The organism is Pseudomonas mohnii (genome assembly GCF_900105115.1).
GTDB classification, from domain to species: domain Bacteria; phylum Pseudomonadota; class Gammaproteobacteria; order Pseudomonadales; family Pseudomonadaceae; genus Aquipseudomonas; species Aquipseudomonas mohnii.
The window spans coordinates 2152006-2380956 of the sequence record NZ_FNRV01000001.1 but is presented as its reverse complement, the minus strand read 5'-3'; the positions used below and the strand labels follow the sequence as shown (position 1 = coordinate 2380956).

Here is a 228951-nt window from a genome sequence, read left to right as displayed (position 1 = left end):
GCCGTCGCCAGCCTCCAGGTGGCGGTGAATGTTCTCCACCACCACGATCGCATCGTCGACCACAAACCCCACGGCCACTACGATGGCCACCAGCGTCAGGTTGTTCAGGCTGAAGCCCATGACGTACATCAGGGCAAAACTGGCCGTCAGCGAAACCCCGAGCACCGCCGACACAATCATCGTCGCCGACCATTGGCGCAGGAACAGCGCCATCACCGCGACCACCAGCAGGATGGCGATCAGCAGGGTGACCTCCACTTCATGCAACGAGGCGCGAATGGTCTGGGTGCGGTCGACCAGCACTTTGACCTGCACCGACGCCGGCAACATGGCTTCGAGGGCGGGCAATGCGGCCTGGATGCGATCCACGGTCTCGACGATGTTGGCGCCCGGTTGCCGGGAAATCACCAGGTTCACGCCGGGTTTGTCCCCGGCCCAGGCCTGTACGTAAGCATCTTCCGAACCGTTGACGACGTTGGCGACATCCTTCAGGTGAACCGGGGCACCGTCCTTGTAGGAAACGATGAGCTGGCTGTATTCCTCGGGGTGAAACAACTGGTCGTTGGTGGACAGCGTCGAAATGCTCGACTCGCCATACAGGGCGCCTTTGGCCAGGTTGAGGCTGGTTTGCTGGATCGCCAGGCGAATGTCTGCCAGCGTCAGACCGATGGCGGCGAGCTTGTCGGCCGATGCCTGGACGCGAATCGCCGGGCGTTGCTGACCGGTGATGTTGATTTGGCCTACGCCGTCGATCTGGCTGATCTGACGCGAAAGCAGGGTTTCCACCAGGTCGCTGAGTTCAGTGCCGGGCATCTGGGTCGAATTGACGCTGAGGATCAGCACCGGGCTGTCGGCCGGGTTGACCTTGCGCCAGGTCGGCAGGGTCGGCATGTCCTTGGGCAGTTTGCCGGCGGCGGTGTTGATCGCGGCCTGGACCTCTTGAGCGGCGGTATCGATGCTTTTATCGAGGGTGAATTGCAGGGTCAGGTTGGTCGAGCCCAGGGCACTGCTCGAGGTCATCTGGGTCACGCCGGGGATGGCGCTGAATTGCACTTCAAGTGGCGTGGCCACCGACGACGCCATGGTTTCCGGACTGGCGCCCGGCAATTGCGCCGCCACCTGGATGGTCGGGAACTCTGCTTCCGGCAGTGGCGCGATGGGCAGTCGAGGGAAGGCGATCACACCGAGCAGGATCAGAGCAAACGTCAGCAGGATGGTCGCGACGGGATGATCGATGCACCAGGCCGAGACCGAACCGTGGCCCTTCATGGTTTCGACTCCGATTGGACCACTTGCGGCGGCTCAGTCAGGACCTGCACGGTCGAACCGGGTTTGAGTCGCGACTGACCGTCGCTGACCAGCAGATCGCCCGGCTTGACGCCTTTGATGATGTCCTGGCCACTGCCTTGGGACACCATCTGCACGTTAACGGTTTCGACCTTGTCGCCGTTCACCCGGTAAACGAAATGCTGGTCAAGGCCACGCTGTACGACGGTGGGTGGAACCACCAGGGCATCTTTATCCAGTGCTGTCTGAATCTTTACCGTCACCAGCAGGCCCGGCCAGAGCTTCTGCGCGGGGTTACTGAATTCAGCCTTGGCGCGAATGGTCCCGGTGTTGGCGTTGATCTGGTTGTCGATCAGGGTCAGATGGCCTTCACCCAGCAGGTTGCCGGTTTCACCCTCGGTGTCGGCACCGATGTAGGCCTTCACCTGGGCGCGCTCTGGATCGCCGATCAAGCCTTGCAGGGTCGGCAGCATTTGCTGCGGCAGGGAGAACTCCACGGCGATCGGGTCGATCTGGGTCACCGTAAACAGCCCTTGAGCGTCGGCCATGCGCAGGAAGTTGCCTTCGTCCACCGTGCGAATCCCGACGCGGCCGGTGACCGGGGAGCGAATCTGCGTGTAGGACAGTTGCACTTGCGCCGCATCGATCGAGGCCTGGTTGCCCTGGGCAGTGGCCTTGAGCTGGTTGACCAGCGCCTGTTGCTGGTCGTAGGTCTGTTTGGAGACGCCGTCGTCGACGCTCAGCAGTTTGTAGCGCTTGAGGTTGACCTGCGCCACTTGCAGTTGCGCCTGGCTCTCACCCAGTTGCGCCTTGGCCTGATCGAGGCTGGCGCGGATCGAGCGGTCGTCGATGGTGGCCAGCAGGTCGCCCTTGTTCACCAGTTGGCCTTCCTTGACCAGCAGTTTGGTGAGAATACCGTCGATTTGCGGGCGCACCACCACGCTGTGCAGGGACAGGACCGAGCCGATACCGGTGACGTAGCGGGGAACGTCTTTTTGGATGACGCTGACGACGCGTACGGGGATGGCGGTGGGGGCGGCGAGTCTGGTCTTGGCGGGTTGGTTGGCATACCACAGGCCCAGCGCTGCCAGGACGATCAGGAGGGCGACGAGCAGGGCGGGTTTTTGCTGGATTCGCATGCGAGTGGGGCACCAGGGCTGGTGGTCGGTAGGTCGTTACTTCCTTTATAAACCTGTTTGACGGTCAGGAAGGTGACTGCTAACTGACGGCGCTGTCAGTTTGGTGTGACCTCGGCGGCCCTGCTCGCGATGAAAGCCCGGGCAACGCGGGCCTTCAGACAGCCCGCGTCATCGTTGATGTCCATCGCGAGCAGGCTCGCTCCTACAGGAGCTCTAGCTGCCGGTATCGTCGTTGCACCCCAGCCTGCCGCAGTTCGATGTAGCGCGAAGGCGGCCTGACAGCCGACCATTCACTTGCGCTGTACTCAATCCACTGTAGGAGCGAGCCTGCTCGCGATGAAAGTCCGGGCAACACGGGCCTTCAGACAGCCCGCGTCATCGTTGACGTCCATCGCGAGCAGGCTCGCTCCTACAGGAGCTCTAGCTGCCGGTATCGTCGTTGCACCCCAGCCTGCCGCAGCTCGATGTAGCGCGAAGGCGGCCTGACAGCCGACCATTCACTTGCGCTGTACTCAATCCACTGTAGGAGCGAGCCTGCTCGCGATGAAAGCCCGGGCAACGCGGGCCTTCAGACAGCCCGCGTCATCGTTGACGTCCATCGCGAGCAGGCTCGCTCCTACAGGAGCTCTAGCTGCCGGTATCGTCGTTGCACCCCAGCCTGCCGCAGTTCGATGTAGCGCGAAGGCGGCCTGACAGCCGACCATTCACTTGCGCTGTACTCAATCCACTGTAGGAGCGAGCCTGCTCGCGATGAACGTCAGAGCAACACGGGCATTCAGACAGCCTGCGTCATCGTTGACGTCCATCGTCGGAACGCCGCCCGGAGCGAGCCAGTTCCTACACGTGGTCTTGGTCGAACGCGGAATAGGGTTACGCAGCCCATTCCCCCGTGGCGGCATTGTGTGTCCCTGGCAGGCTCAGTTCGCCATTCGCGCCCCGGCCATGCTCCCGCTCATTTCATAAGCCGCCAGTTCCACTTGATGTGCCGCCAACAATTCCGGCAGCGATCCGCGCAAATACTCGACCCAGGTCTTGATCTTTGCATCCAGGTATTGCCGCGACGGGTAGATGGCGTACAGGTTCAGCTCCTGGGAGCGGTATTTGGGCATCACGCGTACCAGAGTGCCGTTGCGCAGGCCGTCGATCGCTGCGTACAGCGGCAGCACGCCGACGCCCATGCCGCTGGTGATCGCGCTTTTCATGGCGTCGGCGGAGTTCACCAGAAACGGAGAGCTATTGATGGTGACCATTTCCTGGCCGTCCGGGCCGTCGAAGGCCCATTTTTCCAGGGGGATCACCGGGCTCACCAGGCGCAGGCAGGCGTGGTTGAGCAGGTCACTGGGTTTTTGCGCGCAACCGTTGGCTTTGACGTAGGCCGGGGAGGCGCAAACGATACTGAAGGTGATGCCCAGGCGTTGTGAGACGAAACCCGAGTCCGGCAGTTCGCTGGCCAGGACGATGGACACGTCGTAGCCCTCGTCGAGCAGGTCCGGTACGCGGTTGGCCATGGTCAGGTCGAAGGTCACGTCCGGGTGGGTCTTGCGGTAGCGGGCAATGGCGTCGATCACGAAGTGCTGACCGATGCCGGTCATGGTGTGCACCTTCAGTTGCCCGGCCGGGCGCGCGTGGGCGTCGCTGGCCTCTGCTTCGGCTTCTTCGACGTAGGCCAGGATCTGTTCGCAGCGCAGCAGGTAACGCTTGCCGGCTTCGGTGAGGGCGATGCGGCGGGTCGTGCGGTTGAGAAGACGGGTTTGCAGGTGGGCTTCCAGGTTGGAGACCGCGCGCGAGACGTTAGCCGTGGTGGTGTCCAGTTGTACCGCGGCGGCGGTGAAGCTTCCCGCTTCGGCCACGTAACTGAAGGCGCGCATGTTTTGCAATGTGTCCATGGGGTGCTCTCGGGTTCGATGGCAAATTGTGACATGAAGTTTCAGGATTTGAGACCCCGACCAAGGGATTATCGCGTTAACGGTAACAAAGATTCACAGGAATTCCGGCTTATCGCGACCAATGCTCATCCATAGAATTGTATGGACCGTAGGAGCTGGCTTGCTGGCGCATGCGTCGCTGCTGTCATCCCGTTGTTCCAGGGTGTCTGCATCGCCAGCAACCGGCTCCTGTCAGATCTCGTTACCTCCTCTATTTCAGGAAATCGCAGCAGTGCCGCGTCGCATTAGCAGAGCGCTTCAACCGCTCAGTGTTTTGGCTTTAACCCTGGCAATCAGCGGCTGCATCGGAACCGGAGGTATTGCCCCGCAGGGCAAGGCGCTGGAGGCCGACTCACTGGTCACCGACGAAGCCATCCAAAGCGCCGCTCAGGATGCGCATTGGCCCACCGCACAGTGGTGGCAGGCGTATGGCGACCCGCAACTGAATCGCTGGATCGACCTCGCCGTGCAAGGCAGTCCGACCATGGCCATGGCCGCCGCGAGGGTGCGTCAGGCCAAATCCATGGCCGGCCTCGCCGAGTCTGCCGAATCGCTGCAGATCAATGGCGAATCGACCCTCAAGCGCCACAATTGGCCGACCGATCAGTTCTATGGCCCCGGCAACCTGGCCAACACCACCACCTGGGACAACAACGCCGCATTGGGTTTCAGCTACGCCCTCGACCTCTGGGGCCGTGAAAGCAATGCCACCGAGCGCGCCGTGGACATGGCCCACATGACCGTCGCCGAAGCGCGCCAGGCCCAGCTCGAACTGCAGAACAACATCGTGCGCGTCTATATCGAACTCTCGCTGCATTACGCGCAGCGGGACATTGTCGAAGCCACATTGAAGCAGCAAGAGCAGATCCTCGAGCTGGCGCAAAAGCGCTTGAACGGCGGAATCGGCACCCATTTCGAAGTCAGCCAGGCCGAAACGCCACTGCCGGAAACCCATCGTCAGATCGATGCGCTGGACGAAGAAATCGCCCTGAGCCGCAATCAATTGGCCGCGCTCGCCGGTAAAGGTCCTGGCGAGGGCGCGCAGTTACAGCGACCGTCGCTGTCGTTGGGCGCAGCGCTGAAGTTGCCGTCATCGTTGCCGGCGCAGTTGCTCGGTCAACGCCCGGACGTGGTCGCCAGTCGCTGGCAGGTGGCGGCGCAGGCGCGTGGTATCGATGTTGCCCATGCCGGTTTCTATCCCAACGTCGATCTGGTCGGCAGCCTCGGCTACATGGCGACTGGCGGTGGCGCGCTGGAGTTTTTGACCGGCAAGAAACTCAACTACAGCGTCGGCCCGGCGATTTCCTTGCCGATCTTTGACGGCGGGCGATTGCGCGCGGAGCTGGGTGAAGCCTCGGCCGGTTATGATATCGCCGTGGCGAAGTACAACCAGACCCTGGTCAATGCGCTGAAGAACATCTCCGACCAGTTGATCCGCCGGGAGTCCATGGACAAGCAGCAAATGTTTGCCGCCGAGTCGGTGGCGACGGCGCAGAAGACTTACGACATCGCAATGGTCGCTTATCAACGCGGGCTCACCGATTACCTCAACGTGCTCAATGCCCAGACCCTGTTGTTCAAACAGCAGCAAGTGCAGCAACAGGTTCAGGCGGCGCGACTGAGTGCTCATGCCGAGTTGGTGACGGCGTTGGGCGGTGGGCTGGGGGCCGGTAATGATGTGCCCAAGGACAGTCAGACAGCCGCGCCGAAAACGCCGAGACTGCTGAGATGACCCGGATGCATCAGGCAAGGCCATCTTTGTGGCGAGGGAGCTTGCTCCCGCTTGAGTGCGCAGCACTCACAACATCAGCAAAGACTGCCAGCGTTTTGGGGCTGCTTTGCGGCCCGGCGCGAGCAAGCTCGCTCGCCACAGGGTTTCAATTGTTTCCAGACTTTCCTAAGTGAGCAGGACTCCATGACTCCCTTGCCCGCACCTCTGCGCTGGCTGTATTCCCTGGAATGGCGCCGGGGGTTCTTCGACTGGGCACGCAGCGACGGCGTGACCTGGGTCTACATTTTCAAGGTGTTGATCGCCGCATTCCTGACCCTGTGGCTGGCCATGCGCCTGGAGTTGCCGCAGCCGCGCACCGCGATGATCACGGTGTTCATCGTCATGCAGCCGCAGAGCGGTCATGTGTTCGCCAAGAGTTTTTATCGGTTCCTTGGCACCCTGGCCGGGTCGTCGGTGATGGTCGCGTTGATCGCCCTGTTTGCGCAGAACACCGAACTGTTCCTCGGTTCGTTGGCGATCTGGGTCGGTATCTGCACGGCCGGCGCGGCCCGTTATCGTAACTTCCGCGCCTACGGTTTCGTATTGGCCGGTTACACCGCGGCGATGGTCGGTTTGCCCGCGCTGGCCCATCCGGACGGTGCCTTCATGGCGGCGGTCTGGCGGGTGCTGGAAATCTCCCTGGGGATCCTCTGTTCGACCCTGGTCAGCGCCGCGATCCTGCCGCAATCGTCCGGTGCCGCCATGCGCAACGCCCTTTACCAGCGTTTCGGCGTGTTCGCCTTGTTCGTCACCGACGGTTTGCGTGGGCGCAGTCAGCGCGAAGCGTTCGAGGCCGGCAACGTGCGTTTCATCGCCGAGGCCGTGGGCCTGGAGGGGCTGCGTAGCGTCACCATGTTCGAAGACCCGCACATGCGCCGCCGCAACGGCCGGCTCAGTCGCTTGAACAGCGAGTTCATGGGCATCACCACCCGCTTCAACGCCTTGCACCAGTTGTTGGAACGCCTGCGCAGCAGTGCAGCGGATCAAGTGGTGGCCGCGATCAAGCCGGGGTTGATTGATCTGGCCGAATTGCTCGACGGCTTCAGCGGCCGCGCCCTGACCAACGCCGATGCGGCGCGTCTGGTGAAGGCTCTGAGTGCTTATAAGGAAGGGCTTCCGGCGCGGGTACGCAGCCTTCGGGCGCTTTTCCAGGAGAGTCAGCCAAGCGACGCCGAGCAACTGGATTTCCACACGGCGTATGAACTGCTCTATCGCTTCGTCGATGACCTGCACAGTTATGCACAGACCCACGCGTCGCTGGCCGATCACAGCCACGAACGGGAGCGCTGGGACGAGCCGTTCATGCCGCAGACCAGTTGGCTGGTATCGGCAGCCTCAGGGATTCGTGCTGCCTTCATTCTGGTGGTGCTGGGCAGCTATTGGGTCGCCACGGCGTGGCCGAGCGGGGCGACCATGACCTTGATCGCCGCCGCCACCGTCGGCCTTTCCGCCGCCACACCGAACCCCAAGCGCATGTCATTCCAAATGGCTTGCGGCACCTTCCTCGGGGCGTTGATCGGCTTCGTCGAGATGTTTTTCATTTTTCCGCGGATCGACGGGTTTCCGTTGCTCTGTGTGATGCTCGCCCCGGTGATCGTGCTGGGGTCGTTCCTCACCTCGCGGCCGCAGTACGTCGGGGTAGGGCTGGGATTGCTGATCTTCTTCAGTACCGGTTCGGTGCCGGACAATCTCACGGTCTACAACCCGTACACCTTCATCAACGACTACATCGCCATGGTGCTGGGCATGCTGGTGTGCGCGGCGGCGGGGGCGATCATTCTGCCGCCCAACAGCCGTTGGTTGTGGCGTCGACTGGAGCAGGATCTGCGGGGTCAGGTGGTGTATGCCATCAGCGGCAAACTCAAGGGCCTGGCCTCGCGTTTCGAAAGCCGCACCCGCGACCTGGTGCACCAGGCCTATGGCTTCGCGGCGGGGCAGCCGCAGGTCCAGCGAAACCTGTTGCGCTGGATGTTCGTGGTGCTTGAAGTGGGGCACGCGATCATCGAACTGCGCAAGGAACAAGCCGTCCTGCCGGTGCATCCCGCCTATGCCGAATCCCAGCCGTGGCGCCAGTCGATCCGTGTGATGGGGCGTTCGCTGGTGCGGCTGTTTCTGCAACCCGGCCAGAGCAATCTGGAGCGTGCGTTGATCGCGGTCGACCATGCGATCAGTCGCGTGCAAGCCACCGACGAACCCTTCGCTCCGCACTTCGACACCTCGGCGTTGCGCCGGGTCAAGAGCTACCTGCACTTCATCCGCACCTCGCTGCTGGACCCGCAATCACCGCTCGCCGGCTACAACCATGCCACCGCCAAGCCCCAAGGACTTGAACATGCCTCGTGAAATCGCCTTCCACGGCGTGTACATGCCGACCATGACCCTGATGTTTTTGATCGCGGCGGCGCTGGCCTGGGCGCTGGACCGCTTCTTGTCCGGGTTCGACCTGTACCGTTTTTTCTGGCACCCGGCGTTGCTGCGCCTGAGTCTGTTTACCTGTCTGTTCGGCGCCCTGGCGCTGACTGTCTACCGTTGAGAACACCTTGATGAAAAAGCTATTCAGCCTGCTTGCAACCCTGCTGGTACTGGCCCTGGCGATATGGATCGGCCGGACCCTCTGGGTGCATTACATGGAGACGCCATGGACCCGCGACGGCCGGGTGCGCGCCGACATCATCAACGTCGCCGCCGACGTCACCGGCGAGGTGGTGGACGTGCCGGTGCGTGACAACCAGTTGGTGAAGAAGGGTGACCTGCTGATGCTGATCGACCCCGAGCACTACCGCCTCGCGGTCAAGCAGGCGCAGTCGCTGGTGGCTTCGCGCAAGGCCACGTGGGAGATGCGCAAGGTCAACGCCCATCGCCGGGCCGATATGGACAACCTGGTGATCTCCAGGGAAAACCGCGACGACGCCAGCAACCTCGCCGACTCGGCCCTGGCCGATTACCAGCAGGCCCAGGCGCAACTGGAAGCCGCCGAACTGAACCTCAAACGCACCGAAGTCCGCGCCGCCGTGGACGGTTATGTGACCAACCTCAACGTGCATCGCGGCGACTACGCGCGCATCGGCGAGGCGAAAATGGCCGTGGTCGACATGAACTCGTTCTGGGTCTATGGCTTCTTCGAAGAAACCAAACTGCCCCATGTGCGCGTGGGCGATAAGGCCGACATGCAACTGATGAGCGGCGAAGTGCTCAAGGGCCATGTGGAAAGCATCTCGCGCGGTATCTACGACCGCGACAACCCGGAAAGCCGTGAGTTGATCGCCGACGTGAACCCGACCTTCAACTGGGTGCGCCTGGCGCAACGGGTGCCGGTGCGGATTCACATCGACGAAGTACCGGAAGGCGTGCTGTTGGCGGCGGGGATTACTTGTACGGTGGTGGTGAAGCCATTGTAGGAGCGAGCTTGCTCGCGATGGAATCAAGGGCGCCGCGTTTATCCAGAAAGAACGCGTTATCGTTGACCTTCATCGCGAGCAAGCTCGCTCCTACAGTTGATTGTCGTCGAGTCCGGGATCAGCCCTGGCTAAACGTCTCGTGCAAATGCCGCCACAGCACCTTGCCGTCCGCCTGTTTCTCGAACACCACGGTCGAGCGGCGATCCGAATGCAGCCCCGTCGCATCGGTCTGCTGCTCGCGGTAACTGACGGTGGCGCCACCGTCATGCAGCGCAATGCCGCGAAATTCGCTCAACTCGATACGAAAACCCAGCTTCTTGCCGCCGGCCAGCATGAACAACTCGTTCAGCGCGGCAAAGTCCAGCACTCGTCCCAATGGCGAAACCATGGAGAATTGCGGCGAAAAACGGGTCAGCAACTGTTCAAGTTCGCGCCCATCGCGTTCTTCGGCCAACCATTGTTCGATGGCGACGTGGGCCTTGATCACTTCTTCGAAGTATTCGGTGTAGTCGGTCATGGTGTTTCCTCAAAATCTGCTTGGCCTGTTCTGACGCCATCGCGGGCAAGCCTCGCTCCCACAGGTCCTGCGCAAATCCTGCAGGAGCGAGGCTTGCCCGCGAAGAACGATAACCCGGTCTCAGAGCTGCCCGCGCAATCCGAACCGCTTCATCAAGCCTGATTCCAGCAGGCCCTTGGGTAACAGTCCGGCCATCAACGGCAACGCCCGGCTGCCATTGCCCAGGCGTAACAGTCGTGGCGGCTTGCCTTGCTGCACAGCCTTGAGTACTCCGGCGGCAAATTCGCTGGCGGGTGTCGGATTGTCCTGGGAGGCCCTGGCCCGGGCGCGGATACCTTCGCGTAATGGAAACCACGGCGATTGCTCACTGATCAGTTGTTCGGCTTCGTGGCCCGCGTTCTTGGCGAAACTCGACGCGATGGCGCCCGGCTGAACCTCCATGACCCGCACGCCAAACGGCGCCAGTTCCATGCGCAAGGCATCGCTCAAGGCATGCACCGCCGCTTTCGAAGCACAGTAGGCGCCGGCGAATGGCGTCACCAACACGCCGGAGACGCTGCCGATGTTCAGCACCAGGCCTTTGGCCCGGCGCAACACCGGGAACAGTGCGCGGGTCACGCCGACAATGGCGAACACATTGGTTTCGAACTGACGCTGCATCGCCGGCACACCGCCGTCGAGCAGCGGCCCCATGGCGCCATAACCGGCGTTGTTGATCAGCACGTCGAGGCCACCGTGTTGCTGGTTGATGCGCTCGCTCAACTGTTCGAGCGCCTGGCCATCGTTGACGTCCAGTTGCACGGCGGTGAAACCGGCGGCGGTCAGGGCTGCCACGTCTTCAGGCTTGCGGGCGCTGGCCCAGACTGTGTAGCCGGCAGCCTTGAACACATCGGCCAGGGCGCGGCCGATGCCGCTGGAACATCCGGTAATCAACGCAACGGGCATGGCGCGGTCCTTGTGCAAAAAAGTGGGGGGAAGGCTCAGTCGGAGAAACTACCCTGCAAGCGCTCGGCGCGAAATTCCAGGGTTTCCGGGCGGTAGCCGGGGCGCAACGGCGGCAGCGGCAGACAGTCTTCCCAGTTGCCACCGGCCTGCAATTCGCCGGGGCCACGGTAGCGCGGGGCGGTGTACTGGTTGTCAGCAAGATTGACCGTGTCGCCCGGCGCGTAGGCCGCGACGCGCCAACGCAGCTCGGTCAGCGGCACGTCGTTGCCATTGTTCAGGGTCAATTGCAGCGGCCGGTCGGCGGGGCAGTGTTGCGGTGCGTAGCTGATGCGCAATTCAAGACGCTCCAGTTGCTTGAGTTCGCGATGGTCCATCCAGATCACCCACGTGGCGACAATACCCAGGCCCACGGCGGCGGCCATGGAAACGGGCAGCGCTTTGGCCGGATAGCGCAGTAGCAGGATCAGCCAGGTGATGACGAGCAGGACACCGATGAACATGACGCGCAAACCTCGGAAGCAGAGAGGAGCATCCTACCTAAGCGTAGGTGAGGTTGGCGATGGGCAGGATTTTGGCGGTGGGTGTCATAGCCTCATCGTCGGAACGCCGCCCGGAGCTGGCTCGCTTGTATGTTTAGACTTGAAGGGGTGGGTGGGACTAAAGCTCGTCATCTGACTCTAGCCAGTACAGACCGTGGGAGACATCGTCCCACCCCTTCACCTAATGCGCCGATAAGGAATGCATCGGCTCGGACCGACGATAGCGACAAGCCAGCGCAACGGTGAACCCCGACAAGTTTCTAAACCCTAGCTCGGAGGGTGGGCCATGACAATCCTTGATTCGCAGGTGGTCGTTGGTGTGGATGTGGCGAAGGATGAGATCGTTGTCTATCGATGCGACGAAGAGAGCACTTTGATCGTCGCCAATGAACGATCAGCACTGAAAAAGTGGCTTAAGTTATTGCCAGACAACTGTGCACTGGCGCTTGAAGCGACCAACACCTACCACCTCGACACGACGGAAATCGCTCATGAACTGGGTCATGACGTTTACGTCATTGATGGCAGCCGCCTTAATAAATACCGCGATGGGATAGGTGTCCGGGCAAAAACAGATGCTCTGGACGCGGTCTTGCTGGCGCGTTATTTGGGCAAGGAGTCCGACAAGCTCAGGGTCTGGAGTCCGCCTCCCAAGGCTTACACGCAGCTCAAAAGCTTGCTGCGACGCCGGGCTGAGCTTGTTCGACATCGGGTGGCAATCAAGCAAAGTTGGAGGGACGAACCCTTGCTCGAAGAGGCGCTGGGTGAATACCTGCGCTGTGTAGAGCAGATTGAAAAAGGCATTCAGAAGGCGCTGAAGAACATCGTTAGCGAAGCGGGTATGGACGCTCAGGTAAAACGCTGCCAAGCCGTTGAAGGCATAGGCGTCCTGACGGCCACAGCGGCGGTAACAGCTTTCATGCGCGGAGAGTTTTCCGACAGCGATGGCTTCATCGCCTTCCTGGGAATGGATCCGCGAGTGAGACAATCAGGCAAGAAAGATCAGAGACGCTACTTGTCCAAACGGGGCGATTCGGAGTTCCGGCGCTTATTTCACAACAGCGCAATGGCTGCCAGCCGCTCACCAACCTGGAGACCGTTCTATCAGCGTTACCTGGACCGAGGCCTCAAAGGTACCCAGGCCTTGGTGATTCTGGCTCGCAAACTGGCCAGAGTGGTGTTTGCCTTGATGAAAAACCAAAGTGAGTACCAACCAAATTCTATGTTTGGGGGTTCCCCCCAAACATAGAATCTCCCACAGTGAACGGCATACGCTGTCAAATGTGGGAGCGAGCCTGCTCGCGATGAACTGGAGAACACCGCGGGGCGTCAGGTTCCCCGCGTTATCGTTCACGACCATCGCGAGCCGGCTCGCTCCTACAGGTCTTGCGTTAGCTTTGTATCCCGGGGTTGCGTGAAGAACCAAAAAAGCCCCCGCCCAACCCGCTGCGGATGGGGAACGCAGCGGGCTGGGCGGGGGCTTTCAGTTTTTCCGAGGGTTACTGCGCGATGGTCTTCACCGACACGCCACGCTCGATCGGGGTGGAGCGACCGTAGATATCTTCAAACCGCTCGATATCGTCTTCGCCCAGATAACTGCCCGATTGCACTTCGATGATCTCCAGTGGAATCTTGCCCGGGTTGCGCAAACGGTGAACCGAGGCAATCGGAATGTAGGTCGACTGGTTCTCGGTGAGCAGGAACACGTTCTCGTCGCAGGTCACTTCAGCGGTGCCACTGACCACGATCCAGTGCTCGGCGCGGTGATGGTGCATTTGCAGCGACAGGCACGCGCCCGGCTTGACCGAGATGTGCTTGACCTGGAAGCGACCGCCCATGTCCACCGAGTCGTAGGAGCCCCACGGACGATAGACCTCGCAGTGGTTCTGGGTTTCGCTGCGACCCTGTTCGTTGAGGGTGTTGACCATCTGCTTCACGCCTTGGACCTTGTCCTTGTGGGCGATCATCATGGCGTCCTTGGTTTCGACGACCACGATGTTTTCCAGGCCGATCACCGACACCAGTTTGCCGTTGCCGTGGATCATGCAGTTGCGGCTGTCCTGGATGACCACATCGCCTTTGGTGACGTTGCCGTTGGCGTCTTTTTCGTTCACTTCCCACAACGACGACCAGCAGCCGACATCGCTCCAGCCTGCGGTCAACGGCACGACGCAGGCGCGCTGGGTTTTTTCCATCACCGAGTAGTCGATGGAGTTGTCCGGGCAGCAGGCGAAGGTAGCGGCGTCGATGTCGACAGTGTCGGCATCCTGCTCGCTGCGTTCCAGGGTCAGCAGGCAGGTGTCGTAGATGTCCGGATCGTGCTTTTTCAGTTCTTCGAGGAAACGGCTGGCGCGGAACAGGAACATGCCGCTGTTCCAGAAATAACCGCCGGACTGGACAAACTCGGTGGCGCGTTTCACGTCGGGTTTTTCGACGAAGTGCGAGACGCGGCTGACTCCTTCGGGCAGCAGCGAGTCGTTGGTCGACTTGATGTAGCCGTAACCGGTTTCCGGTTTGGTGGCCGGCACGCCGAACAGCACCATTTCGCCGTTTTCGGCGGCGACCGTGGCCAGCGCCAGGGCGCGTTGCAGGGCTTTCTGGTCTTCCAGCACGTGGTCGGCGGGCAGCACCAGCATCAACTCGTCGCGACCTTCATTGACCAGCATCATCGCGGTCAGGGCCACGGCTGGTGCAGTGTTGCGACCGAACGGTTCCATCAGGATGCGCTGGGTTTCCAGTTTGCGCGCGGTCAGTTGCTCGTTGACGATGAAACGGTGGTCCTTGTTGCAGACCACGATCGGCGTGTCCATGTCTTCGAACACCAGGCGCTCCAGGGTTTGCTGGAACAGCGTGTGCTCGCCGGTCAGGGCCAGGAACTGTTTCGGGAATTGCTTACGGGAAAGCGGCCAAAGACGTGAGCCGCTACCACCTGACAAGATCACCGGAATCATGTTGTTACTCCTTTTAAATGCAGTTGGGAGCTGCAAGCTGCAAGCGGCAAGTTAGATGCACTTCTCTTGCAGCTTGTGGCTTGTAGCTGATAGCTCGCGCGTTAGCGCGTCGAAACCGGGCGTTTCACCCAGACTGGCGACAGGCTGCTGCCGTTGCCGGTGACATACAGCACCGCGGCCTCACCGCGTTCCAGGGCGACCGGTTTCACGTCGCCGACTTTGGTGGCGCCGTCATACAGCGCCAGGCTGACTTTCACCGGGTTGATTTCACGTTCGCCACGACCTTTGGGCGCAACGTTGGGCACCACATCGGTCTTGCCGTCGGCGGTCTTCAGGGTCAGTGCCTTGTCGCTGAGGTTCTGCACCCGTACCAGGGATTTCTGCTTGTTCTTGAACGGCGGCTCTTCGATCAGTTGCGGCGCGCCACTGGCGTTGTTGACCAGGGTGTAATAGTGATCGCCGGCCAGTTTCACCGGCAGTGTCTGGCTACCGACCTTGGCGCTGTAGTCACCGCCCGGCATGAAGCTGAAGTCACTGCTGGACAGCGGTGCGACATCGCTCAGGCTGGTGCTGCCGACGGTGGCGCTGACTTCGGCGTTGCTGGCGTTGTAGATCCGTACGAAGGTCGAGCCTTTCGGTGCGGTCGGGCCGTAGAGTGCGGCGTCGCCACCGGCGAAAGCGTGCATCGACAGAACGCTCATGCCAGCGACAAGAGCAAAAGTCTTAGCGAGACGGCGAGGAGGAGTAGTGAAAGTCATGGTGTACCTCTCTTTCAGTTTTGCGCCCGGTCGGGCGTCTCGGATTTAGTGTTGATTGCTACGTTTTGTTGGCGCGCGCCGGCTTGTTTAAGCTCAGCGACCCACTGCGGGTCGGCGTCGCCGATTTCGTTATTCACAGGCAGATATCGTTCGGGAAATTCCCAGATCAGCACTTGTGGCGGGCTGTTCTTGAAAGCGTCGCTTTTGAGGTAACTGAGCATCGGCAGGATCGGGCCGTGGCCGTCCTCGGCGTAATTGACCACGTCGCTGCGCAATGCTTGTTTCAGCGCGCCCACGAAGTTCCAGTTGGGGTTGGCGCTGTAGCTGGTGCCGATCAGTGCCACCGGCACTTCGGTGTTGGCGAACAGGGCATCGTCACTGGCCGGCGGGTCGCCGGCCGCCACGGTGTTGCGCTTCTGCAAAGGCTCTTGCGCCGGCATCAGGTTTTCGAACAGCGGGTCCAGCGGCAGGAACAGACGCAGGTCGCCCTTGTGCGTGACTTTCTCCGCAGGTTCGGTGACGAAGTTCTGCGGTTCGCCGCTCAGCGGGAACTTGTCGGCAATGGTCCTGGCCAGCTTGTTCGCCGCGATTTCGGCGCCTTCCGGGGTCCAGTGGGTGTCGGTGCGCAGGAACACTTGCTTGCCGTCACGTTTGGCCGCTAGCAACGGGCCCAACAAGTCAGGTGCCGGAATCCGGTCGGCCGCCAGGCGCTGGTGGAAGTCCTTGTAGAGGTTGCTATGGATGCTCGCCGGTTTCACCTCACCGAGGTGTTCCGGGTAGAGGCGCACCTTGGCTGGCACCACTGCCATTACCAGTTGCACACCTTTGGCTTTCAGGGTCTGGCGCACGCCTTCGACCAGCGCGTAGTTGCCTTGCAGGTTCAGCTCTTCGTTGACGATCGGGTGGAACTCTTCATCGCTATACAGCCACTGGTCGCGACCGAGCACCACGCCCGGACGACCTTCGTTGAACAGCTTGAAGTCCAGCGCCGCCCAGAGGTTGGTGCCCAGGCGCTTGATCGGAAACTCGTCGTCGTAGTGCGTCTCTACCGCCTTGGTCCAGCGACCGTTCAGCACGGTGGCGTCGGCGTTGGTGCTGAAGCCGAAGAAGCTGCGCGTGGACCACAGGCCCAGGGCCAACAGGGTCACCAGGAACAGGGCGATGTAGAAGATGCGTAATGAGCGGGTCATGGTCAGATCCCTCAGAACTGGAAGTAAAGGAACGGCGAGAAGCTTTGTGCCGAGAGTTTGAGAATCGAGGCGATGAACAGCAGCAGCACCAAGGCGCGCATCACGTAGCGCGACCAGTCGGCGGTCCAGTAGGCCGGTTGCACCTGGGCTTCAACCCCGACGGTGTAGCCGGGCTGATGGATGCTCGCCGGGTTATCCCCAGGCGCGGCCTTGATCAGTCCCGGTTCGGCGGCGGCCGGGCCGTCGCTGTCGACGTTCACCGCAGGCTTGGTCTTCACAGGCGGCTGGTTGGTGTAGAAGTCGCGCAGGCCGAAGAACGCCAGGGTCACATACGCCACGATCAGCGTTGCCACTTGCAGGCCGGTGAGGCTGGCCTGGTTGAGTTCCGACAGCGACCAGTCGCCGAAGCTGAACATCGCGCCGTACATGCGGCCGGCGACGTGCAGGTTTTCCGCGCGGAAAATTACCCAGCCCATCACCACCAGCAGGAAAGTCAGTGCCCAGCGGATCGGGTTGAAACGGCGTGGCGAAGTGTTCAGGCCAATGGCTTTTTCAATCGCCAGCCACATGCCGTGCCACGCGCCCCAGACGATGTAGGTGATGTTCGCGCCGTGCCACAGACCACCGAGCAGCATGGTCAGGAACAGGTTGCGATAGGTCATCAAAGTGCCTTTTCGGTTGCCGCCCAGGGTGATGTACAGGTAGTCGCGCAGCCAGGTCGACAGGCTGATGTGCCAGCGCCGCCAGAACTCGGTGATCGACTGGCTGACGTAAGGCTGCTTGAAGTTTTCCATGAAGCGGAAACCCATCATCAAGCCCAGGCCGATGGCCATGTCGCTGTAGCCGGAGAAGTCGAAATACAGTTGCGCGGTGTAGGCTAGCGCGCCGAGCCAGGCATCGCCCGTGGTCGGGTTTTGCAGGGCGAAGCAATGGTCGGCCACCACCGCGAGGGTGTCGGCGATGAACACCTTCTTGATGAAACCCTGCATGAACCGCGTGCAGCCCTCGGAGAACTTGTCGAGGGTGTGGGTGCGGTTGTTGAACTGGTCGGCCAGGTCACGGAAGCGCAGCACGGGGCCGGCAATCAGGTGCGGGAAGATCGCCACGAATGCGGCAAAGTCGATCAGGTTGCGGGTCGCCGGCGTGTCGCCACGGTAGACGTCGATGATGTAGCTGATGGACTCGAAGATGTAGAACGAGATCCCGATCGGCAACAGCACGTGGGTCAGGATGAACGGCTCCAGGCCAACCGACGACATCATCGCGTTGATGCTGTCGACGCCGAAGTTGGCGTATTTGAAGTAGCCGAGGATGCACAGGTCAACGGCCACGCCGAGCAGCAGCCAGCGCTGCGCCGGTTGGGTCCGCACGCCGGCGGCGCCGACTTTCAGGCCGATCCAGTAGTTCCACAGGGTGACCGCGGCGAACAGTGCCAGGAAGTCCACCCGCCACCAGGCGTAGAACACGTAGCTGGCGATCAGCAGCAGCAAGTTGCGATAGCGTTGCCCGCTCAGGTAGTACAAGCCGAGAAAGATCGGCAAGAACAAAAACAGGAACACGTTGGACGAAAAAACCATCCCGATCTCTCCTTGTTTAACCACAGTCAAGGGCCGCAGCCCCCCCAAACCCCCCCACCAAAAACCGGGGGGCGTAACACACAAAAACTCAAACTCGACACCGACCCTGTGGGAGCGGGCTTGCCCGCGATTGCAATCTGACATTCAACATTGATGTCGACTGACCCACCGCTATCGCGGGCAAGCCCGCTCCCACAGGGTTATATGTTTGCCTAAGAACCTTTGCCTTTCTCATTGGCCGGGTCATAGACCCTGGTCAGGTCGCCGCCGAGGCGGAAGGTCTTGAACGGCTGCATCCCGTGCTTTTTCTCCAGCACGTCCGGCGCACAGGTGTAGAGGGTGCAGAACGGTTCGAGCCAGGCGAATTTCATGTCCTCTTTCAAGTCGGTCATGTCCTGTTCCTTGCCGTTCTTTTTCTCGAACGCGTCCGGGTCTTTCACGCCGGCGAGGACGCGATCAGCCAGGCGTTTGAGCGCGCCGTTGTTTTCCTGGCGCAAATCCACACCGTTGACCTGGGCGAAACTGGCGATCATCGCCAGCGGTGGCAGGGCGTAGTTGTGGTAAGCCAGCGCCCGTTGCTGGCGCTTGAGTTCGTTGGGCAGGAAGCCGTCGGCGTCGACCTGGTTGGCGCCGACCTTGTATTCCTTGACCGCCCAATCGAACAGGTCGCGGCGGTTGGTGGCGATGGAGGTGGCCATCACCGACCAGGCGGCCCAGTACGAGTGGTTGTTGGTTTTGTCCAGCGGCAGGTTGTCCCAGTCGCTGACCACCTGATCGGCCATCTTGCTGAACCAGGCTTCGATCAGCTGCGACTCCTGCTGATGGCTGGCCAGCGGATGGGAGTCGGAAAACTTCAGGCGAATGTAGGCGGACGCCATGCTGCCCAGCGCCCATTTGCGCATCGACTTGCCGGTATGGTTGAAGTCCTTGGACATCAACGCATCGGCCTTGGCCCAGGCCGTCAGCCAGTTGAGTGTGCATTCCAATTGTTCCGGACGACCGTCACGCATGAACTGCATCACCCGTTTGCTGGTGCCGCGCTCCAGTTTGGTGATGTCGGCGGTGCTGTCGCGGAACGCTTTTTCCGATTGCACGTTCAACGTGGCGCGGGCCTTGTCCGAACCTTCGTACTTGCTGCGAAATTGCAGCGAACCGGTGTACGGCGTCGGCATCGCTTCGCAGCCTTCGCCCTTGTCGCCGGTCTTGAGTTTTTCGATCGGTGCGAAATAGCCCTGGGGCGGGCGCAATGGCGCCGCAGCCTGAGTAGCACCGGCGAACATCGCCAGGCTCAAAAGCGTGGGTGCCAACAGGCTTTTCAGTTTCGGATTTCGCATGGCAGACCTCATTGCCCGGCCTGAGCGGTACGTTGCTCAGCGCTCGGGAATACGTTGCGTTTGCAGATTTTCGCTTCGACTTTTTGTGGCGCGGCATCCGTTTTTTCAGGACCCTGGATTTCGACGGCCAGCAGATTCTGCGAGGCCCAGTCTTCGTCCGTGCGCAACTCGAAGGCGAAGCGCCCGTCAGTGTCGGAGGTTTCCGGTTTGTCGATCTTGATGTCCTCGTGGCGCCCGTTCATGTACCAGAGGGTGGCTTGCAAGGTTTTCACCGAGGTGTCGGCGAAGCGGATGTCGACCTGGTGACTGCTGTTTTGCAGGTTCAGGTTTTTGCTGTTGACCATCAATTCGTTCTTGCCCGGCTTCAGGGTGGTGCTGCCGGACATCTGTGCTTCCTTGCCTTCGCAACCGTTGTCTAGCAGCGCCATCATCTGGCGGTAAATGGTTTCCTGGTCGAGGCGATAGAGCGGCGAGAATTCCCATATGAGAATTTTCGGCGGTTTCTTCTGGAATTCTTCGCTGCCCAGGTACTGCAGCATCGAACCTTCCAGGCCGCCGCCGGGGAACGCCACGTTGAGAATGTCGGCGCCGATGGCCTCTTCGAGGAAACCGGCGAAGTTGTAGTTCTTGCCGCTGTGGCTGGTGCCGACCAGGGTGATCTCCGGGTTGCCGGAATCGCCGAACAGATCGCCATCGCCTGCTTCGCCCTTCGGCTCGGTGGTGAATTGATCCATGTACTGGATCGCGTAGCTGGTGCCACAGAGTTGACCCGCCATGTTGTGCAATGTTCCGGTCTTGCCCATGCGACCCGACTTGTGGGTCTCGAACTCACGCTTGGGAATGTCCGCGTACTCGGGCAATTGCTTGATTTTCTCGGCGACGATTTTTGCCGTGCGCTGGGCACCGTACGGCGTCCAGTGCTGGTCGCCACGGAAGTAGAAGTCGTGGGCGGGCAGGGTGTCGGGCAACGACTCGTTGGTCAGCGGCGACAGGTCCGGGACCACGTAGCCCATGGCGGCGAAACGGCCGAGCATGGTCTTGTAGTTTTTCAGTGCCTTGTCGAAATCGAAGCTGGCCTTTTCCGCCGGGTTCAACTTGTTGCGGTTCACCAGGCCACGGGTCGGCTGGTAGACAACCACCAGTTCCACGCCTTTGCTCTTGAACGCATCGTGCAGTTGCTTCATGCGTTTGTAGCCGGCAGGCGTGGTGTCGAATTCGGTGCGCAGGTCTTCCTGGGTACGGAACAACCAGTCGCCCTGGGCCTGGACCAGCGTGGTGAAGTTCTGCTGATAGCGCGTGGTGTAGTTCTTCGCGTCGTGGGCCGCCGGGCACAGGCTGCAGCACGGCTCGGCGGTGAAAACGGGCGCCTTGACTTCGTCGGCACGGGCACCGCTGGCGGCCGCCATCATCCCGAGTGTCAGGCCCGACAGGCTGAGTAATTTGATCAAGTGTGGGTGCATAAAATTATCCTCAGTCCTGCATTTCGGTCTGGCGTTCGACAGGGTCGATCAGCACGGCTTTCTGCTGGCGCACCAGCAGGTCGAGAATTTCATCCTGGCGCTCGCCGAGAATCCCCGAGAAGCTGATGCCGCTGGATTTGGTCGGTGCGAGCATGGACACGCGGTACAGCTCGACGCTCAGCGGCGAGTCGATGGACAGCGGCCCGCTGCCATTGGCCGCCAGTTCACCGCCGACCACGATCAGCGACACCTGGGCGTCGAACGGGTCGAGCTTGATGTCGCGGTCGGTGTTGGTCAGGTCCTTGATGTGGCCGTAGACACCGGTCAGGCCGTTGGCCACGGCGATGTTTTCGTAAAGGCGGATGTTCACGCTGTTACGAATGCGGATGCCGTGGCGCCGGTTGCTGATCACCTTGTTGCCCCACAACAGGTTGTCGGCACTCTCGTAGAGGGTGATGCCGTCGGTGTGGTTCTGGTAGATCTCGTTGTTGGCGATCAGGTTGTTCACGCTGTTACGGTCGATCACCAGCCCCGAGAGGTGGTTGTCGTAGCTGCGGTTGTTGAAGATGAAGCTGTCGTTGACCTCACGGGAAATAATGATCCCGTGCTTCTTCTTGGTCCCGTACACCGTGTTGTCGGCGATGATCAGGCCGTGGGAACGGTCGTGCGGGTCGATGCCGTAGACGATGTTGTCTTTGTAGGTGTTGCCCTTGACCACGAAGTCGCGGGTTTCGTAGCAGTAGAAGCCGTACCACATGTCCGAGAACTCGGAGCCGACGATCCAGCCGGTCGGTTCAGGGCGCTTGAGCACCTTGGCCATGTTCGGCGTGTACTGGGAAATACTCACGCCGTAGGACTTACTGTTGGCATAACCGAAACTGGCGATCTTGCTGTTGGCGATGTAGGTCTCGGTGCCGCCCCAGGACAGCAGGAACGGACGGAATTCCTTCGGCGAAGCGAACGTCGCCGGGCCGTTGTCCTTCTCGCGCCAGCCGGTGATTTTGGTATCACGCACGAACAACTGGCCGTCGTTGACCAGGAACGAACCGGCCTCCTGGGACAGGCGCAGTTCCCGGGTCTGCTTGTCGATTTCCAGAATGCCGTGGCGACCGACCACGATCGGCAGCTTGGCGAGGAACACGCCCGGCGCGGTTTCGATGACGTACTTGGGCAGCTTTTTCGCCACGTCCTTGAGGTTCATGTAGCCGTCGTCGACGAAGATCGCCTGGGGGATGCCGTGCTGACGCACCACCCATTCGGCCATCTTGTTGTCGCCGCCGATGAAGTCCTTCAGGGCGTCTTCCTGCATCATCCGGCGCACGCTGATCTTGCCGGCCTTGCTGCGCACGATTTTCGCGGCGATGGCTTCGGCGGTGTAGCCGGAGATGTCCGGCAATTTCGGTGTGGCCAGTTCCAGCGGCGCGGTCGGTGCGCTGCTGACGGTGTAGGTCTTGGCTTGTTGCAGTTCCTTAGCCATGGTGACCGGTTTGGCTGCCGGCTCCACACTGGCCGACTCTGCATTGGCGAACCCAGTCGCACTGGCCAGCAGCAAAGCGCCGGCCAACAAGCTGATCGAGCCTTTTCGGGCTTGATGATTCATCTGGGGAACTCCCTTCGCGGTGTGCATCAGAAGCGCCAGATCACGTCGATGAACGCGCGGTGCATGTAGGAGTCCACCTGGCTGCCGTAGGCATCGCCGGGCTTGAACACGCCGCCACGGAAACGCACCAGGGCCGATGGCTCGTCGATCTTCTGGCTCAGCGCTGCTGGTAACAGGCCTTGCTTGAAGTACTTGGTGACCACCAGGTCCATTTCCTGACCCATGTCTTTCTCGCCATCGTTCAGCGGCAGGGAGGTGGTGGAGAGCACGGCGCCGGTGACGTCGTCGGTGTTGTCCTGCACCGCATCAATGCCGTTGCTGCCGACCGGCTTGTTGCCGTCGACACGCCAGAACTTGTGGTAGATCAGGCTGGCGTCGTACTCGTCGTTGAGCATCCACGAACCGAACAGCGTGGCGGTTTGCAGGTTGTTCATTTCGCCACGGAAGGCCTCGCCGAAACGGTGGACCCGCGAGCGTGTGCCGGTGTAGTTCGAGCGGTTGCTTTCCAGGCCGTTCTGTTCGTAATCGGCGCTGGCCCGGGCATAGGCCGCACCGACTTGCCATTGCGGATCGAGGCGCAGACGCACACCCAGATCGGTGGCCCAGCCGCTGACATCGCCGCTTTGCTTGGCTTGCGCGGGCGCGGTGCCATCGGCGTTCAGCGGGTTGACCGTATCGCGGTCGCCGCTCATGCCGGTGACGCTGCCCCAGTAATTGACCGTGTTGGTGTTGCGCCAGTTGTAAGCGTCGCTGTTGGCCTGCAGGCCGATCCAGCTGATGTCGCCGTTCTGTTTTTTGTCCAGCGAATCGCTGGGAACACCCGGTTGCGCATAGTCGAGCTTGCCGTCGTCGTGGGTGTGATGACCGCGAATGCCGACCCATTGACCCGGTGTCCACTGGTACTCCGCCTCGGCGTAAGCGTGCAGGCGATCCTTGTCCTTGGGCGCCAGCTCTTTCAAGTCGGTGCGGTACTCGCTGAAGCGTTCGGCGATACCGGCGTTGGCGCGCAGCAGGGTGGTGTCGAAGGTCCAGTTCACGGCTTCGATGTTGGTGTCGCGCCATTGTCCGTCGTCATTGTGCAGGCGCTGGCGACCGACTTTCAGGATCTCGCCGGGGTAGGGCGTGAAGCCGCTGTAGCCGACCCAGAACTCGCGCATCGCCAGGTAGTTTTTCTTGGTCACGCGATCATTGTTGCTCGTGTTCTCGGTGCCTTCGGACTGTTGCAGGGTGTCGGTTTCGATGATGTCGGTGGACGTCACGGCCTGACCCATGGCGTAGGCGCTCCAGGCGCCGCTTTCGCCATAGACCCAGGGACGCAGGTCGAGACCGACACCGTTGACGTCGCCGCCGGGCTGGGTGCCGAGGTCACGGTCGTCTTCGGACTGGCCGGTGATTTTCACGTCGAGGCCGAAGTTCTTGGTTTCGGTGATCGCCGCCAGTGTCGGGCAGGACCAGATCAACGCGAATGTCAGGCCAATACCGGCCTTGACGAATGGATTCAACTTCATAGGGATTCCTCGCCGTCTTCTTGCAGGGCGTGCAGTTGCAGCGTGTTCTGGCTCAAGGCACCGCGAGTCGCCTGTTCCTGTTTCAACAGACGCTGGGCCTCTTTGATCTGCGCAGGCGGCAGTTGGGCTTCGAGTGTTTGCGCAAGCTCGGTGGCTTGCGGGGTGTTCTGGACCTTGGCCAATTGGCTGAAGACATAGGCATTGAGCGGGTCAGGCTTGGTGCCCTTGCCCTGGGAAAACAATTGGGCGATGGCGAAGTCGGCGCTGTTCTGGCCGTTGCGGGCCGCGGTCAGCAGATGGTCGAGGGCCTTTTGCGGATAGACCTTGCCCAGGTAGCCACGGCGATAGATCTGGCCGAGGTAATAATCGGCGGCGACTTCGCGGCCGACGGCTTTCTGGAAGTGTTCTTCGGCGACCTTGGCGTCGACCGGAACCATCTTGCCTTCGTAGTAGAGCTTGCCCAGCAACAGTTCGGCGCGCGGCTGGTCGGCGGCGCGACCGTTGTCCAGGTACTTCATCATCTGGTCGACGTCGCCCAGTTCCGGGAAGTCGTAGAGCAGTTGCGCGAGGGTGACCCACGATGCCGGGTAACCCGGAGCGATGGGCTCGAGCAGCGACTGCGCGGTTTTTTCATCGGGCGTGCCGAGGGTCGAATCCGCCAGCACACGGGCAACGCTGTCGACCCGTTGCGCGGAAACCGTGCCGCGAGCGTGAGCGGCTTGCAGCTGCTTGATCAGTTCGGCCTGTTGCTCGGGCTTGGCCTGTTTCTGATAAACCGTGGCCAGCTCGACGTAACAGATGTCGGTGGTGTTCAACGCGGCTTTGCAAATCGTTGCCACTTCGTCCAGGTGCTGGTCGTAAGTGCCCTGGGTGCGATAGAGCAGCACCTGCGCCAGACCCGCTTCCGGTTTGCCTTCGGCGCGCCATTGGCTGATCTGCTGCTGGGCATTGATGTTCGGGAAGCTGTGCGGGTATTGCAGGTACAGCATGGCCAGCGGGATCAATGTGTTGCCTTCGCCATTGGCGGCGGCTTTTTTCAGCAGGCCTTCGGCTTCGTGTTGCTCGGCTTCGGTGGACCCTGGCTTGGCCACCAGCAAACGGCCCAGGCGCGCTTGCGCTCGAGGCGAAACGCTGGCTGCGGCGCGGTAAGTTGCCTCGGCCTGTTTCATCTGCGCCGGGTCACGGCTGTCGACCTGAATGTCAGCCAGGCCGACTTGAGCCTCGCTGTAGCCCAGGTCGGCCAGTTGCTGGTAGTTCGCCGCCGCGGTGGCGGTATCGCCACGCTTGAGCGCTTCGTTGGCCAGGCGCTGGTCGGGCAGGCCGGCGCAACCGGCGAGGCTGACGGCCAGTGCCAGCGAGCACACCATCAATCCCGTGTGGGAGCTGGCTTGCCAGCGATCAGCCGGGGTCGCGCTCGACCGACTCGGTGTTTCAGGAAAACCGGGTTGATCCCATCGCTGGCAAGCCAGCTCCCACAGGGTTCGTGGTGTTTTCAGGAGACTGATAATGGTCACAGGCATGTCCTCGGCTTAAAGACCAGCGGCCATGGCTTTGTCGATCAGCCAGTTCAGGTTCGGGCCACGGTCGCTGCTCACTTCCACCGGGCGGCCAGCGAGGGTGGTGTCCAGGGCTTCGTCCGGCTGGATCAGAACGCGAATGTCGGACGACAGGTCGGCGCTTTTCAGGCTGGTGCTGCTGACGATCTTGCCTGTGCGGGATTTGTCTTCGCCGGCGATCTGGAAGCGCACCGCAGTGCCTGGCAGCACGTCGCTGAACTGGCGATAGGAGAAGCGCGCTTCAACGTTGGCTTCGCTGTTGCGCGGCACCAGTTGGAAGATCACATCGCCTTTGCTGGCGTACTGACCGTTGGCGACCATTTGCTGGGCCACAGTGCAATCGCACGGCGAAGTGAGGGTGCCGGTCATTTGCTTGCCGAACAGCTCTTCGACCTTGGCCGGTGTCAGTTGATCGTCTTCCAGATGACCCTTGAGCACGTCGAGCATGCTGGTGCTGAAGGTCGCCAGCGGCGCGCCTTTGGCGGCCACGCCATCGGGTTTCAACAGACTCTGCACAGTACCGTCGCGGGGCATGGTGATGCTCACACCCGGCACGCTGACCAGGCCGGCCTGGGCGTGGCTGACGAAGTACATGCCATACACCGATTTGAAAATGAACCCGAACGCTGCCAGGCCAACCACGAAGATCCCCAGGCTGAAGGTCACGGCTTTCATGCGTCCGAACGCGGTCATGCCATGGCCGCCGTCCTTGACTTTGCGGGCCTTGGTGAAGTTGTCACGCTGCAGCGTCGCCAGCACTTCGCCGATGCTGACGATGTCGCCGGCCAGGTGCGAGGTGATCAGGTGACGCAGGGTCGAGATGTCTTGTTGTTCCAGGTTCTGGAACTGGCAACCGGCGCGACCGCTCTGGCGATCGAAGGAGCGAACCTGCAACTCGACGTCCATGGCCAGGCCGAGGTTGTCGATCACGAATTGCAGGCGCGCCTTGTACACGTCGCCGATCTTCAGCGGCAACTGGCCGGCATTGAAGGCCAGGCCACCGGCGGAGAGGTCGAGCACGCGTGCTTCGACCGGCGTGCGGTCGGGCCCGAAGAAGCGCAGCTTGGCCGGGATTTTCACTCGGGCGTGTTGGCGCTGGGCTTCGGATTCATGCACTACGTTGGCGTTGACGGCGGTATTCATAGGGGCGATTTCCTGGTTAATTCAATAAGGGGGCGGTCAGACCATCATCAGCAGCACGGCGACGAAAATGCTGCCGGCGGAGAAGGTCATGGTCCGAGACGACCAGGTGTTGAACCAACGTTGAAAGCTGGCGAGATCACGGGTCAGAGAAGTGGGCTGGCGAGTCCAGGACTGTTGGTCGAGGCGGAAGAACACGTAGATCTTCACCAGCGCGCCGACGATCTGGTTGTAATAGAGAATCGCCGGGTACGCCGGGCCGATCCGGTGACCGGAGCAGGACAGCAGCAGGGTCAGGATCAGGCGGGTGATACCGATCCACAGCAGGTAAACCAGGATGAACGCGGTGCCGTACTTGAAGCTGGCGATGATCGCCACGGTCAAGCCCAGCAGGGAGGTCCACATCGACACGCGCTGATCGAACAGCACCACCGACGTGAAGAGACCGAGGCGCTTGACCCCCAGGCCCAGGGCACGCGAGTTCTGCCGCAGGTTGTTGCCGTACCAGCGGAACATCAGCTTGCGGCTGGCCTTGATGAAGCTCTTCTCGGGCGGGTGCTCCACGGTGTGGATCGCGGCGTCCGGCACGTAGAAGGTGTCGTAGCCCAGGCGCATCAGGCTGAACCAGCTCGACTTGTCGTCCCCGGTGAGGAACTTGAAACGACCCAGGCGCCAGTGTTGCAGCGAGTCGCTTTCCACGTCGGCGATGAAGTCCGGGTTGGTCACGACGCTGGCGCGGAACACCGACATGCGGCCGGTCATGGTCAGCACGCGCTTGGACAGGGCCATCGAGCACATGTTGATGTGACGCTGGGCGAAGCGCAGCTTGTGCCATTCGCTCATGATGTAGCCGCCGCGCACTTCGCAGAACTCATTGGTGGTCAGGCCGCCAACGTTGCCGAACAGCTGGAACCACGGCACGGTCTTGAGCACCACGCCCTCGGCGAGCACGGTGTCGCCATCGATCACGGCGACCACGGCGCGGTCATCCGGAAGGTGACGGGAGATGGCGCGGAAGCCGTAGGCCAGGCCATCACGCTTGCCGGTGCCGGGAATGCGCACGAAATCGAGCTTGACCCGGGCCGGTGGATTCATCCGGTTCCACAGGCTTTTTACCAGCAGCTCATCGGACATTTCCACGATGGAGCAAACCACGGTGGTCGGCAGGCCGCAGTCGATGGCTTCACGAATCACCGAGCTGTAGACCTGCGCGGTGGTCAGGGCGTCGATGCGGAAACTGGTGACCATCAGAAATACATGGGACGGGTCTGCCGCTTTACCCAGCTTGCGCACTTTGCGCCGCAGGTGCGGGTAGACCACGTACAGAAACAGCATGCCGCGCAGAAAGTGCGTGGCCCCCATCGAGTAGCGCCAGATGCCGACGATACCGATCAGGAAAATGAAGTCCTTCGACTCGGAGTCGAACGTGGACACAGGCAACGCCATGGCGATGCCCATCAATAAACTCAGATAAAACAGCCAACCGGCGGCCTGGAGTAGGCCGTGCTTTAGCCTGTGCATAATCGGAATCCTAAAGTCAGTTGAAAGCTTCAAGCCTCAAGCAGCAAGTGAGGAGCGCTTAACTTGCCGCTAGAAGCTTGTCGCTTATTGCTGCTTTACCAGCAGATCCCTTCGGTGCGGCCGCTGACGCTGGTGGCCTTGGACATGAAGCCGACCAGGTCGATCACCTGCTTGCCGTGAGGAACGTTCTGCACCAGGGCGCGGAATTTCTCGTCGCGGTTGCCGAGGATGATCACGTCGGAGTTGTTGATCACGTCGTCGAAGTCGGCGTTGAGCAAGGACGAGACGTGGGGGATCTTCGACTCGATGTAGTCCTTGTTCGCGCCATGGACACGGGCGTATTCGACGTTGCTGTCGTAGATCTTCAGGTCGAAACCTTTGCCGATCAGCATTTCCGCCAGGTCCACCAGCGGACTCTCGCGCAGGTCGTCGGTGCCGGCCTTGAAGCTCAGTCCCAGCAGGGCGACTTTGCGTTTGTCGTGGCTTTCAACGATGTCGAAGGCGTTTTGCACCTGGGATTCGTTACTGCGCATCAACGAGTTGAGCAGCGGCGCTTCCACATCCAGCGAGCTGGCGCGGTAGGTCAGGGCGCGAACGTCCTTGGGCAGGCAGGAGCCGCCGAACGCAAAGCCCGGGCGCATGTAGTACTGGGACAGGTTCAGGGTCTTGTCCTGGCAGACCACGTCCATCACTTCGCGGCCGTCGACGCCGACGGCCTTGGCGATGTTGCCGATCTCGTTGGCGAAGGTCACCTTGGTGGCGTGCCAGACGTTGCAGGTGTACTTGATCATCTCGGCGACGGCGATGTCCTTGCGGATGATCGGCGCGTCGAGCTCTTCGTACAGCGATTGCAGAACGTCGCCCGAGGCCTTGTCGAATTCGCCGATGACGGTCATTGGCGGCTGGTCGTAGTCGGCGATGGCGGTGCTTTCGCGCAGGAACTCAGGGTTCACGGCGACACCGAAATCGACACCGGCCTTCTTGCCGGAGCAATCTTCGAGAATCGGGATGACCACGTTGGCCACGGTGCCTGGCAGCACGGTGCTGCGGACCACGATGGTGTGGCGGGTGCTCTTGTCGCGCAGGACAAAACCGATTTCGCGGCACACCGCTTCGATGTAGTTCAGTTCCAGATCGCCGTTCTTCTTGCTCGGCGTGCCGACGCAGATCATCGACAGGTCGGTGTCACGAATCGCCTCGGCGAAGTTGGTCGTGCCACGCAGACGACCCGTCTGGATACCTTGCGCCAGAAGTTCGCCCAGGCCCGGTTCAACGATCGGCGATTTACCGGCATTGATCATATCGATCTTGTCCTTGGCAACATCGACGCCGACAACGTCATGGCCCCGTGCAGACAGGCATCCGGCACAGACTGCGCCGACATAACCCAAACCAAATATGCTGATGCGCATCGCAATTACCTCTCTATTATCAAGCCTGTATTCATCAAGCCATTAGATGGCTGGAGTTAAGGGTGTTTCAGCGGTCATAGTGCATTCGCAAGTGCGGCTTACAGGCGCAACAATGCCGTGTTCTGGCATATGAATGACGAGTGTCTAAATAAGTGCACTCAAGATGTGCGCAATCGGGCCTTATTGTTATGACGTGCCCTGTTATGCAGCCAATCCACTATTCAGAGGATGTCCGTGCAATCGTCTTGCGCGCTCGATACCAGGCCATGAGCCCGTAAATCAAGCGCTTGGGTGCTCCATTGAGCACGCTTATAGGGGCGCTGCCATGGCCTTGTAGGGGATAGTCATAAAACGTTATCTCCTGTCCGTTGTGTATTGCCCAAATCAGGGATTATTCAGCACAAGTTGATGTGGCAACTTTGCTACATGGATCTCTGTTCTGCGTAAGTTATCTCGTACAAGCATTGTGAGAATCGTTACCGGTGGTATGAGCGGTGCATTCGGACATAGTTCCGACCCGCTGATCATGAATTCTGAAATTTCTTGAAATATTGAGAAAGATGGCACTGCTTTCATATTGATAGCACTTGCCGTTTCGCCCTTTATATATAGGCGATTTATTGGGGGGGATAGTTTTTTGCCACTACCGATAAAAAATTTCAGTGCCACTACTGAAAAAAATCATCAAAGTCGAGTGAAACTAAAGTTATAAATCGGCGCGATGTATTTTTGGCGCCATTAAAATGGCGAATGTGGCGGGAGAATTGTGGGGGCTCAATGGGGGCGCATGACGGATCTGAGCGTCATGCGCCACCCCGGCGTTTCAGTCTGGAGCGTGATCGCGCAGGAACACCAGATTGTCCGGTTTAGACTGCTCGGCGCTGTAGCGATAGCCCTGCACGTCGAACTGTTTGAGGGCGGCCGGGTCGTTGATGCGTTCTTCGATCACGAAGCGACTCATCATGCCGCGGGCCTTTTTCGCATAGAAGCTGATGATTTTGTACTGACCGTTCTTCAGGTCCTTGAACTCGGTGTTGATAATGCGCGCCTTCAGGGCGTTGCGTTTGACCGCCGAGAAGTACTCGTTGGAGGCCAGGTTCAGCAGCACGTCATCACCCTGGTCGGCCAGGGCTTCGTTCAACCATTCGCTGATCCGCGTGCCCCAGAACGCATACAGATCCTTGCCACGGGCATTGGCCAGCTTGGTACCCATTTCCAGGCGGTACGGTTGCATCAGGTCCAGCGGGCGCAGCAAGCCATACAGGCCGGAAAGCATGCGCAAGTGTTGCTGGGCGTAATCGAAATCGGCTTCGCTGAAGGTTTGTGCATTGAGGCCGGTATAAACGTCGCCCTTGAAGGCCAGCAAGGCCTGTTTGGCGTTTTCAGGGGTGAACGCGGGCGTCCAGCTGCCGAAACGCGCGGCGTTGAGCCCGCCGATCTTGTCGGAGACATGCATCAACTCGCTGATCTGCGCCGGTGTCAGTTCGCGCAATTGCAGGATCAGTTCCTGGGAATGGTCCAGGTATTGCGGCTGGGTAAAGCGCTGGGTCGCCGGCGGTGTTTCGTAATCGAGGGTCTTGGCGGGTGAAATCACCATCAGCATGAAGTCGTCTCCTTTAATCGTGGGGGCGATTCTAGGGGGTTGTCCTGGTTGACTCCAGCTATCAAGGCCATAGGTGATGATCGGTGGGGTTGCACAAGGCCCTGTGTGCGAGCCTGCTGCGGGAGTTGGGACTGGATCGGCTATAGTGCCGCGCGGGTTTTGTTATGGAGACATCCCATTGCGCATCGTTTTTCTTTTTTCGGCCTGGCTCTTGAGCTTCGGGGCCATGGCGGCGCCGGGTGATGTGGCGACCCTTGATCGCAGCACCTGGCCTGAACAACTCGGCAACCCGACGCTGTTCGACGTCGCCTCGCGCGCCGAAATCCTGATGTTTGCCCGTGTGCTGCTGGCCAGCGAAGCGATGGACGAACCGGCACTGGCCCAGCATCTGGGCTTGCGCACGATCAACATGGCGTCGGTCAACCATGTTCGCCAGCGCCTGTGGCTGCGTCTGTTGAGCAGCTACAACTTCGCCCAGCAGAGCTGCGACCAGGATGCGTCTTTCTGTTTCCTGGTCGAGGACATGCCCACCCTGCGCGAGCAAGCCGCCAAGTTCCAGATCAGCGAGGACAGCTACTACATCAAGTGGGCCGAACCGAGTCGCCTGTTTCATGCCCAGTACCTGGACGAGCAATTGCGCAAGGCCGCGCTGTTTCCGCAAACCAGTAGCGAAGTCGATCGTTTCGGCGACTTTGAGCGCAATGGCGACGAGATGCACGACCGGCTGTTTCTGCTCACCTTCGACAGTGCCGCCAATGCCATGCCGGACAACACGGACTGGGTCACCGAGTACCTGCGCAAGTCGAACATGAGCGGCACGTTCTTCGTCCTTGGCAAGGATATCCAGACGCGTCTGGCCGAGCGTTCGGTGGCGAGCCTGCAATCGACCTACTCGATGCAGTGTGTCGGCGTACAGGGTTGGGAATTCCGCTCCCACAGCCATTGGCAGGACTGGCAGGATTCGGTGCGGCGCAGCGCCGAGCTGGTCAAAAGCAAACTGCCGGAGAACTACGTGCCGCTGTTTCGCCCGCCCGATGGCCAGCGCCGTTCCGACGCGCAAGGCTTCTTCAAGTCTCAGGGGTTGCGGGTGGCGTTATGGGACATCGATGCCCAGGACGGCGCCGGTAAGCTCAAAGCCAGCCAGAGCGCGCAACGGGTGCTGACCCTGATGCTGCTGTGGCGTCATGGCGTGATCAATTTCAATGTGAAACAGGATGGGGTGAAAACGGCGATGCCCTGGCTGATTACGCAAACGGCGCAAAGCGGAATCGGTTGGGAAGACTGCCAGAACGGGTTCCAGTGAAAAGCCGGAGCGTGTTTCGCCGGGAAGGGCGAAAGCCCGTAAACATTGGGCGAAGGGCGATTTTGGGAAGGATTTCGATGCAGGCGGACTTCCGACTTTAACGGGGTGATGGCAGTCCGCCAAGTGCTATTGGTCATTCTGAAAAATAAACTTCAAAAAAACGTCAAAGTGCTTTTTTCTGTCATGTGTTTTGGAGTATTACGAAGACAGACCGCCGAAACCTGCAACACAGGTGGCGTCTTCCAAGACCCGTTTGTTTGCAGTCACTTGGATCTCCGCAGGTGAGATTCGGCGGCCACTTCGAGGCGCGGCACCGCCAAGGTATTGCGTCGACTGGCTCCCACAAAGGTGACCGAGTATGGATGATCACGGACGTAGCTCTTCTTCCAACCAGCCAATCCTTTATGTACTCGATACCAATGTATTGATTCACGATCCAAACGCGCTCCTCAATTTCGAAGAACACCACGTCGCCATCCCGATGACCGTGCTGGAAGAGCTCGACAAGCTCAAGAGCGGGCATCACAGCGTCGCGGCCGAATGCCGCCAGGCCATTCGCCTGATCGACAAGACCCTGGGCGATGCCTCCCCCGAGGACGTTGAACAGGGTGTGCCAATCCAGCGGGGCAAGAGCGGGCCGAAGGGCTTGCTGTCAATTCTGATGAGCAAGCGTGCCGAGCCGAACCTGATTCTGCCCGAGCATCTGAACGACAACAAAATCATCAACCAACTGATCGACCTGCACGCGCGCGATCCGAAACTGCCCGTGGTGCTGGTCACCAAAGACATCAACATGCGCCTCAAGGCCCGCGCGTGCGGGATCGCGGCCGAGGACTACAGCACCGACCAACTGGTTGACGACGTATCGCTGCTGCCCAATGGTTATCACAACATGACCGGTTCCTTCTGGGACCGTGTGAGCAAGGTCGAAACCCGTCAGGACCATGGCCGCACCTGGCATCAGGTGCAACTGATCGACAACTTGCCGGCCGTGCACATCAACGAGTTCATCATCGATGAGCAGGGCTTTGTCGGCTGGATCAAGGAGATCGAAGAAGACAAGCTGCTGATTCTGGACCTGCACCAGGAACCCCTGCTGCACCAGGAAGCCTGGGGCCTGAAGCCACGGGACATCTATCAGAGCCTGGCACTCTACGCCTTGCTGGATCCGGACATCCACCTGGTCAACCTGTCCGGTGCGGCCGGCTCCGGTAAAACCATCCTGGCACTGGCGGCGGCGATCGAGCAGACCATGGTCAGCAAGCGCTACCGGCGGATCATTGCCACCCGTAGCGTGCAGGGCCTGGACCAGGAGATCGGCTTCCTGCCCGGTACCGAAGCGGAAAAAATGGAGCCATGGCTGGGCGCCATCACCGACAACCTCGAAGCCTTGCACATGGATGACGAAAACACCCATGGCAGCGTCGATTACATCCTCAGCAAAGTGCCGTTGCAGTTCAAATCCCTCAACTACATCCGGGGCCGCAGCTTCCAGCAGAGTCTGATCCTGATCGACGAGTGCCAGAACCTCACGCCGCACCAGATGAAAACCATCATCACCCGTGCCGGCGCCGGTTCCAAAGTGGTGTGCCTGGGTAACCTGGCGCAGATCGACACCCCCTACCTGTCCGCGACCAGCTCCGGGCTGACCTACCTGACGGAACGCTTCAAGGACTTCCCGAACGGGGTGCACATCACCCTGCAAGGAGTGCCACGTTCGATCCTGGCCGAATACGCAGAGTCTCACCTCTAGCTGCAAGCTTTAAGCTGCAAGCCGCAAGTTTCAAGCGAACCAAGTGAACTTCACTTGCCGCTTGTAGCTTGCGGCGTTCCGCTGCTTAAATACTCCCTTCCCGAACCTACAACCGGACTGCGCTTTTCACTTGCCGCTTGTAGCTTGCCGCTTGCAGCTGCCTCAAGGAGGCCTCGTGCTGACTCATCTCGATTCCCAAGGTCGCGCCAACATGGTCGACGTCACCGAAAAAGCCGTGACGTTCCGTGAGGCGACGGCCCAAGCGCTGGTGCGCATGCTGCCCGAAACCCTGCAGATGATCGTCAGCGGCGGTCACCCCAAGGGTGATGTCTTCGCCGTGGCGCGCATTGCCGGCATTCAAGCAGCGAAGAAAACCAGTGACCTGATTCCTCTGTGCCACCCGCTGATGCTGACCGGCGTGAAAGTCGAGCTCAGTGCCGAGGGCGAGGACATTGTACGTATCGTGGCGCGTTGCAAACTGTCCGGGCAGACCGGTGTCGAGATGGAAGCCCTGACCGCCGCCAGTGTGGCAGCGTTGACCATCTACGACATGTGCAAGGCCGTCGATCGCGGCATGACCATCGAAAGCGTGCGTCTGCTGGAAAAGGTCGGCGGCAAGAGCGGGCATTTCCAGGCGGATCAGCCATGAACATCACAGTGAAATTTTTTGCCCGTTATCGCGAGGCGATTGGCGTGGACGCGATCAAGGTCCAGGGCGATTTCGCCACTGTCGACGACGTGCGGGCATGGCTGGCGCAGCGCGACGGCGCCGAGGTGCTGAGCGAGCAGAACCTGATGTGCGCGCGCAACGAAGACCTCTGCCAGCTCGACGAGCCGGTGAGCGAGGGCGACGAAGTGGCGTTTTTTCCGACCGTGACCGGGGGCTGATCCATGGCGATTCGCGTGCAGTCCACGGCGTTCGATCCGGGAGCCGAGGTCAACGCCATGCACGATGCCAATGTCGGCGTCGGCGCGGTGGTGAGTTTTGTCGGCTACGTGCGCGACTTCAATGACGGGCTCGACGTGGCCGGAATGTTCCTCGAGCACTATCCGGGCATGACCGAAAAAGCCCTCGCCAAGATTGCCCGCGAGGCCGAGCAGCGCTGGCCGCTGCTCAAGCTGGACGTGCTGCATCGCATTGGCGCGCTGGAGCCGGGCGAGCCCATCGTTTTTGTCGGCGCCGCCAGTGCGCACCGTCAGGCCGCGTTCGACGCCTGTGCCTTTGTCATGGACTACCTGAAAACCCGCGCACCGTTCTGGAAGAAAGAAAACACCAGCGACGGCCCGCGTTGGGTCGAAGGGCGCGACAGCGATCATGCGGCGGCGGATCGCTGGAAGCAGTAAGTTCTGCGGCGTTTCCAAGTAAGCCATCGCGAGCAGGCTCGCTCCGACATTGCAACTGCAAACACAGACCCACTGTGGGAGCGAGCCTGCTCGCGATGGGGTCATCCGCACCACCAACACTTTTATTGACTCCCCTCCCGACCACCGGCCGATACGGGCTGCATTTGTCTGATTGACGGATAATACGTAAAAGTCCAGTATGGAATTATAAGTACAAAAAAGGCATTCCCTGTTTCAGCTCTTTCTTCTGTCTTGCCAAACCAACAACAACCCGCGAGAGAACGAACATGAAGAAGTTTCCCCTCATCACCGGTCTGGCCCTGAGCCTGTTGGCGTGCAGTAGCGTGTTTGCCGCCGAGAAAACCTTGCGCATCGGTATCGAGGCCGCTTACCCGCCGTTCGCTTCCAAAACCGATCAAGGCGAAATCGTCGGTTTCGACTACGACATCGGGAATGCTCTGTGCGCCCAGATGAAGGTCAAGTGTGTGTGGGTTGAAGGTGAGTTCGATGGTCTGATTCCTTCCCTGAAAGTGAAGAAGATCGACATGGCGCTGTCGTCCATGACCATCAACGACGACCGCAAGAAGTCGGTGGATTTCACCCACAAGTACTACTTCACTTCATCGCGCCTGGTGATGAAGGAAGGCGCGGTGGTGGATGACCAGTACGCCAGCCTCAAAGGCAAGACGGTCGGCGTGCAGCGTGCCACCACCACGGACCGTTATGCCACCGAGGTGTTCGAGCCCAAAGGCATCACCGTCAAGCGTTACGGCAACAACGAAGAAATCTACATGGACCTGGCGGCCGGTCGCCTCGACGCCATTTTTGCCGACACCATTCCGCTCAATGACTTCCTGTCGATGCCGCGCGGTAAGGGCTACGCATTTGTCGGGCCTGAGTTGAAGGACCCGAAATACGTTGGCGAGGGCGCCGGGATTGCCGTGCGCAAGGGTAATGCCGAGTTGGTCAGCGAACTGAACACCGCCATCGACGGCATTCGCGCCAATGGCGAATACCAGAAGATTTCCGATAAGTACTTCAAGTCCGACATCTACGGCGACTGATCTACCGCCATCGCCAGCAGGCTAGCTCCCACAGGTTTTGTGTACGCCGCAAATCCCCTGTAGGAGCCAGCCTGCTGGCGATGGGGCCAGACCAATCAACACAGCCGCTAGGCTTTCAATTCCTTCAAATGCTTGTACACCGTCGCCCGTCCCATGTTCAGCACATTGGCCACATAGTTCGAAGCGCTTTTGCCTTTGAACGCCCCTTCGGCGTGCAGTGCCAGCACCAGCTCGCGTTTGTGGTCGCGGGTCAGCAGGTTCAGGCTCAGTTGCCGCTCGCGCAGCCAATTGTGCAGGAAGGTGTTGATGCGCTCCTGCCAGTCATCGCGGAACAGTGAGTCCGGTTGCGGAATCAGTTTGTTCGGCGACAGAAACAGGTCCAGCGCCGCCTTGGCGTTTTCAAACAGCGAAATATTCAGATTGATGCACAGCACCGCCATAGGATGTCCGTCGCGGTCGCGCAGGACGGTGCTCAAGCTGCGAATTTTCTGACCATCCCAGTTGAGCTTTTCATACGGTCCGATATTTCGTTCGCTGACATCGTCGCTGAGCATGTCTTCGAGCGCCGAGTCGTCGCCTATCTCCCTTTTCGACAGGTTGTTGGCGATGTAGTCGACCTTCTGCGTGCGCAAGTCGTGCAGCACCACTTCGGCGTGGGGAAAGAACAACGTGGCGATGGCGTCGGCAATCGCCCGGAAGTTATCCAGGGCGGCGTCGTTCAGGGCCGGGTCTTTTTCGGGGGCGTTCATCACATGGGGCTCCGGGCAGCTTCAGCGCCCCGAAAAACGGGGCTCTGAAAGTGTGCCGCAATCGTGTCGGCGCGTCACCTGAGGGTGAGGATCAGCCCAGGCGGGCAGGGGAGAGCATGGCGGCGTTCAGGCCGAAGCGCGTGAGTGGCTCGGGCAGGGCCTCACCGCGCACCAGGGCGGCGCTGGCCTGGCCCATGGCGGGCGAGGTCTGGATGCCATAGCCGCCTTGTGCCGCCACCCAGAACAGGCCCGGCACCTGTGGATCGAAACCGGACAACAGGTCGCCGTCACTGACGAAGCTGCGCAGGCCGGCCCAAGTGCGGGTCGGACGGCGGATGGTCAGGGTCGTGGCTTCTTCGATCTGATAAATACCCATGGCGATGTCCAGCTCTTCAGGCTGCACATCGTGCGGTTCTACCGGATCGGCGTTGGCCGGTGAGCCGAGGAACATCCCGGCATCGGGTTTCATGTAGAAGGATTCGTCGAGGCTGACCAGCATGGGCCAGTGATGAATGTCCACGCCCTCGGGGCCGGCGAAAATGAAGGCCGCACGCCGCTTGGGTTGCAGGCCCAGGGGTTTGGCGCCGGCCAGTTCACCGATCTTGTCGGCCCAGGCGCCAGCGGCGTTGATGATGACCGGCGCGCTGAAGGTGCCGGCGTGGGTCTGTACCTGCCACACGCCTTCGGCATCGCGGCTCAGGCCCAGTACTTCGCAGTCTGTATGGACTTCGCCTTTGTGGCGGCGGATTCCGCGCAGATAGCCCTGGTGCAGCGCGTCGGTGTCGATGTCGCTGGCGGTCGGGTCGTAGATCGCGCCGTGGACTTTTTCCTGGCGCAGGATCGGCAGTCGGGCGCAGGCCTCTTCCGCGCTGAGCAATTGCATCTCGGGCACCGTGGCCTTGGCGCTCAGGTATTGATTGTTCAGTTCGGCCGGGTCACCGGTGAAGTCCACGGTCATTTCGCCGCGCGGGGTGAGCAACGGGTGCTCGCAGAAGCCGGTCGGTGGCGTGTCGAAAAACGCGCGGCTGGCCTGGGTCAACGCGCGAACCTGCGGTGTGCCATAAGCGGCGCTGTACAGCGCCGCCGAGCGTCCGGTGGAGTGATAGGCCGGATGGGATTCGCGTTCGAGCACGACCACGCGCCCGTGCTGCGACAGCCAGAAACCGGTGGAAGCGCCGGCAATCCCGCCGCCGATGATGATGAAATCTGCGTGGCTCATGAACGTCTCCTGTTATCGGTCATCCCTGTAGGCGCCGGCTTGCTGGCGATCGCATCGCCGCAGTGTAAATGATGGACCGTGGCGTCTGCATCGCTGGCATGCCAGCTCCCACAGGGTGGGGTGTTAGGGTTGTAGGCGGTAGATGGCATTGGCCAGCGCGATGTCTTCCAGGCCCAGGCCGATCGAGCGGAAGAACACATGGCGATGGTAGTCAGGGCGCTGCACCTTCTCGCTCAGCAGATCCGCCAGGTCGCCGACAATCGCATCGTTATTCCAGCCATGTTGTTCGCCGGCAATCAGCATCTCACCGGCCGAGCCGGGGGTGGTCAGACGATAGTCACAGAAGACCTGCATGTCATTGAGGCTTTGCGGCGGCACTTCGTGGGCGCGTGGGGCGTTGGTGCTGATGGAGGTGATCAACGCCGGTTTGCGCAGGCTGGACGGGTCGATCACCGGGCCGGCGGATGAGGTGCAGAGCATGATCACCTCCGCGTCGTCGACAGCGGCTTCGCGGCTGTCGACGACGGTCAGGCGTGGCTCGATGCTTTTCAGCAGGGCCACGGTTTCAACGTCGTCGCTCAGGTTTGGCGAGTACAGGCTGATGCTCTGCCAGTCGCGCAGGTTCTTCACGTAGCGCAAATGCGCCTGGGCGACCTTGCCGCTGCCGATGATTGCCAGGCGAGTCGCTTTGAGTGGTGCAAGTGCATCGACCGCCACGGCGGTCGTCGCGGCGGTGCGCGCCGTGGTCAGTTCGCCCGCATCGCACAACAGTAGCGGCTGACCGGTCTGCATCGACATCAGTAAGGTCCAGGCGGTCACCAGCGGGCCTTGTTCGCGCACGATGTACGGCGACGTCTTGACCCCGTACACGCCTTCTTTGGCCAGCACACCCAGATAGTTGATGAAGTCGCCGGCACCCTGGGGAAACTCCACCAGTTGCTGCGCCGGTTGCACCGCCTGGCCGGCGGCGAGGTCGCGGAACAGGTTGCGCATGATCTGCGGTACGTCGACCTGGGCCAGCCACTCACGGGCCTGCGGTTGGGTGATCACATGGGGGCTGTTGGTCATGGTGGCTCCGGGTATCGGGATAAACTAATTTGTCCATTATGGACATTTAAATATCGCGAGCAAGCACCTATTAAAAAAAGCCGGGCGAAAAAAAGGCGCAGTCCGTTTCCGGCTGCGCCTCTTTCTACGCGTCGTCCGTTACGGACGCTTGCGCTCAACCGCACGCAGCAGGTGCGTCGGTGGCGTTTCACAGCTGATCTTGCGACCCAGCTTCTCTTCGATGGACGGTAGCTGGTAGGAGTCGTCTTCACCGGCAAAACTGATGGAGACACCGTCGGCACCCGCACGACCGGTACGCCCGATGCGGTGCACGTAGTCGTCCGGGACTTCCGGCAGGGTGAAGTTGATCACGTGGCTGATGCCGTCAATGTGGATGCCGCGCCCGGCCACGTCCGTGGCGACCAAGACACGGATCTTGCCTTCGCGGAAACCTTCCAGGGTCTTGATGCGCTTGAGCTGCGGCACGTCGCCGGACAGCTGCGCCGCATTGATGCCATCACGCACCAGGCGTTCTTCGATGCGCCGCACTTCATCCTTGCGGTTGGCGAACACGATCACCCGCTCCCAGCCGTTATCGTTGACCAGGTTGTAGAGCAGTTTGTACTTGTCGGCAGCGGCGACCGCGTAGATGTGCTGCTCGACGTTTTCGTTGGCGACGTTGGTGATTTCGATTTCGACAATGGCCGGGTCGGTGGTCCACTGCTTGGCGAGGTTCATCACGTCTTCGGTGAAGGTCGCGGAGAACAGCAACGTCTGACGCTCGCTCTTGGGCGGGGTCTGGCGAATGATCTGGCGCACTTGCGGGATGAAACCCATGTCGAGCATGCGGTCGGCTTCGTCCAGCACCATGACTTCGACCATGTCCAGGTGCACGTCGCCGCGCTGGTTGAAGTCCAGCAGGCGGCCCGGCGTGGCGACGAGGATGTCGCAGTGACGGGCCTCGAGGTGCTTGAGCTGCTTGTCGAAGTCCATGCCGCCGACGAAGGTCATGACGTTGAGACCGGTGTATTTGGTCAGGTCGGCGGCGTCCTTGGCGATCTGCACCACCAGCTCGCGGGTCGGCGCGATGATCAGTGCCCGTGGCTCACCCATGTAGCGCTCTTTCGGCGGCGGGGTTTGCAGCAGCTGGGTGATGATCGAGATCAGGAACGCAGCGGTTTTGCCGGTACCGGTCTGGGCGCGGCCGATGGCGTCTTTGCCCGCGAGGGTGAAGCCCAGCACCTGTGCCTGGATTGGCGTGCAATACGGGAAGCCCAGGTCCTGGATGGCGTGCATCAGTTCCGGGGCAAGTTTGAAATCGTGGAAGCGGGTTTTGCCTTCCTGCGGCTCGACGACGAAATCTTCGAGTTTCCACGGGATCACCGGGGCCTTTGGCTTCGGTTCGCGGCGCGGTTTGGCGGGTTTCGGTGTTTCGTTGCGAGGTTGTTCGGACGTGATTGGCGCCGCAGGTTCGACGGCCGGAGCGGGCTTGGGCTCGTGTTTCGGTGCCGCTACGGTAGCGGCCCGATCAGACGGATGACCGTCGGCGCGGTGGCTGGGCGTTTGAGACGGAGCGCTGGGGACTGGCGCGAGTTGCTCAGTCTCGCTTTTACCGAACATTTTCTTGAGTGCTTTGAGCACGGTCATCTCATCAATTGGTTAAGGAATGTACGCCGGCCAGTGTAATGCAAGAATCGGGCGCGGCGTAGTGGGATGGATCAAAGGGTGTTTTTAAACATTCGGTTTAACGCAAGCGCTCGGCGAGCCAGGCGCCTATGTCGCGAATTTCCTCGGGTAACACTTCGTGACCCATTGGGTATTCCTGCCATGTCACGGTGACACCACGCTGTTTCAGATGCTCGTAGGCGGTCCGGCCCATCGAGTTTTGCACGACATCGTCGTACTGACCGTGCAGCGACAGCACCGGAATGCGCTGCTGGCTGGCGGACAGTTCCAGGGTGTCGCTGAAAGTCGGTGCATAGGTCGAGAGGGCAAGTACGCCGCCCAATGCTCCCTGCCATTTCAGGAACGCGGTGTGCAGTACCACGGCACCGCCCTGGGAAAAACCGGCCAGAAAAATCCGCGAGGCGTCTATTCCGGCTGCTCGTTGCACATCGATCAGCTGGATGACCCGTTGTGCCGACTCCTCCAGTTGTTCACGGTTGATCGCGCGCGCCGGACTCATGGCCAATATGTCGTACCAGCTCGGCATCTTGTAACCACCATTGATAGTGACAGCACAGGTGGGCGCCTGGGGGAGTACGAAGCGGGTGGTCAGCAAGGTTTCTTGCAGCGCTTCGGCGACCGGCAGGAAGTCGTAGCGATCGGCGCCAAGGCCGTGCAGCCAGATGACGCAGGCGTCTGCGGGCTTGACGGGTTCTAGAATCAAGGGCTCGGTCATGGCTGCTCCAATGTTGTGCATGCGCGCTCATTCAGTGCGAGGTCTGAGTGCGCGTCCGGTTGATCAGTTAAGTAGATGTCGCAAGGCTACAAGTTTTGCTCTTGACCTGCGCCTGAAACGATTTTGCAAGCGGTGTGGTACGGGGTTTGCTATGCACATGCTCGTACGAAAGATCCTACGCCTGTCGGTAACACTATCAGTGTACCGCTGACCGTGGGAGAGCAAAAAAATCCGGTGATGGATGTTCGCCAGTGGCCGCTACGGGCTTCGCGAACGTGAAGGGCTACAGCCCGTTCGGCCGATTGGTGAGAAGTGAGTTGTCCCTGATGTGGATTTTCTCCTACTAGACTCATAGCTACGGTCCTACGTCGCTTGACCCTAAAAAAAGCCAACAAGGGTCAACAATGCCTCAAAAGGGTGCGATTGGACCACGCTCCGACACAACAAGAGCAAAACTGGAGGTTTGAATGAAGATGTTGAAATCCACCCTGGCAGTCGTGACTGCAGCCGCAGTACTCGGCGTCAGTGGGTTCGCTCAGGCGGGCGCGACCCTGGATGCAGTGCAGAAGAAAGGTTTCGTACAGTGCGGCGTCAGCGATGGCCTGCCTGGTTTCTCTGTTCCAGACTCCACCGGCAAGATCGTGGGTATCGATGCGGATTATTGCCGCGCGGTGGCTGCAGCTGTCTTCGGCGACGCGACCAAGGTCAAGTTCAGTCAGTTGAACGCCAAGGAGCGCTTCACCGCGCTGCAGTCCGGCGAAATCGACATCCTGTCGCGCAACACCACCATGACCAGTTCCCGTGACGCAGGCATGGGTCTGAAATTCCCCGGCTTCATCACTTACTACGACGGCATCGGTTTCCTGGTTAACAACAAGCTGGGCGTCAAGAGCGCCAAAGAGCTGGACGGCGCGACCATCTGCATCCAGGCAGGTACCACCACCGAGCTGAACGTTTCCGACTACTTCCGTGGCAACAACCTGAAGTACACCCCGATCACGTTCGACACCTCCGACGAAAGCGCCAAGTCGCTGGAATCCGGTCGTTGCGACGTACTGACGTCCGACAAGTCCCAGCTGTTTGCCCAGCGCAGCAAGCTGGCCTCGCCGAAGGACTACGTGGTTCTGCCGGAAACCATCTCCAAGGAGCCATTGGGCCCTGTCGTGCGTAACGGCGACGACGAGTGGCTGGCCATCGTGCGCTGGACTGGCTACGCCATGCTCAACGCTGAAGAAGCCGGCATCACTTCGAAGAACGTCGAAGCTGAAGCCAAGTCCACCAAGAACCCGGACGTTGCCCGTCTGCTGGGTACCGACGGTGAATACGGCAAAGACCTGAAAGTGAAAAAGGACTGGGTCGTCCAGATCGTCAAGCAAGTCGGCAACTACGGCGAAGTGTTCGAGAAAAACCTCGGCAAGAGCACTCCGCTGGAAATCGACCGCGGGCTGAACGCCTTGTGGAACGCTGGCGGCATTCAATACGCACCACCAGTGCGCTGATGGTTCTATCACCCGGTGGGCCAACCACCGGGTGATGTTCTGTTCCATTATTTGCGGGGCACTTCATGCAAAATTCAATCGGCGCACCAAAGCAGAGGCTCAGCCTCAGCGATCCGAAAGTGCGTGCGTGGCTATTCCAGATCATCACCATTGTCGCGGTGGTCTCGATGGGCTGGTATCTGTTCGATAACACACAGACCAACCTTCAGCACCGGGGCATTACCTCGGGCTTCAGCTTTCTGGAGCGCAGTGCCGGGTTCGGCATCGCTCAACACCTGATCGACTACACCGAATCGGACTCATACGCCCGGGTGTTTGTCATCGGCCTGCTCAACACCCTGTTGGTGACCTTCATTGGCGTGATCCTGGCGACGATCCTCGGTTTCATCGTCGGTGTGGCGCGGTTGTCGAAGAACTGGATCATCGCCAAGCTGGCGACGGTGTATGTGGAAGTCTTCCGTAACATTCCGCCGCTGCTGCAGATCCTGTTCTGGTACTTCGCGGTGTTCCTGACCATGCCGGGGCCGCGTAACAGCCATAACTTCGGCGACACCTTCTTCGTCAGCAGCCGTGGCCTGAACATGCCGGCCGCGCTGATGGCCGATGGTTTCTGGGCGTTTGTCGCCAGCGTCGTGGTGGCCATCGTCGCCATCGTGCTGATGTGCCGCTGGGCCAACAAACGCTTCGAAGCCACTGGTGTGCCATTCCACAAGTTCTGGACCGGCCTGGCGCTGTTACTGGTGATTCCGGCGCTGTGTGCGCTGATCTTTGGCGCGCCGCTGCATTGGGAAATGCCGAAGCTGCAAGGCTTCAACTTCGTCGGTGGCTGGGTGCTGATCCCGGAACTGCTGGCCTTGACCCTGGCCCTGACGGTGTACACCGCGGCGTTCATCGCCGAGATCGTGCGCTCGGGCATCAAGTCGGTCAGCCACGGCCAGACCGAAGCGGCGCATTCGCTCGGCCTGCGCAACGGCCCGACCCTGCGCAAGGTGATCATCCCGCAAGCCCTGCGCGTGATCATTCCGCCGCTGACCAGCCAATACCTGAACCTGGCGAAGAACTCATCGCTGGCGGCCGGTATCGGTTACCCGGAAATGGTCTCGCTGTTTGCCGGTACGGTGCTGAACCAGACCGGGCAGGCGATCGAAGTGATTGCGATCACCATGAGCGTGTACCTGGCGATCAGTATCAGCATTTCCCTGCTGATGAACTGGTACAACAAGCGCATTGCGCTGATCGAGCGGTAAGGAAAAGCGCATGAGTACTCATACTTTCAAACCCGACATGCCACCTCCGAGCAGCAGCATCGGTGTGGTGGCGTGGATGCGCGCGAACATGTTCTCCAGCTGGCTCAACACCCTGCTGACCCTGTTTGCGTTCTATCTGATCTACCTGGTGGTGCCGCCGATCCTGCATTGGGCGATCCTCGACGCCAACTGGGTCGGCACCACTCGCGCCGACTGCACCAAGGAGGGCGCCTGCTGGGTGTTCATCCAGCAGCGCTTCGGCCAGTTCATGTACGGCTACTACCCGCCGGAACTGCGCTGGCGCGTGGACCTGACGGTGTGGCTGGCGGTCATCGGTGTGGCACCGCTGTTCATCTCGCGCTTTCACCGTAAAGCAGTGTATGGCCTGAGCTTCCTGGTGTTGTACCCGATCACTGCCTACTTCCTGTTGCATGGTGGTCTCTTCGGCCTGACCAACGTGGCGACCAGCCAATGGGGCGGCTTGATGCTGACCCTGGTGATCGCCACTGTCGGTATTGCCGGTGCGTTGCCGCTGGGGATTGTCCTGGCCCTGGGCCGTCGTTCGAACATGCCGGCGATTCGTGTGGTCTGCGTGACCTTCATTGAATTCTGGCGCGGCGTGCCGTTGATCACGGTGCTGTTCATGTCCTCGGTGATGCTGCCGTTGTTCCTGCCCGAGGGCATGAACTTCGACAAACTGCTGCGGGCCCTGATCGGTGTGATCCTGTTCCAGTCGGCCTACGTGGCTGAAGTGGTGCGCGGTGGTCTGCAAGCGATTCCCAAGGGGCAGTACGAAGCCGCCGCGGCGATGGGCCTGGGATACTGGCGCAGCATGGGCCTGGTGATTCTGCCGCAAGCCCTGAAGCTGGTGATTCCAGGCATCGTCAACACGTTCATTGCCCTGTTCAAGGACACCAGCCTGGTGATCATCATCGGCCTGTTCGACTTGCTCAACAGCGTCAAACAAGCCGCCGCCGACCCGAAATGGCTGGGCATGGCCACCGAAGGCTACGTGTTCGCAGCCCTGGTGTTCTGGATTTTCTGTTTTGGTATGTCCCGCTACTCCATGCATTTGGAACGTAAGCTCGACACTGGCCACAAGCGTTAGGAGTTCTTTTATGAGCGAAGCAATCAAACAGCCTGTGAGCCCTGAAGGCATTATTCAGATGCAGGGCGTGAACAAGTGGTACGGCCAGTTTCACGTACTCAAGGACATCAACCTCAACGTCAAGCAGGGCGAGCGTATCGTCCTGTGCGGTCCGTCGGGTTCCGGCAAGTCCACCACCATCCGCTGCCTCAACCGTCTGGAAGAACACCAGCAGGGCCGCATCGTGGTCGATGGCGTGGAGTTGACCAACGACCTCAAGCAGATCGAAGCGATCCGTCGTGAAGTCGGCATGGTGTTCCAGCACTTCAACCTGTTTCCGCACCTGACCATTTTGCAGAACTGCACCCTGGCACCGATGTGGGTGCGCAAGATGCCGAAACGCAAGGCCGAGGAAATTGCCATGCACTACCTGGAGCGCGTACGCATTCCGGAGCAGGCGCATAAATTCCCGGGGCAACTGTCCGGCGGCCAGCAGCAGCGTGTGGCGATTGCCCGTGCGCTGTGCATGAAACCGAAAATCATGTTGTTCGACGAACCGACTTCGGCACTCGATCCCGAGATGGTGAAAGAGGTGCTGGACACCATGATCGGCCTGGCCGAAGACGGCATGACCATGCTCTGCGTAACCCACGAAATGGGCTTCGCCCGCACCGTGGCCAACCGCGTGATCTTCATGGACAAGGGCGAAATCGTCGAACAGGCTGCGCCGAACGACTTTTTCGACAACCCACAGAACGACCGCACCAAGCTGTTCCTGAGCCAGATCCTGCATTGATTGGTCAGTGACTGTCGCAAAGAGCCCCGCCGATTGATCGGTGGGGCTTTTTTATGGGTGCGGGTCAGTCTGCGGTTTTGCCGCGTTCCAGTGCCAATTGCACTGCTCGGAGGGCATTGAGGCGACCATGACCGTAGTAATGACTGTGGCCGTTTTGATCGTATTGACCTAGGGGGCCGTCGTCGGCGTGGCTGATTTTGTCGCAGCAATCGGCGAGGAGGTGTCTAACCTGCTCGCGGTCCAGTGCCGGGTTGACCCCTAGTACCAGAGCTGCCACGCCCGCGGCTCCAGGACAGGCACTGGAAGTGCCGCTGAACAATTCGGTATAGGCAGCATTGATCGGGTCGGCAAACCTGCCGCTCAGATCCGTGGTTCGAATGCCTCGGGTCTGGGGGATTGAGGTGGCGGGTTTGAACTTTGGATCCGGGTGTGGCTGGTCCCCGCTGGGAAAACAGCACCACAGTGCTTTACCGTAGTCACTGTAGGCACTACGACGATTTTGATCATTGCAGGCACCTACAGCAATCACCATGGGATGGCTGGCATAGCCATCGTTGTCCACGCTCTCGTTGCCGTTGCCGGCGCCAAAAAAGATGACGCAGCCTTTACCTTGGCGGCCTTTGGTCGCGGCGTACTCTATGGCCAGGCGGGTGCTCGCGGCCAGCGGAAACGCCTGAGAGTGCCTCGCGTCGGTAGGGTCAGCCCAATGTCCTTCCGGCGGCCCCCAACTGCAGGAAATGATATCGGCCCCTTGGTCCGCGGCCCAGAAAAACGCGTCTGCTTCGGCCCTGGCGCCTAGTGGCTTGGTCAGTTTCAACGGCATGAGACTGGCTCGAGGGGCCACGCCGCTGGCGCCGGCTTCACCATTGGCGCATGCAACACCGGCGGCTGCAGTACCGTGGCGCTCAAGAGGGTTTTTCGGCCGAGGGCCTTGACGGGCGTTAAGGCGGTCAAAGTTTTTTGCTCCGATGATTTTTCCGGTACCGGCGAACTCAGGGTGATCGATATCAAAGGCATCGTCGATGATCGCTATCACTATGCCTTCACCCTGGGCCAAGACATGGGCTGCCTCGACATTGGCGCTGGCATCGACCTGCGCTTGATAGGTGACGGTGGTTTTCTTCAGGTGCCATTGGTTGTCATGGATCGCTCGGCGTTGCCCCGGACGCAGTATTTCCGGGTGGCAGTAGTCGACATCCTGACGTTCGAGCAATTGAAGTGTGAATGAGCAGACTTCAGTGCCGCGACAATGCGCGTGATGGACGAAGAAGGCATTGGTGGCGTAGGGAACCTGCTGTTTGATGGTCAGACCCAACTCATCGAGGATAACCAGGCACTCTGTCGGAGCGAGCCGATCGACGAATTTCAGGAAGATGTTTTCGGTGTAGAAAACAGGTTCTTGGGTATGAGGATCGACCAGGGCGCTGCCAGCGAAGCGCACGTCTGGTAACTCGCGTAGTAACGCCTTGCATTGGGGGATATCTGAATTGTCCGGCAGTTTGAATAGCTGAACGTCGGCGTCCTCGATGTGAAGTACCAACTCACTGTTGGCCAATGCCTGTCGAGCTTTTTCGCAGCGTAACGTCTCATCAAGCTTCCTCCCGGCCTGACTGCGTACAACGAGCAGTTGCCGATTCTTTTCCAGTAAAAAACGGCGGCTGTTCTTTTTGCCAAAAATGACTTCTTCCATCGGCTGCTCCCATTCCCTTTAGACATTCGAGCGAAAGTGCCCGCGTTCAAAGTCCGAAAGTCTGATGGTCTGTCTCATTTTTGGATGTCAGCTCTTTCGTGTGGCATTGGTGGGAAATCACTATCAGTCACTAGGAATTGACTGCCTTAAAGTGGCTTCAGGCCTCAGGGTGGGACGCGATAGGTAGTGGCTTGCCCGATTGGGCGAGGCTGACTAACATGTCGGTAAATTCATCCTATGATTGGATGAAAGGGCGAATCCAATGTCTGAAATTTCTCCATTAGTTAAACGATCCCTGGTCGATCAGGCCCTCGATCAGTTGCGCCTGCGTATCAACGAGGGTGCCTGGGTGGTGGGCCAGCGCTTGCCCACCGAGCCCGAGTTGTCCGCCGAGCTGGGCATCAGCCGCAACACCGTACGTGAAGCCATGCGTGTGCTGGCGTTTTCCGGGCTGATCGAGATCCGCCAGGGCGACGGCAGTTATTTGCGGGCGGTGGCCGATCCACTGGACACGCTCAAGGCGTTGTCCCGTTGCTCCCTTGAGCAGGCCCGGGAAACCCGGCACATCCTCGAAGTCGAGGCCATCGGCCTGGCGGCCTTGCGTCGCACCGATGAAGACTTGGTGGCATTGCGTGAGGCGCTGGGGGTGAGCGGCCGTCACTATCACGGCGATCTCGATACCTACATCGCCTGCGATCTGGTGTTCCACCGCCGTCTGGTGGACGCGGCGCACAACCCGACCCTCAGCGAGTTGTATCGCTACTTCTCCAGCGTGGTCGGCGCTCAGCTACGGCATTGCCTGAACATCACACCGCGCCGACAGGAAGTGTTCGACCTGCACATCGCGTTGCTCGATGCGGTCGAGCAACGCGATCCGGAGCGAGCCAAAGCCCTGTCGAGGCAGTTGATCAATGAACCTTGAAACCGAGAACACCATGACCAGCGATCCAGGCAACACCGCTCAACCTAAACGCATGGCGGAGCTGGAAGAGCTGCTGATCGATGCCGAAGCCGATGATGAGCAAGTCCAGCAGACTCACCCGGTATTGCGCCGGCCATGGCTGTTGCTGCTGGGCCTGATTCTGGTCGCGCTGAACCTGCGCCCGGCACTGTCGAGCATGGCGCCGATGCTCAGCGACGTGTCGAAAAGTCTCGGGTTGTCGGCGGCCCAGGCCGGTTTGCTGACCACCTTGCCGGTCCTGTGCCTGGGTCTGTTCGCGCCGCTGGCTCCGCTGCTGGCGCGACGTTTTGGCGCCGAGCGGGTGGTGCTGGGCATCCTCCTGACCCTGGCCGGGGGGATCATTCTGCGCAGTTCCTTTGGCGAGGTCGGCCTGTTTGCCGGCAGCGTGCTGGCCGGTGCCAGCATCGGTGTGATTGGCGTGCTGCTGCCGGGCATCGTCAAGCGTGACTTCGCCAAACAGGCCGGGACCATGACCGGCGTCTACACCATGGCCCTGTGTCTGGGCGCAGCCATGGCCGCAGGTTCCACGGTGCCGCTGAGCGAGCATTTCGACAAGAGCTGGGCACTGGGCCTCGGTTTCTGGGTGATCCCGGCACTGGTTGCCGCCGTGTTCTGGTTACCGCAAGTCGGCCAGAAACACGGTGCGCACAACGTCGCCTATCGCGTTCGCGGACTGCTGCGTGACCCGTTGGCCTGGCAAGTGACCTTGTACATGGGCCTGCAATCGTCCCTGGCCTACATCGTGTTCGGCTGGTTGCCGTCGATCCTGATCGGGCGCGGCCTGACACCGACCCAGGCCGGTCTGGTGCTGTCGGGTTCGGTGATCGTGCAGCTGGTCAGCTCGCTGGCCGCACCGTGGCTGGCCACGCGCGGCAAGGATCAGCGCATGGCGATCGTGATCGTCATGGCCTTGACCCTCGGCGGTTTGTTCGGTTGCCTGTACGCGCCGATCGAAGGCTTGTGGGGCTGGGCGATCGTGTTGGGGCTGGGGCAGGGCGCCACGTTCAGCCTGGCATTGACCTTGATCGTGCTGCGCTCGCGGGATTCCCATGTGGCGGCGAACCTGTCGAGCATGGCCCAGGGATTCGGCTACACCCTGGCCTCCATGGGGCCGTTCGCGGTGGGCATCGTGCATGACTGGACCGGCGGCTGGTCTGCCGTGGGCTGGATCTTCGGGGTCATCGGCCTGGGTGCGATCGTTGCCGGCCTGGGGGCCGGTCGTGCGCTGTATGTGCAGGTTGAAAGCGAAAAAGTCTGAATCGGGCACTGAATCACGCCCTTTGACGCCGGGAGTGATTCAGTGTCTGGGGCTTACAGGTAGGTCAATTCAAATGTCGCGGAACCGTCTATTTTGATTTCGTCGGTCAAGGTCAGGCTGTTGGCTGGAGCGATGTAAGTATCGACGTCCAGATCCATCGTGAGGTTTTGTACGGGGCTCGGGATGTGTCTGCCGCCCGGTACACCGGTACCTACCGATGTGTACTCCCCTTTGCCCATAAGGTGCGCGGGTTCCCACCATGGACGGGGCGCGGAGATATCAGTTGAGCGTATAGGCTTTATGGTTGAGCCGTCTGCCGTGGCGCTTATGATTCTGGCCCCGAAGATTCCAATCTTTTCACCCGTGTCGGTAAATCCCAGGCCGTAGTAGTTGTCGGCCAAAGAAGAGCTGGCATTGTTGTCGATGCCATACAGGGCTACCGCGATGGGAGCGCTGCAGGTCACGCTTAATTGCAACGGATGGCTTCCCACCAGGGTGTTGGTGTCCGGGTTGAGATCTTTCGCGGAAATCTTGCCGTTATCGATGACGCCGCCATTGGACAGGCTCGGTGTGCACGCCTGTGGCGTGATGAGGCCAGTGACCGTCAGGTCGGTACTCGAAGCCGCTAGGGCGACGGGCGCTACGCTGATCAGTGCGCTGGCGGAAAGTGCTGCGAGATACTTCTTCATATTGGCTGATGCTTCTTTTCAGTGGTTGTTTGCCATTCCCATTGCCAAAGGCGCCGAGGATGGCGGTGTGAGCTGAACCACTCGCCCAGACGCCGCGAGTGGTTCAGCGTCGGGGGGTTAGAGGTAAGTCATTTCAAAGGTCACGGCACCGTCCATGACCACTTCGTCGGTCAGCGTCAGGCTGTCGGCGCGGGCGATGTTGGTGTTGACCTCGAAATCCATGGTCAGGTCTTTCACAAACAGCGGGATGCTTACGTCAGTGGTGGAACCGACTGACAGGAGGTATCCGGGGCTTGTTACCCAGGTTGCCTTCCAGGTTTTACCCACGTCGTCGGAATCGATGGCCTGTGCCGCCACGCCGTCTGCCACGGCGTTTTTGACATTGACTCGAACCCAGCCCAGCTTCTCGCCCGCGCTGGTCAAGCCCAGGCCGAACCAGCTTGTCAAAGCGGCCGTACCGGCCTGGTGATCCACGGGTTTCAATGCAAACTGAGTCGGTCCATCACATGACACCGACAATTGCAGTGGATGGGTGCCGACCAACGTCTCGCGCACTTGATCGAGATCCTTCGCCGAGATCTTGCCGTTATCCACGACACCGCCGTTGGACAGGGTCGGTGTGCAGGCAGCCGGGGTGATGACACCGGTGACCGTCAGGTCGGTTGACGACGCGAGGGCAAAAGGTGCAACGCTGACCAGAGCGGCAGTCGACAGGGCGATGAAATACTGTTTCATTTTTTTCCTTTTCGCGGGTTGATTCCTTGATTCGCCCAAGGCGCTCCATTGCGCCCCGGGGTCAACAAGGTGGGTTGGGTGTTACAGGTAAATAATTTCGATCGTTCCCGAGCCGTCGAGCTGGACGGCGGTGCTCAGGTCCAGGCTTGAGGCGGGCGCAATGACGGCCTCGACGGTGACGCCGGTTGTCAGGTTCTGAATTGCAACCGGGCCTGCGGTGCTGCCAGCGATGTCGGTAAAGCCCAGGTAGCTTTTCTGGCCGATGGGTATCGGGCGTGAACTGGCCGTGCTCCAGGCCGCGCCTGTTGTGGTCGAGTCGGTTCGATACAGGCGAGCGAAGCTGTCGGCGCTGGCGTCGGCCGGATCGACGTCCAACGAATACAGGCCGATCTTGTTGCCACGGTTATCGAAGGCCAGGCCGTAGTAGATTTCGCTGTTGACCGTCGCCGAGCCTGCGCGGTTGTCGTGCATGACCAGGGCAAAGTGGGTCGGAGCATCACAGCCGACCCGCAGCGTCAGGGTCTTGGGGGGCAGGCGAGTGTCCAGGTCGGTATTCAGATCGCTCATGGACAACCTGCCAAAGTCGACCAGGCCGGCATTGGACAGCACCGGTTCGCAAGCCCCCGGCGCGAAGCGGGCGCGCAGGATGGCTTCCCGGGATCGGCCTGCCGCGACTGCGTCGAATACACCCGTGGTTTCCCAGTTGACGGCGTCACGCACCCGCATCGCTTGTTCCTGAGCCCGGGCGGTCACCTCGATCTGCGCGGAGAAACTCCGACCCTGGACCGCTGTACCGGCGCGTACTGGCGCGATGCCGTGTTCCGGGCGCCAGGTCAGGGTCGATGCAGTTTCCACCGGTGATTGGCCGACAGTGGAAATCAGTCCCAAATCGACCGATTGCCCATCGAGTACGCCATCGCGTACACGCATTTCATAGCTGCCGTGCTCCGCGAAGTGATAGCGCTCGGCGGACGCTGCCATGGCGCGGTAGAACAGGCTCATGTCGGTGGGCTGCGCACAACTCAGGTTCAGGCTCAGGCGTCGTTCACCCAAGGTGAGTACCGGTGTTGTATCGATGCGTATCGCACGGTTCATCAAGCCGTAGTCGAGCACGGGCTGGCTGAGGCTGAGCTGACAGTCATCCGGCAGCGCCCAGGCGTGGGATGAGAAGGCGCCCAGCGTCAGGGGGGCGAGGACTGGCAGCAAGTAACGGGACAGGCTCATCAAATGATCCTCAGAGGGCTCGGCACTGGGCCGCGGCGGTTTCGTAGTACGCCTCGGCGTCGGCTTTGGCCGGCAGCTCGAAATCGAGTCGGCAGCGCTCAAGCCCCGGCGCGGTTATCCACAGCGGGCGTGAGTCGAGCACATTGGGTAAAAACACTTGGCCGACGTCCTGGACCAGCGTCACGAACTCGCCGTCCTCGGTACTCACCGTCGCGCCTCGGGGCAGTGGTGCGCCATGGCTCGTGGTGACCTTGAGCAAGGCGCGGCGGGTCATCGTGACCCCGAACTCGACGCGGTCGACCGCACCACGACCGGCCGAAATCACGGCCATGCCGTTGTTGATATCGATGTTGCGCGGTAGCGAACGGGTATCGATTTCCACCGCACTGCGGCCATAGGCAGCGACCTGCGGGACCACCGCCTGACCTTGACTGTCGGTCCAGACCGGACCGCTGGGGGTGCTGACCTTGATGGCGTCCATCTCACCGACCGACAGCAGGGCGAAGGTGTCGCGCACCGGATAAGGCGACAGCGTCAAGCCACCGCCATGCAATACGGCACCGCCACGGGCGCCGGCCTGATAGCTCGAGCGCTCGGCATCGGAACGGGTGTAACTCAGGTCCAGTTGGCTGTATCGCGGCAGCAGCGAGGCGCCGACAGTGGACTGCACCTGCTTGTCGCGGGTGTCGTGTTCGATGCCGATCCGATAGCCAAATCGGTCGTTGAACCGTTCGTTCAGGCCGACACCGCTGCGGTACTCGCCAGCGGCACTGCGCACCCAGGTTCGCGCCCGGCGATTTTCGCCCAAGGGAATACTGAGGTTCAGGTAAACACTGTCACCACCGCGTCCCGCCCCGCTGAGTTGCCATTCAGCATTTGCCGAAACGGATACCCCGCCGATGCTGGTGCCCCATGACGCCAGGGCACGACGGCTGCTTTGACCATCGAATGAAGACGAGCGACTCATGCCGCCGCCGAAGGCGCCAAGGGTCGGGTGTGACCAGGCCAGCGCGACGCTTTGCCGATCGCGGTAACGGGATTTTCCGTTGTCTGACGAGAGGCTGAAGACGGCATCCTCCAGTTCGCGGTAACCGAAGGTGCGGTAGGTGCTGCCGGCATTGATCGACCATTGGTCATCGAATCGATGGGATGCGCTCAGGTCGCCCTGCAATCCGCGGGAGGGCGCGCGTCCACCGGCGTCTGTCCGCAAAAGGCTGGCTTGAATCTGTGTCGCGGTCGAGGGCAACAGGCCGAGACTGAAACCTGTCGCCCGATAATCAGCAGCGGTAGTCATGCCCGCGCTGAACTGCAATTGAGGATCCAGCGCACCGCTCCAGCCACCGCTGATTACCCATGGATTGTCATCCTGCGTATCACTTGTACTGCGTACCTGGCCGGCTGCCAGCGAGAAGCCGGGCGCGGGCAGGCCGATGCCGAGCATGGCGGCCGGCACGGTAAAGCTGCGCTCACTGCCGTCCGCCTCTTTGACCGTGACTTCCACGTCGGAGCGATGGTTGAGCCGACGCACGTCATTCAATGAAAACGGACCGGCGGGCACCACCGTCGAATGAATCAGCGAACCGTTCTGCCTGACTTCGATCTGCGCCTGGCTGTGCGCAATGCCTTCGATCGCCGCGTTCTGGCCTTCGACCCTCAGTGCCTGCTCGGTCATGACTTGCACACCGGTGATCTGCGTACCGGCGAGCACCGGGTTATAGAGACTGATCTGTCCGGCCTGCAGCACTGCTTGCTGACTGGCGAAGGTGCGCTGGGCATAGGCTGCCAAATGGCTGGTGCGCGACACGTCATCCTGCCGGGTCTGTACCTGGCGACTGCGCACGATCCAGTCGCCGGCGTTGAAGCCCAGTTCGGTATTGGCCGACATGTAACGGCTCGACTGATCACCGAAGTGGCTGTGCAGGCTGCTGACGTCGTAATTGAGCAGACCGGCGAAGCCACCGGTCTGGTAGCCGGTAAAGTCCCGGGTTGTCGGGCGGATCGAGTCAGTGGGCACGATCAACGACAGGCCCAGGCTGGCCGGGTCCGGGTCGATCACGGTTTGTGGCCAGGCGCCGAGGAAGTCATGACAAGGCTGATCGTCCTGCGTACGGGCAGGAACCCTGAGGTTTGCCGTGTCGAGCAGGGCCTGGTCAAAGCACACGTCACCCTGGCGGCTGAACGCGACATCCACACGCCCGCGGCGCTGACCGTTGACCGTGAGCGTGACCGGATGTCGGCCCGCGGTGAAGCGAGGCGCTTGTAGCAGCAGCGTCGCGAGTGCCGGGTCGATGCCGCGTTGCTCCAACGTTCTCGTGTCGAACGAGGTCAGCAGCGACGAGTCGGCCATGACGTCGGCGCCGACGTCGGTCAGCACCAGTGCATTGGCCAACCCCAGCGCCACACAAGCTCGGGATCGCGGAAGGCGAGCGTTCGCCACCCGAATCGCGGGCATGGCTTCGCCATCACGGTAGGTCGATACAGTGTTCATGGGGGTCACTTGTCTTATGCCAGCGTGCTGGTCGATACGCTGTGGTTCAGGCTCTGTCTCTCGTCAGCGCCCACGTTTCCTCGGGGCGCTGGGGGGATGCGTTTCAGGATTCGACGGGTGCGTCGTAGTGCGCCACCGCAAAACCGTAGACGGTGGCGGGCAGGAAGCGCACCTGCGTCGCTGTCGTGGCCATTGCCGGCACACTGATGCTCTCGCCGGGCAGCACATAGGTTCGCGGCAACAAAGCACCGCTCTTGGACGGCAACAATTGCAGCTCTTGCGCCAGGCGCACCACATAAGGCGTTTCGTTACGCACGGTCAGTTGGCCGTCCCGTAGCGACCATTGCAGGTCGGTCCACGGCGTGCGATTGGGCGCCAGGCCCTTGGGGTGCAGAATCAATGGCAGGTTCTGGCGCACGGTCACCCCGACGCGGGCATGCCCGGCGTCGGCGGCAGGTCTGCCCTGGGGGATGCCTTCAAAGATCACGCGCTTCAAGCGTTGAGTGACCAAGGGCTTTTCCGATTGCAGGATGAAACGCACCAATTGGGTTTTCGACGCCTCGACGCGGGACAGCGGTGGGGTCACGAACACCAGGGATTCCTTGTCCTGCTCGATGTCTTCAATGGTGACGTGCAGCAACGCCAGGCTGGCGTCGGTATTGGTCACGGAAACCGAAGCCTCGCCATCGGCCTCGTTGACGATCACCACCGAGGTGTTCGGGACCATGCCATCGGCTTGCGCCTGGGTGGCCAGCAACAGAACGAGCGCGCCGATACCGCTGTGAATCAAGGGGCGCGCGAAGGTAAAAAACATCGTCATGACGTGTCTCGTTGATAGGTTCGAGAAAAAGCCGATGGCACCGCTCGGATGGCAGCTTGCAGATGACAACAGGGCCAAGGGTGCAAGGGGCATCAGGGCATTTCGGAAATGGGGGGGGCTCACCGATTGAGGTGCCATTTAAGCGGCTGGTATCAGTTTCTTGAATGCAACAAGTACGAAAGCTACTGTCCTGTGTGTAGATAAGTGTTGCGAGCAGCGCCGTGCCATTGGCCGCAACGGTCGTTGGCGTGCAGGCACATACTCAAAAGAGCAGGGACGTATCAATGGGTTCTTCAGGAGGAACGGGCAACGGAGTGGATCAACCGTTGCCCGGACGATTCGACGTTACAGGTATTTGAGTTCCAAGGTGGCTGAGCCGTCGATCAGCACTTCGTCAGTCAGGGTCAGATCACTGCCCCTGGCAATTTGAGTGGTTACCTGAAGATCCAGGGTCAGGTCTTTCACCTGGAGCGGCGTACTGGTGTCACCCATGGCACCGACAGCCCAAAGGTTGTAGACCTCCCAGTGATCCTTGACCCAGGTTTTTCCGCCGTCTTCCGACACAATAGCTTGTGCGTCGACTCCGTCCGCGTTCACATTCAACGCATCAACGAAGAACGAGCCCAGCTTCTCGCCTGCATTGGTCAAGCCCAGTCCAAACCTACTGCTCGTGTTCCAGGCGGTACCGGCCCGATGATCGATTGGAGAAAAGTAGAACTGAACCGGTGCATCGCAGTTCACGGTCATTTGCAGCGTTTGCTTGGGCAAACTAGTGGGGTTGTCCGGTCGGAGGTCTTTCGCGGAAATTTTGCCATGATCAACAATGCCACCTCCGGACAGGTTTGGTGTGCACGCGCTTGGGGTGATGACGCCAGTGACGGTCAAGTCGGTGCTGGCGGCAAAGGCGGGCGAAGCTGCCGTCAGGAGTAATGCAGTACAGAGTGCGCTTAATGTCTTGTTCATGTGATAGCTCTTGGTTTTACCGGCAAATGGGGGGCAGCGATTGAGGTGCAATTTAGGCGGGTGTGGTCAGCGATTTGAATGCAACAAATACGAAAAGCGATTGCTCTGTGTATGAGAAATTTTATTGGGCGATGACGATGCACCGATCGCTGGTAGCTCACTGCTGTAGGTTTTTGCGTTGTGCGATGTGTGAATAATCTGAATGTTCGTAGGGTAAAAAACATTGACCCTTGAAACGTTGACTAAGCCAGTTTTCGGCTTTTGGCGAGGCATTGTGGGAGGGAGAAAACGGCGTTAATTTCCGCGCCCTTTAATCACAAGCAGGAGACCTCCCACAATGCGAGTCGTAATTGCTGACGACCACTGCGTCGTCCGCATCGGGTTGCGGATGTTGATCAATGCCACCAGGCGATGCGTAGTCGTTGCAGAGGCTGAGGGTACCGATAGCCTGATGCGCATTCTTTCGAGCACACCGTGCGATCTGTTGATCACCGACTTCTCCATGCCGGGAGGGCGGCAGGCCGATGGTTTGAAAATGTTGAGTACGATTCGGCGCGACCATCCGGCATTGCCGGTCATTGTGCTGACGATGTTTACCAGCGTCGCCACGGCGAGGGCGGCGCTGGCTCAGGGGGTACGGGCCATCGTTGCCAAATCCGCCGCGGAGACCGAACTGCCCCTGGGGATCAACGCGGTGGGTGGGGGGCGACGCTACATCAGCGAGTCGTTGCGAATACTGCTGGCTGACACGGGCAGTCAGATGAGCGAGTTGCCGTTGTCGGCCAAAGAGCACGAGGTGGTGCGGATGCTGGCCAGTGGCATGACCGTCAGCGAAATCGCCAATCACTTCCAGCGCAGTGTGTCGACCATCAGTAAACAAAAAAACATGGCCATGCACCGCTTGGGTATTTCCACGGATGTCGAACTTTTTTCCTACGCCCGCGACAGCGGAATGTCGACCTAGGCGCTCAGCGTACGAGCTGTCCCGGTATTCTCGTGGCGAATGCCCATAGTGTTCGGCACATTTGCAGATTATTGTGCAGGCCATCTTTCGATCATATTTCGCAACAACAGGGAGCCTGCCCATGAGTGATATCCACAGCGCATTGATCACCCGGTTCTACCAGGCCTTCCAGCGTCTGGATGCCGAGGCCATGGCTGCCTGCTATACCGATGACGTGGTGTTCAGCGATCCGGCGTTTGGTGAGCTTCACGGCCGCGATGCCAGCGATATGTGGCGCATGCTGACGACCCGGGCCAAGGATTTCTCCCTGAGTTTCGATAACGTCCGCGCCGATGAGCGCACGGGCGCTGCCCATTGGGTGGCGACCTATCTGTTCAGTCAGACCGGCAACATCGTGGTCAATGACATCCAGGCGCGTTTCGTTTTCCGTGACGGCAAGATTTGCGAGCATCACGACAGCTTCGATCTGTGGAAGTGGTCGCGTCAGGCACTGGGTTTCAAAGGCCTGCTGCTCGGTTGGACGCCGTTGGTGAGCAACGCTGTTCGTGCTCAGGCCTTGAAGGGTTTGAAGGCATTCCAGGCCAGCCGCTGATAAGATCGCGGTTTGTCCCCTTCAAGCACTGATCGTTAAGTGAACGCCCCCAGCGAAAGCCCTGTCGACGCCGCCACCGCGGTGAGCAAACCCTGGTTCGTCTATCTCGTGCGCGCGGCCAATGGTTCGCTCTACTGCGGGATCAGCGACGATCCCGTGCGCCGATTTGCCAAGCATCAAAGCGGCAAAGGGGCACGCTTCTTTCTTTCCAGCCCGGCCATGGCACTGGTCTACACCGAAGCCTGTCGTGATAAAAGCGAAGCGCTGCGGCAGGAGCGCCTGATCAAGAAGCTCAAGAAAAGCGCCAAGGAATGCCTGGTGGCCAGCGCGAACGCGGGCTTATCACTCTGACTGATCAGTTCCCATCAGGCAGATCTGTAGGCCGCTAACCGATTGCGCGCTAAGCTGCGAATTCCTATTCGTGCGGCGGAGCCGAGCATGTCCGAGTTGATCCTGCATCATTACCCGACGTCCCCATTTGCCGAAAAGGCGCGTTTGCTGCTGGGCTTCAAGGGATTGTCCTGGCGCTCGGTGAAGATCTCACCGGTGATGCCCAAACCCGACCTGACCGCGTTGACCGGTGGCTATCGCAAGACCCCGGTGCTGCAAATCGGCGCGGATATTTATTGCGACACTTCGTTGATCGCCCGTCGTCTGGAGCAGGAAAAAGCCCTGCCGGCGTTCTTCCCGGAAGGCCAGGAAATGATCACCGCCAGCTTCGCCAGCTGGGCCGATTCGGTGGTGTTCCAGCATGCGGTCAGCCTGGTGTTCCAGCCGGAATCGATGGCGGTGCGCTTCGGCAATTTGTCGCCAGAAGCGATCAAGGCCTTTATCGCCGACCGCGCCGGGCTGTTCAGCGGCGGCAGCGCCACGCGCCTGTCGGCGGAGCAGGCCAGGCATCAATGGCCGACGATCATGTCGCGGCTGGAACAACAGCTGCAGCGCGAGGAGGGGGATTACCTGTTCGGCGAACCGTCGATTGCCGACTTCGCCCTGGCGCATTCGTTATGGTTTCTCAAGGCGACGCCGGTGACGTCTGCGCTTGTGGATAACTATCCGGCGGTGGCCGCATGGCATGCCCGTGTGTTGGGGTTCGGCCATGGCGCCTCGAACGAGATGACCGCCGAAGAGGCGTTGCAAGTGGCGCGGGCTTCCACGCCGGCCGCATTGCCGGACGAGCAGTTCGATGAACCGAATGGTTTCAAGGCGGGCCAGCCGGTGGTGATCGCAGCAACCGACTATGGCGTCGATCCGGTGGCGGGTGAGTTGTTGTTTGCCGGCCGAGAGGAATTGATTCTTCGTCGCGAAGACGAGCGTGGCGGTCTGGTGCATGTGCACTTTCCGCGGTTCGGTTTCCGGATCGAAGCGGCCTGACAGTCCCTGCAGGAGCGCGCTTGCTCGCTCCTGCAGGGTTACTTCAATGCGGCCAGAATGGCATCCGGGTCATATTTGCGAATCAGCGTTCCGTTCACATTGATGATCGGAATCCCGCCGCCGCCCAGCGCTTCATAGTCCTTGCGCGCCACCGCATCCTTTTCGATATCGAATTCCTTGTACGGAATGTTCCTTTGATCGAGAAAGCGCCGGGTCTGTTTGCAGTAGCCGCACCAGTCAGTGCTGTAGATCACGACATTGGCTTTGAGCTGCATCTGCTCGGACACCAACCGGGTCGGGTCCATCAGGCGCTCGATCTTGCCCCAGTTCTGGTAGACCACGACCACCAGCAGGATCAGCAGGCATTTCTTCAACACCCTGCCCAGCATCAGTTGCGTCGCTTGAGCTGGTCGGTGAGCGAAGTGGGCAGGCCCTTGATGATCAGCGTACCGGCCTCTTCGTCATACTCGATCTTTGAGCCCAGCAAGTGCGCCTCGAAACTGATCGACAGGCCTTCGGCGCGACCGGTGAAGCGGCGGAACTGGTTCAGGGTGCGTTTATCGGCCGGGATTTCCGGCGACAGGCCGTAATCCTTGTTGCGAATGTGGTCGTAGAAAGCTTTAGGGCGTTCTTCGTCGATTAGCTCCGACAACTCTTCCAGGCCCATGGGCTCGCCCAGTTTGGCCTGGCTGCTGGCGTAATCCACCAGGGTCTTGGTTTTTTCGCGGGCGGAGTCTTCTGGCAGGTCTTCGCTTTCGACGAAGTCACTGAATGCCTTGAGCAGCGTGCGGGTTTCGCCCGGCCCGTCGACGCCTTCCTGGCAGCCGATGAAGTCGCGGAAATACTCCGAAACCTTTTTGCCGTTCTTGCCTTTGATGAACGAAATGTACTGTTTGGACTGCTTGTTGTTCTGCCACTCGGACACGTTGATCCGCGCCGCCAGATGCATTTGGCCCAGGTCCAGGTGACGGGACGGGGTCACGTCCAGTTGATCGGTCACTGCGACGCCTTCGCTGTGGTGCAGCAGGGCAATGGCCAGATAGTCGGTCATGCCTTGCTGGTAGTGCGCGAACAATACGTGGCCGCCGACCGAGAGGTTGGATTCCTCCATCAGTTTTTGCAGGTGTTCCACCGCCACGCGGCTGAACGCCGTGAAGTCCCTGCTGCCATCGAGGTATTCCTTCAGCCAGCCGCTGAAAGGAAAGGCCCCGGACTCCGGATGAAACAGCCCCCAGGCTTTGCCCTGTTTGGCGTTATAGCTTTCATTGAGGTCGGCGAGCATGTTCTCGATGGCTGCGGACTCGGCCAGTTCCGATTCGCGAGCGTGGAGAACTGCAGGTGTGCCGTCGGGTTTTTTGTCGATCAGGTGGACGATGCAATGACGGATCGGCATGGGTTTCTCGGCTGATTGAAGAGAGGAGGGCGTGCTCCCCCGAAAAAGCGCTCAGTGTACCGCAACCACTGGTTTTGGCGCGGTGCGAAGGTCAATTCCAGGGTGGCTGGCGGCACATATGCGATTTTTTCCCGTTTTAGAGCAATAAAGCTGACCAAATGGGTAGCTGGAGGCGGATATTTCCCCGTCTCTGTGCTAGTTTTGCCCCGTCTTACGCGACGTCACTGCGTTAAGCGTGCATTCAGCATTTGTCAGGTCGAACCAAACCCTGATTTCGGTATCTATAACCCCGATCCCGTGGTTATTTGGCCGAGGGTGCCAGATCCAGAAGATCGGGCTCGATGGCTGACACTGCACTCTGCAATCCATATGAATTTGATAGGGAAGGAACACTAAATGGCTCTTACTAAAGACCAACTGATCGCCGACATCGCTGAAGCTATCGACGCGCCAAAAACCACCGCGCGTAACGCTCTGGACCAACTGGGCCAAATCGTTGCCGATCAGCTGGAAAACGGCGGCGAAATCACTCTGCCAGGTATCGGCAAGCTGAAAGTGACTGAGCGTCCTGCCCGTACTGGCCGTAACCCTTCGACTGGCGCTGCCATCGAAATCGCTGCCAAGAAAGTGATCAAGCTGGTTGTGGCCAAAGGCCTGACCGACGCTGTCAACAAGTAAGACTTGTTAAAAGAACCGTGCGCCGGAGCAATCCGGGCACGGTTTTTTTGTGCCCGCCAGAATGATCTGCGCAAGGTAGATCTATGTAACACTTTGTTTGTTTCACTGAAGTACGTTTTATCCCCGCACATTTAATGTTTCTGGTAATGAATTTATGGACTTGTTGGTTAAGCGTCGCTTCAGTTTTTTCAGGGTGAGTTAAATAAGTCAGTTTTCTTGGTCTATGAAGTGAACTTTCCTACGGAACTGATAGTTGAGTGTGTGCCGTAGATCGGTAGTATCGATCGGGTTTCGCGCTTGGCTTTGCGTAAAAGCTAAAAACTAAATTCTGGTTGTTAGTTACAGGGACGTTCTATGAAACTTAAACAGTTGGTGATGTGCATTTCGATTCTGTTGTCTGGCCATGCCTGGGCAGAGGTCACGGAATACTGCCCAAGCCCTTCAGACATCAGGGAATTGGCCCCGGGTATTTACAAAGCGCCCACGGCCAGCGGCGATGGCGAATGGTACGGTGTGTCTCAAGGCGGCCAGGGGCCGGTGGGTGAATTCGAATTGGCGATATTCATGCCTCACAAGGATGTCGAGGAGGGGACCGTCATCGGTGAGGTCCAGCGCTGTGGTTATAGGCTGCAGAAAGGCGGCGCGGTGGACATGAAGTTCAAAAGGGAAGGGACTGTCGCGAGTATTGATACCGGCGGATCGTGGGAAGAGTGGAATTCACGGTATTACTGCGATAACAAAGAAGTGCGCGGCTGTACATTCAAAGAGATCGTCAGGCCAGTGAAGCGCTGATGCTGTAAGCAAGTAAGGCTTGTTAAAAAGACCGTGCGCCGGAGTAGTTCGGGCACGGTTTTTTTGTCCTCGACAACGACTTGCTCCAAGGCAAGTCGCAACGATGTTCGGTTACTCCGTTGAAGCCTTGGCCCAGCGCGCCTGACGCCAGGCCTGTTGCTGCGCCTTGGTCTGGAACGTCCAGGCGACGAACCGGCTCTGCTTCTGACCCTGGGACATTTCCACCACCTGGCTTTCCAGCACGCCAGCCTTTTTCAGGGTTGTCTGGATCGCCGGCAGGTTCGAGGCTTTCGACACCAATGTGCTGAACCACAGCACCTGTTGCCCCACCTGCGCGCTTTCGCTGATCAATTGCGTGACAAACCTTGCCTCGCCACCCTCACACCACAACTCTGCCGCCTGACCGCCAAAATTCAGCACCGGCAGTTTGCGCTTCGGATCGGCCTTGCCCAGCGCGCGCCATTTACGCGTGCTGCCTCGGGTCGCTTCCTCCAGAGACGCATGGAACGGCGGGTTGCACATAGTCAGGTCAAAACGCTCGGCGCTTTCGAGCAGGCCCAGCAGGATCTGTTTCGGGTTGCTCTGCTGACGGATCTGAATGGCTTTGTTCAAGCCGTTGGACTGAATGATGGCTTTGGCGGCGGCGATGGCGGTGGCGTCGATCTCCGAGCCGAGGAACTGCCAGCGGTAATCGCTGTGACCAATCAGCGGATACACGCAGTTGGCGCCCATGCCGATATCCAGCACCTTCACTGCCGCGCCACGCGGGATCACGCCATCATTGCCGCTGGCCAGCAGATCGGCCAGAAAGTGCACGTAATCCGCACGTCCCGGCACCGGCGGGCACAGGTAGTCGGCTGGAATGTCCCAATGGGCGATGCCGTAGAACGACTTGAGCAGTGCCCGATTGAACACGCGCACCGCATCCGGGCTGGCGAAGTCGATGCTTTCCTTGCCGTATGGGTTGGTGATCACGAACTGCTTCAATTCCGGCGTGGTTTTGATCAGCGCCGGGAAGTCATAGCGACCCTGGTGGCGATTGCGCGGATGCAGGCTGGCCTTCTCGCGTGGCTCGACGGCTTTGGCTGCCTTGGTCGGATCAGGCTTTTGGCGCGCAGGTTTGGGGGGGCGGGGGGTGGTCATGGGGGTGGTCGATTCGGGCGTGGCTATAAGTGGCGGGTATTGTCCCACATCCGGCCGTTGTGAGCTCAACTGTGCGGGTCACCGCAAGCCCGCTGTGGGAGCGAGCTTGCTCGCGATAGCGGTCTGTCAGCGATATCAAAGGTGAATGTGATGCACTCATCGCGAGCAAGCTTGCCCACAGCGATTTTTTGGGTGTTTGGGAGAAAGGGGCGGCATAAAAAAGGGAGGCCACCCGGGCCTCCCTGTTTCATTGCGATGTGCCGTTACAGACTGGCAATCCGCGCGTGTTGCTCCGCCAGCTTGCCCAGAGCCTGTTCGGCTTCGGCTAGTTTGGCGCGTTCTTTCTCGATGACTTCAGCCGGTGCCTTGTCGACGAAGCCGGCGTTGGACAGCTTGCCGCCAACCCGTTGCACTTCGCCTTGCAGGCGCTGGATTTCCTTGTCCAGACGCGCCAGTTCCGCACCTTTGTCGATCAGGCCGGCCATCGGCACCAGCACTTCCATCTCGCCGACCAGCGCGGTCGCCGACAATGGCGCTTCTTCGCCGGCAGCCAGAACGGTGATCGATTCGAGACGTGCCAGTTTCTTCAGCAACGCTTCGTTTTCAGTGAGACGACGCTGATCCTCGGCGCTGACGTTCTTCAGGAACAGCGGCAGCGGTTTGCCCGGGCCGATGTTCATTTCGCCACGGATGTTACGCGTGCCGAGCATCAGGCCCTTGAGCCATTCGATGTCATCTTCGGCGGCCTGATCGATGCGTGTTTCATTGGCCACCGGCCAAGGTTGCAGCATGATCGTCTTGCCTTCGATGCCGGCCAGCGGCGCAATGCGCTGCCAGATTTCTTCGGTGATGAACGGCATGAACGGATGGGCCAGGCGCAGGGCCACTTCCAGTACGCGAACCAGGGTGCGACGGGTGCCGCGCTGACGTTCAACCGGGGCGTGCTCGTCCCACAGCACAGGCTTGGACAGTTCCAGGTACCAGTCGCAGTACTGGTTCCAGATGAACTCATACAGCGCTTGCGCCGCGAGGTCGAAACGGAACTGATCCAGTTGACGGGTCACTTCGGCTTCGGTGCGTTGCAGCTGCGAAATGATCCAACGGTCGGCCAGGGACAGCTCATAGGCTTCGCCGTTCTGGCCGCAGTCTTCGCCCTTGTCCAGCACGTAGCGCGCGGCGTTCCAGATCTTGTTGCAGAAGTTGCGGTAGCCTTCGACGCGGCCCATGTCGAACTTGATGTCGCGACCGGTGGATGCCAGCGAGCAGAAGGTGAAACGCAGGGCGTCGGTGCCATAGCTGGCGATGCCCTCGGCGAACTCTTCGCGGGTTTGCTTCTCGATCTTCTTCGCCAGTTTTGGCTGCATCATGCCGGAGGTGCGCTTGCTGACCAGCTCTTCCAGCTCGATACCGTCGATGATGTCCAGCGGGTCAAGGACGTTGCCCTTGGACTTGGACATCTTCTGGCCCTGGCCATCACGCACCAGACCGTGCACATAAACAGTCTTGAACGGAACCTGCGGCGTGCCGTCCTCGTTCTTGATCAGGTGCATCGTCAGCATGATCATCCGGGCGACCCAGAAGAAAATGATGTCGAAGCCGGTGACCAGCACGTCGGTGGAGTGGAATTTCTTCAGGAATTCGGTTTGCTCAGGCCAGCCGAGTGTCGAGAACGTCCACAGGCCCGAACTGAACCAGGTGTCGAGAACGTCGTTGTCCTGTTGCAGTGCAACATCCGGACCGAGGTGGTGCTTGGCGCGCACTTCGGCTTCGTCGCGGCCAACGTAAACCTTGCCCGACTCGTCGTACCAGGCCGGAATCCGGTGGCCCCACCACAGCTGACGGCTGATGCACCAATCCTGAATGTCACGCATCCAGGAGAAGTACATGTTTTCGTACTGCTTGGGCACGAACTGGATGCGGCCGTCTTCGACGGCGGCAATGGCAGGCTCGGCCAAAGGCTTGGTGGATACGTACCACTGGTCGGTCAGCCACGGCTCGATGATGGTGCCGGAGCGGTCGCCTTTCGGGACTTTCAGGGCGTGATCGTCAACGCTGACCAGCAGGCCCGCGGCTTCGAACGCGGCCACGATCTGCTTGCGGGCTTCGAAACGGTCGAGACCGGCGTATTCGGCCGGGATCTTGCCGTCGATGCTTTCGTTCAGCGTGCCGTCGAGGTTGAACACCTGGGCGGCTGGCAGGACGCTGGCATTTTTGTCGAAGATGTTCAGCAGCGGCAGGTTGTGACGCTTGCCGACTTCGTAGTCGTTGAAATCGTGGGCCGGGGTGATTTTCACGCAGCCGGTGCCGAATTCAGGATCGCAGTAATCGTCGGCGATGATCGGGATGCGGCGGCCAACCAGCGGCAGCTCGACAAATTTGCCGATCAGGGCTTTGTAGCGCTCATCGTTCGGGTTAACCGCGACGGCGGAGTCGCCGAGCATGGTTTCCGGGCGGGTGGTCGCGACGATCAGGAAAGCGTTGCCCTCAGCGGTCTTGGCGCCATCGGCCAGCGGGTACTTCAGGTTCCACAGGAAACCTTTCTCGTCGTGGTTTTCCACTTCAAGATCGGAAATTGCCGTGTGCAGCTTGGTGTCCCAGTTGACCAGGCGCTTGCCGCGGTAGATCAGGCCGTCTTCATGCAGGCGCACGAACGCTTCTTTTACGGCTTCCGAGAGGCCGTCGTCCATGGTGAAGCGTTCGCGGCTCCAGTCGACGGATGAGCCGAGGCGGCGGATCTGGCGGCTGATGTTGCCGCCGGACTGATCCTTCCATTCCCAGACTTTCTCAAGGAATTTGTCACGGCCCAAATCGTGACGATTCTGGCCCTGGGCTTCGAGTTGACGCTCCACCAGCATCTGCGTGGCGATACCGGCGTGGTCGGTGCCCGGCTGCCACAGGGTGTTGCGACCCTGCATGCGGCGGAAACGGATCAGGGCGTCCATGATCGCGTTGTTGAAGCCGTGACCCATGTGCAGGCTGCCGGTGACGTTCGGCGGCGGGATCATGATGGTGTAGGACTCGCCCGCGCCTTGCGGGGCGAAGTAATTCTCTGACTCCCAGGTGTTGTACCAGGAAGTTTCAATGGCGTGCGGCTGGTAGGTCTTATCCATGCGCGGCGGGACCCTATTGGCATTTATTCAGGAAAAGCCGAAGAGTATAGCGGGGATATACTGTTACGCGTAGAGCGAGGTGTCAGCGGGAGGGGGAAAATTGGGGGATGTGTGTTGCCAGTGTGGACGCCATCGCTGGCCAGCCAGCTCCCACAAGGGCCGGTGTCGATCACAATAGAGTGGTACGACACTGAGCCTGTGGGCGCTGGCTGGCCAGCGATAGCGGTCTGTCAGTCGATACGATTCAAATCGTTATTGCGCGTTTCTTTCAGGCACAGCACCGCAATCAAGCTCAACACCGCCGCCCCGGACACGTATCCACCGACATAGCTCAAACCGCCCATCGCCACCAGTTTCTGCGCGAAGAACGGCGCGGCCGAAGCCCCGACAATGCCGCCCAGGTTGTAGGCCGCGGAGGCGCCGGTATAGCGCACGTGGGTTGGAAACAGTTCCGGCAGCAGCGCGCCCATCGGCGCAAAGGTCACGCCCATCAGAAACAGTTCAATGCACAGGAACAGCGCTACGCCCCAGGTCGAACCCTGGGTCAGCAGAGGCTCCATCAAGAACCCGGACAGAATGGCCAGCACGCCACCGATGATCAGCACCGGTTTGCGCCCGAAGCGGTCACTGGCCCAGGCCGAGAGCGGTGTGGCGGCGGCCATGAACAGCACGGCGAAGCACAGCAGGCCGAGGAAGGTCTCGCGGCTGTAGCCGAGTGTCGCCACACCATAACTGAGCGAAAACACGGTCGAGATATAAAACAGCGCGTAGCACACCACCATCGAACCGGCGCCCAGCAAAACCGGCAGCCAGTATTGGCTGAACAGCTCGACCAGCGGGATCTTCACCCGTTCCTGGCGCGCCACGGCGTTGGCGAACACCGGTGTTTCATGGAGCTTGAGGCGCACATACAGCCCGACCATCACCAGCACGGCGCTGAGCAGAAACGGAATTCGCCAGCCCCAGGAGCGGAACTGTTCGTCGTCCAGGCCCATGGCCAGCGTCAGAAACAGGCCGTTCGCCGCCAGAAAGCCGATGGAAGGGCCGAGTTGCGGAAACATGCCGAACCACGCGCGTTTGCCTTTGGGCGCGTTTTCCGTGGCCAGCAAGGCCGCGCCGCCCCATTCGCCGCCCAGCCCCAAGCCTTGGCCGAAGCGCAACACGCAGAGCAGGATCGGCGCCCAGGCCCCGATGCTGTCGTAACCTGGCAGCACGCCGATCAGCGTGGTGCACACCCCCATCAAGAGCAGGGAAGCCACCAGAGTGGACTTTCGGCCGATACGGTCGCCGAAGTGACCGAACAGCGCCGAACCCAGGGGGCGGGCAAGGAATGCGATGCCGAATGTGAGGAAGGCCGAAAGCATCTGCGCCGTGCCAGATGTTTGCGGAAAGAAGACCGGGCCGATCACCAGCGCGGCTGCGGTGGCATAGACGTAGAAATCGTAGAACTCGATGGCGGTGCCGATGAAACTCGCCGTGGCCACGCGGGTGGCGGAGTTCGTCGGTTGCGCGGGTGTGGATTCGCTGTAAGTCGTGCTGGTCGTCATGCGGTTATCCCTGACAGACATGTGCCCCAGTGGAGCGAATTATTATGGTTGATACCCAGGGATGTGGGTTTGGAGCGGGGTGCGGGTAGCACGGGTGTAGCGAGGCTTGGGTAAGCGGCTCGATTATAGGAAGGTGGCTAACGATCTAACAAGTGGCCGGGTTTTCGCAGTTTTTTGTGGGGAAGTTGCGCTGAATCCTAAATAACCACCGGCATCGGGGTAGTCTGCCAGATCAGCACCCGAGTCACCCGATTGTCCTCGGTTTCGAGAATTTCCAGTCGGTACCGACCGATCTTCAGGCATACCGCGCTCTCGGGAATCGTTTCCAGCGCTTCGGTCACCAGGCCGTTCAAGGTCTTCGGGCCATCGCTTGGCAGGTGCCAGCCAAGGCTCTTGTTCAGTTCGCGAATTGACGCTGCGCCGTCGATCACCAAGCGGCCATCGGCCTGAGGGTGGATGTGCGGGTTGTTCAGGCTTTGCTGGCTTTCGAACTCGCCGACGATTTCTTCGAGAATATCTTCCAGGGTCACGATGCCGAGCACTTCGCCGTACTCGTCGACCACCATGCCCAGGCGGCGTTGCTGTTTGTGGAAATTCAGCAGTTGCAGTTGCAAGGGAGTGCTTTCAGGCACGAAGTACGGTTCGCGACTGGCAGCCAGCAGCGCTTCCAGGGTCAGGCTCGCGTCGGGTAGCAGGTGGCCGATTTGCCGGGTGTTGAGTACGGCTTCGACCTGATTGATATCACTGTGGAACACCGGCAGGCGGGTGCGCTTGTTGTGGCGCAGTTGCTCGATGATTTCTTCGATCGGATCGTCAAGGTTGATCCCGTCGACTTCACTGCGCGGCACCAGAATGTCGTTGACCGTGATGTTGTCCAGCGCATGGATGCCCGGCAGCGAGTGCGGGCGGCAGATGGCGGGTTCGCGATCGTCGTACTGGGCTTTCGGTGGTTCGTCTTCGCTTTGTTGCACCACTTTGGCTTTGCGCTCGAGCGGTCTCAGCAGCAATTGGCTGGTGGCGTTGAGCAGCCATGCCGCCGGGTAGATGATCTTCAGCGGAATGCGCAGCAGGTTGTTGCCCAGGACCAGAATTGCATCCGGATGGCGGGTGGCGAGGGCGCGTGGCAGGTAGTCGGCGAACACCAGCAAGATGGCGGTCGCGCCGAGGCACGCGACCCACGGCCCCTTTTCGGCCCAGGTGAAAAGGGCCAGCAATGTACAGATGACCACCACCAGCGTACGGCACAGGGTGTTGCACAAGATCAGACTGTTGAGCGGAAAGCTCAGCCTGGTCAGCGGTTTGTCGCTTGAACGTGAGGCGATGCGCTTGGCCAGTACATGCTGGTGAGCGGCTTCAATGGCGGTGAACAGCCCCGACCATAAAATCAACAGGGCCACTACTGCGAGCATCGGCCCTATGGGCAAGTCGTCCATTTATGCCGCCCGTCAGATGTGCAGGATGTATTCACGAACCAGCTTGCTGCCGAAATACGCCAGCATCAGCAGGCAGAAACCGGCAAGGGTCCAGCGAATGGCCTTGTGTCCGCGCCAGCCGAGGTGGTTACGGCCCCAGAGCAGTACGCTGAAGACGATCCAGGCCAGGCAGGCCAGCAAGGTTTTGTGCACCAGATGCTGGGCGAACAGGTTTTCGACGAACAGCCAGCCCGAGATCAGCGACAGGGACAGCAGGGTCCAGCCGGCCCAGAGAAAGCCGAACAGCAGGCTTTCCATGGTTTGCAGCGGCGGGAAGTTCTTGATCAGCCCCGACGGGTGTTTGTGCTTGAGTTGATGGTCCTGAATCAGCAACAGCAAGGCCTGGAACACCGCAATGGTAAACATGCCATAGGCGAGGATCGACAGCAGGATGTGAGCGAGGATGCCCGGTGCTTCGTCAATGATCTGCACGGTACCGGCGGGCGCAAACTGTGCCAGAAGCGCCGTCGCGGCCCCCAGTGGGAACAACAGCACCAGCAGGTTTTCCACCGGTATGCGTGAGCAGGCGAGCAGGGTCAGGGCTATGACGGCCGCGGCAATCAGGCTGGCGGCGCTGAAAAAGTCCAGCCCCAGGCCGATTGGCGTCAGCAGGTGAGTGACCAGGCTGGCGCCATGGGCCAGTACCGCCAGCACGCCGAGCGTGACGAGCAGCCGTTTGTTCGCCTTGGCGCCGTTGGCCAGGCGAGTGCCCTGATAGAAAGTCGCAGCGGCATACAAGCAGGCGGCGGCGAGAGTGGTTAGCAAGCTGGGTGACAAAGGGAGCATAAGTCCTGTTAGGCAAGCCCGAAAGCCGATGAGTTTGGCATAGAACCCACACAGCACGAAAGTGCGAGGTGTCCGCCAGACGCAGTCTTCGCTATAATCCGCGACCTGCCCACGCCGCAGGCTCGCCGAGTACACGTTTTAGTCCGGTACGGGCCGCCACTATCCCGGTCTACACAGGGCCTGAAAGGATCGCGCAATGTTTGAAAACTTAACCGACCGTCTCTCGCAGACGCTGCGCCATGTCACCGGCAAGGCCAAGCTGACCGAGGACAACATCAAAGACACCCTGCGTGAAGTGCGCATGGCGTTGCTCGAAGCCGACGTCGCCTTGCCGGTGGTCAAAGACTTCGTCAACTCGGTCAAGGAACGCGCTGTCGGTACCGAGGTGTCGCGCAGCCTGACGCCGGGCCAGGCCTTCGTGAAAATCGTCCAGGCCGAACTCGAAAGCCTGATGGGCGCAGCCAACGAAGACCTGAACCTGAGCGCCGTTCCGCCTGCCGTGATCCTGATGGCCGGTTTGCAGGGCGCTGGTAAAACTACCACCGCCGGCAAGCTCGCGCGCTTCCTTAAAGAGCGCAAGAAGAAGTCGGTCATGGTCGTGTCCGCTGACGTATATCGTCCAGCGGCGATCAAGCAGCTGGAAATGCTCGCGGGCGAAGTCGGCGTTACCTTCTTTCCTTCCGACCTGAGCCAGAAGCCGGTCGCGATCGCGCAAGCAGCTATTAAAGAAGCGAAACTCAAATTCATCGACGTGGTGATCGTCGATACCGCCGGTCGCCTGCACATCGATGAAGAGATGATGGGCGAGATCAAGGCGCTGCATGCTGCGATCAACCCGGTCGAGACCCTGTTCGTGGTCGACGCCATGACCGGCCAGGATGCCGCCAACACGGCCAAGGCCTTCGGTGATGCGTTGCCGTTGACCGGTGTGATCCTGACCAAGGTCGACGGTGACGCCCGTGGCGGTGCAGCCCTTTCGGTGCGCGCCATCACCGGCAAGCCGATCAAGTTCATCGGTATGGGCGAGAAGAGCGAAGCGCTCGATCCGTTCCACCCTGAGCGTATCGCCTCGCGGATCCTCGGCATGGGTGACGTGCTCAGCCTGATCGAACAGGCAGAAGCGACCCTCGACAAGGACAAGGCCGACAAGCTGGCCAAGAAGCTGAAGAAGGGCAAGGGTTTCGACCTCGAAGACTTCCGTGATCAGCTGCAACAGATGAAAAACATGGGCGGCCTCGGCGGCCTCATGGACAAGCTGCCGAACATGGGCGGCGTGAACCTGGCGCAGATGGGCAACGCCCAGAGCGCGGCAGAGAAGCAATTCAAGCAGATGGAAGCCATCATCAACTCCATGACCCCGGCCGAGCGCCGTGACCCTGAGCTGATCAGCGGTTCGCGCAAGCGTCGTATCGCCATGGGTTCCGGCACGCAAGTGCAGGACATCGGTCGCTTGATCAAGCAACACAAGCAGATGCAGAAGATGATGAAGAAATTCTCGGCGAAAGGCGGGATGGCCAAAATGATGCGCGGCATGGGCGGTATGTTGCCCGGCGGCGGCATGCCGAAAATGTAAAGAATCCGCGCCGGTCGTCGCACCGGCGCAGACCCCGCAAGGACGCGGGATCTCCAGCAAACCCGCATTTGGCGGGAGCTGACCGGCCGTTTTTAACGACGGCTCTATGGCAGATCTGAATGGCACTTTGATAGGTGCCGGAAAAAGGCATTTGCAAAAGTCCGGATATTCCTTAGAATATGCGGCCTTTCGGGCACCCATGCCCGCTGTGCATTTAGATTTGCAGCACCGACTACAGGAACGATGTTCACATGCTAACAATCCGTCTTGCCCTTGGCGGCTCCAAAAAGCGCCCGTTTTACCACTTGACCGTAACCGACAGCCGCAACCCGCGCGACGGTTCGCACAAGGAACAGGTTGGTTTCTTCAACCCGGTTGCTCGTGGTCAAGAAGTCCGTCTGTCCGTGAACCAAGAGCGCGTAGCCTACTGGCTGAGCGTTGGTGCACAACCTTCTGAGCGCGTTGCTCAGTTGTTGAAGGAATCTGCTAAGGCTGCGGCCTGAGCAATATGAACGCGACGCCAGCTGTTGCTGATGATTTGATCGTTATCGGCAAGATTTACTCGGTTCACGGCGTTCGCGGCGAAGTGAAGGTGTACTCCTTTACTGATCCGATTAAGAACCTGCTGGATTACAAAACCTGGACGCTCAAGCGTGACGGCAATGTAAAGCAGGTAGAGCTGGTCAGCGGACGCGGGAACGACAAGTTCCTGGTCGCAAAGCTCAAGGGTCTCGATGATCGTGAAGAAGCTCGTCTTCTGGCCGGTTATGAGATCTGCGTGCCGCGCAACCTGTTCCCTGAACTGACCGACGGCGAGTACTACTGGTACCAGCTGGAAGGTCTCAAGGTTATCGACACCCTCGGACAACTGTTCGGGAAGATCGATCACCTGCTCGAGACCGGCTCGAATGATGTAATGGTGGTCAAGCCTTGCGCTGGCAGCCTGGATGATCGCGAACGCCTGTTGCCCTATACCGAGCAATGCGTGTTGGCCGTCGACCTGGCCGCGGGCGAGATGAAGGTGGATTGGGACGCGGATTTCTAAGCGTGGCTAACTTGCGCGTAGAAGTGATCAGTTTGTTTCCCGAGATGTTCTCCGCCATCAGCGAGTACGGCATCACCAGTCGTGCGGTGAAACAGGGGCTCTTGCAGCTCACCTGTTGGAATCCGCGAGACTACACGACGGATCGACATCACACTGTGGATGATCGCCCATTTGGCGGTGGTCCGGGCATGGTGATGAAGATCAAGCCCCTGGAAGACGCTCTGGTTCAAGCCAAAGCCGCCGCCGGGGAGGGCGCGAAGGTGATTTACCTGTCGCCCCAAGGCCGTCAACTGACTCAGTCGGCGGTACGCGAGTTGGCGAATCTGGATGCATTGATCCTGATTGCCGGCCGCTATGAAGGCATTGACGAGCGGTTTATTGAAGCTCATGTCGATGAAGAGTGGTCGATTGGCGACTATGTACTGTCTGGCGGTGAGCTGCCGGCGATGGTCCTGATCGATGCGGTTACACGACTGCTGCCTGGAGCTTTAGGGCATGCGGACTCCGCCGAGGAAGATTCCTTTACGGATGGTTTGCTGGATTGCCCGCACTACACCCGACCGGAGGTGTATGCGGATCAGCGTGTTCCCGACGTATTGCTAAGTGGCAATCACGCGCACATCCGGCGTTGGCGTTTACAGCAGTCCCTTGGTCGGACCTATGAACGACGCGCCGATCTTCTGGAAAGCCGCTCGCTTTCTGGAGAAGAGAAGAAGCTGCTCGAGGAATATATCCGCGAGCGGGACGATAGTTAACAACGTATCGATGGTAGATCCGACGATTTACCTTAGGAGCACAGCATGACTAACAAAATCATCCTTGCACTCGAAGCAGAGCAGATGACCAAAGAGATCCCTACCTTTGCCCCGGGCGACACCATTGTCGTTCAGGTGAAAGTGAAGGAAGGCGACCGTTCGCGTCTGCAAGCGTTCGAAGGCGTTGTTATCGCCAAGCGTAACCGCGGCGTAAACAGTGCATTCACCGTTCGTAAAATCTCCAACGGTGTTGGCGTAGAGCGTACTTTCCAGACCTACAGCCCGCAAATCGACAGCATGGCCGTTAAGCGTCGCGGTGACGTACGTAAAGCCAAGCTGTACTACCTGCGTGACCTGTCCGGTAAAGCAGCTCGCATCAAGGAAAAACTGGCTTAAGTCCAGCTTCCGATGCAGAAAAAAAGCAGCCTACGGGCTGCTTTTTTGTTGCCTGTGATTTAGCGACGCTTGAGCAGATCCCCGTGCTGTCGAGCCTGTCCTGCCTCGGGCTGAATCAACGTCAGCAGAGTCCACTCGACTGTCCGGTTGCAACAGAACCTTGCGCGATGCGCGCGAAGGCGCAGCGGTGCAAAACGGGACCGGCCAGAATGCCAATACAATCTGCTGTCCACTCATTCAAGCTCCCTGTTTCGTGCAGTGGCTGGCTATGAAAGACTAGCGACCGTTTCTACCGTCCTCCTGAATTTTTACGCGCCGTTTCAAGGCCGTGTGTTTTGAGTGCCCATGCCTGCCATCGAACATCCATTGATAGACCAGTTCCTCGACGCACTATGGTTGGAGAAGGGGCTTTCCGATAACACCCGCGATGCCTATCGCAGTGATCTGGCCCTGTTCAACGGCTGGTTGCAGGAAAAGGGGCTGGAGTTGGTCAGCGCCGGACGCGAGTTGATCCTCGATCATTTGGCCTGGCGTGTGGAGCAAAACTACAAACCCCGTTCAACCGCACGATTTCTCTCCGGAGTGCGTGGCTTCTATCGCTATTTGCTGCGGGAAAAGCTGATCGCTGTTGACCCGACACTCCGCATCGATATGCCGCAGCTCGGCAGGCCGCTGCCCAAATCCTTGTCGGAGGCCGATGTAGAAGCACTGTTGAAGGCGCCTGATTTGAGCGAAGCCATCGGGCAGCGCGACCGCGCCATGCTGGAAGTGCTTTATGCCTGCGGCCTTCGGGTAACGGAACTGATCAGCCTGACGCTGGAGCAGGTCAATCTGCGCCAGGGCGTCTTGCGAGTGATGGGCAAAGGCAGCAAGGAGCGACTGGTACCGATGGGAGAGGAGGCGATTGTCTGGGTCGAGCGCTACATGCGCGATGGGCGTGGCGAGCTGCTTGGCGGGCGTCCCAGCGATGTCTTGTTCCCCAGTCAGCGCGGCGAGCAGATGACCCGCCAAACGTTCTGGCATCGGATCAAGCATCAGGCGAAAGTCGCGGGAATCGGCAAGTCGCTGTCGCCGCACACATTGCGACATGCTTTCGCCACACACTTGCTCAACCACGGTGCCGACCTACGGGTGGTGCAGATGCTGCTGGGGCACAGCGATTTGTCGACCACCCAGATCTATACCCATGTTGCCCGGGCGCGGTTGCAGGACTTGCACGCCAAGCACCACCCTAGAGGCTAGCGTAAGTCCTGTGGGAGCGAGCTGGCTCGCGATGAGGCCTGAACTCCAACATTAATGGCGCCTGACTGACCGCTATCGCGAGCCAGCTCGCTCCCATATAAAGCAGTCGCCAAAGCCTTGCATCACCGGGAGTCGGACACCGTTGCCTTATGTGGTAGGCTTTGTCGGTTTGCACGATGGGCGGTTATGACCCGGTGTTTCGGCACGGGCGTTCTGATCGTCCCATTTGTCCGCCTTCAGGAGTTCTCATGCGTCTGACCCAGATTTTCGCTGCCGCCGCCATTGCGTTGGTCAGCACCTTTGCCGTCGCCGATGACGCGGCCGACAAAGCCATCCGTAAAAGCCTGGAAAACCTCCAGCTCGAAGTGCCGGTAGAAAGCATCACCGCCAGCCCGCTGCCGGGCCTGTACGAAGTCAAATTGAAGGGCAGCCGCGTGCTGTATGCCAGTGCCGATGGCCAGTACGTGGTTCAGGGCTACCTGTTCCAGCTCAAGGATGGCAAACCGGTCAACCTGACCGAGAAGACCGAGCGCCTTGGCATCTCTAAGTTGATCAATGAGATTCCGGTCGCTGAAACCGTGGTTTACCCGGCCATTGGCGAAACCAAGTCGCACATCACCGTGTTCACCGACACGACCTGCCCGTACTGCCACAAACTGCACGCAGAAGTGCCTGAGCTGAACAAGCGCGGCATCGAGGTGCGTTATGTTGCGTTCCCGCGCCAGGGCCTGGGCTCGCCGGGTGACGAACAGTTGCAAGCGGTTTGGTGCTCGAAAGACAAGAAAGCAGCCATGGACAAGATGGTCGACGGCAAGGAAATCAAGGCCGCCAAGTGCGATAACCCGGTTTCCAAACAGTTTGCCCTCGGCCAGTCGATTGGCGTGAACGGTACGCCGGCCATCGTTTTGGCCGACGGTCAGGTCATTCCGGGCTACCAGCCTGCGCCACAAGTCGCCAAACTGGCGTTGGGCGCGAAGTAAATTCGCATCGTCACGGTCAGCCATTGACGATCATGGTCCGGCAGCAGCATTCGCCGGGCCATCAATAGAGAGCCGCGAGCATGCGGTTGTTTTCACGGCCGGCCTTGAGTCGGCCGTTTTATGGGGAGTTCACAGTGAAACCGGTCAAAGTAGGCATCTGTGGGTTAGGAACCGTCGGTGGCGGTACCTTCAACGTACTTCAGCGCAACGCCGAGGAAATTGCTCGTCGTGCCGGGCGTGGAATCGAAGTGGCACAAATTGCCATGCGCACGCCAAAGCCTCAGTTCCAAACGACCGGTATTGCGATTACCAACGATGTCTTCGAAGTGGCCACGAACCCTGAGATCGACATCGTTATAGAGCTGATGGGCGGCTACACCGTTGCCCGTGAGCTGGTACTCAAGGCCATCGAGAATGGCAAGCATGTGGTCACCGCGAACAAGGCGCTTATCGCCGTTCACGGTAACGAAATTTTCGCCAAGGCTCGCGAAAAGGGCGTGATCGTTGCGTTCGAAGCGGCCGTGGCGGGTGGCATCCCGGTGATCAAGGCGATTCGCGAAGGCCTGTCGGCCAACCGTATCAACTGGGTGGCCGGGATCATCAACGGCACCGGTAACTTTATCCTGACCGAGATGCGCGAAAAGGGTCGCACCTTCGAAGACGTGCTGGCCGAGGCGCAAGCTCTGGGTTATGCCGAAGCGGATCCGACCTTCGACGTTGAAGGCATCGACGCGGCGCACAAGCTGACGATCCTGGCGTCCATCGCCTTCGGTATCCCGCTGCAATTCGACAAGGCCTACACCGAAGGCATCACCAAGCTGACCACCGCTGACGTGAACTATGCCGAAGCGCTGGGCTATCGCATCAAGCACCTGGGCGTGGCGCGCAGCACCGCGGCCGGTATTGAGCTGCGCGTACACCCGACGCTGATCCCGGCCGATCGGTTGATCGCCAACGTCAACGGCGTGATGAACGCGGTCATGGTCAACGGTGATGCTGCCGGCTCGACCCTGTTCTACGGTGCCGGTGCCGGCATGGAACCGACGGCTTCGTCGGTCATTGCCGACTTGGTGGATGTCGTTCGCGCCATGACTTCCGATCCGGAAAACCGCGTGCCGCACCTGGCCTTCCAGCCGGATTCGCTGTCGGCGCACCCGATCCTGCCGATCGAAGCCTGCGAAAGCGCCTACTACCTGCGCATTCAGGCCAAGGACCATCCGGGCGTGCTGGCGCAAGTCGCGAGCATCCTGTCGGAACGCGGTATCAACATCGAATCGATCATGCAGAAGGAAGTCGAAGAACACGACGGCCTGGTGCCGATGATCCTGCTGACCCACCGTGTGCTGGAGCAGCACATCAACGACGCGATCACCGCCCTGGAAGCCTTGGCTGGCGTTGTGGGTCCTGTCGTACGGATCCGCGTCGAACATCTGAACTAACAGCAGCTGCAAGCCACAAGCCACAAGCTGCAAGCAAGAGCCAATCCGCTTTTGACTTGCAGCTCGAAGCTTGAAGCTGAAGCTCCAAACCAAAGGTTTGCCCTTATGCGCTACATCAGTACCCGCGGCCAGGCACCGGCCCTGAATTTCGAAGACGTCCTGCTGGCCGGTCTGGCCACCGATGGCGGTCTGTACGTCCCGGAAAACCTGCCACGTTTCACCCAGGAAGAGATCGCTTCCTGGGCCGGCCTGCCCTATCACGAGCTGGCGTTCCGGGTCATGCGCCCGTTCGTCACCGGCAGCATTCCGGACGCCGATTTCAAAAAGATTCTTGAAGAGACCTACGGCGTATTTGCCCACAGCGCCGTTGCACCGCTGCGTCAGTTGAATGGCAATGAGTGGGTGCTGGAGCTGTTCCACGGCCCTACCCTGGCGTTCAAGGACTTCGCCCTGCAACTGCTCGGTCGCCTGCTCGACTACGTGCTGGAAAAGCGCGGCGAGCGCGTGGTGATCGTCGGTGCGACTTCCGGTGATACCGGTTCGGCCGCCATCGAAGGCTGCAAGCACTGCGAAAACGTCGATATCTTCATCCTGCACCCGCACAATCGCGTATCGGAAGTGCAGCGTCGGCAGATGACCACCATCTTCGGCGAGAACATCCACAACATCGCGATCGAAGGCAACTTCGATGACTGCCAGGAAATGGTCAAGGCGAGCTTCGCCGACCAGGGCTTCCTCAAGGGCACTCGCCTGGTGGCAGTGAACTCGATCAACTGGGCGCGGATCATGGCCCAGATCGTTTACTACTTCTACGCGGCGCTTCAATTGGGTGGCCCGGCGCGTTCGGTGTCGTTCTCGGTCCCGACCGGCAACTTCGGCGACATTTTTGCCGGCTACCTGGCGCGCAACATGGGTCTGCCGATCAACCAGTTGATCGTCGCCACCAACCGCAACGACATCCTGCACCGCTTCATGAGCGGCAATCAGTACGTCAAGGAAACCCTGCACGCCACCCTGTCGCCTTCCATGGACATCATGGTGTCCTCGAACTTCGAGCGTCTGCTGTTCGACCTGCACGGTCGCAACGGCGCGGCGATCGCCGGGTTGATGGACAGCTTCAAGCAAGGTGGCGGTTTCAGCGTCGAGCAGGAGCGCTGGACCGAAGCACGCAAACTGTTCGATTCGCTGGCAGTGGATGATGCACAAACCTGCGAAACCATCGCCGAAGTCTATGAGCAGACCGGTGAAGTGCTGGATCCGCACACCGCCATCGGCGTGAAGGCCGCGCGGGAATGCCGTCGTAGCCTGGATATTCCGATGGTGATCCTGGGCACCGCCCACCCGGTCAAATTCCCGGACGCCGTGGAAAAAGCCGGTGTAGGAAAAGCACTCGAACTCCCCGCACATCTTTCTGATTTGTTTGAGCGAGATGAGCGGTGCACCGTGTTGCCGAATGACTTGAAAGCCGTACAGGCCTTTGTCAGTCAGCATGGCAACCGTGGCAAGCCTTTGTAACGGCAAAAGCTGTCACAAATTGAAGCCCGTCTCCTGACGGGCTTTCTTGTTTCTGCATGCCACACTTGCCGGGAAGAGTCGCCCATGAAGGACGGGCGAGCTGATCATCAAGGAAGTGGCAATGCTGTTTTTCAGAAGGTCAAGGTCAGTCCCATGCTGGCTGTTGTTGCTCGGCGCCCTGGTTTTCTCCCAATGGGGGCTGGCCTCACATTCGGTGGCTCCTGAGCCCGTGAAGACGATCAGGCTGGACGCTCAAGAGCTGAAATGGATTACCGAGCATCCGCGCGTCATCGTCGCATCACTGGAGTACCCGCTGTACCTGTTCAAGGATGAGCATGGCCATTGGAGTGGCTTGAACAGGGATTTGCTTGATCGCATCAGTGCCATGACCGGTTTGCAGTTTGTTCATGCCGAGTCCTTTTCGATCGATCAGATGCTGGGAAGTCTGGAGAGGGGGGCTGCGGACATGAGCACCACGCTCTCGATGAATGATGAGCGCAAAGCGTTTCTGGACTTCAGCTATGCGTTTGGTGGTGCTGGCTGGGTGTTCGTCGGTCGGGCTGGGGAGCCACCAGTGCAATCGCTGCACCAGTTGGCAAAAAGAGTGTTGGTGTTGCCGACCCGCCACGCCCTGGAGGCATTGATTCGGCGCGAATATCCTGCCATTGAGCTGCGCTCTGTCAAGACCAGCGCCGAGGCCCGCGCCTGGGTCGAAAGCGGGCTGGCCCATGCAACTATCGAAAACGAGATCGGCGCTCAGCTTTTTCCCTCGGGATTGCTTCAGGCGGGCCATATCGTCGAGGGCAAGTGGGACCCGGACTACCTGGCAGTGCGTCAAGGTCAGCCGCAGTTGCTGAGCATCCTCAACAAGGCGCTTGAGGCGTTTCCTCCCGCCGAATTACGTGCCATTCGCCAGAAATGGTTCAATGGGATAACAACAACGCCAGTACGCACCGTCGGTCAACGGATTGCCGAGTGGGGCTGCTGGGGAGTCGTTATCGCCGGCCTCTTCGGGTTGCTGTCCTTACTCTGGAATCGCCGGTTGGCAGCGTTGGTCCAGTAACGGGCACAGGCTGAGAAAAGCCTCAGTGATCAGCTCGCGTTCCAGCACGCGTTGATTGACGCCATGCCTGATCCGATTTTCGTCCGGGATCTGCAAGGGCGTTTGATCATGTGCAATAAAAGCTATGAGGAGAGGTTGTCGACCCGTTTCGATCAAATGCAGGGCCGCCAACTGATTGAACTCGATGTGTTGCCCAAAGCGACCGCTGAACTGCTGCATACCGAGTTCATGGCTCAACTGGCGACTCGCAAGTCGCACTTCAGTGAGCGGCAATTGCTGTTCATGAATGGCCTCAGGGACATCTATCAATGGACGGTGCCGTTTTACAGTTCGGACGGCCAACTGCGAGGTTTGCTCGGGGGCTGGACTGATATCGACCAGCGCATCCGACGGGCGTGATGCGCTTGTTTTTTCTCTGTCATCTTTGGCATGCATGCTCTATCGACGGGAGGCGCAGCGTCCCGCCAACCGGTTTTCAGAACTTTCTTCTCGGGCCAGCGGTCATTTACTGTAGAGATGCCCCAGGCACTTTGTTTCGGACTATTGAGTGGTGATCGAGATGGAAAGTATCAGTCTCTTGCTCGGTGAGGCTCTGAGCCCGTACCAGGTGACACTGACCCCGTCGGGTATTCATGGTGAATGCCGGGTGTCATTGACGAATACGATGGGGGCGGTAGTGGTCGAACGCAAGTTCAACCAGGCCCAATTGAGCGATAGGCGTCTGCTCACGGATGTGGTCGACGGTTTGCATCGCGATGTGCTGATTGCGGAAGGACGGCTGGAGCCCTGTGTCATTGCGGCATTGCGCCATGCAGCTCAAGACAAGTTACTGGCCCGCCGGAATTGAAAGTGTTTTTTGTGGGAACCTTCCTGCGCCCGGATCGGTCAGATCTTTTAACAGCAGGATCAAGCATTGTGCTCCGGTGCTTGTAGCTTGCTGCCACTGGTCTATAGGTAGGCCACGTTTAACCCCGAGTCGTCTCCCCACTTCTCGGGGTTTCTTTTTGCCGGGTGGTTGTCAGTGCCCGGCCTGCTGCTCAAAAAATACCTTGGACGCCTGCAGATACTCGCTGCGACTTTCCGGGTCGAGCCAGGCGGCGTAGGCCTCGCTCAGGTCATCGCGAGGCAGGTTATGCAGTAGTTGATTGATCTCGATGATTGCCTGTCGGCCTTGGGGCGTGTCGGTACAGCCGATGTAGCCAGACAGGTACTTGCCGGTGCCGCGAATCGGATAGAACTGCAATTCATCCTCGTCGATCCCTTGTCGCTGAGCCTGGTAGCGAATCTCCGGTCGGTAGCCCAGCAACAGGTGCAGGCGCCCCAGGCGTTGCATCTGAAGCAGGCTACCCAGCGCGTCGTTACCGTAGTGCAGTGTCAGTGCTTGAGGGGGGGCTTGTTTGAGCAGTGCATCGATAAACTCGCCGTAGTTGCGTTCGGCAATAATCCCCAGCGTTACGCTGCCCTTGGCCAGCAGGGCCGCCAGATCCACCTCTCCATCCTTGATGAAAGGCGTCAACACCTCCCGATCGCCACGGCGCACGGCCAAGCCATTGCTCATGGCGCGGAAGACCGGAACGGAAAACGCGATCCAGTTATCGCGCTCCTTGCTCCAATTCAGCGCTGCATCGCACGTGAGCGCCGATTCACGGAGCATTTGCAGTCCGCGGGCACGATTGACTTTCTTTACGCTGTGCTGGTACTGGGGCATGCCGGCGATTAGCTGCCGCAACAGCTGATCGATGACTCCCTGATTCTTGTCCGGTCCTTCGAAAATAAACAGTGGCGGCAGGTCCCGCTTCAGCCAGACCAGGGATTCCCCGGCTTGTGCCAGCATCGGCAACAAGGTCAGTCCGCTGATCAGCCACATGCTCACCAACGCAAACAACACCCGCCTGTTGAGTGGCAGGCAGTGCTTGATTGACCGCGCCAACAGACGCTTCAGCTCAGATGGCTCCGTCTTTGCGCAGTTGTGCGATCTGCGACGCGTCATAGCCAAGTTCCTGGAGTACCTGTGCGTTATGCTCACCCAGTTGCGGCCCGACCCATTCACATTCACCGGGTGTCTCTGAGAGTTTCGGCACAATCCCCGGCATCTTGAAGCCTTTGCCATCAGGAAGTTTGGCCTGCAGGAACATTTCCCGCGCAAGGTATTGCGGGTCGCTGAACATGTCTTCGGCGCTGAAGATGCGGCTGGCCGGCACATCGGCCTGTTTCAAGCGCTCAATGACTGTGTCCAGCGGCAACGAGTTGACCCAGCGATCAATCACCCCGTAGATCTCGTCGCGGCGGCTGTCGCGTCCGTCGTTGCTGGCCAGGGCCGGGTCATTGGCCAAGTCTTCGCGACCGATGATCATCATGAAGCGTTTGAAGATCGCGTCGCCATTGGCGCCGATCTGCACATGTTTGCCGTCGGCGCTGGTGTGGATCGAGGAGGGGGTAATACCGGGCATGATGTTGCCGGTGCGTTCGCGAATAAAGCCGAAAACATCAAATTCCGGGACCATGCTTTCCATCATGGCGAAAATCGCTTCATACAGTGCCACATCGACGACTTGGCCCTGGCCACCGTTGACCTCGCGGTGACGCAGGGCCATCAGCGCGCCGATCACGCCCCAGAGCGCGGCGATCGAATCACCGATGGAGATCCCGGTACGCACCGGTGGCCGGTCTTCGAACCCGGTGATGTAACGCAGGCCCCCCATGGATTCGCCCACCGCTCCAAACCCCGGCTGATCCTTCATCGGGCCGGTCTGGCCAAAGCCCGAGAGTCGCACCATGACCAGTTTCGGGTTCAGCGCGTGCAAGACGTCCCAGCCCAGCCCCAGTTTTTCCAGCACGCCGGGGCGGAAGTTTTCGATCAGGATGTCCGCTTCACTGAGCAGCTTTTTCAGAATCGCCAGGCCATCCGGATGCTTGAGGTTCAGCGTCAGGGATTTTTTGTTGCGCGCCTGAACGAACCACCACAGCGAAGTCCCTTCGTACAACTTGCGCCACTTGCGCAGCGGATCGCCACCGTCCGGGGACTCGATCTTGACCACGTCGGCGCCGAATTCAGCGCAGATGCGCGAGGCAAACGGACCGGCAATCAGAGTGCCCAATTCGATGACTTTCAGACCTGAGAGCGGTTTGGCGGTGAGCGGCATACTAAATCCTGTAGGACAAAAGACTGAGCGAATACAGACTTTTAACATAGCCGACTGTCAGGCGCTCAAGGTAGATCGCCTTCTATTCGTTGATTGCCTGCCGCATCGGTTAGACTTGCCGACTTTCCTCGTATCAAGAAGCCCGTTCATGGCCCAGCCGTCCACGACTTACAAGTTTGAACTGAACCTCACCGACCTTGACCGCAGCGTTTACGAGAGCGTCAAGCAGACCATCGCCCGTCACCCTTCGGAAACCGAAGAGCGTATGACCGTGCGCCTGCTGGCCTATGCCCTCTGGTACAACGAGCAGCTGTCCTTTGGCCGTGGTCTTTCAGAAGTGGATGAACCGGCCTTGTGGGAAAAAAGCCTGGATGACCGTGTCCTGCACTGGATCGAAGTCGGCCAACCGGATGCCGAGCGCCTGACCTGGTGCTCGCGTCGTACCGAACGCACCAGCCTGCTGGCCTACGGCAGCCTGCGCGTCTGGGAAGGCAAGGTGATCCCGGCGATCAAAAACCTGAAAAACGTCAATATCGCCGCAGTGCCCCAGGAAGTGCTGGAAACCCTGGCCAAGGACATGCCTCGCGTTATCAAGTGGGACGTGATGATCAGTGAAGGGACGATTTTCGTCACTGACGACCGTGGTCAGCATGAAGTCCAGTTGCAGTGGCTGGCCGGCGAACGCGGCTGATCGTTCGCCGCTGGACCGCGTCATGCGCCTTTATCCCCCGTACTGAAGAGAAGCTCCTGTCACCCCATGCGCATTGAATCTCGCCTGTTGCCCGACCCCTTGCCATTGCTGGGTGATATTCCACCTCTGCTGACCCGACTCTACGCCGCGCGGGGCGTGCAATCCGCAGTCGAACTGGACAAGAGTCTGGCGCGGCTGATTCCGTTCCAGCAGCTCAAGGGCATTGATGCTGCCGTGGACCTGCTGGTGACCGCGCTCGAACAGCGGCAACGGATTCTGATCGTCGGCGATTTCGACGCCGATGGCGCGACGGCCAGTACCGTGGGCACGCTGGGCCTGCGTTTGCTGGGCGCGGCCCATGTCGATTACCTGGTGCCCAACCGTTTTGACTACGGTTACGGCCTGACGCCGGAGATCGTTGCCGTGGCGCTGGAGCGTCAGCCACAGCTGTTGATCACCGTGGACAACGGCATCTCCAGCGTCGAAGGTGTGGCGGCGGCGAAAAAGGCCGGCCTCAAGGTGCTGGTCACCGACCACCACTTGCCCGGTGATGAATTGCCCCAGGCCGATGCCATCGTCAATCCGAACCAGCCAGGTTGTGAGTTCCCGAGCAAGGCGCTGGCCGGCGTTGGTGTGATTTTCTATGTGCTGATGGCCTTGCGCGCGCGCTTGCGCAGCCTGGGCTGGTACGAGAACAAGCCGCAGCCGAACATCGGCGAATTGCTCGACCTCGTGGCGTTGGGCAGTGTGGCTGACGTGGTGCCGCTGGATGCCAACAACCGGATTCTGGTGCACCAGGGCCTCGAGCGGATTCGCGCCGGACGTGCGCGGCCGGGCATCAAGGCGATTCTCGAAGTGGCCAAGCGTGAGCCGGCGCGCATCACCTCCACCGACCTGGGATTCATTGTCGGCCCGCGCCTGAACGCAGCGGGGCGCCTGGATGACATGAGCCTGGGCATCGAATGCCTGCTGACCGAGGATGCGGCGCTGGCCCGCGAGATGGCCGCTCAGCTGGACGGCATGAACCAGGACCGCAAATCCATCGAGCAGGGCATGCAGCGTGAAGCGCTGGCCCAGCTCAAGGATTTGCCGGTGGATTCCATGCCGTTTGGTCTGTGTCTGTTCGATCCCGAGTGGCATCAGGGGGTCATCGGCATCCTCGCATCGCGCATGAAGGAGCGCTATTTCCGTCCGACCATTGCCTTTGCCGATGCGGGAGACGGTCTGCTCAAGGGCTCGGGGCGTTCGGTCCAGGGCTTCCATATCCGCGATGCCCTGAGCGTGGTGGCGGCGCAGCATCCGGACCTGATCAGCAAATATGGTGGCCATGCCATGGCCGCCGGTCTGACGCTGCCGGAAGCGAATTTTCCGCTGTTCGCCGAAGCCTTTGACGCCGAGGTGCGCAGGCAATTGCGCGAAGAAGACCTGACCGGGCGTCTGCTGTCGGACGGCACCCTGGCGGTCGAGGAGTTTCACCTGGAACTGGCCCGCGCGCTGCGCCATGCCGGTCCCTGGGGGCAACACTTTCCGGAGCCGCTGTTTCATGGGGTTTTCCAGTTGGTCGAGCAGCGCGTCGTCGGCGAACGGCACCTCAAAGTGGTACTGAGGAGCGAATGTGGTTCGGTGAAACTGGATGGCATTGCCTTTGGTATCGACCGCGATATCTGGCCGAATCCGACCATCAAGTGGGTGGAGCTGGCCTACAAGCTCGACGTCAACGAGTTCCGCGGCAACGAGACCGTTCAACTGATGATTGCCCACATCGAACCGCGATAGCGTTTGTGGCGAGGGAGCAAGGACTGTGCTGTGTGCGGATTGTCTGTTTCATTCCTGAACCTCCCCCATCCCCCATTGTCGACTAGGCTCTAAGCACTGCTTGATAATCCTTGTGACGTCTTGTCGAATTTTTTGCCCGCGGGGGCGGGTGCTGCACTTGTTTCCTGTCACTCGTCGACTTTTCAAACAGAACCCTGGAGCCTGACCACTGATTCGAGAGGTGCCCCATGAGTCTGCTGCTTGAACCCTATACCCTTCGTCAACTGACCCTGCTCAACCGCATTGCGGTATCACCGATGTGCCAGTATTCCAGTGTGGATGGCCTGGCCAATGACTGGCACTTGGTCCACCTCGGCAGCCGCGCCATCGGCGGGGCCGGACTGATATTCACCGAAGCCACGGCGGTCACGGCCGACGGGCGCATCACCGCGCAAGACCTTGGTTTGTGGAACGATGAGCAAATCGAGCCGCTGCAACGCATCACCCGCTTCATTGCTGCCCAAGGCGCCGTTGCGGGTATCCAGTTGGCGCACGCAGGGCGAAAGGCCAGCACCTATCGGCCGTGGCTGGGCAAGCATGGCAGCGTCAAGATCGAAGAGGGCGGCTGGCTTCCGGTCGGCCCGTCACCGATCGCGTTCGACCCCCAGCACACTCAGCCCAGGCAGCTTGATGACGGCGAAATCGCCAACGTCATTCAGGCCTTCGTCGATTCGGCCAAGCGCGCGCTGATCGCCGGTTTCAAAGTGGTCGAGGTGCATGCGGCCCATGGTTATCTGTTGCACCAGTTTCTTTCGCCTTTGAGTAATCAACGGCGCGATCAGTACGGCGGCTCATTCGAAAATCGCATCCGCCTGGTGCTGCAAGTCACCGAAGCGGTGCGCGCGGTGTGGCCCGAAGAGTTGCCGCTGTTTGTCCGGGTTTCGGCCACTGACTGGGTGGAAGACGGCTGGAATCCCGATGAAACCGTCGAGCTGGCGCGGCGGCTCAAGGCGCTGGGTGTGGACCTGATCGATGTTTCGTCCGGCGGCACGGCGGCGAATGCGGAAATTCCCACTGGGCCTGGTTATCAGACCCGCTTCGCCGAGCGGGTTCGCAAGGAATCGGAAATCGCGACTGGCACCGTAGGAATGATCACCGAGCCGGCTCAGGCCGAACACATTCTGCGCACCTGTCAGGCGGATATCATTTTCCTGGCCCGCGAGTTGTTGCGTGATCCTTACTGGCCGCTGCACGCGGATGACGATCTCGGCGGACGCAAAGCCATCTGGCCGGCGCAATACCAGCGGGCGACGCACCGTGATCAGCCCATCCATGAATCAGATTTGCGGGATATATGAGACAGCGCCTCTTGTAGGAGCGAGCCTGCTCGCGATGGACGTCAACGATAACGCGCTCTGCCGGATACCCCGCGTTGCCCTGGCGTTTTTCGCGAGCATGCTCGCTCCTACAGTATCAAGCGGTGCAATCAGGCTGCTTCGATCTTGCTGCGGTGCTGCTCGACCTTGTTCAGGTAATCCTTGAGCTTGTCCTGTTCCGCGGCCGTGGTGAACAACCCGAGCTTGCTGCGGCGCCACAGGATGTCGTGTGCGGTGGTGGCCCACTCTTCACTGCACAGGTAATCGACTTCGCGGGTGTAGAGGCCGCCACCGATGTGTTCGCCCATGTCGCTGAGGTTCTGTACGCCTTCGAGCAGACGCCAGGTACGGCTGCCGTAGGTGGTCGCCCAGCGGCGCGAAATTTCTGTCGGGACCCAGTCGAACTTGTCGCGAATTAACGCGCTCAGCGCTTGCGGGGTGGTCATGTCTTCGCCGCCCGGCAAGGTCGCGTTGGCGGTCCAGCTCGGCTTCATCTGCGCAAAGTACGGCGCCAGTTGCGCCAGCGCCGATTCGGCCAGTTTGCGGTAGGTGGTCAGCTTGCCACCGAATACCGACAACAACGGTGCTTCTTCGCCACTGCCCGACAACGCCAGGGTGTAATCGCGGGTGACGGCCGACGGGTTGTCGGATTCGTCGTTGCACAGCGGACGCACGCCGGAATAGCTGTGCAGGATGTCATCGCGGCTGATTTGCTTTTTGAAGTGAGCATTGACCACTTTGAGCAGGTAATCGGTTTCGCCTTCAGTGATCGCCACCTTTGCCGGATCACCCGTGTATTCGCGGTCGGTGGTGCCGATCAGGGTGAAATGGTTCAGGTAAGGAATGGTGAACACGATGCGCTGATCTTCGTTTTGCAGAATGTGCGCGTGCTCGCCTTCGTACAGCTTCGGCACGATCAGGTGGCTGCCCTGGATCAGGCGGATGCCGTAGGGCGATTCCATCTTCAGGTCGTCGCGGATGAACTTGGCGACCCATGGGCCAGCGGCATTCACCAGCGCCTTGGCACGGATCGAAAACAGACTGCCATCGGCGCGCTCCAGATGCAGGTGCCACAGGCCTTTGGTGCGACGAGCGCTGACGCAACGGGTCTGGGTATGGACATGGGCACCTTGCTCCCGGGCGGCCATGGCATTGAGCACCACCAGCCGGGCATCGTCGACCCAGCAGTCGGAGTATTCGAAGCCCTTGGTGATTTCACTTTTCAGTGCGCTATCGGGACCGAACTTCAGGCTTTTCGAACCGGCGAGTTTTTCCCGTTTGCCAAGATGGTCGTACAGGAACAGGCCGGCACGAATCATCCAGGCGGGTCGCAGGTGCGGGCGATGCGGCAGCACGAAGCGCATTGGCTTGACGATGTGCGGAGCCTTGGCCAGCAGCACCTCGCGCTCGGCCAGGGCTTCGCGCACCAGACGGAATTCGTAGTGTTCGAGATAACGCAGGCCGCCATGGATCAGCTTGCTGCTGGCCGACGAGGTATGGCTGGCCAAATCATCCTTTTCGCAAAGGAACACCGACAGACCGCGACCGGCGGCATCCGCTGCGATCCCTACGCCATTGATCCCGCCACCAATGACGGCGATATCGTAGACCTCGGCAAGAGGGGGCGTGGGCAAGATAGAAGTGGGCATCGGCTCGGGCCTCGGGATTCTTTGATGTTCTGTATTTGAAATCGAACATAAATGTTCATTTGCGAAAATACTAGCCCATAAAGACGCACGCAGCCAGTCAGATTCGATTGAAAAAACTCATCGAATGACGATGAAAGGAAAATTTACGAACATTGAGAGTGTAAGCGGACGGCTTTGGTGGCGAGGGAGCTTGCTCCCGTCGCTTTTGCGGCGAGTTCAGTGGGTCTAAATGAACTCAATTGAAGGGGTGAGGGCCGCTTCGCAGCCCAGCGGGAGCAACCTCCCTCGCCACGGGGGATGTGCTTAAACGACTTCCAGTCTGACTTTGTGCTGGCTCAAAAGCTGCGCCAGCGCAGGGGAAGGCTGCTGATCCGTGACCAGACAATCAACCAGGCTGATCGGCCCCAGGCGAATCATGGCGTTGCGCCCGAACTTACTGGAGTCAGCGGCCAGAATCACTTGTCGGGCATTGGCGATGATCGCCTGGGAAACCCGCACTTCCTGATAATCGAAATCCAGCAGACTGCCGTCTTCATCGATGCCGCTGATGCCGACCAGGGCGAAATCGACCTTGAACTGGTTGATGAAATCGACACTGGCCTGACCGACCACGCCACCGTCACGTCGCACATTGCCCCCGGTCAGCAGGACATCGAAGTCGTCCTTGGCGCTGAGCATCGATGCCACATGCAGGTTGTTGGTGATGATTTTGAGATGGCTATGGTTGAGCAGCGCCCGGGCAATCGATTCGGTGGTCGTGCCGATATTGATGAACAGCGAGGCGTGATCGGGGATCTGTGCGGCGATGGCTTCGCCGATACGCTGTTTCTCGTCGCGCATCTGATCGGCGCGCATGGCGTAGGCGGTGTTTTCGACGCTGGAGTCGTAGGCTGCGCCGCCGTGGTAGCGGCGCAACAAATTGGCTTCCGCCAGCTGATTGATATCGCGGCGAATGGTCTGCGGTGTAACAACGAACAGCGTGGCCATTTCCTCGATACTGACGTACCCGCGTTCGCGGACCAGTTCGAGAATTTGCTGCTGACGGGGAGGCAGATTCATGGGGCGTCCTTTGGGCTGCCGAGCAAAATTTGCCCATGATGCCGCAGGAATCTCCTCCCGACCAGTTACTCGCGGATACAGCCCGCAGCCTGGCTTATTCAGCCCCTTCGTGCGGCTCCCAATCGCGGGTGCGGCTGACGGCTTTTTTCCAGCCGGCGTAGAGTTTTTCCTTCGCCGCTTCGTCCAGCGCCGGTTCGAACTTGCGTTCAATAACCGCCTTGCCGCGCAGTTCTTCCAGGCTGCCCCAGAAGCCGCAGGCCAAGCCTGCCAGGTACGCGGCACCCAGTGCGGTGGTCTCGCGCATTTGCGGGCGCTCGACCTGCGTGCCGAGGATGTCGGCCTGGAACTGCATGAGGAAGTTGTTCGCCACGGCGCCGCCGTCCACGCGCAGGGCCTTGAGGCGTTCGCCGGCGTCTTGCTGCATGGCGTCGAGTACGTCGCGGGTCTGGTAGGCAATCGACTCCAGTGCTGCACGAATGATGTGATCCACACGGACGCCGCGAGTCAGGCCGAACAGTGCGCCACGGGCATAGGGGTCCCAGTACGGCGCGCCCAGTCCGGTGAACGCCGGTACCAGGTACACGCCGTTACTGTCCTTGACCTTGTTGGCGAAGTATTCGGTGTCGTGGGCGTCGTTGATGATTTTCAGCTCATCGCGCAACCACTGGACGGTGGAGCCGCCATTGAACACGGCGCCTTCCAGGGCGTAGGCCACTTCACCGCGCGGACCGCACGCGATGGTGGTGAGCATGCCGTGTCTGGACTTCACGGCTTTGTCGCCGGTGTTCATCAGCAGGAAACAGCCGGTGCCGTAGGTGTTCTTGGCCTGACCTGCTTCAACGCACATCTGGCCGAACAGCGCCGCTTGCTGGTCGCCGGCGATCCCGCCGATGGCGATGCCGCTTTTGGTATGGCCGTAGATCTCCGACGACGATTTCACCTGGGGCAGCATTTCCCGCGGGATGTCCAGCACCTCCAGCATCTTCGCGTCCCACTCCAGAGTGTGGATGTTGAAGAGCATGGTGCGCGAGGCGTTGGTGTAGTCGGTGACGTGGACCTTGCCGCCGGTAAATTTCCAGATCAGCCAGCTGTCGACGGTGCCGAACAACAACTCGCCGTTGCGCGCGCGTTCACGGCTGCCTTCGACGTTATCAAGGATCCACTTGAGCTTGGTGCCGGAGAAATAGGGGTCGGTCACCAGGCCCGTAGTCTCGCTGATGTATTGCTCGTGGCCATCACGCTTGAGCTGCTGGCAGATCTCGGTGCTGCGGCGGCACTGCCAGACGATTGCGTTATAAATCGGTCGACCGGTGTTCTTGTCCCAGACCACGGTGGTTTCACGTTGGTTGGTGATGCCGATGGCGGCGACCTGATCGTGATGCAGGCCGGCCTGAGCCAGGGCCTCGACCATCACGGCGCTTTGGGTGGCGAAGATTTCCATCGGGTCGTGTTCGACCCAGCCCGCTTGCGGGTAATGCTGGGCGAATTCGCGCTGTGCGGTGCAGACCACGTTGGCGTCACGGTCGAAGATGATCGCGCGGGAGCTGGTCGTACCCTGATCGAGGGCAATGATGTAGTTCTTATTCTGTGTGTCGGTCATGTCGATTGCCTTGGACGAAATAAGGGAGTGAGGTCTGGCGCGCGATTGAATGGGCAGAATCACGTGCCAACGGTATCAAGAAATTCTTGGTTTGCCGTCAATGGCCGGTGCTGTGTCCTTTGTAGCAGGTGCGACGCTCGGCAGATGGCGGGCAATAACGCCGCGATAGGCTGCGGCGCCGAGGCAGGCCCCGATAATCGGTGCGAAAACCGGAACCAGGAAGTACGGGATATCACGCCCGCCGGTGAAAGAAATGTCACCCCAGCCAGCGAAGAACGTCATCAATTTAGGGCCGAAATCACGGGCGGGGTTCATGGCGAAACCGGTCAGCGGTCCCATCGAACTGCCGATCACCGCGATCAGCAAGCCAATCAGGATCGGCGCCAGCGGGCCGTTCGGCAGGCCATTGTTGTCGTCCGTCAGGGACATGATCACGCCCATCAAAATGGCGGTGATGATCACCTCGACCAGAAAGGCCTGTGAGGTGGACAGGCTCGGATTGGGAAAGGTGGAGAACACCGACGCCAATTCCAGGCTGGCTTCAGTGCCGCGAACCATATGATGAGTTTGTTCGAAATCGAAGAATAGATTGCTGTATAGCGTGTAAACCAACAAGGCGCCACAAAAGGCACCCGCCACTTGGGCCAGGATGTAAAACGGCAGTTTGCGCTTTTCGAAGTCGGCGAAAATGCTCAGTGCGATGCTGACGGCAGGGTTGAGATGAGCGCCGGAAACTCCGGCGGTCAAGTAAATCGCCATGCTTACACCGATACCCCAGATGATGCTGATTTCCCACAGACCAAAGCTGGCGCCCGCGACTTTGAGGGCGGCGACGCAACCCGTACCAAAAAAGATCAGCAGCGCAGTGCCCAGGAATTCGGCCATGCACTGGCTCGAGAGTGATGGTTGTTGTAAAGCGGTTGTCATCGAAACCTCATTTTTTATTGTCTGGCGCTTTTTTTTCATCATGATCAAAGCGCGTTTTTCACCGGGTCAGGATCCCCATCCAGTGCCCGGTTTGTGGCTAGGTGCTGCGGTAGGACATTTTGTGCAGTTTCAAAAACGAAAAAATATAGACAAGAAACACTGCTGTCAAAGGTCGAAAGTGAACCATCAGTCAGAATGCAACTATTCGTCGCATGAATGACCTATTGATTGAATGGACGGAAGGGCGCGCCATAGAGCCTTTTGTTAACCAATGTCCTAGAATCCCGCCCAATATTTTCTACTGCCGCCAAGTCTGGAGCTGTCATGACCCCCGCATTGGATTTGTTGAAAAAAGTTCGGGCCGAACACCGAGTGCACAGCTATGAGCATGACCCGAAGGCCGCTTCCTATGGGTTGGAGGCGGCGGAGAAGCTCGGGCTCGACCCTGCGCAGGTGTTCAAAACCTTGCTGGCAGCCAGTGAGAAAGGAGAGTTGCTGGTCGCGGTAGTGCCGGTTGCGGGCACCTTGGACTTGAAGGCCCTGGCTCACGCGGCCGGGGTGAAAAAGGTCGAAATGTCCGACCCGGCGGCGGCGCAGCGTTCAACCGGTTATCTGTTGGGTGGGATCAGCCCGTTGGGGCAGAAGAAGCGCTTGCGCACGTTTATCGATAATTCGGCTCAGCCTTTTACGAGCATTTTTGTCAGCGCAGGTCGACGCGGTCTGGAAGTTGAATTGGCCCCTGCCGTGCTCGCCGAACACACCCAGGCGACGTTCGCTGACATCGGGCGTGCCTGAGCCGCTGTATGGCGAAAATTAGCCTGCACTGTCACTGGTGCAGCGTTTTCGACCGCTGCATGCTCAAGGGCAAAACACAAGGAGACGGTTATGCAGCTTGAGTTTCACCAGGTCGATGCGTTCAGTGATCGGCCATTTGGCGGCAACCCGGCAATGGTTTACCGGCTCGATGCCTGGCTCGCCGATGAATTGATGCAGAAAATCGCCGCGGAGCACAATCTCGCTGAAACGGCTTTCGTGGTACGTGAAGGGCAGGGTTGGCACATCCGCTGGTTCACTCCGACCACCGAGGTTCCATTGTGCGGTCATGCAACGCTGGCCAGCGCTTATGTATTGTTTGAAATCTATAAAGAGCCGGTCGAGCGTCTGGACTTCACCTGTCAATCCGGTCCGCTGAGTGTGAGCCGCGACGGTGGGCGTCTGTGGCTGGACTTTCCGGCGATCGTTCCTTCGGAAATAGGTGTGAGCCTGGAAGTCGAGCACGCCCTGGGCGTGGAAGCCATCGATGTGCTGGGTTCGAATGAGCTGTTCGTGGTGCTGGGGTCCGAGCAGGCGGTGCTCGACTGCAAGCCTGACATGGTTGCCTTGGCGAAGCTGCCCTGGCTGGGGGCGATCGTGACCGCCCGGGGCACTCAGCACGATTTCGTGTCGCGCTATTTCGCTCCGGCCATTGGCATCAATGAAGATCCCGTGACCGGGTCGACCCATTGCTGCCTGATTCCGTACTGGTCGGCGCGGTTGGGCAAGTCGAACCTGACGGCTTATCAATGTTCGGCGCGGGGCGGAGAGTTGTTCTGCCGATTGGAGGGGGAGCGGGTGAAGATCGGTGGGAATGCGACGCTGGTGGCGAGCGGAACGTTGAGGCTGGGTTAAACCGATTCCTTTGTGGGAACGAGCTTGCTCGCTCCCACAGGGATTGTGTTTCTCAGTGAGTAGCGCTGTACCGCCGGACACCAGATTCGACGACCGGAATCTGTGCCGCCGTGCTGCCGGAAGCCTGGAACAGCACCAGGTGTTCCGCCGCAACACGAATGCCCACCTCCACACCCGCCTGATGATCGACATGGCTGGGGAAGATTGACTCCAGTTGCGCGCCGGTCGCCAGTTGCAGGCGATACAAGGTCGATGCGCCAAGGAACGTCTTGCCAACGATCCGCGCCTTCAGCGCGCTGTCCGGTGCATAGACGATATCGTCCGGACGCAACAACACATCCACTGCACCACCGACTGGCAAAGTGTAGGCACGGTTGCCGCGCAACACGCCCAATTCGGTCTGCACCGACTCAGGACTGCTCAGTTGGCCACGAATGAAGTAACCCTGGCCGATGAAGCTGGCCACAAAGGGTGTCAGCGGTTCGTGATAGAGGTTGTAGGGCGTATCCCACTGCTCCAGCCGACCTTCCTTGAACACGCCAACGTGATCACTGACGGCGAATGCTTCTTCCTGATCGTGGGTCACCAGAATCGCACTGGTGCCGCGGGCCTTGAGGATGTCACGAACCTCATGGCTGAGCTTGCGGCGCAATTCACCATCGAGATTGGAAAACGGTTCGTCGAGCAGTAGCAGCTGCGGCTCCGGCGCCAGGGCGCGGGCCAGGGCGACACGTTGCTGTTGGCCGCCGGAAAGCTCATGGGGAAAGCGCTTGCCGAGGTTTTTCAGGTTGACCAGTTCCAGCAGCTCTTCGGTGACGCGATCCTTTTGCGGGTGCTTGCGGATCCCGAAGGCAATGTTGTCGGCCACGCTCAAATGGGGAAACAGCGCGTAGTCCTGAAACACCATGCCGATGCGGCGCTTCTCCGGTGCAAGGGTGAAGCCTGCACTGGAAATCGTTTCGCCCGCCAGCTGGATGTCACCTTCATGCACCGGTTCGAAACCGGCAATCGCACGCAGGGTGGTGGTCTTGCCGCAGCCTGAAGAGCCGAGCAGGCAACCGATGTCGCCCGCATTCAAATGCAGGTTGAGGTTCTGCACGACCCGCTGGTCTTGATAGCCGCAGGCGAGGTTGCGCAGGTTAAGCAGGAGTGGCTGACTCATGCGTGGTGGTACGAAGGCGGAACGAGAAATTCGAGCAGGGCCTTTTGCGCGTGGAGACGGTTTTCAGCCTGGTCCCACGCGACCGAGCGCGGGTCGTCGAGCAGATCCACACTGATTTCTTCGCCCCGGTGCGCGGGCAGGCAGTGCATGAACAGAACGTCGGGGGCAGCCAGGTCAAGCAGGGCACGATTGACCTGGTATGGCGCGAACAGCTCTAGACGCTTGGCGGTTTCCTCTTCCTGGCCCATGGAGGTCCAGACATCGGTGCTGACCAGATGCGCGCCGCGTACGGCATCTTTCGGATCACGCACGATGGTTACCCGATCGCCGGCCTGGGCCAGAAACTCCGGGTTCGGCTCATAGCCTTCTGGGCAGGCGACGCGCAACTGGAAGTCGAACTGGATCGCCGCTTCTATATAGCTGTTGCACATGTTGTTGCCGTCACCGATCCAGGCCACGGTCTTGCCCTGGATGGCGCCGCGGTGTTCGAGGAAGGTCTGCATGTCGGCCAGCAACTGGCACGGGTGCAAATCGTCGGACAGCCCGTTGATCAGCGGCACGCGCGAATTGGCGGCGAATTGGGTCAGGGTGCTGTGGGAAAACGTGCGGATCATCACCGCATCGAGCATGCTCGACATGACGATGGCAGCATCACTGATCGGCTCGCCACGGCCCAGTTGGGTGTCGCGTGGCGACAGGAAGATCGCCTGGCCACCGAGCTGGATCATGCCGGCTTCGAAGGAAATGCGGGTGCGGGTCGAGGATTTTTCGAAAATCATCCCGAGCACGCGATTTTTCAGGGGCTCGAACAGTACGCCGCGGTTACGCAGGTCCTTGAGCTCAACGCCTCGACGGATCACGCTGACCAGCTCTTCGGGCGTGCAATCCATCAGGGAGAGAAAGTGCCTTGCGCTCATCATTGACTACCTTTTTGCTACAAACCGCAGATGCTCAAAGCCTTGTTTAACGGAACAACGGGCGAGACCTGCGGCGTAAGCCGCACGGGGCGACGAAATAAGGGAAGGCGCGATCTTATAATTAAATGTCGCGTCTTACCAATAGGGCTACGGTTTTTAGGGGATTTCAGAGGGGCTACGGGTTCACCGCAGTAGCGCTTTTGAAGCCTGTTTCCTGACAGTAGCCGGGTCTTTGTACACCGGCCCCGCTCAGCTTGGCAATCGAGCGAGGCGTTGGCGGTGTTTTGTGGTCGGTTTTCTGACCTGTTGTTTGCAGGCTTCGTGCACAGCGCTGCCAATCTGAAACATTTGCTAACGCAAGGTGCTGGGGTATAAATAAATCACGAGTGATGCAGGAAGCCTTGGCATGGAATCGAAAGAACAGCAGTTGATGGAATTGCTCGGCCTGACGGCCCGCTCCCTGACTCACCTGACCGCCTCGATGACCTCGATGTCCTTCGAACTCTTGCGAAGTGACGACAAAGTGACCCGGGAAGCCGCGCGACGCATGATCGACCGCATGGTTACCATCAGCGCCGGGCTGGACGAGCATTGGCGCCTGATCGGCGAACTGACCGGAGTGCAGGCCGCCCACGAACCGATCGAAACCCTGCAGCAGCTTCAGTCGCAGGTGCCGCCCGGGCTGCCATCGAGCTGATCGGCAGCCGCCATCGGCTGGCCTGATGGCCACCAATTCACAAGACGAACGTCGCTGGCGCGCTGGCGGGGCAGGCGCCATAGTTTTGTTCCCGCGGCCGACATTGCCCGCCCAGAACAAGACAGAGACTGGCCATGACCAAGACTCTCCATCACCGTGCGTGCCACCTGTGTGAAGCCATCTGCGGCCTGACCATCGAAACCACCGAGTTCGAAGGCCGTGTGCAGATCACCTCGATCAAGGGCGATCCGCTGGATACGTTCAGCCGTGGGCATATCTGCCCCAAGGCTGTCGCCCTGCAGGACCTTCAGAACGACCCGGACCGCCTGCATCAACCCATGTTACGCGTGGGCAGCGAATGGCAGCCCATCGAGTGGCAGGACGCTTTCAACCTTGTGGCCGAACGCCTGGCGGCGATTCAGGAGCGTCATGGGCAAAACGCGGTGGCGGTCTATCAAGGCAACCCCAGCGTGCACAACTATGGGCTGATGACCCACAGCAATTATTTCCTCGGTCTGTTGAAAACCCGCAACCGGTTTTCCGCGACGTCGGTCGATCAATTGCCCCATCACCTGACCAGTCATTTGATGTATGGCCACGGTCTGTTGCTGCCGATCCCGGACATCGATCACACCGACTTCATGCTGATCCTCGGCGGTAATCCGCTGGCGTCCAACGGCAGCATCATGACCGTACCGGATGTGGAAAAACGCCTGAAGGCGATCCAGGCCCGGGGCGGCAAAGTGGTGGTGGTCGACCCGCGCCGCAGCGAAACGGCGGCGATCGCCGACCAGCATCTGTTCGTGCGCCCAGGTGGCGACGCAGCCTTGCTGTTCGGCTTGCTCAATACCTTGTTTGCCGAGGGCTTGACCCGCGACAGTCATCTGCCCGTGGAGGGGCTGGAGGATGTGCGCGAGGCTGTCGCCGCTTTCACCGCCGAGGCCATGAGCCCGTTATGCGCGGTGCCGGCCGAGCAGATCCGCCAGTTGGCGCGGGACTTCGCCGCAGCGCCAAGCGCGGTTTGCTACGGCCGCATGGGCGTCTCGACCCAAGCGTTCGGCACGCTGTGCCACTGGGTTGTGCAGTTGATCAATCTGGTCACCGGTAACCTCGATCGCGTCGGGGGCGCGATGTGCACTGAGCCGGCGGTGGACCTGGTGGCCTCCACATCGGGTGGACACTTCAATCTGTGGCAGAGCCGTGTGTCGGGGCGCCCAGAATATGCTGGCGAGTTGCCCGTGTCGGCGCTGGCCGAGGAGATGCTGACCGAGGGAGAAGGGCAGGTCCGTGCGCTGATCACCGTGGCGGGCAATCCGGTATTGTCCACGCCCAATGGCCGACAACTGGAACAGGCGCTGGACGGGCTGGAGTTCATGGTCAGCGTCGATTTGTACATCAATGAAACCACTCGATATGCCGACCTGATCCTGCCATCCACCTCGGCGCTGGAAAATGACCACTACGACACCACGTTCAATATGTTTGCGGTGCGTAACGTCAGTCGTTTCAATCGCGCAATCCTGGCCAAGCCCGAAGGCGCGCTGCATGACTGGGAGATTTTCGTCGGGCTGGCCAAGGCCTTCGCCGCGAAAACCGGCAAGGAGTTGAAACCGACCATGGCGCCGGCGCAGATGATCGATCGCGGTTTGCGCATGGGGTCGTATGGCGATGCCTCGGAACACAAACTGTCTTTGGCAACGCTGTTCGATCATCCCCATGGGGTCGATCTTGGGGCGCTGAAACCCAATCTGGCGCCACGTCTGAAAACCGCCAACCAGAGTGTACAGGCCGCTCCCGCAGTGATCCTCGCCGACCTGGCGCGCTTTGCGGCACTGCAGGCACCGGCCGCCGATGAATTGTTGATGATTGGTCGTCGGCATGTGCGCAGCAACAATTCGTGGATGCACAACTATCACCGTCTGGTGAAGGGCAAGCCGCGTCATCAGTTGTTGATGCACCCGGATGACCTGGCCAGTCGCGGCTTGAACGACGGGCAGCGTGTGCGGGTCAGCTCCCGGGTCGGCACGATCGAAGTTGAAGTGCTCAGCAGCCTGGATATGATGAAAGGTGTGGTCAGCCTTCCGCACGGTTGGGGCCATGCGCGACCCGGTGTGCAAATGACCATTGCCAGCGGCCAGCCAGGCTCCAGCGCCAACGACCTGACGGATGAGTGTCAACTCGATGAATTGTCGGGCAATGCGGCGTTGAACGGTGTTCCGGTGACCGTGGCGGCGGCCTGATCGTATCTGACGGAGAGACCGAGCAGGGTGCTCGGCTTTCCGTTACAATGCGCCACCGTGCCGACCCATGAGTCGGAAAGTTCAGCCGAGGTGCTCCATGGATATCATCGAAACGATTAAAGAGCAGATTGCCAACAACACCATTCTGCTTTACATGAAAGGCTCGCCGAATGCCCCGCAGTGTGGCTTCTCCGCGAAAGCCGCGCAGGCCGTGATGGCGTGCGGTGAAAAGTTTGCGTACGTGGACATCCTGCAAAACCCGGAAATCCGCGCCAACCTGCCAAAATACGCCAACTGGCCAACCTTCCCGCAACTGTGGGTGGCGGGTGAGCTGGTTGGCGGTAGCGACATCATGACCGAGATGTCCGCTGATGGTTCGCTGCAGGCGCTGATCAAGGACGCTGCTGCCAAGGCTGCTGCTCAGAAGACCGAAGCCTGATTCGCTTCCTGTAGGAGCGAGCCCGCTCGCGATGGGCTAAAGAGCGCTGTGGGGAACCAGGTTCCCCGCGTTATCGTTAACGACCATCGCGAGCAAGCTCAGCTCCTGCAAGAGCAAGTACAAAAAAAGCCCCGCCTCCTTGAAAGAGAGCGGGGCTTTTTATTGCATCGAGATCAATTGCGTAGAACTTACTCGTCGTCGCCCATCTGCGATTGCAGGTAGTTCTCGATACCAATCTTGTCGATCAGGCCAAGTTGAGTTTCCAGCCAGTCGATATGTTCTTCTTCCGACTCAAGGATATCTTCAAGCAGTTCACGGCTGCCGAAGTCACCCACTGTTTCGCAATGAGCAATGGCCACCTTGAGGTCGGCATGACCGGTGCGTTCGATGCGCAGATCGCACTCAAGCATTTCCTTGGTGTGTTCGCCGATGTGCAGCTTGCCCAGGTCCTGAACGTTCGGCAGGCCCTCCAGGAACAGGATGCGCTTGATCAGCTTGTCCGCGTGCTTCATCTCGTCAATGGATTCGTCGTACTCGTGCTTGCCGAGTTTGTTCAGGCCCCAATCCTCATACATGCGTGCATGCAGAAAGTACTGATTGATCGCGACCAGCTCATTGCCAAGGATTTTGTTGAGATGCTGGATGACTGTTACGTCGCCTTTCATGATGGGGTCCTGCCCTTTATTAGCTATCAATAAGTCGGAGTTTGAGCTGCACACTTAATAGTGTCAAACCTAAGTTATTGAAACTTATATGAAAATTAATAGGAATAAGAATGTTTGTGTTCCGCGTCTGGAACATAAGCGATTGATTTGCGGGCATAAAAAAACCGGACAGGCGTCCGGTTTTTTGAAATACGGTATTTATGCTGCTGTAAATTCTGCTGGAAAAGGAATCGCTGCCTGGGCCGTTTGCAGTTTCGTCAGGGTCTCGCGTACCACTTCCTTGGCGAGGCAGGCACATTTGCCGCATTGACCGGCAACGCCGGTAGCCTGGCGGACTTCCTTGTAGCTGCAGCATCCTTCATAGATCGCATCGCGGATTTGGCCGTCGGTGACGCCAGTGCAGAGGCAAACATACATAAGTGAAGACCGTCGCTTGTTTATGCTCGAATGCCGTGGATCTTAATGTTAACGAGAATGATTGTCAAAGTGCTTTATGAACGCTTTTCCCGGTACTGACGAACGGTTGCTTCCACCACGGGTGAAACGAAATCCGGCCTGGCGTTTTCAGGCATCGAGGGAAAAACCGTTGAGGACAGGTCAAACACGCAGTGTATGATGGCCGGTCTTTCCGAAACGGGTTTGTGTCACAGGGCTGTCGCCTGAGGGTGGCAGGCTGGCACCAACCTTGTTTTTACGTTTCTACACCAGGAGATATCCAATGAGCGTACTCGTAGGCAAACAAGCCCCTGACTTCACCGTACCGGCCGTACTCGGCAATGGCGAAATCGTTGACAGCTTCACCCTGTCTTCGGCCATCAAAGGCAAATACGGCCTGGTGTTCTTCTACCCGCTGGACTTCACCTTCGTTTGCCCGTCCGAGCTGATCGCTCTGGACCACCGCCTGGCTGACTTCAAGGCGCGCAACGTGGAAGTGGTTGCTGTGTCGATCGACTCGCACTTCACCCACAACGCATGGCGCAACACCCCGGTGAACAACGGCGGTATTGGCCAGGTGGGTTACACCATGGCTGCCGACATCAAGCAGGAAATCATGAAGGCCTACGACGTTCAGTCCGCTGACGGCGTTGCTTTCCGTGGCGCGTTCCTGATCGACGACAAAGGCGTTGTTCGCTCGCAGATCGTCAACGACCTGCCACTGGGCCGTAACATGGAAGAGCTGATCCGTCTGGTCGACGCTCTGCAATTCCACGAAGAGCACGGCGAAGTTTGCCCTGCCAACTGGAAAAAAGGCGACAAAGGCATGAACGCTTCGCCAGAAGGCGTTGCGGCTTACCTGACTGAGCACGCTGCTGCGCTGTAAGGCACGTTCCAGGTACAAAAAAACCGGCCTTCGAGGCCGGTTTTTTTATGGGTGTTTTTTTATGCTTTCTGTAGGAGCGAGCCTGCTAGCGATGAACGCTGGATACCGCAAAGAGCCAGATCCCCCGCGTTATCGTTGACCACTATCGCGAGCAGGTTCGCTCCTACAGGTCAATCGTCGAAATCTTCCCAGCCGCCCATCTGTTTCCAGCGGTTGACGATGCCGCAGAACAGCTCGGCCGTCTTCTCGGTGTCGTAGCGAGCCGAGTGAGCCTCGCGACCATCGAAGTCGATATCGGCTGCCTGACAGGCCTTGGCCAGCACGGTTTGGCCGTAAGCCAGACCGGCCAGGGTCGCGGTATCGAAACTGGAGAACGGGTGAAACGGATTGCGCTTCATGTCCAGGCGCGCAACCGCAGCGTTGAGGAAACCCAAGTCGAAGCTGCTGTTGTGCCCGACCAGGATCGCCCGTTTGCATCCATTGGCCTTGAGGGCCTTGCGTACGCCACGGAAGATGTCGTTCAGGGCTGTTTCTTCACTCACGGCCATGCGCAACGGGTGATCGAGCTTGATCCCGGTGAATTCCAGGGCGGCGGCTTCGATGTTCGCGCCTTCGAACGGCTCGACACGGAAGAAGTAGGTGTGATCCGGGTACACAAACCCCTTTTCATCCATGGCGATGGTGGTCGCGGCAATTTCCAGCAGGGCGTCGGTGGCCGAGTTGAAACCACCGGTTTCTACGTCGACGACAACGGGCAGGTAACCACGAAACCTGGCAGCCATTGGATGACGGGGACCGCCTCCGCCGCCATGACCTTCCTGTTCGTCGTCGAAATGCTCTTCACTCACGCGTGTTCCTCCAGCAGGCGCCAGCGCAGTTTTTCACCGGCGCGCAGCGGGATAACGGTCAGCTCGCCAAACGGCAGGCTGGTGGGGGCGGTCCATTCTTCGCGGACCAGGGTGATGCGATCGGTGTTCGCCGGCAGGCCATAGAAACGCGGGCCGTTGAGGCTGGCGAAGGCTTCCAGCTTGTCCAGCGCATTGCGCTGTTCGAAGGCTTCGGCATACAACTCGATCGCGGCATAGGCGGTGTAGCAGCCAGCGCAGCCACAAGCGGCTTCTTTGGCATGCTGGGCGTGGGGCGCCGAGTCTGTGCCGAGGAAGAACTTCTCGCTGCCGCTGGTGGCGGCGTCGAGCAGGGCTTCCTGGTGCGTATTGCGCTTGAGGATCGGCAGGCAGTAGAAGTGCGGACGAATCCCGCCCACCAGCATGTGGTTGCGGTTGTATAGCAGGTGATGCGCTGTGATGGTCGCGCCCACGTTGGCCGAAGCCGAGTTGACGAACTGCACGGCGTCGGTGGTCGTGATGTGTTCGAACACCACTTTCAGGGTCGGGAAACGCTCGACCACACGGCGCATGTGCTCATCGATGAAGATCTTTTCGCGGTCGAATACATCGACATCGCCACGGGTGACTTCGCCGTGGATCAGCAAGGGCATTCCGACTTCGGCCATGGCCTCCAGTGCGGGAAAGATCTTGTCGATGCTGGTGACGCCAGAGTCCGAGTTGGTGGTCGCGCCGGCCGGGTACAACTTGGCGGCGTGGACGAAACCGCAGGCCTTGGCCTCGCGAATTTCTTCAGGCTGGGTGCGGTCGGTCAGGTACAGGACCATCAGCGGTTCGAAATGGCTGCCGGCCGGGCGAGCAGCGAGAATCCGCTGGCGATAGCCGTCGGCCTCAGCCGCATTACGGACCGGCGGAACCAGGTTGGGCATGATGATGGCGCGACCAAAGGTGCGCGCAACATCCGCAACGGTATTGGTCAACACGGCACCATCGCGAAGATGAATGTGCCAGTCGTCGGGACGCAGCAGGGTCAGGCGGTCGGACATGAGGGGATTCCAGGCGGGTCAAACTGAGGGGAATGCTACCGGAAAAGACTCTTGCAGGCACTCGCTATCAAGTTTTACGGGAAGCTTCCGATATCCAACAGGTATGCCGTAAACATATGTGTGTCGGTCTTTTTGTTGTAGAAGCCAGTGGAGCCTCCCGTGCGCCAGCGTTATTTAGCCTTGCTCAGTGTGTTTGCCAGCCTTCCTGCGATGGCGCTCACTTTCCAGACCCGACTGGAGAGCATCGAGTGGACGGTCGAAGGTGACAAGTTCGAATGCAGACTGACCCAGCCGATCACTGATTTTGGCTCGGGACAATTCGTGCGCCGTGCTGGCGAGCAGGCGACGTTTCGTCTGAATGCCTACAACGCCATGATGGGTGGCGGGTCGGCCACCTTGCTGGCGGCGGCGGCGCCGTGGCAACCGGGGCGGGGCGATATCAACCTGGGTTCGGTGAGAATCGGCAGCGGCAATGTGCTGTTCAACAGTTCGCAGGTGCAGGCGGGGCGATTGATCAGTGGCCTGATGGACGGACGCAGCCCTGTGATCCGGCATTCTTCGGGGGATGGGCGTGTGTCGGAAGTGCGGTTGCTTCCGGTCAAGTTCAGCAAGGCGTTTGCCGACTATCAGGGTTGCGTGGCGAAGTTGTTGCCGCAGAACTTCGAGCAGGTGAAACAATCCGAAGTCGGTTTCCCTGGTGGCGGTATCGACCTGGATGCGGCGGCGAAAGCCAAGCTGCAGGTGATGCTGGAGTACATGAAGGCCGATCCGACGGTCAATCACATCGAGCTCGACGGTCATTCCGACAACAGCGGCAACCGCCTGACCAACCGTGACCTGTCACGGCGCCGGGCCCTGGCGGTCATGGAATTCTTCAAGGCCAATGGCATTCAGGAATCGCAGGTCACCATGCGCTTCCACGGTGAGCGTTACCCACTGGCACCCAATACAAACAATGCCAACCGGGCCAAGAACCGTCGGGTCGCCGTTCGCCTGGAACGCGGAGCTCCGCCAGAGCAGGTGGCCCCGCAAGCCACGAAGCCATCCACATCGGCGACCTCCTGACTCGCCGGTCATCGTCGCGCTCTCGACATAATCTGTCGCTTCGTCGTCATAAGCTGTCGCGCCTCTGTAAATTATCCTGCATGAGCGGTAGACTTCCCGGCTTTCCGTAGAACCCCGTGGAGTGATGGCATGGCGGACGTAAACAAGGTCGTTCTGGCGTATTCCGGCGGCCTGGACACTTCGGTGATCCTCAAGTGGCTGCAGGATACTTATAACTGTGAAGTGGTGACCTTCACCGCTGACCTGGGTCAGGGCGAAGAGGTCGAACCGGCACGCGCCAAGGCTCAGGCCATGGGCGTGAAAGAGATCTACATCGACGACTTACGCGAAGAGTTCGTGCGCGATTTCGTTTTCCCGATGTTCCGCGCCAACACCGTTTACGAAGGCGAGTACCTGCTGGGTACTTCCATCGCTCGTCCGTTGATCGCCAAACGCCTGATCGAAATCGCCAACGAAACCGGCGCAGACGCCATTTCCCACGGCGCCACCGGCAAGGGTAACGACCAGGTTCGTTTCGAACTGGGCGCCTATGCCTTGAAACCAGGTGTGAAAGTGATTGCCCCTTGGCGCGAGTGGGACCTGCTGTCCCGCGAGAAGCTGATGGACTACGCCGAGAAGCATGCAATCCCGATCGAGCGTCACGGCAAGAAGAAATCCCCGTACTCGATGGATGCCAACCTGCTGCACATCTCCTATGAAGGCGGCGTGCTGGAAGACACCTGGACCGAGCACGAAGAAGACATGTGGCGTTGGACCGTCTCCCCGGAGAAGGCGCCTGACAAGCCGCAGTATCTGGAATTGACCTACCGCAACGGCGACATCGTCGCACTGGACGGCGTCGAAATGACCCCGGCTACCGTGCTGGCGACGTTGAACCGTATCGGTGGCGAACACGGCATCGGCCGTCTGGACATCGTCGAGAACCGTTACGTGGGCATGAAGTCCCGTGGCTGCTACGAGACACCTGGCGGCACCATCATGCTGCGCGCCCACCGTGCGATCGAATCGATCACCCTGGACCGCGAAGTGGCTCACCTCAAGGACGAGTTGATGCCGAAGTACGCCAGCCTGATCTACACCGGCTACTGGTGGAGCCCAGAGCGTCTGATGCTGCAGCAGATGATCGACGCTTCCCAGGCTCACGTGAATGGCGTTGTGCGCCTGAAGCTGTACAAGGGCAATGTGATCGTGACCGGTCGCAAGTCCGACGAGTCGTTGTTCGACGCCAACATCGCGACCTTCGAGGAAGATGGCGGCGCCTACAACCAGGCCGACGCGGCAGGTTTCATCAAGCTCAACGCATTGCGCATGCGCATTGCTGCGAACAAGGGCCGGAAGCTTTTCTGAGACCTTTGAGCGGGTAAGGAATTTGTGGCCTCGTCATCGACGAGGCCACAAGCCCGAAATAGTGTTTATCTGGTCCTTCGACATCGCGATTTTCTTGTCACCCTCTTTATCTACAATCTGTCTCCCTCTGATATTTCCCGCACGTCTCTGATATCGATTGGCCGCTATGGTCAATGACCGTCACCTCATGTGTGTTCAAATTGTAAGCAGCGCAACATGTGGCGCTATGGCGCTATGGCGCTTGCGCGTCAGCTTGGAATGTTTGATTGCACAGTTTTTCAGTATGGCCTCCGATTCTGCGCAGGTGAGAAACAAAATCACGTGTGCCTGCCTGTCCCGTGGCCTCTCGATATTCTCCAATAAAGCGCTGAACTCGATTTTTTTGCTCAGGCAGCGTGCGTCAATGATGCATAACTCCTTGAGCAGCGCGGTCATTCGGATGTGATGTTCAACCGAGGGCAGATCCTGCAAGCCTGGGTCTACGAGCGAGGCCTGAGCGGCGCAGGGGGGCGAAGCGGATCGCCCGGCATCCACTGGCTTATGCCGTTCAGTATGTTCACTTGACGTCGTTGAGTGGCTGTTTTCCGGATGCTTGGGCTTGTCCAGCACTTTTATGAAGTGCTTTCCCTTGTCAAAATCCGAAGGCGCATACAGCGAGCGATAATTAAAGTTGAGTGTGACGAAGAATAGAAGCAGTAAATAAAAGGGGAAGCTGATCAGGAACCATATGTAGATTTCTCTTTCCTTATTGTCCAGAAAGGGTAGAGAAATCGCTGCGGATGTTTCAGAAAGTGTTGCGAATATCGCGATAACGGTCATGGGGTTGGTGATTCTTTTTTTGAGTTTTGTCATGTCTTTCACTCATATTTAATTTGTCTTTTCTCGGTGGGTTAATAAAGATATTTTAGTTTGGTGTTGTTAATGATTTGGATTTGTATAGGAAGTATATCCATTTTAATGTGTGTGAGCGTTGTGTTGATTTAATTTGGCTTGGCTAGAAGTGGGTTTTAAATTGTGTCTTTGTAATGATTGTTTGTCAGGTTTTCTTCGCTGTAAGAGTAAGTGGATACGTGGTGTGTGATATTTCTGGTATGAATATAAGTGCGGAAAATATCGGTTACTTTTTGGCCGTGGTTGACTGGGCTGTATCAGCCAGACTGCGATGGCTCCGATTTTTTGCTCAACTTTTTTGTCGTAAATTGATACGAAAAACCGTTGAGAATTGAATTGTCTTCCCGTGGGTTTCGTTTTCGATGCCTTGCTGAGACGGTTTTTTTGTAAGACTAATCCGCGATATTTGTAGGGAATGTCTCTCGGTGTAGGTGGCTGGGGGGGGCGGCATGCCATGGGTGAAACGACTAGGCTATTGTGCGGGCTCTAAAAATTCGAACAGCGAAATTGGACTGCCCATGAATAAAGTGCTGATCGTGGATGATCACCCCGTCATTCGTCTTGCGGTACGTATGCTGATGGAACGTCATGGCTACGAAGTCATTGCAGAAACAGATAATGGCGTGGATGCATTGCAACTTGCGCGTGAACATATGCCGGACATTGTCATTCTGGATATTGGAATACCGAAACTGGACGGGTTGGAAGTCATTGCCCGCCTGTCATCCACTGCGATGCCAATGAAAGTGTTGATATTGACGTCCCAGGCGCCTGGTCATTTTTCCATGCGTTGCATGCAGTCCGGGGCCGCCGGGTATGTCTGCAAGCAGCAGGACCTCACTGAGTTGCTCAGTGCAATAAAGGCCGTTTTGTCCGGTTACAGCTACTTTCCCAATCAGGCCTTGCATACCGTACGCGCTAGTTTGGGTAACGCCAGTGAAGCCGATATGGTGGATCGTCTGTCAGGGCGGGAAATGATGGTCTTGCAACAGTTGGCCAAGGGCAAGACTAACAAGGAGATTGCCGATGGGATGTTCCTTAGCAACAAAACCGTTAGTACTTACAAGACTCGCCTGCTGTTGAAACTCAATGCGCGCTCTCTGGTGGACCTGATTGAATTGGCCCAGCGCAACGGGCTGGTGTGATTGCATCAGCATTTGACGCGCAGCGATGGGCGGCATTTACCGGGCAGCCAAAGTAAAAAGCCTCCGTTTCGGGAGGCTTTTAGGTGTCATAAGTCAAAGTCGTAATCGGCCAATTGCTTTTGCAGTCGGCGCTCCTCCAGCAGATTGTCGATGGTACGGCGTTTGCTCAGGTTGGTTTTCGCCACTTCAACCACAGGTTCAGCGTCATCGGCCTCAATGGGGGTAAAGTCGTCTTCTACGTCCAATTGCTCTTTGCCAGTGCTCATTTAGTTACTCCAGGCTAAGACTGCCTTTGGGGCTCCTTATATCGACAATCTCCCGGCGGGTAAAAAAGATTTTTTCAATCGATATATCAATAAATCCAATAGTGCCTCAATCGTCGGAGGTCTTGTGCTTGTATTCGCACAGGTCTTCGATGCGACAACTGCCGCAGCGGGGCTTGCGAGCCAGGCAAACATAGCGCCCGTGAAGGATCAGCCAGTGATGGGAATCGAGCAGGTATTGCTTGGGCACGAATTTCATCAGTTTTTTCTCGACCTCGACCACATTCTTGCCCGGCGCAATGCCGGTGCGGTTGCTGACTCGGAAAATATGGGTGTCCACAGCCATGGTCAGTTGGCGGAATGCTGTGTTGAGCACCACGTTGGCGGTCTTGCGGCCAACACCGGGCAGCGCTTCTAGTTCCTCTCGGGTCTGCGGCACTTCGCCAGCATGGCGCTCCACCAGCAGGCGACATGTTTCGATCACGTTCTTTGCTTTGCTGTTGTACAGGCCGATGGTCTTGATGTATTCCGACAGTCCGTCGACGCCCAGGGCATATATCGCCGCCGGCGTATTGGCGACCGGGAACAGTTTCGCCGTGGCCTTGTTGACGCCGACATCGGTCGATTGCGCCGAGAGAATCACAGCGATCAGTAATTCAAACGGTGAGGAATAGGCCAGTTCGGTCTTCGGTTCCGGGTTGTCTTCATGCAGCCTGCGGAAAATTTCCAGACGTTTTGCGGCATTCATGGGCAGTGAGTTTCCTCGAAGACGTTCAATTTAAGGTGTGGGGCGGTGCCAGATTTGCCAGAGGGCAATCAGCAATCCCAGCAGAATGAATCCGCCAGGGGCCAGCGTGGTCAGGCGCAAGCCACCGTCGGTGGTTAAGATCCAGCCTTCCCAATGCGCTGGCGAGGCATTCGTCAGCCATGACAGGTGGCTGCCGAAGGTCCCGCGGCCAATGAGTTCCCGGAGCAGCCCCAGGCCCACCATCAATGCGCCGAACAAGCCATACAACCGCAGGCGAGCCGGCCAGGTTCTCTGGAAAAATCCAGTGCAGTCCAACACCACGCATTGCAAGGCAACCAGCCCGGCATAAATGCCCAAGTCCTGATGCCATTGCAGCGACCAGAGTTGGGCGCCGAGTTCCGCGCAACTGGTCAATGTGGCGGCGAGCAGCACGTTTGCCAGCAAGTGCGTCGCCGGGAGCAGTCGAGGCCGCAATGCATTCATGCACAGGGCGAAAACGCTGGTCACCATGATGAACGTCAGCGTGATGCCCACAGCGGTCATCAGCGAGCCGGTAGCGCCGATCAACGGTGCAAGCATCAGCGAGTTTTGCACAAGGAAGGATTTATTCATGGGAAGGACTCCCGAACAGTGCTTGCCGGTGCTCATCGCAATAGCGCAGAGCGTCATGGGTGGCGTTGATCACCGCTCTTGACGTGATGGTCGCGCCCGCGATCTGATCGAATTGCCCCTGATCCTTTTTCAGCGCCCAGCCATTGTCGCCAGGATCGGTTCGAGACTTGCCGGAAAACATCTGAAGCCAGGCATTCGGCCAATCGGCGATCCGTGCGCCAAGCCCCGGAGTTTCGGATTGCTTCAGGGTTTTGACCCCCACCAACCGGCCATTGGCATCGACGGCGATCAGCAAGTCGATGGCGCCGGCATAACCCAGGGTCTGACTGCGCAGCAACACGGCATAGGGCTGGCCGGACTTGCTTGCCAGGTAACCACCCAGCAGAGTGCTGTTGGTCAAGGCTGTGACGTCGAGTGCGAGCGGCTGTTCCAGTGGCTGATTGTCGTAGCTGTCCGGCGGCAACAGGTCAAGCAGGTTGCGACTGTCGATCAGGTGCTGTTGGGCGGCAATGCGGGAGGCGCTGGTGTGTTGCACGAAGTACGTCGAGCCAATGCCAAGACCTGCCATGACCACAAGGATCGCAACGCTCGATGCTCGGCTCATGGCGAAATCCGTTCCTGCCTGGACGCGACAAACCGCTCCAGCGCCGGTACACACAGGTTCATTAACAGGACGGCGAACGCCACGCCGTCGGGATAGCCACCCCAGGTGCGAATCAGATAGGTCAACAGTCCGACCCCCGCGCCGAACAGCAGTCGTGCGCCGGGGCTTTTCGCACCGGACACCGGTTCCGTCACGATGAAAAATGCCCCCAGCATGCTGGCGCCGCTGAGCAGATGAAACAGCGGTGAACCATGGGAGTCGGAGCCCGAACCGTTCCAGCACAACAAGCTGATAAGGAACAGGCTGGCGAGCATGCCGACTGGCGCGTGCCAACTGAACAGGCGCTGTTGCAGCAGAAATGCGCCGCCCGCCAGAAACGCCAGATTCACCCATTCCACACCTCGACCACCGAATTGGCCAAAGGCAGGATGAGTGGCGAACAGTTCATCCATGGTCAGGCTTTTGTTGATCCTTAAGCCATCCAGCGCCGTGGCCTGGACCCAGGCATCCGGCAACTGACCAAAACCGAAAACTTGCTGGAGTCCGCCCATCAGGTCCATGCCGTGGGAGGATGGCCAGTGCGTCATTTGTTGCGGAAACGTCACCAGCACCAGGGCAAAGCCAAGCATCGCCGGATTGAACGGATTTTTGCCCACGCCCCCATACAAGTGCTTGCCCAACAGCATGGCAGACGCGGCGGCACTGACCGTCAACCACCAAGGGCAGTAAGGCGGCAGGGCCAGGGCCAGCAATGTCGCGCTGACCAGTGCACTGCCGTCGCTCAGGGTCGGCTGGAGTGACCGCTTGCGCAACTTCAACACCGCCGCTTCAGCGGCCAAAGCGCTCACCGCCGCCAGAACCAGGTTGATCAAGACCCCCCAGCCGTACAGCCAGAACAACGTGAGCATGCCCGGCAACGTAGCCAGGAGTACCCGCTGCATGGCCTGCTGAAGGCGCTCGTCGACCGCGTCAAGGGGTGACATGGGCATCCACCTGACGCTCGGCTTCCTGCAGGCGAGCGCGGGCCTTTTCCATCTGTTCGGCGGGGGTGTCGGCGCGACGTTCGAGTTTGCTGACGTCAGCGCGGGCATAGGCCAGTTCGGTCTTCAGTTGCCGAAGCTGGCTGTCGATCGGACGCTTTTCCACGCGCGTCAGATCTGGCAAGGGTTGTCCGCTGAGCGCTTCGGCGGCATGCAAGGCTTGTTCGGCTTCGCTGAGCGCGCGCTCCAGGGTTTCGATCTGTTCAGCGGGCGCATGATGGGTCTGAGCCTTCTTGAGTTCGGCGCGGCGCATGGCCAACTGGATCTTGGCCCGTTTCAGATCGGCATCTTTTACTGGCGCAACGGCGGGCGCGGGCGCAGCCGTGCTTTCCAGCAGCGCCAAGGCCTGCTCGGCCGCTTCGAACTGCTGCTGCAGGACCACCAACTGCGATTGCTGCTCGAAGGTCGGCGGATGGCCGAAGGCCTTGAGCGATTTGTTCAATTGCGCCCGACTCATCGCCAGATCGATCTTGGCTTTCTTCAGTGCTGCATCGGCAGTGGCGGCTTTTTGCGCGCGGACGCGTTCAAGGGCGGCCTGCACCGGGTCAAGCGTCGCTGCGCTGGGTTGGGCGGCGCGTTGCGCCCGGGCCTGTCGTTCGGCCGCCTTCAGTTCTTCTTCACGTTGCAAGCGGGCGTTGCGTTGCTCGAAACGGCGCCGCGCCCGATTGCGTTTGGCCGTCCGGGCGCGTTGCTCTTCAAGGCTGAATGCCAGGCCGCCGACAATCGGCAGCACTGTGGAGATCGGCAACGGATGCATTTCAATGCAGTCGACCGGGCAGGGGGCCACGCAGAGGTCGCAGCCGGTGCACTCGTCGATGATGACCGTGTGCATCAGTTTGGCCGCGCCGACGATGGCGTCTACCGGGCAGGCCTGGATGCATTTGGTGCAACCAATACATTCGGCCTCGCGGATATAGGCGATCTGCGCCGGAGCCGAGCCACGGCTGGTGTCCAGTTCCAGCACCGGTACGAGCAGCAGTTCGGCCAGGGCATTGATGGTTTCGCTGCCGCCCGGCGGGCACTTGTTGATGGGCTCGCCGCTGGCGATACCTTCGGCGTAGGGCTTGCATCCGGGATGGCCGCACTTGCCGCATTGAGTCTGTGGCAAGAGGGCGTCGATGCGTTGAATCAGACTCATGTTTTGATCAGTCCGCTGAATCCGAGAAAAGCCACTGCGATCAGTCCGGCGCTGATCAGGTCGATCGGCAGGCCGCGGAAGGGCAGCGGAATATCGTTATCGAGTGTGCGTTGGCGCAGGTCTTGAAAAAGGCTCAGCACCAGCCAGAAACCCAGCCCGGCACCCAGGCTCAGGGCGATGGCGTGAAAGAGCCCTTGGTCATCCTCGGCGTTGAGCAGCGCTACGCCAAGTACGCCCGCGTTGCCCAGCAGCAACAACCAGAGCCCCTCGAAGGAGAGTGTCGGGAATATCCGCTCCAGCAACGTCAGCAACGGAGCGATCAACAACACGCTCAATGGCAGAAACACAAACAGCCGCAGTGATGCCATGTCCAACGGCACCAGCAGCCCGTGGTAAAGCGCATGACCAAGGGTGCCGACAATCAACATCAGGCACGTGGTCGCGAGGCCAAGTGCATGGACCTGCTGGCGCTTGCTGCCCAGCAGCGGATCGACACCCAGCGGCCAGTGCAACACGAGGTTGTTGATCAGGGCTGCACTGATAAGCGTAAGAAGCGTTTCGGTCATGATCGTGCCGGCTAGAACGGGGCTTTTTAACGGGAGCGGTCTAAAAAGCTTAGGCATTATCCGGCAAGGGCGGAGGGTGGGCCAGACATGAAAATCCCACAGTCGCGCCAGGCACGACTGTGGGATCGGTTTGCCGCAGTAACCTTACTTGATCCGCTGACCAGGCTTGGCGCCGCTGTCAGGGCTGAGCAGGTAGATTTCTTCGCCACCAGGGCCGGCCGCCATCACCATGCCTTCGGAGATGCCGAACTTCATTTTGCGGGGCTTGAGGTTGGCGATCATCATGGTCAGCCGTCCATCGAGCTTGGACGGGTCCGGGTAAGCGCTCTTGATGCCGGAGAACACGTTGCGTTGCTCGTCACCGATGTCTAGGGTCAGGCGCAACAGCTTGTCGGCCCCTTCCACGTGTTCTGCCTTGACGATCAGGGCGACGCGCAGGTCGACCGCCGCAAAGGTGTCGAACTCGATTTCCGGTGACAGCGGATCCTTGGCCAACTCGCCGTTACCGGTCGTGGCGGCTGCGCCGGTGTCGGTCTGGCTGGCCGTCAGGTCTTCTTTCGATGCATCGGTCATGGCTTGCACTTTGACCGGGTCGATCCGGGTCATCAGCGGCTTGAACTCGTTCAACTGATGGTTGGCGAGCAAGGTCGCATGGTCGTTCCAGGTCAACGGGGCCACGTTGAGGAACGCCTCGGCATCGGCGGCCAGCAGTGGCAACACCGGTTTGAGGAAGATCACCAGTTGGCGGAACAGGTTGACGCCGGTGGCGCAGATAGCCTGCACCTCGTCTTGCTTGCCTTCCTGTTTGTTCAGCGACCACGGTGCCTTGTCAGCGATCCAGGCGTTGGCGCGGTCGGCCAGTCCCATGATTTCGCGCATGGCGCGGGCGAAGTCGCGGGCTTCATAGGCGTCGGCGATGCCTGGCGCGGCGGCCAGGAACGCTTCGGTCAGTTCCGGCGCGGCGTTGGTGTCGACCATCACGCCGGCGTTGCCTTTGTGGATGAAACCGGCGCAACGGCTGGCGATGTTGACGACTTTGCCCACCAGGTCGGAGTTGACCTTTTGCACGAAGTCTTCGAGGTTCAGGTCCAGGTCATCGACGCCACGGCTCAGTTTGGCCGCGTAGTAGTAACGCAGGTATTCCGGCGACAGGTGATCCAGGTAGGTCCGGGCCTTGATGAAGGTGCCGCGGGACTTGGACATTTTCTGGCCGTTGACGGTCAGGTAGCCGTGCACATTGATGCCGGTCGGCTTGCGGTAGCCCGCACCTTCAAGCATCGCGGGCCAGAACAGGGCGTGGAAGTTGACGATGTCCTTGCCGATGAAGTGGTACAGCTCGGCGGTGGAGTCCTTGCCCCAGAACGCGTCGAAGTCCAGCTCCGGCGTACGGCTGCACAGGTTCTTGAAGCTCGCCATGTAGCCGATCGGCGCGTCCAGCCAGACGTAGAAGTATTTGCCCGGCTCGTCGGGGATCTCGAAACCGAAGTACGGCGCATCGCGGGAGATGTCCCACTGTTGCAGGCCCGCGTCCAGCCATTCGGCGATCTTGTTGGCGACAGCGTCTTGAAGGGTCCCGCTGCGGGTCCAGGTTTGCAGCATTTCCTGGAAGTCCGGCAGCTTGAAGAAGAAGTGCTGGGAATCCTTGAGCACAGGAGTGGCGCCGGAAATTGCCGACTTCGGATCTTTCAGGTCGGTCGGTGCGTAGGTCGCGCCGCATTTTTCGCAGTTATCGCCGTACTGGTCTTCGGTGCCGCATTTCGGGCAGGTGCCCTTGATGAAGCGGTCGGCCAGGAACATTTTCTTTTCCGGGTCGAAATACTGGGTGATCGAGCGAGTGGCGATGTGCCCGGCATCACGCAGCTTCAGATAGATCTGGCTCGACAACTCACGGTTTTCTTCGGCGTGAGTGGAGTGGAAATTATCGAAGTTGACCAGGAAGTCGGCAAAGTCGGCGCTGTGTTCAGCCTGGACGTTGGCGATCAGTTGTTCCGGGGTGATGCCTTCCTTTTCCGCGCGCAGCATGATCGCCGAACCGTGGGCGTCGTCGGCGCAGACATAAATGCATTGGTTGCCGCGGTGCTTCTGGAAGCGCACCCACATATCGGTCTGGATGTACTCCAGCATATGGCCAAGGTGAATCGAACCATTGGCATAGGGCAGGGCGCTGGTGACGAGAATCTTGCGTGGCTCGGACATGGGGCTCGGCTACTTGATGAAACGGAGGTCGGCCACTATAAAGCGCCGGCGCATATTTTTCACCCCATGGCTCAGGGGAGTTGTTTTGCAAGCCCCTCGCCGCAGGAAATTTTCCAGCCTCGCCACAAATCTGTGTCCGGCGTAGGATACCCGCCTGATTTTCCAGTCTCGTTATCGGAGTTGCCCATGAGCGCCGTCAATCGCGCAGCGGTGGAAGCCGTCCTTCGCCAGTACACCGACCCTTATCTGAACCAGGACCCGGTCAGCGCCGGATGCGTGCGCAGCGTCGATATTGCGGGCGACCGCGTCAACGTCCAGCTTGAGCTGGGCTACGCCGCCGGTCTGTTCAAGAGTGGCTGGGCGCAACTGTTGCAGATGGCTATCGAAGGCCTGGACGGCGTGACGACCGCGCGTGTCGAGATCACCAGCGTCATAGCCGCGCACAAGGCTCAGGCTCAGATTCCGGGCCTGGCCAACGTCAAGAATGTGGTGGCCGTGGCCTCCGGCAAGGGGGGCGTGGGCAAATCCACCACCGCCGCCAACCTGGCATTGGCCTTGGCTCGCGAAGGGGCCAAGGTGGGCATTCTGGATGCGGACATTTATGGCCCAAGCCAGGGCATCATGTTCGGCATCGCTGAAGGCACCCGGCCGCAGATCAAGGATCAGAAGTGGTTCGTGCCGATCCAGTCCCATGGCGTCGAAGTGATGTCCATGGCGTTCCTGACCGATGACAACACGCCGATGGTCTGGCGCGGGCCGATGGTCTCCGGTGCCTTGTTGCAACTGGTGACACAGACCGCGTGGGGCGACCTGGATTACCTGGTCATCGACATGCCGCCAGGCACCGGTGACATCCAGCTGACCCTGGCGCAGAAAGTCCCTGTGGCCGGTGCGGTGATCGTCACCACGCCACAAGACCTGGCCTTGCTCGACGCGCGCAAGGGCGTGGAAATGTTCCGCAAAGTGAACATTCCGGTGCTCGGCGTGGTGGAAAACATGGCCGTGCACATCTGCTCCAACTGCGGACATGCCGAGCATCTGTTCGGTGAGGGCGGTGGTGTGAAGCTGGCCAACCAGTATGGGGTTGAGCTACTGGCCTCGCTGCCGCTGGCAATGGCCATCCGCGAACAGGCCGACGGTGGAAAGCCAACGGTGATCGCCGAGCCGGACAGCCCGATTGCGCTGGTCTACCAGGAGCTCGCCCGTCATGTCGGCGCGAGGATCGTGTTGCAGGAAGCCGCGACCCCGGCGATGCCGAACATCACTGTCAGCGACGATTGATGACCTGAAGCACGATCCCTTGTAGGAGCGAGCCTGCTCGCGATGGTGTGTCATTCGACACAGTGGTGTCTGACCCACCATCGCGAGCAGGCTCGCTCCTACCGTTGTTTTGCGGTGGCGTTAAATGCGCAACCCGCCATCCATTTCCAGAATCCGGCCGGTGTAATAGTCATTTTCGAAGATGTACGCCGCCGAATGGGCGATCTCTTCCGGTTTGCCCATGCGCTTGAGCGGAATCCCGGAGGTCATTTTCTCCAGTGCTTCAGGTTTCATGCCCAGGGTCATTTCGGTTTCGATGAAACCCGGTGCAATGCCGGCCACACGAATGCCGTAGCGCGCCAGTTCCTTGGCCCAGGTCACGGTCGCCGCCGCAACGCCGGCCTTGGCGGCGGAGTAGTTGGTCTGACCGACGTTGCCGGCGCGGGAAATCGACGAGATATTGATGATCGCGCCGCTGTTCTTCAGCTCGACCATTTTCGCCGCGACTTCACGGGTGCACAGGAACACGCCGGTCAGGTTGACGTCGATGACCGACTGCCATTGGGCCAGGCTCATCTTGGTCATTTCACCGTCCTTGACCTTGAGCAGCAGGCCGTCACGCAGGATCCCGGCGTTATTGATCAGGCCATGGATCGCGCCGAAGTCTTCGGCGACCTGGGCGACCATGTGGGTCACTTGCTCTTCGTTGGCGACGTTACACAGGTAGGCACGGGCCTCGACACCCTTGGCCTTGCAGGCCGCAACGGCGTCGTCGAGCTTTTCCTGGTTCAGATCGACCAGCGCCAGTTTCGCACCCTTGCCGGCGAAATACTCGGCCATGGAACGGCCTAAACCCTGGCAACCGCCAGTGATAATGATTACTTTGTCAGTGAGTTGCATTCGCATGCCCCGGTAGCAGGTCTAGAGTGGTTTCGTTGGCGAGAGCCTCTCGATCGGCGCCTGGCGTGGCCCGGCTGCACATGAGAGCTGCCCTGTTGGCGATCTGGTACTTTCGCCAGGCGCCCGTCCGTTTTTATGACGGATTCTATATAAGGAGTCATAAATTGAGCGTTGAAGCTGCCAAGCATGCCCGAGAGTTGCTGCTCAAGGAATACCGCGGGGTACTCTCCACGCATTCCAAAGCAATGCCCGGTTTTCCGTTCGGCTCCGTGGTTCCGTACTGTCTGGACGCCCAGGGCTGGCCGCTGATCCTGATCAGCCGTATCGCCCAACACACCCATAACCTGCAAAAAGATCCGAAATGTTCGCTCTTTGTCGGAGAACGCGGGGCCGAAGACGTGCAAGCAGTGGGGCGCCTGACTTACCTGGCCGAGGCGCAACAGCTCGAGGACGAGGCAGATATCGAAGCAGCCGCTGAGCGTTACTATCGCTACTTCCCGGAATCGCAGAACTATCATCAGGCCCATGATTTCGATTTCTGGGTGCTCAAGCCTGTGCGCCATCGTTACATCGGCGGTTTTGGCGCCATTCACTGGGTCAACGAACTGACCCTGGCCAATCCTTTTGCCGGCAGGGCCGAAGTGAGCATGGTCGAACACATGAATGCCGATCACGCCAAGGCCATCGCCCATTACGTCGATCTGGCGGGATTACCGAAAACCTCACCGGCGCAGATGGTCGGTATCGATAGCGAAGGCATGCACCTGCGCATTGGCCAGGGGCTTCACTGGTTGCCGTTCCAAGTGCCATGTAATACTCCGACACAAGTTCGCGAAGCCTTGGTTTTCCTGGCTCATGCAGAGCAATGGCCGAAAAATGAAGTGGCTGACGCTTGAATTCACGAAACGGCGACGTCATCTAGGGATTACTGGCAAGGCATTCTTGCGTTGAGGAACCATTTGATGCGCCCTTTTTTGTTGCTCTTTGTACTGCTCCCAGTGTTGGAGTTGTTCGTATTCGTCAAGGTGGCCGGGGCAATCGGTTTTTTCCCGGCCCTGCTTCTGATCATTCTCGGCTCGATGCTCGGCGTGTTCGTGCTGCGGATCGCCGGTCTGGCAACCGCATTGCGTGCCCGTGAAAGCCTGAATCGTGGGGAGCTGCCCGCCCAGACCATGCTCGAAGGCCTGATGTTGGCCCTGGCGGGCGGTCTGTTGATCCTGCCGGGTTTCGTCACCGACGTACTGGGCCTGATCATGCTGCTGCCCGTCTCCCGTCGTCTGCTCGCCAATCAAATGCGCCAGCGCGCCGAGGAGCAAGCGATCCGCCAACGTGCGTTCGCCGATGACCTTCAGTCCCGCGGCGGTCCTGCACCTCGCGAACCGCTGGGGCGGGAGCCCAATGTGATCGAGGGCGAGTTCGAGCATCGCGATACCAAGTAACGCCCATATCGACACGGCACCTTCGGGTGCCGTGTTCGTTTGCGGCGCATCGAGATGAATTTTTTTTCGATCCCCGCTCTTGTAATAAGCTTATGCGCCCTTATGTAACGGTCACCGCAAGGTTTCTGGCGAACATGCCAGACAGACTTCCGCGGTTCGCTCGACGAACCGCACCCGGCACCGCCGGACTTTGTTAAACCCGCCGGGACTACACCGGCCGATGAAAACCACAATTAGGAGAGATCGACAATGAAGCTTCGTCCTCTGCATGACCGCGTCGTCATCCGTCGCAGCGAAGAAGAAAAGAAAACCGCTGGCGGTATCGTCCTGCCAGGCTCGGCTGCTGAAAAAGCCAACAGCGGCGAAATCCTCGCTGTAGGCACCGGCCGCGTACTGGACAACGGTGAAGTGCGTGCACTGGCCGTGAAAGTGGGCGACAAGGTTGTGTTCGGTCCGTACTCCGGCAGCAACACCGTGAAAGTCGACGGCGAAGACCTGCTGGTAATGAGCGAGAACGAGATCCTCGCTGTTATCGAAGGCTGATTCCCCGCTCATTTTCCCGCTACTACAAAGTATTTAAGGAATATCGATCATGGCTGCTAAAGAAGTTAAATTCGGCGATTCCGCCCGCAAGAAAATGCTGACCGGTGTCAACGTCCTGGCTGACGCGGTAAAAGCGACCCTGGGCCCGAAAGGCCGTAACGTGATCATCGAGAAGAGCTTCGGCGCTCCGACCATCACCAAGGATGGCGTTTCCGTAGCCAAAGAAATCGAACTGAAAGACCGTTTCGAAAACATGGGCGCGCAGCTGGTCAAAGACGTTGCCTCCCGTGCCAACGATGACGCGGGCGACGGCACCACCACCGCTACCGTTCTGGCTCAATCGATCGTTAACGAAGGCCTGAAAGCCGTCGCTGCCGGCATGAACCCGATGGACCTGAAACGCGGTATCGACAAAGCGACCATCGCGATCGTCAAAGAACTGAAAGGCCTGTCCAAGCCATGCGCTGACACCAAGGCAATCGCTCAGGTCGGCACCATCTCCGCCAACTCCGACAGCTCCATCGGCGACATCATTGCCGAAGCCATGGAAAAAGTCGGTAAAGAAGGCGTGATCACCGTTGAAGAAGGCTCGGGCCTGGAAAACGAACTGTCGGTTGTAGAAGGCATGCAGTTCGACCGTGGCTACCTGTCCCCGTACTTCGTCAACAAGCCGGAAACCATGACTGCCGAACTCGACGGTCCGCTGATCCTGCTGGTCGACAAGAAAATCTCGAACATCCGCGAAATGCTGCCAGTGCTGGAAGCCGTTGCCAAAGCCGGCCGCCCACTGCTGATCGTGGCCGAAGACGTTGAAGGCGAAGCCCTGGCGACTCTGGTTGTGAACAACATGCGTGGCATCGTTAAAGTCGCAGCCGTCAAGGCTCCAGGCTTCGGCGACCGTCGCAAGGCCATGCTGCAGGACATCGCTGTTCTGACCGGCGGTACCGTGATCTCCGAAGAGATCGGTCTGAGCCTGGAAAGCACTACCCTGGAGCACCTGGGCAACGCCAAGCGCGTCACCCTGTCCAAGGAAAACACCATCATCGTTGACGGTGCTGGCGTACAAGGCGACATCGAAGCACGCATCACCCAGATCCGTGCCCAGGTTGCTGAAACTTCCTCGGACTACGACCGTGAAAAACTGCAAGAGCGTCTGGCCAAGCTGTCCGGCGGCGTAGCAGTGATCAAGGTTGGCGCTGGCTCCGAAGTCGAAATGAAAGAGAAGAAAGCCCGCGTTGAAGACGCCCTGCACGCTACCCGTGCAGCCGTTGAAGAAGGCGTGGTACCTGGCGGCGGCGTGGCACTGGTTCGTGCCCTGCAAGCCATCAGCGAGCTGAAAGGCGACAACGATGACCAGAACGTTGGCATCCAGTTGCTGCGTCGCGCTGTTGAAGCGCCACTGCGTCAGATCGTTGCCAACTCCGGTGACGAGCCAAGCGTTGTGGTCGACAAGGTCAAGCAAGGCTCGGGTAACTTCGGTTACAACGCTGCGACCGGCGAATACGGCGACATGATCGAAATGGGCATCCTGGACCCGGCCAAAGTGACCCGTTCGGCTCTGCAAGCGGCTTCGTCGATTGCCAGCCTGATGATCACTACCGAAGCCATGATCGCCGAGATCAAGGACGACGCACCAGCTGGCGGCGGCATGCCAGACATGGGCGGCATGGGTGGCATGGGCGGCATGATGTAAGCCAGCCTTACCCCGTACGAAAAAACCCCGCCTGCGAAAGCAGGCGGGGTTTTTTATTGGCTTCACGTTGGCGACTCGATAGACCGCGTCGCTACCACCGCGGGCTGGCCGCGGTTGCACAGGTACAGAGCAATCCGGCGTGGGCGCGCGGCGTGCCTGAGATGGCGTCGTTTCAGGCGCCGACAGGTTCTGCGTTTGCTTCGCGTTGCGCTTTCATCGCCGGCCGATAAAGAATGCAGTAATACGACCCCAAACTGATCAGCCAGCAGAAAATCGCCGTCCATACGTTGTGCGAGAAAAAGTGCGCACCCTGCATCATCCGGCCAAGGGAAAACACCGTGCCCAGGGTGAAGGCGAAGATAAACGCGGCACGCGCCATGCGCGGCCGACGGTCGCGCAGTACGAAGAACAGGGCAAACAGTGTGAACCCGGTCGCGGCATGACCGCCGGGCCAGCATCGACCCGGTTTATTGGTGTGCGGGCGAGGGCTCAACAATTCGCTGTAGGTTTCGTGGCCGCCGAACTGCTCAAGACTCCACGGACATTGCACCGCCGTCACCGCTTTCATCGGGGTGACAAACGAGGTCGCCAAACCAAGGGACAGCACCAGGCAACCCAGCTCCCGTTTGAACGGCTTGAGTTTGGCCATGAAGAACGAGCCAATGAAACCGAGGATGGCGAAAACCGAAAACGCGATGACCACTTGCTTGGCGCGGTCATGCAGGATGTTTTCCAGGAAGTAACTGTGCTTGCCGATGAATTCACCGGCTACCGGGTCGTAGAACAGCCTGGCGAGATCCATGTCCAGGGACGTCAGTTCCAGCAATACAAGAGTGATCGCCGCAATGGCGGGAACGCCCAGGCACACCCAGAAATTAAGCGGGCGAGAGGCAGGGCGGACAACGGTTGATGACATGATGGATCCTGAGCAATTGAAAAAGCCCCGGGGCATCAGCCCGGGGCTTTTTGGTTAACGTTCGCCGACTTGACCGGTGCCCTCCATGGGCGCTTTCCAGTCAAGCAGCTGGTGCTTGTAGCCATAACTGGCGGTTTGGTAATAGGTGATTGCCCGGGTGATCAGCGGGTCGGTGGCAGTGGCCCTGGACTCGCGACTCTCGGTCAATGCTTCATCGTGACGCCGCAGGCCCTGACGGGGACTCAGAATGGCCAGGTCCTTGCCGTCGAACAGGCCCAAATGCTGATAATTGCCAACCACTACGCGCGGCGGCAGAGGATTGTCCTGCAGCAGGTTGCGACCAAAGAACGTCGACACATAATCCAGATTCAGCAGCCCCATCAGCGTGGGGGCCAGGTCGATCTGGCTGGCCAGCTGTGCTGTCTCACGGGCTTCAATCAGCTTGGGCGCATAGATGAACAACGGAATCTGATAGTTGCTGATCGGCAAGTCCTCCTTGCCTGCGCTGCCGGCGGTATGGTCGGCGACGAAGATAAAGATTGTATTGTCGAACCAGGGCTTTTTGCGAGCCTGATCGAGGAACTCGCCAATGGCGTAGTCGGTGTATTTAACCGCGCCATCGCGCCCGTTACCGGATTTGATGTCGATCCGATCGTCTGGATAGGTATAAGGGCGATGGTTGGACGTCGTCATCAATTGCAGCAGGAACGGCTGTTGCTTTGCGTGATCCGCGTCCGCCAGCTTGAGCGTTTGTCTGTAGAGATCTTCGTCGGCCATGCCCCAGGCGTTCTTGAAGTGGATCTCCGATTCATCGACGCTGCTCTGGTCCACGATCCGGTAGCCATTGCCACCGAAGAAGGCGTTCATGTTGTCGAAGTAACCGCGTCCGCCGTATACAAATACGCTGTCATAGCCCACGGCTTTGAGTTGCTGACCGAGGCTGGCAAAACCGCTTTCGCGACCCACACGCTTGACGATCGAACGTCCCGGTGTTGGCGGGATCGCCAGGGTAATGGCCTCCAGGCCGCGATCGGTGCGGGTGCCGGTGGCGTAGAAATTGTTGAAGTACAGGCTCTGTTTACGCAAGGCATCGAGGTTCGGGGTCAGATGACGCTCGTCGCCGTTGCTGCCCATGTACTTGGCACTGAAGCTTTCGATGGTGACCAATATGATGTTGGGCTTGCGCGGCGTGCCAGGATTGTCGATGACCCGACGAATGTCTTGTGGATCCTCACCGATGAAGCGGGCGCCGGGTTCGCTCAACTCGGCGCGAATCTGTTGCGCGACAATGGCTGGAGGGCGGGTGGCGTAGAACTGTTGGTAATCCAGTTCATTATTGCGAAAGGCTGCGAAGAACTGATAAGGGCCATTGCTCGCCAGTTCGTTTTGATAGGCGTTGCCACCCTGGGCACGCGGCGCATCCTGGTTGAGCAGTTGTGCGCTCAGACCAGCGACGATCAACAGGCCCAGCGCATTGGCCAGGCGGGTGCGCAGCGGCGGCAACGGTGCGTTCATCGCAGCATTGAAGGGCTTGCGCAATGCGAAGCTCAAGGCAATGGCCAGTACGGCGAGGATGCTCAGCAATGTGCCAATCGGATAGGACTCGAGCAGGTTGTTAAGCACCTCGTCGGAGTACACCAGGTAGTCGACGGCAATGAAGTTGAAGCGCACGCCGAACTCATCCCAGAACAGCCATTCGGCCACCGAGGTAAACAACATGGCGAACAGACTGACGGTCAACAGTCCCTGAAGAAACCAGCGATGGCCACGGCGGCGCCACAATGCTGGCGGGCAGAGCAGCAAATACAACCCCATCGGCAGCACGGCATAGGCAATGAAACCAAGGTCGTAAAGTAGCCCGACACCGAAAACCGAAAGGAAACCACTACCGGCCTCATCAAGGTGAGTCAGCAGCAAAACCATTCGGGTCAGGAAAAAAATGGCCAGCCAAGTGCCGGCAATCAGCTGTAGAAAACGCATGGGCGCCGTCTTTAAAACATCCATTGGCATCATTCCTTATAAGCAATCAGGACCATGCTACTTCAAGAGCGGTCGCGGGCTTGTGAACGGAGGGTGAAAAACTCGTTAATTGGCTGCTTTGGTCGCCTAAGCCGACTCTGCACCCCGCGGCCCTAGCCGTGAGCAGCACTTGGCCTTAAGCTGCGCGGGCCAAGACGGCCGTTACTGTATACGGAGGAGATGCCGATGCGAATTTTATTGGTTGAAGACAACCGCGATATCCTCGCCAATCTGGCTGATTACCTGGGACTCAAGGGTTACACCGTGGATTGTGCGCAGGACGGTTTGTCGGGCCTGCACCTGGCGGCCACCGAACATTACGACTTGATCGTGCTCGACATCATGCTGCCCGGTATTGACGGCTATACCTTGTGCAAACGCCTTCGCGAAGACGCCCGACGCGATACGCCGGTGATCATGCTCACCGCCCGCGATCAACTGGATGACCGGCTGCAAGGCTTCAAGTCCGGTGCCGATGATTACCTGATCAAGCCCTTTGCCCTGTCGGAACTGGCCGCGCGGATCGAGGCGGTCATGCGCCGTACCCAGGGTGGCGGTCGCCGCACCTTGCAGGTCGGCGACTTGAGCTACGACCTCGATACCCTGGAAGTCACCCGCGCAGGTCGCTTGCTCAAGCTCAACCCGGTGGGCCTGAAGTTGCTGGCCGTGCTGATGCAGAAAAGCCCTCATGTGCTGCGTCGGGAAATTCTCGAAGAAGCGCTGTGGGGCGATGACTGCCCAGACAGTGACAGCCTGCGCAGCCACGTTCATCAATTGCGTCAAGTGATCGACAAGCCTTTCGCCAAACCGTTACTGCAGACTGTGCACGGCGTGGGTTACCGCTTGGCCGAGGGCCGTGATGGAGTTTAAGCAGAGCCTTTCCCAGCGCATCATCATTGCCTTCGCGTTGATGAGCGCATTGGTGGCGGGCGCCTTCGCCATGGGCATTATCGCCACCGTGCACCTGGTGGAAGAAAAGCTTATTTCGGCAGGTCTGGGTGGCGACCTGCAACGCCTGTTACTGATGGACAACGTCGAGGAGTGGAGCCATCGCCCTGAACCGGACCAGTTGTTCTATTTCAGTGGCGGGCATGGAGACTTCGAGCTGCCCAAGGATTTGCGACACCTGGACGCGGGATTTCATGAAGTGTTCCGCGAGAATCTGTCCTACCACGCGATGGTCGAAATAGTCGACGGACGGCGCTATGTGCTGTTGCAGGACCAGAGCGACTTCGAAGAGCGCGAGCGGGTCCTGTTTGCCGTGGTGCTGGTGGGCTTCGTGCTCAGCCTGGCGCTGGCGGTTTTTCTCGGCTGGGTGCTGGCGCGCAAGGTAATGGCTCCGGTGGTTCGGTTGGCCCGCCAGGTGCGTCATCGTGACCAGTTGCTCGGGCTGGCGCCACCTCTGGCGCCTGATTATGCCGCCGATGAAGTGGGCGAGCTGGCCGTGGCTTTCGACGCCACCCTCGGACGCTTGCGTCAGGCATTGTCCCGGGAGCGACTGTTTACCAGTGACGTCAGCCACGAACTGCGCACGCCTTTGATGGTGCTGGCCAGTTCCTGCGAATTGCTGTTGGAAAACCCGGGGATCGATCAGCGCGGCCGCGCTCAGGTCGAGCGAATCGCTCGTGCCTGTGAGGAGATGCGCGAGCTGGTTCAGACCTTCTTGATGCTGGCCCGCGCTCAACGCGAAGACGCCAGTATGGCGCCGCAGCAATCCGTTCGTCAGGTGGCCGATGGGCTACTGAATCTTTGGCGAGAGCCGATCGAGGCGAAAGGACTGAGGTTGATCTTCGAACCCGGTAGCTCGCAATCCACCTCTTATAACGCGACCCTGCTGCACGCGGTGATGGGCAACCTGCTGCGTAACGCGCTTCATTACACTGAGCATGGATTCATCCGCTTGACCCTCACGGGCAATGGGTTCCTGGTCGAAGACAGTGGAGTGGGCATCCCCGAAGAAAAGCGCGAAGCGATGTTCGAACCTTTCGTCCGTGGTACCGAAAAACGCGGTGAGGGGTTGGGCCTTGGGCTGTCATTGGTACAACGAATTTGTGAAAACCAGGGCTGGAGCGTCAGCCTGACAACCATGGAACCCAACGGTTGTCGTTTTGAAGTGCAGCTGTATACATCCAATGTGAACTGATTAGCCTGAAGTCGGGCAATTCTTGCCCCTGTCACAGCTTTGTAAAATCTTGAAAAAGTTTTGGCTTGTACATAACTTTTTTTTCACAAAGGCGTAACCTGACACTGACAATTCGCTGCCTAAGGTGGTCGGTATCAGAAGCTCAGGAGACTTTGATGATGGCAGATGGCCCGATCAAACTGGATTTTTCCGAAAAGTACGACGACCAACACGCCCAACGGTACCTGCGCAAGCACAAGGACGGACTTGGCCGCCGGCTGTCCCACTGGCGGGATGAACAATTGGCGCGTAAAGCACTGGCGCTGGTTGGTGAGCCGGGGCTGGTCCTTGATTTACCGTGCGGCGCGGGGCGTTTCTGGCCGTTGCTGGCAGAAAAGCCCAATCGCGTGATCATCGGCGCCGATAACTCCGAGTCCATGTTGAAGATTGCGACGCAGGCGCAACCGGCCGATGTGGTGAAGCGGGTGCAAACCCTGCATACATCTGCATTCGACATCGCTTTGCCTGATAACGCCGTCGACAGCATTTTCTGCATGCGGTTGCTCCATCACATCGGTGAAGCCGAGCATCGACTGACCATCTTGCGTGAATTCGAACGCGTCACCCGTGACAGTGTGATTCTTTCATTGTGGGTGGACGGCAATTTCAAAGCCTGGAAACGCAAGCGCGCGGAGAAAAGCCGCGGGCAGGAAGGTTACCAAAACCGATTTGTATTACCGTCAGCTACAGTAGAAAAAGAATTTGAACAGGCGGGTTTCCGCATTCAGGAACAACTGGACTTTTTACCGCTCTATGCGATGTGGCGGGTCTACGTATTACGCAAGAGGTAATTGAATGGCAGTGCAATGTGCAGCAGAAACGGAAGTCGCTCCCCAGGACCGCTTCGACTATTTCTGGAACCAGCGTGGTGAATGGGTAGAAGAACCCAACGTCCGTCGCGGTGGTGAAAGCGGTGTGCAACGGGTCGTGGGCAGCGATGGTCAGTTGCTGTACGTCAAACGGCAGACCGGGCATATCCATCGCACTTGGTTGCACCCTTTCGGTCGGCCGACAGTGTTGCGCGAGCGTGATGCGCTCATCGGTGTTCGTGAACTTGGCGTTCGTGTTCCTGAAATCATTTTCTGCGGCGCACAGCGCGATCCTGTGCACAAATGGCGCGCGCTGCTGGTTACCAAATCACTGGATGGCTTTGAAGAAATCGAACAATGGTACGCAGGCGGTGGCCGTGAGCGTTACGGCGAGGCGGTGCATGATCGCGTGCTCAAGGATCTGGCCGAGAACCTGGCCCGTATGCACAAAGGCCGCTGGCAGCACAGCTGTATCTATATCAAGCATGTGTTCGTACGCGTGACAGGCGAGGGGGATGCAGCCAAGGTCGAGGTCGCCCTCATTGACCTGGAGAAATGCCGCCAACGCCTCAGCGCCCAGCGCGCGGCGATCCACGACATGAAGCAGTTGCGCCGCCATTCGTCGTTCAACGCGACGGACTGGAACAAACTCGTCTACTTTTACAAGACGGCGTTTGGCAGCGCTATCAAAGGTTTATAGCAATGAAACTCGAAGTCGCGCGAGGTTTGTTTCTGGCAGGGGCCTTGGCGGTTGCTTCACTGGCGGTGGCGGCCTGGGAGGAGCCCCGCACGCAAGTTCTCAGTTCAGCGCACGGTGACGCGCACTGCCCATTGCCACGGGTCGCCAAGGCGTCCGTAGCAACCCAGCCCGATCATGATTTGTTGTTGTTTATGTTCGGGCTCACTCAAGGATTGAAACCGCAAAGTTGAACAGAATGAAGCCCAAATAAAAGGCCTCGCTAATGCGAGGCCTTTTTTTGTGCCTGATTGCTCAACGCTCACTGACACTGAGCGATCGGTATTATTCAAGGTTTGTCGGGTTTAGCCAGCAGTGTGTATACGCAGGGCAATACAAACAATGTGAACAGCGTCCCGATCGACATTCCCGTTGCGATGACGGTACCGATATCAAAGCGGCTAACGGCGCCGGCCCCCGTGGCGATGATCAATGGCACCATGCCGAAGACCATGGCAGCGGTCGTCATCAACACCGGGCGCAGACGAATGGCTGCGGCTTCCTCTACGGCCTCGCGTGGCGTCAGGCCTTTTTCCTTGCGCAACTGGTTGGCGAACTCGACGATCAGGATCCCGTGCTTGCTGATCAGACCGATCAATGTCACCAGGCCGACCTGGGTGTAGATGTTCATGCTCGACCAGCCAAGGAACAGCGGAAGCAACGCGCCACAGATCGACAGCGGCACGGTGACCAGAATCACCAGCGGGTCGCGGAAGCTTTCGAACTGAGCGGCCAGCACCAGGAAAATGATGGCCAGTGCCAAGGCAAAGGTGACCCACAGCGCACTGCCTTCCTGCACGTATTGCCGCGATGCGCCGGCATAGTCGACGGCAAATCCCGCCGGGGCTTCTTCCCGGGCTATCTGGCGTACGGCATCGATGGCCTCGCCCATGCTGACCAGCGGCACCCCGGAAAGAATGGCCGAATTGAGTTGCTGGAACTGGTTCAATTGCCGAGGCCGCGCCCGGTCAGACACAGAGATCAGTGTCGACAGGGCCAGCAGCTCGCCCTTACTGTTCTTGACGTAGTAATGGTTCAGCCAGTCAGGGTTATCACGGAAGGGGCGTTCGACCTGGGCAATGACTTTGTAACTACGACCCTCGATGGTGAACCGGTTGATTTCCGCCTCACCCAGCAAGGTGGCCAGTGTGCCGCCGAGGTCCTGCATCGATACGCCCATCTGGGCCGCCTTGGCACGATCGATATCCACGACGACCTCCGGCTTGTCGAAGGCCAGGTCGACATCGACGAAAGCGAACTTGCCGGACTCCATCGCTCGCTTTTTCACCCGGTCCATCACTTGCAGCAGCAACTCGTAATCGCTGGCGGTGTTGATGACAAACTGGAAGGGCAGGCCCTCGCCAGTGCCTGGGAGGGACGGCAGGTTGAATCCGAAAACCTGCAGTCCGGCAATGCCCGCCAGTTTCGCCTGAACCTCGGGCAAAATTTGCATCTGGGTACGGCTACGCTCGTTCCATGGTTTGAGTAGGAAGCCGCCGACTCCCGATTGCACACCGTTGAAACCGTTGATCTGGAACGAAGAGTAGTACTCGGGAAACGCCTTGAAGATCGTGATGAACTCGTCGGTATAAGCGCTCAGGTAATCAAGGTTGGTCGGTTGCGGGGCGTTGGCCAGCATGAAAATGATGCCCTGGTCTTCATCCGGAGCCAGTTCCGATTTGGTGAACTTGATCAGCACCGGAATCAGGCACAGCACGATCACGGCGAACACCAGCACTACGGGGCGGGTGTTGAGCGTGCCATGCAGCATTTTTTGATAGCGGCGCTTCAGGCCTTCGAAAATCAGATCCAGACGATGGGCCAGGCCGCTGGGGTTTTCGTCGTGGCGCAGCAGGAGGGCGCACATCATCGGTGACAGCGTCAGGGAAACGATGCCGGAAATGACCACCGCGCCGGCCAGGGTCAGGGCGAATTCCTTGAACAATGCTCCGGTGAGACCGGTCAGGAAGCCGATCGGCGCATACACCGCCGCCAGGGTAATGGTCATCGAGACCACCGGCATGGCGATCTCCCGGGCGCCCTCGATGGCCGCGTCGAGCGGCGTCTTGCCTTCCTCGATATGACGGTGAATGTTTTCCACCACAACGATGGCGTCGTCCACCACCAGGCCGATGGCCAATACCATGGCCAGCAAGGTCAGCAGGTTGATCGAGTACCCCATCATCTGCATGAAGAACATGACGCCGATCATCGACAGCGGGATGGTGACGACCGGGATAACCACGGTGCGCAGCGCGCCGAGGAACAGGAACACGACCACGATCACGATGAGCACGGCTTCGAACAGGGTTTTGATCACCTCATTGATTGAGGCCTGAATGAACAGTGTGGCGTCGTAGGCAATTTCACCCTTGAGGTTGGGGGGCAGTTGGGCTTCCAGGTCCGGCATGATCTTGCGCACTTCCTTGATCACGTCGAGCGGGTTGGCGCCGGGTGTCGCCTTGATGCCGATGTACACCGAGGGCGTACCACCGAAAGAGCTGATGCTGTCGTAGTTTTCCGCGCCCATCTCGACCCGCGCCACATCCCGCAACAGCACACGGCTGTCGCCTTCGACCTTGAGCGGGATCGCGGCGAATGCCTCGGCGGATTTGAGTTCGGTGTTGGCGTTGATGCTGGTGACCACGTACTCGCCTTTCACTTCACCGGCGGCGGAGAGAAAGTTGTACTTGCGCACGGCTTCGGTCACGTCGCTGGCGCTCAGACCGTAACCGGCGAGCTTCAGCGGGTCCAGCCACAGGCGCATGGCGAATACCTGGTTGCCGAGTATCTCCGCTTCGGCCATGCCCGGCAGGGTCGCCAGTTTCGGCTGGATGACCCGCGACAGATAGTCGGTAATCTGCGGGTTGCTCAGCTCCTTGCTATAGAAACTGATGTACATCAAGGCCGAGGCGTCAGCCGCCTCCTTGCTCAGGACCGGGTCTTCGGCATCCTGGGGCAAGCGGTTCTTGACCTCATTGGCCTTGGCCAGCAGTTCGGTGAACAGGCGATCGCTGTTCGAGCCGATGCGCGCGTAAATCGAGACCACCGAGAAGTTCTGGCGACTGACCGACGTCATGTAGTCGATGCCCTCGGCGCTGGCCAGGCTCTGTTGCATCGGTTGGGTGATGTAGCCCTGGATGGTCTCGGCGTTAGCCCCTGGATAGGCCGTGGTGACGGTAATCAGGGCATTTTCCATTTGTGGGTACTGGCGCAGCGGCAGCTTGCTCCAGGCCTGAAAGCCCAGCAGTACGATCAACAGGCTGACCACGGTGGCGAGCACCGGGCGGCGGATGAACGGGTCGGTAAAAGCCATGGGGGTTCCTTGATCAGTCAGCGCGCGGCTGACTGTTCTTCTCGGCTAGGGTCTTGTCGTCGCTGATAGCGATGTGCGCACCGTTGTCCAGTTTGATCTGGCCGGCCGTTACCACTTTTTCGCCGTTCTGCACGCCTTTGGTAATCATCACCAGCCCGTCGCGGCGCTCGCCGGTTTCGATGAAACGCCGTTCGGCGATCAGGATCGGCTGGCCCTTGTCGTCTTTTTCCAGGCTGCCGTCTTCGGCCTTTTTCTCTGCCACGACATACAGCGAATTGCCATAGAGCGTGTAGGTGATCGCACTTTCCGGTACGACGATGCGCGACTGCGGGTCAGGCAGCATCACCTGCAGACTGGCGAACATCCCGGGCAGCAACTTGCCGTTCGGGTTGGCCAGGGTCGCGCGGACTTGCATGTTGCGCGTGCTGTTCTCCAGTTTAGGGTTGATCGCACTGATCGTGCCGGGGAAGGTCTGGCCCGGGTAGGCCGCGACAATGACTTCAACCGGCTGGCCGATGGCGATTTTCGGCACGGACTGCTCGGGCACGAAAAAATCGACATACAGGCTGCTGAGGTCCTGCAAGGTGGCGATCATGGTGCCGCTGGCCACGTAGTCGCCGACGTCGACCTGACGAATGCCGATGGTTCCGCTGAACGGTGCCACGATGCTTTTCTTGCCGAGCGCAGCCTTGAGCTGATTGACCGACGCCTTGCTCTTTTTCAGGACTGCCGAGAGTCGATCGAACTCGCCTTTGGAAATGGCCTGGCTGCCCACCAGTTGGCTGCCGCGACCATAATCGAGTTGGGCCAGCCCGAGGTCAGCCTGGGCGGTTTCGAGCAGGGCGCTTTCCACCGCGCTGTCGAGTCGCAGCAGGGGTTGGCCGGCCTTGACCTTCTGCCCTGACTCGAACTGCAAATCGACGACAGTGCCGTCGGTCTCGAGGCTCAGGTCCACGCCCTGTAATGCCTTGAGTGTGCCGACGGTCGGCAGCCGGGCCTGCCATGGCTGTTCGGTGGCCGTGGCCACGGCGACACTGATCGGCGGTTTTGGCGCAGCAAAGCCTTGGATCATCGTGTAGATGGAGAAGGCTTTGTAACCGGCCAGGGCCAGCACGACCAACAGAACAACACCCAACATGATCAGCATGCGGCGACGCAGCATATTTCCAGTTCCTTGGAGAAAATCAGGTGAGACAGTGGCGCACATTACCGCGAGTGGGTGCGTGAATCCAACTGCCACTTTTTCCAGGCGAGCGCAAAACCGGTGGGAGTCGAGCTTGCTCGCGATAGCGGTGCGTCAGTCACTGCAATGGGGAATGCGCAGCCGCCATTGCGAACATGCTCGGCTCCTGCAAAGGCAGGGCGTGTTCAAATCAGATGCAGATGGTTGTCCCAGAGCCCGGCAGGCAGATCCAGCGGTTTTGCAACCAGGTCTGTCTGGCGGCAATCGTAGTACCGGCATCGACCCTGGCCCGAGGTCACGACAAAACCATCGGCCACCGCACCGACCCCTGCGCAATCGGGCAGAGGTGCGTCCAGACGCACTTCGCCGCTGTCCAGGTCCCAGATGAAAAAGCGGTTGCCCCTTGGCGCAGTCAAGGCCACCAGCCGCAAATCACTGTGCACCGCAACGCTGGCGGTGTAATGCCCCATGGCCTGCAGTTGATGCTCAGGCACCGGGAACGCCACGAACGGCTGGCCCGGACGCTTGATCGCCAGCAGCTCCGAGGACTCGTGGGCAGGCCCCATGAATTGCTGGCCGGCCACGATGGTGCCGTCGCTGGCAATCCCCAAGTGACGCACACTGTTCATAGGCTGGGCCAGGGTTTCCTTGCTCAGCAGGGTGCCGTCGCGTTGCATCAGGACCAGGCTGGGCTCCATGGCATCGAGGTTCATGTCGACGCGGCTTTCGGCCTCGGTACGAATCCCGCCATTGGCCACCACCAGGGTTTCACCGTCGGGCATCCACGACACCTGATGCGGGCCCAGGCCATGGGTGGATATCTCGCCGGTATGCACCAGCCGCTCGCCTTCGAACCGATACACACCGAGCAAACCGCGACCGGGATCGGTCGTGTCGTTTTCGGTGGCGTAGAGCCAGTCGCCACTCTTGTGAATCACGGCGTGACCGTAGAAGTGCCGGTTCGGCTGCGATGCCACCGTTTGTAGCAGCGTGCCATCACGCAAGTCGATCAGGTAGCTCTCGGTGCCCGGACGCCGGGCGACGAAAAGCGCCATCGGCAGCGTCGGGTGATTGATGATGTCGTGGCAGCGCTGGCCAACCTGGGTGGCAAACACCCGGGTGCCATCGAGCCGATAACCGACGGCGTAGTGCTTGCCATCGGTATCGTCCCGTGCCGACAGCAGCAGCGGGCTTTTGTCCTTTTGCTTGAACAGCGTCCAGCCGCCCAGTGTCACTGCTCCCAGCAGCAAACTACCCAAAGTCAGAGCCTGACGTCGCAGCATGGCACTCACCCTCATCAGTCACCGTCGTTGGCGTTGAAGCCCAGTTGGATGCCCAGCGCCTTGGCCAGCTCGCTTTCGTGCAGGCGGTGGACGGTGTTGAGGCTGTCATAGAGATCGTTGAGTTGCTGGCGACCGGCATCGTCAGCGAGCATTTCGGTCAGCGAACGCTGGGTGCTGGCGAACAGTTTCAGCGACGCGGCGTAGGCAGCGTCGATCTTGTCGGCCAACGGCTTTTGCTCGCTCGGCAGCAGGCTACGCAGACCTTTGTTATCCACACCTTCCCAAACGGTCTTGGCGGCGGCAAGGCTGGCTTCGAGGCCGGTCAGGGAAGACTGGCTACGCCATGCATCCGCCTGGAAGGGTTGCGGAACGCCTTTGCTCTGGCGGCCCATCGGCGTGCCGAGCTTTTTCTTCAAGGTGTCGATGGCGGTGACTTGTACCCGCAGCAGGTCGGCAATGGCTTCATGGGAGTCTGCATAGCGCTGGTTCGGGAATTTGCTCATCTGCGCGAGCATGCCGTCGGTGTTGTTCCAGCTCTTGAGAATTTCTTCGGCCAGTTGCTTCTGACGCTCGCCAATCGCGATCAGCAGCGGGCAGTACCTGGCTTTCTGTGCCGGGTCGGCCACGTCCGGTTTGCTGTCGAACAGAATGTATTCGTAGGCCGACAAACCTTGCACCACGACGCTGGACTTGGCCAGGTCGGCGGCGTCGATCTGTGGCTGTGCAGTGACCAGTTGCTCGACCTGACGGCCGACCAGGTTTTTCTTGTCCGGCCAGAATTGCACTTGCCACGAACGGTTGCCCTCGGCCAAAGGGCCGATCAACAGCGGTTGCAGTTCGGCCCAGGCTTTTTGTGCGTGCAGGAAGTCGGCGCGGGCGGTGTCCAGGGACTCCTTGCCTTCGCAGTAGGCGAGGGCGCTGACGGCCAGTTGCCGGTCCGCTTCGACCCAGCGGGTATAGGTCGGCAGGATCACCGATTTGGCGATGGCTGCCGAGGTGACGGCCTGCGGGTCCTGTGGCGAACAAGCGCCGAGGGCTAGCGCGGCAAGGCTGGTGAACAACAATTTGGGACGGAACATGTCGGGCTCCCGCTGGAAGAATGCGTATTAAAGAGAATTCAGAAACGCCAGCAACGCCGCGCGCTGCTCGGCATTGAAAGTCAAAACCTGTTGCTGCGCCGCCTTGGCTTCGCCGCCATGCCAGAGCACGGCTTCAAGCAGATTGCGGGCACGGCCGTCGTGCAGGAACTGGGTGTGGCCACTGACCGCTTGCGTCAGGCCGATGCCCCATAACGGCGGCGTGCGCCAGTCGCGGCCACCGGCCTGGAATTCACTGCGGTTGTCGGCCAGGCCGTCGCCCATGTCATGCAGCAAAAGATCGCTGTAAGGACGAATCACCTGATTGGCCAGCTCAGGTTCTGCGGCGTTTGCGGCGGTGGTGTATTTCGGTGTGTGGCAAGACTGGCAGCCGGCCTGGAAAAACAGGTTCTTGCCCGCCAGCACTTCTGGCGCACTGACATCACGGCGGGCCGGTACGGCGAGGTTGCGGGTGTAGAACAGCACCAGGCGCAGGATGTTGTCGCTGACTTCCGGCTCGCCATCGGGACCATTGCCACGGGGCGCCTGTTTGCAGGCCGTTTGCGCGTCGGTGCAGTCATCAAAGGGCCTCAGGCTGGTCGTGAGGCCCATGTCCCCCGAAAACGCGTGAACGTTCTGCTGGTTGAGATTCGGCTGCCCGGCCTTCCAGCCAAAGCGCCCGAGGACGGTTTTCTGTTGCGCGTCATCCCATACCCGGTTCGGGCGTCCGGCGATGCCCTTGTTGTCCCTGGCCTGAGCGGCGGCGTTGGCCAGGATGGCGTCTTCGGGAATCGCTTCCAGCAAGCCCAGGCCAATCATCGGCGGCGCGACGCGGGCCGAGAATCGGGTGTCAGGGTGCATCGGACCGTAACCCAGTTGAGTGATGCTCAGGCTCGGTTTTCGCAACTCGATTTCGGTACCGTCCTTGAAGCGAACCGGCACTGGCGTGTAATCGACACGCACCTTGCCTTCCGGGGTAACGCCGGGAACGGCCATGTCCTGGAACTGCCCGCCATAGACCGGTTCCGGCACGACACCCTGCTGTTCGATGACTTTGGCGTAGGCCGGGGCATCTGGAATCGACAGGCGTACCAGCATCGACACGGCATTCGGCGCCTCGGGCCCCGGCGGGTGGCCGCGGCCGTCCTTGATGTGGCAACCCTGGCAGGCATTGGTGTTGAACAACGGGCCAAGGCCATCGCGGGCGGTGGTGGTGGACGGGGCGATCACCCAGGGGCTGCGGAAGAAACTGTTGCCGACACTGAAGTCCACGCGCCGCGAGGGTGGCAGGTTGGCGGAGGGCAGGGAAAAGGCGTTCTGATCGGTCTTGCGTACGGTTGCGCTGCCCCCCGAGCGGGCTTCACCGGGTTCGGCCTTGGTAAAACGCGGGGCGTCATCGCAGGCACTCAGGCCCAGGGCCAGAAACAGTGCGAACAAGCGAAGAGGCAGCGGGGGCATCAGACATCCTGCGAGACGAGCAAAACAAGGGCGCAAAGTCTAACAGGGGATGGGAATTTGAATAAGAGGAATTATCGTTTACTTGATTTGGAGCAGGAATTATCCGGTAAACACAATCCCCTGTCGCAGTGGTGGTTTGGCGGGCATGAAAAAGGCGACCCGCAGGTCGCCTTCCTGTGCAGCCAGCGTTGATCAGAACTCGTGATCAGCGTTGTCCGGGTTCAGGTCGTTGATACCCAGTTTGCCAGCGGCGGTCTCGATCGAACCGGTCTGTTTGACTAGGGATGCAATGGCGTCACGGACGATCTGGTTGCCTGCGGTGTTGCCGGCTGCGATCAACTGGTCGTAGTGCTCGCCCTTGTTGGCGTGATCAACCATGATCTGGATCTTGGCTTCGGTCGCGGCCAGGTCGGCTTTCAGCGCGGCGTCGGCGGCCGGGTCGGCCTTGGCCACCAGGGACGACAGGCTGGCACCGGTCATTTTGCTGCCGTCGGCGCGGGTGTACTCGCCCAGGTACACGTTACGAATGCCTTTGGCATCGTAGAAGTGCGAGTTGTGGGTGTTGTCGCTGAAGCAGTCCTGCTCGTCTTCAGGGGAGTTGGCTTCCAGGGAAACCTTCATGCGCTCGCCCGCCAGTTCGCCCAGGGACAGGCTGCCCATGCCGAACAGCATTTTGCGCAGGCCGGTTTCAGCCGGTTCCGCTTCCAGGGTGGCGCGGTAGTTGTCGGCCACGTTCGGCTTCCAGTTACCGACCATTTCTTCCAGGTCGCTGACCAGCAGTTGGGTCACGGCTTTCAGGTAAGCGCGACGACGATCGTTGTGGCCGCCAGTGGCGCCGGCACCTTCCAGGTAGTCCGAGGCAGGACGATTGCCGGCGCCAGGGCCGGTACCGTTCAGATCCTGGCCCCAGAGCAGGAATTCGATAGCGTGGTAGCCAGTGGCGACGTTCGCCTCGGAACCGCCCAGCTCGTTCAGGCTGGCGAGTTTTTCCGGGGTGATGTCTTTCACGTCGACCTTGTCTTCACCGATCTGAACTTCAGCGTTGGCGATGATGTTGGCGGTGGCGCCAGGGTTACCCAGTGCGTGCTCGTAGGATTTGTCGACGTAGTCGATCAGGCCTTCGTCCAGTGGCCAGGCGTTCACCTGACCTTCCCAGTCGTCGATGATGGTATTGCCGAAGCGGAACACTTCGCTCTGCAGATAAGGAACGCGGGCAGCGACCCAGGCGGCCTTGGCCGCTTTCAGGGTGTCGGCGTTCGGCTTGGCGAGGAAGGCGTCGATGGCGGTTTGCAGGGTTTTCGCGGTGGATTCGGCATCGCTGTAAACAGCGAAAACCATGTCGGCGTAGTGCGCGACAACGGCTTTGGCGGCGGCTTCATCGACTTTGCCGGCAGCAGTCGGGGCAGCGGCAGTGCTGGCGGCCGGCGCAGGGGCGGCCGTCTTTTCCTTGTCTTTGCCCTCACCGCAACCGGCGAGGGAAATTGCGATGGCCAACAGACTGGCGGTAGCCAGAGGCATACGAATCATGGCGAACATCCTGCTTCGAAAGGGAGGTGGTATGGCGCGGCGGGCGCGCAAAACTGCGACATAATGCAAATCTTTCGCATTATGTGTAAAGACTGTTCTTGAAAATATTTCTTATTCGCACAAGGGCGCAATCCACCCTGCAGGAGCGAGGCGCGACGGATACCCGATCACAAAATAGCGGCGTTGCTGCGCTGGGCTTGCTTCAAGTAAGCGCCCAACTCGCGCGCCGGCAGTGGCTTGCTGTAGAAGTAGCCCTGACCTTCGTGGCAGCCTTCGGAGATGATGTACGTTTCCTGTTCGGCAGTTTCCACGCCTTCGGCGATCACCTGCATGCCCAGGCTCTTGCCCAATTGGATGATGGCGCGAACGATGGTTGCATCGTCGTCGTCATCGAGCAGGTCCTGAACGAAGCTCTTGTCGATCTTGATCTTGTCCAGAGGCAGGCTTTTCAGGTAGCTCAGCGATGAATAACCGGTTCCGAAGTCATCGATGGCAATCAGCGCGCCGGAACGACGCAGGCTGAGCAGGTGCTGGGCGGCGGTGCTGATGTCTTCCATCAGGCCGGTTTCGGTGACTTCCAGTTCCAGACTGCGCGGTGGCAGGCGGTACATCTGCAGCAGGTTGTTGACCACCCGCGGCAGCTCGGCGTGGTGCAATTGCACCGTGGACAGGTTCACCGCCATGCGCAAATCGCTGAAGCCCTGGTCATGCCACTCGCGCAGCTGCTTGCAGGCCTGATCCAGCACCCACTCGCCGATGGCGATGATGGTGCCGTTCTGCTCGGCCAGTGGGATGAACAAGTCTGGCGGAACCAGTCCGTGCTCGGGATGTTGCCAGCGGATCAACGCCTCGACGCCCACCACGCGATGATCGCGGTAGCTGATTTGCGGTTGATAGACGAGGTAGAACTGGTCGCGGACCAAGGCGTCGCGCAGGTCTTTCTCCAGTTCGCGACGGCGACGCATTTCAGTGTCGACGCTGGCGATATAGAACTGATAGCGGTTACGCGATCGAGTCTTGGCCAGGGTCATGGTCTGCTCGGCTTTTTGCAGCAGCTTCTCGGTACTGTCTCCGTCCTCCGGGAACAGGGTGATACCGATAGTGGCCCGCAGGCGAATTTCCTGATGATCGAGGGCAAACGTCGCTTCCAGGTCATCGAGAATGCTTTGCGCCAGTTCAGCGGCTTCGTAGGGTTGTTCGATATCGGCCTGAACCAGGGCGAACTGGTCACCACCCAGACGGGCCAGGGCGCCCAGGCGACCACTGTGCCCGCGCAGTCGATCAGCCAGGGCCAGCAGCAACTGGTCGCCGGTCTGGTAGCTGAACTGTTCGTTGATACCCTTGAAGTCATCGAGACCGACGCAAAGCACGGCGACCCGGCGCTGCAATTTACCGGCGTCGACGAGGATCTTGTCCAGCTGTGTTTGCAATTGCTGGCGATTCGGCAGGCCAGTGAGGAAATCATATTGAGCCATGCGCAGCAGGCTGTTTTCCGCTTCGTGGCGCAGATGGGTGTTGCGCTCGATGGACTCCAGCAACTGGTTGGCGGTGTTGATCCAGATACCCAGCTCGTTTTTCTCGTGGCCCTTGAGTTGAGGAATCTTGTGTTCGCTGGGACGGTCCGGATTGATTTCGGTCAGGTGCTCGATAATCCGCGACAGGGGTTTGGTCAGCAGCCAGTGATAAACCAGGTAGAGCACCAATCCCATCGCCAGGGCCCGCAACACACCCGAAATGAAAATGATCACCGAACTGACGATAAAGCCTTGCCCATAGGTGGCGGTGTCGAGGGTGATGCTCAGGTCGCCGTAATACTCGCTGTAAGGGCCGCGACCCACCAGTTGGGTGGTGAAGGTGCGTTCCTTGCCCAGGATCAGATCAGTCAGCCAACGACTTTTGGAATGCTGCAACTCACGGGATTTTTGCGCGAGCATGGCTTCATTGGGATGACCAATGGAGGCTTGGCGCACAGCGTCGTCCTGAAACAGGCCTTCGATGACCTGCATGCCCATTTCCCGGTCCAGGCTGTAGACGGCCTGGGTCGAAGGGTCGCGGAACATATCGAGGATGCGTTCGGCATCATTGGCGACGGCCTGGCGTGTTTTATAGGCATCGAAAACGATCTGTGCGCAGCTCAAGACTACGCCGACGACCAATGCCGACAGGAGCACGACCCGGAGCAACTTCACCGACAAGCTGTTCTTGAGTTCCAGCTTCAAAGGGCTATTCCTTGTTCCGTGCGGGTAGCATCAAGTTGCCATGAGTATTGGCAATCCCGTGATCGCAGTCAAAGGGACAATCATCTGTAGGGGCTTTTTCCTGCAGTTTGGCCAATAGGTTGTTGACTGGATTAATTGTGCGATTAGTACTGTGTCGGTTGTCGAGTCCTTCAACTTGAGGGGATGTATAGATATTTTCCTTCTTAATTGATGTTAGACGGCTGTAGCGTGGGGGCAAGAGGCTCAAGGAGGGTTCGTCGTGGGGACAGGGTCTGGTTTTATTGGATTGCGCGATGCGCCTGCAGGCGTCAGGTTTGCCCGCGAAGGCGGCCAGCCAGCTGACGATGACTGATCGACTCAACCCATCACGTAAAAAAAACCCGGCTGGAAGGCCGGGTTTTTTTGACGGGTATCGAGCTTAAGCGGTGAAGGTTTTGCCTTCGAACTGCTCAGCTACGAATTTCCAGTTGACCAGGTTCCAGAACGCTTCGACGTACTTCGGACGCAGGTTGCGGTAGTCGATGTAGTAAGCGTGCTCCCAGACGTCGCAGGTCAGCAGCGGGGTGTCGCCGTTGGTCAGCGGGTTGCCGGCGCCGATGGTGCTGGCCAGGGCCAGGGAACCGTCAGCCTTTTTCACCAGCCAGCCCCAACCGGAACCGAAGGTGCCGATGGACGTCTTGCTGAACTCTTCCTTGAACTTGTCGAACGAACCGAAAGCAGCGTTGATGGCTTCAGCCAGGGCGCCGGTTGGTTGACCGCCGGCGTTGGGTGCCAGGCAGTTCCAGTAGAAAGTGTGGTTCCAGACCTGAGCGGCGTTGTTGAAGATACCGCCCGAGGAAGACTTGACGATTTCTTCCAGGGTCTTGCCTTCGAACTCGGTGCCTGGCACCAGGTTGTTCAGGTTCACGACGTAGGTGTTGTGGTGCTTGTCGTGGTGATATTCCAGAGTTTCCTTGGAAATGTGCGGCTGCAGTGCATCGTGTGCGTAAGGCAGTGGCGGCAATTCGAAAGCCATGGTGGATCTCCTAATCAGGTCAGGTGCGGTGAGCGCAAGGCCGATCACGGGCGGCCAGACTAGCGCCGGGGAGTTTGTACTCTTTGCGGCGCAGGTCTCGGATCATAGCACCGGGGGTGCGGCATAACCACGCAACAACTGTGTGGAATAGAGGTTCCAGAGCCTTTTGGAATAAATCAGCCGGCGGTGATCAATTGCAACGCTACCGCAAACATCATGACGGCCACCAACAGGTCGAGGATGCGCCAGGTACTGGGACGAGCCAGCCAAGGCGCCAGCCATGCCGCGCCGAGCGCCAGGGTGAAAAACCACAGCAACGAAGCACTGGCCGCCCCCACCACATAAGCGCCGGGCTCTGTCTGCTGGGCTCCGAGGGAGCCGATCAGCAACACGGTATCCAGGTAGACGTGCGGGTTGAGCAGGGTCACCGCCAGCGCGCTGAGCATGACTGCCCGCAATGAGCGCACGGTCTGGTTTTCACCCTGTTGCAGGCTTTGTTTCGAGCACGCCCGGCGCAACGCCTGGGTGCCGTACCACAACAGAAACGCGGCACCACCCCAACGGGCGATGGCCAGCAAGGTCGGGTTTTGCGCCAGTACGGTCGCCAGGCCGAAAACGCCGGCGGCCACCAATAATGCATCGCAGGCCACGCAGAACGCCGCCACCGGGAGGTGGTGTTCACGACGCAGGCTCTGGGCCAGCACAAACGCATTCTGGGTACCGATCGCCATGATCAGTCCGAAGGCCACCAGCAGGCCGTTCACATAGCTTTGCCACATAATGATTACTCCGCGTTGGCTGCCAGATCGCGCAGCACTTGCATGGCGCGTTCGGCATCGGCCTGGCCGACAAACAAATGGTCGTGGTAATAGCCGGCGATCACGTTGCAACTGATGCCGGACTGGCCCAGTGCCGTGGCGAACGCGGCGGTCAGACCGACAGCTTCGAGGGCCGAGTGCACGTTCAAGGTGATCCAGGCCGCGACGTAGTCGAAACTGAAGCCCGCCTGTTCGGCGTGGCGGCGTTCGAGAATCACGGTCAGGCCTTCCTGCTCGCGGAAGCTGCCGATGATGTCCAGGCCCGCCGGCCATTGGCCGTCACGCAAGGTGCAGAACACGTACTCGCCGGCATTGAGTTGTGGGCTCATGCTGCGCAGCAGTGTTGCCAATGAAGTTTCGCCAGCCATGTGGGTGTTCCTTGTTCAAGCGTTCTTGCTGGCCATTCTCCCGTGTCAGGCTGTATAAGAAAAACCAATCTTGCTGATCGCTCATTAGGAAAACTGATGTTCGACTATAAATTGCTGTCTGCCCTCGCCGCTGTGGTCGAGCAAGCCGGGTTCGAGCGTGCCGCCCAGGTCTTGGGTTTGTCGCAGTCGGCGATCTCTCAACGCATCAAATTGCTTGAAGCGCGGGTCGGCCAACCGGTGTTGGTCCGGGGCACACCGCCGACGCCCACGGAAATTGGCCGGCGTTTGCTCAACCATGTGCAGCAGGTGCGTTTGCTTGAGCGGGATTTGCAGACGCTGGTGCCGGCGCTGGACGAAGAAGGCCTGCCCGAACGCCTGCGTATCGCTTTGAATGCTGACAGCCTGGCCACCTGGTGGGCGCAGGCCGTGGGGGATTTTTGCGCGGAACAACATCTGTTGATGGATCTGGTGGTCGAAGACCAGACCGTGGGCCTTAAACGCATGCGTGCAGGTGAAGTGGCTGCATGCCTCTGTGCCAGCGAGCGGCCGGTGGCGGGCGCCCGCAGTGTGTTGCTGGGGGCGATGCGCTACCGCGCGTTGGCCAGTCCGGCCTTCATTGCCCGGCATTTCCCCCAGGGCGTGCGCGCCGATCAGTTGGCCCGGACGCCGGCGCTGGTGTTTGGCCCGGATGATTTCCTGCAGCATCGATACCTGGCGTCTCTCGGCGTCGATGGTGGGTTCGAACACCATTTATGCCCGTCCTCTGAAGGTTTTATTCGCCTCACCGAAGCGGGCCTCGGCTGGGGACTGGTGCCCGAATTGCAGGTTCGCGAACAGCTGGAGCGCGGTGCGTTGCTGGAGCTTTTGCCAGATAAACCGATCGACGTGCCGCTGTACTGGCATCATTGGCGCAATGGCGGTCAATTGCTGGGGCTTCTTACCGATCAATTGGTGCGCGCGTCGAAGCAATGGTTGGTGCCGTTGGAGCAGCAATAAGCGTCAAGCTGCAAGCTGCACGTGAAGTGCTTGCGCATCGTTTTTAACTTGCGGCTTGAGGCTTGAAGCTCGCAACTGCATTTTGTTGGAGCAATACATGAAGATTCTGGTCACCGGCGCAAGCGGTTTCATCGGCGGACGCTTTGCGCGTTTTGCCCTGGAGCAGGGCCTGGATGTGCGGGTCAACGGTCGCCGGGCCGAAGGTGTGGAGCATCTGGTGCGGCGCGGCGCCGAGTTCATCCAGGGCGATTTGAGTGATCCTGAACTGACGCGTGACCTGTGTTCCGACGTCGAGGCCGTGGTGCATTGCGCCGGCGCCGTCGGTTTGTGGGGACGTTATCAGGACTTTCACCAAGGTAACGTCCAGGTCACCGAAAACGTCGTCGAAGCCTGCCTGAAACAGCGGGTCAGGCGGCTGGTGCATTTGTCGTCGCCGTCGATTTATTTCGATGGTCGCGATCACCTGGGGTTGACCGAAGAGCAGGTGCCCAAACGCTTCAAGCATCCTTACGCCGCGACCAAATACCTGGCCGAGCAAAAAGTCTTCGGTGCCCAGGAATTCGGCCTCGAGACCCTGGCCCTGCGTCCGCGCTTCGTTACCGGTGCTGGTGACATGAGCATTTTCCCGCGCCTGCTGAACATGCAGCGCAAGGGGCGCCTGGCAATTATCGGCAACGGCCTGAACAAGGTCGATTTCACCAGCATGCAGAACCTCAACGAAGCGTTGCTCAGCAGTTTGCTGACCAGCGGGTCCGCCCTGGGCAAGGCCTACAACATCAGCAACGGGACGCCGATTCCATTGTGGGACGTGGTTAATTACGTCATGCGTAAAATGGAAGTCCCACAAGTAACGCGCTACCGTTCCTACGGCCTGGCCTACACCGTCGCAGCGCTCAACGAGGGTGTGTGCAAGTTGTGGCCGGGGCGTCCCGAACCGACCCTGTCGCGGTTGGGCATGCAGGTCATGAACAAAAATTTCACCCTGGACATCAGCCGCGCCCGGCATTATCTGGATTACGACCCCAAGGTCAGTCTGTGGACGGCGCTGGATGAGTTCTGCGGCTGGTGGAAGGCTCAGGATATTCGCTGAGCAGCGAGGCACTGAACCGGGCCGTGGGGTGAAGGTCAATCGGTGCGGCGTGAAGGTTATACTCGCCGCATCCAGCTATCACCGCGTTTCACAAAGGTTGACTCAATGTCCATGCGTAACGATGCCAATGATGACTTCGACGATGTACCGAGCCTGCGCGCCGACAGCCTCGACGACGATGATTTTCCGGTCACCACTCGCACCTCCGTGCACTCTCGACCCGCGCCGGCTGTAAAGGTCAAGGGTCCGAGCACCGGGCCGTTGTGGGCATTGGTCGGGGCTTTGTTCTTTGCGTTCGCGGGCTTGGCCTGGTGGAGCTTTCAGCAGATTTCGCTGATGGAGCAGCAATTGGTGGCCACCCAGGAAAGCTTCGCCCGGATCAGTGAGGAAGCGGCGGGGCGCCTGCAGGATATTTCCGGCAAGGTGGTGGCCAGTCAGACCAACGTCACCAGCGACAGCGAAGCCCTGAAGCTGCAAATCAAACAGCTGGAAAGCAAGCTGCAGGATCAGAGTCAGCAACAACAAGGCGTCGCGGGCCAGACCTCGGATCTCGACAAGCGCCTGGCGCAGATGACGGCACAAACCACCGATCTGGATAAGCGTCTGGCGCAAATCAGCGCGCAGAGCAATGAGCACCAAACCGCCAATACGCAATTGCAGGCTCAGGTCAAAGTCTTGATCAGCGACGTGGCCGCGTTGAAGAGTGCTCCGGCAGACACTGAAAAATTCGATGCACAGCTGAAAAGCCTCGGCGCCGACATCACCGCATTGAAGAAACAAGGCAATCCGAGCGCCGCCATCGAGCGATTGGAGCAGGAGATCGTGGTGCTCAAAAGCGAACAGGACAATCGCCCGACGCCGGTCCAAGGCTCGACCAACACTGCCGAATTCGATGCTTTCCGCAGCCAGGTCACTCGCAATATCAATACCCTTCAGGCACAGATCCAGAACCTGCAGCAGCAACTGCGCGCCCGCCAGTAATAGACCTGCACATGAACACTTGTGGCGAGGGAGCTTGCTCCCGTCGGGTGGCAAAGCCGCCCCAATCCGTTCACTACGGATCCTGAATATTCGTACATGGCCCCAACCCGTCTACGCTCTTGAAACACGATCAAGAACGAGGGATGCGCAATGGGGTTTCTGCACAAATTGGCCTTGCTGGGCAGCATGCTTTTGCTGTGCCTGGGCCAGGCTCAAGCCGCCGACACCGAAAAAGCTGACAGTCAGGCCGCCATCGCCTTACTGGAAAAAGCCCTGGCCTATTACCACGAGAATGGCGACAAGGCCTTCGCGGCGTTCAGCCGACAGGGCGAGTTTGTCGACAAGGACCGTTATGTCTTTGTACTGGATACCAAGGGTGTGATGCTCGCCAGCGGCGGGCCATCCTCGGCGCTGATCGGCCGGGACGTATCGGAAACCCTCGGGCCGGATTTGAAGAAAACCTTCAAGGACGCCCTGAAAGTGCCGGAGGGCAATGGCATCCAGCAGGCGGAATACCGCTGGCAGAACTGGGCCGACGGCAAAATCGAACGCAAGCACGTCTACTACCAGCGTGTCGGCCAGCGGATTCTGGCGGTCGGGTATTACCTGCCACGGGCGTCAGCGGAACAGGCCATGGCACTGCTGAACAAAGCCGCGGCCGATCTGGCCAAGGACGAGAAGGGCACCCTGAGCGCCATCAATTCCCTCAAGGGCGGTTATTTGCAGGATGACCTGTATGTGTTTGTCGTCGACCTCAATACCCGGCGTTACATCGCCCACGGCACCAACCTGCGCTTGATCAACACCGATTTCAGCAAGATCAGCGACCCTGAAGGCAAGCCGGTGGGCGAGCCAATGCTGGCGCTCATGGCCGGGCAGGATTACGGCGAATACGACTATCGCTGGAAAAACCCGGTCACCGGCAAGGTCGAGGACAAGCATGCCTACCTGAAGAAAGTCGGGCATTTTCTGGTGGCTGTGGGGTATTACAGTCCTTGAAGATGTTGTGACTGTCATGACGCTATCGTCGGAACGCCGCCCGGAGCTTGCTCGCGAAAGCGGGGACTCGGTCCACCTACCGAACCTTGTCTTCCCGCCCGCGCAACACCATGTTCGGCATGGCGATCGCCGCCGCCAGCCCCAGCAACGACACCGCAGCACTGACCATCAATAAATGCCGAAACGTCAGCAGCAGTTCGGCACGCAGAGCGTTTTGTGTATCCCCCGCTGCAGCGTTCAAACCGTCCAGCAGCACATTCCCCGAATGACCTTCGGCGATCAGCGACGAGCCGGCCAGGTGCGCGAAACTCGAATCCTGCAGCAACGCCAGCAGCAACGCCGACATCACAGAAACGCCCACCGCGCCACCCAGCGACCGGAACAGGTTGGTGGTGCTGGTGGCGACGCCTATGTCGCGTTGTTCCACTGAGTTCTGTGTGCCCACCAGTGACGTCGGGAACTGCATCCCCCCGGCGATGCCACTGAGTAACATGAACAGGCTGCTGAGCAAAAACGCCTGGGGCGGGCTGAATGCCATGCCGAGAATCGAGATCGGCATCAGCACGGCGCCGGTCAGGATCATCGGTTTGTAGCGTCCGGTCACAGACGTACGGCGGCCGGCGAAATAGGCACCGATCGGCATACCCATGGCCAGCGGCAGCAGATGCAGGGCCGCGCTGTCGGCCCCGGCCCCGGTCACGCTCTGAAAGCGCAGCGGCATCAGCACGATCAACGAGATCGCCTGGAAACTGGTGAAGAAAATCGTGCACCAGCACAGAACCGCATTGCGATTGGCGAACAGATGCATGGGCAGCAACGGTTCCTGTGCCCGTCGTTCACAGGCCACGAACAAGCCCAGCACGAACACGGCGCAACCGAGCAGGGCCAGCACCTCGACGCTGCGCCATGAATGTCCCTGGCCAACCAGGGTAATGCCCAGCAGCAACGCCGTCAGCCCGATGATCATCAGCAGGGTGCCGAGGTAATCGATGACTGGCTTGCGTTGCGGTATCGGCAAGCCCACCAGGGTGCGATTGGCCACCAGCCAGGCACCCAGGCCCAGCGGCAAGTTGATCAAGAACACCCAGCGCCAGGACAGGTATTCAGTCATGTAGCCACCCAGCACCGGACCGGCCACGCTGGCCACGGCGTACATGCTGCTGAAATAACCCTGATAGCGACCGCGCTCCCGTGGCGGCACGATGTCGCCGATGATCGCCTGGCTGACCGAGATCATGCCGCCGGCACCGACGCCTTGAAAAATCCGCGCCAGCACCAGTTGTTCCATGCTCTGGGCCATGCCGCAGAACAACGACGCCAGGGTGAACAGGCCCATGCCGAACAGCATCAACTTGCGACGCCCGTACAAGTCGCCGAGTTTGCCGTAGATCGGCACCGCGACCGTCATCGCCACCATGTACCCGGAAATCACCCAGGCCAGCAGACTGACGTCCTTGAATTGCGCGGAAATGGCCGGCATCGACACGGCGACGATGGTTTGGTCCAGGGCGCCGAGGAAAATTGCCAGCATCAGGGCGATCAATACGCTGCGGATAGCCGGCTTGGGCGTTTCAGGCTGTTTGAGATTGGTCACGAAGAAAACCTGCGGGCAGTGATAACCCGCCAGTGGCAAGGCGAGCGGGGGGTGCTCGCCAGTTTAAATCGATAGCAGGCTATTCGATAGCCCTCGACTGCCGCGCCACGCCATGGAAGCCATCGCCCCCCGGCGACCTGACGAGCGGCCATCAGGTCGTGGATGACCTCGGTCTGGCCTTGGATCATCAGTTTTTCCGCCAGTCAGGGCGTGCGGATCGATACGCACCTGGCGTCCGTCGAGGGCCTGTTCGAAGCCACCGTGGACCAATCCTTCGGCGTCCATGCGCTGACCCACGCCGGCCTGGCGCAACAGCTCTACCATGCCTTTTTCAAGGACCCGGCGCGGATTCGCCCAAGCACATAGTCCGGGCTCTGACGTTCGAGAACGAGGGGATCGATGCCGGCGTTGTGCAGCCATTGACCGAGCAGCAGACCGAAAGGACCGGTGCCAATGATGGCAACTTGGGTTTCAGGGCTTCATTGTTTTTATGGCTCCCACGCAGCACACGACCAGGGTCGCTGAGCGAGTTTTATGGATCGAGTGCTTGCATTTTTCACTTGCGAGTCTGTCAATTGAGGGTGAAAACTGAGCCGATATCTGTGCATTCTGCCAATCGGCGCGATTATCGTCCGTCATCTATTTCGAGGCCTGGATTGAAGTGATGAACAAGCCTGACCTGCCTTCGATTCCGGTGTTCAAGCTCTACGGTGAAAGCCTGAATTGGCCAACCCCGGACTTGCTGCACTGTGAAACCATTTCCAAACGCAGTCGCGAACATCAATGGGAAATCAAACCCCATCGCCACCCGGATCTATGCCAGTTGCTCTTCGTGTTCAAAGGTCAGGCAGAGCTTGAAATCGAAGGCAAACGTACGCAACTGAGCGAGCCGGCGATCCTGGTCCTGCCGCCGTTATCCGTGCATGGCTATCGTTTTTCCGAAGATGTCGAAGGGTTCGTCGTCACCCTCGCCGCGCCGTTGATCGCCCACCTGCAGGCGCAATTGGGGCATTCGGGGAATGCGCTGGCCCAGGCCGAGAGCTACCCGGCGGGTGAAAACAGCGAGTACCTCAACAGCTTGTTTTCGGCGTTGCAAGCCGAATACACGGGGCACCAACCGGCGCGGGAAATGCTGATGCATTCGCTGGTCAGCGTGATCATGGTATGGGTCAGCCGTCAGGTGATTCAGCGTCGTTCAGCCTCGCAGCGGCCGCAACGTGCGCGGGAGTACCTCAACGGGTTCATCCAACTGGTGGAAGAGACTTATCGCCAGCATGTCAAAGTCGAGGATCTGGCCCATCGGCTGGGGATTTCCGTGTCCCACCTCAATGGCACCTGTCGGGAGCTGGCCGGTCAGCCGGCGTTGCAGATCATGCACGAACGCCAATTGCTGGAGGCCAAGCGCTTGCTGACCTACACAAGCATGACCATTTACGAAATGTCCGACGTGTTGGGGTTCTCGGATCCGACCAACTTCACGCGCCTGTTCCGACGTCGGGTGGGGATCTCGCCCAAAGCCTTCCGTGACCGCTTGAAGGCCGATCAGGGCAATGAGGCCTGATCCCCTTTGTCAACGGAGGGCATTGAGGGTCGCGTTGTGTGGAATGCACTGCTCGAAGTTGCAACTGGCGTATTCACGGGGCAGGTTGCGTAACTGCTCGACCCGCCAGGCCGCAACGCCATAGAGCCCGAGCGTGACCGCGCAGGTGATGAAAATGGCGAGGTATCTTCTTGTTCTGATGTTCATGGCATTGACCTCTGAACGAATACCTTCCGGTATTACTTTGAGCATAGGTCAGTGCCAGTGAGTTGCCAGTGACGCCACGAACGTTGATGGCCCCCGTGGGAGCTGGCTTGCCAGCGATTACGGATTGTCAGCCAGCATCAATGTCGACGGTGACGACGCCTTCGCGGGCAAGCCAGCTCCCAGAGGGAGCGGAGGTTACAGGCCGATGTCCCACACCGGTTCTTCGGGGAACCTCACTACCAGAAAATCCAGCAGGCTGCGCAATGCCGCCGGCATGTGCTTGCGCGAGGCGTACACCGCATACACGTTCATCTGTCGTGGTTCGGCCCTTGGCAACAGGCGGACCAGCTCGCCGCTGTGAATGTGCACGCCCGCCTGATAAGTCGGCAGCATCGCCACTCCGGCACCGGCCATCGCCGCACGCATGAGCGTGCTGGCTTCGTTGGCGCTGATGTTGCCCTGCACGGGCACCGAGACGTCTTCGCCCTCCTGCTCGAAATGCCACAGGCTTTTGCCGAAGTAGGAATGGGTCAGGCAATTGTGCTGGCTCAAGTCCTCGACCCGCTGCGGCGCCGGGTGCTCGCGCAGGTAAGCAGGAGAGGCGCAGATCACCGAGCGGCAGACGGTCAGTCGGCGGGCGATCAGGTTGGGGTCCAGGTCATTGCTGGTGCGAATCGCCAGATCGATGCGCTCATCGACCAGGTTCACCGTGCGATCAAGCATCTGCATGTCGATGCTCACGCCGGGGTAGCGCTTGACGTACGCCGCCATGGCATCGGCCAGTTGCGCCTGACCGAATGAAGTACTGACGCTGACTCGCAGCAGGCCGCGCGGTGCTTCGTCCGGTTCGCTGACGGCGGCTTGCATGTCGCTGGACAAGTCGAGCATTTGCCGGCAGCGCGGCAGGATTTCGCTGCCGGCGGCGGTCAGGCTCAACTTGCGTGTGGTGCGGTGCATCAAGCGCGCGCCGACCCAGTCTTCCAGCTCGGCCAGATACCGGGAAACCACCGGCCGGGAAAGCTCCAGATGATCGGCGGCGGCCGACTGGCTACCGAGGTCGACCACCGTAACGAACACCCGCATTGCTTGTAGACGATCCATGATTTGCCCGATTTCAGAAACAAACTATGTTCCAGCATCGCATTTTTTGTACTGAACCAGGCAACTAAGCTCTGTTCCCTGTAGGAGCGAGCTTGCTCGCCCCTGCAAGGGACCACCACAGCCATTGGATACGGAGCAACAGATGATCGGTTTCACCACTCTCAAACGCGTTTTGCTGGCGACCACCGCTCTCGGTTTCGCCGCTCACGCCGCCGCGTCGACATTGACCCTGGATGTCTACAACCCCGGCGAAAAGGCCATTTTTCCGGTGACATCGGTACTGGTCAGCGGTGAGAAAGAGGCCATTCTGGTGGACGCCCAATTCGGCAAGTCCCAGGCCGAACAGGTGGTGGAAAAAATCCGCGCCAGCGGCAAGCAACTGACCACCATCTACATCAGTCACGGCGACCCGGACTATTACTTCGGCCTCGACACCCTGACGGCTGCATTCCCCAACGCCAAGGTGCTCGCTTCCCGGCCGACCGTTGATCACATCAAGCACACCGTCGACGGCAAACTGGCGTTCTGGGGTCCGAAAATGGGCGCCGACGTACCGGCTAAAACCATCGTGCCGGAGGTGCTGAAGGGCGACAGCCTGATGCTCGAAGGGCAGAAACTGCAGGTGGTCGGTCTTGAGGGCAAGCAACCGGATCGCAGCTTCGTGTGGATTCCATCGATCAAGGCCGTGGTCGGTGGCGTGGTCGTGGCAGAAAACATTCACCTGTGGATGGCTGACACCCAAACCCCGAAGTCCCATGCCGATTGGTTGACTACGCTGCACTCGATCGAAACCCTGAAACCGAAAACCGTCATCCCGGGTCATTACCTCGGGGACAGCGCCCGCTCCCTGGCGGCGGTGCAATTCACCGCCGATTACATCAAGGCCTTCGACGAGGAAACCGCCAGGGCCAAGGATGCGGCCGCACTGATCGTCGCGATGAAAAAACGCTTCTCGACACTGGGTGACGAAAGCTCCCTGGAGCTGAGCGCCAAGGTCGCCAAGGGCGAGATGAAGTGGGGTGAATGAGTTTTTGTGATGACCGCCACATAAACATTTTTGTTGCTACAGATACACCTCAAGCCAACTGGAGAACGTCATGAGCAAAATCGCAATCATCGGTGCCACCGGTCGTGCCGGTAGCCAGCTGTTGGAAGAAGCCCTGCGCCGTGGTCACAGTGTCACCGCCATCGCCCGCGATACCTCGAAGATCGGCCAGCGTACCGGCGTGGTCAGTCAGAATGTCGATGCCCTCGACAGTGCTGCGTTGCAAGCCGCAGTGGCGGGTCATGACCTGGTGATCAGCGCCGCGCATTTCGCCACGCTGCCGGCCAGTGCCGTCATCGGACCGGTGAAAAAGGCCGGGGTCAATCGCCTGTTGGTGGTGGGCGGTGCCGGGTCTTTGTTGTTGCCGGATGGCACCCGGGTGATCGATAGCCCAGGCTTCCCGGCCGAGTACAAGGCAGAAGCCGGGGCGGGTGCCGAGTTTCTGGAAAACCTGCGTCAGGAACGGGATCTGGACTGGACCTTTTTGTCGCCGTCGGCAGAGTTTGTCGAAGGTCAACGCACGGGAAAATTCCGGATCGGCAAGGATGATTTGCTGGTGAGCAGCGAAGGGCGCAGCTGGATCACGTTCGCTGACTTTGCCATCGCAATGCTGGATGAAGTGGAAGCGCCGAAGCACATTCGCCAGCGGTTTACCGTCGGGTATTGAACTGACTGTCTCTGTGGGAGCGAGCAAGCTCACTCCCACAGGGGTATCACGCCAGGACTCCTGGCTTTCAGCGACTCTGCGCTTGCTCCACCAACCACCCCGTCAGCTCGCGTAATTTCGCCGAAGGTCCGGGTTTTTCGGGGGAAACCAGGTAATACGCCAAGCCTGTCTTTACGATCAGATCGAAAGGCATGACCAGCCGCCCGGCGCTCAGGTCATCACCAATCAGCGACCAGTCGCCGATCGCTACACCGGTGCCCTGTGACGCCATCGACATCGCCAGGTCCAGCGTTTCGAAATGCTGACCCTTGCTCACATTACTCAAGCGAACATCCGCCGAGGCCAGCCAGGCCTTCCAGTCCCGTTCATCCCGGGTCGGGTGCAGCAGCATGTGCTGCTCCAGATCCTTCGGCGTGTGCAACGGTACTGGGCCTTCGAGCAATGGCTTGGAGCACACCGGTGTCAGTCGTTCTTCGAACAGGCGTTGCGACACCAGCGAAGCCTCCGGCGGCGCGCCATACATCACGGCCGCGTCGAATTGCTCGCGATGGAAATCCACGCCGTGCTTGACCGTGGTGGTCAGTTCGACCGGCACGTCCGGGCGTTCTTTCTGCCACTGCAACAGCCGTGGCAACAGCCAGCGCATGACGCAGGTCGGGGCCTTGAGTCGCAGGGTTTCGCGCTTCTCGCCGATCTGCTCCACCGCTTCATCGATCAGGCCGAAAATCTGCCGGACACGTGGCAGCCATTCCCGTCCCTCGGCGGTGAGGTCGAGGCCGCGGGCCTGGCGGATGAACAGTTCATAACCCAGGTGATCCTCCAGCCCGGCAATCTGCCGGCTCACTGCGCCCTGAGTGATGTGCAGTTGCTCGGCGGCCCGGGTGAAGTTGCAGCACTGCGCGGTAATCAAAAATGTGTACAGCGCCGGCAGGGGAGGCAGTCGTTTCATTCGGATCCAAGGTATGACGTGAGGACATGGCTAGTATGATTTTTTATCCATTGTTGCGGCTATGTGTCGCCCGTTCCAATGAGGCCATCCCTGGACCTGCGAATCCATCATAAACACTGCGCAGGCCCGGCGTCTCAATCGAATAAAAAGGGCAATGACATGGCGACGTGTGGCGAAGTACTGGTCAAGTTACTCGAAGGTTACGGGGTGGAGCAGGTGTTCGGCATCCCCGGGGTTCATACCGTGGAGCTGTATCGCGGGCTGGCCCGTTCGAGCATCAACCACGTCACGCCGCGTCACGAACAGGGCGCCGGTTTCATGGCCGACGGCTATGCCCGCACCCGCGGCAAACCGGGCGTGTGCTTCATCATCACCGGCCCTGGCATGACCAACATCACCACCGCGATGGGCCAGGCCTATGCCGACTCGATCCCGATGCTGGTGATCTCCAGCGTGCAATCGCGCAACCAGTTGGGCGGCGGTCGCGGCAAGCTGCATGAGCTGCCGAACCAGAGCGCATTGTGCGCCGGTGTCGCGGCGTTCTCCCACACCCTGATGTCGGCCTCGGAATTGCCAGGTGTTCTGGCCCGGGCGTTTGCGCTGTTCCAGGCCGGCCGTCCGCGCCCGGTGCACATTGAAATTCCGCTGGATGTTCTGGTGGAAGAAGCCGACGACCTGCTCGCCAGCGTCCCGGTGAACATCGACCGCGCCGGGGCATCGCCGACTGCGGTGTCGCGCATGACCGAACTGCTGGCGGGCGCCAAGCGTCCGCTGATTCTCGCCGGTGGCGGCGCCATCGACGCCGCCGCCGAGCTGACTGAACTGGCTGAGCTGCTGGACGCGCCCGTCGCCCTGACCATTAATGCCAAGGGCATGCTGGAATCCGGTCACCCGCTGCTGATCGGTTCGACCCAAAGCCTGGTCGCCACTCGCGCGCTGGTTGCCGAGGCCGATGTCGTACTGGCCATCGGAACTGAATTGGCCGAGACCGACTACGACGTTACCTTCGCCGGTGGCTTCGACATTCCCGGCAAGCTGCTGCGTGTTGACATCGACCCGGACCAGACCGTGCGCAACTACCCGCCGCACATGGCCCTTGTGTCCGACTCGCGCAACGCCGCGCAAGCCCTGTTGAGCGCGCTGTCGTACAAGTCCCTGGCCGAGCGCCGCAACGATTGGGGCCAGGTGCGTGCCGCCCGCCTGCGCGAAGAACTGGCGGCCTCTTGGGATGCGCCGACTCTGGCCCAGACCCGTTTCCTCGAAACCGTTTTGCACGAATTGCCGAACGCGGTGTTCGTCGGCGATTCGACTCAACCGGTGTACACCGGCAACCTGACGTTCAACCCGCAGCGCCCGCGTCGCTGGTTCAACTCGTCCACCGGTTACGGCACCCTCGGTTACGCCTTGCCGGCGGCGATTGGCGCTTGGTTGGGCGGCAGTATCGAAGGTGGCGTACGTCCGCCGGTGGTGTGCCTGATCGGTGACGGTGGCCTGCAATTCACCCTGCCGGAACTGGCCAGCGCCGTTGAAGCGCGCACCCCGGTGATCGTGCTGCTGTGGAATAACCAGGGCTACGAAGAGATCAAGAAATATATGGTCAACCGCGCCATCGAGCCGGTCGGCGTGGACATCTACACCCCGGACTTTATCGCGGTGGCCAAGGCCCTGGGCTGTGCCGCCGAAGCAGTCAGCGGCGTCGAGCAACTGCGTGGCGCCTTGCGCGCAGCCTCGGATCGTCAAGGCCCGACCCTGATCGAAATCGATCAGACTGCCTGGACCAAGGCGGTGTCGAAATGAGCGCGGCCTTGACGTTACCCACCACGTTGGACGGCCTGTTCATCGACGGCCAATGGTCCGCCAGCAGCGAACACCTGCGGGTGATCAACCCGGCAACCGAAGCTCTGTTGACCACGGTGAAGGGCGGTGACGAGCGCGCTGTCGAACAAGCCGTCAGCGCCGCGACCAGGGCTTTCGCCGATTGGTCGAAAACCACCGGTGCCGAGCGCGGCGCGATCCTGCGCAAAATCGCCGCCGGCGTGCAGGCCGGTCGTGAGCACTTGATGCATTTGCAGTCCCTCAACAACGGCAAGCCACAGTTCGAAGCGGCCATCGACGTCGATGACGTGATCGCCACGTTCGAGTATTACGCCGGTCTGGCCGAAGGCCTCGACGCAAAACAGGACAGCGCCGTTGAACTGCCGAGCGAAGATTTCCGCGCTCGTCTGCGCCGCGAACCTTGCGGCGTGGTCGGCCTGATCGTGCCGTGGAATTTCCCGATGGTCACCACGGCCTGGAAACTGGCCCCGGCCCTGGCTGCCGGTTGCTGCGTGGTGCTCAAGCCTTCGGAAGTGACGCCTTTGCCGGAGCTGGAACTGGCGGCAATCATTGCCGAAGCCGGCTTGCCCGCCGGTGTGTTCAACCTGGTGTGCGGCACGGGGCTGGCGGTTGGCGCGCCGCTGTCGGCGGACCCGCGCATCGCCAAGGTGTCGTTTACTGGCAGTAACGCGGTAGGCGTACAGGTCATGCAACGTGCGGCAGAAACCGTCAAAGGCGTGAGCCTGGAGCTGGGCGGCAAATCCTCGTTGCTGGTGCTGGCCGATGCCGATATCGACCTGGCCGTGGAAGTCGCCTGTGGCGGCGGTTTCTTCAACGCCGGGCAAATGTGCTCGGCCACCAGCCGCGTGCTGGTCGCCGACGAACTGGCCGATGAATTCCTGATTCGATTGAAGAGCCGTGCCGAAGCGATTCGCGTGGCAGACCCGTTCGATCCGAACGTGGAAATGGGCGCGCTGGTCAATCAAGCGCAATACCAGCGCGTGCTCGGCCACATCGACCGCGGTTTGAGTACCGGTGCCAAGCTGATTTGCGGCGGCAATCGCCCGGCGGATCTGCCGCGCGGATATTTTTTGCAGCCGACAATCTTCACCGAAGTGCCCCTCGACAGTGCGCTGTGGTGTGAAGAGATATTCGGCCCGGTGATTTGCGTGCGCAGCTTTGCCAGCGAAGCCGAAGCGATTGCCCTGGCCAATGACAGTCAGTTCGGTCTGGTCGCCAGCGTGGTGACGCGCAATGCCGAGACGGCGGATCGCGTCGCCAACGCTTTGCAAGCGGGGCTTGTGTGGATCAACGCGCCACAGGTGATCTTCCCGCAGACCGCTTGGGGTGGCTACAAACAGAGCAGCATCGGTCGTGAATTGGGCCCGTGGGGCTTGCAGGCTTTCCAGGAAATCAAGCACGTGATTCGAGCCGTCTGACGACGATTATTGTGGGAGCGAGCCTGCTCGCGATGGACGTCAAGGATGACGCGGAGCGCCTGAGTTTACGCGCCGCCCGCGCACCTATCGCGAGCAAACTCGCTCCTACATGAGGCATGTGCTGGCGTCATGGCTTCAATGAGTTTTTATCGATAGTCAGCGGTTTTACACAACCTCAGGATGAACTCACTGGTTCAACCAACCCCCCGAAAATAGAGGGGAAAACGCTGATCCAGTCGCGCGGATGCAATAGCTTCGACCTGCCTTATACCTAAAAAAACAAAGGGAGTCCGTAATGGGCGAGCATGATCTGAACAGACGTCAATTCATCAAGACCGTGGGCGTAGCCTCGGTTGCTGCGGCGGCCATGAGCCTGCCGTTCGTCAAGGCCAATGCCAGTGATACCCGTTTCCAGGGCAAGACCCTGCGTCTGTTGACCTGGTCCGACGACACAGGCCTGGCCGCACTGCGCAACATCGCCGCGACGTTCGAGGACAAATACGGCGTCAAGGTCATCGCTGACCGCACCGGCAGTACCTCGGAAATGGTCGCCAAACTCAAGGCCGGCGGTGATCGTCCGCAATACGACATCATCACCCTGGCAGGCGTCGGCGCCGAAGGTCTGGCCGCTGCCAACCTGCTGGAAAAACCCGACCTCAACCGCATTCCCAACATTGTCGATGTACCGGAAAAGTATCGCACCGGCGCCAATGGCCACGGTATCGGTTACCTGCTCTGGTGCAATAGCCTGGTCTACAGCACTCGCACGCAGAAGGAAGCTCCGGCCAGCTACGCCGCCCTGTGGGATGCCGAGCTGGCACCGAACATCTTCCTGCCGCCGCCGAACTGGACCGAGGCCATGGACCTGATCATCATCGCCGCCAAACTGGCCGGTGGTGACGAACACAACATCGAGCCGGGCTTCAAGAAACTCGCCGAGCTCAAGGACCGTGTGGTGACCCTGGGTGAAAACCCGAACCAGATCGCCGAACTGTTCCGCACCGGTTCGCTGGACATGGGGGGCCTGTACGCGCCGGCGTTTTTCCCGAAACAGATCCGCGATCCGAACTACGGCCTGGGCGCCACCTTCGGCATGAAGGAAGGTTTCTACACCGACCTGATGCTTTCGGTGATGCCAAAGAATCGTCCGGGCGACACCGACCTGGCCTACGCCTTCATCAACCATTCTCTGGACCCGCTGGTACAGGGCAAGATGGCCGAAGACATCTACAACGGCCCGGTCAACGCCAAGGCGATCATCTCCGCCGAAGCGCGCAAGAGCCCGTACATCCTTACGCCGGAGCAGATTGCCGAGAAGGCGATCATGCACGACAACGCCTTCCTGGCCACCGTGCATGACCAATGGATTCGTCGTTACACGGAAATCTTTTCTTCCTGATCTGTAGGAGCGAGCTTGCTCGCGAAGGACGCATGGTCGACACGGGCTGTCTGATGCTCCGCGTTATCGTTAACGTCCATCGCGAGCGAGCTCGCTCCTACAGGGGATCGGGGTTGATACCCCGCTTCCGTGTGCCACTGATCTTCCATTGACGAGACCTTTGCTATGGAACACCAACCTCTGACCCATCCGGTGAGTGCCGCTCCCGCGCGCACTGATCGGGGTGTTTCGCCGACGACGCGTGCCTGGCTGTTTCTTTCGCCGTCGATGCTGTTTCTGGGCGTACTGATTGCCGCCAGCCTGTTGGTCCTGCGCATGAGCGTGGGCACCAAGGGCGCGGAATGGAGCGGGTTCAGCCTGGCCAGCTACGCGCAATTACTGGAACCCTACTACCTCAAATCCCTGCTGCTGACCCTGCGCCTGGCGCTGATCAGTGCGGTGATCGCGGTCGTGCTGGCGATCCCGGTGGCTTACACCATGTCGCGCCTGACCTCGCCGTTCGTGCGCCGGATTTTCCTCGCGGCGGTGCTGCTGCCCTTGCTGGTCAACCTGCTGCTGCAAAGCTACGGCTGGCTGGTCATTCTCGGCCCGGGCGGGATGCTCAACCAGACGTTGATGGGCCTGGGCCTGATCAAGCGTCCGATCATGCTGCTCTACAACCAGAACGGCGTGTTGATGGGCCTGGTGCAAACCGCCTTCCCGCTGGCCGTGCTGCCGATCGCCAGCGCCATGCGCGGCGTTGCCCGCAGTTACGAAGAGGCCGCCGCCACCCTTGGCGCCAGTCGTTTTCAAGTGTTCCGCCAAGTGGTGTTGCCGATGAGCCTGCCGGGGATCATCACCGGTGCGACCCTGGTGTTTGCCTATAACGCCAGCAGCTTCGTGGTGCCGCTGCTGCTCGGTGGCCGTCGCGTGCCGATGCTGGCGGTGATGGTGCATGACCAGATCGCGCCGCTGATGAACTGGCCCGCCGCGTCCGCTGCCGGTGTGGTGCTGATCGTCACCACGCTCGCGATCATGACGCTATCCGAATACATCACTGGCCGTCGTCGGCGCATGCTGGAGGCTTCGCAATGAGTACCCTGATCAAAAAGCGCCAGTCGCTGTTGCCGGGAGAGACCGGCAAGTTCGCAGGCATACTGTCCGGCTTCATCCTGTTGCTGGCGGTGTTGCCGATCCTGACCATGATCGTCATGTCCTTCAGTGGCGCGTCGAACCTCGACTTCCCGCCGAGCAGCTACAGCCTGCAATGGTACAAGGCCGCCTGGCACACCTTCGTTTCGCCGGACGCCAGCGACGTGCTGAGCCTGGGCAAAGCCATGACCACCAGCCTGATGGTGGCGTGTCTGACCATGGTCTTCGCGACGCTGATCGCGGTGCCGGCGGCGTACGCACTGACCCGTTGCGAATTCCGCGGCAAAGCCGTGGCGCTGCAATTGATGTCGCTGCCGCTGGTGTTCCCGATGGTGGTGTTGGGCCTGGCGTTGCTGCTGGTGTTCGACAGCCTGCCGTTCCAGATGACCACCTCGCGCCTGGTGATTGCCCACGTGATCCTGGCGTTGCCGTTCGTGGTGAAGAACTGCACCGCCGCCATGCTCTCCATCGGCAGCGAAGTCGAAGAGGCTGCGCAAATGCTTGGCGCTTCTCCGCTGCGGGCGATCGTCGATGTGGTGGTGCCGTTGATGAAGTCGGGGATTCTGGCGGGCATGCTGCTGGCGTTCATCGTCTCGTTCAACGAATTCACCGTGACCTATTTCCTCTACACCATCGACGTCATGACCGTGCCGATCTGGATGTACAGCCGCACCGTGTCTTCGCTCGACCCAACCGTATTTTCGTTTGCCGTGCTGATCGTGCTGATCGACTTCGTCCTCATCTGGGCGCTGGAGAAGCTGGTTGGCGAGGGTGGCGTTTCGTTCTAGCTCCTGCCTGGAGGTGCCTGCGCTCGATCATGCTGCGTTAAAAGTCAGCTCAGAATGCTCATTGACTAAAGTCAACTCCGCTTCTTCGCAGACTTTTGCCTTGCCTGATCATCGCTCGGCGACCTCCAGCCAGAACCCCTGATTTCTTGAGGTGATTTATGTCTGGTCTGATTCTGGAAAACGTCGAGAAACACTACGGCTCGGCCTGCGCGGTAAAGGATGTAAACCTGCATTTGCCCGAGGGCAAGCTGGTGTGTTTCCTTGGCCCGTCGGGTTGCGGCAAAACCACGTTGCTGCGGATGATCGCCGGCCTGGAAACCCTGACCGGCGGTGAGATTCGCCTGGACGGCGAAGACATCGGCCAAACCCCGGCGCACTTGCGCAATTTCGGCATGGTGTTCCAGTCCCTGGCCCTGTTCCCGCACATGACGGTGGGGGAGAACATTGCTTACCCGCTGAAACTGCGCGGGGTCAGCAAGGCTGACCAGCAGGCGCGGGTGGTGGAGTTGCTGGAATTGATCCAGCTGCAACAGATGATTGATCGCCCGGTGGCCAAACTCTCCGGCGGGCAGCGTCAGCGCGTGGCGATTGCCCGGGCGATTGCCAGTCACCCGAAAATCCTGTTGCTCGACGAACCGCTGTCGGCGCTGGATGCCAAGCTGCGCGAGTCGATGCAGGTGGAGATCCGTCAGCTGCAACAACGCCTGAACATCACCACCATCATGGTGACTCACGACCAGCGTGAGGCCATGACCATGGCGGATATTGTCGTCGTGTTGGGTGAGCATCGGGTGCAGCAGGTCGGTACGCCGATCGAAATCTACCGGCACCCGGCCAACGAATTCGTCGCAGACTTTATCGGTTCGGGCAACATCTTCCCGGCCACGGCGCTGGGCAACGGCAAGATCAGTCTGCCGGGCGGTGATGCGCTGCAAGTGCCGATCTGCAGCAGCATTGTGGTCGGTGAGAAAGTGAAGATGCTGATTCGCCCGGAAGACTTGCAACTGTCGGCGCCGCAGGCGACGGCGGGCAATCGGTTGTTGGGCAAGGTGACGTTCGTACGGGATATCGGCGCGACCATCGAAACCACGGTCGAATGTTCCGGGGTTACATTCACGGCGCTGAGCACGCCGTGTCAGGGCTTTGGCTTGAGCGTCGGGCACCCGGTGTCGGTGACCCTTCCTGCCGAGGCGTGCAGGGTATTGGGAGCCTGATCCGGATTGGATCTTGGCCTCTCTGGCCCCATCGCGAGCAAGCTGGCTCGCGATGGGGCCGGTACTCACTGCACAAATCCTGGCTAAACGCTCAACCGCAACCGCGCCAGATCCCGCAACGGCGGCGCGCCGAACAAACGGCTGTACTCGCGGCTGAACTGCGAGGGGCTTTCATACCCGACCCGATATCCCGCCGCTGAAGCTTCCAGTCCTTCGGCCAGCATCAAGCGTCGCGCCTCCTGCAACCGCAGTTGCTTCTGATACTGCAACGGGCTCATCGCCGTCATCGCCTTGAAACGATGATGCAGCGTCGACACGCTCAGGTTCACTTCCTTCGCCAGATCATCGATGCGCAGCGGCTGTTCATAGTTGCTGTTGAGCCATTTGATCGCCTGGCTGATGCGATGGCTCTGGCTGTTGGCGATGGCGATTTCGTACAACCGGTGGCCCTGTTTGCTGCGCAGCAACCGATAGAGAATTTCCCGGCGAATCAGTGGCGCGAGCATGGCAATGTCTTTCGGAGTGTCGAGCAACCGTGCCAGTCGCAGCACTGCATCGAGCATCGCGCTGTCGAGCCGTTCGACATACAGCCCGCGCCCGGTCGGCCGGGTGGGCACACCAAGCGGACCCGCGTCGGCGATCAAGGCGGTGATTTCCGCTGGGTCGATGTCCAGCCGCAATGCCAGGATCGGTTCCTGCGACGTGACATTCACAACCCGGCCGCTCAGTGGCATCGAGACGGAGACGACCAGGTAATTGAGCGGGTCGTAATTGAAGAACTCATCGGCGAGCCGAACTTCCTTGCGCCCCTGGGCCATGATGCACAGTGCCGGTTGCGCCAGCACCGGGGCGAAGTCGTGGTTTTGGCTGTGGCGCGACATGAGCAGCGAGTCGACAGCGGTGGCATAACTGCCATCTTCGGCGGTGTTGCGACGAATGATCGCCGCCAGTTCCGCGCGCTGTTTCTCCATGTCGGCGTCCAGCGGGGCTTGAAAGTGATCGAGCGACGACATGCGAGGCATCCTCGGCAAGGTTGGGTTGACGGGCAGAGCATAAGTTTGTGCAAGTCACGGCGGTAGACACATCCTGCCGGATGCTTGCCTGATTCTGCATGGGCGTTGCTTTTTACCCCGACAAGACCGGACAGAGACGGCAAAACTTGCTTGAAACTCGCAGGGCAGAACCGTGACAGTGTTTTACACATTGTTACAGCCAGTCCATGCACGCTCGCAGGATTGTGCAACGTCCCGGCAGAAATCGACTAACGAGCCACGCGCGCCAACCCTTAACCTTTGATCCTGTCGCAGCCCGTCCCTGGCTGCCACACGACTCCCTGGGAGGGTTGAACATGTCTAAGCAGATCCCCGTCAGTCATATGGCCTTTGTTCGAGCCCGCGCCGGACGTTCGCAGGAGCTGGGTGTGCGCTTGAGCGCATTGATCGAGCCGTCTCGCGCCGCGCCAGGCTGCCTGAGCTTTGCCTTGCAGCATTCGCAATGTGACCCTGAGTTGTGGCTGGTCTCCGGTTTCTGGACTAACCAACAGGCGATGACCGCGTACTTCAGCACCCCGGCCATGGAGATCTTCGCCGAGCTGATCCAGGAACTGGTGGTCAATAGCCTGGATTTTCACACCTTCAGGGATGTGTCGGCGGCGCAGGCCCTCCGCCAGTCCGGGGCTGCGGTACACAAACTGGCTGGTTGAGGGTTTAATGGCACTATTCTCAACCAGACAGGATGCGCGACATGGCACGCAAAGCCTTTGAAACCTTCGAAGCAGTATCGGCGGTCGTTCCCCGTGAAGGCGGGTATTACGCCGCAATCGCCACTAAAACCATCGGTGGCTCGGGGGCGCCTCGCTTCAATAAGCTGCTGGAAGAGCAGACGTTCAAGACCGCCAAAGAAGCGGACGAAGCGGCCGCTCTGCAGTTGACCCACCTCAAGGGTGTCAGCGAAGACGGCGCCCTGATCTGGTAACTACCTGACCGCCCCCGGGCGATACATCTTGAACAAGGCCTCAGGCCCCAACTGGAAGTAGTCCGCCGGTCCGCCGCCGCGCAGAATCGGCTCTGCCGCGGCGGTGTCGTATACACCGTCCTTCAACAGTTTCCTGGCGATATGCACGGCGACCACTTCGCCCAGAATCAGCCAGCTCGGCACCACATTCCCGTCTGCCCGTTGCAACTGAATGATCTGCGTGACCTTGCACTCGAAGGACACCGGGCTTTCGGCCACCCGTGGCACTGAAATGACTTTCGAGGCAACGGTGGTCAGCCCGGACAGCTCGAATTCATTCACCTCTGGGCCAACCATGGCGCAGCTCTGGTTCATCTGTTCGGCCAATGGCCGGGTCGCCAGGTTCCACGCGAACTCACCGGTCTGTTCGATATTATTCAGGCTGTCTTTGCGCCCGATGCTGGAAAAACCAATGATCGGCGGAATGTAATTGAAGGCCGTGAAAAAGCTGTAAGGCGCCAGATTCAAATGGCCATCGGCATCCTGGGAGGAAATCCAGCCAATAGGGCGTGGGCCGACGATTGCGTTGAACGGATCGTGGGGCAGGCCATGGCCGTTGGCAGGTTCGTAATAGTGGATATCGTCGGGCATCGGGTAAACCTGGGTTTTTCGAGAGAGGGTCATATTGCTGGCGACGATGACTAATTTCCAGTCAATCGCAAGGGTTGGGGGCTTCTATGGGGACCCACAGGTTTTGTGCGGTTGTCATTTTTACTGTTCTCCAGAAATGACTAAGCCCGGCCGAAGCCGGGCTGTGGTGCCGCGATTGCGGATCAGCTGATGGTAGCGCCGCCCGTGCGGTCGTAGCCGTCTTCGGCGACGGTGGCGCCGCCTGTGCGGTCGTAGCCGTCTTCGGCAACGGTGGCGCCGCCTGTGCGGTCGTAGCCGTCTTCGGCAACGGTGGCGCCGCCCGTGCGGTCGTAGCCGTCTTCGGCAACGGTGGCGGAACCGGTGCGGTCGTAGCCATCAGCGGCAACGGTGGCCGAGCCAGTGCGGTCATAGCCGTCTGCTGCAACGGCGGAGCCGGTACGGTCAAAACCGTCGGCGGCGAAGGTGTTGGCGGTCAGTACGGTGAGGGCCAGGGCGAGGAACAGTTTGGTTTTCATCTTCATTTCTCCAGATTCGTTGGCGGTTGTGTCTTGGGCATGGGTCTCATGCTACGCCAATTAAACTGATTAAAAAGCGCAAATAAATGCTAGAAACAATCGATTAAATAGATGTTAAGGCCCGCAGATATTTTTGCTTTCAAGGTCTGAGTGAGTGCATCAGCGTTTATCGATCAGGCAGGTTCAGGGTGGTGGTTAAGCATTAACTCGTGATTAATCCGGCTCTCACGGGGGTGAAGGTTTTTTCATGCCATGCCAAACAAAAAAGGGGCGGACCCCGACGGTCCGCCCCTTTTTATGTGATGCCGCTGGACTCAGTCCGTGAGGATCCGCGAGTGTTTGCGGGTGTCTTTCATGGTGATGTACACCAGCAGCGATACGGCAATACAGGCAGTGACATACCAGTAGTATCCGGTCTCCATGCCGATGCTCTTGAACCACAGTGCGATGTATTCAGCGGTGCCACCGAAAATCGACACGGTCAGCGCGTAGGGCAGGCCAACACCCAGGGCGCGGATTTCGGTCGGGAACAGTTCGGCTTTGACTACCGCGTTGATCGAGGTGTAGCCGCTGACAATGATCAGCGCCGCCATGATCAGGAAGAACGCGCCCCACCAGGTCTGGATGGTGTGCAGGGTGGTGAGGATCGGCACGGTGAACAGGGTGCCCAGGATGCCGAAGGCGATCAGGATCGGCCGACGACCGATTTTATCCGACAGGCCGCCGATGATCGGTTGCAGGCACATGAACAGGAACAGCGTGGCGGCGGAAATGGTGGTGGAGTCGGAAATGCTCATGCCGACGGTGTTCACCAGGTATTTCTGCATGTACGTGGTGTAGGTGTAGAACGCCAGGGTGCCACCCATGGTCAGGCCGACCACGGTCATCAGTTCCTTTGGATGACGCAGCAAGGTGCGCATCGCGCTTTCCTTGGCCTTTTCCTTCTTGGTGAACGATTCGGTTTCTTCCATGCCGCGACGCAGGTACAGCGCAACGATGGCGCAGAGTGCGCCGATGGCGAACGGAATGCGCCAGCCCCAGGCGTACAGCTCCTCGGTGGTCAGCAATTGTTGCAATACGATCAACACGGCCAACGCGATGAGCTGGCCGGAGATCAGGGTCACGTACTGGAAACTGGAGTAGAAACCGCGGCGTTCCTTGGTCGCCATCTCACTCAGGTAAGTGGCCGAGGTGCCGTACTCGCCACCGACCGACAGGCCCTGTAGCAAGCGGGCGAACACCAGCAGGATCGGCGCGCCGATGCCAATGATTTCATAGCCCGGGCTCAGGGCGATCAGCAGCGAGCCGAAGCACATCAGGTACACCGAGGCCATCAGGGCCTTTTTGCGCCCGACCTTGTCGGCATACAGGCCCATCAGCCAGCCACCGATCGGGCGCATCAGGAAGCCCACGGCGAAGATCGCAGCGGTGTTCAGCAGTTGTGCGGTGGTGTCGCCTTTCGGGAAAAAGGTCTTGGCGAAGTACAGGGAGAAAGCGGCGTAGACGTACCAGTCATACCACTCGACCATGTTGCCGACCGAGCCGCTGAAGATCGACTTGATACGGCTGGAGGTGGTGCGTTCTCTTGTCGGCACGGTAGCCGACCCACGGGGCAGGGTATTGGAGTTATCCATTGAAGGATCCTTCGTCTAATTATTGTTTGTGGAGCGCGCGTTAACGCAGCCTGCGGGGGCTATAGCAGGAGGTGTGCCAAGGTGGAGAGTGCCGTTTTAGAGGGGTTGGAGCGATCTTGTGAGCGGAAATCCGCTCATGAAAAGTTGGGTGTGAGCGAAAAATTGCTCATGGGGGATGTTGCCTGGACCAGCCTCTTCGCGGGCAAGCCCGCGAAGAGGCCATTAAAGGCGCTGGAGCATTCAGTTTTCTTGCAGGAACATCTCTCGACTCAGGCCATGACGCTGCATCTTTTCGTTGAACGTACGGCGTGGCAGTTGCAGCTCTTCAAGCACGGCCTTGACGTCACCCTTGTGTCGGGTCAGCGCCGCGCGCAAGCACTGCGCCTCAAAGGCTTCCTGCTGGGCCGCCAGTGACTGCCCAGGGTCGATGCCAGCAGGAACAGGTTCGCCAAGCCCCAGCACCTGACGTTCGGCGGCATTCGCCAGTTCACGCACATTGCCTGGCCAGTCGTGGCTCAGCAGGTGGCTCAACTGCGGGCCGCTCAGCGGCGCGAAGGTGCGCCCGAGGCGTTCGGCGGCATGGCGGGCGAACGATTCGTACAACAACGGAATGTCTTCGCGGCGATCGCGCAACGGCGGCAGACGCAGCTCGGCGACGTTCAAACGATAAGCCAGGTCCTCCCGAAAACGCCCGGCCCGTGCTTCGTCGAGCAAGTCCGGCTTGGTCGCGGCAATGATCCGTAGATCCACGCGGATACTCTGGTTCGAGCCCAGGCGTTCCAGTTTCTGTTCCTGCAACACGCGCAGCAGCTTCACCTGCTGCGCCAAGGGCATGCTTTCAATCTCATCGAGAAACAGCGTGCCGCCGTCGGCGTATTCGAGTTTGCCGATGCGTTTGCCCTGGGCGCCGGTAAACGCACCGCTCTCATGACCGAACAGCTCGGCTTCAAACAGTTGCTCGGGGATGGCTGCGCAGTTCAACGCCACAAAAGGTTTATCCGCCCGCGGGCCGAAGTCGTGCAGGCAGCGGGCAACCAGTTCCTTGCCGCTGCCGGTTTCGCCACGGATCAGCACATTGACCGGCAATGCAGCTAGCTCCAGCACCTGACGGCGCAATGTCTGCAAGCCACGGGATACGCCCAGCAGCGTGGCATCGAGTTTGGCGCGGTTGTCCGCCTGTTCATGCAGGGCACGGTTCTCCAGCACCAGCCGGCGCTTGTCCAGCGCGCGGCGCAGGCTGCCGAGCAGGGCTTCGGGGCTGAAGGGTTTCTCCAGAAAGTCGTAGGCGCCGTCGCGCATCGCATCCACTGCCATCGGCACGTCGCCGTGACCGGTCAGCAGGATCACCGGCAGCTCGGCATCGCGCTGCTGCACTTCGGCCAGCAGTTCCAGGCCGCTCATGCCGGGCATGCGCACATCGCTGAGAATCACCCCGGCAAAGTGTTTCGGCAACTGCGCCAGGCACTCGTCCGCACGGCTGAACAACTGCACGTCGAAACCCGACAGGCTCAACCATTGTTCGACGGCGCTGCGGATGCTGCTTTCGTCGTCGACCACCATCACGGAATTCAGCATGAGCCATGGGCCTCCAGGTCGATGGGCAGGGTGAGGGAGAACACGGCGCCGTTGTCGCGATTGCCGGCCGTCAGGCGCCCGCCCGACTCGTGAGCGATTGCAAAGGAAACCGCCAGTCCGATGCCCAGTCCATCGCCGACCGGTTTGGTGGTGAAGAACGGGTCGAACACTTTGGCCAGGTTCTCTTCGGCAATGCCGCCACCGTTATCAATGACGCTCAGGCGCCACAATTGTTCATCGGCTTCGAGACGGATTTCCAGGCGCTTGCAGGGTTTGTCCTGCATTGCGTCCAGGGCATTGCGCAGCAGGTTGATCAGCACTTGTTCCAGACGAATCGCATCGCCGCGCACCCAGGCCGGACGCGTCAGATGCAACACCGTGCTGACTTGCTCATCGCGCAATCGGGTGTCGAGCAGTTGCATTGACTGATCCACCACGGTGGCCAGATCCAGGCGTTCGCGCAAGCCGCCAGGACTTTTGCGGGCGAAGGTTTTCAGGTGTCCGGTGAGCGCCGCCATGCGCGTGAGCATCTCGTCCAGCGGTTTGAGCGCTTTGTAGGCGTCGTCGATGCGGCCGTGGTCGAGCAGCAACCGCAGCGTGGCAAGCTGCATGCGCTGGGCAGTCAACGGCTGATTGATCTCATGGGCGAGGGCGGCGGACATCTGCCCGAGGGCCGCGAGTTTGGCCGATTGCACCAGGCCTTCCTGGGCGGTGCGCAAGTCGCGGGTGCGCTCTTCCACCAACTGTTCAAGCTCCTCGCGGCTGCGCTGGCGCATTTTCGCCAGACGCCAGCGCTGGTTGAGGAACAGCAGTAGAAACACCAGGGTCAACCAAAGGCCGGCAGCGGCGAGCGCAGCGTTGCGACTGTCCTCGAACGCGACCTGCGGGCGGCGTAGCAGGTGCAGGGTCCAGCCTTCGGCGGGAAGCGGAAGGGACTCCCATAGGTAATCAGATTGACCGTCCGGGCCATCGACCCGCGCCAGCTCGCTGTTGTCATCGAAGCGTCGCAGCGTTTGATGATCCAGCAGTGTCAGGGGCTGCTTATCGTATTGCCGTGTGGCCTTGAGTTCGGCGTGATCGTTGTCATCGAGCGGTTTCAGCAGCCGATAGCGCCAGCCCGGCTGGTTGGCGATGAAGATGATCCCACGGGCATCGCTGACCAGCAGTGTGTCGCTGCCCTGACGCCACTCCCGTTCCAGTTCCGGAAATTCCAGTTTGACCACCATCGCGCCGAGAAACTGCCCATCGTCATCGCTGACGGCGCTGGACAGGAAGTAACCCGGTATCCCACTGGTCACGCCCACGGCGTAAAAACGCCCGGTGCCCTGGGTGCGCGTCTGACTGAAGTATGGGCGGAAGCCGTAGTTGTGCCCGACGTAGCTGCTGGGCAGGCGCCAGTTACTCGCCGCCACGGCCAGGCCGGTGCGATCAAGCAATTCCAGGGTCGAGGACTCGGCGGCGCCGTTGATTTTTTCCAGCTTGCGGTTCAGCACGTCCTGTTGCTCGGGGCTTACCGGGCCATTGAGTGCTCCGCGTAATTGCGGGTCCAATGCCAGCACGGAGGGCAGGGCACGGTAACGCTCGATCAGGGTATGCAGCGACGTGGCGTACAGCGCCAATTGCTGATTGGCCCGGGCGGCGTCTTCGACCATGGACTGGCGTACGGTGTGGCGCATCGCCAGGGTGGCGGCGATGGCGGCACCGGCGATGATCACCAGGGTGTAGAGCGCCAGGCGCAAGGGGCGAGATAACTCGAACATGCTGGGTATGACACACAGGTACAGAGGGCGCGCACCATAACATGCGGCGCTTGACCCTTGTAGGAGCGAGCCTGCTCGCGATGGTCGTCAACGATAACGCGGGGCAACAGACAAACCGTGTTGTCCATGCGTCCATCGCGAGCAGGCTCGCTCGTAAAGGGGACGCATCTGGCAATAAAAAAGGCGACAGGGGTAGCCCTGTCGCCTTTTTCAGTGGTCAGTCGAAATACTTACTGCACTTCCACCGCCAGGCTGTCACTGATCTTTTTCTGCCAGATGGCAGGACCGGTGATGTGTACCGACTCGCCGTTGCTGTCGACTGCAACAGTGACCGGCATGTCTTTCACGTCGAACTCGTAGATCGCTTCCATGCCCAGTTCGGCGAAAGCCACCACGCGGGATTTCTTGATGGCTTGCGCCACCAGGTAAGCCGCGCCGCCGACAGCCATCAGGTAAACGGCCTTGTAGTCCTTGATCGCCTCGATGGCGGTCGGGCCGCGCTCGGATTTGCCGATCATGCCCAGCAGGCCGGTTTGCTCGAGGATCTGGCGGGTGAACTTGTCCATCCGCGTCGCGGTGGTCGGGCCAGCCGGACCAACCACTTCTTCACGGACCGGATCGACCGGGCCGACGTAGTAGATGAAGCGGCCCTTCAAGTCTACCGGCAGGGTTTCACCCTTGTTCAGCATCTCGACCATGCGCTTGTGCGCGGCGTCGCGACCGGTGAGCATCTTGCCGTTGAGCAGGATGGTTTCGCCCGGCTTCCAGCTCTGCACTTCTTCCGGGGTCAGGGTGTCGAGGTTGACGCGGCGGGCCGAAGGACCTGCTTCCCAGACGATTTCCGGGTAGGCGTCCAGCGGTGGCGCTTCCAGGGACGCCGGGCCGGAGCCGTCGAGCACGAAGTGTGCGTGGCGGGTGGCGGCGCAGTTCGGGATCATGCACACCGGCAACGAAGCGGCGTGAGTCGGGTAATCCATGATCTTCACGTCGAGCACGGTGGTCAGGCCGCCCAGGCCCTGGGCGCCGATGCCCAACTGGTTGACCTTCTCGAACAGTTCCAGACGCATTTCTTCGATGCGGTTCTGTGGGCCACGGGCCTTCAGTTCGTGGATGTCGATGGATTCCATCAACACTTCCTTGGCCATCACCGCGGCTTTCTCGGCGGTGCCGCCGATGCCGATGCCGAGCATACCCGGTGGGCACCAGCCGGCGCCCATGGTCGGAACGGTCTTGAGCACCCAGTCGACGATCGAGTCGGACGGGTTGAGCATGGCCATTTTCGATTTGTTCTCGGAACCGCCGCCCTTGGCCGCCACGTCCACTTCCACGGTGTTACCCGGAACGATGGAGTAGTGGATAACGGCTGGGGTGTTGTCCTTGGTGTTCTTGCGAGCGCCTGCCGGGTCGGCAAGGATCGAGGCACGCAGGACGTTTTCCGGCAGGTTGTAGGCGCGACGCACGCCTTCGTTGATCATGTCGTCCAGGCCCATGGTGGCGCCATCCCAACGTACGTCCATGCCCACGCGGACAAACACGGTCACGATGCCGGTGTCCTGGCAGATCGGACGATGGCCGGTGGCGCACATGCGCGAGTTGATCAGGATTTGAGCGATGGAGTCACGGGCTGCCGGCGATTCTTCACGCAGGTAGGCCTCGTGCATCGCCTGGATGAAATCCACGGGGTGGTAGTAGGAAATGAACTGCAGGGCGTCGGCAACGCTCTGAATCAGGTCGTCTTGCTTGATCACGGTCATGAGTCGCGCTCCTCTAAAAGACGGGAACATTCAATAAGGTGCTTGCAGCTTGGGTGCATCGGTCGGTTGCAAGCACCTTTCAAGGCACGCCGGGCATGCTGGCGCGACGCTAAAAAGGCGCGGCAGTATAACGCGCCTCGGTTCCGTAAACACCCGCCGGTAATCAATCGTTGGTCGCATATAGGCTGCAGCAAGTTTGAAACGGGCAGATAAAGGCATATTGCTTTTGTGGCGAGGGAGCTTGCTCCCGTAGAGCCGCGTGTATTCCTGTTATCCACCCTTGAAAATAGGATGGTCATTTATTGGCCACGCCACTAAAGTGACATACGGTCTGTAGAGTAGGACGCTCTGTCAGTCTCCTTTCATTCGGTGAGTCAACGATTGACCCATAACACCATCCAGCGACTGTTGCTCAAGCGTTTCGCCCTTGCGGCCGGCACCTATGCCCTGGCATTGGTATTGCTGTGGCTGGCGTTTTTTACCGGGCACTTTGAAGAGTCGCTCTCCGGCGTTGCCATTGGCAGCGCACTGGTGGTCATCAGTCAGGCGACGCTGTTTGCACTGTTCTATTCGGGCCTCAACCTGCGCTTTGCCGACCCCAGCCTGACCGAGGCCCAAGTCTTGCTGGGGCTGGGGTGGCAGACCTGGCTGATCGCACACCTGGGGGATGCCCGTGGGGCGTTTCTGGTTTTTTACGTACTGATTCTGCTGTTCGGGCTGTTCCATCTGTCCCGTCGCTCATTTGTGCGTTGTGCCTCGCTGGTGTTTTTCAGTTTCAGCGCGATCACGCTGTGGGAGGGCTACCACTTCCAGTTGCCTGACCCGGCATTGGCGGCGTTGCAGGTGTGCGTGCTGTTGATCGTGCTGGTGTGGCTGGTGCTCTATGCCGGTTATGTCCAGGCTTCGCGACACCGCATGCGTCAGCGGCGATTTGCCTTGCAGGCGCACCAGGACACGCTGCGCGGGATGATGCGTCAGCTCGAGGACCTGGTGGCCACTGATGAGTTGACCGGGTTGTTCAATCGTCGGCATTTCCTGCGCCTGGCCTCCCGCGAGTTGAACGCCATGGAGGTGGGTGTCGTGCATGGCCTGGCACTGATCGATCTCGACCATTTCAAACGCATCAACGATCTGCACGGCCACGCGGCAGGCGACCAGGTGTTGCAAGCCTTTGCCGGCGTGGCCTCGGCCTGTCTGCGCGAGGGTGATGTCCTGGCCCGTTATGGCGGCGAGGAGTTCGTGGTGCTGCTGCCCGATTGCGATCCCGAGAGCTTGACCTCCTGTTGCGAGCGGCTGCGCATCGCCTTTACCGATGTCGAATTGATTGGCCTGAATGTGCGCAACCTCAGCCTGTCCGCCGGCATGACCCTGCTGGAACTCGGTGATGATCTCGACGATGCCTTGCAGCGCGCCGACCAGGCGCTTTATCGCGCCAAACGCGACGGCCGCAACCGTTGCGCGGCGGCCTGGGAAAACGTCGATGCCTGAATTACGTGTTGGCGACCGTTTATGGTCGGTGGCGGCGGGCAGTAATTTGCTGGATGCCCTGAATCAGAACGGCGTGCCGGTGCCCTACAGCTGTCGCGCCGGCAGTTGCCATGCCTGCCTGGTGCAATGTGTGCGAGGCCTGCCGAGCGACAGCCGTCCCGATGCATTGAGCGCCGAGCAGCGTCAGCAAGGCTGGCGCCTGGCCTGTCAGTGCCAGGTGATCGAGGACCTGCAGGTGCACACCTTCGACCCGCAGCGGGATGGCCAGCCGGCCGAGGTCGCCGCCGTCGATTGGCTGAGCGCCAGCGTGTTGCGTTTGCGCCTGACCCCGCAGCGGCCATTGCGCTACAGCGCCGGCCAGCATCTGGTGTTGTGGGCGGGCAATGTGGCGCGGCCTTACTCCCTCGCCAGCCTGCCGCAAGATGACCGTTTTCTGGAGTTTCACCTCGATTGTCGACAGCCCGGGCAATTCAGCGACGCGGCGCGTCAACTGAAGATCGGCGACGGGATCCGTCTCGGCGAGTTGCGTGGCGGGGCCTTGCATTACGACCCGGACTGGCACGAGCGCCCGCTGTGGCTGATGGCTGCGGGCACCGGATTGGGGCCGCTGTTCGGTGTGTTGCGCGAAGCGTTGCGCCAGGATCACCAGGGTGCGATTCGTGTCATTCACCTGGCCCATGATGCCAATGAGCATTATCTGGCCAAACCCCTGCAAGCCCTGGCGGCGAACCGGTCGAACCTGAGTATCGAGCTGTGGACCGCGGCCGAGTTGCCGGCGGCTTTGGCGCAACTGCGGCTTGTTTCCCGGCAAACCCAGGCCTTACTCTGCGGAGCCCCCGACAGCATCGACGCCTTTGCCAGACGCCTGTACCTGGCGGGATTGCCGCGCAATCAACTGCTGGCCGACGTCTTCCTGCCCCGTGGTTGAGCGCTGATCTTTCAGACGCGAGACCTGCCATGACCGATGCCATCCAAGTTGAACGCGAACGGGGCCTGTTGACCCTGCGGCTGAATCGTCCCGACAAGAAAAACGCCCTGACCCGCGCCATGTACAGCCACTTGGCCGAAGCGCTGAAACTGGCCGACCACGACCCTGAAATCCATGCCGTACTGATCACGGGTTCCAGTGAGTGCTTCACCGCCGGCAACGACATCGCCGATTTCATCCAGCAACCGCCGAGCGGCCTCGACAGCCCGGTGTTCCAGTTCATGCTCAACCTGCTTGAATGCCGCAAGCCGGTGATCGCGGCGGTGGCGGGTGCGGCGGTGGGCATTGGTACGACCCTGTTGCTGCATTGTGATCTGGTGTATGTCAGCCGCGATGCGCGTTTGCGCATGCCATTCGTCAACCTTGGTTTGTGCCCGGAATTCGGTTCCAGCCTGATCCTGCCGCGCTTGCTCGGGCAGGCCAAGGCGGCGGAGTTGCTGTTGCTCGGTGAGGGTTTCAGCGGTGAACAAGCTGCCGTATGGGGCATTGCCTGCGAAGCCTTGGGCAGTGGCGAAGAGACGTTGGCCAAGGCACGGGAAATGGCGCTGCGTTTTGAGTCGCTGCCGCCGGAAGCGGTGCGTATCAGCAAGCAATTGATGAGGGCGCCGGATCGGGAGATGTTGCGCAAGGTCATAGAAGAAGAGGGTGCGCTGTTTACCCAGCGGCTGCGTTCGCCGGAAGCGATGGCGGCGTTGGCAGGGTTTATCAACAGGCATTGAACTTGCGGTGTCAGGGCCGGCCCCATCGCGGGCAAGCCCGCTCCCACAGGATTTTGTGTTCGGTACAGGTTATGTGAACGACACCGGCTACTGTGGGAGCGGGCTTGCCCGCGAAGAGGCCGGATCAGACAACACACCTGTCGAATCAGAAAAAAAAGCCCCGGCATTCACATGGCGGGGCTTTTGTTTTTCAGCGCTCGGTCACTCAGACCATCGGGTCGCCAACGTGCAGGATTTTCATGCCGTTGGTGCCACCGGTGGTGTGGTAGCTGTCGCCCTTGGTCAGGATGACCCAGTCGCCTTTCACCACGATGCCGCGCTTGACCAGCTCGTCGATCGCCTTCTGGCTGACTTCGTTCGGCGCCAGCGAAGCCGGATCGAACGGAATCGTGTACACGCCACGGAACAGCGCCGCGCGAGCCTGGGCTTCACGGTGCGGGGTGAACGCGTAGATCGGCACCGAGGAACGGATGCGCGACATGATCAGCGGGGTGTAGCCACTTTCGGTCAGGGCGATGATCGCCTTCACGCCCGGGAAGTGGTTGGCGGTGTACATGGTCGCCAGGGCAATGCTCTCGTCGCAACGCGTGAATTCCTTGCCGATGCGGTGGCTGGACGTCTTGCTGGTCGGGTGCTTTTCGGCGCCGACACAGATGCGTGCCATGGCCTGCACGGCCTCCAGCGGATACAGACCGGCGGCACTTTCCGCAGAAAGCATCACGGCGTCGGTGTAGTCGAGCACGGCGTTCGCCACGTCGGACACTTCAGCACGGGTCGGCATCGGGTTCTGGATCATCGACTCCATCATCTGGGTCGCCACGATCACGGCCTTGTTGTGGCGGCGTGCATGCAGAATGATTTTCTTCTGGATGCCCACCAGCTCGGCGTCGCCGATTTCCACGCCCAGGTCACCACGGGCCACCATCACCGCGTCGGATGCCTGGATCAGGCCGTCGAGGGTTTCGTCATCGGCCACGGCTTCGGCGCGTTCGATCTTCGCCACCAGCCAGGCGGTGCCGCCAGCTTCGTCGCGCAGTTGACGGGCGTATTCCATGTCGGCAGCGTCACGCGGGAACGATACGGCGAGGTAGTCGACCTGCATTTCGGCGGCGAGCTTGATGTCAGCCTTGTCTTTTTCGGTCAGGGCCGGTGCGGTCAGGCCACCACCGCGACGGTTGATGCCTTTGTGGTCCGACAGCGGACCGCCGATGGTCACGGTGCAGTGCAGTTCGGTGGCGGTGGCGGTATCGACACGCATCACGACGCGACCGTCGTCGAGCAGCAGCTCGTCGCCCACGCCGCAGTCCTTGACCAGATCCGGGTAATCGATGCCGACCACTTGCTGGTTGCCTTCGGTCAGCGGATGGCTGGTGGAGAAGGTGAATTGATCACCGATCTTCAGCTCGATGCGCTTGTTGGCGAATTTGGCGATACGGATTTTCGGGCCTTGCAGGTCACCCAGCAGGGCCACGAAGCGGCCATGCTTGGCAGCGAGATCACGCACCAGCTTGGCGCGAGCCTTATGCTCGTCGGGGGTGCCGTGGGAGAAGTTCAGACGGGCGACGTCCAGGCCAGCCAGAATCAGCTGTTCGAGAACTTCCGGCGAGTTACTGGCCGGGCCAAGGGTGGCAACGATTTTGGTACGACGGACGGACATGCAAAGACTCCTGAGTTCAAGCGCTGAGTGAGGCTACTATGGTCCGAAGTTGTAGTCATTGTTCGTAAGCACTACTTATTGCTTTCTTTATTGAACCTGGCAACTTTGCGCCCGGCGGCCTGAAGATTTCCGCTCGCGGGTCGATACAGCGTTCAAGACAGGAGATCCCCCATGCGATTCATGCTCATTGCCGCCCTTGCCCTCAGCGCCACGGGTTGCGTTCGTTTTGCGATGAACCATCATTTGAACAATGCCTATAGCGCCTATGACCGGGGTAATTGCGAGCAGGTGATGCTTGAATTGTCCAAGGTCGAGCGTGATAGTCGGGCGCGACCTTACGTGTGGCCGGAAGTCTCGATGATGCGCGGTCAGTGCCTGGAACGGCAGAAGATGTTTATCGATGCGGCTCAGACTTACCAATTCATTATCGCGACCTATCCGCAGAGCGAGTACGCCTACCGCGCCCGCGCCCGCCTGGAAACCCTGCAGAGCCTGGGCCACTACCCGACTCGCAGTGCGGCGGTGGTGCGCCCGACCCGGTTCTGATGTCAGTGGTCATCTGATGGCTGGCCTACCGGCGGTGGTGAGCTATAGTCGATTAGACCGGTTTTAGAGCCTGGCCTCTAAACCGAGGTAACACCTGTGATCGGCAGAGGTAAGCGGCAGCGGTTTTCGGCGACTGTCGCACCGGGATCGGGGAGAGCGGGCCGCCCGTGGCTGTCAAACCACACCAGGCAGGTCTGTTCCGAAGCATTAGTGCGGCCCTGCTTAAGGGCCTTGCATAGCGAATTCAGCATGTTCACTGACCGCCGGATCGAGCGGCATCAACTGCCGTATTTTCTGAGAGTGTTCAACAGCATCACCGACAAACCCATTGGCTTTCTGGGCAATGTGTCCGAGGACGGGCTGATGCTGATCAGTCAGTTGCCCCTGATGATCGGCGCGGACTTCGATTTGCGCCTGAAGATCCCCGCCAGCGATGGTTGCCAGCAGGTCATCGACCTGCGGGCGTGTTGCCTGTGGTGCCACGAAGACGCAACCCCTCAGCACTATGACGCCGGGTTCAGCTTGCAACGGCCGCCGCCGGAGTATGGGCAACTGGTAGAGGCGTTGAAGCAGTACTTCAGTTTTCATACGTTGCCGGCTTCGGCGTGAGGGGCAAATGATCACAGGCTGACTACCCTCAGCGTGTGTGCTTCCGTTGAAGCATCCCAGGCTTGTCAAATGCGCGCTATTGAGCGGCACCGCTTACAAGAGCCCAGCGTGTTTGGTCATGGGCGTGAGATTGTTGCGAGGAAGGTCGTTGCTCTCCAGGGCACAGTCTAACGTCAATGAACCTGGCATTAATATTTCTGGTTTGGAAATAAAAAGTCATATTGATTATTCCATTTGTGTCTTCATAACTGTCAGTTCTGACAGTAGTAAATGAATAGGCGATTGAGTTATTTTTTCTGGGCAGTCTATTAGTGTCTTTGTGGAGGTGGCAGATGAATGGTAAAGCTGATAAAGAAAATCTTGTGGTGAAATACGTGCTGGCTGATGACTTTAAAGATGGTTCATTTGTAGAACGCGGTGAAGGTGAAGCGCTTTTCGATAGTTTTTGGGAAGGTGTGGAGGTTTTAACTTATCATCATCGGCATTTAAGAGTTCCGGAGTTGACGGGGCAGGTGGAATATCAATATAAATTTGATAGTGGTCGAGTGTATGTGCGGACATTGAGGTACTTTTTGACCAGTCGGCCGAGTAATAAGTATTGGTATCGCGCCAATATTGATGTGCAACTTGAAAGTTATGGCTCACAGCGTGTGAACTCACCCGACACGATGAGCCAAAACGCGCAGTGGCATGCCTATAACGTGGGCCTGAACGTCGTTCATGACCCCGTGTTCAGAGCGGGTTTTAAAATTCGAATCGAGTATGACGGAACCAATAATGGCGTGGGTGAGCGCGATAGTTGGGGGAATGTGGTTGATTTGATTCCGCGATAAGTAAAACACCTTTAACTTCTTCGTGCTGAGTCGTCGTGCTGTCTGTTTTGTTAGTGGTCGTGCTAAACCTCTAAACGCGTCAGTGTGAAATGGCTTCTGGTCGAGGGGCGGCAGTACTTCAAAGTGTTTGATGGATTTCTTCTTGTTATTGATTTTGAAAATGCTGCCGTCAGTTTTTATTGGGGGGAGGGTTGGTGTTGTCGTTTTGTATGGGGTTGTCTTTTTTAGGTGGGTGTTGCAGATGGGCGGTTGAATTTTACATTGCGCAATTAGATGTGTTTTTTGGGGCGTTCGTTGTTGGTAAGGCGATTTATGTTTTTTGGAGCGGGAATGTTTTATTGCGCCTGATGCCACCCCCCCTACAACGTACCGTTTTTTTTCCAGTTCAGATAACGCGTTAACAAGTCCACACCCAATTCCCGGGGCAAGACATTTATTGCTGATATCCCATGAGCGTCCAGTTTCTCGTGGAGTTTGGTCCGTGCATTGAGGTAATCCATCGCCCCGCAGTAGGCCAGTGCCTCGGACAAGGTTTGCACGGGGGCTTGGCGAATGCGGTCGAGTACGTCTTCCCTCATGCTGGCGACGATCACTTGATGCTGTTTGCCCATTCGTTTGACGGCCGTGAGCAGTTCCTCATCATCTTCATCGCGCAGATTGGTCATCAACACCACCAGCGCTCGACGTTTTTGTCGGGCCAAAAGTTGGGTGATGGCGGTTTGATAGTCAGCGCTATGTTGACTGCTGTACAGGTCGTAGACCGTATTGAGCAAAGCGTTGAGTTGCCCGGTGCCTTTGACTGGGGCGAGGTAGCGAGCTTGCTCGCTCGCAAAGGTGCTGAATCCCACCGCGTCGCCCTGGCGTAGTGCGACGTAACTCAGCAGTAGGCAGGCATTGAGCGCATGGTCGAAATGCGACAGCTCGCCGTCCTGACTGCGCATGCGGCGTCCGCAGTCGAGCAGGAAGATTATCTGCTGGTCACGCTCGTCCTGATACTCCCGGGCAATCGGCGTGCGTTGGCGGGCGGTGGCCTTCCAGTCGATTTGCCGCAGGCTGTCGCCCTCGCGAAATTCGCGCAATTGATGAAACTCCTGCCCCTGGCCACGGCGTTGGTGTTGGCGTACGCCGAGCTGGCTGAGCCAGTTATCCACAGCCAGTAACCGGCCGCCGTAGAGGCGGGCGAAATCCGGATAGACACGGGTCTGGTCCGCAACGGTCAGCAGGCGTTTGTCGGACCACAAGCCCAATGGGCCAGGCAGGCTGACTTCGCAGTGTTCGAAGCTGAAGTGACCACGTTTGAGCGGGCGCAGACGATAGCCGATCAGGCTGCGTTGGCCGGGCTGAAGCTCCACCGTCAGGGGCAGGTTTTCAAAGTTCAGCCCATCCGGTACGTGGTCGAAGAGCTGGACGTTCAGTGATTGGGAAAAATCATGCTCGACCTCCAGGTTGGCTTCGCTCCATCGACCCAGCGCCAGACTGCCGGACAGGCGTCGGGTAACCCTCGGGGATGGCAGGCGTTTGACCAGCACGATGTCCAGAGCAGCCAATACCAGCAACGCCAGCAGCAACGCCCAGTTGATTCGTAGCAGGCTCGGTGCAACGTCGATTCCCAATGCCCGCACAGTGCCCAGCACGATGCCGACGGCCAGCAGCAAGGCGAGCCAGAGCAACAGCAGGCGGGTCGGTTTCACAGGCGTGGCGCCGGTACTTGATCGAGCAATTGCCGTAGCACGTGATCGACATCCAGCCCTTCGATGTCCAGCTCTGGCGAGATGCGCACCCGATGGCGCAGCACGGCCAGCGCGCAGCCCTTGATGTCGTCCGGAATCACGAACTCGCCACCGCGCAACAGGGCCCGCGCCCTGGCGCAACGCACCAGGGCTATGGAGGCTCTGGGCCCGGCGCCGAGTGTCAGTCCCGGCCAGCCGCGGGTGGTACGGGCCAGACGCACGGCGTAGTCGAGCACCTGATCATCCAGGGGCAGTTCGCTGGCGATACGTTGCAGGACCAGCACGTCTTTGGCCTGCAGGAGGGTGCGCAATGGTTGCACGTCGAGCATGTCGGCGCGGGTAGAGCGGCAGACTTGACGCACCATGTCCAGCTCCTGCCCGGCGTCCGGGTAGTCCATGCGCACCTTGAGCATGAAGCGATCCAGCTCGGCTTCCGGCAGTGGATAAGTGCCTTCCTGTTCGATGGGGTTCTGTGTGGCGAGCACCATGAAGGGCTGCGCGATCGGCAGGGCGCGACCTTCCAGGGTGACTTGCCGCTCCTGCATGGCTTCGAGCAAGGCGGCCTGGGTTTTCGCCGGGGCACGGTTGATCTCGTCGGCCAGTAACAGGTGGGTGAACAGCGGGCCTTTGCGCAGTTTGAATTGCTCGGTTTGCAGGTCGTACACCGCATGCCCGGTGACATCGCTGGGCATCAGGTCCGGGGTGAACTGAATACGGGCGAATTCACCGCCGAAGCAACGCGCCAGCGCGCGCACCAGCAAAGTCTTGCCCAGCCCCGGCACGCCTTCGAGCAATACGTGGCCGCCGGCAATCAGTGCGGTGAGAACGTCGTCGATCACGCTGCCCTGGCCGATCACGACTTTTTGCAGCTCGTTGCGTATCGCTTGGGCCAGTTGGCTGGCGCGCAGGCGTTGCTGCTCGGCATGGCCAGGTGTGCCGGGCTCGATCTGTTCACTCGTCACGACTTGCGCAGCGCTGGTGACTGTCACCTGTGGTTTATCTTCCATAAATCAGTCACTTACCTAATCTGGTTTTTTCATTTTTTGATGTGCGTAACCTGTGATTGGCTGCCAATCTGCACGATTGCAATTCCAGGGTGACCTCTCGTTTTGAGTTGTCTGAAGTGGAGGTTAGGCCATCACGGGCGCGACATCGCGAATCAGCTCAGGAAGTTATCTACCCGCTTGGTCGCTCTTGTCGGGATCGAGGGACCGGTGCGCAATGTTTCAAGGCATTTGCGCCCCTGCCACCGCCACATGAATCATGTACAGCGAAGTGTTCGCGGTAATGAATAACCGATTGCGCCGTGGCCCGCCAAACGTCAGGTTGGCGACTTTCTCCGGCAGCAGGATCTTGCCCAGCAATGTGCCACACGGCGCGAAACACTGAATGCCGTCCCCGGCGCTGGTCCAGATATTGCCCTGCACGTCGACCCGTAGCCCATCGGGAATCCCCGGCTCAATCTGCGCCAGCACCCGCGAAGCGCCAAGCCGGCAATTGTCCAGCACCGTCAGGGCACGAATGTGATGCGGTGCATCGGGGTCGTGGGTGCGCGCCGAATCGGCGACGTAGAGGGTGCTGCCGTCCGGCGAAAAAGCCAGGCCATTGGGCTGCACAAAGTCGTCGGCGACACAGCTCAACTCGCCGCTACGCGGGTCAATGCGGTAGACATTGCGACTCGCCTGCTCAGGGTCAGCCTTAAAGCCCTCGTAGTCGCTGAGGATTCCGTAGGTCGGGTCGGTGAACCAGATGCCGCCATCGCGATGCACCACGACATCGTTCGGCGAATTAAGGCGTCGTCCTTCAAAGCGCTCGGCCAGCACAGTGATCGAGCCATCCGGCTCGGTGCGGGTCACGCGGCGGGTGCCGTGCTCACAGGTGATCAAGCGCCCCTGCACATCGCGGGTGTTGCCATTGGCGAAGTTCGAGGCGTGGCGATAGACCGAGACGCCCTGCTCCGGGGTCCAGCGCAAGATGCGCTGGTTCGGAATGTCGCTCCAGAGCAGGTAGCCGCCATCGTTGAACCACACCGGACCTTCGGCCCAGCGGCATTGGTCGTACAGCCGCTCCAACTGGGTGTTGGGCAACGTCAGCGCGCGAAAGCGCGGGTCGAGGTATTCGTAAACAGGTTCGGACATGTCAGTACCCAAGATTCAAACGGAGCGAGCCGATCTGCGGCCGCTGACGGCGGTAATCACCGCGATGATGATTAACCCTGTGAGGATCATCCGTACCCCGGCGCTGGTGCCGAAGGTGTTGAGCATGCTCACCAGCAAATACAGAAACAGCGATGCGCCCCAGATCCCTGGCACGTTGGAAAAGCCCCCTGCCACCGAGGTGCCGCCGATCACCACCACGGCAATCGAGGCCAACAGGTATTCATCGCCCATGCTCAAGGACGCGCCGCCGGAGAAGCCCGCCAGCAGCAATCCGCACAAGGAGGCCAGCAACGCGCTGAGCACATAGGTGGCAAATCGCACACGCCCGATACGGCCACCCGCCAGTTCGGCGGCTCGCGGGTTCTGGCCGATGGCGATGACCCAACGCCCGTAAAGCGTGCGGTTGAGCACCACCGCCATTAGCACCGCGAGCACGACAACGCTGATCGCCAGGTACGGCACGCCCCACAGGTTGCCGGTGCAGAACTGATAGAAGATTTCCGGCGGTTGCACCCGCACGCTACGGCCGTAAGCGATGGCCATCGACTGCAACAGGAAACTGGCGGACAGGGTGGCGATGATCGGCGGAATGCGCAGCAAGCGAATCAACGCGTAATTGCTACAGCCCACCAACAGACCGCTGCAGAACACGCCCAGCACACCGAGCCAAATCAGCCCCGGATCGCCGTTCATCAACTTCATGCCGATGGCGCCGCTCAAGGCGATATTGGCCGGGATCGACAGGTCGATATTGCCGGGACCGGTTGTGATGACGAACATCTGGCCGATGCCGACGATGACGAAAAACGCCGAAAAACTCAGGGCGCCCGACAGCAGCGAACCGGCGCCCGCTCCACCGGTAAAGGCGATGGTCGCCAGCCAGATCAGCAATGCCGCCAAAAACGACCATAACCAGGGTTTGCGCGTCAGCGTGGACAACGAAGCACGAGGGTTCATAGGGGCCGGGTCTCCAGGCGATTGACGGCGGCACGCAGGGCCAGCACCAGAATCAGGATTGCGCCCTGGGCACCGATCTGCCAGTCAGGGGAAATGCGCATGAATGACAACAACGAGCCGGCCAGCACCAGGGTCAAGGCGCCCAGTACCGCGCCAATCGGTGACACCCGACCGCCGACAAATTCGCCGCCACCGAGGATCACCCCGGCAATCGACAGCAAGGTGTAGCGCAGGGCGATGGTGGCGTCCGCCGAGGTGGTCAGGCCCACCAGGAACAATCCGGCCAATACGCCGAAACTGCCGGCCAGGGCATAGAGCGAGACCTTGATGCGCAGCAGCGACCAACCGGCCTTGGCCACTGCCAGCGGGTTGCCGCCCGCCCCGCGCAACACCACGCCGAGGGGCGAACGCATGAGGAAGGCATGCACCAGCAATGCCAGTACGATGCAGACGATGATTGCGAACGGCAGCCAGGGTGTCTTGATCCGCACCAGGCTTTGCAGCCAGTGCGGCGCGCTGCCGCCGGGCGCGGGTAGCAGCAACACGGCACCGCCCATCCAGATAAACGACATGCCCAACGTCACTACGATCGACGGCAAATTGCGGGTATGGATCAACGCCCCAATCAGCGCGTACACCGCGATACAGGCCAGCAATGCGAGGCAACCGAGCAGCGGATGCTCGTTGAGCAACGTGGCCGCGACGCAGGCAACGAAACTGATGAAACTGCCCAGGGACAGGTCCAGGTCATTGACCGTGATGATCAGCATCTGCGCGATGGTTGCCAAGGCAATCGGCACCGCGAGGTTGAGCATCAGGTTCATGCCCATGTAGCTTATGGCCCGTGGCTGAATGATGAAAATCGCCACCAGCAGCAACGCCAGCGACAAGCCAGGCAAGGCGCTGCGTAGTAGCCGCGCACGATTGATCTGCGGTTTTTTCAGCGCTTGCGCGCTCAAGGAAAGGGATGGGTTCATGCCGGTTGTTCCTCGAAGGAGCAACGCAAGATCTGCTCCTCGCTCAATTCGTTGCGGGGTAGATCCAACACCACCTGACCGTCGCGAAACACATAGATGTGATCGCAGTAGTCGAGCTCTTCCAGTTCGGTGGTGTACCAGATAAAGGTCCGGCCTTTGGCGGCCTCTTGGGCGATGATCGAATACACCTCGCGTTTGGTGCCCACATCGACGCCGCGCATGGGGTCGTCCATCAGGATCAGGTCATTACGCGAGGCCAAGGCTCGGGCGAACAGGGCCTTTTGCTGGTTTCCGCCGGACAATGAAAGAATCGGGTTGTCCATGTCCGGCGTACGAATGCCCATGCGGGCCTGCCATTGCCCGGCCATGGCGCGCTCGGCTTGTGGATCGATCAAGGCGCCGCGCTTGAGGTCCGCCAGGGAACTGATGGTGATGTTTTCGGCAATCGACCACAGCGGGAAAACGCCATCGGTCTGCCGATCACCGGCCACCAGCGCCGCCCCCTGGCCGCGGGTGATGCGTTGGCGCAACACTTGAATCAGCAGTTGGCTCTGACCATGCCCGGCCAGGCCCGCCAGACCGACGATTTCACCGGTATGGGCCTTGACCGTCTGGCCATCGACCTGGCGCGCCGGCCGCTGTTCGACCACTGCGGCCTTGCCTTCACGACGGGAGACAAACGCCTGCTGCTGTACTGCCTCCTTGGCCGCGCTGCCCATGCATTCCACCAGCGAGACGTGACTGAAATCCCCCGCTGGGCGAATCTCCACGATGCGGCCATCGCGCATCACCGCAATGCGGTCGCAGGTGGCGAGCATCTCACCGAGGATATGGCTGATCAGCACCACGCTGCCGCCACCGGCCACGAAGCGCCGGACGAAACCCAGCAATTGCTCGGCCACCCGGGCGTCCAGCGAAGAGGTGGGCTCGTCGAGAATCACCAGTTCCAGGCGCTCATCCACTTGGACAAAAGCACGGGCAATCTCAACCATCTGCCGCTTGCCAATCGGCAGCTCGGCGACGATGTCGTCGGCTGCAATACCATGGCCGGGAAAAATCTCATCAAGGCTGGCGTCGATCAGCGCCTTGGCCTGTCGGCGCCAACCCCAGCCACGAATCGCTGGCGACATCAGCCGCAGGTTCTCGGCAACGCTCAGGTTCGGGCACAAAGACAGTTCCTGAAACACGCAGCGAATGCCGTGCTGGCGGGCCATCTGCACGTTGTAACTGCTGCGCACTTCATGCCTGGCCAGGTGCAACACGCCGCAATCGGCACTCAGGGTACCGGCCAGCACCTGCATCAGGGTGGATTTACCGGCGCCGTTGTGACCGATCAGGCCCAGGCATTCACCCTGGTGAATACTCAGATTGACCTCGCTCAGCGCACGCACCGCGCCGAACGACTTGCCAGTGCCCGTAAAGGTCACCAACGCAGGGTAGGGGAAAGTCATAACAGCCTCCTCGACAATGCCACGCCGCTCAGCCAAACACCGCGACGCGATGTGCGTTGGTTATTGGGCGGATGAGGTTTTCAGGCCCGCGACGTCTTCGATGCTGTAGACCTGACTGACAATCCCGCCCTTCTCAACGCCCTTGAGGGAGGATTCCAGGGTGTCCTGGGTCACGCTGAGCGCTGGCGAGAGCAAGTCGTGGGGCAGTTCTTTGCCATCCAGCAGTTGTTGGGCGACGTAGAACGCCAGGCTGGAAATGCTCGGTGCGCTGGAGATGGAGAAGGACTGGTAACCATTGGCGTCTTTCTGTTTCTTCCACCACGACAGCTCTTCCTCGCGGTTGCCGAACATGATGGTTGGGATCGGTCGCCCCGCCGCGGTAAACGCCTGGGCCACGCCGTAACCATCATCACCCTGGGCCACCACCGCGTCGATTTTCGGCAAGCTGGGCAGCACCCCGGCCACCGCTTTTTGCGCGGCGGTCTGGGACCAGTTGCCATTCACCGAACCGACCAGTTTGAGCTTGGGATGCTTCTGCGCGCCGGCCACAATTCCGGAGTGAATCAGCTCATCCACAGAGACCCCGGCCAAGCCGCGCACCTCCAGCACATTGGCACCGTCGGGGTAACGCTCGGCCAGATAGTCCATCTGGGCGATGCCGCTTTGCTTGAAGTCCATGGAGATGCGGTAGGCGCAAGGCTCGGTGACCACGCCGTCAAAGGAAACGACGATGATGCCTGCGTCACACGCCTGCTTCACTGCGCCGTTGAGGGCGGTGGGCGACGCAGCATCAATGACGATGGCGTTGTAACCCTGCAGGATCAGGTTCTGGATTTGCGCCGCTTGTTCCGTGGCTTGGTTCTCACCCGTGGTGAACGAATCGGCACCGGCGATCAACCCGTCCTTGACGGCTTTTTCCGTGGTTTGTTGCCAACTGGCAAGCATGCCCTGACGCCAGGAGTTACCCGCATAGTTGTTGGACAAGGCAATCGTTTTATCGGAGGTATCGGCCAGAGCGGCGAAGCTTGGCAGCAGAATCAGTGCACTGGACAGCAGCGCACAGCGCAATGGTTGGAATTTCATAGTGTGACCCTTGTTATTGTTGTGGGCTTTCGGCAGCAGGCGAACAACTGACCGGTGTTACTACGCATTCGGGGCCAGTCTGCACCCCCTGAGCAGGCGGTGTCTGTGGCTATAGGTGCAGACTTTCGGCGGATACACGCATGATGGCTGCGGGATCCCGCACAAAACCCGCGCGACACCGCAAACCTTCACTCGCCCGCCTGCTTGGCGTGGTGGACACACCGCACACGGCGTATGGTGAACCGGACAAAATCAGAGCCGAAACCATCGTGCTACGACCACACATTCAGGCCGAAGAAGTGCTCAAACACTTTCTCGGCATCTCCAGGGCCCTGGCTGGCTTGCTGGACTTCCAGTCGATGATCAATGCGGTCTCCGAGCAGATCCGCTTCATCCTGCCCCACGATCACCTCGACGTGAGCCTGTTGCTGCTCAATGCCGAAAACCATCTGCACACTGCCTACGAGGCCGGTGTTCATACCTCATGGAGCGGTTTTGCCAAGCAGCCGTTGCCAGTGTCGCAAAGCCCGTTGCGCATTTTGTTGCTGGGGGAAGCGCCATTCATCCTCAGTGATGACGCGATGAATGACCCGCGTTTTCAGTTTCCCGGTGCGTTCAACCGGCCGATTTTCGATGCCCAACTGCGCAGTCGATTGCATGTGCCGTTGCGGGTGCGAAACGAAGTGATCGGCGCCTTGAGCTGCTCCATGCACTCGGCCAATTACTACACCCTGGACGATGTGCACCATGCCCAACACGTCGCCGACCTGCTCGCCTCTTATCTATACGCCCTGCGCCAGACCGACCAGGCCAAGGAACTGGCCATCGCCCAGGCCCAGACCCGCGCCCGGGAAGAAGGCTTGCGCCTCGGGGCCTTGCGCCTGACCGAAGAGCTGGAAAACGAACGCCAGCGCATCGGCATGGACTTGCACGACCAGACCCTGGCCGACATGACCCGCCTGCATCGACGCCTCGCCCGCCTGCAACTGCAAGACAGCCTGAGCGGCGAGACATTGCGTCCCATCAGCCAGGCCTTGCAGGAGAGCATGCAAGAGCTGCGCTCTATCATTGATGCGGTCAAACCCACGGTGTTGCAGCTGTTCGGTTTCGAAGAAGGCCTGGAGGACTTGCTTCTGCGCAGCGTGCGCAATAGCGGGCTGGAAATTGCCACGCACCTGCGCGACAACACCTTGGGCCAAGCCAATCGCCTGGCCGAGCCGCAAAAAATCGCTTTGTTCCGCATCATTCAGGAAGCGGTCAACAATGCGATCAAACACGCTTCGCCGGACTCGATTGCCATCGACATCAGCCGCTCGCGGCGCCATCTGAACCTGACCATCATCGACGATGGCCTGGGCCTTGATTGCAGCAATCGCCTGGATACCGGCGGCATCAAAAACATGCAGATCCGCGCCCAGTTGCTGGGTGCCAAGGTGCAAATCGACCGTGGCGAACAGGGCAAGGGCACACGGGTGTGCATAAGGTTGCCCCTGGACGAATACCACCTGACTAGCGATCCGGAGATTTGATGGACGTTCTGTTAATAGAAGACGATCCGGTGCACCGCGCCTTCCTCAAAGAAGTCATAGAAGCCGCCATGCCCGAATGCTCGCGCCTGCTGGAGGCCGACGACGGCCAGATCGGCGAGCGTCTGGCCCACGAGCATCAAGTGGCGTGTGTGGTGATGGATCTGCAAATGCCCAGGCGAACTGGCGTCGAGGCGGCCAAGACGATCTGGAAGGAGCGTCCCGAGACCTCGATTCTGTTCTGGTCCAACTATGCCGATGAAGCCTATGTACGCGGCATTGCGCGCATCGTTCCGCAAGGGGCGGCCTACGGCTACATCCTCAAGACTGCGTCCGAAGAACGCCTGCGCCTGGCGCTGCGCAGCCTGTTCATCGAGCAGCAATGCGTGATCGACCGCGAGATTCGCGGCGTCCAGCAAAAGGCCCAGGACCAGTCGCTGGGCCTTACCGATGCGGAATACGAAGTGTTGCAAGACATCGCCTTGGGGCTGACCGACCGCACCATCGCCAACCGCCGCAGCCTGTCGTTGCGCAGCGTGCAGAACCGCTTGCAGCAGCTGTACGAAAAGCTTGGTATCTATCAACCGTCCCAAACCGGCGAACGCAGTTCGGCCTTCAACCTCCGGGCCCGCGCGGTGAACATTGCCCTATTGCGCAAACTGCTCAATCGCACCGCGCTGGAACAGGCCGAAGCAGAACTGCAGGAATGGCTAAAGGATCCGTTGCATGACTATTTCAATGTGTAAGTGAGGTGAGGTGAGGGGAGCACCACACTTCATGATCGTTGCAATGATCCATAGTCGCGGCTCCAGGTACTCCATCTGGCGCCCTCTGCGCTAATCAGAAACCCAATCACTTTGTCTGCTCTGACCAGTTAAAGCATTGAATAGACCCTAAAGCACCTGAGCTTCCACGTGTCTGTTTCTATTTGCACGGGAATCCAGCGCTTTTCAGGTGGCAGATCACAAGGCGTTCCTCAGGGTTTGCAGGTGAGCGACCAGGCGGCTGAATTCGCCACTGGAAAGCCGTTGTTTCGGTCGCGGGCTCATGGCCTGGCTAATAGCGTGTATGGGTTGGCCGGTCAGGTGTGCGAGCACCTGCCATTGTTCGGTGACGCCGAGTTGTTCATAACCCGGGTGGCGCCGTCGCATACGACGCAGGATGTCCTGCTGCAAGGCTTCCAACAGACGGCCCTGACCGCTGCGGCGCAGCATGAAATCGGCACTGGCATGCAAGTGCTCCTGCCATTGGCGACGAGCCTTCGCCGCCGGCTTCAGTAGCGGGCCGTGGCGCACGCCGACGTGCCAGAAACCCAGGCCGATCAGGGCGATCAGGGCAACCAGCGCCTGGGGGAAATAACGCAACAACAAGGTCCACAGGCTGTCGTGATCGGTGTTGAACAGCAGGGTCACGTCCGTGTCCGCGGTCAGGTACCAGAGCAGCCAGGCGTTGTCGTATTGCTCGATAGCGGGGGTTTTCCACAGGTCGGCGTCGGTCACCACAATGATCGAGCCCAGCCCATGGTTGAGCTGCATCATGTGCGTGGCCTTGGCGCTGTTGGCCCAGGACTGGGCGAGGTTGTTCGGGTCTTCGAGATGGAACGCGGTGTCGAAGCTGGCGTAGGCCGGCGCGTGTTCGTTTTCCAGATAGAGCTTGGTGAGTGTGGGATAGGGGTCATCGCTGATGACGGGCGGTGGGTCCTTGAGGTCTTTGCTCAAGGATTGGTGCAACTGGACCCGGTCCAGCAACAGATCGTTGCTTTGCCCGGTCTTCTCATCCCACAGCGACTGAGCGACGAACAACAGGCGCCCGCCGGCCCGGGTCCAGCTCATCAGCTGGTCAATTTGCCGGGGTGTCATGTTGTAGCGGTCGCCGAGCAACAGCAGGCTATGGTGACGTGGCTCCAGGCTGGGCAGGACATCGAAGCGGTTGGCATGGCTGACGGTCAGGCCCTGTTTGCGCAGGAAATGTTCGGCGGCCAGGTAGGGATTGGCCTGGGCTTCGGGCGAGGGTCCGTGGTCGATTTCCGCCGGATAGGGTATTGCCTTGAGGTACAGATAAATACTCAGTGCGCCCAGCAACATGGCAATGACTAAGCCAACCATTAGCCAGGCACGCCGGATCAATGGACTGCCTCCGGGCCGAACAAGCTGCGCCAGCCATCGCACAATTGCTGTCGCACATGTGCCGGTGGCGGTCGATGACCGTAGGCCATGTTCTGCCAGTGTCCTGTGAGGTTTCTGCTGTAAGCCGACAGGGCCGGTTGTTGCAATTGTTCGACACGCTCCAGAACTTGACCTTCGGTGTCGGCAGCTTTCAGCGCGATGTTGAAGTCGTGCAGCAAGTGGCTGAGCAGCGCGCGATAGAGCAATCCCAGCGCTTCCCGAGGGTGGGTCTGCCAGAGGTTTTCGGCGCTGGCGGCGATGTCGTGGGGGAGCGTGTCAGGACTCAGGTCCAGGCCGAAAGCCTGCTGCGGTAACGGTCGCGCGGCTTTTTCGCGCGGCCTCGGGCGACGGCTGAAGAAAGCCTGCAACCCGTCACGATAACGCCAGATCAACCCGCCGATGGCCGCCATCACCGTCCCCCACAACACCACTTCGATCAGCGTGGCCAATGCACTGAAGCGCTGGCTGTCAAACAGCTTCAACAGCGCTTTGAGCCACTCGGGAGTGCGGTCGTCGCTCTGGCTTTCGCGGGTCGCTTGCTCCTCGCCAAAGCGATAACGGGTTACGGTTTCCCTGTTCTTGAAGGGGGGCTGCTCGAGGATTGCCTTGATGCTGTCGCGGGACGCCTGGCTGGTCAGTGGTTGTTCCAGCAAACGCGGGCTGTCAGGTGTCATGGCTGACTCGGCTGCCCAGGCGTGCTGCGCGTTCGGCATCGACAGCATTATCGTCAGGAGCAACGCAACCGATGCACCGTTCAAACGCTTGCGGAGCTGGCGGAATACCCGTTCGATGTCCCAGGCTTCCAGCACGGTGCGCCGGTTCAGGTACAGGCTGAAACCGCAGGCAACGTAGATGGGCTCCCAAACGATCAGCACCAGGACATAGAAGGCATTGGTCAGGTGTTCCAGCCATTGCCAATCCTGAGTGCCGGCAGCAATCAGCGACTGCCAGTTCCAGTCCAGTGCAACCTGTTGTGGCAAGAGCAGGTAGAACAGCACCATCATGCCGATCCACAGCGCTGTTTCCAGATGCGCGCCTATTACCGTCAGCCACCGCGCCGCGGCGGCGTCGCGCTGTAACAACACCTGTATGCGCTGCTGTCGCGCCTCTGCGCCCAGGCCTTCGAGCTGCACCACTGGCAATAGAAAACTGCGGCTCAGGCTCAGTCTTCGCCAGGTCAGGCTGGCCAGCAATTGGGGCTGGAGCAGTCGCGGCCATTGGAAAAGTGCCTGTTTCAGTGTGGGCGTTTCACCGAACATGGCTTTGGACAGAATGAACAGCGGCAGGCGTTCGAAGGCCGGTTTCAGCCACCAGAAAAGGAATATCGCGAGAGACGGCGATGTCCAGAAGACCGCGCTGAGCAGCACGAAAACCGGCAAGGTGACGATGGCCCAACTGGTCATCAGCAGGCGCCGGTGGCGTTGGCTCAACAACACGCCGAGGTCCATGGCTTCCCAGGTCGGACGCGGACGGATCACCACGCTGGCGTCACTCAGGCGCATGGCGGCTCCGTCCGGCAAACAGCAAATACGCCGCCATCAACATCCATAGCGCCGCACCGACCAGGTATTTGATCAGGGGCGAGGGCGCCGTCATCGACGACCAGTAGGCTTCGATAAAAGCCGCAACCAGCAGAAACAGCATGACCCCGCAAATCAGTAACACGCTCTTGCGCGCCGCCACCAGCAAGGCCTCCCCACGGGGCTGGCGCCCTGGTGCAATCAATGCCCAGCCCAGTTGCAGGCCGGCGGCTCCGGCCAGGGCGATGGCCGTCAGTTCGAAGGCACCATGGCCGATCACGAATGACCAGAAGGTTTGCCCAAAGCCAATCCGGGTCAGATGCCCGGCTACCGCACCGATCATCAGGCCGTTGAAAATCAGGAAGAATGCGCTGCCCAGGCCAAACAGCAAACCGCTGGCGAAGGTCTGAAAGGCGATCCCGATGTTGTGCATGATGTAGTAGCCGAACATCGCCCAGTCATCACTGGCCGCGCGTTCCGCCAAGCGCCCCAGGTGACCGGCGTCAGGATCGTACATGCTCTGCATCTCACTCACCTGTTCGGCTGGAATCAGGCTGTAGATCAGTTCCGGGTACAGGTACACCAATAGCGCGAAGCCGATCAGACTGCCAAAAAACATCAGGCAGGCAGCCAGCACGAAACGCCATTGCTCGCGTACCAGCCGAGGGAAGTCCGCCAGGATGAAACTCAACACACGGGGGCCGAGTCGGCTGCGGTGGCGATAAAGCTGTTGATGCCCGCGCAGTGCTTGTTGCTGCAACGAGTCGATGAGAAAACTGCTGTAGCCACGCTCCCGTGCCAATGCCAAGTGCTGGCAGAGACGGCGATAATCGCTGGGGAAGTTTTCGACGCCGACGGCGTTCTTGTCCCCCTCCAGACTGTCTAGCGTACGGGAAAACTGCTCCCATTCGGCCATGTGCCGATGTTCGAAAAGACTTTGCTTCATGCCGACCCCAACAAACCACGGGCGATGCCGTTGAGCTCGGCCACCGCCTGTGGCGGCCGAATCTGCAGTGGTTGGGCGAGGATGGACGCGAGTTCGTTGACCCTGGCGGCAGAGAGTTCACTCTGGCGCTCGGCGAAGCCGATGATGGCCCTTTGCTCGGTCAGTGTCAGGGGAAATGCAGGGCGGCGGGGTTCGGCGGGCGGCAGCTGCGGCCGGCTCAGTGGTTGTTCGCGGTAGATGACCAGGGTGCCGGCGGCAATGTCACCGAGGCGTTTGAATCCGGGATGTTGCAAGCAACTGATGGCACCGAGGAAGTAACCGAACGGCAACAGGTCGACACATCGCAACAGGTTACGCAGCAACGATGCCGACCAGCCAATGGGGGTGCCGTCGTCCTGCACCACGCGCAGGCCCATCCACTGTTTGCCCGGTGAACATCCCTGGTTGAGGACTTCGAACAGCACCATATACCACCAGTTCACCGCGAAGATCAGCAGTGAGCCCAGTCCGGCGCCCAGTTTTCCGAGCATCGCCAAAACAATGAACAGCGAGCCGAGGATCAACCCGCGCAGCATCAGGTCGATGGTGAACGCCAGCGCACGGACCATCAGCCCGGCCGGGCGCAATGGCAAATCGATGCCTTCCGGCGTTTCGACTTGATACCGCGTATCCAGTGGCAGGGACAGCGTTGCTTTCCTTGGCAGTGCTGTAGTCTCGAGCATGGGCTACCTGATGATGTGGCCTGATCGGGATGGACTGTCCTACGGATGCTAGCAGCCTCGCCGGGGAATACGACACAACATGTACTGCACGTTAAACAAGCAGAGATGATTCAATGACAAGTTTGCTGGCCGGGGCGGGATATGAACGCCTAGACTTCGCCGATCTTCAGTTCAGGAATAGCCCGTGACCTCCATCTTCTGGTACGACTATGAAACGACGGGCATCAACCCCCGTTGCGATCGCCCACTGCAAATGGCGGGACTGCGTACCGACTTCGATCTCAATGAAATAGACGAGCCGGTCAATCTCTATTGTCAGCCCAGTGACGACATCCTGCCGCATCCGGCGGCCTGCGCGATCACCGGCATAACCCCGGGTCAATTGGCCGAGCATGGCCTGAGTGAAGCTGACTTCATGACCCGGGTGCATGCCCAACTCGCGGCGCCCGGTACTTGCGGTGCGGGTTACAACACCTTGCGTTTCGACGACGAAATGACTCGATACAGCCTCTATCGCAACTTTTTCGACCCGTACGCGCGGGAGTGGCAGGGGGGTAACAGTCGCTGGGATCTGATCGATGTGGTGCGCGCGGCCTATGCCTTGCGCCCCGATGGCATCGTCTGGCCGATCGATGAAGAAGGCCGGGTGACGCTCAAGCTCGAACGTTTGACCGCCGCCAATGGCATCGACCATGGCAACGCCCACGAAGCGCTGTCGGACGTTCGCGCCACCATCGCGCTGGCGCGGCTGATCCGGGAAAAGCAACCGAAGCTGTACGACTGGCTGTTTAATCTGCGCAGTAAGCAAAAGGTGTTGGATCAGATTCGATTGCTGCAGCCGATGGTGCATGTCTCCGGGCGCTTTTCCGCGGCGCGCAATTACGTCGGTGTGGTGTTGCCCCTGGCCTGGCACCCGCGTAACAAGAACGCCTTGATCGTCTGTGATCTGCAGCTGGATCCTCAGGGTCTGCTCGACCTGGACGCCGAGACATTGCGACAGCGGTTGTATACCCGTCGCGAAGATCTGGCCGAAGGTGAGTTGCCGGTTCCACTCAAGCTCATTCACATCAATAAATGCCCGGTGGTGGCGCCGATGTCGGTACTTCGCCCGGAAGATCAGCAGCGGCTGGGGCTGGATATGGCGCTTTATCAGCAGCGTGCGCTGCGGCTAAACGATGCGCAAAAAGTTTGGCAGGATAAAGTTTCGGCGATATACGCCCGCGAGGATTTCTCCGCGAGTCAGGACCCGGAACAACAGTTATACGACGGTTTTATCGGTGATCGCGATCGACGCCTGTGCGAACAAGTGCGAATGGCCGATCCGGCACAATTAGCGCAAGCGCAATGGCCGTTCGATGATGAGCGTTTGCCGGAATTATTGTTTCGATATCGCGCACGTAACTTTCCCGATACGTTGAATTTCGACGAGCAAGAACGCTGGCGATTATTCTGTCAGAAACGTTTGTCAGTGCCTGAGTGGGGCGCGCCCAATACCCTGGAAAGTTTCGTACAGACCGCAGCCCAACTGAATGTTACTGCGACACCGTTTCAAAAATCGGTGCTGAATGAATGGCAAGAATATGTCCAGGGGTTGCGTAAACGTTTGAGTCTTTGAAAACGAAAATCCCCGAAGCCTGAACTCCGGGCATAAAAAAACGCCAGCGTATGCTGGCGTTCTTTTTTCGCAGTTCATTTCGCGACAAGCACCGCGGCTTAGCCCAGCAGGGTAGCCCAGCCTTCGACCACGTCACCGCCCCACTTGGCTTTCCACTCTTTCAGAGTCTTGTGGTTGCCACCTTTGGTTTCGATGACTTCGCCGTTGTGCGGGTTTTTGTATTGTTTAACTTTGCGAGCACGCTTGGTGCCGGTAGTTTTTACTGCGCCGCCGCGTGGCGCTTTGGTTTTGGATTCTGGATCCAGCAACGCGATGATGTCGCGCAGGGACTTGGAGTATTCGCCCATCAGGGTGCGCAGTTTGCCTTCGAATTCCAGCTCGGTTTGCAGTTTGTCGTCTTGGGACAGGTTCTTCAAACGGGCTTGCAGCTCTTTGATAGCTTCTTCGGTGGCACGATATTCGTTGATCAGGGACATGATGACTACCTTATGCAGGTCATAGGATGGCAGGGAACAGTGCCGCAATAATAGTCAGGGTGTTTCATCAAGTAAACATTAAAGGGCGTTTTATTTAATTTAGTAGCGATGAAATTCGCCGCACAATGGAGGTGCGGTTAAATAGTGCGATACACCGGCGCGGATATTCACAATTGTATGCTTGTAGATGTTTAACTACGCTGCTGTTACCGCCGGTTGCCGACGGCGGCAACGGTCCTGTCGCTGACGCTCGGGCAAGGTGCTGCGTCATCAATACTGCAGTTTTGCTGCGCAATCGTTAGAATGCCCGCCTTTGCGAAGTTCTGGAGTTTCCCCTCATGCGCACTTTTCGGCTGGTGATTTCTTGCCCGGACCGCGTCGGCATCGTTGCCAAAGTCAGTAATTTTCTGGCGTCCCATAATGGCTGGATCACTGAAGCGAGTCATCACTCGGACAATCTCAGTGGCTGGTTCTTCATGCGTCACGAAATTCGTGCCGACTCGCTGCCTTTCGGTATCGAAGCCTTGCGCGAAGCCTTTGCGCCGATTGCCGAAGAATTCTCGATGGACTGGCGCATCACCGATACCGAGCAGAAGAAGCGCGTGGTCCTGATGGCCAGCCGCGAGTCCCATTGCCTGGCTGATTTGCTGCATCGCTGGCACAGCGACGAACTGGACTGTGAAATCGCCTGTGTGATTTCCAACCACGACGACCTGCGCAGCATGGTCGAATGGCACGGCATTCCTTACTACCACGTGCCGGTCAATCCACAGGACAAGGAGCCGGCGTTCGCCGAAGTCTCGCGCCTGGTCAAACAGCACGATGCCGAAGTGGTCGTACTGGCCCGCTACATGCAGATCCTGCCGCCGGAACTGTGCCGCGAATATGCGCACAAGGTCATCAACATTCACCACAGCTTCCTGCCATCGTTCGTCGGTGCCAAGCCTTACCACCAGGCTTCCCTGCGTGGTGTGAAACTGATCGGTGCGACTTGCCACTATGTGACCGAAGAGCTGGACGCCGGGCCGATCATCGAGCAGGACGTGGTGCGCGTCAGCCACAGCGACAGCATCGAAGACATGGTGCGTTTCGGTCGTGACGTCGAGAAAATGGTGCTGGCCCGCGGTCTGCGTTATCACCTGGAAGACCGGGTGCTGGTGCACGGCAATAAAACCGTGGTGTTCTGACCGTCGCCACACGACACGGTTGAAATTCGGAGGGCCTGGGCGTTCAATCGCTTCAGGCCCTCCGCCGTTTCTACACTGAGGATATGTCTATGGCCGATCCACTGGATAAAGCCACTTCCAGGGCACCCGCCACGCTGGGGGAAGGCTGTTTGAGTCGTTATGACCCGGATGACATGAGCCCGGAGGACGGCACGGAGTTTCCCGGCGCGGCCCAATTGTGGGAGCAATTGCAGGAGCCGCCCGAAAAACCGCCTAAGCCTGCTTGAAGTTCATCAGCTTCTTGAGCAAGGGTCGGCCAAGCATCAATAGAAATACCGGGCCACCCACCACCAGATAGAAGTAGTAAGTCACCGCCCGCCAGATCAGGATCGCCGCTGCTGCCGTGGATTTCCCCACCATGGGCGCCAACAGCGCCGCCGACGTCAATTCCGCCGCCCCCGCGCCCCCCGGCAACAGACTGAATTGCCCTGCACTCAATGACAGCATCTGGATCAGAAAACTCCAGGCCCACTGCAAGTCCGCGCCGAGCCCGCGCAGTGCCAGGTACAACACGCTGTAACGCAAGACCCAATGCAGGCAGGTCAGGGCAAACACCGTGATCAATGTCTGAAAGGGCAGCTTCAGGGTGTCGGTAAAGGCTGCAAGGAAATGCAGCAGCTTGCGGGCCCAGCGAACCCGGGTGCTGGCTTTGACATTGAGACGAGCCAGCAAACGGCCGGTCAGGCGAATCAGCCCGCGATGATAGCGAGCCACGACGATGCAACTGATCAATCCGCCGAACATCGAGATCGCGCTGACGGTCAGCAACCATTCCATGCGCTGGCTCAAGTGCTGGAACAGGGCATAAATCAGAATCCCGCTCAGCGCGCAGAGAAAGAACAGCAAGTCACTGAGCTGGTCCATGGCGAACACCGCGCTGCCTCTCGCTGGCCGCACGCCGTTGCGAGCCAGCAGCGCCATGATCGTCAGTGGCCCGCCGCTGCCGCCCGGCGTGGCGCAGTAGGCGAATTCGGCGGCCATCACCACCCCGAGGCTTTTGACCGGGCTCACCTTATCGCGTTGATCTCCCAGCAACAGGCGCAAACGCAGCGTATTAATCAGCCAGCACAACAGGATCATGCCGAACATGATCAACAATTCGCTCAACGGAAAACTCTGCAATCGCGACCAGGTCTCGCTTCCGCCCAATAGCCAAGGGATCAGCACCGCCGCGAGCAGGCCGAGGAACAGCAGAAAGCCGCGACTCATGCGGCACGACCCATGCGCTCGCAGTGTCGTGCCAGCCAGGCTGCCTTGGTCATCGGTACTCGACCCTCGGCGATCAGGCGCTTGAGGGTTTGCAGCCAGTAGCTTCGCGAGAACTCATGGCGCATGTCCACCGGGTGCAGGCCGAGTCGAATCACCGGTGCTTGTCGCCAGCGTTGTTCGCGTTGATCACTGACCAGCTTCGATATTCCCCGGCGCCAGGCACTGCGCGCACTCCAGACCAGTCCCGGGGCATCGATGACGGCAAAATCCGGCAGTCGATAGAGGTGTTGCGGGTCGCTGGTGTAACTCAGCGGCAATTGACGCAGGGCCTGGCGCGTCCCTTCGCTCATCAGCCACGCCGGAGCGACGAAGCCATGCAGTGGCCAACGGTAACGCTGAAACATTTCGATGCCGGCGTGCAGGCGGGTGAGGGCCGCTTCCCGGGTCAGGCTGTAGAACTCGCCTTCGTGGGTGTAGACGCGGCGCATGAACCAGTCTCGGGGATTGCTCATCATAGGTCCGTCGTCGCAATGGAAATAACCGTGCAACGCCAGCTCATCACCGCGAGCGAGTCTTCCGCTGAGCAGGCGACGGAATCCCGGATGGGCCTCCAGCTCATAGTGTTTGTGGAAGTTCGGCACCACCAGCCAGGTCATCGGCACGTTGCCCAATGCATCGACGGCTTCGACAAAGGGCTGATAATCGGCCCAGGTGTGTGGTGCGACGTCGTGCAGCACCAACAACAGGCTGGGCGGTGCGATGGGCTCAGCCATTGGCCACCCGCGGCCATTGGCTGCCGAGCACGGCGTGATAGTGACCGAGCAGGCTATTGACCACGGTGTCCCAAGAGTAATGTCGTTCGACATGGCGCCGCGCTTGTTGGCCAAGGGCGGCGCAGCCCTGATTGAACAGTTCGTGCACCGCATTGGCCATCGCTTGCGGATCGTTGGGCGTACAGAGCAAGCCGCATTGACGGGTGACAATTTCCTCAAAGGCCCCGGCCGCCGCGGCCACCACCGGAATTCCGCTGGCCATGGCTTCGAGGATCACCAGACCAAAGGTCTCCTGATCACCGGCATGCAGCAGCGCATCGGCACTGGCCATCAGGCGGGCGACTTGCGCGGCGGGGCAGAATTCGTCGACGACAGTGACATTATCCGGCACCGCAGCCGGCATCGAAGAGCCCACCAGCAGCAAGTGAAAGCGCCGGCCCAGGCGCTTCATGCACTCAAGCAGCACAGGCAGGTTTTTTTCTTTGGAACCGCGCCCGGCAAAGATCAGCAGATGGGTGTTTTCATCAATGCCCAGTTCGGCTCGCAGCCCCGGATCACGGGCGTCGGGGTGGAAGGTCTGCAAGTCGACGCCCAAAGGCTGCACGAAAACGTTCTTCACCCCCAGGCCTGTCAGTTTTTCAGCCATGACCCGACTGGGCGCCAGCACTCGGTCGAAATTGCCGTAGAGCTTCCTGACATAAGCCTCGATGTTGGGGGTGACCCAATTGCCCATCCGGTTGCTGATCAGCAGCGGCAGGTCCGAGTGATAAAAACCAATGACCGGCACGTCCAGTTGCCGTCGGGCATCCAGGGCGGCCCAGGCGGTGAGGTAAGGGTCGCCAACCTCGATCAGGTCCGGTTGCAAATCGTGCAGGACATTGCGCCAGGGCGCGAGACGGAGAGGGAAACGATAACCCTTGCCGAAGGGCAGGGCGGGCGCTGGAACGGTGTAAATGCCATCACGTTCGCTAAAAGAGGCGCCAGGAATCAACAAACTGTGGCGGATACCCGGCCGATTGCACAGGCGACGGTGTTTGGCATCCAGATAAGTGCGCACGCCACCGCTGGCGGGGGCGTAGAACATGGTTATGTCGGCTATGTGCACGATCAACATCCCTCCGGTCCGTTGCTCTCCCTTGGTTGACCTTAATGAAGAATAGTTGTTCGGTTGCGGATTTGTGGGCGAGGGCAGAGGTTACGGCGATGTTGTGGCGAGGGAGGTTGCTCCCTCGCCACAGGGGGGGATCAGACGCTAGATTCGGAAACTGCCAACCAGGTGCTGCAGTCGCGCCGCCTGCTGTTCCAGATCGGCACAGGCACGCAAGGTCGCTTGCAGGTTTTCCACACCTTCTTGATTGAGGGTGTTGATTTCGGTGATGTCGACGTTGATCGACTCGACCACGGCCGTCTGCTCTTCGGTCGCTGTGGCCACCGACTGGTTCATGCCGTCGATTTCGCCGATGCGCTGGGTCACGCTGCTCAGGCGTTCGCCCGCCAGGTTGGCGATTTCCACGCTGTCCTGGCTGTGGCGCTGGCTGTCGCTCATGGTACTGACGGATTCGCGCGCGCCGACTTGCAGCTCCTCGATCATGGTCTGTACCTGTTGCGCCGACTCCTGGGTGCGGTGAGCCAGGTTGCGAACTTCGTCGGCGACCACGGCAAACCCGCGTCCGGCTTCACCCGCTCGTGCGGCTTCGATGGCGGCGTTGAGGGCCAGCAGGTTGGTTTGCTGGGAGATGCTGGTGATCACTTCGAGAATCTGCCCGATGTTCACGGTTTTGCTGTTGAGCGACTCGATGTTGCTGCTGGAGGCGCTGAGCATGCTCGATAGCTGATTCATCGCGGCAATGCTGCGATCGACCACGTGCTGGCCGTCTTCGGCCAGGCTGCGGGCATCGCTGGCCTGGGTCGATGCTTGTGCGGCGTTGCGGGCGATCTCCTGGGCGGCGGCGCCGAGCTGATTGATGGCTGCCGCCACACTGTTGGTGCGTGAAGCCTGCTGGTCGGAGTTGTACATCGAGGAGTTCGAGGCCGCGACGACCCGCAACGCGACTTCGTTGACCTGCCCGCTGGCCGAACACACTTCGCGGATCGAACCGTGAATGCGCTCCACAAAACGGTTGAAAGCAGTGCCAAGGATGCCGAACTCATCGTGGCTCACAATGGTCAGGCGTTTGGTCAGGTCACCTTCGCCGTCGGCAATATCGGCCATGGCGCGAGTCATGACGTGCAACGGCTGGATCAGGATGCGGATCAGCATGCCCAACAGGGCGATGATGATCACCACGGCAATGACGGTGGCAACGACTGCCGAGGCGCGGAACTCGCTGAGCGTGGAAAAGGCTTTGTCCTTGTCCACGGATAAACCGATGTACCAGTTCACCGACGATAACCCTTTGATCGGGGTGAAGGTCATGATGCGGGTTTTGCCATCGACCTGGATTTCGCTCAGGTCGCTGCTGATGGCAGGGGTGTCCTGCGGGTAAAGATCCTTGAGTGATTTCATCACCATCGATTTGTCGGGGTGGACCAGGATCTTGCCGTCCGAGCTGACCAGAAAGGCGTAGCCCATGCCGCCGAAGTCCAGCGCGTTAAGCGTGTCGGCGATCACTTGCAAGCTCAAGTCGCCGCCGACGACACCGATGTTTTGTCCGTCCTTGATCACACTGTCGACGATGGAAATCACCAGTTGGCCAGAGGCCAGATCAATATACGGTTCAGTCAATGCAGGGCCATTCGCGCTTTGCGCACTCTTGTACCAGGGGCGAGCGCGCGGGTCATAGCCATCGGGCATCTTGCTGTCCGGACGGATCATGAAAGAACCATCCTTGTTGCCCAGATAGGCGCCCATGAACGTCGACGTCACGGCTTTTTGCACAAGCAGATTGGAAACGTTGGCGGTATCAGGGTTCAGTGCGGCGGTTTGCGACAGGTTTTCGATCAACAAGCTGCGACCGGCCAGCCAGGTCTGGATGTTGTTGGCAGTGACTCTGCCCATCTCCTGCAGATTATTGCCCAGATCCCTTCGAATGGCGTTGCGCTGTAAGTAGTCGTTGTACAGCGTGAATGAGGCGAAGGCAGTAATGACGACGAGCGCGGCGGCAAGCAGAATTTTATGGCTGAAACGCAGATTTTTGTTCATGACTTAGAGGTCCGCTAAGGTCTTAATGTACAGCGCGTGCTTTTATAAAGAGACGCAAAATGTGCAAGGTTCAAAGCAAGTGATATTTCCGCCGCTCCTTAGAGAAATGTCCTACCAGATTGTGTCTGTGTGCTTTGTAGTTATTTCTATCGGCCGTGTAGGACCAAAGATTAACCATGGGTGACCAAATGTCTGAGTCATTGCAAATCGTTATCGGCGCCGATCCCGCGGGGCAGCCGACCACCCAGGCCATGCGCCTGGCCAATCGCCACGGTTTGATCGCCGGCGCCACCGGGACAGGCAAGACCGTTACCTTGCAACGCATGGCCGAAGCCTTCAGTGACGCCGGTGTAGCGGTATTCGCCGCCGATATCAAAGGCGACCTGTGCGGTCTGGGCGCCGCCGGCAATCCCCAGGGCAAAATCGCCGAGCGGATCGCCGGCATGCCCTGGCTGAACCACAAGCCTCAGGCTTATCCGGTAACGCTGTGGGATGTCCACGGTCAGTCCGGTCATCCATTGCGCACGACCTTGAGCGAAATGGGGCCGCTGTTGTTGGGAAGCTTGCTCGAATTGACGGATAGCCAGCAGTCGGCGCTGTACGCCGCCTTCAAGGTCGCGGACCGCGAAGGCCTGTTGCTGCTGGACCTGAAAGACTTGAAGGCGCTGCTCAATCACCTCAAGGACAATCCGGCTTTGCTCGGCGACGACGCGGCGTTGATGACCACCGGGTCCAGTCAGGCGCTGTTGCGGCGCCTGGCGATCCTGGAACAGCAGGGCGCCGAAGCGCTGTTCGGCGAACCGGCGCTGCAACTCGAAGATATTCTGCAACCGGGTGCCGATGGGCGCGGACGTATTCATTTGCTCGATGCCAGTCGTCTGGTTCATGAAGCGCCGAAGGTTTATGCGACATTCCTGTTGTGGCTGTTGGCTGAATTGTTCGAGCAGTTGCCGGAGCGCGGCGATGCGGATAAACCGCTGCTGGCGCTGTTCTTCGACGAGGCACACCTGTTGTTCGCCGGTACGCCCAAGGCATTGCAGGATCGTCTGGAACAAGTGGTGCGGCTGATTCGCTCGAAAGGTGTCGGCGTGTATTTCGTCACCCAATCGCCGGGTGACCTGCCGGATGACGTACTGGCGCAGTTGGGTTTGCGCATCCAGCACGGCCTGCGCGCATTCACCGCCAAGGAGCAGAAATCCTTGCGGGCGGTGGCCGAGGGCTTCCGGCCGAACCCGGCGTTCGATGCCCTGTCGGTGCTGACCGAGCTCGGGATCGGCGAGGCGCTGGTCGGCACCTTGCAGGACAAGGGCACGCCGGAAATGGTCCAGCGGGTGCTGGTGGCACCACCGCAATCGCGGATCGGGCCGCTGAGTGAAGCCGAGCGTGCGGCATTGATTGCCAGCTCGCCATTGCAGGGGCGATATGACAAACCCATCGATCGCGAATCGGCTTATGAAGTGTTGATGGGGCGTAAAGGCCTGGCGCCTGAAGCTGTACCCGGCAAGCCGGCTCCGCAGGAGCCAAGCTTCACCGAACAGGCCGGCGAATTCCTCGGCACGGCGGCAGGGCAGGCGTTGAAGTCGGCGATGCGCCAGGCGGCGAACCAGTTGGGACGGCAACTGGTGCGCGGGTTGATGGGATCATTATTAGGCGGCAGCAAACGCCGCTGATTTGAGTCAGCGCGTAAAAACGGTGGGAGCGGTTTCGCTCCCACATTGGTTTTTTATCAACCCTTGGGCCTGGCGTGCGCCGCCAATCGTTCCAGCGCGGCCCGCAGGTTCGGGTCACTGATGCCGTCGGCTGTCGCCTGTATGGTGGCGGCGGCATCGTTGGACAAATCCATGGTATGCCCGGCGGCACCTTGCTGAACGGTAGGCGGCTGCACCTTGAACAGGATTCGCGTGAGGTTGGTGAACTCGTCGAACATCTGCAATTGCCGCTGCAGGCGCTTTTGTTGATAACGCAGTCGAGTGGCCCAATGACCGTCGGTGACAATCAGCAACAAACTGCCTTCGCGCCACGACGCTACATGACAATGCTCGCGGGCGGCCGGTTGCAGTTGGCTTTCCAGCAGCCGCTGCAGATGTCCAAGGCGTTGAGCGTGGCCGAGAATGGCCTTGAGCGGTTTGGCTTCGCGAAGCAGGACGGCGGGTGCTCTGGCCGTAAGAGGGCGAAATGCCATGATCAGACACCTGAAGTAACAGAGCCGCCATGGTAGCAGAAAGCACCGGATGCACCTGCCCCATTGCTTTTATGCGGGGTTTGCCCATTAAATCAACAAGTAACTTCTGTCGCCTATGGCTTGAAGTTCAGCCATTTGCCCCTATTTTAAGTGAGCCCCGTCACAGCGCTGTGCCAGCATCGTGGAATAACGCCACTTTCCTCACCATCGTTTCCGGGTAGAATGCTCGTTCGCATGCGGCCATGAGGGCTGCACGGGCGACTCACGGGGCCGCCCTCCATCCCTTTAGTGTGGAAGATCCTGCCGATATGTTTGCGCCTTTGTTAAAGAAACTTTTTGGAAGCAAGAACGAGCGTGAAGTCAAACGCATGCTCAAGACGGTGCAACTCGTCAATGCCTTCGAAGAGCAAATGGTGGCCCTTTCGGACGATCAATTGCGTGCCAAGACAGATGAGTTCAAGGCCCGCATCGCCAAAGGGGAAACCCTCGACAAGCTGCTGCCAGAAGCCTTTGCGGTCGCCCGCGAAGCCGGTAAGCGCGTCATGGGTATGCGCCACTTCGATGTCCAGCTGATCGGCGGCATGACCTTGCATGAAGGCAAGATCGCCGAGATGCGTACCGGTGAAGGCAAGACCCTGGTGGCGACACTGGGCGTTTACCTCAACGCATTGTCCGGCAAGGGCGTGCACGTTGTGACGGTGAACGACTACCTGGCTCGCCGCGACGCCAACTGGATGCGCCCGCTTTATGAATTCCTCGGCCTGACGGTCGGCGTGGTCACGCCGTTCCAGCCGCCGGAAGAGAAGCGCGCCGCCTACGCCGCCGACATTACCTACGGCACCAACAACGAATTCGGTTTCGATTACCTGCGCGACAACATGGCGTTCAGCATGGAAGAAAAATTCCAGCGCGAACTCAACTTTGCCGTGATCGACGAAGTCGACTCCATCCTCATCGACGAAGCCCGTACGCCGCTGATCATTTCCGGTCAGGCCGAGGACAGCTCCAGGCTGTACATCGAGATCAACAAGTTGATCCCGCAGCTGGAGTTGCATGTCGAGGAAGTCGAAGGCGAAGTCACCAAGGCCGGTCACTACACCGTTGACGAGAAGACCCGCCAGGTAGAGCTCAACGAAGCCGGTCACCAGTACGTCGAAGAAACCCTCACCCGCATCGGCCTTCTGGCTGAAGGCGAGAGCCTGTACTCGGCGCACAACCTGAGCCTGTTGACTCACGTATATGCCGGTCTGCGTGCGCACAAACTGTTCCATCGCAACATCGAATACATCGTGCAGGATGGCCAGGTTGTCCTGGTCGACGAACACACCGGTCGTACCATGCCGGGCCGTCGTTTGTCCGAGGGCCTGCACCAGGCCATCGAAGCCAAGGAAAACCTCAATATTCAGGCCGAAAGCCAGACCCTGGCATCGACCACGTTCCAGAACTACTTCCGTCTGTACAGCAAACTGTCCGGCATGACCGGTACGGCCGACACCGAAGCGTTCGAATTCCACCAGATCTATGGCCTCCAGGTCATGGTCATTCCACCGAACAAGCCGTTGGCCCGTAAGGATTACAACGACCTGGTGTTCCTGACCGCCGACGAGAAATACGCGGCAATCGTCGCCGACATCAAGGAAAGCATGGCTGCCGGTCGTCCGGTGCTGGTGGGTACCGCGACCATCGAAACGTCCGAGCACATGTCTAGCCTGCTCGTGAAGGAAGGCATCGAACACAAGGTTCTGAACGCCAAGTTCCACGAAAAAGAAGCCGAGATCATCGCCCAGGCCGGTCGCCCAGGCGCACTGACCATCGCCACCAACATGGCCGGTCGCGGTACCGACATCCTGTTGGGCGGCAACTGGGAAGTGGAAGTGGCTTCGCTGGAAGACCCGACCCCTGAGCAGATTGCCCAGATCAAGGCCGACTGGCAGAAGCGTCACCAGCAAGTGCTCGAGTCGGGCGGTTTGCAGGTGATCGCGTCCGAGCGTCACGAATCGCGCCGTATCGACAACCAGTTGCGTGGTCGTGCCGGTCGTCAGGGTGATGCCGGTTCCAGCCGTTTCTACCTGTCTCTGGAAGACAGCCTGATGCGCATCTTCGCCTCTGACCGGGTGAAAAACTTCATGAAAGCCCTGGGCATGCAGCCTGGCGAAGCGATTGAGCACCGCATGGTGACCAACGCCATCGAAAAGGCGCAGCGCAAGGTTGAAGGTCGCAACTTCGATATTCGCAAGCAACTGCTCGAGTTCGACGACGTCAACAACGAACAGCGTAAAGTGATCTATCACATGCGTAACACGTTGCTGGCCGCCGACAACATCGGTGAAACCATCGCCGACTTCCGCCAGGACGTGCTCAACGCCACCGTCAGCGCACACATTCCACCGCAATCGCTGCCGGAGCAGTGGGACGTGGCCGGTCTGGAAGCCGCCTTGCAGAGCGACTTCGGCGTGGCGCTGCCGATCCAGCAATGGCTCGACGAAGACGATCACCTGTACGAAGAAACCCTGCGCGAGAAGCTGATGCAGGAACTCGTGGCGGCGTATAACGAGAAAGAAGACCAGGCGGGCGCCGAGGCGCTGCGTACTTTCGAGAAGCAAATCGTTCTGCGCGTGCTGGACGACCTGTGGAAAGACCACCTGTCGACCATGGATCACCTGCGTCACGGCATCCACCTGCGTGGCTATGCCCAGAAGAACCCGAAACAGGAGTACAAGCGCGAGTCGTTCACGCTGTTCTCCGAACTGCTCGATTCGATCAAGCGCGATTCGATCCGTGTGCTGTCCCACGTTCAGGTTCGTCGCGAAGATCCGGCCGAAGAAGAAGCCCGTTTGCGTCAGGAGGCCGAAGCACTGGCGGCGCGCATGCAGTTCCTGCATGAAGAAGCACCAGGTCTGGAGCAGCCGGAAGCGTTGGGTGAAGAGGTCGATGTGGCCCTGGCCACCGCACCGGTACGCAGTGAGCAGAAGCTGGGCCGTAACGAGCTGTGCTACTGCGGTTCGGGCAAGAAATTCAAGCATTGCCACGGGCAGATTCAGTAACCCCGTTTCAAACGCTGAAATACCCGCGCCGCGACCGGCTCCTGCCGTCGCGGCGTTTTGCCATTTAAACCACCGCTCTTCCTGAAGCGGTGCACACATCATCTATAAGGAGCGCATTCATGGCTGTTGGTCTTGGTCCTTTGCCAACGTTGCACCCGGTTGCCGGTTTTGAACTCGGTATTGCCTCGGCCGGTATCAAGCGTCCGGGGCGCAAGGATGTTGTGGTCATGCGCTGTGCCGAAGGTTCGACCGTCGCCGGCGTGTTCACCCTCAACGCCTTTTGCGCGGCACCGGTGATCCTGGCCAAGCAGCGCGTGCAAGGCCCGGTACGCTACCTGTTGACCAACACCGGCAATGCCAACGCCGGTACCGGCGAACCCGGCCTTGCCGCCGCCGAGCGCACGTGCGCCAAACTGGCCGAGCTGGCGGGTGTGGATGCCAGCCTGGTGCTGCCGTACTCCACCGGTGTGATCGGCGAGCCACTGCCGGTCGAGAAAATCGAAGGCGCGCTGCAAGCCGCCCTCGACGACCTGTCGGTCAATAACTGGGAAGCTGCTGCCACCGGCATCATGACCACCGATACCCTGCCCAAGGGTGCCAGCCGTCAGTTCCAGCATGACGGCGTGACCATCACCGTCACCGGCATCAGCAAAGGCGCGGGCATGATCCGCCCGAACATGGCGACCATGCTGGGCTACATCGCCACCGACGCCAAAGTCTCCCGCGATGTGTTGCAAAACCTGTTGCTGGACGGCGCCAACAAGTCGTTCAACCGTATCACCATCGATGGCGACACTTCGACCAACGACTGCTGCATGCTGATCGCCACTGGTCAGGCAGCGCTGCCGGAAATCACCCGCGCTGAAGGTGAGTTGTTCGCCAAGTTGAAACAAGCCGTGTTCGAAGTGTGCATGGAAGTGGCCCAGGCGATCGTGCGCGACGGTGAAGGCGCGACCAAGTTTGTCACCGTTGAAGTCAACGGCGGCGGTAATCACCAGGAGTGCCTGGACGTTGGTTACACCGTGGCCCACTCGCCGCTGATCAAGACTGCATTGTTTGCTTCCGATCCGAACTGGGGTCGTATCCTCGCCGCCGTTGGCCGCGCGGGTGTACCGAATCTGGACGTGAGCAAGATCGACGTGTTCCTCGGCGACGTGTGCATCGCCAGCCGTGGCGCGCGCGCCGCGACGTATACCGAAGCCCAGGGCGCGGCGGTGATGCAGCAGGAAGAGATCACCATCCGTATCGAACTGGGACGTGGCGATTGCAGCGAAACCATCTGGACCACCGACCTGTCGCATGAGTACGTGAAGATCAACGCGGAATACCGTACTTAAGATCGCGTCGACCCCATCGCGAGCAGGCTCGCTCCCACATTGGGTTTGTGTACAACCGAATAACTGTGGGAGCTAGCCTGCTAGCGATGGCGGTCTGCCAGTCACTCGCTAGACTGGTCTGCCCCCTTCATCAAAAGGTCCCGAAAATGAGCCTGCACCTGATCATCGGCGACAAACTGTTTTCCTCCTGGTCCCTGCGCGGCGCTCTGGCGCTGGACTTGGCCGGTGCCTCCTACACCGAAGAATTGATCAAGCTCAACCAGCCGGACACCCGTGAACGTCTGCTCAAGCATTCGCCGACCGGCAAAGTACCCCTGCTGAAAACCGAACACGGCACCGTCGCCGATTCGCTGGCGATTGCCGAGTACCTGGCAGAGCAATTCCCCGATGCTGGCCTCTGGCCCAAAGACACTGCGGCCCGTGCCCAGGCGCGTTCGGCGTGCGCACAGATGCATGCCGGGTTCTTCGCCATGCGCGGCAACATGCCATTCGACCTGAGCCATGATGCACCTCTGTCGCCGGTTCCGGCCGACGTGCAGGCGGACATTGAACGCATGTCCGCGTTGTGGGCCGAGTGCCGCGCCGTCGCGACGGAAAACGGGCCGTACCTGTTTGGCCGGGCCACCCTGGCCGACGCGTTTTTTGCGCCCATCGCCGTGCGCCTGCGCACCTATCAGGTGAAGCTGTCCGCAGCTGACGAAGCCTATGTTCAAACCATCTACCAATGGCCAGCCTTCAAGGCCTGGCAGAAGGCCGGACTGGAGGAAATCAAGCGGTGAAACGAGTACACGTAGCCGCCGCCGTTATCCGTGATAGCAGCGGCAAGATTCTCATCGCTCGCCGTGCCGACACCCAGCATCAGGGGGGGCTGTGGGAATTCCCTGGTGGCAAGGTCGAGGCCGGCGAGTCCGTTGAAACGGCGCTTGGTCGCGAGCTTCACGAAGAACTGGGCATTGTCGTCGACGTCGCGCGACCGCTGATCAAGGTTCAACACGACTACCCGGACAAGCAAGTATTGCTGGATGTCTGGGAAGTCTCGGCGTTCACCGGCGAACCTCATGGTGCCGAAGGTCAGCCTTTGGCCTGGGTGACCGCCCGTGAGCTCTCGAATTACGAGTTTCCTGAGGCCAATCGGCCTATCGTCGCCGCTGCCCGTTTGCCCGAGCAATACCTGATCACCCCGGAGGATCTGGAAACCCCGGCCCTGCTGAAGGGCATCCAGAAAGCCATCGCGGGCGGCATCAAGCTGATCCAGCTGCGCGCACCGAACGGTTACGACCCCAAGTATCGTGATCTGGCTGTGGACGCGGTGGGACTGTGCGCCGGCAAGGCGCAGTTGATGATCAAGGGGCCGTTCGAATGGCTGGGAGATTTCCCTTCCGCCGGTTGGCACATTACCTCGGCACAGCTGCGCAAATACGCAGCGGCCGGTCGTCCGTTGCCTGCGTCGCGCTGGTTGGCGGCTTCCTGCCATAACGCCGAAGAACTGGCGCTGGCCGAAGAGATGGGCGTGGACTTCGTGACCCTGTCACCTGTGCAGCCGACCCTCACTCATCCGGGCGCTCAACCGCTGGGTTGGGAACAGGCCTCGACTTTGATCGAGGGCTTCAGCAAGCCAGTGTTTTTGCTGGGCGGCGTTGGGCCTGCGGAGGTTCAGAAGGCTTGGGCGGCAGGTGCCCAGGGTGTGGCGGGGATTCGGGCTTTTTGGCCTGAGGCTTGATTATGCAGTGATGCTGCCGGTCTCTTCGCGGGCAAGCCCGCTCCCACAGGTTTAGCGGTGTACACAGATTTTGTGTTCGACGCGATACTGTGGGAGCGGGCTTGCCCGCGAAGAGGGCCTAATAGGCGACGACTAAACTTCAGGTTTCGCCGCGGGCTGCCAAAGAATCTCCGCAACCCCCTGACGCCGAGCAATCACCCGCGCCATCACAAACAGCAAATCCGACAATCGATTGATGTATGCGAGCCCCACTCCGGCCAACGGTTCAATCGCGTTCAAGTGCTGGCAGCGGCGCTCGGCACTGCGAGCCAGGCTGCGGCAGACGTGAGCCTGGGCAATCAGCATCGAACCACCCGGCAGAATGAAATTCTCCAGCGGCCCCAGCTCCTCGTTCCACACATCGATCGCCGCTTCCAGGCGTTCGATTTCTGCGGCGTTCAACGCTTGATACTCCGGCATTGCCAGTTCGCCGCCAAGGTCAAACAATCGGTGCTGGCAGGGCGCCAATACCTCGATCACTTCTTTCAACCCCGGATGCTCGGCGCTTTGCGCGGCCAGTCCGGCCAGTAACACACCCACCTGACTGTTAAGCGTATCGACCTCGCCAATGGCCTCTATCCGCGGATGGTCCTTGGGCACGCGGCGGCCGTCGCCCAGACCGGTTTCGCCTTTGTCCCCGGTGCGGGTGTAAATCTTCGACAAGCGAAAGCCCATGGTTACCTCGATAGCTGATTGAGTTCTTGAGAGACGAGCGGGGTGCCCGCCAATGGTAGGCGCAGGGTGAAGCAGGTGCCTTGGCCCAGGGTCGATTGCACTTCCATCTGACCCTTATGGTTGTTGGTGATGATGAAGTACGAGACGGACAAGCCGAGACCGGTGCCCTGGCCAATTTCCTTGGTGGTGAAGAACGGCTCGAACGTGCGCTTGCGCACGCTTTCGCTCATGCCGACGCCATTGTCTTCGACCTGGATTTCAGCCCAGGGCGGATTCAGCCTGGTACGCAGGATAATCCGCCCCGGTTCGCTGTCGTCTTCACGCTGGTGAATGGCTTGGGCGGCGTTTTTCAGCAGGTTGAGCAGCACCTGCTCCAGCTCGTTGGCAGTGCCGGGCACCGGGCCCAGCGCCGGGTCGAACTGGCGAATGATTGCCTGGCCCTTGAAATCGAAACCGATCGCCAGGTCGAAGTCGTTACCAGCGATTTCAACGGCTTGATCGATCAGCGCCGGTAGATCGCAAGGGGCCATTTGTCGGGTGCTGCGGCGACTGAAACTGAGCATGTGGGTCACGATTTTTGCCGCTCGGGCGCCGGCTTGCTGAATACCGTCGAGCAGCTGCGGCACTTCACGCGCTTGCAGGTAGTCATTGACCGTCGACAGTTCGACGCCGACCTGTTCGGCCTGCTCAAGGTTCTTCGGCAAATCGGGGGACAGGCGTCGACGAATGTTCTGCACGTTATGCAGGATCGCGCCCAAAGGGTTGTTGATCTCGTGGGCCATACCGGCGGCAAGGCCACCGACAGACAGCATTTTCTCCGACTGCACCATCATTTCTTCCAGGGACAGGCGCTGGGTGATGTCGTCGATCCGGATCACCACCCCACGCCCGGCGCCGCCCATCAGTGGGTAGAAGGTCAGGGCGTAGTGCTTGGGTTCATCGTCCTTGACCCAGGTCACGCGTTCGATCTTGGCCACGGTGTGTTGTTCGACGGTTTGCTTGAGTTGTGGGAGAAACGGCTTGAGCGGTTCGAAAGCGAGAAAAATTGGCTGGTTCAAGGCTTCATCGAGGCGCGTGCCGGAGAGGGCGCTGGCTTCCTGGTTCCACTGCGTGACGTAGAGCTGCTCGTCGAGGGCGATCAGGGCCGACGGCATGGAGTCGATGATGCTGTTGAGATAATTCTGAAAGCCGGTGAGTTTCTTCTCGATCTTGCTGCGCACCTGGACTTCGAGCTCCAGTTTGCGGTTGGTGTGCCGGGTTTCTTCGGCCAGCCCCTGAGCCTGGTCATAAGCGGCCTGAGAATCATCCCGCGCCCGTTTGAGTTGCTGCTCCCGGGCCTCGATGCGCGAAAGCATGGTGTTGAATGCTTCGGCAAGACTGCCGATTTCATCGTGATTTCCACGCGAGGCGCGCAAGGCGTAGTTCTCTTCCCGCGTCACTTGCCGGGAGAGTTCTTCGAGTTCGTGGATCGGCCGGGTAATCAGGCGTTTGATTTGCCGGGCGATCACCATCCACAGCAGCACGCTGAAGATCAGAATCCCGAGACTGGCGGTCAGAGTGCCGGTATAGAACGCCATCGGCAGTTCGCTGCTGGCCACCAGCAGCAAGTGGCCGGGGTCAGTCCCGGGGCGGGGCAGGGTGATCACTTGATTGCTGCGAAACTCGGTGGCTTGCCAGGCTTCGATGTGCCGGTAACGCTCGGGCAGGTTCAGGTGGTCGCCATGTTGTAGCTGTGCCAGACGTACGCCCTTGCCGTCATAGAGAGCGGCTGCCCGCAGCGGGGAATAGCTGTTGAGTTCATTGAGCAGGCGCTCGGCGTTTTGTGGCGATTGCAAGGCATCGGCCACCAGGCTCGGGTTGGACACCAGTCGACCAATGGTCTGCAGGGCCTGCGGGGCCATGCTTTCCTGGGAAATGTAATACGCGGCGCTGATAAAGGTCAGGTTGGCGACCAGCAGGACGGTGGTCAACAGCACCAACAGGGCGGCCAGTAGTTTCTGGCCGACAGGAAGGTTTTCAAGGCGCTGGCGCAATGGCATCAGGTTTATCGCTGCAAAGGAACAAGTGGCCAGCGTAGCCGCTGCTCAGTCGCTGGGCAATCCAAGGCGTTTCAGATGGGTGACCAGACGCTGTTGCAGTTGATTGAGGTGCGGCAGGTTGAGCTTGTGCCTGTCCGACGCCTTGCAGGCGTAACCCAGCAAGTAACTGATTTCGGTTCGACGTCGGTTGTTCACGTCCTGATGCATCGAAGAGTAGTTGGCAGCGGTGGCGTGGATCACCCGTTCCACCTCTTGCTGCAGGTTCTCGGCCGCCGCCGGCTGGCCACAGCGCTCAAGCAATTCGGTCAGTTCGCCGCAAAGGGTAGCGACTTCACAGTGATGCTCCTGCAGACCGCCATTTCGGCAATCGTGCAGCACCGTCAGCGGATTGATCGCGCAGTTGAGCGCCAGTTTGCGCCACAGTCTGGTCAGAATATCGGTGCTCCACTCATGGGGAATACCAGCGGCGCTCAAGTCCTCGAGCCAGATCGGCGCGACTGGATGGCCAACATCGCCAAGCCAGGTGAATCCATGACCGGCGAACACCACACGCCAGTCGCCGTCGCGGAAGGCGCCTTCGGTGCTTGATGCATAAATGCAGCGTGCCTGTGGTACTTGTGCTGCGACGGCGTCCTGACTGCCCAGGCCGTTCTGCAGGAGAATCAGCTCTGCACCGGGGGCCAGGCGTGATGCGACTTGCGCCACGGCTTTTTCAGCGTCGTAGGCTTTGCAGGCGATCAACAGGCGATTGATCGGCTCGATACTGTCAGGAGTTTCGGCGGGCACCGGGTAGTGCTGTGCCTCTCCATGTTCGACCAGTGTCAGCCCGCCTGCCGTCTCGTAAGCCTGCAAGCGCGCGGTATCCCGCAAGATCAGCCGCACCGGCACTGCGGCCCGAGCCAGGCGCGTCGCCCACAACGTGCCAAGGCTTCCGGCACCCAGGACATGCCAGGTTGTGGACATCAGCTTTTTGCTCTGTTTAAGGCGCGCATGGAAGGCTCACAGTGAATGATGGGAAAGACCCGTTATAATCAGCGCGGATTTTTACCGCAAGCCAGGTGTGCTTCATCGGCGCGCCCATTTATTGGAGAAATTACATGCCGTCGTTCGACGTGGTATCCGAACTGGACAAACACGAAGTCACCAACGCGGTCGAAAACGCCGTCAAGGAACTCGATCGTCGTTATGACCTGAAAGGCAAAGGCAGCTTCGAGTTCAAGGAAAAGGACCTGACCGTCAACCTGACCGCCGAAGCGGATTTCCAGCTGGAAGCGATGATTGAGATCCTCAAGCTGTCGCTAGTCAAGCGCAAGATCGACGTGCAATGCCTTGAAGTCAAGGATGCCTTTGCATCGGGCAAGTTGATGAAGCAGGAAGCCGTCCTCAAGGAAGGTATCGACAAAGAGCTGGCGAAGAAAATCGTCGCTCACGTCAAAGACGCCAAACTCAAGGTCCAGGCCGCCATTCAGGGCGAGCAAGTGCGCATCACCGGCAAGAAGCGCGATGACCTGCAGGAGGCCATTGCAGTGCTGCGGGCCAAGGAATTCGGCATGCCGCTGCAGTTCAACAACTTCCGCGACTGACGTAGCAAGCGGGAACCTCTCGGCGTTTTCGGCGTCCGAGGCCCAAGCAACGGTAGAAACGATTGCCCCTGAGGGGGGCGGTCATTTCTACCGTTTATTTTTCGTGTGCCGGATGGCCGGAAATCAGGAGAAAATAGATGGATTTGAATGCTGAAGTAGACAACCTGGTCAAGGTATCCCAGGCCTGGATCCCGATGATCATGGAATACGGCAGTCGTGTGCTGCTGGCAGTGATCACCCTCGCCATTGGCTGGTGGCTGATCAACAAGGTCACGCAAAAGCTCGGCGGTCTTTTGGCCTTGCGCAATGCGGATCTGGCCCTGCAAGGGTTCATCAGTAGCCTGGCGAATATCATTCTCAAAATACTGCTGATCGTCAGTGTGGCGTCGATGATCGGTGTGGAAACCACTTCGTTCGTGGCTGCGATCGGTGCGGCGGGTCTGGCCATTGGTCTGGCACTGCAGGGCAGTCTGGCGAACTTTGCCGGTGGCGTGCTGATTCTGCTGTTCCGGCCTTTCCGAATCGGTGACTGGATTGAAGCTCAAGGTGTCGCCGGTACTGTCGACAGCATCCAGATCTTCCACACCGTGTTACGAACAGGTGACAACAAGACGATTATTGTGCCAAACGGCAATCTGTCGAACGGCATCATCACCAACACCAATCGCCAGCCTACCCGTAAAGTAGTGTTCGACGTTGGCGTGGATTACGAAGCAGACTTGCAAAAGGCCCGTCAAGTCTTGCTGGACCTGGCCAAGGATCCGCGTGTTTTGACGGACCCCGCGCCTCAGGCAGTCATTTCGACCTTGGGTGACAGTTCGATCACTGTTTCCCTGCGAGTGTGGGTCAAAACGGCAGATTATTGGGACGTAATGTTCATGTTTAATGAACAGTCCCGAGATCGATTGAAAAAGGCTGGCATCGATATTCCATTTCCACAACGGGTTGTTCGTGTGGTTCAGGAAGCGGCAGTGCAGTAACCCATACCAACTTAGTTGGTTATTTGCTCCGTTAGTGGCACTGGGCCCAAGAGGATAATTGCCTCTTGGGCTTTTTTGTGAGTTTTGATCAGTTCATTGAAAAAAAGACTGATGTTATGAAATGAAGTTGTTTGCTGGTTTTTCATGAATATGGCAGGCATAAAAAAGCCGCCCACCTGAAGAGGTGGGCGGCTTTTTACAGTACTTGCTGTGTTACACCCGGATTAGAGGATGTTCAGCGGGTACTCTACGATCAGACGAGTGTCGTACAGGTCAGGCGAGTAGCCGCTGTACGCTTGGTTCGAACGATAGTTGGCGTAACGTACGCGGAACGACAGATCTTTAGCCGGACCTTCCTGGACTACGTATTTGGACTCAAGGTTCCATTCGTATTCCTTACCTTCGCCCGCATTGGCAACGTTAATGTTGTCACCCTTCACGTAACGGGTCATGAAGCTCAGACCAGGTACGCCGTAGGTAGCCATGTTCAGGTCGTAGCGAGCCTGCCAGGACTTCTCTTCACGACCCACGAAGTCGGAGATCTGGATGGAGTTGGATACGAAGATGGTGCTGTTACCGTCAACGCCGTAGTAGTAAGCGTTGTCACCGCTGGATTGCTGGTAAGCGACGGTGAACTTGTGAGCGCCGAGGCTATAGGCAGCAGCCAGGGACCACAGGTTGTTGTCCACACCCAGGGTGCCGTCACCGATAGCGTCAACCAGGTCACCACGGCTTTCGCCTTTGGTTTTGTAACCGTTGAGGTCGAAGTTCAGGGACTGGTTTTCAGCGATTGGCAGGGTGTAGTTCAGGTTGACGTAGTACTTTTTGAAGTAGTCATCAGCATCCGACGCAGCCACGGCACCGGTGAAATTATCAGTGAAAGCGTAGCTTGCACCGAAGATATTGATGTTGGTCAGGCCTTTGCCGCCGTTGCCATTTTCATCTGGCAGACCGCCGATGCTGTCACGACCCATGCCGGTTTGTTTGCTCAGGGAAGTGAAACGACCAGCGTTCAGTTCCAGGCCCTTGATTTCTTTGGAAGTGATCAGGGTACCGGTAGCAACTTCTGGCAGCAGACGGCTGTCATCGGTAGCAAACACTGGGCTGGCAACGAACTGCTGACCGTATTTCAGTACGGTATCGGAGAGGCGGAATTTAACTGCGCCACCGAGTTTGCCTTGGGATTTTTCCGGGTTGCCATCGCTGTCGTTGGCGAACAGACCGTTACCGCGGCGACCCGAGCCACCGTCAAGTTTAACCGAGCCCATTGCCATGGCATCAAGGCCGAAACCTACAGTACCTTGAGTGAAGCCCGACTCGTAGTTGAGCAGTTGGCTAACACCGGTATCCTGACGGTAGCCGGAGGTACCAGAGGACGGGTTGCTAACACCGTTTTTGTAATCGCGGTTCATGTATTCCATACGGGTTTTCAGTTTCAGGCTTTGATCGCCGAAGAAACCCTTGGAATCGTCCTGGGAGGACGCTACTGCGAACTGCGAGGTACCAGCTGCAACAGCCAGTGCGATCATGCTCCACTTCATCACGCGCATCGTGATTTGCTCCTTTGGTTTTTAGAAGAGTACTGCCGTCCCACCTGTTTTATTATCTGGGCGGCTCTTTCTTTTTGTGTCGGCGCAAACTTATATCACGCCGACAATGTTGGCGATACTTGCGCATCTAACCTTTCAGCTTCTTTACGACCCTGTCGCAAACGGCTTGCTAGATGTCGCAAATTTACAGCCCCGATGCAACAGGACGGACAACTTTAATGCTGTTTCTGGGCTTGAGCATCGGTAAAAAGAGTCCCTGGTGAAACGTTTGAATCTCCATCGGGCTACCTGCCACTGTTTTTTTTTGGTCTCAAGGTTCCCGCTTCCAGCGGTGTCCTCATAGACGATGTGGGTGCTAATGCAACAAATGTGCACAAACCAGCTTTTTGCTGATCTTTTTTTCTGAATGCCTGCCTGGTGCGCTAAAAACCTCATAAAACCGGGGGGTTCATGCTTCCGTTATTCGTGCTTGACGCCATGGTTTGCATCGTGTTGATCGCGATGTACGGCGGCGTGACAACCAAAAACGTTACCGGTTCACCCCGTCAGTGGGTAAATGGCGGATGTCGAAGCATTCAGCGTAGACGCATTGTGCGGTTTTGGTGCAAATAATTTTATGCGCTGTACTGAATTCGTACAGTTACGCGTTTGTCACGCCCTGAACGGATAGGTATTTGCTGGTCATTTCGCTATTCGTTTCGCTGGCATCGGGTCAGTAATGGTGCGTTTCGCCATGAAATGTCTCATCTCGGGGCGCGCGTCGGCCCTTTGCAGGCTCTCGGGCGGGCTTCGGCAATGGTTGCTCGTGAAGCCAGCGACATTCGCAGGTATGCTGCCGACCAGTCGCTTGGTGCGCGATCTTTCGGGATGGGCGCTAAGCTGAAAATTGATGACCAGGCGGGAGTGCACTCAGTGTTCGCTTTAGATCCACGACTTCAACAAGACACGTTGCCGATTGGCGATTTCCCGCTATGTCGGTTGCTGTTGTCCAATGATTCGAATTATCCCTGGTTCATCCTGGTACCTCGCCGCGACGATATCAGTGAGATATTTCAGTTGGATGTCGCCGATCAGTTGCGGCTCTGGCAAGAAACCACTGCGCTGGCCGAGGTGCTCAAGGACTCGTTCGGCGCCGACAAGTTGAATGTCGCGGCCTTGGGTAACGTTGTCAGCCAGTTACACATGCATGTGATCGTGCGCAAGCGTGAGGACGCCGCCTGGCCGGCTCCGGTCTGGGGCAAGCACCCGGCCAAACCCTACAGCGCCGAGCAGGTCGAGGCGATTCGAGATCGGCTGCGTCTGGTGCTGACCAGTGATTTTTCGTTCGTGGAGGGCTGAATCATGAGCCTGGAAGATCGCATTACCGATCTGGAGAGCCAGTTGGCGTTTCAGGATGACACCATTCAGGCATTGAATGATGTGGTGGCGGCACAGCAGCGTGCGGTTGAGCGCCTGCAACTGCAAATGGCCGCATTGCTCAAGCGCCAGGAAGAAATGGCCGGCCAGTTCGAGTCGTTCGAGGAAGAGGCGCCGCCGCCACATTACTAAGGCCCAGGCGCCGGCAATAAAAAACCGCGAACAGCCTGGCTGTTCGCGGTTTTTTTATGCCTTGAATCAGCGTCGCGGCAGAGCGGCGATCACATCTTCGGCTTGCAGGCCCTTGTCACGGTTCATGACGGAGAACTCCACGCGCTGGCCTTCGACCAGGACGCGGTGGCCTTCGCCGCGAATGGCCCGGAAGTGCACGAAAATATCGTCACCGGAGTCGCGGGAAATAAAGCCGAAGCCTTTCGACGTGTTGAACCACTTGACGGTGCCGGTATCGCGGTTGCTCATGTCATAGCCAGGCGAAGTGGTGGCCGGTGACGATTTGTAAAAACTGACCGCCAGGTGCAGAACAACGGCAATCAGGGCAGCGACCAGGCTGAACAGAACGGCAGGTTGGCCGGCGATCACCGGCATCGGTGCGATCAGCGTCAGTGTTTGCAGGACAACAGCCAGAACCAGCAGGGCGCTGACCAGGTTCTGCAATTGATGGCGCGGGCCTTTGTTCCAGTAAGGGATAACAGGAGCGAGAGTAAGGTTTAGCAGGCCGAAAAAGGCCAGGTACAGTGCGTCGGGTTGTTGCAGGTAAGGTACGGCTTCGGATCGCAGGCTAGGGATGAAGGACAGCAGCAGAGCCGCTGCGCCCATTAGCAGGTGGACGATTTTCAACATTTTGATTAACTCACGTTAAGACGGATCACAAGGAAGAGCTGATCGAGCACGGTTCGCTTCAGAACAATAAGAGGCGTTGGGCACGTACCCGTTGTCAGCCTATGCGCGGCGCCCGGAAAATATAGGCGTCAGCGACACACCGCCTATTTAACAGCAAAGCCAGTAGCTACTCAAATCAGGGAGTCCAGCGGTGCATAAGCGGCGATTTTTCGTGGGGTGAAAAGGGGAGGCAGGGCTGCAGCGGGGGGAAGGGCTTGCTAGAGTGATCCTGCACCTGTCGGATGAATTTCGTCACCTCTAGGGGAAAAACATGGCAATCGATATCGGAATCAGTGAAGAGGACCGCAAGTCCATCGTCGACGGATTGTCGAGGCTGCTGTCGGACACTTACGTACTTTATTTGAAAACCCATAACTTCCATTGGAACGTCACCGGTCCCATGTTTCGGACCCTGCATTTGATGTTCGAGGAGCAATACAACGAGCTGGCACTGGCGGTCGACTTGATTGCCGAGCGAATTCGCGCACTCGGATTTCCGGCGCCTGGTGCCTATTCGGTCTATGCGCGCCTGTCTTCCATTAAAGAAGAAGAAGGTGTTCCTGCCGCCGAGGACATGATCAGGCAATTGGTCGAAGGCCAGGAAGCAGTCACACGTACGGCTCGAGGCATCTTTCCATTGCTGGAAAAAGTCAGTGACGAGCCCACGGCTGACCTGCTGACCCAGCGTATGCAGGTTCATGAGAAGACCGCGTGGATGCTGCGCTCACTGCTGGCTGAGTAACTCATTCTGTGCACGGACGACACCCGGCGGGTGTCGTCTGCGCGCTGTCTTGTCTTTTTTTCGGCAATACGCCCTGATGCTGGAATGACCCTTTACTTGGGGGCGTAGGAAAAAGCACGGAGTAGGACGCTCTCCATGATCTGCCTTCAGTTGTTGGCTTATCCTACGTGGATGGTCATAAAGTCATCTGGATATAACTTTGCCCTCGCGGTTTTATAAGCACACAAATTGCGCTTATGAAAACCCGGAATGGCAAAGGAGTGTCAACGGTATGGATTATGAGGACAGGCGAAACGAGCAGAGGTTCGGTCCGCTCACAGGCATAAGGATTGATCCATTTGTCAGCGAATTCGATATGGGGCTGGCCCGGCCCTTGTCCCGGTCGGTGCGGCTCAATGGCTTCGCCACCTGTTTGCGGCTTGAGCAGGTTTACTGGGATATCCTGGGCGATATGGCCAGGATCAACTGTTGTTCGGTCAGTGCATTGTTGTCCTACGTGGATCGCGAAGTGCATTTGCGTCATGGAGGGGTGAAGAATTTCAGCGGTCTGGTGCGTGTTGTCTGTGTCGTGCACAGTCGCAAGGAAGGGCGTTGCATGGTGATGGCCTGACTGTCTCAGTGGAACAGCGGTGTGTCGATCTGTGCAGTCTTACGGCTGCACAGGCTGCATTTAATGGATATAATCCCGCGCTTTGCCGTAAAACCGAGTGTAGACGGTAGCAATCTGATCACCGAGACAACCCTCATGCCGATGTACGATTATCAATGTGCTTCCTGTGGTCATCAGTTGGAAGCCATTCAAAAGATCAGCGACGCACCGCTGGTCGACTGCCCTGCATGCCAGGCGCCAGAGCTTAAGAAGATGCTGTCCATGCCGGGTTTCCGCCTGAGCGGTACCGGCTGGTACGAAACCGATTTCAAGACCGGTTCCAAGAAGAACCTGGCCGGCGGCGACAAAGCTGACTAGGGTCTGGACCTGAGTTGAACGACACGTGCGAGCCCTTGCATCATATGCCGACTGGTATATACGCAGGGCCTCCAACCGAATTTCGAATTACGAGAAGTGAAACCACGACCATGATGCGCAGCCATTATTGCGGCCAACTGAACGAAAGCCTGGACGGCCAGGAAATTACCCTTTGCGGATGGGTCCACCGTCGCCGTGACCACGGTGGGGTGATTTTCCTCGATATCCGTGATCGTGATGGTCTGGCCCAGGTCGTATTCGATCCGGACCGCGCTGAAACCTTCGCCGCCGCCGACCGCGTGCGCAGCGAGTATGTCGTGAAGGTCACCGGTAAGGTTCGCCTGCGTCCGGCCGGTGCTACCAACGCCAACATGGCGTCGGGCATGATCGAAGTCCTCGGCTACGAACTGGAAGTGCTGAACGAGTCGGAAACCCCGCCGTTCCCGCTGAACGAGTTCTCCGACGTTGGCGAGGAAACCCGCCTGCGCTATCGCTTCCTTGACCTGCGTCGCCCGGAAATGGCCGAGAAGCTGCGTCTGCGTTCGCGCATGACCACCAGCATTCGTCGCTACCTGGACGAAAACGGTTTCCTCGACGTCGAGACGCCGATCTTGACTCGCGCCACCCCTGAAGGCGCGCGCGACTACCTGGTGCCGAGCCGTACCCACGCCGGTTCGTTCTTCGCCCTGCCTCAATCGCCGCAGCTGTTCAAGCAACTGCTGATGGTCGCCGGCTTCGATCGTTACTACCAGATCGCCAAGTGCTTCCGCGACGAAGACCTGCGTGCCGACCGTCAGCCGGAATTCACCCAGATCGACATCGAGACCAGTTTCCTCGATGAAAAAGACATCATGGGCCTGACCGAAGGCATGATCCGCAACCTGTTCAAGGAAGTGCTGGATCTGGAGTTCGGTGAGTTCCCGCACATGACCTTCGAAGAGGCCATGCGTCGTTACGGTTCCGACAAGCCGGACCTGCGTAACCCGCTGGAACTGGTTGACGTTGCCGATCAGCTCAAGGAAGTCGATTTCAAGGTGTTCAGCGGCCCGGCCAACGATCCGAAATGCCGCATCGCAGCCCTGCGCGTTCCTGGCGGCGCCAGCATGCCGCGCAAGCAGATCGACGATTACACCAAGTTTGTCGGCATCTATGGTGCCAAGGGCCTGGCGTACATCAAGGTCAACGAGCGCGCCAAAGGTGTCGAAGGCCTGCAGTCGCCAATCGTGAAGAACATCCCTGAAGCCAACCTCAACGTGATTCTCGATCGCGTCGGTGCGGTCGACGGCGACATCGTGTTCTTCGGCGCCGACAAGTCGAAGATCGTCAGCGAAGCCCTGGGTGCTCTGCGGATCAAGCTCGGCCACGACCTGGACCTGCTGACCTGCAAGTGGGCGCCAATGTGGGTCGTCGACTTCCCGATGTTCGAAGAAAACGACGACGGCAGCTTTAGCGCCTTGCACCACCCGTTCACCGCGCCGAAGTGCACCCCGCAAGAGCTGGAGGCCAACCCGGCAGCCGCTCTGTCCCGCGCTTACGACATGGTTCTGAACGGTACCGAGCTCGGTGGTGGTTCGATTCGTATTCACCGCAAAGAGATGCAACAGTCGGTGTTCCGTCTGCTGGGGATCAACGAAGCCGAACAGGAAGAGAAATTCGGCTTCCTGCTCGACGCCCTGAAGTACGGCGCGCCGCCGCACGGTGGCCTGGCTTTCGGTCTGGACCGCCTGGTGATGCTGATGACCGGTGCCCAATCGATCCGCGAAGTGATCGCTTTCCCGAAAACCCAGAGCGCGGCGGATGTCATGACTCAGGCGCCGGGGCAGGTGGATGCCAAGGCATTGCGCGAACTGCATATTCGTCTGCGCGAAACGCCTAAGGCTGAGTAAGACTGGCCTGAAGGGCGCATCTTCGGATGCGCCTTTTCTTTATAAGGGTCGAAATTTTTTTTTGCCGGCCGACGCGACGCCGCGTGGCGGGTAATGTGTCAAAGAGAATTCGGAGCGAGTTATGGCAGGTCATTCCAAGTGGGCGAACATCAAGCACCGCAAAGAACGTCAGGATGCCAAGAGAGGCAAGATCTTCACCAAGTGGATTCGTGAGCTGACCGTCGCGGCCCGTCAGGGTGGCGGTGATCCGGGCTCCAACCCGCGTTTGCGCCTGGCCCTGGACAAGGCCCTGGGTGCGAACATGAGTCGCGACATCATTGATCGGGCCATTGCCCGAGGCACCGGTGCGGCAGACACTGACGATGTGGTCGAGTTGACCTATGAAGGTTACGGCCCGGGTGGTGTAGCGGTGATGGTCGAGTGCATGACCGACAACCGCAACCGCACGGCGGCGGCGGTACGCCATGCGTTCAGCAAGTGCGGCGGCAACCTGGGTACCGACGGTTCGGTCGCCTACCTGTTCGAGCGCAAGGGTCAGATCTCCTTCGTGCCTGGCGTTGATGAAGACGCACTGATCGAAGCGGCCATGGAGGCTGATGCCGATGACGTGGTGACCAACGAAGACGGTTCCATCGACGTGTTCACCTCATTTGCCGGTTTCTATTCCGTGCGTAACGCGCTGGAAGCGGCCGGGTTCAAGGGTGATGACGCGGAAATCGTCATGCTGCCGACCACCAGCGCCGAACTGGATCTGGAGGGCGCCGAGAAAGTCCTCAAACTGATCGACATGCTCGAAGACCTGGACGACGTACAGAACGTTTACTCCAACGCGGACATTCCAGAGTCGGTGGCCGCACAGCTCGGTTGATTTTGCCTTTGTCGGAGCGAGCCTGCTCGCGATGAGCCCGAGAGCGGCGCGCTAATTCAGTTAGCCCGCATCATCGTTGGCGCCCATCGCGAGCAAGCTCGCTCCTACAGGTTCGACACTTGGTTTTTTCCAATAGCCCGCAGGCGTTATGACTTTAATTCTAGGTATCGACCCCGGTTCGCGTATCACCGGTTATGGCGTGGTGCGCGATACCGGCCGAGGCTGCGTTTACGTGGCGTCGGGCTGCATTCGCACGGGGTCGGGCGAGTTGCATGAGCGCCTGCAAATCGTTTATCGCGGCGTTCGCGAGGTCATCCAGACCTACGGTCCGGTGACCATGGGCATCGAGAAGGTGTTCATGGCACGTAACGCCGACTCGGCTTTGAAACTCGGACAGGCTCGCGGCGCGGCCATTGTCGCTGGCGCCGAAGAAAACCTGGAAATTGCCGAATACACCGCAACCCAGGTCAAGCAAGCGGTGACCGGGACGGGCGGGGCGAACAAAGAGCAGGTGCAAATGATGGTCATGCATATGCTGAAGCTGACCAGCAAGCCGCAAATCGATGCCTCGGATGCCCTGGCCATTGCCATTTGCCATGCTCACACCCGTTCCAGCCTGTTGCCCCATGGTCTGGGCACGGCACGCAGTCGTGGCGGGCGCTTGCGTCTCTGATAGCATCAACAGTCAATTTTATGGAATAAAGGTTTTTCGCCTGTGTCGTCGGCGCAAAATCCTTGTTCTGTCAGTCGCTGGCCTCGCGCTGGCCAACGCTCAAGGATCTGTAACGTGATTGGACGCTTGCGCGGCACACTGGCTGAAAAACAGCCGCCGCATCTGATTCTCGATGTAAACGGTCTGGGGTATGAGTTGGAAGTGCCCATGACTACGCTTTATCGGCTGCCGTCGGTCGGTGAACCGCTGACGCTGCATACCCATTTGGTCGTACGCGAAGACGCGCAGTTACTCTATGGCTTCGTCGGCAAGCGCGAGCGAGACTTTTTTCGCGAGTTGATTCGTCTCAACGGGGTTGGACCGAAATTGGCGCTGGCCTTGATGTCGAGTCTGGAGGTCGACGAGTTGGTCCGTTGCGTGCAATCCCAGGACACCTCGGCGTTGACCAAGGTGCCGGGCGTGGGCAAGAAAACCGCGGAGCGCCTGCTGGTCGAACTCAAGGATCGCTTCAAGGCCTGGGAAACGGTGCCGGCGATGTTTGCCCTGGTGCCGAACCAGCCAGATGGCCCGGCTCCGGTGAACACCGCTGAAAGCGATGCGGTCAGTGCGCTGATTTCCCTGGGTTACAAGCCTCAGGAAGCCAGCAAGGCGATTTCCGCGATCAAGGAGAAAGGGTTGAGCAGTGAAGACCTGATTCGTCGTGCCCTGAAGGGAATGATCTAAGTGATTGAAGCTGATCGTCTGATCGCCGCAACGGGTGGTCCCCGTGATCGCGAGGAAGTCCAGGACCGTGCGATACGCCCTGTCAGCCTGGCCGAATACATTGGTCAGCCGACCGTTCGCGAGCAAATGGAGTTGTTCATCCAGGCGGCCCGCGGGCGTAGTGAGTCCCTGGACCACACGCTGATTTTTGGTCCGCCGGGCCTGGGTAAAACCACCCTGGCCAATATCATCGCCCAGGAAATGGGGGTTTCGATCAAGAGCACTTCGGGGCCTGTGCTGGAACGCCCGGGTGACCTCGCCGCGCTGCTGACCAATCTTGAACCCCATGACGTGCTGTTCATTGACGAAATCCATCGACTGTCGCCGATTGTCGAAGAAGTGCTGTACCCGGCCATGGAGGATTTCCAACTTGACATCATGATCGGTGAAGGACCGGCCGCGCGCTCGATCAAGCTGGATCTGCCGCCCTTCACCCTGGTCGGTGCGACCACGCGGGCGGGGATGCTGACCAACCCGTTGCGTGACCGTTTCGGGATCGTGCAGCGTCTGGAGTTCTACAGCACCGCCGACCTGGCCACGATTGTCAGTCGTTCGGCTAGCATCCTCGGTTTGCCGCTGGATCCGGAAGGCGCCTTTGAAATCGCCCGCCGTGCCCGGGGTACCCCGCGGATTGCCAATCGCTTGCTGCGTCGTGTGCGGGATTTCGCCGAAGTTCGCGCCAAGGGGCACATCACCAAGCCGATTGCCGACCTGGCATTGAACCTGCTGGATGTCGATGAGCGTGGCTTCGATCACCAGGATCGACGTCTGTTGCTGACCATGATCGAGAAGTTCGATGGCGGGCCGGTCGGGGTCGACAGCCTTGCCGCAGCCATCAGCGAGGAGCGTCACACCATTGAAGACGTACTTGAACCCTATCTGATTCAGCAGGGCTACATCATGCGCACGCCGCGGGGAAGGGTGGTGACGCGGCATGCATATCTGCATTTCGGCTTGAACATTCCGTCACGATTGGGCGAGATGCCCGTGATAGACGAGTTCCTTGATGCCGTGGACGATTAATAACCTTTGCGCGCTGATTTATTCGGGCATTGTGCTGTCCTAGGACCGTACTTTTGCAAGAAAGCCGCAGAACAATGAAAAACAGTTGTCTCGCCGGATTGGCAACCTGAGGAGTAAGCACTAGAGTATGCGCGCGCAAAACGGGCTTGAGCCTTTCGCACATCGTTGTCGCGTTTATTACGAGGACACCGATGCGGGCGGCATCGTGTATTACGTTAATTACCTCAAGTTTATGGAACGGGCTCGAACCGAGCGGCTACGAGAACTGGGTTTTGCCCAATCGCAGCTGGCAGGGGAGGACCTGTTGTTCGTCGTGCATTCCAGCGAAGCGCGTTACCACGCGCCGGCGCGACTGGACGACGAACTGTTGGTAAGCGCTGAAGTAATCGAATTGAACCGTGCCAGCCTGCGCTTTAAACAGCAGGTCAGGCGGGCTACGGATAATGTGCTGCTCTGCGAGGGGCAGTTTTTGGTGGCCTGTGTGCGCACTAACAGTTTGAAACCCCGGGCCATTCCCGAAGCTCTACGAGCGGCCTTTGCCGACGTGAGCGGCGCGGGTACACACTCAAAGCAGGAGATAAAGCGTGGAAGCTAACGTCGTCGACCATTCCTCCATGTGGAGCCTGGTCAGCAATGCCAGTGTCGTGGTGCAACTGGTAATGCTGATCCTGGTAGCCGCATCGGTGACCTCGTGGATCATGATCTTTCAGCGCAGCAATCTGATACGCGCTGGCCGACGTGCCCTGGAGAGCTTTGAAGAGCGCTTCTGGTCGGGTATCGACCTGTCCAAGCTCTACCGTCAGGCCGGCAGCAACCCGGACCCGGATTCGGGTGTCGAGCAGATCTTCCGCGCCGGTTTCAAAGAGTTCTCCCGTCTGCGTCAGCAACCAGGCGTCGATCCTGAAGCCGTCATGGAAGGCGTGGCTCGTGCCATGCGTGTAGCCATTTCCCGCGAAGAAGAAAAGCTCGAGCAGAGTCTGCCATTCCTGGCCACCGTCGGCTCCGTCAGTCCGTACATCGGTCTGTTCGGTACCGTGTGGGGCATCATGAACTCCTTCCGTGGCCTGGCGACTGCCCAGCAAGCAACGCTGGCGACTGTGGCGCCCGGTATCGCCGAAGCCCTGGTCGCCACCGCGATTGGTCTGTTCGCCGCCATCCCGGCCGTTATCGCTTACAACCGCTTCTCTGCTCGCAGCGAAACCCTGCTGAGCCGTTACTACACCTTCGCCGATGAATTCCAGGCGATCCTGCACCGCAAAGTGCACACCAGCGAAGAATAAGCAGGTAATTTCCAATGGCTTTAATCGCTCGAGCTCGACACAAGCGCAAGCCGGTCGCCGAGATGAACGTGGTGCCCTACATCGACGTGATGTTGGTACTGCTGGTCATCTTCATGGTGACCGCGCCGATGCTCAATCAGGGCGTGAAAGTTGATCTGCCCAAGGTTTCCAGTGAGGCCTTGCCGCAGGACAACAACACCCAGGTCCTGACCATTTCGATCAAGGCTGACAAGACCTATTACTGGAATCTTGGCAGCGAAGTCGATACAGAGAAGCAGCAGGACAGGGCCATGACCTTGCCTCAAATGACCGATGCGGTGACCAAGATCATTCGCGCCGGCAACGAGGGCGGCAAGCACACCCAGGTCTTCATTCGCGGTGATAAGTCCGTCGATTACGGCTCTGTCATGGGCGCCATGGGCGGATTGCAGAAAGCCGGGGTCGGTAATGTTGGCTTGATTACCGAGGCGCCCTGATGCAACAACAGCGAGAGCCGTCCGCCTCGGAAAGCTACTTCTGGCCTAGTGTCTGGGCGATTGGCTTGCACGTGCTGGTGTTCGGCATGCTGTTCGTCAGTTTTGCCATGACACCGGAACTGCCGCCGGCCAAGCCGATTGTCCAGGCGACCTTGTACCAGCTGAAATCGAAAAGTCGGGCGACCACCCAGACCAATCAGAAGATTGCCGGTGAAGCGCAGAAATCTGCGGCGCGTCAGACCGAAGTCGAACAGATGGAACAGAAGAAGGTCGAGCAGGAAGCGGTGAAGGCTGCGGAACAAAAGAAAGAAGAAGCGGCTCAAAAGGCCGAGGAAGCCAAGAAGGCCGCCGAGTCTAAGAAAGCGGAAGAGGCGAAAAAGGCTGATGAAGCCAAGAAAGCCGATGAAGCGAAGAAGACCGCCGAAGCCAAGAAGGCAGAAGAGAAACAATTGGCTGATATAGCCAAGAAGAAAGCGGAAGAAGAAGCCAAGAAGGCTGCTGAAGAAGAGGCCAAGAAAGCGGCCGCTGAAGAAGCCAAGAAGAAGATTGTCGAAGACGCGAAGAAGAAAGCCGCGGAAGACGCCAAGAAGAAAGCTGAAGCTGAAGAGGCGAAGAAGAAAGTCGCCGAAGAAGCGAAGAAGAAAGCTGCTGCC

Annotated in this window: 207 protein-coding genes and 4 pseudogenes (2 of these 211 cut by a window edge); 103 read left to right on the top strand and 108 right to left on the bottom strand. The window is 59.6% G+C overall.

All coding sequences use genetic code 11. The features are described 5' to 3' along the window. The 3 genes from BLV61_RS11125 to BLV61_RS11115 form a co-directional block, all read right to left on the bottom strand. Positions 1–1269: the 5' portion of a multidrug efflux RND transporter permease subunit gene (locus tag BLV61_RS11125; protein ID WP_090464928.1), read on the bottom strand. 1845 nt of this gene lie to the left of the window's left edge; the window shows 1269 of its 3114 coding nt (coding positions 1–1269); the start codon lies at positions 1267–1269; the stop codon falls past the left edge of the window. Next, positions 1266–2426 carry an efflux RND transporter periplasmic adaptor subunit gene (locus BLV61_RS11120; protein WP_090464925.1) on the bottom strand — a complete coding sequence of 387 codons (1161 nt, stop codon included), beginning with the start codon at positions 2424–2426 and terminating at the stop codon, positions 1266–1268. The genes BLV61_RS11125 and BLV61_RS11120 overlap by 4 nt, the downstream gene beginning before the upstream one ends. 917 nt (positions 2427–3343) lie before the next feature. After that, positions 3344–4312 carry a LysR family transcriptional regulator gene (locus BLV61_RS11115; protein ID WP_047532920.1) on the bottom strand — a complete coding sequence of 323 codons (969 nt, stop codon included), beginning with the start codon at positions 4310–4312 and terminating at the stop codon, positions 3344–3346. Positions 4313–4583: 271 nt separating this feature from the next. Here BLV61_RS11115 and BLV61_RS11110 point away from each other — a divergent pair, with 271 nt between their 5' ends. The 4 genes from BLV61_RS11110 (at position 4584) to BLV61_RS11095 (ending at position 9520) form a co-directional block, all read left to right on the top strand. Further along, complete coding sequence (locus BLV61_RS11110; RefSeq protein ID WP_090464923.1) at positions 4584–6083, top strand: efflux transporter outer membrane subunit; 1500 nt, start codon at positions 4584–4586, stop codon at positions 6081–6083. Between the two features lie 183 nt (positions 6084–6266). After that, complete coding sequence (locus tag BLV61_RS11105; protein WP_047532916.1) at positions 6267–8465, top strand: FUSC family protein; 2199 nt, start codon at positions 6267–6269, stop codon at positions 8463–8465. Beyond that, positions 8455–8655 carry a DUF1656 domain-containing protein gene (locus BLV61_RS11100; RefSeq protein ID WP_047532914.1) on the top strand — a complete coding sequence of 67 codons (201 nt, stop codon included), beginning with the start codon at positions 8455–8457 and terminating at the stop codon, positions 8653–8655. Before BLV61_RS11105 ends, BLV61_RS11100 begins: the two co-directional genes overlap by 11 nt. A 10-nt stretch (positions 8656–8665) precedes the next feature. Then, the gene (locus tag BLV61_RS11095; RefSeq protein WP_047532912.1) at positions 8666–9520 is read left to right on the top strand and encodes an efflux RND transporter periplasmic adaptor subunit; all 855 of its coding nucleotides are present in this window, start codon (positions 8666–8668) and stop codon (positions 9518–9520) included. Positions 9521–9638: 118 nt separating this feature from the next. Here BLV61_RS11095 and BLV61_RS11090 read toward each other — a convergent pair whose 3' ends face one another. The 3 genes from BLV61_RS11090 to BLV61_RS11080 form a co-directional block, all read right to left on the bottom strand. Continuing rightward, positions 9639–10037: a DUF4440 domain-containing protein gene (locus BLV61_RS11090; protein WP_090464919.1), complete on the bottom strand. Its 399-nt coding sequence runs from the start codon at positions 10035–10037 to the stop codon at positions 9639–9641. A gap of 120 nt (positions 10038–10157) precedes the next feature. Beyond that, a complete protein-coding gene (locus BLV61_RS11085; protein WP_047532902.1) occupies positions 10158–10982 on the bottom strand; it encodes an SDR family oxidoreductase in 825 nt (274 codons plus the stop codon). A 35-nt stretch (positions 10983–11017) separates the two neighbouring features. After that, on the bottom strand, positions 11018–11482 hold the full coding sequence (locus BLV61_RS11080) for a hypothetical protein (protein WP_047532900.1): 465 nt from the start codon (positions 11480–11482) through the stop codon (positions 11018–11020). 325 nt (positions 11483–11807) lie between these two features. On the opposite strand from BLV61_RS11080, the gene BLV61_RS11075 reads away from it, so the two are divergent. After that, positions 11808–12770, top strand: a complete 963-nt coding sequence (locus BLV61_RS11075) for an IS110 family transposase (RefSeq protein WP_090462387.1) — start codon at positions 11808–11810, stop codon at positions 12768–12770. 250 nt (positions 12771–13020) lie between these two features. Here the strand turns inward: BLV61_RS11075 and BLV61_RS11070 are convergent, their stop codons facing one another. The 13 genes from BLV61_RS11070 to yaaA form a co-directional block, all read right to left on the bottom strand. Continuing rightward, a complete protein-coding gene (locus BLV61_RS11070; protein ID WP_090464914.1) occupies positions 13021–14472 on the bottom strand; it encodes a mannose-1-phosphate guanylyltransferase/mannose-6-phosphate isomerase in 1452 nt (483 codons plus the stop codon). A 101-nt stretch (positions 14473–14573) separates the two neighbouring features. Further along, a complete protein-coding gene (locus tag BLV61_RS11065; RefSeq protein WP_090464912.1) occupies positions 14574–15230 on the bottom strand; it encodes an alginate O-acetyltransferase AlgF in 657 nt (218 codons plus the stop codon). A gap of 14 nt (positions 15231–15244) precedes the next feature. Beyond that, positions 15245–16420 (bottom strand): alginate O-acetyltransferase, encoded by a 1176-nt coding sequence (locus BLV61_RS11060; RefSeq protein ID WP_047532894.1) that lies wholly within the window; start codon positions 16418–16420, stop codon positions 15245–15247. Between the two features lie 11 nt (positions 16421–16431). After that, the gene (locus BLV61_RS11055) at positions 16432–17997 is read right to left on the bottom strand and encodes an MBOAT family O-acyltransferase (RefSeq protein ID WP_090464909.1); all 1566 of its coding nucleotides are present in this window, start codon (positions 17995–17997) and stop codon (positions 16432–16434) included. Positions 17998–18209: 212 nt separating this feature from the next. Continuing rightward, on the bottom strand, positions 18210–19331 hold the full coding sequence (locus BLV61_RS11050) for a mannuronate-specific alginate lyase (RefSeq protein WP_047532887.1): 1122 nt from the start codon (positions 19329–19331) through the stop codon (positions 18210–18212). Positions 19332–19339: 8 nt separating this feature from the next. Beyond that, the gene (locus BLV61_RS11045) at positions 19340–20791 is read right to left on the bottom strand and encodes an alginate O-acetyltransferase (protein ID WP_090464905.1); all 1452 of its coding nucleotides are present in this window, start codon (positions 20789–20791) and stop codon (positions 19340–19342) included. 10 nt (positions 20792–20801) lie between these two features. Further along, the gene (gene algG, locus BLV61_RS11040) at positions 20802–22391 is read right to left on the bottom strand and encodes a mannuronan 5-epimerase AlgG (protein WP_090464901.1); all 1590 of its coding nucleotides are present in this window, start codon (positions 22389–22391) and stop codon (positions 20802–20804) included. A 26-nt stretch (positions 22392–22417) separates the two neighbouring features. Then, positions 22418–23899, bottom strand: coding sequence for an alginate export family protein (locus BLV61_RS11035; RefSeq protein WP_090464896.1), 1482 nt, complete (start codon positions 23897–23899; stop codon positions 22418–22420). After that, positions 23896–25419 (bottom strand): alginate biosynthesis TPR repeat lipoprotein AlgK, encoded by a 1524-nt coding sequence (algK, locus tag BLV61_RS11030; protein WP_208604206.1) that lies wholly within the window; start codon positions 25417–25419, stop codon positions 23896–23898. Before algK ends, BLV61_RS11035 begins: the two co-directional genes overlap by 4 nt. Positions 25420–25428: 9 nt before the next feature. Further along, positions 25429–26598 (bottom strand): alginate biosynthesis protein Alg44, encoded by a 1170-nt coding sequence (locus BLV61_RS11025; protein WP_047532876.1) that lies wholly within the window; start codon positions 26596–26598, stop codon positions 25429–25431. A gap of 36 nt (positions 26599–26634) precedes the next feature. Further along, positions 26635–28116 carry a mannuronan synthase gene (alg8, locus tag BLV61_RS11020; RefSeq protein WP_047532874.1) on the bottom strand — a complete coding sequence of 494 codons (1482 nt, stop codon included), beginning with the start codon at positions 28114–28116 and terminating at the stop codon, positions 26635–26637. Positions 28117–28211: 95 nt separating this feature from the next. Continuing rightward, complete coding sequence (locus tag BLV61_RS11015; RefSeq protein ID WP_047532871.1) at positions 28212–29528, bottom strand: nucleotide sugar dehydrogenase; 1317 nt, start codon at positions 29526–29528, stop codon at positions 28212–28214. Between the two features lie 823 nt (positions 29529–30351). Next, entirely contained in the window at positions 30352–31131 is a 780-nt protein-coding gene (gene yaaA / locus BLV61_RS11010; protein WP_047532869.1) for a peroxide stress protein YaaA, read from the bottom strand. A gap of 178 nt (positions 31132–31309) precedes the next feature. On the opposite strand from yaaA, the gene BLV61_RS11005 reads away from it, so the two are divergent. The 6 genes from BLV61_RS11005 (at position 31310) to BLV61_RS10980 (ending at position 36595) form a co-directional block, all read left to right on the top strand. After that, on the top strand, positions 31310–32434 hold the full coding sequence (locus BLV61_RS11005; RefSeq protein WP_090464891.1) for a polysaccharide deacetylase family protein: 1125 nt from the start codon (positions 31310–31312) through the stop codon (positions 32432–32434). A gap of 358 nt (positions 32435–32792) precedes the next feature. Next, positions 32793–34187 (top strand): PhoH family protein, encoded by a 1395-nt coding sequence (locus tag BLV61_RS11000; protein ID WP_090464888.1) that lies wholly within the window; start codon positions 32793–32795, stop codon positions 34185–34187. A gap of 175 nt (positions 34188–34362) precedes the next feature. Then, positions 34363–34836 (top strand): cyclic pyranopterin monophosphate synthase MoaC, encoded by a 474-nt coding sequence (moaC, locus tag BLV61_RS10995; protein ID WP_090464885.1) that lies wholly within the window; start codon positions 34363–34365, stop codon positions 34834–34836. Further along, positions 34833–35075 carry a molybdopterin converting factor subunit 1 gene (gene moaD / locus BLV61_RS10990; protein ID WP_090464882.1) on the top strand — a complete coding sequence of 81 codons (243 nt, stop codon included), beginning with the start codon at positions 34833–34835 and terminating at the stop codon, positions 35073–35075. Before moaC ends, moaD begins: the two co-directional genes overlap by 4 nt. Positions 35076–35078: 3 nt before the next feature. Then, positions 35079–35531: a molybdopterin synthase catalytic subunit MoaE gene (gene moaE, locus BLV61_RS10985; RefSeq protein WP_090464879.1), complete on the top strand. Its 453-nt coding sequence runs from the start codon at positions 35079–35081 to the stop codon at positions 35529–35531. A gap of 287 nt (positions 35532–35818) precedes the next feature. Then, entirely contained in the window at positions 35819–36595 is a 777-nt protein-coding gene (locus BLV61_RS10980) for an ABC transporter substrate-binding protein (protein WP_047532850.1), read from the top strand. Between the two features lie 107 nt (positions 36596–36702). On the opposite strand, the gene BLV61_RS10975 is transcribed toward BLV61_RS10980, so the two are convergent. The 5 genes from BLV61_RS10975 to BLV61_RS10955 form a co-directional block, all read right to left on the bottom strand. After that, positions 36703–37344: a helix-turn-helix transcriptional regulator gene (locus BLV61_RS10975; protein ID WP_047532847.1), complete on the bottom strand. Its 642-nt coding sequence runs from the start codon at positions 37342–37344 to the stop codon at positions 36703–36705. A 91-nt stretch (positions 37345–37435) separates the two neighbouring features. Further along, positions 37436–38563, bottom strand: a complete 1128-nt coding sequence (locus BLV61_RS10970) for an NAD(P)/FAD-dependent oxidoreductase (protein ID WP_090464875.1) — start codon at positions 38561–38563, stop codon at positions 37436–37438. A gap of 123 nt (positions 38564–38686) precedes the next feature. Next, positions 38687–39631, bottom strand: a complete 945-nt coding sequence (locus BLV61_RS10965) for an ornithine cyclodeaminase family protein (RefSeq protein WP_090464872.1) — start codon at positions 39629–39631, stop codon at positions 38687–38689. 138 nt (positions 39632–39769) lie between these two features. Continuing rightward, positions 39770–41257, bottom strand: a complete 1488-nt coding sequence (gene rhlB / locus BLV61_RS10960; protein ID WP_090464868.1) for an ATP-dependent RNA helicase RhlB — start codon at positions 41255–41257, stop codon at positions 39770–39772. A gap of 97 nt (positions 41258–41354) precedes the next feature. Further along, positions 41355–42011, bottom strand: a complete 657-nt coding sequence (locus tag BLV61_RS10955) for an alpha/beta hydrolase (protein WP_090469861.1) — start codon at positions 42009–42011, stop codon at positions 41355–41357. Positions 42012–42478: 467 nt separating this feature from the next. Here BLV61_RS10955 and BLV61_RS10950 point away from each other — a divergent pair, with 467 nt between their 5' ends. From BLV61_RS10950 to BLV61_RS10935, 4 genes are all read left to right on the top strand, one after another. Beyond that, positions 42479–43510, top strand: coding sequence for an amino acid ABC transporter substrate-binding protein (locus tag BLV61_RS10950; protein WP_090464863.1), 1032 nt, complete (start codon positions 42479–42481; stop codon positions 43508–43510). A 65-nt stretch (positions 43511–43575) separates the two neighbouring features. Next, a complete protein-coding gene (locus BLV61_RS10945) occupies positions 43576–44757 on the top strand; it encodes an amino acid ABC transporter permease (RefSeq protein ID WP_047532833.1) in 1182 nt (393 codons plus the stop codon). A gap of 10 nt (positions 44758–44767) precedes the next feature. Continuing rightward, a complete protein-coding gene (locus BLV61_RS10940; RefSeq protein ID WP_047532831.1) occupies positions 44768–45865 on the top strand; it encodes an amino acid ABC transporter permease in 1098 nt (365 codons plus the stop codon). A gap of 10 nt (positions 45866–45875) precedes the next feature. Continuing rightward, positions 45876–46640, top strand: a complete 765-nt coding sequence (locus BLV61_RS10935; protein WP_003171943.1) for an amino acid ABC transporter ATP-binding protein — start codon at positions 45876–45878, stop codon at positions 46638–46640. A gap of 64 nt (positions 46641–46704) precedes the next feature. Here the strand turns inward: BLV61_RS10935 and BLV61_RS10930 are convergent, their stop codons facing one another. Continuing rightward, a complete protein-coding gene (locus BLV61_RS10930; protein WP_090464859.1) occupies positions 46705–48330 on the bottom strand; it encodes a S8 family peptidase in 1626 nt (541 codons plus the stop codon). Positions 48331–48592: 262 nt separating this feature from the next. Here BLV61_RS10930 and BLV61_RS10925 point away from each other — a divergent pair, with 262 nt between their 5' ends. Then, a complete protein-coding gene (locus BLV61_RS10925; protein ID WP_090464856.1) occupies positions 48593–49252 on the top strand; it encodes a FadR/GntR family transcriptional regulator in 660 nt (219 codons plus the stop codon). Further along, complete coding sequence (locus BLV61_RS10920; RefSeq protein ID WP_090464851.1) at positions 49242–50549, top strand: CynX/NimT family MFS transporter; 1308 nt, start codon at positions 49242–49244, stop codon at positions 50547–50549. Before BLV61_RS10925 ends, BLV61_RS10920 begins: the two co-directional genes overlap by 11 nt. Before the next feature lie 53 nt (positions 50550–50602). Here the strand turns inward: BLV61_RS10920 and BLV61_RS10915 are convergent, their stop codons facing one another. The 6 genes from BLV61_RS10915 to BLV61_RS10890 all read right to left on the bottom strand — a co-directional run bounded on the left by BLV61_RS10915 (position 50603) and on the right by BLV61_RS10890 (position 57468). Next, entirely contained in the window at positions 50603–51238 is a 636-nt protein-coding gene (locus tag BLV61_RS10915; RefSeq protein ID WP_090464848.1) for a DUF1120 domain-containing protein, read from the bottom strand. A 117-nt stretch (positions 51239–51355) separates the two neighbouring features. Continuing rightward, positions 51356–51973 (bottom strand): DUF1120 domain-containing protein, encoded by a 618-nt coding sequence (locus tag BLV61_RS10910; protein ID WP_090464844.1) that lies wholly within the window; start codon positions 51971–51973, stop codon positions 51356–51358. 81 nt (positions 51974–52054) lie between these two features. After that, entirely contained in the window at positions 52055–53197 is a 1143-nt protein-coding gene (locus BLV61_RS10905; RefSeq protein WP_090464840.1) for a DUF1120 domain-containing protein, read from the bottom strand. Between the two features lie 10 nt (positions 53198–53207). Continuing rightward, a complete protein-coding gene (locus tag BLV61_RS10900) occupies positions 53208–55685 on the bottom strand; it encodes a fimbria/pilus outer membrane usher protein (protein ID WP_090464835.1) in 2478 nt (825 codons plus the stop codon). A 103-nt stretch (positions 55686–55788) separates the two neighbouring features. Beyond that, the gene (locus tag BLV61_RS10895) at positions 55789–56505 is read right to left on the bottom strand and encodes a fimbria/pilus chaperone family protein (protein WP_090464832.1); all 717 of its coding nucleotides are present in this window, start codon (positions 56503–56505) and stop codon (positions 55789–55791) included. 345 nt (positions 56506–56850) lie between these two features. Further along, positions 56851–57468, bottom strand: coding sequence for a DUF1120 domain-containing protein (locus BLV61_RS10890; protein ID WP_047532791.1), 618 nt, complete (start codon positions 57466–57468; stop codon positions 56851–56853). 337 nt (positions 57469–57805) lie between these two features. Here BLV61_RS10890 and BLV61_RS10885 point away from each other — a divergent pair, with 337 nt between their 5' ends. The 4 genes from BLV61_RS10885 to BLV61_RS10870 all read left to right on the top strand — a co-directional run bounded on the left by BLV61_RS10885 (position 57806) and on the right by BLV61_RS10870 (position 60398). Then, the gene (locus BLV61_RS10885) at positions 57806–58432 is read left to right on the top strand and encodes a response regulator (protein WP_090464829.1); all 627 of its coding nucleotides are present in this window, start codon (positions 57806–57808) and stop codon (positions 58430–58432) included. A 121-nt stretch (positions 58433–58553) separates the two neighbouring features. Further along, positions 58554–59024 (top strand): nuclear transport factor 2 family protein, encoded by a 471-nt coding sequence (locus BLV61_RS10880; protein WP_047532787.1) that lies wholly within the window; start codon positions 58554–58556, stop codon positions 59022–59024. Positions 59025–59063: 39 nt separating this feature from the next. Further along, the gene (locus BLV61_RS10875) at positions 59064–59375 is read left to right on the top strand and encodes a GIY-YIG nuclease family protein (RefSeq protein WP_047532785.1); all 312 of its coding nucleotides are present in this window, start codon (positions 59064–59066) and stop codon (positions 59373–59375) included. 87 nt (positions 59376–59462) lie between these two features. Next, positions 59463–60398 carry a glutathione S-transferase family protein gene (locus BLV61_RS10870; RefSeq protein WP_090464826.1) on the top strand — a complete coding sequence of 312 codons (936 nt, stop codon included), beginning with the start codon at positions 59463–59465 and terminating at the stop codon, positions 60396–60398. 38 nt (positions 60399–60436) lie between these two features. Here the strand turns inward: BLV61_RS10870 and BLV61_RS10865 are convergent, their stop codons facing one another. Together BLV61_RS10865 and yejK are read right to left on the bottom strand one after the other, a co-directional pair. Further along, positions 60437–60787: a glutaredoxin family protein gene (locus tag BLV61_RS10865; RefSeq protein ID WP_090464824.1), complete on the bottom strand. Its 351-nt coding sequence runs from the start codon at positions 60785–60787 to the stop codon at positions 60437–60439. Further along, complete coding sequence (gene yejK, locus BLV61_RS10860; protein ID WP_090464821.1) at positions 60787–61791, bottom strand: nucleoid-associated protein YejK; 1005 nt, start codon at positions 61789–61791, stop codon at positions 60787–60789. Before yejK ends, BLV61_RS10865 begins: the two co-directional genes overlap by 1 nt. A gap of 396 nt (positions 61792–62187) precedes the next feature. Here yejK and BLV61_RS10855 point away from each other — a divergent pair, with 396 nt between their 5' ends. After that, positions 62188–62469 carry an HU family DNA-binding protein gene (locus BLV61_RS10855; RefSeq protein ID WP_007905514.1) on the top strand — a complete coding sequence of 94 codons (282 nt, stop codon included), beginning with the start codon at positions 62188–62190 and terminating at the stop codon, positions 62467–62469. 354 nt (positions 62470–62823) lie between these two features. Further along, the gene (locus tag BLV61_RS10850; protein WP_090464819.1) at positions 62824–63261 is read left to right on the top strand and encodes a DUF3757 domain-containing protein; all 438 of its coding nucleotides are present in this window, start codon (positions 62824–62826) and stop codon (positions 63259–63261) included. A gap of 111 nt (positions 63262–63372) precedes the next feature. Here BLV61_RS10850 and rlmF read toward each other — a convergent pair whose 3' ends face one another. The 5 genes from rlmF to BLV61_RS10825 form a co-directional block, all read right to left on the bottom strand. Continuing rightward, positions 63373–64404, bottom strand: a complete 1032-nt coding sequence (rlmF, locus tag BLV61_RS10845; RefSeq protein ID WP_090464816.1) for a 23S rRNA (adenine(1618)-N(6))-methyltransferase RlmF — start codon at positions 64402–64404, stop codon at positions 63373–63375. Positions 64405–64667: 263 nt separating this feature from the next. After that, a complete protein-coding gene (locus BLV61_RS10840; protein WP_090464813.1) occupies positions 64668–67514 on the bottom strand; it encodes a valine--tRNA ligase in 2847 nt (948 codons plus the stop codon). A gap of 230 nt (positions 67515–67744) precedes the next feature. Further along, positions 67745–69061, bottom strand: a complete 1317-nt coding sequence (locus BLV61_RS10835) for an MFS transporter (protein ID WP_090464810.1) — start codon at positions 69059–69061, stop codon at positions 67745–67747. A 197-nt stretch (positions 69062–69258) separates the two neighbouring features. Next, positions 69259–70494 carry a transporter associated domain-containing protein gene (locus tag BLV61_RS10830; RefSeq protein WP_090464807.1) on the bottom strand — a complete coding sequence of 412 codons (1236 nt, stop codon included), beginning with the start codon at positions 70492–70494 and terminating at the stop codon, positions 69259–69261. A 12-nt stretch (positions 70495–70506) separates the two neighbouring features. Beyond that, on the bottom strand, positions 70507–71319 hold the full coding sequence (locus tag BLV61_RS10825; RefSeq protein ID WP_090464804.1) for a cytochrome C assembly family protein: 813 nt from the start codon (positions 71317–71319) through the stop codon (positions 70507–70509). 196 nt (positions 71320–71515) lie between these two features. Between BLV61_RS10825 and ffh the strand changes: the two genes are divergently transcribed. From ffh to BLV61_RS10770, 11 genes and pseudogenes are all read left to right on the top strand, one after another. Continuing rightward, complete coding sequence (ffh, locus tag BLV61_RS10820; RefSeq protein WP_008057801.1) at positions 71516–72892, top strand: signal recognition particle protein; 1377 nt, start codon at positions 71516–71518, stop codon at positions 72890–72892. 251 nt (positions 72893–73143) lie between these two features. Next, positions 73144–73395, top strand: a complete 252-nt coding sequence (gene rpsP / locus BLV61_RS10815; RefSeq protein ID WP_003198088.1) for a 30S ribosomal protein S16 — start codon at positions 73144–73146, stop codon at positions 73393–73395. 5 nt (positions 73396–73400) lie between these two features. Further along, positions 73401–73937: a ribosome maturation factor RimM gene (rimM, locus tag BLV61_RS10810; protein ID WP_007972729.1), complete on the top strand. Its 537-nt coding sequence runs from the start codon at positions 73401–73403 to the stop codon at positions 73935–73937. A gap of 2 nt (positions 73938–73939) precedes the next feature. Beyond that, complete coding sequence (gene trmD, locus BLV61_RS10805; RefSeq protein ID WP_047532757.1) at positions 73940–74692, top strand: tRNA (guanosine(37)-N1)-methyltransferase TrmD; 753 nt, start codon at positions 73940–73942, stop codon at positions 74690–74692. Positions 74693–74737: 45 nt separating this feature from the next. Beyond that, positions 74738–75088 carry a 50S ribosomal protein L19 gene (gene rplS, locus BLV61_RS10800; protein ID WP_003175895.1) on the top strand — a complete coding sequence of 117 codons (351 nt, stop codon included), beginning with the start codon at positions 74738–74740 and terminating at the stop codon, positions 75086–75088. A 345-nt stretch (positions 75089–75433) separates the two neighbouring features. Next, positions 75434–76330 carry a site-specific tyrosine recombinase XerD gene (gene xerD, locus BLV61_RS10795; protein ID WP_047532738.1) on the top strand — a complete coding sequence of 299 codons (897 nt, stop codon included), beginning with the start codon at positions 75434–75436 and terminating at the stop codon, positions 76328–76330. 248 nt (positions 76331–76578) lie between these two features. Continuing rightward, positions 76579–77310, top strand: a complete 732-nt coding sequence (gene dsbC / locus BLV61_RS10790) for a bifunctional protein-disulfide isomerase/oxidoreductase DsbC (protein ID WP_047532736.1) — start codon at positions 76579–76581, stop codon at positions 77308–77310. Positions 77311–77444: 134 nt separating this feature from the next. Then, positions 77445–78749 carry a homoserine dehydrogenase gene (locus tag BLV61_RS10785; RefSeq protein WP_047539052.1) on the top strand — a complete coding sequence of 435 codons (1305 nt, stop codon included), beginning with the start codon at positions 77445–77447 and terminating at the stop codon, positions 78747–78749. A gap of 105 nt (positions 78750–78854) precedes the next feature. Next, entirely contained in the window at positions 78855–80264 is a 1410-nt protein-coding gene (thrC, locus tag BLV61_RS10780) for a threonine synthase (protein ID WP_047532735.1), read from the top strand. Between the two features lie 121 nt (positions 80265–80385). Beyond that, positions 80386–81726, top strand: a pseudogene (locus tag BLV61_RS10775) (transporter substrate-binding domain-containing protein). Positions 81727–81886: 160 nt separating this feature from the next. Continuing rightward, positions 81887–82174 (top strand): DUF3509 domain-containing protein, encoded by a 288-nt coding sequence (locus BLV61_RS10770; RefSeq protein ID WP_090464802.1) that lies wholly within the window; start codon positions 81887–81889, stop codon positions 82172–82174. 171 nt (positions 82175–82345) lie between these two features. Here BLV61_RS10770 and BLV61_RS10765 read toward each other — a convergent pair whose 3' ends face one another. Both BLV61_RS10765 and BLV61_RS10760 read right to left on the bottom strand, forming a co-directional pair. Then, a complete protein-coding gene (locus BLV61_RS10765) occupies positions 82346–83317 on the bottom strand; it encodes a TIGR02285 family protein (protein WP_047532728.1) in 972 nt (323 codons plus the stop codon). After that, positions 83271–84470: a CaiB/BaiF CoA transferase family protein gene (locus BLV61_RS10760; protein WP_047532726.1), complete on the bottom strand. Its 1200-nt coding sequence runs from the start codon at positions 84468–84470 to the stop codon at positions 83271–83273. Before BLV61_RS10760 ends, BLV61_RS10765 begins: the two co-directional genes overlap by 47 nt. A gap of 148 nt (positions 84471–84618) precedes the next feature. Here BLV61_RS10760 and BLV61_RS10755 point away from each other — a divergent pair, with 148 nt between their 5' ends. From BLV61_RS10755 to BLV61_RS10745, 3 genes are all read left to right on the top strand, one after another. Next, complete coding sequence (locus tag BLV61_RS10755; RefSeq protein ID WP_047532723.1) at positions 84619–85161, top strand: YaeQ family protein; 543 nt, start codon at positions 84619–84621, stop codon at positions 85159–85161. Positions 85162–85227: 66 nt separating this feature from the next. Further along, on the top strand, positions 85228–86937 hold the full coding sequence (recJ, locus tag BLV61_RS10750; RefSeq protein ID WP_047532721.1) for a single-stranded-DNA-specific exonuclease RecJ: 1710 nt from the start codon (positions 85228–85230) through the stop codon (positions 86935–86937). Between the two features lie 227 nt (positions 86938–87164). Then, on the top strand, positions 87165–88274 hold the full coding sequence (locus BLV61_RS10745; protein WP_047532719.1) for an NADH:flavin oxidoreductase/NADH oxidase: 1110 nt from the start codon (positions 87165–87167) through the stop codon (positions 88272–88274). Between the two features lie 128 nt (positions 88275–88402). On the opposite strand, the gene glpD is transcribed toward BLV61_RS10745, so the two are convergent. From glpD to BLV61_RS10725, 4 genes are all read right to left on the bottom strand, one after another. After that, positions 88403–89941: a glycerol-3-phosphate dehydrogenase gene (glpD, locus tag BLV61_RS10740; RefSeq protein ID WP_090464799.1), complete on the bottom strand. Its 1539-nt coding sequence runs from the start codon at positions 89939–89941 to the stop codon at positions 88403–88405. A gap of 303 nt (positions 89942–90244) precedes the next feature. Continuing rightward, a complete protein-coding gene (locus BLV61_RS10735) occupies positions 90245–91000 on the bottom strand; it encodes a DeoR/GlpR family transcriptional regulator (RefSeq protein ID WP_047532714.1) in 756 nt (251 codons plus the stop codon). 94 nt (positions 91001–91094) lie between these two features. Next, positions 91095–92600: a glycerol kinase GlpK gene (gene glpK / locus BLV61_RS10730; RefSeq protein WP_090464796.1), complete on the bottom strand. Its 1506-nt coding sequence runs from the start codon at positions 92598–92600 to the stop codon at positions 91095–91097. 75 nt (positions 92601–92675) lie between these two features. Beyond that, complete coding sequence (locus BLV61_RS10725) at positions 92676–93527, bottom strand: MIP/aquaporin family protein (RefSeq protein WP_090464793.1); 852 nt, start codon at positions 93525–93527, stop codon at positions 92676–92678. Between the two features lie 324 nt (positions 93528–93851). Here BLV61_RS10725 and ybaK point away from each other — a divergent pair, with 324 nt between their 5' ends. Together ybaK and BLV61_RS10715 are read left to right on the top strand one after the other, a co-directional pair. Then, positions 93852–94322, top strand: coding sequence for a Cys-tRNA(Pro) deacylase (gene ybaK, locus BLV61_RS10720; RefSeq protein ID WP_090464789.1), 471 nt, complete (start codon positions 93852–93854; stop codon positions 94320–94322). Between the two features lie 90 nt (positions 94323–94412). After that, entirely contained in the window at positions 94413–95195 is a 783-nt protein-coding gene (locus BLV61_RS10715; RefSeq protein ID WP_090464786.1) for a PhzF family phenazine biosynthesis protein, read from the top strand. 52 nt (positions 95196–95247) lie between these two features. Here BLV61_RS10715 and BLV61_RS10710 read toward each other — a convergent pair whose 3' ends face one another. Together BLV61_RS10710 and argF are read right to left on the bottom strand one after the other, a co-directional pair. After that, a complete protein-coding gene (locus tag BLV61_RS10710) occupies positions 95248–96357 on the bottom strand; it encodes an ABC transporter ATP-binding protein (RefSeq protein WP_090464783.1) in 1110 nt (369 codons plus the stop codon). After that, positions 96354–97274 carry an ornithine carbamoyltransferase gene (argF, locus tag BLV61_RS10705; RefSeq protein WP_047532701.1) on the bottom strand — a complete coding sequence of 307 codons (921 nt, stop codon included), beginning with the start codon at positions 97272–97274 and terminating at the stop codon, positions 96354–96356. The genes BLV61_RS10710 and argF overlap by 4 nt, the downstream gene beginning before the upstream one ends. A 406-nt stretch (positions 97275–97680) precedes the next feature. Between argF and BLV61_RS10700 the strand changes: the two genes are divergently transcribed. The 3 genes from BLV61_RS10700 (at position 97681) to grxD (ending at position 100650) form a co-directional block, all read left to right on the top strand. Continuing rightward, a complete protein-coding gene (locus BLV61_RS10700) occupies positions 97681–97971 on the top strand; it encodes a type 1 glutamine amidotransferase family protein (RefSeq protein ID WP_047532700.1) in 291 nt (96 codons plus the stop codon). A gap of 134 nt (positions 97972–98105) precedes the next feature. After that, the gene (locus tag BLV61_RS10695; protein ID WP_090464780.1) at positions 98106–100211 is read left to right on the top strand and encodes a molybdopterin oxidoreductase family protein; all 2106 of its coding nucleotides are present in this window, start codon (positions 98106–98108) and stop codon (positions 100209–100211) included. Positions 100212–100308: 97 nt separating this feature from the next. After that, positions 100309–100650: a Grx4 family monothiol glutaredoxin gene (grxD, locus tag BLV61_RS10690; protein ID WP_047532696.1), complete on the top strand. Its 342-nt coding sequence runs from the start codon at positions 100309–100311 to the stop codon at positions 100648–100650. 188 nt (positions 100651–100838) lie between these two features. Here the strand turns inward: grxD and bfr are convergent, their stop codons facing one another. Both bfr and BLV61_RS10680 read right to left on the bottom strand, forming a co-directional pair. Next, positions 100839–101315, bottom strand: a complete 477-nt coding sequence (gene bfr, locus BLV61_RS10685) for a bacterioferritin (protein ID WP_047532694.1) — start codon at positions 101313–101315, stop codon at positions 100839–100841. Between the two features lie 198 nt (positions 101316–101513). After that, positions 101514–101732 (bottom strand): bacterioferritin-associated ferredoxin, encoded by a 219-nt coding sequence (locus BLV61_RS10680; protein ID WP_081997943.1) that lies wholly within the window; start codon positions 101730–101732, stop codon positions 101514–101516. 301 nt (positions 101733–102033) lie between these two features. Between BLV61_RS10680 and BLV61_RS10675 the strand changes: the two genes are divergently transcribed. Then, on the top strand, positions 102034–102636 hold the full coding sequence (locus tag BLV61_RS10675) for a peroxiredoxin (RefSeq protein WP_047532691.1): 603 nt from the start codon (positions 102034–102036) through the stop codon (positions 102634–102636). A gap of 170 nt (positions 102637–102806) precedes the next feature. Here BLV61_RS10675 and rnt read toward each other — a convergent pair whose 3' ends face one another. Then, the gene (gene rnt / locus BLV61_RS10670) at positions 102807–103484 is read right to left on the bottom strand and encodes a ribonuclease T (RefSeq protein ID WP_047532689.1); all 678 of its coding nucleotides are present in this window, start codon (positions 103482–103484) and stop codon (positions 102807–102809) included. Beyond that, positions 103481–104527, bottom strand: a complete 1047-nt coding sequence (gene pyrC, locus BLV61_RS10665) for a dihydroorotase (protein ID WP_047532687.1) — start codon at positions 104525–104527, stop codon at positions 103481–103483. Before pyrC ends, rnt begins: the two co-directional genes overlap by 4 nt. Positions 104528–104686: 159 nt before the next feature. Between pyrC and BLV61_RS10660 the strand changes: the two genes are divergently transcribed. Continuing rightward, on the top strand, positions 104687–105592 hold the full coding sequence (locus BLV61_RS10660; protein ID WP_047532686.1) for a flagellar protein MotY: 906 nt from the start codon (positions 104687–104689) through the stop codon (positions 105590–105592). A gap of 129 nt (positions 105593–105721) precedes the next feature. After that, a complete protein-coding gene (locus tag BLV61_RS10655; RefSeq protein ID WP_020799894.1) occupies positions 105722–106939 on the top strand; it encodes an argininosuccinate synthase in 1218 nt (405 codons plus the stop codon). 106 nt (positions 106940–107045) lie between these two features. Here the strand turns inward: BLV61_RS10655 and BLV61_RS10650 are convergent. Further along, positions 107046–107791 (bottom strand): annotated as a pseudogene (locus BLV61_RS10650) (hypothetical protein). 557 nt (positions 107792–108348) lie between these two features. On the opposite strand from BLV61_RS10650, the gene BLV61_RS10645 reads away from it, so the two are divergent. Continuing rightward, positions 108349–108975, top strand: a complete 627-nt coding sequence (locus BLV61_RS10645; RefSeq protein ID WP_047532683.1) for a response regulator transcription factor — start codon at positions 108349–108351, stop codon at positions 108973–108975. Between the two features lie 86 nt (positions 108976–109061). On the opposite strand, the gene BLV61_RS10640 is transcribed toward BLV61_RS10645, so the two are convergent. The 8 genes from BLV61_RS10640 to metG all read right to left on the bottom strand — a co-directional run bounded on the left by BLV61_RS10640 (position 109062) and on the right by metG (position 116142). Further along, positions 109062–109241 (bottom strand): PA3496 family putative envelope integrity protein, encoded by a 180-nt coding sequence (locus BLV61_RS10640; RefSeq protein WP_047532681.1) that lies wholly within the window; start codon positions 109239–109241, stop codon positions 109062–109064. Between the two features lie 106 nt (positions 109242–109347). Beyond that, entirely contained in the window at positions 109348–109986 is a 639-nt protein-coding gene (gene nth, locus BLV61_RS10635) for an endonuclease III (RefSeq protein ID WP_047532679.1), read from the bottom strand. 30 nt (positions 109987–110016) lie between these two features. Next, positions 110017–110598: an Rnf-Nqr domain containing protein gene (locus BLV61_RS10630; protein ID WP_090464777.1), complete on the bottom strand. Its 582-nt coding sequence runs from the start codon at positions 110596–110598 to the stop codon at positions 110017–110019. Further along, positions 110591–111202, bottom strand: a complete 612-nt coding sequence (locus tag BLV61_RS10625) for an RnfABCDGE type electron transport complex subunit G (protein WP_090464775.1) — start codon at positions 111200–111202, stop codon at positions 110591–110593. The genes BLV61_RS10630 and BLV61_RS10625 overlap by 8 nt, the downstream gene beginning before the upstream one ends. Continuing rightward, on the bottom strand, positions 111199–112185 hold the full coding sequence (locus tag BLV61_RS10620; protein ID WP_047532673.1) for an RnfABCDGE type electron transport complex subunit D: 987 nt from the start codon (positions 112183–112185) through the stop codon (positions 111199–111201). The genes BLV61_RS10625 and BLV61_RS10620 overlap by 4 nt, the downstream gene beginning before the upstream one ends. Then, positions 112172–113380: an electron transport complex subunit RsxB gene (gene rsxB, locus BLV61_RS10615; RefSeq protein ID WP_090464772.1), complete on the bottom strand. Its 1209-nt coding sequence runs from the start codon at positions 113378–113380 to the stop codon at positions 112172–112174. Before rsxB ends, BLV61_RS10620 begins: the two co-directional genes overlap by 14 nt. After that, positions 113377–113946 carry an Rnf-Nqr domain containing protein gene (locus BLV61_RS10610; RefSeq protein ID WP_047532669.1) on the bottom strand — a complete coding sequence of 190 codons (570 nt, stop codon included), beginning with the start codon at positions 113944–113946 and terminating at the stop codon, positions 113377–113379. Before BLV61_RS10610 ends, rsxB begins: the two co-directional genes overlap by 4 nt. 144 nt (positions 113947–114090) lie before the next feature. Continuing rightward, positions 114091–116142 (bottom strand): methionine--tRNA ligase, encoded by a 2052-nt coding sequence (metG, locus tag BLV61_RS10605; RefSeq protein WP_090464767.1) that lies wholly within the window; start codon positions 116140–116142, stop codon positions 114091–114093. 186 nt (positions 116143–116328) lie between these two features. On the opposite strand from metG, the gene apbC reads away from it, so the two are divergent. Continuing rightward, complete coding sequence (gene apbC / locus BLV61_RS10600) at positions 116329–117423, top strand: iron-sulfur cluster carrier protein ApbC (RefSeq protein ID WP_047532665.1); 1095 nt, start codon at positions 116329–116331, stop codon at positions 117421–117423. A 120-nt stretch (positions 117424–117543) separates the two neighbouring features. On the opposite strand, the gene BLV61_RS10595 is transcribed toward apbC, so the two are convergent. Then, the gene (locus BLV61_RS10595) at positions 117544–118302 is read right to left on the bottom strand and encodes an SDR family oxidoreductase (protein WP_047532663.1); all 759 of its coding nucleotides are present in this window, start codon (positions 118300–118302) and stop codon (positions 117544–117546) included. A gap of 164 nt (positions 118303–118466) precedes the next feature. Between BLV61_RS10595 and BLV61_RS10590 the strand changes: the two genes are divergently transcribed. From BLV61_RS10590 to groL, 4 genes are all read left to right on the top strand, one after another. After that, positions 118467–119198 (top strand): HugZ family pyridoxamine 5'-phosphate oxidase, encoded by a 732-nt coding sequence (locus BLV61_RS10590; protein ID WP_047532661.1) that lies wholly within the window; start codon positions 118467–118469, stop codon positions 119196–119198. Between the two features lie 66 nt (positions 119199–119264). After that, positions 119265–119741: an FxsA family protein gene (locus BLV61_RS10585; protein WP_047532659.1), complete on the top strand. Its 477-nt coding sequence runs from the start codon at positions 119265–119267 to the stop codon at positions 119739–119741. Positions 119742–119990: 249 nt separating this feature from the next. After that, on the top strand, positions 119991–120284 hold the full coding sequence (locus BLV61_RS10580) for a co-chaperone GroES (protein ID WP_047532658.1): 294 nt from the start codon (positions 119991–119993) through the stop codon (positions 120282–120284). A gap of 49 nt (positions 120285–120333) precedes the next feature. Then, positions 120334–121977, top strand: a complete 1644-nt coding sequence (gene groL / locus BLV61_RS10575) for a chaperonin GroEL (protein ID WP_047532656.1) — start codon at positions 120334–120336, stop codon at positions 121975–121977. A gap of 172 nt (positions 121978–122149) precedes the next feature. Here groL and BLV61_RS10570 read toward each other — a convergent pair whose 3' ends face one another. After that, a complete protein-coding gene (locus BLV61_RS10570) occupies positions 122150–122893 on the bottom strand; it encodes a phosphatase PAP2 family protein (RefSeq protein ID WP_090464763.1) in 744 nt (247 codons plus the stop codon). A 54-nt stretch (positions 122894–122947) separates the two neighbouring features. Continuing rightward, positions 122948–124897: an LTA synthase family protein gene (locus BLV61_RS10565; protein WP_047532653.1), complete on the bottom strand. Its 1950-nt coding sequence runs from the start codon at positions 124895–124897 to the stop codon at positions 122948–122950. Positions 124898–125098: 201 nt separating this feature from the next. On the opposite strand from BLV61_RS10565, the gene colR reads away from it, so the two are divergent. The 5 genes from colR (at position 125099) to BLV61_RS10540 (ending at position 128833) form a co-directional block, all read left to right on the top strand. Beyond that, entirely contained in the window at positions 125099–125782 is a 684-nt protein-coding gene (colR, locus tag BLV61_RS10560) for a two-component system response regulator ColR (protein ID WP_047532651.1), read from the top strand. Further along, entirely contained in the window at positions 125772–127055 is a 1284-nt protein-coding gene (locus tag BLV61_RS10555) for a sensor histidine kinase (RefSeq protein WP_047532649.1), read from the top strand. Before colR ends, BLV61_RS10555 begins: the two co-directional genes overlap by 11 nt. 158 nt (positions 127056–127213) lie before the next feature. Further along, complete coding sequence (locus BLV61_RS10550; protein ID WP_047539046.1) at positions 127214–127885, top strand: class I SAM-dependent methyltransferase; 672 nt, start codon at positions 127214–127216, stop codon at positions 127883–127885. Between the two features lie 4 nt (positions 127886–127889). After that, positions 127890–128603, top strand: a complete 714-nt coding sequence (locus tag BLV61_RS10545) for a lipopolysaccharide kinase InaA family protein (RefSeq protein ID WP_090464759.1) — start codon at positions 127890–127892, stop codon at positions 128601–128603. A 2-nt stretch (positions 128604–128605) separates the two neighbouring features. Continuing rightward, positions 128606–128833, top strand: coding sequence for a hypothetical protein (locus tag BLV61_RS10540; protein WP_047532645.1), 228 nt, complete (start codon positions 128606–128608; stop codon positions 128831–128833). Positions 128834–128928: 95 nt separating this feature from the next. Here BLV61_RS10540 and BLV61_RS10535 read toward each other — a convergent pair whose 3' ends face one another. The 10 genes from BLV61_RS10535 to BLV61_RS10490 all read right to left on the bottom strand — a co-directional run bounded on the left by BLV61_RS10535 (position 128929) and on the right by BLV61_RS10490 (position 142902). Then, on the bottom strand, positions 128929–131955 hold the full coding sequence (locus tag BLV61_RS10535; protein ID WP_090464756.1) for a multidrug efflux RND transporter permease subunit: 3027 nt from the start codon (positions 131953–131955) through the stop codon (positions 128929–128931). 13 nt (positions 131956–131968) lie between these two features. Continuing rightward, a complete protein-coding gene (locus BLV61_RS10530) occupies positions 131969–133117 on the bottom strand; it encodes an efflux RND transporter periplasmic adaptor subunit (RefSeq protein ID WP_090464753.1) in 1149 nt (382 codons plus the stop codon). Positions 133118–133323: 206 nt separating this feature from the next. Beyond that, positions 133324–134421, bottom strand: a complete 1098-nt coding sequence (locus BLV61_RS10525) for a DUF1513 domain-containing protein (protein ID WP_090464750.1) — start codon at positions 134419–134421, stop codon at positions 133324–133326. A 14-nt stretch (positions 134422–134435) separates the two neighbouring features. Next, the gene (locus BLV61_RS10520; protein ID WP_090464747.1) at positions 134436–135500 is read right to left on the bottom strand and encodes an imelysin family protein; all 1065 of its coding nucleotides are present in this window, start codon (positions 135498–135500) and stop codon (positions 134436–134438) included. A 27-nt stretch (positions 135501–135527) separates the two neighbouring features. Then, positions 135528–136955: a di-heme oxidoreductase family protein gene (locus BLV61_RS10515; protein WP_090464743.1), complete on the bottom strand. Its 1428-nt coding sequence runs from the start codon at positions 136953–136955 to the stop codon at positions 135528–135530. 192 nt (positions 136956–137147) lie between these two features. After that, positions 137148–138482: an imelysin family protein gene (locus tag BLV61_RS10510; protein WP_090464740.1), complete on the bottom strand. Its 1335-nt coding sequence runs from the start codon at positions 138480–138482 to the stop codon at positions 137148–137150. Between the two features lie 167 nt (positions 138483–138649). Next, positions 138650–140701 (bottom strand): putative bifunctional diguanylate cyclase/phosphodiesterase, encoded by a 2052-nt coding sequence (locus BLV61_RS10505; RefSeq protein WP_047532630.1) that lies wholly within the window; start codon positions 140699–140701, stop codon positions 138650–138652. A 418-nt stretch (positions 140702–141119) separates the two neighbouring features. Continuing rightward, on the bottom strand, positions 141120–141716 hold the full coding sequence (locus BLV61_RS10500; protein WP_008156084.1) for a superoxide dismutase: 597 nt from the start codon (positions 141714–141716) through the stop codon (positions 141120–141122). Positions 141717–141892: 176 nt separating this feature from the next. Then, positions 141893–142495, bottom strand: coding sequence for a LysE/ArgO family amino acid transporter (locus tag BLV61_RS10495; RefSeq protein ID WP_047532624.1), 603 nt, complete (start codon positions 142493–142495; stop codon positions 141893–141895). A 5-nt stretch (positions 142496–142500) separates the two neighbouring features. After that, the gene (locus tag BLV61_RS10490; protein WP_047532622.1) at positions 142501–142902 is read right to left on the bottom strand and encodes an ACT domain-containing protein; all 402 of its coding nucleotides are present in this window, start codon (positions 142900–142902) and stop codon (positions 142501–142503) included. Between the two features lie 96 nt (positions 142903–142998). Between BLV61_RS10490 and BLV61_RS10485 the strand changes: the two genes are divergently transcribed. The 4 genes from BLV61_RS10485 to BLV61_RS10470 all read left to right on the top strand — a co-directional run bounded on the left by BLV61_RS10485 (position 142999) and on the right by BLV61_RS10470 (position 146968). After that, the gene (locus tag BLV61_RS10485) at positions 142999–143898 is read left to right on the top strand and encodes a LysR family transcriptional regulator ArgP (protein ID WP_090464737.1); all 900 of its coding nucleotides are present in this window, start codon (positions 142999–143001) and stop codon (positions 143896–143898) included. A gap of 97 nt (positions 143899–143995) precedes the next feature. Continuing rightward, positions 143996–144988 carry an NAD-dependent epimerase/dehydratase family protein gene (locus BLV61_RS10480; RefSeq protein ID WP_047532618.1) on the top strand — a complete coding sequence of 331 codons (993 nt, stop codon included), beginning with the start codon at positions 143996–143998 and terminating at the stop codon, positions 144986–144988. Positions 144989–145093: 105 nt separating this feature from the next. Continuing rightward, positions 145094–145969, top strand: a complete 876-nt coding sequence (locus BLV61_RS10475) for an ATPase (protein WP_090464734.1) — start codon at positions 145094–145096, stop codon at positions 145967–145969. A 150-nt stretch (positions 145970–146119) separates the two neighbouring features. Beyond that, on the top strand, positions 146120–146968 hold the full coding sequence (locus tag BLV61_RS10470) for a cache domain-containing protein (RefSeq protein WP_090464731.1): 849 nt from the start codon (positions 146120–146122) through the stop codon (positions 146966–146968). A gap of 76 nt (positions 146969–147044) precedes the next feature. Here BLV61_RS10470 and BLV61_RS10465 read toward each other — a convergent pair whose 3' ends face one another. Both BLV61_RS10465 and BLV61_RS10460 read right to left on the bottom strand, forming a co-directional pair. Continuing rightward, positions 147045–148562: an MDR family MFS transporter gene (locus BLV61_RS10465; protein ID WP_047539043.1), complete on the bottom strand. Its 1518-nt coding sequence runs from the start codon at positions 148560–148562 to the stop codon at positions 147045–147047. Positions 148563–148657: 95 nt separating this feature from the next. Continuing rightward, positions 148658–149020 (bottom strand): annotated as a pseudogene (locus tag BLV61_RS10460) (FAD-dependent monooxygenase); the annotation flags it as partial. Positions 149021–149226: 206 nt separating this feature from the next. Between BLV61_RS10460 and BLV61_RS10455 the strand changes: the two are divergent. Continuing rightward, positions 149227–150123, top strand: coding sequence for a helix-turn-helix domain-containing protein (locus BLV61_RS10455; RefSeq protein WP_047539038.1), 897 nt, complete (start codon positions 149227–149229; stop codon positions 150121–150123). Positions 150124–150132: 9 nt separating this feature from the next. Here the strand turns inward: BLV61_RS10455 and BLV61_RS31300 are convergent, their stop codons facing one another. Then, complete coding sequence (locus tag BLV61_RS31300) at positions 150133–150309, bottom strand: hypothetical protein (RefSeq protein WP_167361791.1); 177 nt, start codon at positions 150307–150309, stop codon at positions 150133–150135. Positions 150310–150504: 195 nt separating this feature from the next. Beyond that, the gene (locus BLV61_RS10445; RefSeq protein WP_208604205.1) at positions 150505–151410 is read right to left on the bottom strand and encodes a LysR family transcriptional regulator; all 906 of its coding nucleotides are present in this window, start codon (positions 151408–151410) and stop codon (positions 150505–150507) included. A 142-nt stretch (positions 151411–151552) separates the two neighbouring features. Between BLV61_RS10445 and BLV61_RS10440 the strand changes: the two genes are divergently transcribed. Further along, positions 151553–152437, top strand: coding sequence for an MBL fold metallo-hydrolase (locus BLV61_RS10440; protein ID WP_090464726.1), 885 nt, complete (start codon positions 151553–151555; stop codon positions 152435–152437). 70 nt (positions 152438–152507) lie between these two features. Beyond that, a complete protein-coding gene (locus BLV61_RS10435) occupies positions 152508–153122 on the top strand; it encodes an NAD(P)-dependent oxidoreductase (RefSeq protein ID WP_047532604.1) in 615 nt (204 codons plus the stop codon). 67 nt (positions 153123–153189) lie between these two features. Here the strand turns inward: BLV61_RS10435 and BLV61_RS10430 are convergent, their stop codons facing one another. After that, positions 153190–154071 carry a LysR substrate-binding domain-containing protein gene (locus tag BLV61_RS10430; protein WP_047532602.1) on the bottom strand — a complete coding sequence of 294 codons (882 nt, stop codon included), beginning with the start codon at positions 154069–154071 and terminating at the stop codon, positions 153190–153192. Between the two features lie 159 nt (positions 154072–154230). Between BLV61_RS10430 and BLV61_RS10425 the strand changes: the two genes are divergently transcribed. The 6 genes from BLV61_RS10425 to BLV61_RS10400 all read left to right on the top strand — a co-directional run bounded on the left by BLV61_RS10425 (position 154231) and on the right by BLV61_RS10400 (position 161857). Beyond that, positions 154231–155868 (top strand): 5-guanidino-2-oxopentanoate decarboxylase, encoded by a 1638-nt coding sequence (locus BLV61_RS10425; RefSeq protein WP_090464723.1) that lies wholly within the window; start codon positions 154231–154233, stop codon positions 155866–155868. Between the two features lie 8 nt (positions 155869–155876). After that, a complete protein-coding gene (locus BLV61_RS10420) occupies positions 155877–157325 on the top strand; it encodes an aldehyde dehydrogenase family protein (RefSeq protein ID WP_090469856.1) in 1449 nt (482 codons plus the stop codon). A 295-nt stretch (positions 157326–157620) separates the two neighbouring features. Then, a complete protein-coding gene (locus BLV61_RS10415) occupies positions 157621–158724 on the top strand; it encodes an extracellular solute-binding protein (protein WP_090464721.1) in 1104 nt (367 codons plus the stop codon). Positions 158725–158889: 165 nt separating this feature from the next. Further along, positions 158890–159798: an ABC transporter permease gene (locus BLV61_RS10410; RefSeq protein WP_047532595.1), complete on the top strand. Its 909-nt coding sequence runs from the start codon at positions 158890–158892 to the stop codon at positions 159796–159798. Beyond that, a complete protein-coding gene (locus tag BLV61_RS10405; protein WP_047532593.1) occupies positions 159795–160643 on the top strand; it encodes an ABC transporter permease in 849 nt (282 codons plus the stop codon). Before BLV61_RS10410 ends, BLV61_RS10405 begins: the two co-directional genes overlap by 4 nt. A gap of 158 nt (positions 160644–160801) precedes the next feature. After that, complete coding sequence (locus BLV61_RS10400) at positions 160802–161857, top strand: ABC transporter ATP-binding protein (protein WP_047532591.1); 1056 nt, start codon at positions 160802–160804, stop codon at positions 161855–161857. 83 nt (positions 161858–161940) lie between these two features. Here the strand turns inward: BLV61_RS10400 and BLV61_RS10395 are convergent, their stop codons facing one another. Continuing rightward, a complete protein-coding gene (locus BLV61_RS10395) occupies positions 161941–162870 on the bottom strand; it encodes an AraC family transcriptional regulator (protein WP_047532588.1) in 930 nt (309 codons plus the stop codon). Between the two features lie 335 nt (positions 162871–163205). Between BLV61_RS10395 and BLV61_RS10390 the strand changes: the two genes are divergently transcribed. After that, positions 163206–163559, top strand: a complete 354-nt coding sequence (locus BLV61_RS10390) for a putative quinol monooxygenase (RefSeq protein WP_047532587.1) — start codon at positions 163206–163208, stop codon at positions 163557–163559. Positions 163560–163600: 41 nt separating this feature from the next. Continuing rightward, a complete protein-coding gene (locus BLV61_RS10385; protein ID WP_047532586.1) occupies positions 163601–163831 on the top strand; it encodes a hypothetical protein in 231 nt (76 codons plus the stop codon). Here BLV61_RS10385 and BLV61_RS10380 read toward each other — a convergent pair whose 3' ends face one another. From BLV61_RS10380 to BLV61_RS10355, 6 genes are all read right to left on the bottom strand, one after another. Next, positions 163832–164461, bottom strand: a complete 630-nt coding sequence (locus BLV61_RS10380) for a flavin reductase family protein (RefSeq protein ID WP_047532585.1) — start codon at positions 164459–164461, stop codon at positions 163832–163834. 182 nt (positions 164462–164643) lie between these two features. Further along, positions 164644–164976, bottom strand: a complete 333-nt coding sequence (locus BLV61_RS10375; RefSeq protein WP_090464718.1) for a hypothetical protein — start codon at positions 164974–164976, stop codon at positions 164644–164646. Between the two features lie 314 nt (positions 164977–165290). Next, the gene (locus tag BLV61_RS10370; RefSeq protein WP_090464715.1) at positions 165291–166610 is read right to left on the bottom strand and encodes an MFS transporter; all 1320 of its coding nucleotides are present in this window, start codon (positions 166608–166610) and stop codon (positions 165291–165293) included. A gap of 240 nt (positions 166611–166850) precedes the next feature. Further along, entirely contained in the window at positions 166851–168185 is a 1335-nt protein-coding gene (locus BLV61_RS10365; protein WP_090464710.1) for a sigma-54-dependent transcriptional regulator, read from the bottom strand. Then, positions 168179–169945: a sensor histidine kinase gene (locus BLV61_RS10360; RefSeq protein ID WP_090464707.1), complete on the bottom strand. Its 1767-nt coding sequence runs from the start codon at positions 169943–169945 to the stop codon at positions 168179–168181. Before BLV61_RS10360 ends, BLV61_RS10365 begins: the two co-directional genes overlap by 7 nt. A 230-nt stretch (positions 169946–170175) precedes the next feature. Next, a complete protein-coding gene (locus BLV61_RS10355; RefSeq protein ID WP_047532577.1) occupies positions 170176–171699 on the bottom strand; it encodes a fumarate hydratase in 1524 nt (507 codons plus the stop codon). A gap of 381 nt (positions 171700–172080) precedes the next feature. On the opposite strand from BLV61_RS10355, the gene BLV61_RS10350 reads away from it, so the two are divergent. The 3 genes from BLV61_RS10350 to BLV61_RS10340 are packed head-to-tail and all read left to right on the top strand — an operon-like array spanning position 172081 to position 174894. Next, a complete protein-coding gene (locus BLV61_RS10350) occupies positions 172081–173187 on the top strand; it encodes a GGDEF domain-containing protein (RefSeq protein ID WP_090464703.1) in 1107 nt (368 codons plus the stop codon). Next, on the top strand, positions 173180–174115 hold the full coding sequence (locus tag BLV61_RS10345) for an iron-sulfur-binding ferredoxin reductase (protein ID WP_090464700.1): 936 nt from the start codon (positions 173180–173182) through the stop codon (positions 174113–174115). Before BLV61_RS10350 ends, BLV61_RS10345 begins: the two co-directional genes overlap by 8 nt. Before the next feature lie 29 nt (positions 174116–174144). Beyond that, positions 174145–174894, top strand: coding sequence for an enoyl-CoA hydratase-related protein (locus BLV61_RS10340; protein ID WP_090464696.1), 750 nt, complete (start codon positions 174145–174147; stop codon positions 174892–174894). Between the two features lie 205 nt (positions 174895–175099). Here the strand turns inward: BLV61_RS10340 and pyk are convergent, their stop codons facing one another. After that, the gene (gene pyk, locus BLV61_RS10335; RefSeq protein WP_090464694.1) at positions 175100–176551 is read right to left on the bottom strand and encodes a pyruvate kinase; all 1452 of its coding nucleotides are present in this window, start codon (positions 176549–176551) and stop codon (positions 175100–175102) included. Between the two features lie 171 nt (positions 176552–176722). Here pyk and BLV61_RS10330 point away from each other — a divergent pair, with 171 nt between their 5' ends. The 3 genes from BLV61_RS10330 (at position 176723) to BLV61_RS10320 (ending at position 178539) form a co-directional block, all read left to right on the top strand. Next, positions 176723–177097 (top strand): tetratricopeptide repeat protein, encoded by a 375-nt coding sequence (locus tag BLV61_RS10330; protein ID WP_047532566.1) that lies wholly within the window; start codon positions 176723–176725, stop codon positions 177095–177097. 249 nt (positions 177098–177346) lie between these two features. After that, positions 177347–177706 (top strand): PilZ domain-containing protein, encoded by a 360-nt coding sequence (locus BLV61_RS10325; protein WP_047532564.1) that lies wholly within the window; start codon positions 177347–177349, stop codon positions 177704–177706. Positions 177707–178038: 332 nt separating this feature from the next. After that, on the top strand, positions 178039–178539 hold the full coding sequence (locus tag BLV61_RS10320) for a hypothetical protein (RefSeq protein WP_090464690.1): 501 nt from the start codon (positions 178039–178041) through the stop codon (positions 178537–178539). Positions 178540–178898: 359 nt separating this feature from the next. On the opposite strand, the gene BLV61_RS10315 is transcribed toward BLV61_RS10320, so the two are convergent. The 7 genes from BLV61_RS10315 to BLV61_RS10285 all read right to left on the bottom strand — a co-directional run bounded on the left by BLV61_RS10315 (position 178899) and on the right by BLV61_RS10285 (position 186896). Then, positions 178899–180230 (bottom strand): DUF58 domain-containing protein, encoded by a 1332-nt coding sequence (locus BLV61_RS10315; protein WP_090464687.1) that lies wholly within the window; start codon positions 180228–180230, stop codon positions 178899–178901. Then, positions 180227–181276, bottom strand: a complete 1050-nt coding sequence (locus BLV61_RS10310) for an AAA family ATPase (RefSeq protein WP_090464685.1) — start codon at positions 181274–181276, stop codon at positions 180227–180229. The genes BLV61_RS10315 and BLV61_RS10310 overlap by 4 nt, the downstream gene beginning before the upstream one ends. Before the next feature lie 219 nt (positions 181277–181495). Further along, complete coding sequence (locus BLV61_RS10305) at positions 181496–182407, bottom strand: SMP-30/gluconolactonase/LRE family protein (protein WP_090464682.1); 912 nt, start codon at positions 182405–182407, stop codon at positions 181496–181498. A 15-nt stretch (positions 182408–182422) separates the two neighbouring features. Then, on the bottom strand, positions 182423–183385 hold the full coding sequence (locus BLV61_RS10300; RefSeq protein WP_090464678.1) for an ABC transporter permease: 963 nt from the start codon (positions 183383–183385) through the stop codon (positions 182423–182425). Further along, complete coding sequence (locus tag BLV61_RS10295) at positions 183382–184362, bottom strand: ABC transporter permease (RefSeq protein ID WP_052193619.1); 981 nt, start codon at positions 184360–184362, stop codon at positions 183382–183384. The genes BLV61_RS10300 and BLV61_RS10295 overlap by 4 nt, the downstream gene beginning before the upstream one ends. Continuing rightward, the gene (locus BLV61_RS10290) at positions 184359–185813 is read right to left on the bottom strand and encodes a sugar ABC transporter ATP-binding protein (RefSeq protein WP_090464675.1); all 1455 of its coding nucleotides are present in this window, start codon (positions 185811–185813) and stop codon (positions 184359–184361) included. The genes BLV61_RS10295 and BLV61_RS10290 overlap by 4 nt, the downstream gene beginning before the upstream one ends. A 60-nt stretch (positions 185814–185873) precedes the next feature. Next, on the bottom strand, positions 185874–186896 hold the full coding sequence (locus BLV61_RS10285; protein ID WP_047532554.1) for an ABC transporter substrate-binding protein: 1023 nt from the start codon (positions 186894–186896) through the stop codon (positions 185874–185876). Positions 186897–187036: 140 nt separating this feature from the next. Here BLV61_RS10285 and BLV61_RS10280 point away from each other — a divergent pair, with 140 nt between their 5' ends. Both BLV61_RS10280 and BLV61_RS10275 read left to right on the top strand, forming a co-directional pair. After that, positions 187037–188425 (top strand): GAF domain-containing sensor histidine kinase, encoded by a 1389-nt coding sequence (locus BLV61_RS10280; protein WP_244159850.1) that lies wholly within the window; start codon positions 187037–187039, stop codon positions 188423–188425. After that, positions 188425–189168 carry a response regulator transcription factor gene (locus tag BLV61_RS10275; RefSeq protein WP_090464672.1) on the top strand — a complete coding sequence of 248 codons (744 nt, stop codon included), beginning with the start codon at positions 188425–188427 and terminating at the stop codon, positions 189166–189168. The genes BLV61_RS10280 and BLV61_RS10275 overlap by 1 nt, the downstream gene beginning before the upstream one ends. Positions 189169–189384: 216 nt before the next feature. Here the strand turns inward: BLV61_RS10275 and BLV61_RS10270 are convergent, their stop codons facing one another. The 4 genes from BLV61_RS10270 to BLV61_RS10255 are packed head-to-tail and all read right to left on the bottom strand — an operon-like array spanning position 189385 to position 193775. Continuing rightward, complete coding sequence (locus BLV61_RS10270) at positions 189385–190548, bottom strand: DUF4350 domain-containing protein (protein ID WP_090464669.1); 1164 nt, start codon at positions 190546–190548, stop codon at positions 189385–189387. Then, a complete protein-coding gene (locus tag BLV61_RS10265) occupies positions 190545–192089 on the bottom strand; it encodes a DUF4129 domain-containing protein (protein WP_090464666.1) in 1545 nt (514 codons plus the stop codon). Before BLV61_RS10265 ends, BLV61_RS10270 begins: the two co-directional genes overlap by 4 nt. Further along, positions 192076–193053, bottom strand: coding sequence for a stage II sporulation protein M (locus BLV61_RS10260; RefSeq protein WP_090469850.1), 978 nt, complete (start codon positions 193051–193053; stop codon positions 192076–192078). Before BLV61_RS10260 ends, BLV61_RS10265 begins: the two co-directional genes overlap by 14 nt. Beyond that, positions 193050–193775, bottom strand: a complete 726-nt coding sequence (locus tag BLV61_RS10255) for an RDD family protein (RefSeq protein WP_090464663.1) — start codon at positions 193773–193775, stop codon at positions 193050–193052. Before BLV61_RS10255 ends, BLV61_RS10260 begins: the two co-directional genes overlap by 4 nt. Before the next feature lie 184 nt (positions 193776–193959). On the opposite strand from BLV61_RS10255, the gene sbcB reads away from it, so the two are divergent. Next, positions 193960–195390, top strand: coding sequence for an exodeoxyribonuclease I (sbcB, locus tag BLV61_RS10250; protein WP_090464660.1), 1431 nt, complete (start codon positions 193960–193962; stop codon positions 195388–195390). A 98-nt stretch (positions 195391–195488) separates the two neighbouring features. On the opposite strand, the gene mvaT is transcribed toward sbcB, so the two are convergent. After that, positions 195489–195866 (bottom strand): histone-like nucleoid-structuring protein MvaT, encoded by a 378-nt coding sequence (mvaT, locus tag BLV61_RS10245; protein ID WP_007933316.1) that lies wholly within the window; start codon positions 195864–195866, stop codon positions 195489–195491. Between the two features lie 338 nt (positions 195867–196204). Here mvaT and purU point away from each other — a divergent pair, with 338 nt between their 5' ends. Together purU and BLV61_RS31295 are read left to right on the top strand one after the other, a co-directional pair. After that, complete coding sequence (purU, locus tag BLV61_RS10240; protein ID WP_020797876.1) at positions 196205–197053, top strand: formyltetrahydrofolate deformylase; 849 nt, start codon at positions 196205–196207, stop codon at positions 197051–197053. 89 nt (positions 197054–197142) lie between these two features. After that, a complete protein-coding gene (locus BLV61_RS31295; RefSeq protein WP_167361790.1) occupies positions 197143–197319 on the top strand; it encodes a hypothetical protein in 177 nt (58 codons plus the stop codon). Here the strand turns inward: BLV61_RS31295 and gpgF are convergent. From gpgF to BLV61_RS32030, 5 genes and pseudogenes are all read right to left on the bottom strand, one after another. Then, positions 197306–198301 carry a glucosaminyl phosphatidylglycerol flippase gene (gene gpgF / locus BLV61_RS10235; protein ID WP_047532538.1) on the bottom strand — a complete coding sequence of 332 codons (996 nt, stop codon included), beginning with the start codon at positions 198299–198301 and terminating at the stop codon, positions 197306–197308. The genes BLV61_RS31295 and gpgF overlap by 14 nt on opposite strands. After that, complete coding sequence (gpgD, locus tag BLV61_RS10230) at positions 198298–199074, bottom strand: N-acetylglucosaminyl phosphatidylglycerol deacetylase (protein WP_090464656.1); 777 nt, start codon at positions 199072–199074, stop codon at positions 198298–198300. Before gpgD ends, gpgF begins: the two co-directional genes overlap by 4 nt. Beyond that, positions 199067–200188, bottom strand: a complete 1122-nt coding sequence (gpgS, locus tag BLV61_RS10225) for an N-acetylglucosaminyl phosphatidylglycerol synthase (protein WP_090464653.1) — start codon at positions 200186–200188, stop codon at positions 199067–199069. Before gpgS ends, gpgD begins: the two co-directional genes overlap by 8 nt. Before the next feature lie 138 nt (positions 200189–200326). Further along, positions 200327–201091 (bottom strand): methyl-accepting chemotaxis protein, encoded by a 765-nt coding sequence (locus BLV61_RS32035; protein ID WP_425272118.1) that lies wholly within the window; start codon positions 201089–201091, stop codon positions 200327–200329. 93 nt (positions 201092–201184) lie between these two features. After that, positions 201185–202216 (bottom strand): annotated as a pseudogene (locus BLV61_RS32030) (HAMP domain-containing protein); the annotation flags it as partial. Between the two features lie 188 nt (positions 202217–202404). Here BLV61_RS32030 and BLV61_RS10215 point away from each other — a divergent pair. Further along, on the top strand, positions 202405–203886 hold the full coding sequence (locus BLV61_RS10215) for a helicase HerA-like domain-containing protein (RefSeq protein WP_090469847.1): 1482 nt from the start codon (positions 202405–202407) through the stop codon (positions 203884–203886). A gap of 56 nt (positions 203887–203942) precedes the next feature. Here the strand turns inward: BLV61_RS10215 and BLV61_RS10210 are convergent, their stop codons facing one another. After that, positions 203943–204398, bottom strand: a complete 456-nt coding sequence (locus tag BLV61_RS10210) for a DUF721 domain-containing protein (RefSeq protein ID WP_047532534.1) — start codon at positions 204396–204398, stop codon at positions 203943–203945. 308 nt (positions 204399–204706) lie between these two features. On the opposite strand from BLV61_RS10210, the gene secA reads away from it, so the two are divergent. The 4 genes from secA (at position 204707) to BLV61_RS10190 (ending at position 210499) form a co-directional block, all read left to right on the top strand. Then, complete coding sequence (gene secA / locus BLV61_RS10205; RefSeq protein ID WP_047532533.1) at positions 204707–207442, top strand: preprotein translocase subunit SecA; 2736 nt, start codon at positions 204707–204709, stop codon at positions 207440–207442. Between the two features lie 119 nt (positions 207443–207561). Then, on the top strand, positions 207562–208779 hold the full coding sequence (gene argJ, locus BLV61_RS10200) for a bifunctional glutamate N-acetyltransferase/amino-acid acetyltransferase ArgJ (RefSeq protein WP_090464648.1): 1218 nt from the start codon (positions 207562–207564) through the stop codon (positions 208777–208779). 146 nt (positions 208780–208925) lie between these two features. Next, positions 208926–209558: a glutathione S-transferase family protein gene (locus BLV61_RS10195; RefSeq protein WP_090464645.1), complete on the top strand. Its 633-nt coding sequence runs from the start codon at positions 208926–208928 to the stop codon at positions 209556–209558. Next, positions 209555–210499 (top strand): Nudix family hydrolase, encoded by a 945-nt coding sequence (locus BLV61_RS10190; protein ID WP_090464642.1) that lies wholly within the window; start codon positions 209555–209557, stop codon positions 210497–210499. The genes BLV61_RS10195 and BLV61_RS10190 overlap by 4 nt, the downstream gene beginning before the upstream one ends. A gap of 132 nt (positions 210500–210631) precedes the next feature. On the opposite strand, the gene BLV61_RS10185 is transcribed toward BLV61_RS10190, so the two are convergent. From BLV61_RS10185 to BLV61_RS10175, 3 genes are read right to left on the bottom strand one after another with little or no spacing between them, the layout of a single operon-like run. After that, on the bottom strand, positions 210632–211213 hold the full coding sequence (locus BLV61_RS10185; RefSeq protein WP_090464638.1) for a cob(I)yrinic acid a,c-diamide adenosyltransferase: 582 nt from the start codon (positions 211211–211213) through the stop codon (positions 210632–210634). A gap of 2 nt (positions 211214–211215) precedes the next feature. Continuing rightward, a complete protein-coding gene (locus tag BLV61_RS10180) occupies positions 211216–213252 on the bottom strand; it encodes a sensor histidine kinase (RefSeq protein WP_047532523.1) in 2037 nt (678 codons plus the stop codon). A gap of 45 nt (positions 213253–213297) precedes the next feature. Then, entirely contained in the window at positions 213298–214215 is a 918-nt protein-coding gene (locus tag BLV61_RS10175; protein WP_090464634.1) for a putative 2-dehydropantoate 2-reductase, read from the bottom strand. 134 nt (positions 214216–214349) lie between these two features. Here BLV61_RS10175 and BLV61_RS10170 point away from each other — a divergent pair, with 134 nt between their 5' ends. Then, on the top strand, positions 214350–214835 hold the full coding sequence (locus BLV61_RS10170; protein ID WP_047532521.1) for a YajQ family cyclic di-GMP-binding protein: 486 nt from the start codon (positions 214350–214352) through the stop codon (positions 214833–214835). A gap of 137 nt (positions 214836–214972) precedes the next feature. After that, entirely contained in the window at positions 214973–215815 is an 843-nt protein-coding gene (locus tag BLV61_RS10165) for a mechanosensitive ion channel family protein (RefSeq protein WP_047532520.1), read from the top strand. Positions 215816–216039: 224 nt separating this feature from the next. On the opposite strand, the gene BLV61_RS10160 is transcribed toward BLV61_RS10165, so the two are convergent. Next, a complete protein-coding gene (locus tag BLV61_RS10160) occupies positions 216040–217365 on the bottom strand; it encodes an OprD family porin (protein ID WP_090464630.1) in 1326 nt (441 codons plus the stop codon). Positions 217366–218277: 912 nt separating this feature from the next. Between BLV61_RS10160 and BLV61_RS10155 the strand changes: the two genes are divergently transcribed. Then, positions 218278–218703 carry an HIT domain-containing protein gene (locus BLV61_RS10155; RefSeq protein ID WP_047539015.1) on the top strand — a complete coding sequence of 142 codons (426 nt, stop codon included), beginning with the start codon at positions 218278–218280 and terminating at the stop codon, positions 218701–218703. A gap of 3 nt (positions 218704–218706) precedes the next feature. Further along, positions 218707–218913, top strand: coding sequence for a SlyX family protein (locus BLV61_RS10150; RefSeq protein ID WP_047532516.1), 207 nt, complete (start codon positions 218707–218709; stop codon positions 218911–218913). 66 nt (positions 218914–218979) lie between these two features. Here the strand turns inward: BLV61_RS10150 and BLV61_RS31875 are convergent, their stop codons facing one another. Beyond that, positions 218980–219582, bottom strand: coding sequence for a cold-shock protein (locus BLV61_RS31875; RefSeq protein ID WP_047532515.1), 603 nt, complete (start codon positions 219580–219582; stop codon positions 218980–218982). A 310-nt stretch (positions 219583–219892) separates the two neighbouring features. Between BLV61_RS31875 and BLV61_RS10140 the strand changes: the two genes are divergently transcribed. From BLV61_RS10140 to tolA, 12 genes are all read left to right on the top strand, one after another. Beyond that, on the top strand, positions 219893–220363 hold the full coding sequence (locus BLV61_RS10140) for a Dps family protein (protein WP_047532514.1): 471 nt from the start codon (positions 219893–219895) through the stop codon (positions 220361–220363). Positions 220364–220634: 271 nt separating this feature from the next. Further along, positions 220635–220973: a ribbon-helix-helix domain-containing protein gene (locus tag BLV61_RS10135; RefSeq protein WP_047532513.1), complete on the top strand. Its 339-nt coding sequence runs from the start codon at positions 220635–220637 to the stop codon at positions 220971–220973. A 135-nt stretch (positions 220974–221108) separates the two neighbouring features. Beyond that, on the top strand, positions 221109–221330 hold the full coding sequence (locus BLV61_RS10130) for an FmdB family zinc ribbon protein (protein ID WP_007977333.1): 222 nt from the start codon (positions 221109–221111) through the stop codon (positions 221328–221330). Positions 221331–221440: 110 nt separating this feature from the next. Next, entirely contained in the window at positions 221441–223216 is a 1776-nt protein-coding gene (gene aspS, locus BLV61_RS10125) for an aspartate--tRNA ligase (RefSeq protein ID WP_047532512.1), read from the top strand. A gap of 121 nt (positions 223217–223337) precedes the next feature. Next, entirely contained in the window at positions 223338–224084 is a 747-nt protein-coding gene (locus BLV61_RS10120) for a YebC/PmpR family DNA-binding transcriptional regulator (RefSeq protein ID WP_047532511.1), read from the top strand. Between the two features lie 148 nt (positions 224085–224232). Further along, the gene (gene ruvC / locus BLV61_RS10115) at positions 224233–224757 is read left to right on the top strand and encodes a crossover junction endodeoxyribonuclease RuvC (protein WP_034149140.1); all 525 of its coding nucleotides are present in this window, start codon (positions 224233–224235) and stop codon (positions 224755–224757) included. 114 nt (positions 224758–224871) lie between these two features. Then, positions 224872–225480, top strand: a complete 609-nt coding sequence (ruvA, locus tag BLV61_RS10110) for a Holliday junction branch migration protein RuvA (protein WP_047532510.1) — start codon at positions 224872–224874, stop codon at positions 225478–225480. Further along, on the top strand, positions 225481–226542 hold the full coding sequence (gene ruvB, locus BLV61_RS10105; RefSeq protein ID WP_090464626.1) for a Holliday junction branch migration DNA helicase RuvB: 1062 nt from the start codon (positions 225481–225483) through the stop codon (positions 226540–226542). 127 nt (positions 226543–226669) lie between these two features. Further along, a complete protein-coding gene (gene ybgC, locus BLV61_RS10100; RefSeq protein ID WP_047532508.1) occupies positions 226670–227137 on the top strand; it encodes a tol-pal system-associated acyl-CoA thioesterase in 468 nt (155 codons plus the stop codon). Then, positions 227127–227822, top strand: coding sequence for a protein TolQ (gene tolQ / locus BLV61_RS10095; RefSeq protein ID WP_047532507.1), 696 nt, complete (start codon positions 227127–227129; stop codon positions 227820–227822). The genes ybgC and tolQ overlap by 11 nt, the downstream gene beginning before the upstream one ends. Positions 227823–227845: 23 nt before the next feature. Then, on the top strand, positions 227846–228298 hold the full coding sequence (gene tolR, locus BLV61_RS10090) for a protein TolR (protein WP_161793955.1): 453 nt from the start codon (positions 227846–227848) through the stop codon (positions 228296–228298). After that, a protein-coding gene (gene tolA, locus BLV61_RS10085) for a cell envelope integrity protein TolA (RefSeq protein ID WP_047532505.1) crosses the window boundary here: on the top strand, positions 228298–228951 show its 5' portion. 426 nt of this gene lie beyond the right edge of the window; only the first 654 of its 1080 coding nucleotides appear in the window; it begins with the start codon at positions 228298–228300; its stop codon lies beyond the right edge, outside the window. The genes tolR and tolA overlap by 1 nt, the downstream gene beginning before the upstream one ends.

Excerpts from the sequence above, each read along its gene's own strand:
- BLV61_RS11120 (WP_090464925.1), bottom strand. The coding sequence starts at position 2,426 with ATGCGAATCCAGCAAAAACCCGCCCTGCTCGTCGCCCTCCTGATCGTC.
- BLV61_RS11115 (WP_047532920.1), bottom strand. The coding sequence starts at position 4,312 with ATGGACACATTGCAAAACATGCGCGCCTTCAGTTACGTGGCCGAAGCG.
- BLV61_RS11105 (WP_047532916.1), top strand. The coding sequence starts at position 6,267 with ATGACTCCCTTGCCCGCACCTCTGCGCTGGCTGTATTCCCTGGAATGG.
- BLV61_RS11100 (WP_047532914.1), top strand. The coding sequence starts at position 8,455 with ATGCCTCGTGAAATCGCCTTCCACGGCGTGTACATGCCGACCATGACC.
- BLV61_RS11095 (WP_047532912.1), top strand. The coding sequence starts at position 8,666 with ATGAAAAAGCTATTCAGCCTGCTTGCAACCCTGCTGGTACTGGCCCTG.
- BLV61_RS11090 (WP_090464919.1), bottom strand. The coding sequence starts at position 10,037 with ATGACCGACTACACCGAATACTTCGAAGAAGTGATCAAGGCCCACGTC.
- BLV61_RS11085 (WP_047532902.1), bottom strand. The coding sequence starts at position 10,982 with ATGCCCGTTGCGTTGATTACCGGATGTTCCAGCGGCATCGGCCGCGCC.
- BLV61_RS11080 (WP_047532900.1), bottom strand. The coding sequence starts at position 11,482 with ATGTTCATCGGTGTCCTGCTCGTCATCACCTGGCTGATCCTGCTACTG.
- BLV61_RS11075 (WP_090462387.1), top strand. The coding sequence starts at position 11,808 with ATGACAATCCTTGATTCGCAGGTGGTCGTTGGTGTGGATGTGGCGAAG.
- BLV61_RS11070 (WP_090464914.1), bottom strand. The coding sequence starts at position 14,472 with ATGATTCCGGTGATCTTGTCAGGTGGTAGCGGCTCACGTCTTTGGCCG.
- BLV61_RS11065 (WP_090464912.1), bottom strand. The coding sequence starts at position 15,230 with ATGACTTTCACTACTCCTCCTCGCCGTCTCGCTAAGACTTTTGCTCTT.
- BLV61_RS11060 (WP_047532894.1), bottom strand. The coding sequence starts at position 16,420 with ATGACCCGCTCATTACGCATCTTCTACATCGCCCTGTTCCTGGTGACC.
- BLV61_RS11055 (WP_090464909.1), bottom strand. The coding sequence starts at position 17,997 with ATGGTTTTTTCGTCCAACGTGTTCCTGTTTTTGTTCTTGCCGATCTTT.
- BLV61_RS11050 (WP_047532887.1), bottom strand. The coding sequence starts at position 19,331 with ATGCGAAATCCGAAACTGAAAAGCCTGTTGGCACCCACGCTTTTGAGC.
- BLV61_RS11045 (WP_090464905.1), bottom strand. The coding sequence starts at position 20,791 with ATGCACCCACACTTGATCAAATTACTCAGCCTGTCGGGCCTGACACTC.
- algG (WP_090464901.1), bottom strand. The coding sequence starts at position 22,391 with ATGAATCATCAAGCCCGAAAAGGCTCGATCAGCTTGTTGGCCGGCGCT.
- BLV61_RS11035 (WP_090464896.1), bottom strand. The coding sequence starts at position 23,899 with ATGAAGTTGAATCCATTCGTCAAGGCCGGTATTGGCCTGACATTCGCG.
- algK (WP_208604206.1), bottom strand. The coding sequence starts at position 25,419 with ATGCCTGTGACCATTATCAGTCTCCTGAAAACACCACGAACCCTGTGG.
- BLV61_RS11025 (WP_047532876.1), bottom strand. The coding sequence starts at position 26,598 with ATGAATACCGCCGTCAACGCCAACGTAGTGCATGAATCCGAAGCCCAG.
- alg8 (WP_047532874.1), bottom strand. The coding sequence starts at position 28,116 with ATGCACAGGCTAAAGCACGGCCTACTCCAGGCCGCCGGTTGGCTGTTT.
- BLV61_RS11015 (WP_047532871.1), bottom strand. The coding sequence starts at position 29,528 with ATGCGCATCAGCATATTTGGTTTGGGTTATGTCGGCGCAGTCTGTGCC.
- yaaA (WP_047532869.1), bottom strand. The coding sequence starts at position 31,131 with ATGCTGATGGTGATTTCACCCGCCAAGACCCTCGATTACGAAACACCG.
- BLV61_RS11000 (WP_090464888.1), top strand. The coding sequence starts at position 32,793 with ATGGATGATCACGGACGTAGCTCTTCTTCCAACCAGCCAATCCTTTAT.
- moaD (WP_090464882.1), top strand. The coding sequence starts at position 34,833 with ATGAACATCACAGTGAAATTTTTTGCCCGTTATCGCGAGGCGATTGGC.
- moaE (WP_090464879.1), top strand. The coding sequence starts at position 35,079 with ATGGCGATTCGCGTGCAGTCCACGGCGTTCGATCCGGGAGCCGAGGTC.
- BLV61_RS10980 (WP_047532850.1), top strand. The coding sequence starts at position 35,819 with ATGAAGAAGTTTCCCCTCATCACCGGTCTGGCCCTGAGCCTGTTGGCG.
- BLV61_RS10975 (WP_047532847.1), bottom strand. The coding sequence starts at position 37,344 with ATGAACGCCCCCGAAAAAGACCCGGCCCTGAACGACGCCGCCCTGGAT.
- BLV61_RS10970 (WP_090464875.1), bottom strand. The coding sequence starts at position 38,563 with ATGAGCCACGCAGATTTCATCATCATCGGCGGCGGGATTGCCGGCGCT.
- BLV61_RS10965 (WP_090464872.1), bottom strand. The coding sequence starts at position 39,631 with ATGACCAACAGCCCCCATGTGATCACCCAACCGCAGGCCCGTGAGTGG.
- rhlB (WP_090464868.1), bottom strand. The coding sequence starts at position 41,257 with ATGACCGTGCTCAAAGCACTCAAGAAAATGTTCGGTAAAAGCGAGACT.
- BLV61_RS10955 (WP_090469861.1), bottom strand. The coding sequence starts at position 42,011 with ATGACCGAGCCCTTGATTCTAGAACCCGTCAAGCCCGCAGACGCCTGC.
- BLV61_RS10950 (WP_090464863.1), top strand. The coding sequence starts at position 42,479 with ATGAAGATGTTGAAATCCACCCTGGCAGTCGTGACTGCAGCCGCAGTA.
- BLV61_RS10945 (WP_047532833.1), top strand. The coding sequence starts at position 43,576 with ATGCAAAATTCAATCGGCGCACCAAAGCAGAGGCTCAGCCTCAGCGAT.
- BLV61_RS10940 (WP_047532831.1), top strand. The coding sequence starts at position 44,768 with ATGAGTACTCATACTTTCAAACCCGACATGCCACCTCCGAGCAGCAGC.
- BLV61_RS10935 (WP_003171943.1), top strand. The coding sequence starts at position 45,876 with ATGAGCGAAGCAATCAAACAGCCTGTGAGCCCTGAAGGCATTATTCAG.
- BLV61_RS10930 (WP_090464859.1), bottom strand. The coding sequence starts at position 48,330 with ATGGAAGAAGTCATTTTTGGCAAAAAGAACAGCCGCCGTTTTTTACTG.
- BLV61_RS10925 (WP_090464856.1), top strand. The coding sequence starts at position 48,593 with ATGTCTGAAATTTCTCCATTAGTTAAACGATCCCTGGTCGATCAGGCC.
- BLV61_RS10920 (WP_090464851.1), top strand. The coding sequence starts at position 49,242 with ATGAACCTTGAAACCGAGAACACCATGACCAGCGATCCAGGCAACACC.
- BLV61_RS10915 (WP_090464848.1), bottom strand. The coding sequence starts at position 51,238 with ATGAAGAAGTATCTCGCAGCACTTTCCGCCAGCGCACTGATCAGCGTA.
- BLV61_RS10910 (WP_090464844.1), bottom strand. The coding sequence starts at position 51,973 with ATGAAACAGTATTTCATCGCCCTGTCGACTGCCGCTCTGGTCAGCGTT.
- BLV61_RS10905 (WP_090464840.1), bottom strand. The coding sequence starts at position 53,197 with ATGAGCCTGTCCCGTTACTTGCTGCCAGTCCTCGCCCCCCTGACGCTG.
- BLV61_RS10900 (WP_090464835.1), bottom strand. The coding sequence starts at position 55,685 with ATGAACACTGTATCGACCTACCGTGATGGCGAAGCCATGCCCGCGATT.
- BLV61_RS10895 (WP_090464832.1), bottom strand. The coding sequence starts at position 56,505 with ATGACGATGTTTTTTACCTTCGCGCGCCCCTTGATTCACAGCGGTATC.
- BLV61_RS10890 (WP_047532791.1), bottom strand. The coding sequence starts at position 57,468 with ATGAACAAGACATTAAGCGCACTCTGTACTGCATTACTCCTGACGGCA.
- BLV61_RS10885 (WP_090464829.1), top strand. The coding sequence starts at position 57,806 with ATGCGAGTCGTAATTGCTGACGACCACTGCGTCGTCCGCATCGGGTTG.
- BLV61_RS10880 (WP_047532787.1), top strand. The coding sequence starts at position 58,554 with ATGAGTGATATCCACAGCGCATTGATCACCCGGTTCTACCAGGCCTTC.
- BLV61_RS10870 (WP_090464826.1), top strand. The coding sequence starts at position 59,463 with ATGTCCGAGTTGATCCTGCATCATTACCCGACGTCCCCATTTGCCGAA.
- BLV61_RS10865 (WP_090464824.1), bottom strand. The coding sequence starts at position 60,787 with ATGCTGGGCAGGGTGTTGAAGAAATGCCTGCTGATCCTGCTGGTGGTC.
- yejK (WP_090464821.1), bottom strand. The coding sequence starts at position 61,791 with ATGCCGATCCGTCATTGCATCGTCCACCTGATCGACAAAAAACCCGAC.
- BLV61_RS10855 (WP_007905514.1), top strand. The coding sequence starts at position 62,188 with ATGGCTCTTACTAAAGACCAACTGATCGCCGACATCGCTGAAGCTATC.
- BLV61_RS10850 (WP_090464819.1), top strand. The coding sequence starts at position 62,824 with ATGAAACTTAAACAGTTGGTGATGTGCATTTCGATTCTGTTGTCTGGC.
- rlmF (WP_090464816.1), bottom strand. The coding sequence starts at position 64,404 with ATGACCACCCCCCGCCCCCCCAAACCTGCGCGCCAAAAGCCTGATCCG.
- BLV61_RS10840 (WP_090464813.1), bottom strand. The coding sequence starts at position 67,514 with ATGGATAAGACCTACCAGCCGCACGCCATTGAAACTTCCTGGTACAAC.
- BLV61_RS10835 (WP_090464810.1), bottom strand. The coding sequence starts at position 69,061 with ATGACGACCAGCACGACTTACAGCGAATCCACACCCGCGCAACCGACG.
- BLV61_RS10830 (WP_090464807.1), bottom strand. The coding sequence starts at position 70,494 with ATGGACGACTTGCCCATAGGGCCGATGCTCGCAGTAGTGGCCCTGTTG.
- BLV61_RS10825 (WP_090464804.1), bottom strand. The coding sequence starts at position 71,319 with ATGCTCCCTTTGTCACCCAGCTTGCTAACCACTCTCGCCGCCGCCTGC.
- ffh (WP_008057801.1), top strand. The coding sequence starts at position 71,516 with ATGTTTGAAAACTTAACCGACCGTCTCTCGCAGACGCTGCGCCATGTC.
- rpsP (WP_003198088.1), top strand. The coding sequence starts at position 73,144 with ATGCTAACAATCCGTCTTGCCCTTGGCGGCTCCAAAAAGCGCCCGTTT.
- rimM (WP_007972729.1), top strand. The coding sequence starts at position 73,401 with ATGAACGCGACGCCAGCTGTTGCTGATGATTTGATCGTTATCGGCAAG.
- rplS (WP_003175895.1), top strand. The coding sequence starts at position 74,738 with ATGACTAACAAAATCATCCTTGCACTCGAAGCAGAGCAGATGACCAAA.
- xerD (WP_047532738.1), top strand. The coding sequence starts at position 75,434 with ATGCCTGCCATCGAACATCCATTGATAGACCAGTTCCTCGACGCACTA.
- dsbC (WP_047532736.1), top strand. The coding sequence starts at position 76,579 with ATGCGTCTGACCCAGATTTTCGCTGCCGCCGCCATTGCGTTGGTCAGC.
- thrC (WP_047532735.1), top strand. The coding sequence starts at position 78,855 with ATGCGCTACATCAGTACCCGCGGCCAGGCACCGGCCCTGAATTTCGAA.
- BLV61_RS10770 (WP_090464802.1), top strand. The coding sequence starts at position 81,887 with ATGGAAAGTATCAGTCTCTTGCTCGGTGAGGCTCTGAGCCCGTACCAG.
- BLV61_RS10765 (WP_047532728.1), bottom strand. The coding sequence starts at position 83,317 with ATGACGCGTCGCAGATCGCACAACTGCGCAAAGACGGAGCCATCTGAG.
- BLV61_RS10760 (WP_047532726.1), bottom strand. The coding sequence starts at position 84,470 with ATGCCGCTCACCGCCAAACCGCTCTCAGGTCTGAAAGTCATCGAATTG.
- BLV61_RS10755 (WP_047532723.1), top strand. The coding sequence starts at position 84,619 with ATGGCCCAGCCGTCCACGACTTACAAGTTTGAACTGAACCTCACCGAC.
- recJ (WP_047532721.1), top strand. The coding sequence starts at position 85,228 with ATGCGCATTGAATCTCGCCTGTTGCCCGACCCCTTGCCATTGCTGGGT.
- BLV61_RS10745 (WP_047532719.1), top strand. The coding sequence starts at position 87,165 with ATGAGTCTGCTGCTTGAACCCTATACCCTTCGTCAACTGACCCTGCTC.
- glpD (WP_090464799.1), bottom strand. The coding sequence starts at position 89,941 with ATGCCCACTTCTATCTTGCCCACGCCCCCTCTTGCCGAGGTCTACGAT.
- BLV61_RS10735 (WP_047532714.1), bottom strand. The coding sequence starts at position 91,000 with ATGAATCTGCCTCCCCGTCAGCAGCAAATTCTCGAACTGGTCCGCGAA.
- glpK (WP_090464796.1), bottom strand. The coding sequence starts at position 92,600 with ATGACCGACACACAGAATAAGAACTACATCATTGCCCTCGATCAGGGT.
- BLV61_RS10725 (WP_090464793.1), bottom strand. The coding sequence starts at position 93,527 with ATGACAACCGCTTTACAACAACCATCACTCTCGAGCCAGTGCATGGCC.
- ybaK (WP_090464789.1), top strand. The coding sequence starts at position 93,852 with ATGACCCCCGCATTGGATTTGTTGAAAAAAGTTCGGGCCGAACACCGA.
- BLV61_RS10715 (WP_090464786.1), top strand. The coding sequence starts at position 94,413 with ATGCAGCTTGAGTTTCACCAGGTCGATGCGTTCAGTGATCGGCCATTT.
- BLV61_RS10710 (WP_090464783.1), bottom strand. The coding sequence starts at position 96,357 with ATGAGTCAGCCACTCCTGCTTAACCTGCGCAACCTCGCCTGCGGCTAT.
- argF (WP_047532701.1), bottom strand. The coding sequence starts at position 97,274 with ATGAGCGCAAGGCACTTTCTCTCCCTGATGGATTGCACGCCCGAAGAG.
- BLV61_RS10700 (WP_047532700.1), top strand. The coding sequence starts at position 97,681 with ATGGAATCGAAAGAACAGCAGTTGATGGAATTGCTCGGCCTGACGGCC.
- BLV61_RS10695 (WP_090464780.1), top strand. The coding sequence starts at position 98,106 with ATGACCAAGACTCTCCATCACCGTGCGTGCCACCTGTGTGAAGCCATC.
- grxD (WP_047532696.1), top strand. The coding sequence starts at position 100,309 with ATGGATATCATCGAAACGATTAAAGAGCAGATTGCCAACAACACCATT.
- bfr (WP_047532694.1), bottom strand. The coding sequence starts at position 101,315 with ATGAAAGGCGACGTAACAGTCATCCAGCATCTCAACAAAATCCTTGGC.
- BLV61_RS10680 (WP_081997943.1), bottom strand. The coding sequence starts at position 101,732 with ATGTATGTTTGCCTCTGCACTGGCGTCACCGACGGCCAAATCCGCGAT.
- BLV61_RS10675 (WP_047532691.1), top strand. The coding sequence starts at position 102,034 with ATGAGCGTACTCGTAGGCAAACAAGCCCCTGACTTCACCGTACCGGCC.
- pyrC (WP_047532687.1), bottom strand. The coding sequence starts at position 104,527 with ATGTCCGACCGCCTGACCCTGCTGCGTCCCGACGACTGGCACATTCAT.
- BLV61_RS10655 (WP_020799894.1), top strand. The coding sequence starts at position 105,722 with ATGGCGGACGTAAACAAGGTCGTTCTGGCGTATTCCGGCGGCCTGGAC.
- BLV61_RS10645 (WP_047532683.1), top strand. The coding sequence starts at position 108,349 with ATGAATAAAGTGCTGATCGTGGATGATCACCCCGTCATTCGTCTTGCG.
- BLV61_RS10640 (WP_047532681.1), bottom strand. The coding sequence starts at position 109,241 with ATGAGCACTGGCAAAGAGCAATTGGACGTAGAAGACGACTTTACCCCC.
- nth (WP_047532679.1), bottom strand. The coding sequence starts at position 109,986 with ATGAATGCCGCAAAACGTCTGGAAATTTTCCGCAGGCTGCATGAAGAC.
- BLV61_RS10630 (WP_090464777.1), bottom strand. The coding sequence starts at position 110,598 with ATGAATAAATCCTTCCTTGTGCAAAACTCGCTGATGCTTGCACCGTTG.
- BLV61_RS10625 (WP_090464775.1), bottom strand. The coding sequence starts at position 111,202 with ATGAGCCGAGCATCGAGCGTTGCGATCCTTGTGGTCATGGCAGGTCTT.
- BLV61_RS10620 (WP_047532673.1), bottom strand. The coding sequence starts at position 112,185 with ATGTCACCCCTTGACGCGGTCGACGAGCGCCTTCAGCAGGCCATGCAG.
- rsxB (WP_090464772.1), bottom strand. The coding sequence starts at position 113,380 with ATGAGTCTGATTCAACGCATCGACGCCCTCTTGCCACAGACTCAATGC.
- BLV61_RS10610 (WP_047532669.1), bottom strand. The coding sequence starts at position 113,946 with ATGACCGAAACGCTTCTTACGCTTATCAGTGCAGCCCTGATCAACAAC.
- metG (WP_090464767.1), bottom strand. The coding sequence starts at position 116,142 with ATGTCCGAGCCACGCAAGATTCTCGTCACCAGCGCCCTGCCCTATGCC.
- apbC (WP_047532665.1), top strand. The coding sequence starts at position 116,329 with ATGAGCGCCGTCAATCGCGCAGCGGTGGAAGCCGTCCTTCGCCAGTAC.
- BLV61_RS10595 (WP_047532663.1), bottom strand. The coding sequence starts at position 118,302 with ATGCAACTCACTGACAAAGTAATCATTATCACTGGCGGTTGCCAGGGT.
- BLV61_RS10585 (WP_047532659.1), top strand. The coding sequence starts at position 119,265 with ATGCGCCCTTTTTTGTTGCTCTTTGTACTGCTCCCAGTGTTGGAGTTG.
- BLV61_RS10580 (WP_047532658.1), top strand. The coding sequence starts at position 119,991 with ATGAAGCTTCGTCCTCTGCATGACCGCGTCGTCATCCGTCGCAGCGAA.
- groL (WP_047532656.1), top strand. The coding sequence starts at position 120,334 with ATGGCTGCTAAAGAAGTTAAATTCGGCGATTCCGCCCGCAAGAAAATG.
- BLV61_RS10570 (WP_090464763.1), bottom strand. The coding sequence starts at position 122,893 with ATGTCATCAACCGTTGTCCGCCCTGCCTCTCGCCCGCTTAATTTCTGG.
- BLV61_RS10565 (WP_047532653.1), bottom strand. The coding sequence starts at position 124,897 with ATGGATGTTTTAAAGACGGCGCCCATGCGTTTTCTACAGCTGATTGCC.
- colR (WP_047532651.1), top strand. The coding sequence starts at position 125,099 with ATGCGAATTTTATTGGTTGAAGACAACCGCGATATCCTCGCCAATCTG.
- BLV61_RS10555 (WP_047532649.1), top strand. The coding sequence starts at position 125,772 with ATGGAGTTTAAGCAGAGCCTTTCCCAGCGCATCATCATTGCCTTCGCG.
- BLV61_RS10550 (WP_047539046.1), top strand. The coding sequence starts at position 127,214 with ATGGCAGATGGCCCGATCAAACTGGATTTTTCCGAAAAGTACGACGAC.
- BLV61_RS10545 (WP_090464759.1), top strand. The coding sequence starts at position 127,890 with ATGGCAGTGCAATGTGCAGCAGAAACGGAAGTCGCTCCCCAGGACCGC.
- BLV61_RS10540 (WP_047532645.1), top strand. The coding sequence starts at position 128,606 with ATGAAACTCGAAGTCGCGCGAGGTTTGTTTCTGGCAGGGGCCTTGGCG.
- BLV61_RS10535 (WP_090464756.1), bottom strand. The coding sequence starts at position 131,955 with ATGGCTTTTACCGACCCGTTCATCCGCCGCCCGGTGCTCGCCACCGTG.
- BLV61_RS10530 (WP_090464753.1), bottom strand. The coding sequence starts at position 133,117 with ATGCTGCGTCGCCGCATGCTGATCATGTTGGGTGTTGTTCTGTTGGTC.
- BLV61_RS10525 (WP_090464750.1), bottom strand. The coding sequence starts at position 134,421 with ATGCTGCGACGTCAGGCTCTGACTTTGGGTAGTTTGCTGCTGGGAGCA.
- BLV61_RS10520 (WP_090464747.1), bottom strand. The coding sequence starts at position 135,500 with ATGTTCCGTCCCAAATTGTTGTTCACCAGCCTTGCCGCGCTAGCCCTC.
- BLV61_RS10515 (WP_090464743.1), bottom strand. The coding sequence starts at position 136,955 with ATGCCCCCGCTGCCTCTTCGCTTGTTCGCACTGTTTCTGGCCCTGGGC.
- BLV61_RS10510 (WP_090464740.1), bottom strand. The coding sequence starts at position 138,482 with ATGATTCGTATGCCTCTGGCTACCGCCAGTCTGTTGGCCATCGCAATT.
- BLV61_RS10500 (WP_008156084.1), bottom strand. The coding sequence starts at position 141,716 with ATGGCTTTCGAATTGCCGCCACTGCCTTACGCACACGATGCACTGCAG.
- BLV61_RS10495 (WP_047532624.1), bottom strand. The coding sequence starts at position 142,495 with ATGTGGCAAAGCTATGTGAACGGCCTGCTGGTGGCCTTCGGACTGATC.
- BLV61_RS10490 (WP_047532622.1), bottom strand. The coding sequence starts at position 142,902 with ATGGCTGGCGAAACTTCATTGGCAACACTGCTGCGCAGCATGAGCCCA.
- BLV61_RS10485 (WP_090464737.1), top strand. The coding sequence starts at position 142,999 with ATGTTCGACTATAAATTGCTGTCTGCCCTCGCCGCTGTGGTCGAGCAA.
- BLV61_RS10480 (WP_047532618.1), top strand. The coding sequence starts at position 143,996 with ATGAAGATTCTGGTCACCGGCGCAAGCGGTTTCATCGGCGGACGCTTT.
- BLV61_RS10475 (WP_090464734.1), top strand. The coding sequence starts at position 145,094 with ATGTCCATGCGTAACGATGCCAATGATGACTTCGACGATGTACCGAGC.
- BLV61_RS10470 (WP_090464731.1), top strand. The coding sequence starts at position 146,120 with ATGGGGTTTCTGCACAAATTGGCCTTGCTGGGCAGCATGCTTTTGCTG.
- BLV61_RS10455 (WP_047539038.1), top strand. The coding sequence starts at position 149,227 with ATGAACAAGCCTGACCTGCCTTCGATTCCGGTGTTCAAGCTCTACGGT.
- BLV61_RS31300 (WP_167361791.1), bottom strand. The coding sequence starts at position 150,309 with ATGAACATCAGAACAAGAAGATACCTCGCCATTTTCATCACCTGCGCG.
- BLV61_RS10445 (WP_208604205.1), bottom strand. The coding sequence starts at position 151,410 with ATGGATCGTCTACAAGCAATGCGGGTGTTCGTTACGGTGGTCGACCTC.
- BLV61_RS10440 (WP_090464726.1), top strand. The coding sequence starts at position 151,553 with ATGATCGGTTTCACCACTCTCAAACGCGTTTTGCTGGCGACCACCGCT.
- BLV61_RS10435 (WP_047532604.1), top strand. The coding sequence starts at position 152,508 with ATGAGCAAAATCGCAATCATCGGTGCCACCGGTCGTGCCGGTAGCCAG.
- BLV61_RS10430 (WP_047532602.1), bottom strand. The coding sequence starts at position 154,071 with ATGAAACGACTGCCTCCCCTGCCGGCGCTGTACACATTTTTGATTACC.
- BLV61_RS10425 (WP_090464723.1), top strand. The coding sequence starts at position 154,231 with ATGGCGACGTGTGGCGAAGTACTGGTCAAGTTACTCGAAGGTTACGGG.
- BLV61_RS10415 (WP_090464721.1), top strand. The coding sequence starts at position 157,621 with ATGGGCGAGCATGATCTGAACAGACGTCAATTCATCAAGACCGTGGGC.
- BLV61_RS10410 (WP_047532595.1), top strand. The coding sequence starts at position 158,890 with ATGGAACACCAACCTCTGACCCATCCGGTGAGTGCCGCTCCCGCGCGC.
- BLV61_RS10405 (WP_047532593.1), top strand. The coding sequence starts at position 159,795 with ATGAGTACCCTGATCAAAAAGCGCCAGTCGCTGTTGCCGGGAGAGACC.
- BLV61_RS10400 (WP_047532591.1), top strand. The coding sequence starts at position 160,802 with ATGTCTGGTCTGATTCTGGAAAACGTCGAGAAACACTACGGCTCGGCC.
- BLV61_RS10395 (WP_047532588.1), bottom strand. The coding sequence starts at position 162,870 with ATGTCGTCGCTCGATCACTTTCAAGCCCCGCTGGACGCCGACATGGAG.
- BLV61_RS10390 (WP_047532587.1), top strand. The coding sequence starts at position 163,206 with ATGTCTAAGCAGATCCCCGTCAGTCATATGGCCTTTGTTCGAGCCCGC.
- BLV61_RS10385 (WP_047532586.1), top strand. The coding sequence starts at position 163,601 with ATGGCACGCAAAGCCTTTGAAACCTTCGAAGCAGTATCGGCGGTCGTT.
- BLV61_RS10380 (WP_047532585.1), bottom strand. The coding sequence starts at position 164,461 with ATGCCCGACGATATCCACTATTACGAACCTGCCAACGGCCATGGCCTG.
- BLV61_RS10375 (WP_090464718.1), bottom strand. The coding sequence starts at position 164,976 with ATGAAAACCAAACTGTTCCTCGCCCTGGCCCTCACCGTACTGACCGCC.
- BLV61_RS10370 (WP_090464715.1), bottom strand. The coding sequence starts at position 166,610 with ATGGATAACTCCAATACCCTGCCCCGTGGGTCGGCTACCGTGCCGACA.
- BLV61_RS10365 (WP_090464710.1), bottom strand. The coding sequence starts at position 168,185 with ATGCTGAATTCCGTGATGGTGGTCGACGACGAAAGCAGCATCCGCAGC.
- BLV61_RS10360 (WP_090464707.1), bottom strand. The coding sequence starts at position 169,945 with ATGTTCGAGTTATCTCGCCCCTTGCGCCTGGCGCTCTACACCCTGGTG.
- BLV61_RS10355 (WP_047532577.1), bottom strand. The coding sequence starts at position 171,699 with ATGACCGTGATCAAGCAAGACGACCTGATTCAGAGCGTTGCCGACGCC.
- BLV61_RS10345 (WP_090464700.1), top strand. The coding sequence starts at position 173,180 with ATGCCTGAATTACGTGTTGGCGACCGTTTATGGTCGGTGGCGGCGGGC.
- BLV61_RS10340 (WP_090464696.1), top strand. The coding sequence starts at position 174,145 with ATGACCGATGCCATCCAAGTTGAACGCGAACGGGGCCTGTTGACCCTG.
- pyk (WP_090464694.1), bottom strand. The coding sequence starts at position 176,551 with ATGTCCGTCCGTCGTACCAAAATCGTTGCCACCCTTGGCCCGGCCAGT.
- BLV61_RS10330 (WP_047532566.1), top strand. The coding sequence starts at position 176,723 with ATGCGATTCATGCTCATTGCCGCCCTTGCCCTCAGCGCCACGGGTTGC.
- BLV61_RS10325 (WP_047532564.1), top strand. The coding sequence starts at position 177,347 with ATGTTCACTGACCGCCGGATCGAGCGGCATCAACTGCCGTATTTTCTG.
- BLV61_RS10320 (WP_090464690.1), top strand. The coding sequence starts at position 178,039 with ATGAATGGTAAAGCTGATAAAGAAAATCTTGTGGTGAAATACGTGCTG.
- BLV61_RS10310 (WP_090464685.1), bottom strand. The coding sequence starts at position 181,276 with ATGGAAGATAAACCACAGGTGACAGTCACCAGCGCTGCGCAAGTCGTG.
- BLV61_RS10305 (WP_090464682.1), bottom strand. The coding sequence starts at position 182,407 with ATGTCCGAACCTGTTTACGAATACCTCGACCCGCGCTTTCGCGCGCTG.
- BLV61_RS10300 (WP_090464678.1), bottom strand. The coding sequence starts at position 183,385 with ATGAACCCTCGTGCTTCGTTGTCCACGCTGACGCGCAAACCCTGGTTA.
- BLV61_RS10295 (WP_052193619.1), bottom strand. The coding sequence starts at position 184,362 with ATGAACCCATCCCTTTCCTTGAGCGCGCAAGCGCTGAAAAAACCGCAG.
- BLV61_RS10290 (WP_090464675.1), bottom strand. The coding sequence starts at position 185,813 with ATGACTTTCCCCTACCCTGCGTTGGTGACCTTTACGGGCACTGGCAAG.
- BLV61_RS10285 (WP_047532554.1), bottom strand. The coding sequence starts at position 186,896 with ATGAAATTCCAACCATTGCGCTGTGCGCTGCTGTCCAGTGCACTGATT.
- BLV61_RS10280 (WP_244159850.1), top strand. The coding sequence starts at position 187,037 with ATGATGGCTGCGGGATCCCGCACAAAACCCGCGCGACACCGCAAACCT.
- BLV61_RS10275 (WP_090464672.1), top strand. The coding sequence starts at position 188,425 with ATGGACGTTCTGTTAATAGAAGACGATCCGGTGCACCGCGCCTTCCTC.
- BLV61_RS10265 (WP_090464666.1), bottom strand. The coding sequence starts at position 192,089 with ATGCGCCTGAGTGACGCCAGCGTGGTGATCCGTCCGCGTCCGACCTGG.
- BLV61_RS10260 (WP_090469850.1), bottom strand. The coding sequence starts at position 193,053 with ATGAAGCAAAGTCTTTTCGAACATCGGCACATGGCCGAATGGGAGCAG.
- BLV61_RS10255 (WP_090464663.1), bottom strand. The coding sequence starts at position 193,775 with ATGCTCGAGACTACAGCACTGCCAAGGAAAGCAACGCTGTCCCTGCCA.
- mvaT (WP_007933316.1), bottom strand. The coding sequence starts at position 195,866 with ATGTCCCTGATCAACGAATATCGTGCCACCGAAGAAGCTATCAAAGAG.
- purU (WP_020797876.1), top strand. The coding sequence starts at position 196,205 with ATGCGCACTTTTCGGCTGGTGATTTCTTGCCCGGACCGCGTCGGCATC.
- BLV61_RS31295 (WP_167361790.1), top strand. The coding sequence starts at position 197,143 with ATGGCCGATCCACTGGATAAAGCCACTTCCAGGGCACCCGCCACGCTG.
- gpgF (WP_047532538.1), bottom strand. The coding sequence starts at position 198,301 with ATGAGTCGCGGCTTTCTGCTGTTCCTCGGCCTGCTCGCGGCGGTGCTG.
- gpgD (WP_090464656.1), bottom strand. The coding sequence starts at position 199,074 with ATGGCTGAGCCCATCGCACCGCCCAGCCTGTTGTTGGTGCTGCACGAC.
- gpgS (WP_090464653.1), bottom strand. The coding sequence starts at position 200,188 with ATGTTGATCGTGCACATAGCCGACATAACCATGTTCTACGCCCCCGCC.
- BLV61_RS32035 (WP_425272118.1), bottom strand. The coding sequence starts at position 201,091 with ATGTACAACTCCGACCAGCAGGCTTCACGCACCAACAGTGTGGCGGCA.
- BLV61_RS10215 (WP_090469847.1), top strand. The coding sequence starts at position 202,405 with ATGTCTGAGTCATTGCAAATCGTTATCGGCGCCGATCCCGCGGGGCAG.
- BLV61_RS10210 (WP_047532534.1), bottom strand. The coding sequence starts at position 204,398 with ATGGCATTTCGCCCTCTTACGGCCAGAGCACCCGCCGTCCTGCTTCGC.
- secA (WP_047532533.1), top strand. The coding sequence starts at position 204,707 with ATGTTTGCGCCTTTGTTAAAGAAACTTTTTGGAAGCAAGAACGAGCGT.
- argJ (WP_090464648.1), top strand. The coding sequence starts at position 207,562 with ATGGCTGTTGGTCTTGGTCCTTTGCCAACGTTGCACCCGGTTGCCGGT.
- BLV61_RS10195 (WP_090464645.1), top strand. The coding sequence starts at position 208,926 with ATGAGCCTGCACCTGATCATCGGCGACAAACTGTTTTCCTCCTGGTCC.
- BLV61_RS10185 (WP_090464638.1), bottom strand. The coding sequence starts at position 211,213 with ATGGGCTTTCGCTTGTCGAAGATTTACACCCGCACCGGGGACAAAGGC.
- BLV61_RS10180 (WP_047532523.1), bottom strand. The coding sequence starts at position 213,252 with ATGCCATTGCGCCAGCGCCTTGAAAACCTTCCTGTCGGCCAGAAACTA.
- BLV61_RS10175 (WP_090464634.1), bottom strand. The coding sequence starts at position 214,215 with ATGTCCACAACCTGGCATGTCCTGGGTGCCGGAAGCCTTGGCACGTTG.
- BLV61_RS10170 (WP_047532521.1), top strand. The coding sequence starts at position 214,350 with ATGCCGTCGTTCGACGTGGTATCCGAACTGGACAAACACGAAGTCACC.
- BLV61_RS10165 (WP_047532520.1), top strand. The coding sequence starts at position 214,973 with ATGGATTTGAATGCTGAAGTAGACAACCTGGTCAAGGTATCCCAGGCC.
- BLV61_RS10160 (WP_090464630.1), bottom strand. The coding sequence starts at position 217,365 with ATGCGCGTGATGAAGTGGAGCATGATCGCACTGGCTGTTGCAGCTGGT.
- BLV61_RS10150 (WP_047532516.1), top strand. The coding sequence starts at position 218,707 with ATGAGCCTGGAAGATCGCATTACCGATCTGGAGAGCCAGTTGGCGTTT.
- BLV61_RS31875 (WP_047532515.1), bottom strand. The coding sequence starts at position 219,582 with ATGTTGAAAATCGTCCACCTGCTAATGGGCGCAGCGGCTCTGCTGCTG.
- BLV61_RS10140 (WP_047532514.1), top strand. The coding sequence starts at position 219,893 with ATGGCAATCGATATCGGAATCAGTGAAGAGGACCGCAAGTCCATCGTC.
- BLV61_RS10135 (WP_047532513.1), top strand. The coding sequence starts at position 220,635 with ATGGATTATGAGGACAGGCGAAACGAGCAGAGGTTCGGTCCGCTCACA.
- BLV61_RS10130 (WP_007977333.1), top strand. The coding sequence starts at position 221,109 with ATGCCGATGTACGATTATCAATGTGCTTCCTGTGGTCATCAGTTGGAA.
- aspS (WP_047532512.1), top strand. The coding sequence starts at position 221,441 with ATGATGCGCAGCCATTATTGCGGCCAACTGAACGAAAGCCTGGACGGC.
- BLV61_RS10120 (WP_047532511.1), top strand. The coding sequence starts at position 223,338 with ATGGCAGGTCATTCCAAGTGGGCGAACATCAAGCACCGCAAAGAACGT.
- ruvC (WP_034149140.1), top strand. The coding sequence starts at position 224,233 with ATGACTTTAATTCTAGGTATCGACCCCGGTTCGCGTATCACCGGTTAT.
- ybgC (WP_047532508.1), top strand. The coding sequence starts at position 226,670 with ATGCGCGCGCAAAACGGGCTTGAGCCTTTCGCACATCGTTGTCGCGTT.